Consider the following 224,941-nt stretch of genomic DNA (forward strand, 5'->3'; position numbering starts at 1 on the left):
TGACCGGCGTGGCGCGCAATCGCGGCGCGGCGGTCGACGCGGGCGAACTGAAGCGCGACCAGAACTGGATCGGCGGCGGCGGGCGGATCGACAGCGCGCGCTTCATCCCCGCGCCTCCGGCAGAGACGCCGGGCGCGATGGATACGCTGATGGGGTTCGTCAATCGCGAGGACCGGCCGGCGCCGCTGATCGATGCCGCGCTGGCGCATTACCAGTTCGAGGCGATCCATCCCTTTGCCGACGGCAATGGCCGCGTCGGGCGGATGCTGATCACGCTGATGCTGATCGACAACGGCACCCTGCCCCAGCCGCTGCTGTACATGAGTCCGTATCTGGAGCGGCACAAGGATCGCTATATCGACCTGATGTACGCCGTGTCGCGTGACGGCGCCTGGGAGGAATGGATCGCCTTCTTCCTCGAAGCGGTGGCGGAATCGGCGGCGGAGACGATTGCCGTGGTCGAACGGCTGCAGGATCTGCAGCGCGACTATCGCGAGCGATTCCAGACGGCGCGGCGATCTGCGCTGATGCTGCGGATCATCGACCTGGCATTCGAGCGGCCGGTGCGCTCGATCTCGGATTTCGCGGAGGCGCTGGGGGTGAGCTATCAGGGCGCGGCGAACAACCTCAACGAACTGATCGGGCACGGCGTGGCGGAAGAGGTAGGGGGAACCTATCCGAAGCTGATCCGGTTTCCGGGGTGCTGGAGGCGCTGCAGGTGAATTAGGTACGTGTCCCTGGAATTCTTGCACTTGCCACCGTAACCTCTGAGGGTGGGATTTAGTGTATTTAGTAAACTGGCACCGTAATCCCTCGTAATCCTGAACGTTACAATGCTATGCCAGTTTGCAACTCTACAAATTTATCAAAAGCACTGACAGCTTCGTCCAATTTACCCCGGCGCTCAAGAGAAACAAAATATGCGCATGATCTGGCCTGGCAATTTACGGACTTTTCGGGATTAAATTCGATATCCGTGAAACCGTCTACTTTACTTAGCCTTTTTAGCCAATTCCGTTCCGGGAATATTGAATTAACGTAGAGCCAATCATAAAATACGCTTTTAGGGAATAACGGAAATTTACGTCCTTCGAACTCAAAACCGATTAAATTTCCAGATTCTTTGAGGCGAAAATCGCGCTTTGCGTCACGTGGAGGAGCATCCAAGAGGTCCAGATAAGGACCACCGTGCTCGAAAACTTTGCTTCCTTGGAAGGCGCACTCAAGAGGGACAATCCGGCCATCTCCTAGCCGAACTTTCTGATGAAAGGCGCTCAACCTTCGGCCAATCTCTCGATCAGATTTGCTAGATATTTCAAGAAGATAGGCAATGCCCCGTTCATGTGCCGCCGCGTGCAGTGCGTGTACATTTTTTTGCTTTTGGCTTGGAGCCATGCCGGGATGCCATTTGAATGAAATCGGCACCTCCAACACAAGGCTTTTCCCAGCGAAATTGGGCACAAAGACTGGTCGCTCAGCCATTCGGCATATTCACAATCAATTTGGCCGAAACTTCGTCGGGAATCAGAATCTCGTACTTCTTTGCTATCTTTAGGCGCTCTTGCACAGCTGGGTCCTTCCAGTCGGTCCGCGTGTATATGACCTTCAGATCGAGGTTTGTAATCATCTCCTCGGCGGGACGGGGCTTCGCGTCGGCATGATTTGCTACCATATCAACGATCAAAGCGCCTGGGGTGCGCAATACCTCGGGGGATACCTTTAAGAACAGGCTATCCGCAATTCGCCCCTCTCGCTTGGCGATCCACTCCATGGGGTGGTCACTAAAGAAGCACAGATGGACATAGCCATCCATGCCGCTTCGCCTATCCGCGTCGAAGCTCCACTCGTTGCCGCCTGGCGCTACTGCGATGCGCTTTCGATCCCGCTGAAGGCGCATTGAAAGGAGCCCATCAGCCCTTATCGAGGGCAAATTGCGAGTATCCGTAAAGTGATAGAAGCTAGCGCGCGCCTTTGTGAGAATCTCAATTAGCTTTTCCACGTTGCTCAAGTTGCCCTCCTGCTCGCAGTCAACTTTAAGCTGAAGATATATATTTAGGAAGCGCGTTGCAAATGCTCCCAAGCGCCGATTTTATGGAAGTAGCGTCGGCTACGTACAGTGCGTGGTCAAAGGAGGACTTAAGCGTATCATGGCGGAGAAAGCGTCACTCAATCCCGCTCCCGTCCGCCAGCCCCCATATACAGCTCGCTCCCCGTTTCCTTGAACACCTTGCTCATCTCTTCCATGCCCTTGAGCGCCGCGGCCTTGCTGGCAGCGGCGGTTTCGGCGCCGGTGGGGCCGGTGGCGAGGAAGCCTTCGACGCCCTGGTTCGCCTTGTTGGCGAAGGCGCGGACTTCCTGGCTGATCTGCATCGAGCAGAATTTGGGGCCGCACATCGAGCAGAAATGCGCGGTCTTGGCGCCTTCGGCGGGGAGGGTCTGGTCGTGATATTCCTCGGCGGTGTCGGGATCGAGCGACAGGTTGAACTGGTCGCGCCAGCGGAACTCGAAGCGCGCCTTTGACAGGGCATTGTCGCGGACCTGCGCCGCCGGATGCCCTTGGCGAGATCGGCGGCATGGGCGGCGAGCTTGTAGGTGACGACGCCGACCTTGACGTCGTCGCGGTCGGGGAGCCCCAGATGCTCCTTGGGGGTGACGTAGCAGAGCATCGCCGTGCCGTACCAGCCGATCATCGCGGCGCCGATGCCGCTGGTGATATGGTCATAGCCCGGCGCGATGTCGGTGGTGAGCGGCCCGAGCGTGTAGAAGGGCGCCTCGCCGCAGACCTCGAGCTGCTTGTCCATATTCTCCTTGATCTTGTGCATCGGCACATGGCCGGGGCCCTCGATCATCACCTGGACGTCCTGCTTCCAGGCGCGGTGGGTGAGCTCGCCCAGCGTGTAGAGCTCGCTGAACTGGGCTTCGTCGTTCGCGTCGGCGATGCTGCCGGGGCGCAGGCCGTCGCCGAGCGAATAGGCGATGTCATAGGCCTTCATGATCTCGGTGATCTCGTCGAAGCGCTCGTAGAGGAAGCTCTCCTTGTGGTGCGCGAGGCACCATTTCGCCATGATCGAGCCGCCGCGCGAGACGATGCCGGTGACGCGCTTCGCCGCCATCGGGATATAGCCCAGGCGGACGCCGGCATGGATGGTGAAATAGTCGACGCCCTGCTCGGCCTGCTCGATCAACGTGTCGCGGAAGATCTCCCAAGTGAGGTCCTCGGCGACGCCGCCGACCTTCTCCAGCGCCTGGTAGATCGGGACGGTGCCGATCGGGACGGGGAGTTCCGTAGAATCCATTCGCGGGTGTCGTGGATGTTGCGCCCCGTCGAGAGGTCCATCACCGTGTCCGCGCCCCAGCGGATCGACCAGACCATCTTGTCGACTTCGGCGGCGACGTTCGAGGCGACGGCGCTGTTGCCGATGTTCGCGTTGATCTTGACCAGGAAGTTGCGGCCGATCGCCATCGGCTCGGATTCGGGGTGGTTGATGTTGTTGGGGATGATCGCGCGACCGCGGGCAACCTCATCGCGGACGAATTCCGGCGTGACGTAATCGGGGATCGACGCGCCGAAGCTCTCGCCGTCTCGCGCATATTCGGCGAGGCGTTCGCGGCCGAGATTCTCGCGGACCGCGACGTACTCCATCTCGGGGGTGATGATGCCGCGGCGGGCGTAGTACATCTGGCTGACATTGGCGCCGGGCTTGGCGCGCAAGGGGCGCTTGATCACGTTGGGGAAGGGCTCGACGCCGCCCGAGCGATCGGGGCCGAGCTGGCCGTTATCCTCGGGGCGGACTTGCCGGGCCTGAACCTGCTCGACATCGCCGCGGCCGAGGATCCAGTCGCGGCGAAGCGCGGGCAGGCCGGCCTTGATGTCGATGCGGGCGTCCGGGTCGGTATAGGGGCCCGAGGTGTCGTAGACGCGGACCGGGGGCTCGCCCGAGCTCGGGTCGAGATGGATCTCGCGCATCTTCACGCCGAGCGGCCCGACATGGATTTTGCGCGAGCCGCGAATCGGGCCGGTGGTGACGCCGATTTCGGTCTTGGCGGGGATGTCGGCCATTCGTCTTCTCCAATTGGGGAGAGGACGGTCCGGTGGCGGGGCCGCTCCCTCCCTACGCCGGTGTCAGCCGGATCAGGTTCAGCGGGTCGAGGGCTCCTGCCCTCCTCTCAAGCGCGGCGCGGCGCTCCCCGGGGATGAGGCGTGTCTTAGGCGCAGCGGCGGGGAAGGGGAAGAACGAAAAGAGCGCCCGGTCTTGCGACGGGCGCCCTCTGCCTTGCCGGCGGGATTGCCGCGGGTTCACGGCCCGCCGCTCGACGCGCGGGGCGAAACCGTGCGCGGTTCCGATGCAGGGCCGGGGACGGCCCCGCGACCTTACTTGATCTTGGCTTCCTTGAACTCGACATGCTTGCGCACGACGGGATCGTATTTGCGGAAGGAGAACTTCTCGGTCTGGGTGCGCGGATTCTTCTTCGTGACGTAGAAGAAACCCGTGTCCGCCGTGCTGACGAGCTTGATCTTGACAGTGGTCGGCTTGGCCATGACCCGAAACCCTTGAATCGTTCGAAAAGAAATAGCGGCGCGCGCAGGCGCACCGCTGTCAGGCCGCGGCGGATGCGCGAATCGTGTGGAAAAGTCAAGAAGGCGATGCGGCATCCACCGCACCGGCGCCTCTAATGCTGCTTCTTCGCCTCCGCTTCGAGCGTCTCGACCAGCTTCGCCATGCGCCCCTGCATGCCCGACATCGTCTGGGTCATCATCGCGCGCTGTGCGGCCATGACGTCCGGATCGGACATGATCGTCGGCGCGGTCTCGACATAGAGGCGGCCAGAGGGCGTCCGGAAGAAATTGCCGATGTCGCGCATCTGATCGAGCGTGAAGCGCCGCGCATAGGCCCGCGCCATCGCGTCGAACAACGCCGGCATCGCCGCCTTGGTCGTCGCGATCGAGCGCTCGAATTCCTCGTCCATGAAACCATTCATCGCCGTGGCCAGCTTCGGATTGTCGCGCGCCATGTCGGCGAACATCGGCGCATTCGCCATTGCCTCGCGGGCATTGGCGAGCATTGGCCGTACCATCTGCTCGATCATCGCCTCGCGCCGGTCTGCCGGCATGATCTGTTCGATCAGGGCCTGCGCCGCGGCGAGCCGCGCCGGCTCGGGAGCCGCAGCGACAGGCGCGGTCTGCGCGCCCGCCGGCGCCATGGGGGACAGGACAAGTACGAGTGCGCCTGCAAGCAACCGAAGCATATTCACTCCCATTCGCACCGTGCGACGGGCGAGGTTTACGCGCCTGCCGCCGCGCCCGCCAGCCGCGCCGGTACTTCGGCCGGCATTTCGATTGTCGAGGCCGGGGCGATGCGGCGATAAGGCACGGATGGAAGCGCTCGTTCCCGCCTTTGTGCTGGCACTGCTGGCACAGCCCGGCGACCGGCCGGCGTTGCTCACCGCGATCCTCGCCGACCGGTTTCGCCGACCGTTGCTGGTGGCGCTCGCCGCGGGGCTGGCGCACGGGATCGGTAGCGTGGTCGCCGCACTGGCGGGCGGGGCACTGGCGCCGGGGCTGACCCCCGAGGCGCGGTCGCTGCTGTTCGCGGTCGCTCTGGTGACGGGGGCGTGGCCGCGCTTTGGCGCACCGCGCTGCCCAGCCGGCTCGAGCGTTGGCATTTCGGACCGTTCCTCACCCCGCTGGCGGGCGTGTTCGTGCTCGCATTGGGCGAGCAGACGCAATTCTTCACCTTCGCGCTGGCCGCTTCCGGCATGCCGTGGTTCGCCGCCGCCGGGTCGACGCTGGGGGCATTGGTGGTGGCGGTGGCCGCGGCTTTGCTCGGCGAAGCGCGCTGGACCGCATTGCCGCTGCGCTGGCTCCGTCTTGGTGCGGCGGCGATCTTCCTCGTCGCGGGGGCGGTGATCGCCCTGGGGGCGCTGGACCTGCTCGACTGATCGGCGGCGGCGATCTTTCTCATCGAAAATAGCCGTGGCGGCGCGTGGAGCCGATCCTATATGCCTGTCGTTGGGCTCACGTATCGTTTTCGGAGGACATGATGGCAGATACAAAGGCGGCGCTTCGGACGCCCACGGACCTCAATCGCAACGACACGAAGAGCGTGGCGGACGCATTGAACAGCGCGCTGGCCGATTGCTTCGCGCTCTATTTCAAGACCAAGAATTTCCACTGGCACGTCTCGGGCCCGCATTTCCGCGACTATCACCTGCTGCTCGACGACCAGGCGGCGCAGGTTTACGGCGTGACCGACGCGATCGCCGAGCGCGTGCGCAAGACCGGCAACGTCACGCTCCGTTCGATCGGCGACATCGCGCGCCGCCAGACGATCAAGGACAATGACCAGGAGTTCGTGGCGCCCGGCGACATGCTCGCCGAGCTGCGCGACGACAATCTCAAGCTGGTCGAGAGCTTCCGTGCGGTGAAGCAGGCGGCCGAGGATGCCGGCGACAACGCCACTTCAGGCATCGTCGACGAATGGACCGATCAGGCCGAGGAACGCGCCTGGTTCCTGTTCGAGGCCAGCCGCAAGGGCTGAGCTTCGCGATCCGAGATAGCATAAGGGCCGAGGAGCGATCCCCGGCCCTTTTGTTTGTCACCGTTCGCCCTGAGCCTGTCGAAGGGCGCCGAGCCCACTGGCCGTCGCTTGCGGCGGTGCTTCGACAGGCTCAGCACGAACGAGGAGAGAGCCCCTCTCCGCCGCGTTACTTGATCGCGGCGAGGTCGGTCTCGACCTTCTTGAGCATTTCGTCGGTGAGCTTGCCGTCGGACATCGGCTGCACCGCGCGCAGGCTCATGCCCTTGAACATGTCGTAGGAGGGATGGGTGGTCACGCCGGGCAGATCGGCATCGAGCACTGCCTTGGCCTTGGCATCGGCGACCAGCGCTTCGATCGGCGTGTCGAGGCTGAACTTCGCCGCGGCGGCAGGGGCTGTGGCGGCAGGGGCCACGGCGGGCGCCGGCGCGGTCTGGGCGAAGGCGCCGGGCGCGAGGAATGCGAGCGCGGCGGCGGCCGGAACGATAAGCTTCATAGGTGCGGAACCCTCTTCCCAAGGCCGGGCAAATTGTCCGGCGGAGCGAGCTTAACCGCAACTTCGTGGCAGCGCCATTGCAGCGCCTGAGCGACTCGACATTGCCGCGGCCTGTGGCAGTTTGGCCCCTCGAAGAACCAGCGGAAGGACGTGCGTCATGTATGTCTGCGGCCTCGTCATCCCCGTGCCTGCGGAGCACCTGGAAGCCTATCGCCGATGGGCCGAGAACGGCGCCGCCTTTTTCAAGGAATATGGCTGTATCGAAATCGTCGAAAGCTGGGAGGATTTCGTGCCCGAGGGAAGCAGACCGACTTTCGCCGTGCCGTTGCGGCGCAAGCGGGCGAGAAGATCGTCTTCAGCTGGCAGATCTGGCCGGACAAGGCGTTCTTCGAAGCCGCCGAGGCCAGGATGCACGAAGATCCGCGGATGGACAGTGCCGGCGAGCCGCCCTTCGATGCCCGGCGGCTGATCCTCGGCTGCTTCGAGCCGATTGTCACGATGGGCAGGGGCTGACCGCCGCGCAGCGATCTGCGGCTACCGCCCGGGAGCAGGCCCGAGTGTCAGCAGCCAGAGGTCGGGCGGCGCGTTGAGGCGGAAAGGCCCGCCGCTGGTGCCGAGGCCTGCAGTGACCACGACGGTGCGGCCGCCTTCGCGCCGGATGCCGCAGCGATAGCGGGCGCCGTATCGCGACACCTCCGAGATCGGGCCGAGCAGCGGCAGCAAGACTTGCCCGCAATGCGTGTGGCCAGCGAGGAGCAGCGAGACTTCGGGCGGCATGTTCGGTGCGATATCCGGCGAATGCGTCAGGATCAGCCGCGCGCCGGTCAGGCGACGCATCGTCCGGACGGTCGCCGGGAGGTCTGCGCGGTCGGTGAAGTCGTCGCCGACCACGCCGATGACGAGCGGACCGCGGACGAGCGCGGCGTTGTCCGCAATCGCCACGTTCGCGCGGCGGAGCTGGTCACGCACCGAGGCGGCGCCGGTCCAGTGATCGTGGTTGCCGAGTGCGGCGACCACGCCGAGCCGCGCGCGCAGGCGAGACAGCGGCGCGACCATAGCCGGCCCCAGCTTCGCTGCGCCGTCCGGATCGTGGCCATAGATGAAGTCGCCGGCGATCAGCACGATGTCCGGACGCAGGGCGTTGATCTGATCGACGATTCGATCGAGCCGCTCGGGACCCATCGCTGCAGTGCCAATATGCAGGTCGCTGATGAGGACGGCGCGGATCGGACGCGCAGCCGCAGGCCAGTCGGGAAGCGCGATCGTGGCGGTGCGCACCAATGGATCGCGGCGTGCCTCGGCGAAGCTCCAGCCGATCAGCAGCAGCCCGGCGATGAAGGGCATGCCGAAAAGAAGCCAGCCGGTTCGCCGCCCGATCAACGTCATGCGGTACGACGTGCGCCTGCGACAAGGGATCGCAGCCGCTGGAGCCCCGCGCCTGCCACGATCGCGAGGCCGGCAAAGGCGAGGCTCAGCGTCGCCCCCTGCGTCCAGCCTTCGAACGAATAGACCGGCGTGGCGCTGAGCCACCCGCCAATCGCGCAGAAAGCCGCTATCCCGGAAAAGGCGATCAGCCACGATTTCGGCGCGAGGGCGCGCGTCAGGGCAGCGATCGGAAATCCGACCGCCAAGCCGAATATCGACAGGAACAGCAGGATGCCGATGGTCGCTCCGCCGCCGCCGTCGACATCCAGCGTGCCTTCCAGCCCGTATTGGAAGAACAACCAGATCAGGTTCATAGCAGCGATCGACAGCACCGCGGCTTCAATTCCAATCGCCAGAAAGACAAGCGACAGATTTGCCGGGCTCCGCATCGGGGCAGAAGAGCATTTCGCCGAGGCGCGCGCAATGTCGCGCCCGAATAGACAGGAGCCTGCACGCCGCATCGTGACGGGAGCGCATCGGCGGTTTTATGCGTTGCGCGACCATGCGCGCCTTCGCCGATCTGCTCGATGCCCTGATCTACACGCGCTCGCGCAATGCCAAATTGCGGCTGATCGGCGATTATCTGGCGCGCACGCCCGATCCCGACCGCGGCCGGGCGATGGCGGCGCTGACCGGGAGCCTCGATCTGCCGGCGGTCAAGCCGGCGCTGGTGCGGGCGCTGGTCGAGGAGCGAGTCGATCCGGTGCTGTTCGCGCTGAGCCGCGACTTCGTCGGCGATTCGGCCGAGACGATCGCCTTGCTCTGGCCCGAGCCGGAGGTGCCGCCCAAAGCCGGCGCGCCGCTGACGCTTTCCGAGGTCGTCCATGTGCTCGGCACGATCTCCAAGTCCGATGCGCCCGCGGCGCTGGCATCGATGCTCGACCGGCTCGACGCCGACGAGCGCTTCGCATTGCTCAAGCTCGCCATGGGCGCGCTGCGCGTCGGCGTCTCGGCGCGGCTGGCCAAGACCGCGCTGGCGCAGGCCTTCGGGCTCGATGTGGATGCCGTCGAGGAGGTCTGGCACGGGCTGGTGCCGCCTTACGCCGCATTGTTCGACTGGGCGGAGGGGCGCGGGACCCAGCCGACTCCGGACAATGTGCCGGTGTTCCGGCCGTTCATGCTCGCCCATCCGCTGGAGGAAATACGGGTCAGCCTCGACGAGTATGCCGCCGAGTGGAAATGGGACGGCATCCGCGTCCAGCTCGTCTGCGTCGCGGGCGAGACGCGGCTCTACAGCCGGGCGGGCGACGACATCACCCACAGCTTCCCCGAAGTGGCGCGAGGCTTCGCGACGCCGGGCGTGCTCGACGGCGAATTGCTGGTGAAGGGCAATGCGCAGGGGGCGCCATAGAGAATGGGGGCGGCGCGGGGAGCTTCAACGCGCTCCAGCAACGGCTGGGGCGGAAGGTCGTGCCGGCGAAGACGCTGGCCGAATATCCCGCTTTCGTGCGGCTCTACGACATCCTGTTCGACGGGCCCGAGGATTTGCGCGCTTTGCCCTGGATGGAGCGGCGGGTGCGGCTGGAGGCGTTCGCGGCGCGGCTCGATCCCGAGCGGTTCGACGTCTCGGCGGTGATCGAGGCGAAGGACTTCGCCGCGCTGGAGGAGATCCGCGCCGGCGCGCGCGACGCGGCGATCGAGGGCGTGATGCTCAAGCGGCGCACTTCGCCTTATGTCGGCGGGCGGCGCGCGGGGCTCTGGTACAAATGGAAGCGCGACCCGCTGATCGCCGATTGCGTGCTGATGTATGCGCAGCGCGGGAGCGGCAAGCGCAGCTCCTTTTATTCGGACTATACGTTCGGCGCATGGACGCAGGAGGGCGAGCTGCTCCCGGTCGGCAAGGCCTATTTCGGCTTCACCGACGAAGAGCTCAAATGGCTCGATCACCATGTGCGCAACCATACGGTCAATCGCTTCGGCCCGGTGCGCGAGACCGACAAGTCGCTGGTGCTCGAAGTGGCATTCGATTCGATCCACGAATCGAAGCGCCACAAATCGGGGCTGGCGATGCGCTTTCCGCGGATCAGCCGTATCCGCAACGACAAGCCGGCAAGCGAGGCGGATACGATCGAGGGGTTGCGGCGGCTGGCGACCTGACCGAGGGAAGGGCGATGGAGACCGCCCTGATCGCTCCCGCGATGATGATCGCCTCCGGATCGATCCACGCCGTGGTCAATGCGATCCTGAAGGGCGGCAAGGACAAGATGGCCGGCCGCGCGACGATCGACGGGTCGAGCGCCGTGCTGATGCTTCCCGCGACATTGCTGGTGCCGCTGCCCGACGGCGCATGGGGCTGGCTGTTCGCGACGGCGTTTCTGCACTGCGCCTATCTCTACGCGCTGGTCCGCGCGCTCGAGGCGAGCGACTTTTCCGCGGCCTATCCGATCCTGCGCGGCACCGCGCCGCTGGTGACCGCCGCCGTCGCGATCGGGCTGCTCGGCGAAGCGGCCGGCGCGCGCGAGATCGCGGGAATCGCGCTGATCGGCGCGGCGATGTTCGTGATGGTCAGCGGGCGCCATATCAGCCGACAGGGGCTGGGCTGGGCGCTGTTCACCGGGTTCACGATCGCCGGCTACACGGTGATCGACGCGCAGGGCGTGCGCGCGGCGCCGACTCCGGTGAGCTACATCGTGTGGATGTTCGTGCTGATGGGCACCCTGACCGTGACGATGTTCGCATTGCTGTCACGCGGGCGCATCTTCGCTTCGGCGCGGACGCAGTGGCGGGCGGGCGCCGCGGCGGGGCGCTTTCGATCCTGACCTATGGCCTCGCGCTCAGTGCCTTCGCGCTGGGGCCGACCGCACCGCTCGCGGCGCTGCGCGAGACGGGCATGGTGACCGCGCTGCTGATCGCGACGTTCGTGCTGAAGGAGCGCGTGACTGCGGGGCGGGCCGTGGGCGTGGCGGGGATCCTTGGCGGGGCGGTGCTGATCCTGACGCGGTGATGGCGACTCCATCAAGAGGCAATGAACTTCCAGCCCGCTCGCGTTGTTTTTGATCGATGGCACGGGAGGAAGACGCTTTCCCCGGATTTGAATCCATCTCGGTCGATTCCGGCCGAGGGTCGGTCTTCATTCGCCGGGGTGGTGCCGGACCGCCCGTGCTTCTGCTGCATGGCTTTCCCGAAACCGGTTTGATGTGGCACCGGGTCGCCTCGCTGCTCGCCGACGCGTTCACATTGGTCGTCGCCGACCTGCCGGGATACGGGCGCAGCAGCTGCCCCGGGACAGCGACCATCACGCTTCCATGTCGAAGCGCGAACTGGCTGCGACGCTGACAGATGCGATGCGGATCGCCGGGTACGAACGCTTCGCAGTCGTCGGGCATGACCGCGGTGGCCGCGTCGCGTATCGGGCGGCGCTCGATCACCCCGCACGCATATCGCATGTCGTGGTGCTCGACATGGTCCCGACCTACGACGTGTGGGACCGCGCCGATGCCCGGCTCGCCCTCGCTTTCTGGCCGTTTTCGCTGCTCGCACAGCCGGCGCCGCTTCCGGAGCGCCTCATAGCGGCAGCGCCCGATGCCGTTGTCGACAATGCGATCGCCGAATGGGGATCATCGCCGGACGCATTTCCCGCCTGGCTTCGCGCGGCATATGTCGATGCATTGCGCGATCCCGCCCGCGTCCACGCCATCTGTGAGGAATATCAGGCCGCCGCCGGCATAGACCGGGAAATCGATCGCGCCGATCTCGACGCGAATCGTCGCATCATCTGTCCGCTGCTGGCGCTCTGGAGCGATCGCGGAGGGCTCGCGCGCTGGTACGAAGATGCGGGTGGGCCCCTGGGCTTGTGGCGGCACTGGGCCGACGACGTGCAGGGTCAATCGGTATCGGGGGACACTTCTTCCCCGAAGAAGATCCGGCAACCACTGCCAGGCTCATCCGCGCCTTTCTGGAGAGCGAGAGCCACCGCCAAAGCGCACGGAACCGCGACCCGGTTGAGTTCCCAAAGCAAAAGGGCCGGAGGTTTCCCTCCGGCCCTTTCGTGTGTCTGTCAGCTAAGGCTCAGCTGCCCGGCGTCAGGTTCACTGCCGCGTACTTGCCGCGGCGATCGACTTCGAGCTCGAACTCGAGACGGTCGCCTTCGTTGAGCGTCGGCATGCCGGCGCGCTCGACGGCGCTGATGTGGACGAATGCGTCAGGCTGTCCGTCATCGCGCTGGATGAAGCCGAAGCCCTTCATCGCGTTGAAGAACTTGACCGTTCCGGTCGCCTTCTCGCCGGTCAGCTGGCGCTGCGGGCCACCGGCACCGCCGGCGCCGCCACGCGGCGCTTCGCGATCGCGCGGGGGACCCGAATCGGTCACCGGCATCGGCTCGCCGTCGATCTTGAGATCGGTCGCCGAGATGCGGCCGCCGCGATCGACGAGCGTGAAGCCCATCGGCTGGCCTTCCGCGAGACCGGTCAGGCCGGCCTGCTCGACTGCCGAAATGTGCACGAACACGTCCTCGCCGCCGTCATCGCGAACGACGAAGCCGAAGCCCTTTTGTGCGTTGAAGAATTTTACGACACCCGTCGCCTCGCCGACGACCTGGGGGGCATTCCGCCGCCACCGCCGCCGCCACCGCCGCGGAAACCACCGCCGCCGCCGCCGCTGAAGCCGCCGCCACCACCGCCGCGATAGCCACCGCCACCGCCACCGCCGCTGAAGCCGCCACCACCGCCGCCGAAGCCGCCGCGATCACCACCGAAGCTGCTACCGCCGCCGAAGCCGCCGCGGTCGCCGCCGAAGCTGCTACCGCCGCCGAAACCGCCGCCACCTTCGTCGCCAAAACCGTCGCGCTTGTCTCTGCCGCGCCCGCCGCGATCACCGCGGCGCCCTCGATCAAAACTCATGCCCTGTTCGTCTTCCCGGTTCGCCCTTACTCCAATCAAAACCCAAGCGTCGGACGAAAAACGCAGGTGTCCGGGCACAAAAAACAGCGCCACGGAATCGGCCATAGCCCAAAATCGGACAGAGCGCGAACGAAAATCGTCTTGATTAGGGCAGATTCATGGAGTCGGCGGCGCTTGCGCCACGCCTCGTCGCACGGCACAGCTTGCGGGATATGGAGAACATCCTCGAACTGCTCGCCAGCCCGGCCGCCTGGGCCGCGCTCGTCACGCTGATCGTGATGGAAGTGGTGCTCGGCATCGACAACCTCATCTTCATTTCGATCCTGTCGAACAAATTGCCCGAGGAGCAGCGTCGGAAAGCGCGGCGAATCGGCATCAGCCTGGCGCTGGTGATGCGGCTGGCGCTGCTGACGATGATCGCGTGGATCGTCGGGCTCACCGCGCCGGTGTTCGACCTGGGCATCGTCGGGCCGCTCTCGCACGGCGAACCCGCCTTCGAAACCCAATTCTCGTGGCGCGACCTGATCCTGCTGGCAGGCGGGCTGTTCCTGATGTGGAAGGCGACGACCGAGATCCATCATTCGGTCGATTCGGACGCGCACGATACCGGCGACCTGCTCGACAAGAAGAAGCTGGTGTCGATGACCTTCACGGCCGCGATCGTCCAGATCCTGCTGCTCGACATCGTCTTCTCGATCGATTCGATTCTCACCGCGGTCGGCATGACCGAGCATGTCGAGATCATGTACGTCGCCGTCGTCGTCGCCGTGACGGTGATGCTGTTCGCCGCCGATCCGCTCGCCAATTTCATCAACCGCAATCCGACGGTGGTGATGCTCGCTCTGGGCTTCCTGCTGATGATCGGCATGGTGCTGATCGCCGAGGCGTTCGGCGCGCATGTGCCCAAGGGCTATATCTACACCGCGATGGCCTTCTCGGCGGCGGTCGAAGGGCTCAACATCTGGTCGCGGCGCGCCAAGGACAGGAAGGCGGCGCGAGCCTCGGGGGAAGCGCCTTGATTCCTCTCCCCGTGGGAGAGGTAGCGAAGCTTGGCAGCTTGCTGCCTAGCGGAGCTAGGTGAGGGTGTCCTGCCATCGAGAGGGCGATCCCTCACCCAGCTCCGACTAAGGCTCGGCTACGCCGAACCCAAGTCTGCGCAACCCTCTCCCGACGGGAGAGGGAAGTGAAGGCATTGAGGCGCGCGGCGAACAAGTCTAGGCGGCTGCCATGACCGTGCATTTCCATGAAGAAGACCTGCCCGAAGGCGTGTTCGCCCCCGGCGCGTCGATCGCCGTCGATACCGAGACCATGGGGCTGATCACGCCGCGCGACCGGCTGTGCGTCATCCAGCTCTCCGACGGCAGCGGCGACGAGCATCTCGTCCGATTCGGGCCGCGCTCTTCCTATGAAGCGCCCAATTTGCGGGAACTGCTCGGCGATCCCGACCGATTGAAGCTCTATCATTTCGCGCGGTTCGACCTCGCGGCGATCCGCTTCTATCTCGGCGTCACCGCCGCGCCGGTCTATTGCACCAAGATCGCCTCGCGGCTGGTGCGCACCTATACCGACCGGCATGGCCTCAAGGATCTGGTCCGCGAGCTGCTGGGGCAGGAAATCTCGAAGCAGCAGCAGTCCTCCGACTGGGGCGGCCCCGAGCTTTCGGACGCCCAGAAGGAATATGCCGCGTCGGACGTGCGCTATCTGCATGCGATGAAATTGGAACTCGACAAGCGTCTCGAGCGTGAAGGCCGCATGCCGCTCGCCCAGGCCGCTTTCGACTTCCTCCCTGGCGGGCGGAGCTGGATCTCGCCGGCTGGCCCGAGGTGGACATCTTTGCGCATATTTGATTCCACGATGCCGCACCGGCCCGCTCCCCCACCCGGCCTCCCACAGGATGCTGGCGCTGGGAGGCCGGGTGGGGAGCGGGCTGGCACCGCCGGCCTCAAAGGCGCCTCCATGTCTGAAGTCGCGGCGCGCCTTCGTTCGCAGAAGCGCGGCTGGGCGCATCCCGGCAGCAGCCACGATCGCATCGTGCGGCTGGGGCTGATCATCTTGCCGGTGGGGATCGGCGTGCTCGGCGCGTTCCTCGTGGTCGCGCCCCTGCTGATGGGCGGCGATGTCAGCTTCGTGCTCGACAAGAACAAGGTCGACGTCTCGCCCGAACGGCTGCGCATCGACGCCGCCGAATATCGCGGTGCCGACGACAAGGGGCGCCCTTTTCATCTGCATGCGGGATCCGCGGTGCAGCGCAGCTCGCTGGAGCCGATCGTGCGGCTCAACGACCTTTCCGCCGAGATCCGCCTCGACACCGGTCTCGCCTCGCTGCGGGCCGAGCGCGGGCAATATGACATGACCAGCCAGAAGGTCGCAGTGAACGGCCCGCTCAAGTTCCAGACATCGGACGGCTATGTCCTCAACACGCACGACGCGACCGTCGATCTCAAGACGCGGCGGATGGAAAGCGGCGGCGCGGTGACCGGCAATACCCCCACCGGCGTGTTCAGCGCGAACAAGCTTACCGCCGACCTGGAGAGCCGCACCGTCTCGCTCGAAGGCAATGCGCGCTTGCGGATCGTCCCCAGCCGCGCAAATAGGCGATGATGATCCGTCGTATCGCCCCGCTTCCGATCGGAGTCGCGCTGGCGCTGGCCGCCGCGGCGCCCGCCTTCGCGCAAACGCGCCACAATTCGTCCGCGCCGATCGACTTCGCGTCGGACCGGATCGAGCTGCAGGACCGCGCCAACCGCGTGCTGCTGACCGGCAATGTGAAGATCACCCAGGCGGAGATGACGCTTACCGCGGCCCGCATGACGGTGACCTATACCGGGCAGATCACCAACGGATCGCCGCAGGTCTCGCGACTCGACGCGTCGGGCGGCGTCACGGTGTCGCGGCCCGACCAGACCGCGCGCTCGCAATTCGCAGTCTATGATCTCAACCGCCGGGTGATCACGATGATCGGCGGCGTGACGCTACGCCAGGGCGCGAACAACGTCTCGGGCGGGCGCCTGTCGATCGACCTCGACACCGGCCGCGCGACGATCGACGGTTCGGGCGTGCGCGGCGGCGCTACCCCGGCGAGCCCGGGGTGCAGAGCTCGGGCGGCCGCGTCACCGGGCGGTTCTCGGTGCCGAAGCGCGAAGGGCAATGATGCGCTGAGGCGCGTGCAGATGCGCTGAGGCGCGCGCGCCGGCCCGCTCCCCCACCCGGCCACCCATATGATACTGCCGTTGGGTGGCCGGGTGGGGAGCGGGCCGGCACCGCCCGACCCGAGCGCCGGTAACCCGCCTTTTTCAACGGACTGCCGCAGTTTCGCTTTTCATCCACGGCAATCTCATGCAGGAATCCTGCCAATCCGGGCCTATATGCCGCGGAGTGAAACGATCGTGCAGGAAGCCCAGATGAACGACGTCGCCATGCTCGAGCAGCCCGTGGCCGATCCGGCACCCTTGCCGGACAAGGGCCTCGCGGTCGTCTCGATCGCCAAGTCGTACGACAAGCGCGTGGTGCTCACCGACGTCTCGGTCTCGGTCGGGCGCGGCGAAGTGGTCGGGCTGCTCGGTCCCAACGGCGCGGGCAAGACGACCTGCTTCTATTCGGTGATGGGGCTGGTGAAGCCCGATTCGGGCCGGATCATGCTCGACGGCGAGGACATCACCAAGCTGCCCATGTACCGCCGCGCGATCCTGGGGCTCGGCTATCTGCCGCAGGAAACCTCGATCTTCCGCGGCATGACGGTCGAGAACAACATCCTCGCCGTGCTCGAGCTTTCCGAGCCCGACAAGGCGGCGCGCGAGCAGCGGCTCGACAAGCTGCTCGACGAGTTCGGCCTTACCCGGCTGCGCAGCGCGCCGGCGATGGCGCTTTCGGGCGGCGAGCGGCGCCGCGCCGAGATCGCCCGTGCGCTAGCTGCCGATCCGACGATCATCCTGCTCGACGAGCCCTTCGCGGGCATCGATCCGATCTCGATCTCGGACATTCGCGATCTCGTGATCCAGCTCAAGAATCGCGGGATCGGCGTGCTGATCACCGATCACAATGTCCGTGAGACGCTCGACATCGTCGATCGCGGCTACATCATCTATGACGGCCGCGTGCTCTTCGCCGGATCGCCCGAGGAACTCGTCCGCGACGAGAATGTCCGGCGGCTGTACCTCGGCGAGAGCTTCGAGCTGTAGGGCATGAGTCTGGCGCCTCGCCTCGACCTGCGGCAGTCGCAATCGCTGGTGATGACGCCGCAGCTCCAGCAGGCGATCAAGCTGCTGGCGCTGTCGAACCTCGAGATCGAGACCTTCATCGCCGAGGAGCTGGAGAAGAACCCGCTGCTCGACGCGCAGGCCGGCGGCGACGAAGCGCCCGATATCGCGCAGCCCGAGCCCGAGGGCGATTTCGAGACGGTGCGCGACGGCCCCGCCGATGCGAGCGAATTGCTGGCCGGCGGCGGGGAGGCGGCGGGCGAGGCGTCGCTCGACGTCGATTTCGCCGCGGAGACCTTCCATCACGACAGCGCGGCGGATTCGATCGGAGGACTCGACGGCAGTCTCGGGATGAGCGGCGCGGGCGGCGGCGGATCGGAGGACGGGCCGGATTTCGACAATTTCGGCGCGTCCGAGCTGAGCCTCGCCGATCACCTGATGCGGCAGGCCGGCGAGAGCGTCGACGGCGCCGACCTGTTCATCGCCGCGCATCTGATCGACCAGATCGACGAGGCGGGATATCTCACTGCCCCGCTGCTCGACGTGGCCGCCCGACTCGGCGTGCCGCTGGCCCGCGTCGAGAACGTGCTGGACGTGATCCAGACCTTCGATCCCACCGGCGTCGGTGCGCGCAACCTTGCCGAATGCCTCGCGCTGCAGGCGAAGGAAGTCGATCGCTACGATCCGTGCATGGCGCGGCTGATCGACAATCTGGAGCTCGTCGCGCGGGGTGACCTCCCTCGGCTCAAGCGCATCTGCAACGTCGACGACGAAGATCTGGCGGACATGATCCGCGAGCTCAGGAACTACGACCCCAAGCCCGGCTGCCGCTATGGCGGGGAGCCGACGCTGGCGGTGGTGCCCGACATCTTCGTCGCGCGGCGCGGCGCGGGCTGGGCCGTCGAGATCAACGCCGCGACCTTGCCGAGATTATTGGTCAACCGGGCTTATTATGCCGAGGTTTCGGCGGGCAAACAGGACAAGGCCGGCAAGGCGTGGATGTCCGACATGCTCGCCAGCGCCAATTGGCTGGTCAAGGCGCTCGACCAGCGCCAGCGCACGATCATCAAGGTCGCGACCGAGATCGTGAAGCAGCAGGAGGCGTTCTTCCTGAAGGGCGTCGCGCATCTCAGGCCGATGACCCTGCGCCAGGTCGCCGACGTGATCGAAATGCACGAATCGACGGTCAGCCGGGTGACCAGCAACAAATATCTGAGCTGCGCGCGCGGGCTTTTCGAGCTCAAGTATTTCTTCACCAGCGCGATCCAGTCGTCGGACGGCGGCGACGCAGTGTCGGCGGAAGCGGTCAAGAGCGCGATCCGGACATTGATCCAGGCCGAGGACCCCAAGGCGATCCTGTCCGATGATACCTTGGTCGACATGCTGCGCGAAAAGGGCTTCGACATCGCGCGGCGCACGGTGGCCAAATATCGCGAGGCGCTGGGGATCGGCAGCTCGGTCCAGCGGCGCCGGCAAAGGCGCTGGAGGGCGTAGGCTGAGCTAGACCGCGATTCCCTCGGCGCCGCCGGCTCCCGGTGGCGGCGGATCCTGATCCCTGGGCGGCTTGTAGCCCGTGTCATCATAGTCGACGTCGAGTTCGAAATCCTCTTCGTCGCCGTCGTCGACGTCGCTCCCGGCGTGCTTGTGCTCCTCCGCCTTGGCCTTCGCCTTTTCGGCCTTGATGGCGCCGGTCAGGCCAGTGATGGTCTTGCGAGTGCCGGCATTCATCTTCTGCGAACTGTCGGCGCTGAGATGCCCCGCGCGCATCTTGCTGACATTGCCGGCGGCGATCGCGGCGCGGATCTCCTTGCGGCTGTGCTTGGTAGTGTCATAGCCTTGCACACTATCGGCCAGCCGCTCGACCTTACGGTTCTTTGCGCGTGCCGTGGCCTTGGTGGCCGCTTTCTGCTTCTCCTGCTTCTTGTTGTTGACCTTCTTCTCCTTGGAAGGGTCTTTCTTCGGCGGCATCAGCTGGATCGGTGCCTGACCGGCATTGAGCGTTACGGCCTGCGCTGCGAGACGCTGTACGCGCGGGGCGGTGTTGAGCGCACCTCCTGCGGTCATGGGTGCATGCGCGATCGGAGGCGGCGCGGTGCGGCTGCGTTCGGCGAATTCTGCCATGGCCCATCCTTCTCCCCGTTCGTCCGATGGAGAATCGCCCGCGGCAGGGAATCGCGCAATCGAAGCTTGCGCGGTTTCGGATCAATCCCGGGCGTGGCGAAACATAAGACGACTCAGGATTTGGAAACCGGTTGTTCCTATAATGCAGATATGAGCGCGACTTTCAGCATCACTGTCGAGCCCGAGCGCGATCTCGTGCGGATCGCAATGGCGGGCCTGTTCACGCCCGAGGATATCCGGGATTTCTACGAGGCACGGCGGGCGGCGCATGCGAAACTGACCTGCGGCCGCAACGAGCATCTCACGATCAACGACCTGCGGAACATGAAAATCCAGCCCCAGGAAAGCGTCGCGGAATTCCAGCAGATGCTGGGTGCGCCCGACTATCGTTCGCGCCGGCTCGCCTTCGTGATCGGCCGCACGCTGGCGCGCAGCCAGCTCCAGCGCGCGCTGAGCGGGCGCGGTGCGGGCACGCGCTGCTTCGACACCGTCGCCGAGGCCGAGGCCTGGCTGTTCCACGGATCGATAGCGGGCGCCTTGCGCGCCGCGGGCTAATCGTCCTCGTCCTCGAAGCCGGCGAGGTCCAGTGCGCGTGCCTTGATCTGGTGGAGCCGGCACCAATGGACCAGGGCATCCTCCCGGCCATGCGTCACCCAGACCTCGCGCGGCGCGATCTCGCGGATCGTGGTGGTCAGCTCGTCCCAATCGGCGTGATCGGACAGGATCAGCGGCAGCTCGACGTTGCGCTGCCGCGCGCGCTGGCGGACGCGCATCCAGCCGGAGGCCATCGCCGTGATCGGATCGGGCAGGCGGCGCGACCAGCGATCGTTGAGCGCACCTGGCGGGCAGAGGACGATCCGCCCCTGCAACTCGGCCTTGGCCACGCCGGTGGCGGGACGCAGCTCGCCGAGATCGACGCCCTGCTCGACATAGAGATCGCATAGCCGCTGCAGCGCGCCGTGGATGTAGATCGGATCGTCGAACCCCATCACGCGCAATTCCTTGATCACCCGCTGCGCCTTGCCCAGGGCATAGGCGCCGACCAGCACGCAGCGCGCGGGATTGGCCCTCAGGGTGGTGAGCAATTTGTCGAGCTCGTCATGCGTCTCGGGATGGCGGAACACCGGCAGGCCGAACGTCGCCTCGGTGACGAAGATGTCGCAGGGGACCGGCTGGAAGGGGGCGCAGGTCGGGTCCTCGCGCCTTTTGTAGTCGCCCGAGACGACGACGCGCTCTCCGGCATGCTCGAGCACGATCTGCGCCGAGCCGAGGACATGCCCCGCGGGGACGAAGCTGATCTCGACACCGCCCATGCGCAGCGATTCGCCATAGCCGATCGGATGGCCGTTCTGTGGTCCGTAGCGGCATTCCATGATCGCCAGCGTCTCCGGCGTCGCCCATACCGCACCATGACCGCCGCGCGCATGATCGGCATGGCCGTGCGTGATCAGCGCGCGCGGCACCGGCTGCGAAGGATCGACCCAGGCGTCGGCGGCGGGAATGTAGATGCCCGTGGGCTCGGGGGTAATCCAGCTGCCGATGGCCATGGTGGCTATATGGTTGGCCGGGCGCGGGGTTCCCAGTCTTGTGGAGATGCTGGTACTGATTTCGCTGCGCGGGGCGGGGCGGCTGCAAAGCGGCGGCGGGCCTGATATCATGCCGGGATGATTGAAACGGTGACTCTCTGGCGGCCCGTCGGCCCCATCGAACTGGATCTGATCCGCAAGAGCGGCATGCATGCGTTTCCGCCGCGGCTTCCGGATCAACCGATCTTCTACCCGGTCACCACCGAAGACTATGCCGTGAAAATCGCACGCGACTGGAACGTGCGAGACAGCGGCTCCGGCTATGTCACGCGCTTTGCCGTGCGCCGTGACTATCTCGATCAATATGCGGTGCAGGATGCCGGCGGACGGGCGCATCGGGAATATTGGATTCCGGCCGAAGCGCTCGATGCATTCAACGCGGCCATCGTCGGCAAGATCGAAGTCGTACAAGAGTTTCGCTGAGCGCCGTTACCCCCGCCCGGGATCGAAACTGACCGCGGCTTCGTTGGTCTGGCGAAACTCGAAACGAGGTGTGTCATGGACGTATCGAGCCCCTGCAGAGCATCATGGTGATCGTCGGGCCGATCCTGCTCGCACTCGCAATCGCCTGGGCGATGCTCCGCAATCGCGCCACGCGCGGCGATGTGAAGCATACCGAGGAAGCCACGCGGAGGCGTTACGACCAGCAGGATAAAGAGGATAAAGCGCGCGAGAATGGCGGCGTCGCCTGAAGGGCTTGCGCTGAACCGTCAAGTCGCGCGAACGCTGGCGGGTGCCCGACACCGAACTGCCCCGAATATTGACCGACTGGTTTGCCGCGCGCGGCTGGCACCCGCGCCGGCACCAGCTCGACATGCTCGCGGCCGCGCGACGCGGCGAACATGCATTGCTGGTCGCGGCGACCGGGGCGGGCAAGACGCTCGCAGGCTTCCTGCCGACCCTGGCCGAACTGATCGAGCAGCCGGGCCAGGGGCTCCACACGCTCTATATATCGCCGTTGAAGGCGCTCGCGGTCGACGTACAGCGCAACCTGCTCACCCCGATCGAGGAGATGGGCCTTTCGATCCGCGTCGAGACCCGGACCGGCGACACGCCCCATGAGCGCAAGGTCCGCCAGCGCGCGCGGCCGCCCGAGATATTGCTGACCACGCCCGAATCGCTGAGCCTTTTGCTCTCCTACGAAGACAGCCTCACGATGTTCGCCGGGCTGAAGACCGTAGTGATCGACGAGGTCCACGCCTTCGCCACCGGCAAGCGCGGCGATCTGCTGGCGCTGGCGATGGCACGGCTGCAGCGACTCGCGCCCGGAATGCGCCGGGTGGCGCTGTCGGCGACGGTCGCCGATGCCGACGGCTATCGTGCCTGGCTCGCCCCGCATGGCGACATCGATGCCGTGACCTTGGTGCAGGGCGAGAAAGGCGCCGATCCCGACATCGCGATCCTGCTCCCCGAGGGGCGCGTGCCCTGGGCGGGGCATTCGGGCGTCTATGCGATGCCACAGGTGATGGCCGAGATCGAGACGCACCGCACCACGATCGTCTTCTGCAACACTCGCGGGCTCGCCGAACTCGTCTTCCAGCAGCTCTGGAAGGTCAACGAGATGAAGCTGCCGATCGGCGTGCATCACGGCAGCCTCAGCCTCGAGGCACGACGCCGCGCCGAACAGGCGATGGCCGACGGCAAATTGCGCGCTTTGGTGGCGACCGCGAGCCTCGATCTCGGAGTCGACTGGGGCGATGTGGATTGCGTGATCCAGATGGGCGCGCCCAAGGGTTCGTCGCGGCTGCTCCAGCGGATCGGGCGCGCCAACCACCGGCTCGACGAGGCATCGGAGGCGGTGCTGGTGCCCGGCAATCGCTTCGAATATCTCGAGGCGCGCGCGGCGCTCGACGCAGTCGAGCAAGGGAGCTGGATCCGGACATCTTCCGTCCCGGCGCGCTCGACGTGCTGGCGCAGCATGTCATGGCGTGCGCATGCGCGGCACCGTTCGATGCTGCGGAAATGCTGCACGAGGTTCGCGGCGCACTGCCGTATTCAGCGCTCGAACAGGAGGTTTTCGACAGTGTCCTCAATTTCATCGCCGATGGCGGCTACAGCTTGCGCGCCTATGACAAGTTCAAGCGGCTGACCCGCGGGCAGGACGGGCTGTGGCGCGTCACCAGACCCGCCTTCGTTGCGCAGCATCGGCTCAATGCCGGAATCATCGTCGAGGCGCCGATGCTCGACGTGCGCTTCAAGAACGGCCGCAAGCTGGGCAAGATCGAGGAAGGCTTCGGCTCGACGCTCTCGCCGGGCGATACCTTCTACTTCGCCGGGCTGAGCCTCGAAGTCGAACGCGTCGAACTCACCGACCTGATCGTGCGGGCGAGCGCAAAGCGGGCGCGCTACGTGTCCTATATGGGCGCGCGATTGGCGATCACTTCGACGCTCGCCAATCGCGTGCGCGAATATCTGCACGACCGCGATCAATGGCAGCGCTTTCCCGACGATGTCCGCGAGTGGCTCGAAGTGCAGGAGCGCCGCTCGGCGATCCCGGCGCCGGCGCAATTGCTCGTCGAGACCTTCCCGCACGAAGGCAAGCACCACATGGTCGCCTACAGCTTCGAGGGCTGGAACGCGCATCAGTCGCTCGGCATGCTGATCACGCGGCGAATGGAGGCGATGGGCCTCAAGCCGCTGGGCTTTGTCGCCAACGATTATGCGCTGGCGGTGTACGGGCTCGAGAAGATCGAGGATCCTGCCGCGCTGTTTTCGCCCGATATCCTGGAGCATGAATTCGTCGACTGGGTGCAGCAATCGGCGTTGCTCAAGCGAGCCTTCCGCGAAGTGGCGATCATCGGCGGGCTGGTCGAGCGCCAGCATCCGGGCAAGAAGAAGAGCGGGCGCCAGGTCACTTTCTCGACCGACCTGATTTATGACGTGCTCCGCAAATACGAGCCCGATCACCTGCTGCTCAGGGCCGCCTGGGCCGATGCGCGGGCGCGGATGACCGATGTCGGCCGGCTGGCGCGCCTGCTCGACACTGCCGCGGACACGATGCTGCACATCGACTTGCCGCGGGTGAGCCCGATGGCGGTGCCGGTGCTGATCATGATCGGGCGCGAACGCACCCCCAGGGCAGCGGCGAGGAGGCGCTGCTGATCGAAGCGGAAGGCATCGCGGCGGAGGCGATGCGGATCGATTGATTTCGATTGCTGCGCAACATGCGCAGGTATATTGCTATTACATGTCTGGAGTTCTTTATCCGCTCCTGCTCTTCACATTGCCGATCGAGGCACCCGTTGTTCCGCCTCCTGCGCCTCCGCAAGATCCCGAGCTGATCAGCCCTGAATCGGTGATGGAAGCCACCTTGCTGACGCTCGGCGAGGTCGACCAGCGATTGACGGTGCCGGTCGCGGTCAACACCAAGGGCCCCTATAATTTCATCATAGACACCGGCGCCGAACGCACCGTCGTCTCGCGCGAGCTCGCCAACACGCTGCGGCTGAGCGCTGGCCATCCGGTGACCTTGCTGTCGATGACCGGGCGCAGCCAAGTGGACACGGTGCTGGTGCCGGACCTGATGATCAAGTCGATCGGTATTCAGCACAGCGTCGTCGCGCCCAAGCTCGAGGCGCGCAATCTCGGCGCGATCGGGCTGCTGGGAATCGACACACTCCGCGACCATCAGGTCACGATCGATTTCGAGCGCGGCACGATGGAAGTGCGCAAGAGCGAGAAGCGCCCCAAATTCCGCCGCGCCGACAGTGACGAGATCGTCGTGACTGCCAAGAGCATGTTCGGTCAGCTCATCGTCACCGACGCTTATTACGGCAACACCCGCATCCAGGTGGTGCTCGATACCGGCAGCCAGGTGAGCATGGGCAACAGCGCGCTGCGCAAGCGCGTCACGCGACACCGCAAGACCCAGCCGATCGAGCTGACCGACGTCACCGGGGTCAAGACGTTCGCCGACTATACCACCGTGCCCAATATCAAGGTGGGCGACGTGATGTTCGGATCGATGCCGGTGGCATTCGCCGATGTCGCGCCGTTCGAGCGCTTCGGTCTCACCAAGCGCCCTGCCTTGCTGCTCGGCATGGACGCGCTGCGCAGCTTCCGCAGCGTCGATATCGATTTCCCCAACCGGCAGGTCCGCTTCCGGATGCCGAAGGAAGCCCAGAAATTCACCACGGGCTCGCGGATCCGCGGCGGGGGCGGGGCTTCGGCGGTCCAATCCTATTAGTCCGGATTGACTTCGGCGCGCCGGGACTGCTTTGGCCGGGCGCATGACTCGTCTGTCCCGCGCATCGCTCGCTACGCTTCCCGATACCGTCGCCCGCCCGGGCCATACGCCCGAAGCCATCCGCACCGGCATCGTCCATTTCGGGCCCGGTGCCTTTCACCGCGCGCATCAGGCCGCTTATGTCGATCGGTTGCTCGACGGGGATCCGCGCTGGGGGATCGCCGCGGTTTCGCTGCGCAGCGGGAGCACCACCGACGCGTTGAAGGCGCAGGACGGGCTCTACACGCTGGCGGTGATCGACCGGGAGCCCTCGACGCGGATCATCGCGGCGCATTCGGATGCGATCGGCCCGGGCGAAGGCGCGCGGCTGCGCAAGCTGCTCGCCTCTCCGGAAGTGCGGATCGCGACGAGCACCGTGACCGAGAAGGGCTATTGCCTTGCCGGCGACGGCAGTCTCGATTTCGCGCATCCCGACATCGTCCATGATCTCCAGCGGCCCGCCGAGCCGGCGAGCGTGATCGGCTGGATCGTCGCCGGGCTGGGGATCGCCGCACCGCCGGGCTGCCGCCCTTCGCGATGCTGTGCTGCGACAACATGACCGGCAACGGCGCCAAGCTTCGGGCTGCATGCGTGGCGCTGGCGCGGGAGCAGGATGTCGCGCTCGCCGACTGGATCGCGGACGAAGTCGCCTTCCCCGATTCGATGGTCGATTCGATCACTCCGGCGAGCGATGCGGCGTTTCTCGGCAAGGTCCGGGATGCACTGGGCGTCGAGGACCTGGCTGCGGTCCAGCGCGAGAGCTTCACCCAATGGGTGCTCCAGCGCTTCGACATGGCCGACGGGCCGGATCTCGCTTCGGCAGGCGCGACGCTCACCGACGACGTTCGCGGCTATGAGCAGGCCAAGCTCCGCATCCTCAACGGCGCGCATTCGACGCTGGCCTATGTCGGCCTCGCGCGCGGGCACGAGACGGTGTTCGAAGCGATGTCCGATGCCGCGCTCGAAGGTTTCGTCGCGCGGCTGGTCCATCAGGACATCGCCGCCTCGCTCGCGCCGGTCGAGGGGCTCGACAAGGCCGCTTATGCCGATGCCGTGCTGAACCGCTTCCGCAATCCCGAGATCCGCCATCTGCTCGCGCAGATCGCGTGGGATGGCTCGCAGAAGCTTCCTATCGCCTGCTCGATACCACGCGCGCAGCGCTCGATGCCGGGCGTAGCGTCGAACGGCTGGCGGTGCCGGTGGCGGCGTGGATCGCGTTCGTGCGCCGCAAGGCCGAGGCAGGCGAGGCGGTCACCGATCCGCTCGCCGACACACTCGCCGCCGCTGCGACCAGTGCCAATCCGGTGACGGCGATGCTCGGCGTCGAGCCGGTCTTCGGGGCTCGGCTCGCCGGCGACGAACGGTACCGCGCCGCGGTGCGCGAGGCGTTCCAGTATTTCGCGCAAGGCGAGATCGCGCCGCTGCTGGCGCGATAGCTATTTCGTGCTCCGGCGCAGGCCGGAGCGCCGGCGGCGAGCGATTCGCTTCGAAATCCAGGGCTCCGGCCTTCGCCGGAGCACCGGGGTCAGAGTGGCTTGGGTCCGTCCGCGCCCAGCACGTGCGTGCAGAGCTGCGCCTCGGGCGTATCGTCGGCCTCCAGCGCCGCAACGGTTACCCAGCCCTCGGCGCGCAGCTTCGCGCCGGCTTCCGGAGCGGTGCCGAACGGCAGGAACAGCCGGCGACGCTCGCCGGCGCTCAGCCCGGCATCGAGGATCGGATCGGCGAACAGCGAGAAGCCGACCGCGGGCTCCTCGCGGCCATTGCCGTGGAGGATCGTGTAGGTGCCGCCACGGCCGATCTCGCCGCGCACACCACGCGCGAAAATCGAGAAGCCGAGCCAGCTCTGATATTCGAAGCCGTGGCGCTCGGTCGGGTCGAGCGTCAGGGCGGCCTGCCCGTCGACGCTCGCGGCGATCCGGGCGAGTCCGTCGAGCCGGCTCGCCAGCGCATTGCCCGCATCGATCGCGCGCAGCCGTGCCATCGCAGCGTCGAACGGTCCCGCCGCCTCGATCAGCGGCAGCCAGCGCGCGTCGATCGCGGCGACGCCGCCCGCGTCCTTGGCGTCGAGCCGGTCGCGCAGCAGCGCCAGCGTGCCGGGATCGAGATCGGCGGCGAGCGTGTCGGCGAGATCGGGGAGCGTGAAGTCGATCGCGATTCCGGTGACGCCCGCGGCCTGCAGCGCTTCGATCGCGACACGGACCACTTCGATCGCCGCCGCGACGGTGTCGAGCCCGATCAGCTCGGCGCCGATCTGGCGCATCGCGCGCTGCGGGTTGAGTTCGGAGGCGCTGAGCTTGACCACCGCACCGGCATAGGAAAGCCGCACCGGACGCGGATGGTGCCCCATCCGGGTCGCGGCGATGCGGCCGACCTGGGCGGTCAGGTCCGGACGGATCGCGAGCGTGCGCTGCGAGACGGGATCGACGAAGCGCACTGCGTCGCGCACCCCGCCCGCCTTGAGCCGCGAGGCGAGCTCGTCGGCGAATTCGGCGAGTGGCGGGTCGACCTGCTCATAGCCATAGAGCCGCGCCACCCCGAGCACGCGCGCCTCCAGCCCCGCCGCGGCATCGGCGGCGGGGGAAGACGGTCGTGGAAACCCTCGGGAAGTAGGCCGGACATCTAAAGCCCTCTCCCCCTTGGGGAGAGGGTTGGGAGAGGGGCAGTCTCCCCGAGCGCCGCGCGGATGTTGTGGGCGACGCCTTCAAGGTTGCTGCCGACTTCGTGGTTCGTGAATCGGATCACGCGATACCCCTGCCTCTCGAGCCAAGCGGTCCGCCTGGCATCCTTTGCCTCGCACAAAGCGTGCGTGTCGCCGTCGATCTCGACGATCAGCTTGTGAGAGCGTGCGACAAAATCGGCGATATACGGATTGATGACGACCTGACGAGCAAATTTGACGCGTTCGAACTGCTTCGCCCGTAGGATACGCCACATCGCCGCCTCTGTGGAGGTTGGATTGGCGCGCATTTGCCTGGCGCGGGCCAGCAACCGTTCGTCGGTCTTGGGCACTGCCCCTCTCCCAACCCTCTCCCCGGAGGGGAGAGGGCTATAGGGTTCAGAACTTGAGCGCCATCGCCGTCTTCACGCCGGGCAGCGCGCGAACCGTGGCGACGAGCTCGGGAGTGACTTCGTTGTCGATCGACAGCAGCAGCACCGCTTCGCCGCCGGCATCGCGGCGGCCGAGGTGGAAGGTGCCGATATTGACGCCCGCCTCGCCCAACGTGGTGCCGAGCCGGCCGATGAAGCCCGGTGCGTCCTCGTTGACGACGTAGAGCATGTTGCCGATCAGATCGGCCTCGACCTTGATCCCGAACAGTTCGACGAGGCGCGGCTGGGCGTTCGAGAAGAGCGTGCCGGCGACCGAGCGCTCGCCGGCATCGGTCTTGACCGAGACGCGCAGCAGCGTGTGGTAGTCGCCTTCCTTCTCGTTGCGGACTTCGCGGACTTCCATGCCGCGTTCCTTGGCGAGATAGGGCGCGTTGACCATGTTCACCGTGTCCGAATGGACGCGGAGGAACCCGGCGAGCACGGCGCTGACGATCGGCTTCTGGTTCAATTCGGCCGCGGCGCCTTCGCTGTGGATCGAGACGCGGGCGATCTCGCCATGCGCGAGCTGGCCGATCAGGCTGCCGAGCTTCTCGGCAAGCGCCATGTACGGCTTGAGCCGCGGCGCTTCCTCGGCCGAGAGTGACGGCACGTTGAGCGCGTTGGTGACGCCGCCCGAGACGAGATAGTCGGCCATCTGCTCGGCGACCTGGATCGCGACATTGACCTGCGCTTCGTTGGTCGAGGCGCCGAGATGGGGGTCGAGATGAAGTTGGGGGTGCCGAACAGCGGCGATTCCTTCGCCGGCTCCTGCACGAACACGTCGAGCGCGGCGCCGCCGATATGGCCCGATTCGAGGCCTTCCTTGAGCGCCGCTTCGTCGATCAGCCCGCCGCGCGCGCAATTGATGATGCGGACGCCCTTCTTGGTCTTGGCGAGATTCTCGCGGCTGAGGATGTTGCGGGTCTGGTCGGTCAATGGCGTGTGCAGCGTGATGAAGTCGGCGCGCAGCAGCAGATCGTCGAGCGTCATCTTCTCGACGCCCATCTCCAGCGCGCGCTCGGGCGTGAGGAAGGGATCATAGGCGATCACCTTCATCTTGAGACCCAGCGCACGATCTGCGACGATCGAGCCGATATTGCCCGCGCCGATCAGGCCCAGCGTCTTGCCGGTGACTTCGACGCCCATGAAGCGGTTCTTCTCCCACTTGCCGGCCTGGGTCGACTTGTCGGCCTCGGGCAAGTCGCGGGCGAGCGCGAACATGAGGGCGATGGCATGCTCGGCGGTGGTGATCGAATTGCCGAACGGGGTGTTCATGACGACCACGCCCTTGGCCGAGGCCGAGGGGATGTCGACATTGTCGACGCCGATGCCGGCGCGCCCGACGACCTTGAGGTTGGTCGCGGCTTCGAGGATTTCCTTGGTCACCTTGGTCGAGCTGCGGATCGCGAGGCCGTCATACTGGCCGATGATCGCCTTGAGCTCCTCCGGGGTCTTGCCGGTGATCTCGTCGACCTCGACGCCGCGCTCGCGGAAGATCTGCGCGGCCTTGGGATCCATTTTGTCGCTGATGAGGACTTTGGGCATTTTATTTCTCCACCCCGTCACCCCGGCGAAGGCCGGGGCCCAGGGTTATAAAGGGTGTGGCTCGTGATTCTGGGCCCCGGCCTTCGCCGGGGTGACGATCAAGCTTGTTTCGCGGTCTCGTAGGCCCAGTCGAGCCACGGCCCGAGCGCCTCGATATCGGCGGTGTCGACGGTCGCGCCGCACCAGATGCGCAGTCCGGCGGGGGCGTCGCGATAGCCGGCGACGTCATAGGCGGCGCCTTCCTTGTCGAGCAGCGAGGCGAACGTCTTGATGAACGCCTCGTCGGCGCCCTCGACCGTCAGGCACACGCTGGTGGTCGAGCGGATCGACTCGTCTTCGGCGAGATTGCCGAGCCAGTCGCGTGTCGCGACGATCTTCTGGAGCGCGGCGGCATTGGCATCGCTCCGCGCGATCAAGCCCTTGGCGCCACCGACCGACTTGCCCCATTCGAGCGCGAAGATCGCGTCCTCGACCGCGAGCATCGATGGGGTGTTGATCGTCTCGCCCTTGAACACGCCCTCGGCGAGCTTGCCCTTGGCGACCAGGCGGAAGACCTTGGGCAGCGGCCAGGCCGGGTGTAATTCTCGAGCCGCTCGACCGCTCGCGGGCCGAGGATCAGCACGCCATGGCCGCCCTCGCCGCCCAGCACCTTCTGCCACGAGAAGGTCGCGACATCGATCTTGTCCCAGGGCAGGTCGTAGGCGAACACTGCGCTGGTCGCGTCGGCGAAGCTCAGGCCTTCGCGGTCGTCGGGGATCCAGTCGCCGTTCGGCACGCGGACGCCCGACGTGGTGCCGTTCCAGGTGAACAATACGTCGTTCGACCAGTCGACCTGGGTCAGATCGGGAAGCTGGCCGTAATCGGCGCGGAGCACCGTCGGATCTAGCTTGAGCTGCTTGACCGCATCGGTGACCCAACCTTCACCGAAGCTCTCCCAGGCGAGCGTGGTCACGCCACGTGCCCCGAGCATCGTCCACATCGCCATCTCGAAGGCGCCGGTGTCTGATCCGGGAACGATGCCGATGCGATGCGTGTCCGGGAGCTGCAGCAGCTCGCGCATCAGGTCGATCGCATATTGCAGGCGGGTCTTGCCGATCTTCGAGCGATGCGAGCGGCCGAGCGATTCGCTGGCGAGCTTCGACGCTTCCCAGCCCGGAGGCTTGGCGCAGGGACCGGAGGAGAAAAGGGGCGTGCCGGCCTGGTGGCGGGCTTGGCAGTGGACGCAGCTGTGGCGTCGGTAACGGCAGAATCACTCATGTCAGTCTCTCCTTGCAGAGAGCACGCGCGGCGTTGGGACCGCGTGGCCCGTCGACGGCCCTAGCGGCGGCTGACGCGATGTCAACTCGTTGATCATCTGCCGTCACCCCGGCGAAGGCCGGGGTCCAGAATTACAAAGCGCGTCGCATGAGGCTCTGGGCCCCGGCCTTCGCCGGGATGACGAATTAGGGTTTTGCCGGTTCCGGCGGCCATTTCGCCAGCAGCCCGCGATCGGTCATCCAGTCGGTGATCCGTGCCGGCCAATTGCGCAGGCTGACCATCGGAGTCGTCTCGCCCATGTTGAAGGCGTGCCCGCCTGCTGCATACATATGGAGCTCGGACGAGGCACCCGCGGCGCGATAGGCGCCCAGCAAATCGATGATCGGCTGCGAGCAGCATTGGTCGTCATTGGTCGCGGTCATCAGCAAGGGCGGCGAATCGCGCGTGATCTTCTCTTCGCCGTGAAGCGGACCCGGAAAGATCAGCACGCCGAAATCGGGACGTGCCGAGAGCCGGTCGATCGCGTCGCCCTTTCCCGGCGCGGGCACCGGCGGGCTGAGCAAGGTCACCCGCGCAAGCTCGCCCCCGGCGGAGAAGCCGACCACGCCGATCTTGTGGGGATCGAGCTTCCATTGGCCGGCGCGGCTGCGGATGGTCCGCATCGCGCGCTCGGCATCCTGCCGGGCATGCTCGAACTTGTAGGGTGAATCCTTGCCGCGGAAGAGCCGGTAGCGCAGCACGAATGCGGCGATGCCGCGCTCGTTGAACCAGCGCGCGGCATCATTGCCTTCGCTGGTGATGACGAGGAATTCGTGCGCACCGCCGGGCATGAGCAACACCGCCGCACCGGTCTCACGGCCAGGCCGGGCGGGGAAATAGGTGATGCTCGGATCGTTGACCGGCTTGAGCCAATAGGCCTCGGTCTGTTCGGGGATGTTCTTGCGGCTCTCGAATCCCGGCGCGCCATCGGCCCATAATGCGATCCGCTGCGGCGTGGCGGGCGGATCCTGCGCCCAGGCCGGCGATGCGAGCAAGGCGAGCGCCCAGGCGAAGGCGGCGAGCAGTCTGGTCATGAGCCTCTCCGGTCGGCGGCCGTCTCGGGCGGCGCCTGAGAAGTGATGGTAGCGCTACCAGAGCGAGAGTCAAAGACGAGAGTCAAACCGGTGCTCGCGTGCGACGGACAACAGCGAGATCTTCAGAATCGCCGTGCTATGCGTGCGGCATGCGCATCGGCGTCCTGTTCCTCGCCTTGGTCCTTACCAGCTGCATCGGCGGCGACAGCGACGACCGGCCGGCGCCGATTCGCGAACGCAGATCGGGGCCGATCACGCTCACCGGGCCGACACCGCGCGAGACGCAGCAATGCTTCGCCGACCTCTCGCGCGAACAGGTCCGCTATTCGCCGTTGCCCGATCGGGATTTCGGCAGCGGCTGCATCGTCACCGGCGCGGTACAATTGCTCGATATCGGCGTGCCGGTGACCAACCTCAAATCGATGCGCTGCCCGCTCGCGCGCAGCTTCACGGCGTGGGTGCGCTTCGCAGTGGCGCCCGCGGCGAAGCAGATTCTCGGCAGCGAGCTGGTCCGCGTCGAGAGCTTCGGCACCTATTCGTGCCGCGCGATCATCGGTGGTTCCTCAGGGCGGATGTCGGAACATGGTCTCGGCAACGCCGTCGATGTCGGCGGCTTCGTCCTCGCCGACGGACGCAGGATCCGTGTCGAGACCGGCTGGAAGTCCGACGACCCGGCGGTTCGCCAGTTCTTCGCGACGATCCACAATTCGGCGTGCAAGCGCTTCAGGACGGTGCTCGGCCCCGATTACAACGCCGCGCATTACAACCACCTGCATCTCGACATGGGCCGCGGACCGTTCTGCGCCTAGGCAAGTGCCCCTGATCGGCCTAAGCCGGACCAAATGAGCAACGACACACGCGTCCCGAGCCGCGTCTTCCGCCCCGCCCAGCAGGAAGTCGAGAACGCCAACACCAACAGCGGCACGCCCCAGACCGAGCATCCGGCCTATCGCCTCGCCTTTCAGGACATGGACTTCCTGTTGCGCGAGGATCTTCGGCCCGTCCGCTTCCAGCTCGAATTGCTCAAGCCGCAACTGATCCTCGACGAGGCCAATATCGCCTCGACCTTCGTCGTATACGGCTCGGCGCGCATCCCCGAGCCCGAAAAGGCGAAGGCATTGCTCGATCTCGCCGACACGCCCGAGCAGAAGAAGATCGCCGAGCGGCTGATCGAGAAGTCGCATTATTACGATGTCGCGCGCGAACTGGCGCAGATGGTGAGCAATTTCCCGCTCGACGAAGCGGGCAAGCGGCACTTCGTGGTGTGCTCGGGCGGCGGCCCTTCGATCATGGAAGCCGCCAATCGCGGCGCACGCGACGTCGGCGCGGACACCGTGGCGCTCAACATCGTGCTGCCGCACGAACAGGCGCCCAATCCCTATGTGACGCCGTCGCTGTCGATGCAGTTCCACTATTTCGCGCTTCGGAAAATGCACTTCCTGCTCCACGCGCGTGCCGTCGCGGTGTTCCCGGGCGGTTTCGGCACGTTCGACGAGAGCTTCGAGCTGCTGACCCTGATCCAGACCGGCAAGATCGACCCGATCCCCGTCCTCTTCTACGGCAAGGATTTCTGGCAGCGCGTCGTCAATTTCGAGGCGTTGTGCGAGGAAGGCGTGATCGGCCCGCGCGACCTGAGCCTGTTCCATTTCGTCGAGACGGCGGAAGAGGGCTGGCGGATCGTCCAGGATTTCTGGCGCGACAAGCAGGCCAAGGGCTGAGACACCCGTCCGCACGGTGACGGGGCAGCGGGAGCCTCCGGGCATCTCCCTTGTTGCCATGCAACATGCTTTCCCCATCACCGCGGCTTCGGAGGAAGCGCATTTGGCCAGCCGCGCCGCGACATCGTTGTTCGACGCCGCGACCATCGCCGATCGCTGGATCGCGGATTATTGCGCGCACGTCCCCGACAGCGACGTGCTCTGCGCGCGTGGCCGCGATTCGGCCTGGGCGGCATTGTTCGAGGAGCTGGCTGCCGTCTCGGGTGACGGCCTCGAGCCCGCCCGCGAGCGCGCCCAGCGCCATGCCGAGGATATCGGCACCGGCTTCCGCATCGTCGACGAGGGCGAGGAGCGCCCCTGGCCGCTCTCGCCCGTCCCGCTGCTGATCGAAAAGACCGAATGGGACGGCATCGCCGACGGCATCGCCCAGCGCGCCGAATTGCTCGAGACCATCCTGCAGGACCTGTATGGCGAGGCGAAGCTCGTCGCCGACGGCCATGTCCCCGCCGCTCTGGTCACCGGCAGCCCCTTCTTCCTGCGTCCGCTCGCGCGCTTCACGCCGCCCGGCGGCCATCACCTCCAGTTCGTCGCGGCCGATCTCTGCCGGGGACCGTCCGGCGAGTGGCGGGTGCTCGCCGATCATCTCCGCGCGCCCGCAGGAGCGGGCTATGCGCTGGAGAACCGGCTGGCGATCGCGCGGACATTGGGCGAGCTTCAGTCGCGCCTCAATATCGAGCGTCATGCCCCTTCTTCGCCGCGTTCCGCGAAGGCGTCGCGGCGGCGTGCCGGCGTGCCGAGCCGCGCATCGCCTTGCTCACCCCCGGCCGACTCAACCCGAGCTATGCCGAGCAGGCGCATCTCGCGCGCTATCTCGGCTTTCTGCTCGTCGAAGGCGCCGATCTCGCGGTGCTCGACGACAAGCTCTATGTGCGCACGATCGCGGGCATGAAGCGCGTCGACGCTTTGTGGCACCGGCTCGATCCGCGGCTGCTCGATCCGCTCGCGCTCGATTCGCATTCGACGATCGGCGTGCCCGGCGTGATCGACGCGATCGCCGCGGGCAATGTTGTCATCGCCAACGCGCCCGGCGCCGGGCTGCTCGAAGCGCCTGCCTTCGCCGCCTTCCTGCCGCAGCTGGCGAAGGTGTTGATTGGTGAGGCGCTCAAGCTGCCCAACATCGCGACCTGGTGGTGCGGGCAGGATGCCGAGCGCGACCATGTCGGCGCCAATCTGGAGTCGCTGCTGGTCGCCCCTGCGTTCGGAGTTGCTCCGCTCGGGCTTCCCGATGGCAAGGCGACGCTCGGCGCGGCGCTGAATCCCGACGAGCGCGCCGCCTTGCTCGACGACATGACGCGCCGCCCGCAGGATTATGTCGGGCAGGAGATCGTGCGCCTCTCGACCATGCCGGTGGTCGCCGAGGACGCGCTGACGCCGCGCCCGTTCACGCTGCGGGTCTTCGCCGCACGCGACGGCGAGGGGCGCTGGATCGTGCTTCCGGGCGGGTTTGCGCGCATCGGCGAGCATCCCGATCTGCGCGCCGCGGTGATGGGCGAGGGGATGTGGTCCGCCGATGTCTGCGTCCACGGGCCCGATCCGGTCGCGCCGGTCTCGCTGCTGCCTTCGGACGACACCACCCAGCTTCGCCGCAATCCGGGGACCCTGCCCAGCCGCGTCGCCGACAATCTGTTCTGGCTCGGCCGCTATCTCGAGCGCGGCGAGGCGCTGCTCGGGCTGCTCCGCGTGCTGCTGGGTCATTCGATCAGCGCCGATACGGGCGCGGCGCTCGCCGCCGATACCGTGGCGCGCCTCACCCGGATGATCGTCGCCTCGGGCGCGGCGCCCGAGCCCAAGGGTCTCAAGCGCGCCGATCTGACCCAGCTCGCCCGGACCGCGCTGGAGGACGAGGGCGAATGGTACAGCGTCCGCGCGATCAACCGGCAGGCGCGGCTGATCGGCGAAGTTTCGCGCGAGCGGCTCTCGGCCGACATGATCCGCCTGCTCGACGCGCCTTTCCCGCAGCGCGGGGTGCTGCTCGACAAGGCCGGGTCGCTCCAGCGTCGCTATTCGGCGCTCAACGGCCTTGCGAGCGAGCATATGACGCGCACCGACGCGTGGCGCTTCCACGATATCGGGCGGCGGATCGAGCGCGCGTTGAGCGCGATCCGGTTCATTCGTACGTTCGGCGGGCCCGACGCGACCGCCGACGATCTGTCCACCCTGCTCGATCTGATGGACAGTCAGATCAGCTATCGCCAGCGCTATCTGACCGGGATGGCGCGCGTGCCCGTGCTCGATCTGGTGACCCTCGATCCCAACAACCCCCGGGCGCTGGCCTTTCAGGTCGCGGCGATCTCGGCGCATCTCAACAGCCTGCCGGTGCTTTCCGACGACGGCCTCGCCGAAGCCCAGCAGGCGCAGGCGCGCGAGATCGCGGCGTTGCTCGTCACGGCGAACGCGACCCGGCTGAGCGATGCGATGCTGGGCGATCTGGAGTTCCGGCTGACGAATCTCTCCGGAGCAGTCGCAAGGCGTTACTTCCTCCACGGCGCCGAACCGCTGCGCGCCGCCGGCCTGGTTCTGGCCTAATCCACATGCTGTACCAAATCCGCCATGTGACGCGGTTCGATTATGCCCAGCCCGTCGCCTTCGCGCGCAACAACCTTCGCCTCAAGCCGATCCTGTGGTCGGGCCAGACGGTCGAGGATTATGCGCTGATCATCGAGCCGCAGGGCCGTGCCTTCCCCGCCCGCGCCGAGGCGGGGCTCGCCAATGTCGTCCGCCTCGTGGTCGAGCAGCCTTCCCGCACCCTCACCATCGAGAGCCGCGCCCGCGTGCATGTCGATCGCGCTATCCCGGTGCCCGCGCCTTCCGATCCCGCGCTCGCCCAAATCGCCGAATGGGCACGCGCCAGCCGCGATGCCTCCCCGGCGGGACCCGCGGCCTATCTTTTCCCTCGCCGCTGATCCCGCTCGACCGCGAGATCGCGGAATGGTGCGCGGCCGATCTCGATCCCGGGCGCGGCGTGCTCGACGCGGCAATCGCGCTGGCGCTGCGCATCCAGCGCGAGTTCGATTTCGATCCCACCGCCACGCTCGTCGATACCGTGCCGGGCGAGGCGTTCCGCAAGCGCGGCGGCGTCTGCCAGGATTTCGCGCAGATCATGATCTCGGGGCTGCGCGCCGCCGGGCTCCCCGCCGCTTATGCCTCGGGCTATATCCGCACCCTGCCGCCGCCGGGCCAGCCCCGGCTCGTCGGCGCCGATGCGACGCATGCCTGGGTGCTCGTCTGGGCGGGGCCGCAGCTCGGCTGGGTCGGCGTCGATCCCACCAACGGCATCTGGATGGCGGGCGATCATATCGTCGTCGCGATCGGCCGCGACTATTCCGATGTCGCGCCGATCGACGGGATCGTTCTCGGTTACGGCGCGCAGAAAATGCACGTCTCGGTCGATGTCGAGCCGCTGGAACCGATCCCTGCCTGAGTGCAGACCCTAAGCCGATCTTGCGCAAAGTGCATGTCGCGCCGATGTTCGCGGGCGAAATGCTCCTGTAAGGGGCGCTCGAATCTGGTGATTTTCGAACGGGGAAATGCGTGGCCGATCCTTATGCAACTCTGGGCGTAGCGCGGGGCGCGAGCGAGGCCGACATCAAAAAGGCCTATCGCAAGCTCGCCAAGGAGCTGCACCCCGACCGTAACAAGGACAATCCCAAGGCTGCCGAACGCTTCAGCCAGATCGCCTCGGCTTATGACCTGCTGAGCGACAAGGACAAGCGCGCGCGTTTCGACCGCGGCGAGATCGACGGCGACGGCAATCCCACCGCGCCGTTCGGCTTCGGCGGCGGCGCGGGCGGCCCGCAGGGCGGATTCCGCCCCGATTTCGGCGGCGAGGCCGGCGATATCGGCGACATTTTCGAGGGGCTGTTCGGCGGCGGCGCCGGGCGACGCGGAGGCGGCGGCTTCAGCGGCGGTTTCGGCGGCTTCGGGCGCAGGCCCGCGGCGAAGGGCGCGAACGTCGCCTACCGCCTCGCCGTGGCCTTCGAGGATGCGGCGAAGCTCGCGCCGCAGCGGATCATGCTGCGCGACGGCAAGACGATCGACCTCAAGCTGCCCGCGGGAGTCGAGACCGGGACCCAGATGCGGCTCGCCGGCAAGGGCGAGGAAGGCCCGGGTGGCTTCGGCGACGCGATCGTCACGATCGATGTCCAGCCGCACCGCTTCTACGAGCGATCCGGCGACGATATCCGGCTGGACCTGCCGGTCAGCCTGTCCGAAGCGGTGCTCGGTGCCGAAGTGCGTGTGCCCACCCCCGACGGCGCAGTGATGCTCAAGGTTCCCAAGGGCTCGACCTCGGGCAAAGTCCTGCGCCTGAAGGGGCGCGGCTTCCACAAGAAGGGCGGCGGGCGGGGCGACCTGCTGGTCACGCTGATGGTCGACTTGCCGGTCGACGACGACGCATTGGTCGAGTTCGTGCAGGGCTGGCAGGACAAGGGGAACCCGCGTGGCCGCATGGGCGTCTGAGCCCTTGTGAGAGAAGCGGAATCCGCCGCCGCCGCCGAGGCGAGGCCCGGGCTCGGTGCCCGTATTCGCGCGGCGATGGGCAGGGTCGGTTTCGGGCCCAGATTCTTCCACGTCATCGGGCGCGTGGCGACGGACACCTTCAACGAAGGGTTCACCTATGCCGGCAACTTCGCCTATCTTTCGCTCGTCACGCTGTTTCCGTTCCTGATCGTCGCTGCGGCGATCGCCCAGCTGGTCGGCCGCAGCGCCGAAGGCATCCGGACGCTCGAGGCATTCCTGCAGACCATGCCGCCCGACGTGGGCGAAGTGCTTCGCAAGCCGGCCGCCGACGTGCTCCAGGCGCGCACGGGAAATCTGCTGTGGTTCGGCGCGATCGTCGGGCTATGGACCACCGCCGGCTTCATCGAGACGCTGCGCGGGATCCTTCGCCAGTCTTATGGGGTAACGTCGAGCACGCCCTTCTGGCGCTACCGGCTGGGCGCGATCGGGATCAGCGTCGCTTCGGTGATCCTCGCGATGGCCGCGTTCAGCTTCCAGGTGCTTCTGACCGGCGTCGAGCAATTCATCTACCGGTTGCTGCCCTGGGCATCGCAGGCGCAGGCGATCGTCGCCGCCACCAAGGCGTTGCCGGCATTGGTGCTGTTCGGCGCCTTGTACATGCTGTTCTATTCGCTGACTCCGAGCCGCTATCGCTATTCGAACTGCCCGAAATGGCCGGGGCCGGCCTTCATCACCTTGTGGTGGCTGTTCGTCACGTCGATGCTGCCGCGCGTATTGTCCCTGCTCGGCAGCTATGACCTGACCTATGGCAGCCTGGCCGGCGTGATGATCGTGCTGATCTTCTTCTATCTGATCGGGCTCGGCATGGTCGCCGGCGCCGAACTCAACGCCGCCCTAGCCGAACCGGTGCCGGACAGAGTAGAGGGGCGCGCGATAAGGAGGACGGAGCGTAGTGACGGGATTGATGCAGGGTAAGCGCGGGCTGATCATGGGCCTGGCGAACGATCGTTCGCTGGCATGGGGATTGCCCGGAAGCTGCGCGAGCAGGGCGCGGAACTCGCGTTCAGCTATCAGGGCGAAGCGATCGAGAAGCGCGTGCGTCCGCTTGCCGAACAGCTCGGCCAAGACTTCCTGATCGAGTGCGACGTCTCCGACATGACCGAGCTCGACAAGACCTTCGCGACTTTGGCGGAGCGCTGGCCGACGATCGACTTCGTCGTTCATGCCATCGGCTTCTCGGACAAGAACGAGTTGCGCGGCGGCTATGTCGACACCAGCCTCGACAATTTCCTGATGACGATGAATATCAGCGTCTATTCGTTCGTCGCGGTGGCGCAGCGGGCATCGAAGATGATGCCGAACGGCGGCAGCCTGCTCACGCTCAGCTATTACGGCGCCGAGAAGGTGATCCCGCATTACAATGTGATGGGTGTCGCCAAGGCTGCGCTGGAGACCAGCGTCCAATATCTCGCAGTCGATCTCGGCCGCGACAATATCCGCGTCAATGCGATCTCGGCGGGGCCGATCAAGACGCTGGCCGCATCGGGCATCGGTGATTTCCGCCTGATCCTGAAGTGGAACGAGCTCAATTCGCCGCTCAAGCGCAACGTCACCATCGAGGATGTCGGCGGCGCCGGGCTGTATCTGCTCTCGGACCTTGCCTCGGGCGTGACCGGCGAGACGCATCATGTCGATGCCGGATACAACGTCATCGGCATGAAGGCCGAAGACGCACCTGACATCGCATTGGTGTGAGCATCGCGATCCGCCCCGCGACGGGCGGGGACGTGGCCGCGATCGACGCGTTGCTGCGGCGTGCCTTTCCCGCGCCCGACGAGGCCATGCTGGTCCAGCGGCTGTGCGTCGACGGCGACATGGTGCTGACGCTCGTCGCCGATGACGAGGAGAGCGGCGCGCTTGCCGGGGTCATCGTCTATAGCCGGATGACGGTGGAGATCGGTGGCAAGTCGATCGCGGCAGTGGCGCTCGCGCCGCTCGCGGTCGATGCCGGCCAGCGTGGTCAAGGCGTCGCCGAGGCCCTCGTCCGCGCCAGCCTTGCTCAACTCGCCGATGCCGGGGCGATGCTCGTCTTCGTGCTGGGCGATCCCGCTTATTACGGACGTTTCGGCTTTTCAGCCGATTGGGCGCGCGGATTTGCCTCGCGTTATGCGGGCGACTATCTGATGGCGCTGCCGCTCCAGGGTGGCGCCATGCCGTGCGGCGAGCGCGGAGCGGCGACGCACGCAAGGGCGTTCGCACAGCTGGGCGGGAACTCTTGAGCTTCAACACCTTCGGACGCGTCTTCCGCTTCACCACCTGGGGAGAGCCACGGGCCCGCGCTGGGCGCGGTGGTCGACGGCTGCCCGCCGGGGCTGGAGCTGTCCGAGGCCGATATCCAGCCCTTCCTCGACAAGCGCCGGCCGGGCCAGTCGCGCTTCACCACGCAGCGGCAGGAGCCGGATCAGGTCCGCATCCTCTCGGGCGTGTTCGAAGGGCGCACCACCGGCACGCCGATCAGCCTGCAGATCGAGAATGTCGACCAGCGCTCGAAGGACTATTCGGAGGTCGCGGTGGCCTATCGCCCCGGCCACGCCGATTACGCTTATGACCAGAAATACGGCTTCCGCGATTATCGCGGCGGCGGGCGTTCCTCGGCGCGCGAGACCGCGGCGCGAGTCGCTGCCGGCGCAGTGGCGCGGCTCGCCATTCCCGAAGTGAGGATCCGCGCCTGGGTCGAGGCGATCGGCGGCGATGCGATCGATCCCGCCAATTTCGACGCGGCCGAAATCGACAACAACCCGTTCTTCTGCCCCGATGCCGCCGCAGCGGTGCGCTGGGAGACGCTGGTCGACGATGCGCGCAAGGCGGGTTCGTCATTGGGCGCAGTGATCGCCTGCGAGGCGACCGGGGTGCCGCCCGGCTGGGGCGCACCGCTCTACGCCAAGCTCGACAGCGAGCTGGCGGCAGCGTGCATGTCGATCAACGCAGTCAAGGGTGTCGAGATCGGCGACGGTTTCGCCGCGGCGACGCTCACCGGCGAGCAGAATGCCGATGCGATGCGGCCTGGGAACCATGGCGTGCACTTCCTTGCCAACCATGCGGGAGGCATCGCCGGAGGAATCTCGACGGGGCAGCCGGTGCTGGTGCGGGTCGCGTTCAAGCCGACCAGCTCGATCCTGACGCCGGTCGAGACGATCAATCGCGAAGGCGAGGCTACCGAGATCCGGACCAAGGGGCGGCACGACCCCTGCGTCGGCATCCGCGGCGCGCCGGTAGTCGAGGCGATGGTTGCGCTGGTGCTCGCCGATCAGAAATTATTGCATCGGGCGCAGTGCGGCTGATCCCGCGATAGGGTCAGCTCGCGGTTAATCGGTTTTGTTACAGCGGCGAAGCGTCCTGCCTGCACGCAACCAGCGGCCGGCAGACCCGTTCAATTCCTGCAAGTTATCAACCTGCAGGAGTGTAAAACATGCGTAAGCTTTCGTTGTTCCTTGCCGGGGCCCTGATCTTCCCGGCTGTTGCAGTGGCTCAGGAAACACCCCAGTCGACGCCCAGCCAGGAGCCGTCGGCGACTTCGCCGGACAGCACGACCAGCCCGGACCACAAGAAGCACAAGAAAGACAAGAGCGATCCGAGCGCCGACACCAGCACCGCACCGGCGCCCGACAGCGGCACGAGCGGGAGCGGGACCACCGAGCCGACGCCCGATCCGAACGCCAGCACCACGCCGGCGCCCGAGCCGGCCACACCGACACCGCAGCGTTAAGCGGCGGGGCCCCGGCGGCAGTGTCGCCGGGGCCCAGCTTTTCGATTCAGTCCGCGAAGGGATCGCGGACCAGAATGGTGTCCTCGCGCTCGGGGCTCGTCGATACCAGAGCCACCGGACACTGGATCAGCTCTTCCACCCGACGGATATATTTGATCGCCGCAGCGGGCAGTTCGGCCCAGCTGCGCGCACCCGCGGTCGATTCGTGCCAGCCGGGCATGGTCTCGTAGACCGCCTCCACTCCCGCCTGATCCGCGGCGTTCGCCGGATAATAATCCAGCGCCTCGCCGCGCAGCGTATAGCCCGTGCACACGCGGATCTCGTCGAACCCGTCGAGCACGTCGAGTTTGGTGAGCGCGATGCCGGTGATGCCGGAGACCGCGACCGACTGGCGCAGCAGCACCGCATCGAGCCAGCCGCAGCGGCGCTTGCGCCCGGTGACGGTGCCGAACTCGCGGCCACGCGTGCCGAGCCGCTCGCCCACGTCATTATCCTGCTCGCTCGGGAAAGGCCCCGAGCCGACGCGCGTCGTATAGGCCTTGGCGATCCCCAGCACGAAGCCGACCGCGCTCGGCCCGAGCCCCGATCCGGCCGCTGCGGTGCCCGCGACGGTGTTGGACGAGGTCACGAAGGGATAGGTGCCGTGATCGATGTCGAGCAGCACGCCCTGCGCGCCTTCGAACAGGATGCGGCGCCCGCGTCCGCGCGCCTCATTCAGCATCCGCCACACCGGCTCGGCGAAGGGGAGGACGAAGCCGGCGATCTCGCGAAGATCCTTGACCAGCCGGTCGCGGTCGATCGGCGGCTCGCCGAAACCGGCGCGCAGCGCGTCGTGATGCGCGGCGAGGCGATCGAGCTGCGGCCCCAATTCGTCGAGATGGGCGAGATCGCACACCCGGATCGCGCGGCGGCCGACCTTGTCTTCATAAGCCGGGCCGATGCCGCGGCGGGTGGTGCCGATCTTGCCCGTGCCGCTGGCGTCTTCGCGCAGTGCGTCGAGATCGCGGTGGAAGGGCAGGATCAGCGGGCAGGTGTCGGCGATCTTGAGCGTGTCCGGCGTGACATGGATCCCCTGGCCGCGCAGTTTCTCGATCTCGTCGCGCAGCGCCCAGGGATCGAGCACCACGCCGTTGCCGATGACGCTGGGCGTGCCGCGGACGATGCCCGAGGGAGCAAGGAGAGCTTATAGACCTTCTCGCCGACGACGAGGGTGTGCCCGGCATTGTGGCCGCCCTGGAAGCGCACGACGACATCGGCGCGCTCGGCGAGCCAGTCGACGATCTTGCCCTTGCCCTCATCGCCCCATTGGGCGCCGATCACTGCGACATTTGCCATGAATACAATTCTCCGCCTGCCGGGGCGGACCCAAGGCCGCCCTTCGACAGGACTCGGCGACCGGGCGGTATCGGGGCCGGGGAAGTGCCCCGAAGCCGCGGGGCCAATGGCGTCCGGCGCGGGTCGCGTCAAGTGCTTATGGGCTCGGGCGCGCGACTCAACCGCTCGACTTGGGCGTCGGCGGCCCTATGCTGATCGAAACGGGAGAGAATGGATGAAACTGGCCAGCCTGAAGCACGGCCGCGACGGCAAGCTCGTCGTGGTGTCGGACGATCTGGCGCGGTGCGCCGATGCGACCACGATTGCGCCGACGCTGCAGGCGGCGCTCGACAATTGGGATCAGGTGGAGGGTGATCTTCGCAATCTCGCCACCGATCTCGGGCACGAAACGATCCCGATGCTGCGTTTCCACGAGCGGATGGCGGCATCGCCGCTGCCGCGGGCATATCAATGGGCGGACGGCTCGGCCTATGTGAACCATGTCGCATTGGTCCGGCAGGCACGCGGCGCCGAGATGCCCGAGAGCTTCTGGCAGGATCCGCTGATGTACCAGGGTGGCTCGGACAATTTCCTCGGCCCGCGCGATCCGATCCCGCTCGCCGACGAGGCCTGGGGCTGCGATCTCGAGGCGGAAGTGGTGGTGGTGACCGGCGACGTGCCGCTCGGCGCCTCGCGTGAAGAGGCACTGGCGGCGGTCCGGCTGGTCGGCCTCACCAACGATGTGAGCCTGCGCAACCTCATCCCGGGCGAGCTCGCCAAGGGCTTCGGCTTCTTCCAGTCCAAGCCGGCGAGCGCCTTCTCGCCGGTGTTCGTCACTCCCGACGCGCTCGGCGACTGGTGGCGGGACGGCAAGCTCCACCGCAAATTGATGGTCGACCTCAACGGCAAGCCCTTCGGCCGCGCCGAGGCGGGCGAGGACATGACCTTCGATTTCGGGACGCTGATCACGCACGCCGCGAAGACGCGCGCGCTGGGGGCGGGAACGATCATCGGATCGGGCACGGTCTCGAACCGCGATGCCGATGGCGGCGCGGGCAAGCCGGTGAGCGAAGGTGGCGTCGGCTATTCGTGTCTTGCCGAAGTGCGCACGATCGAGACGATCCGCGGCGGCAAGCCCGAAACACCCTTCCTCAAGGCCGGGGACACCGTGCGCATCTGGGCCGAGGACGACCGGCACCACGCGATCTTCGGCGTGATCGAGCAGATTGTCGGCGGCTAGGCCGTATCGAGGTTCTTCCCCTCCCTGCAAGGGAGGGGTTAGGGTGGGTAAGGAAAGTCGGGCTCGATGCCCGGTCTTTCCTTCTTTTCCCGAGCCATTCGATGGGCTCGCTGCGCTCGCACCCACCCCTGCCCCTCCCTTGCAGGGAGGGGAGTTTCGCGGTCGATACGCCCTAACGCTTCTTCAGCGCGTCGTTGACTTCGATCCAATAGCCGTCGGGATCCTGGATGAAGATCTGGCGGATGCCGTCGGTGCGCATGTTCTGGATCGCGCCGGGATTGCCGGCGATGTCGCTCCAGCTCTGCCCGCGCGCCTTGAGCTGCGCCAGGATCGGATCGAGGCTCGCAACTGCAATCGCCATGTGCACGCGGCGCGGCTGCGTCACCGGCGCGTCGCGGCCCGGCTGGATGTGCAGCTCGACGCCATTGGCCAGCTGCATCCAGCGCGGCCCGCCGGGTGGAAAGGGCGCCGGGATTTCTTTCAGGCCGAACATGTCGTGGTAGAAGTCCAGGCTCTTCTTCTGATCGGCAACCCAGATCCCGACATGGTCGAGCCGCGCGACAGGCGCCGGCTTGTCCTGTGCCGATGCCGGCGACGCGAGGGTCAGTAATAGAGCGGCAGATAGCGGAACGCGCAGCTTCATTCAAATTCTCCTCTGCGCCAAACCTAGCAGCAACATGCGGGGAGGAAGCGCCCTCAGGGTCGTATATATCAGAAGCCGAACGACCCCTGACGCCGGATCAGTTCGAAGCGCGCGAGCGTTTCGTGACGTCCTTCGCCATGGATGCTTTTGACGAGCTGCAGCTCGCGCACCTGCCAGCCGATCGGTGCGATCGGAATGGTTCGTTCGGGCGCCGCGCCGTAGGCGAGCGACATGTGCGGACGGAAAAGATAGCGCGGCAGGCACAAGCCCATCGCGGTCAGGCGCTTCACCAGCATGGCTTGCAGCGCGCGCAGGTCGCGGAGCGCGCTGCCGCCGCGCAACGCATTGCGATGAAGCCGGTCGAATAGGATTGTGCACGGCTCCGCGATCATCGAAGCAAAGGCTGCGTCCAATATGTCGACGAGCCCCGGCGGCGCTTCGCGCGCATCGCAAAGTGGCAGGATCGTCGTGTGGAATCGTTCGCGGCCATAGTTGCTCGCGAGACCGAGCTCCCGCTGCCGCAGCTCGGCCTCGAGCGCCGTTTCCTCCGGAGGCTTGGCAAAGATGTATAGAGGGCGGGGTGCATGCATGGCGTGGTCCTCAGTGAAAGTCGCGCGAGCGCACCGGGATCAGGTCCGGCGCCTTGAGGCTGCGGCGCGGCGGCCAGCTTTCGAGCGCGCGCTGGCGCGGCAGCTCGAGCCGGTCGCGCGGATCGATCGTCCCGCCATGTGTCGCGCCGTCGCCGGGCATGGTCATGTTCGGCAATTCGAGCTCGCCCACTTCGCGCAGCCACGGCGTGAGATCGGTGATCGTCTCGGCGACGAGGTGGATCACGATGCCTTCGCGCTGCACCTTGCCGCGGATCGCCAGCATCGTCGCGGACATCACCGTGCGCCGGTTCGCTTCGAACCGATCGGCCCACAGCACGGCATTGGCGATGCCGGTCTCGTCCTCGAGCGTCACGAACACCACGCCCTTGGCGCTGCCCGGCCGCTGGCGGACGAGGATGAGGCCCGCGACCTCGACGCGCGCGCCGTCCTTCAGGTTCATCAGATCCGCGCATTTCGCGATCCGCCGCGCAGCCAGCCGTTCGCGCAGGAAGGTCACCGGATGCGCGCGCAGGCTGAGCTGCGTCGCGCGGTAATCCTCGATCACTTCGCGGCCCTCGGTCAGCGGCACCAGCGCGACTTGCGGTTCCATGGCCTCGGGCACGGTCCGGCCCTCGCGCGCATCCGCGGCGCTGAACAGGTCGAGCGGTTTCTGGCCGAGCCCCTTGATCGCCCATAATGCCTGCCGCCGATTATGCCCCAGCGCCTGGAAAGCATCGGCGCGCGCCAGCCGTTCGAGCGCCGCCGGCTTGACGCCCGAGCGCCGCCAGACATCCTCGATCGAGACGAATTGCGCGCGCGCGCGGGCGTCGAGGATCGCCTGGGCGTCGTCCTTCGAAAGCCCCTGCACGATCCGCATGCCGAGCCGGACCGGTTGAAGGCTGGCCCAGTCCTGATCGGTCCCGCAGAACGCCGAATGCCGTGGCCGTACATTCACGCCCTCGGGCACCATCCGCGTGTCCCAGTCGCTGTCGTTGATGCACACCGGCCGGGCCTCGACGCCGTGCGCCCGCGCATCACGGATGATCTGTGCGGGGGCATAGAATCCCATCGGCTGGGCATTGAGCAACGCCGTGCAGAACACGTCCGGATGATGGCACTTCATCCAGCTCGACGCGTAGGCGATCTTGGCGAAGCTGGCGGCGTGGCTCTCGGGGAAGCCGTAGCTTCCGAACCCCTCGATCTGCTTGAAGGTCCGCTCGGCGAAATCGCGTTGATAGCCGTTGGCGACCATGCCCTCGACCATCTTGTCGCGGAAATGGGTGACGCCGCCGGTCGATTTGAACGTCGCCATCGAGCGTCGCAGCGCGTCCGCTTCCTCGGGCGTGAAGCCGGCGCCCTCGATCGCGACCTTCATCGCCTGTTCCTGGAACAGAGGCACGCCGAAGGTCTTCTCCAGCACCGCCTTGAGTTCGGGCTTGGGATATTCCGCTTTTTCCTTGCCTTCGCGGCGGCGGAGATAGGGATGGACCATGTCGCCCTGGATCGGCCCGGGCCGGACGATCGCGACCTGGATGACGAGGTCGTAGAATTCGCGGGGCTTGAGCCGCGGCAGCATCGACATCTGCGCGCGGCTCTCGATCTGGAACACGCCGAGCGTGTCGGCCTGCTGGATCATCGCGTAGGTCGGCGTGTCGTCATGCTGGAGTTCGTCCGACGCGAGCGTCAGGTGCACGTCCTTGTGCTCGGCGAGCAGATCGAAGGCACGTCGCATGCAGCCGAGCATGCCGAGCCCGAGGACGTCGACCTTCATCAGCCCGAGCGTTTCGAGATCGTCCTTCTCCCATTCGATCACGCGCCGATCGATCATCGCGGCAGGCTCGATCGGCACGATTTCGTCGACACGAGAGTGGGCGAGGACGAAGCCGCCGGGGTGTTGCGACAAATGCCGCGGCGTGCCGATCAGCTCGCGCGCCAGCTCGAGCGTCAGCGCAAGGCGCGGATCGCTGCGGTCGAGATTGAGCGCATCGGCATGTTCGTCATCGACATCGTTCGACCAACCCCAGACCTGGCTCGACAGCGCGCCGGTCAGGTCTTCGGGCAGGCCCAGCGCCTTGCCCACTTCGCGCAGCGCACCGCGCGAGCGGAAACGGCTCACTACGGCGGTCATCGCGGCGTGACGCTGGCCATAGGTCTCGTAGATCCACTGGATCACCTCCTCGCGCCGTTCATGCTCGAAATCGACGTCGATGTCGGGCGGCTCGCCGCGCGCGCCCGAGATGAAGCGCTCGAACAACAACTGGTGCACGATCGGATCGATCGAAGTGACGCCGAGCAGATAGCAGATCAGCGAATTGGCCGCGCTGCCGCGTCCTGGCAGAGGATCTTCTGCGCGCGCGCGAACTGGACGATCGAATTTACCGTCAGGAAATAGGGCGCGTAACCGAGCCTGCCGACCAGCAGCAGTTCCTTGTCGAGCAACTCGGCATAATCGGACGGCGCGCCGTCGGGGAATTTGACGGTGAGCGCATCCCGGGCGAGCTTCTCCAGCGCCGCCTGCGGCGTGCGTCCGGTCATCACGACTTCGTCGGGATAGCGATATAGCTGGCCCAGTTCGCGCAGGTCGAAAGTGCAGCGCTCGACGATCGCTTCGGCGGCGGCCAGTGCCTCGGGATAATAGCGGTAGCGCCGCGCCATCTCGTCCGGCGACTTGAGGTGCCGATCGGCGCTGCGCTCGCGGCGGAAGCCGAGCGCGTCGATCGTGCATTTCTCGCGGATCGCAGTGACCACGTCCTGCAGCATCCTTTTGTCGGGATGGTGGTAGAGCACGTCGCCGGTCGCGAGCGGGGCGAGGCCGAAGCGCTTCGCCGCTGCATCTAGCTGGTGGATACGCAGTGCGTCGCCCGGGCGGCGATGCCAGGTGAGGCAGACATGTCCGCGTGCTCGAAAATGTCCGCCATCCAGCGCAATGCCGGCGCGTCGCCGGGATCGGCGAGCCCGGGCACTAGCGCGCCGACCAGTCCCTGGGCATGATCGGCGACATCTTCCCAATGGAGGAAGCATCTGCCCTTCTCGCCGTGTTGCGCGTCGGCACGGCTCTTGCCGAGCGTGAGGAGGCGCGTGAGCCTGCTCCAGGCGAGTCGATCCTCGGGCCAGACGAGCAGCGAGGTACCGTCGACGAGATCGAGCCGGCAGCCGGGGATCATCCGGATGGCATGCCCTTGCGCACTGATCTGATCGGCGGCGACCAGCCCGCGGACCACCCCCGCGATCGAGTTGCGATCGGTGAGGCCGAGCGCGGGCATGCCCATCACTGCAGCCGTGGCGAACAGCTCCTCGCACGACGAAGCGCCGCGCAGGAACGAGAAATGGCTCGTCACCTGGAGTTCGGACCAGGTCATCCGAACACGCCGTGGAGATACCAGCTGAGATCGCCGGTCACGGCGCGTTCGCCGTCACCCGAGCGGAACAGCCAATAGCGGCGCCCGGCTTCGTCCTCGACGCGGAAATAATCGCGCACGCTCGCGCGCTCGGCGTCGCGCTTCCACCATTCGCCCTGGATGCGCTCGGGCCCGTCGGCGCGGATTACGCGATGCGATTGCCCGCGCCAGGTGAAGCGGCGCGGGGCATGGTCGGGGAGCTCGGCCATGACGTGATCGAGCCGCTCGGGCCGGGCGAGCAGCCGCGCCGGGCGCGGCCAGCCGGGGTGCCAGGGCGGCAGCGGCGGATTGCGGTCGAGCTGGCGAACATCGTCGCGCTTGCCGCGCAGGAGCGGGCGGGCGGGAGGATCGAGCACGACCATGCGCGTCACCGATCGTTCGGGAACATCGCTCTCGACGGGGCGGCTGCGCCACATCGCGCGCAACCCGATCCGCGTGGCGAGCGTGTCGACCAGAGGCGCGAGATCGGGCGCGGCTTCCTCGTCGAGCCGTTCGGTGAAAGGTTCGGCGCCCAGCGGCAGCGCGCGGCGGACATGGAGCGTGAGCGCGTCCACGCCGTAACCCGGCTCGACCTGTTCAATGCGGCGCACGAGCAGGCGGAGCAAATGCGCGCCGTCGCGGCTGGGGCGGGCGAGGCCGATGCGGATGCGCTGCGGCACGCCGTCGATCCGATCGGCGATCAGTTCAATCCGGGTCGCGCCGATGCCCTTTTCCGCCAAAGCGACAGTGAGCCGCGGGACGAGCGTGCCCAGCCAATGCTCGATCGCCTCGGCAGTCGCGATCGGCTCGGCGAAGCGCTGCGCGATAGCGATCGGCTCGGGCGGGACGACCGGGTGCAGCGGCTCGGACAATCGTCCCAGCGCGCGGTCGAGCTGGAGAGCGAGGCCCGTGCCGAAGCGCTTGACCAGGGGCGCGCGCGGCATCGCCGTGAGCTGGGCGATGCGCGTGACGCCGAGGCGGTGGAGCAATTCGACTGCGCTCGCGTCTATCCGAAGCGCCTCGATGGGAAGCGGAGCAAGCGCTTCAGCTTGCTGGCCCGGCGCACACCATCTTTCGTCATCCCGGCGAAGGCCGGGATCCAGAGCCAAGGGAGATGTCGCTTGTGACTCTGGGGCCCGGCCTTCGCCGGGGTGACGATGGAAATGCGCCAGCGCCCAGGCCGCCCCCGGCGTGTCGGCAATCGCGATCCTCGCGGTATAGCCCAGCCGGGCGAGCATGCGCCGCAGCCGGGCCGCCATTTGCGCTTCGCCGCCGTGGAGGTGCGCGACTCCGCTCAGATCGAGGAACAAGGTGTCGTCGCCTTCGATCGCCACCGTCGGTGTCCAGCGCCGCGCCAGTGCCACTGCGAGGCTGGCGAGATGCGCGCGATCGCCTTCCGGATCGGCGTTGCGGATATCGAGCCCGGCGACCTGCGCGCGCGCCTGAGCGAGCGCCATGCCGGGCGCGAGGCCGAGCGAGCGTGCTGCCATATCGGCGGCGGCGATGACGATGCGGTTGCCGTCGCGGATGCTGGTGACGAGGGGAGCCGATTCCTCCCCGGAGCGGCCGCCTTCGGGAGGTAGCGCGACATGGCCGAGCTGGTCCTCGCGCGCCCAGCGCGCGCCGGGGCGCCAGCCGCCGCCGCGCGGCACCGAACGGGGATGTTGCTGCCCGGCAGCCGCGGGTTCGCGCGGCTCAGGCGGCGCGGCGTGCCGCTCCGCCTGCCGCAGCCTTTCGATCGGCCACATTGGCAGGAAGAGCGCAGCGACCCGTTGCATCGCATGCCTCCACTTGCATCTCGAAGGGCTCGCCGCCCTTCTGGCGCATCAGCGCCAATTGCCAGCGCGCACGTCCCACGCCTTCCACCGGCAGCGGTGTCGACGGCGCGCAACCCACCCGCCAGCGCGTCACCGCCGCCGAGGTCGCGCCGAGCGGATCGCTGCCCTCACGCGCATGCCGCCGCATCAGCAATGCGATCGTCCGCCCTCCCTCGGCCGCCAGTTGCAGCCGGCGGCTCGCGGTCATGTCGGCGCGCTTCACTTCGCCGATCACTGCGCCCAGCCCACGATGGCGCAGGCCTTCCTCCATCACTGCGAGCAATTCGGCATCGTCACGCGCTTCGGCATAGATCAGCCGCTTATGATCGAGCCCCACCTGCGAGAGGCCGGGGGCGAACAGATCGCGCCGCCGCACCACCCAGAGCACCGGCCCCCATGCGCGCGCCGCGATCCCCGCCATGAACAGAGTCGCGGCGCAATCTTCGGCCATGTCGCTCGAAGCGGCGGCGATCTCGTGCAACGCATCGAGCCTGAGCCCGCCATTGGCCAGCCGCGAATCGAGCGCCTGCACCCCGAACGGCAGCACCGGCCGGCGACGGAAACCCTGGGTCTCCATCGCGCGCAATTGCTCGCGAAGCTGGGCAAGAACGGCGGGATCTGGCATCAGGCTGCAGCGGCTACTCACGACTCGGGAACGAGAATGTTCCTATTCTGTTCCAATGGAACAAAGAGTCAACCCGCCAGCGCTGTTGCCTTCACGCTTCCCTGCCCTCTAGTGTGCTGCCATCCTAAAGCACGCCTTTCCGGGGGACCGATTTTCATGATCCAAAAGCTGCGCCTCGCGTTGATCGCCACGACGGCGATCGTCGCCCTTCCCGCTTTCGGAGCCGCCATGCCGCAGATCCAGACCGCACCCGCCGCCGCAGCGATCGATCCCGCGCCTTTGCTCGAGCCGTGGACCGGGCCCTATGGCGGCGTGCCGCCCTGGCAATTGGTCAAGCCTGCGATGTTCCCGCCCGCGTTCGAGGCGGCGATGACGACGCTGCGCACCGAAATCCACGCGATCCGCGACGCGAAGAGCATGCCCAGCTTCGAGACCGTGATCGTGCCCCTGCAGCTCGCCGGCGACACGATGGATCGGGTTCAATCCGTGTGGGGCGTCTACACCAGCAACCTCGCGACCAAGGAAGTGCAGGCGATCGACAAGGAATGGAGCCCCAAGCTCACGGCATTCTACGACGAATTGTTCCTCGATCCCAAGCTCTTCGCCCGAGTGAAGGGAGCGTATGACAGCCGCGCCTCGCAGAAGCTCGACGCGCAGCAGCTGCGGCTGCTCGAACGCACCTATCGCAGCTTCGTGCGGCGCGGCGCGGCGCTGACCGACGCGCAGCGGGCCGAGGTCACCAGGCTCAACCAGGCGCTCGCCACTCAGTTCAGCGATTTCTCCCGTCGCGTGCTCGCCGACGAGGAGACCTGGATCGTGCTCGATTCGGAGGCGCAGCTCGCCGGGCTGCCCGACAGCTTCAAAGCGTCGCTCAAGGCTGCCGCCGAAGAGCGCAATCTGCCCGGCAAATGGGCGGTGGTGAACACACGCTCTTCAGTCGCGCCTTTCCTGACCAATTCGACCGACCGGGCCCTGCGCGAGAAGGTCTGGCGCGGGTTCATCGGCCGCGGCGACAATGGAGACGCCAACGATACCAAGACCGTGATCGCCGACATCCTCAAGCTGCGCCAGCAGCGCGCGGTGCTGCTCGGCTTCAAGAACCACGCTTTGTACCGGATGGACGATACCATGGCCGAGACCCCGGCCAATGCGATGAAGTTGATGATGTCGGTGTGGCCCGCGGCGCGCGCGCGTCACGCAAGAAGTCGCCGACATGCAGGCGCTGGCCGACAAGGAAGGCGCGAAGATCACGATCGAGCCGTGGGACTATCGCTTCTACGCCGAGAAGGTGCGCAAGGCGAAATACGATCTCGATGAGAATGAAGTGAAGCCGTATCTCGAGCTGAACAACATCCTGCAGGGCGCCTTCTACGCCGCGGGCCGGCTCTACGGGTTGGGCTTCAAGGAAGTGAAGGACGTGCCCGTCTTCGACTCTGCGGTGCGCACCTTCGAGGTGACCGACAGCGCGACCGGCCGGAATATCGGCGTCTTCTATTTCGACGGCTATGCGCGCTCCGGCAAGCGCTCCGGCGCCTGGGCGACGCGCTATCGCGGCCAGCAGGAGCTGGGCGGCCATCGCAACACATTGGCGTCGAACAACAATAATTTCGTGAAAGGCGGTGCGGGCGAGCCGACGCTGATCAGCCTCGACGACGCGACGACCTTGTTCCACGAATTCGGCCACGCGATCCACAGCCTGCTCCAGAACGTCAATTATCCGGGGCTGGCGGGAACGCCGCGCGACTTCGTGGAATATCCCAGCCAGGTCAACGAGAACTGGCTGCTCACCCGCGACGTGCTCGACAAATATGCCAAGCATTACAAGACCGGCGCGCCGATGCCGCAGGCTTTGGTCGACAAGATCGAGAAGTCGTCGACCTTCAACCAGGGCTTCGACACGGTCGAATATCTCGCCGATGCGATCGTCGACATGCAGCTCCATGACCGCGAAGTGCCGGTGACCGACGTGGCCGCGTTCGAGCGCGATGCGTTGAAGGCGCTCGGCATGCCGAAGGAGATCGCGCTGCGGCACCGGCTGCCGCAGTTCAATCACCTGTTCTCGAGCGATGCTTATTCAGCAGGTTACTACTCGTATCTCTGGTCCGAGACGATGGATGCCGACACCTGGGCGGCGTTCGAGGAGACGGGGAATGTCTGGGACAAGGCGACCGCCGATCGCTTCCGGACCACCCTGCTGTCGACCGGCAACGAGACCGACCGCAAGCTCGCTTATCGGGCGTTTCGCGGACGCGATCCGGACGTGAAGGCATTGTTCAGGCGGCGGGGATTTCCGGTGGAGTGAGGCCGGTTTTCGCCTCTTCCCTTTTCGCACCGTGGAGAGGGAAAACGGGGAACAAATGACTGCCGAAGTTTGCACGCTCCGAGTAAATCGATTCCCCTTTTCTCCCGTGAAAGCTGACCTAGAGCTTCTCGGCGGCCGGCAGCGTCGGTTCCGCGTCCGCGGGGGTCTTTCGGAACAAGGCGCGATCCTCGGGGCTGAAGCCGAACTTGATCATCACGAACAGGAAGGTGACGAGGATCGCCGGCATGCCGATGCTCAATTCGGCCCATTCGTAATGCCGCGGCAGCGACGTGAACGCCGCGCCGACCAATGCCGCCGTGCCGATCGCGACGAAGAAGCTGGGGCGGATGCTGACCACCGGCGCGCCGAGCAGGCGGCGGAGCATGACGGCCTTGGCCACCGAGCCGATTGTCAGCGACAGCGCGAGCGCCGCGGCGGGGCCGGCGGCCTGGACCGGTTCCGACCAGCCCTGCGCGCGCGCGACGAAGACGAAGGTGAAGCTGAGTGCGATCTGGAGCAGCAATACCGCCAGCGAGATCATCAGGTTGCGGTGGCGGGCGATGTAGATCAGCCCGGTCTCGCAGACCGCCCCGGTCGAGGCGAGCACTTCGGCGACGAGCAGGATGCACATCGCTCCCGCGCCGACGACGAATTCGGGGCCGATCAGCCCCATCACGCCCTCCGCCGGAATGCCGAACACGACGAGGCAGGCGGCCTGCGCGCTGACGATCCAGAAGCCGACCTGGCGGACCTGCTTGGCGACGGCCTTGCGGTCGTTGTCGGCAAGGCTGTTGGTGACGACGGGCGCGAGGATCGGATCGAAGCTCGACTTCAGCCGCTGCGGGATCGAGGCGACCTGCTGCGCCATGTAATAGATGCCGACCACGCCGGGCGCGAACAGCAGCGCCAGGATGAAGCGATCGACATTGCGCGTGCCCCATTCGATCGCATCGGCGCCGGCCAGGGGCGCGTTGCGGCGGGCGAGCGCGAGGATGTCGGGCAGCCGCGGATGCCATTCGCGCGGCATGCCGTATTCGCGCACGAACGGCACCACCGACGCGGCGAGCGCGGCGAGCATCGACAGGACATAGGCATACATCAGCCCGTCGCGCGACGAGACGTAGGAGAAGCCCCAGGCGGCGATGCTGATCGTCCACGGCTCGATGATCGCGCGCGCCGTCACCGAGGCGCGGATATTGTGGCGATAGGCCAGAGCCGCGAGCGTGACGTCCGACACCGCGACGGCGAACACCACCAGAGGCAGCAGCCGCTCGAGCCCCATCACCTGGCTGTTCGGGTACATCACCTGCGGGAAGGCGATCAGCACCGCGCTGGCGATCGCCGAGGCGCCGCACGCCACCAGCACGCCGTCCCACACGACATGCGCGTGCGGCCGATCGGTGGAGGAGAGCGCCTGGGCGAGCCCGCGCTTGAGCCCGAGCGTGGCGAGCAAGGCGGCGACTTCGATCACCAGCACCGCGATCGCATAGCGCCCGACAATGTCCGGGCCGTAGGCGCGGCCGGCGATGAACAGGAAGGGGAGGCGGGCGGCGAGCCGTAGGATGAAGCCGAGGATGTTGGTCCGTCCGCCCTTGGCGAGGGCGTTGATGTCGTCGGCCGCGGGTGGGGGTGCGGATTCAGCCATTACGCTCGCCCTGCGCCCGTCGAAGGGATCCCGTTCGTCCCCGGACTAGATCCGGGGTTGTCGAAGCACGGCCATCCGCAAATGCGCCGCTTATGGCGAGGCGCCCCTTCGACGCCGCCTGCGGCGTCGCTCAGGACAGGCTTCGACAAGCTCAGGGCGAACGGTAAGGAGGGTCAATGCGCCGCGCCCCAGCTCGGGCCTACTCCGATCTCGACGCCGAGCGGGACGGTGAGCTTGATCGCGGGTTCGGCGGCGGTGGCCATCACGCGTTCGATCACGGGCTTCGCGCGTTCCACATCGCCTTCGGGCAGCTCGAAGACGAGTTCGTCGTGCACCTGCATCAGCATTTTGACATTGGGCAGGCCGGCTTCGAGCAACGCCGGGCCCATCCGCGCCATCGCACGCTTGATGATGTCGGCACAGGTGCCCTGGATCGGCGCGTTGATCGCGGCGCGCTCGGAGCCCGCACGCTCATTGGGGTTGGCCGCCTTGAGCCGCGGGAAATGCGTCTTCCGGCCGAACAGGGTGGTCGTGTAGCCGCGCGCCTTGGCCTCGTTGAGCGTGTCGGCGATGTAGCGGTTGATGCCGGGGAAGCGCTCGAAATAGCGGTTGATCATCGCCTGCGCTTCGTCCGGTGTGACGTCAAGACGCCCCGCCAGGCCCCAGCGCGAGATGCCGTAGAGGATGGCGAAGTTGATCGTCTTGGCGCGCCCGCGCGTGTCGCGGTTTACTTCGCCGAACAGCTCCATCGCGGTCATGTTGTGGATGTCGTCGCCATTCTCGAACGCGGTGCGCAAGGCCGGCACGTCGGCGATGTGCGCGGCGAGGCGGAGCTCGATCTGCGAATAATCGGCGGCGAGGATCACATTGCCCGGTTCGGCGACGAACGCGTCGCGGATCTGGCGGCCCGTTTCGGTGCGGATCGGGATGTTCTGGAGATTGGGATCGGTCGAGGAGAGCCGCCCGGTCTGCGCGCCGGTGAGCGAGTAGCTGGTGTGGACCCGGCCGGTCTCGGGGTTGATCTGCGCCTGGAGCGCATCGGTATAGGTGGACTTCAACTTCGACAGCTGTCGCCAGTCGAGCACCTTGGCCACCATCTCACGGCCCGGTGAATCCTTGTCCGCCGCGATGCGTTCGAGCTCGTTGACGTCGGTCGAATAGACGCCCGACTTGCCCTTGCGGCCGCCCTTGATGCCCATCTTGTCGAACAGCACGTCGCCCAGTTGCTTGGGGCTGCCGATGGTGAACTTGAACCCGGCGATGCCGTGGATCTCTTCCTCGAGCGCCGCGATCTGCTTCGAGAATTCGTCCGAGAGCCGCGAAAGCACCCCGGCATCGACCTTGACGCCGGCGCGCTCCATGCCCGCGATCACCGATACCAGGGGCCGATCGACCATCTCGTAGACGCGCGTCGCGCTCTCATAAGCGAGGCGCGGCTTGAACCGCCGCCATAGCCTGAGCGTCACATCGGCGTCCTCGGCGGCGTAGCGTGTCGCCGCCTTGAGATCGACTTCGTGGAAGCCGAGCTGGTTCTTCCCCGTGCCGACCACGTCCTTATAGGCAATGCAGCTGTGCGACAGGTGCGTCGCGGCGAGTTCGTCCATGCCGTGTCCGTGCAGGCCGGCATCGAGATCGAAGCTCATCACGATCGAATCGTCATAGGGCGCGACGTCTATCCCGCCCAAATCCTTATAAGCTCTCCCCAGCACGATCATGTCGTATTTCAGATTGTGCCCGATCTTGAGCACCGCCGGGTCTTCGAACAGCGGCTTCAGCTTCGCGAGCACCGTCGCGCGATCGAGCTGCACCGGCTTCTCGGCGAACATGTCGCTGCCGCCATGCGCGATCGGAATGTAGCACGCCTTGTTGGGCACGAGCGCCATGCTCACGCCCACCAGCTCGGCGCGCGTGGCATCGACGCCGGTGGTCTCGGTATCGATCGCGACCCAGCCCTGATGCGTCGCCTCGGCGATCCAGCGGTCGAGCGCCTCTTCGGTGACCACGGTCTCATAGGCATCGTGATCGCAGGGTGGGTCTTCCTCCAGCCCGGGCACTTCGTGGTGCTCGACCGGGGCGTCCGCCACCGCCGAGAGCCGGTTGAGCAAGGTGCGGAAGCCGTGATGCTCGAGGAATGCGCGCAGCGGCGCGTCGGGGATGCCCTTGAGTTCGAGTTCGTCGAGCGGATCGGGCAAAGGCACGTCGCAGGCGAGCTCGACCAGTTTCCGGGAAAGCCGCGCCATCTCGGCATGCTCGATCAGATTGTCGCGCATCTTGCTGGGCTTCATGTCCGGCGCGGCAGCGAGCACGCCCTCGACGTCGCCGAATTCGAGGATCAGCTTCGCCGCGGTCTTGGGCCCGATTCCTTGACGCCCGGCACGTTGTCGACGCTGTCGCCCATCAATGCGAGGACTTCGCCGAGCTTCTCGGGGCCGACGCCGAATTTCTCCTCGGTATCCTTCGGACCCAGCCGGCGATTGTTCATCGTATCGAGCATGTCGACCGAAGGATCGGTCATCAGCTGCATCAGATCCTTGTCGGAGCTGACGATGGTGACCGACCAGCCCTGCGCCAGCGCCGCCTTGGTATAGCTCGCGATCAGATCGTCGGCCTCCCAGCCCAGTTCCTCGATGCAGGGGAGCGAGAAGGCGCGGGTGGCGTCGCGAATCATCGGGAATTGCGGGACCAGATCCTCCGGCGCGGGCGGGCGGTGCGCCTTGTACTGGTCGTACATCTCGTTGCGGAAAGTGTGCTCGCTCTTGTCGAGGATCACCGCCATGTGGGTCGGGCCGTCGGCCTTGTTGAGCTCGTCGACGAGCTTCCACAGCATGGTGGTATAGCCATAGACCGCGCCGACCGGCTCGCCATGCTTGTTGGTGAGCGGGGGCAGCCGGTGATAGGCGCGGAAGATATAGCCGGAGCCGTCGACGAGATAGAGATGGGGCATCGCCGCGGGGATAGCCGAGCGGACGGGCGGAACAAAGCCCCAAGCGGCGTTCCCGCCCGCCGCAGGTTCAGGCCATCATGATATTCTGCAGCGCGAAGGCGAAGGAGTCGCGTTGGGCCCCGCGCCGCCGCCGGTCATCACGATGTCGGCGCTGACGATGCCGAGCAGCGAGATCTCGGTGTTGATTTGCGAGATGATGGCCGAATTCATCACCTTGCCTTGCTCGACCTGCGATGCCACGCCGATCCAGATCGTCGGCTTGAACTGGAACACTGCCACCTGCTGGGGAACGATGCCGGTCCTGCTCGCGAACAATTTGCCGTCCTTGTAGATGTTCGCGTTCACTGCGCCCTTGGGCAGGGCGTTGAGCAGCTGGATCTCCTGCGGCGACGTCGCCGGACCCTGCGGGACCAGTTGGTCGCCGTCGGTAGTGAGCTTCACCGCGAACTGCTGGCCGAGCGGCGCGTTCAGCTGCGCCGTATAATTGCCCCAGCTGTCGCTCGCGCTGATCGTCTGGCCCATCGGATAGGTGAAGGGGTGATTGTCGCCCTGGCCGCAATATTTGATCACGGTCCAGGCGATCGAGAGCTCGTCGAAGTTCGTCGCCTCATTCTTCGCGAAGACGATGACCTCGCTATTGTTCACGTCGTTCGAATGATTGATGAAATTGAGCTCGATGGCGGGCAAGGCATTGCCGTCCAATGCGACGACTGGCGCGGCCTCGCTTTCGAAGATGACGACCTCGCTATTATTGGCGTCGTTGGAATTATTGATGAAATTCGGGGTATCGCCCATCGATCTTCTCCCTGTTCGAGGTGAAGCTCTATTCCTGCTATAATTGTGACGATAGCGATACAGGTGTTGGTTTACGTCGCGTCATGGAAGATGATCCCCAGCGTGTGGCGCTTCCCGATATGCACCGCGCTGACGCCGTGGCGCATCGTCACGCGATAATCGCCCTTGGCGCCGCGCACCGGGCGCTGGTTGACGGCGAATATCACGGCGTCGCCCTGCGCGAGCGGCACCACGGCGGCGCGCGACTGCATGCGCGGGCGCTGCTCGGTCAGGACGAACTCGCCGCCGGCGAAGTCGCGCCCGGGTGCGGAGAGCAGGACGGCCACCTGCAGCGGGAAGACATGGGCGCCGTACAGGTCCTGGTGCAGGCAATTATAGTCGCCGGGACCGTAGCGGAGCAGCAGCGGGGTGGGGCGGGCCTGCCCCGCGCTGTGGCATTCGGCGAGATACTCGGCATGCGCGGCGGGGAAGCGGCGTTCGAGTCCCATGCGGGCGTGCCAGCGATTGGCGATCCCGGCGAGCGGGGCATAGAGCCGCGTCCGGAGCGCCTGCACCGGATCGGGCAGCGGATAGGCGAAATAGCGATATTCGCCGCGGCCGAAGCCGTGCCGCGCCATGATCACCTGGCTGCGGAAATGTTCGGGGGCGTCGTAGAGGGTGGAGACGTGCTCGCAGGTGATGGGGTCGAGCAGGCCGGGCAATATTGCCCAGCCGTTGGTGTCGATCGCGTCGGCGGCGGCGGTCCAGTCGATGTCGTTGGTCATGGCGCGGGTTTAGGGCGCGGCGTTGCGCGGGGCGCCCCGCTGCTTGCGTTCGAAGTCGGCCGCGAGGTCGGTTTAGGAGTCGGGGCCGATCAGCGCGAGGGGCGGCCGCCGGCCATCATCGAGCCGGAGGGCTGGTGATGCGCGACGATCGCGCGGGCCACTGCCTGCATCAGCAGCTGCCGCTCGCGGATCGGGCGCGACGTGTCGCCGATCATCACGGCGACGGCGTAGGAGCGGCCGTCGGGAGCCGTCAGGATGCCGACATCGTTGAAGCCCGCGGTGCGGCCGCCTAGGTCCTGGCCGGTGCCGGTCTTGTGGCCGTAGAGCCAGCCCGGCGGGACCGCGCCGCGCACGCGCGCCTTGCCGGTCTTCGCGCCGTCCATCGTGGCGAGCAGCCACGCGGTGGAATTCGCCGAGAGCAATTCGCCGCGGTACAGCCGGGCCAGCGCACCGGCGATCGAGGCGGGCGCCGCGCCGTCGGGCGGATCCTTCACATAGGCTTCATAAGCGGCGAGCCGGACGGCGGGCGAAAGCCTCGAGCGGGCGACGGCGAAGGCGTTGCCGGTGGAATATTCGGGCTTCCATTCGAGCCCCGCAGTGCCGGCCTGGAGCAGTTTCTCGCCCGGGCCGAAGCGGATCGTGCCGAGCTGCTTGCGCGCGATGAAGTCGCGCACCGCCTGCGGGCCGCCGACGAGGTGGAGCAATTTGTCGTTGCAGGTATTGTCGCTCATCTGCATCGCGCGGCGCATGATCTCGCCGATGGTGCTGGTATAGCCGGCATCGCCCTTCACCAGCGCCGCGACGGGCTGGTGGAACAGAGTGAAATCGGCGCGGGTGATGGTCAGCGGATCGTCGAGCCGGAGGACGCCGCGATCGACGGCGTCGAGCACGGTCATCGTCACCCAGAGCTTGCTCACGCTCTGCTGCGGCAGCGGGCGCGATGCCGTGTGGTTGCCGGCGATCCAGCCGTCGTCCACGCTGGTCACCGCGACGCCGACCAGCCCGCTGAAATTGCGGGTGATCGCGTCGATGCTGGTCACCAGTTCGACCGGTGCGGCCACGCGCGGCCGGGACGGCGCGGCGGCTGCGGCGGGGAAGGGCATCAGCACGCTGTAGCTGGGCGCGGGCAGATAGGCGGCGAGCTGGATATCCTCGTGCACTGCGCAGCCGAGCAGCATCGCCGGGCCGAGCCCCGCGACGGTCAGCGCCCGCTCCAGTTTCGAGAAACCCTGAATTTTCTTCACAAATGCAGCCCCTTGCGCCTTTTCCATCATGCGGCGACCGCGACTCGCATCAAAGCCTGAGAGCGCCCGGATGCGACGAATCCGGTAACGATAGCGACGAAACGTGAATCTGCCGGAAACCAGCGCCACCGTTGGACTCTAAGATGGGGATCAGTCCCGCTTTTTACCACCGGGCAAACCCCTAGGGCACCAGCACCGTGTCGACCGCCACATCGAGCGTCTCGGGATAATCGAGCGTGTAATGCAGCCCGCGGCTCTCCTTGCGGTGGAGCGCGGAGCGGACGATCAGGTCGGCGCTCTCGAGCAGGTTGCGCAGCTCGATCAGGTCGGCGGTGACGCGGAAATGGCCGTAATAGTCGTTCACTTCGCCGCGCAGCATCTGGATGCGGTGCGCCGCGCGCTCGAGCCGCTTGGTCGAGCGGACGATGCCGACATAATTCCACATGAAGCGGCGGATCTCGGTCCAGTTCTGCTTGATCACCACTTCCTCGTCGGAATCGGTGACGCGGCTCTCGTCCCATGGCCGGATCGCGGGGGCGGGGCAAGGTCGTCCCAGTTCGCCGCGATGTGGCTCGCCACCGCTTCGCCGAACACGAAGCATTCGAGCAGCGAATTGGAGGCGAGGCGATTGGCGCCGTGCAGGCCCGACTGGGTGCATTCGCCGGCCGCATAGAGGCCGGGCAGGTCGGTCTTGCCGTGGCGGTCGATCACGATCCCGCCGCAGGTATAATGCTGCGCGGGCACTACGGGGATCGGCTGGGCGGTCATGTCGATGCCCAGCCCGAGCAGCTTCTCGTAGATATTGGGGAAATGCCCCTTCACGAATTCGGAGGGCATGTGGCTGATGTCGAGATGGACAAAATCCAAGCCATCGCGCTTGATCTCGGCGTCGTTCGCGCGCGCCACGACGTCGCGCGGCGCCAGCTCCATCCGCTCGGGATCGTAATCGGCCATGAAGCGCTTGCCGGTCTGCGGGTTGATCAATTGCCCGCCCTCGCCGCGCACCGCCTCGGTGATCAGGAAGTTCTTGACCTCGAGATTGTAGAGGCAGGTCGGGTGGAACTGCATGAACTCCATGTTGGAGATGCGGCACCCCGCGCGCCACGCCATCGCGATGCCGTCGCCGGTCGCGCCGCGCGGCGCGGTCGAGAAGAGATAGGTGCGGCCCGCGCCGCCGGTGGCGAGCACGGTGGCGCTGGCAGTGAACAGCTCCACCCGGTTGGTCGCGCGGTTGAAGGCATAGACGCCCCAGACATTGCCCGCGCCCGAATAACGTTCCTCGTGGCGGCTGGTGGCGAGATCGATCACCACCATGTCGGGGACGAGCGTGATGTTCGGATTGGCGCGCGCCGCCTTGAGCAAAGCCTCCTGCACTGCCCAGCCGGTGGCGTCGTCGACATGGACGATCCGGCGATGGCTGTGCCCGCCCTCGCGGGTGAGGTGCAGCGAATTGCCGTCGGTGTTGAACGGCACGCCGAGCCTGGCCAGCCGCTCGATCGCCGCGGGGGCGTTCTCGACCACCATCTCCACGGTCGCGCGGTCGTTCAAACCCGCGCCGGCGACGATCGTGTCCTCGATATGGTTCTCGAACGTGTCGCCGGGTTCGAGCACCGCCGCGATCCCGCCCTGCGCCCAGGCAGTCGAGCCTTCGTTGAGTCCGCCCTTGGCGAGCACCGTCACCTTGAAGCGTGCGGCAAGGTTGAGCGCCGCGGTCAGCCCGGCCGCGCCCGAGCCGATGACGAGGATGTCGGAGGTGTGAGGGTCGTTCGCCATCGTCTCTTCCGCTGGTTCGCCCTCAGCCATTCGCCCGGGTCAGGTTGAGGAACACGTCCTCCAGATCGGCTTCGCGGGTCGAGACGTCGACGATGCCGTAGCCCCCGCTCTGCACCGCGCCGAGCACTTCGCCGGCATTCGCCTGATCTTTCCGGTACGTGATCACCAAGGTGCGCCCGGCCTTCAATTCGATCTTCTGGAAGCAGGCATTTTCGGGGAGCACCGGCACGTCGCGGTCGACAGTGACTTCGACCACTTTCTCCTGCGCCATGCCCACCAGCTCGCGCGTCGGCTTGTTGGCGATCAACTTGCCGTGGTTGATGATCGCGATGCGGTCACAAAGCTGCTCGGCTTCCTCGAGATAATGGGTGGTCAGCACCACCGTCACGCCGCGGGCGTTCAATTCGCGGACATAGGCCCAGAGCTGCTGGCGAAGCTCGACATCGACGCCGGCGGTGGGCTCGTCGAGCACGAGCACCGGCGGCGAATGGACCATCGCCTTGGCTACCATCAGCCGGCGCTTCATGCCGCCGGAGAGCGTGCGCGAATAGGCCTCGGCCTTGTCCTCGAGATGCACGGCGCGCAGCAGCCCCATCGGATCGCGCTGCTTTTTGGGCACGCCGTAGAGACCGGCCTGGATCTCCAGCGTCTCGCGCGGGGTGAAGAAGGGATCGAAGGTGATCTCCTGGTTGACGATGCCGATGCTCGCTTTGGCGTTGCGCGGATGCGCGTCGACGTCGAAGCCCCAGATCGTCGCGCGGCCCTCGGTCTTGTTGACCAGCCCGGCGAGGATGTTGATCAGCGTCGACTTGCCGGCGCCGTTGGGGCCGAGCAATCCGAAGATCGTCCCTCGCGGTACATCGAAGCTCACCCCGTCGAGCGCGCGCTTGCCGCCGGCGTAGGTCTTGCAGAGATTGTCGATCTCGATCGCGGCTTGAGTCATGGTCGAGCCTGTAAGCGCGTGTGCGGCGCTCGCCAAGCGCGCAACGCCGAAGTGGCGCTTGTCCTCTCCCGTTCGCGCTGAGCCTGTCGAAGCGCTGCCCTGTTCTCGCGGACAGCTCGCAGGAGGAGAACTGCCCCTTCGACGCCGCCTGCGGCGGCGCTCAGGACAGGCTTCGACAAGCTCAGGGCGAACGGGAAAGTGGCAGGGGTGCCGGAAGCAATTGAAGCGCGGGCAACCCCTTGCTATCGGCATTCGCATGATTCCGCCGCCCGAGACGATCCGTACCAGCCATGCCCGCGTCGCCTGCGACGGCAGCGGGCCCGGCGTGCCCGCTGCACTTGGCCATCCGCGCGTGTTCCTGCAGATCGACGAGACCGGCACCGTCGATTGCGGCTATTGCGACCGCCGCTTCGTGCTGATCGGCGGGCCCGCCGACGGCGCCGACCAGAGCCAATTGCCCGATCACCCGGCTGGCGCCAGCGTCTGACGCGCCTATATCGGGCGGCATGTCGATTCCGTCCGATCCCCGCGCGTTCCTGTATCGCGCGCTTGACCCCGAAACCGCCACCCGCCTGACCGCCGACGCATTGGCGAACGCGGAGGACGGCGAACTCTATCTCCAATATCGCAAGTCGGAGGCGTTCGGCTTCGACGACGGCCGGCTGAAGACCGCCTCGTTCGACACGCAATCGGGCTTCGGGCTGCGCGCGGTCTCGGGCGAGACCACGGCCTTTGCGCATGCCAACGAGATCAGCCCCGCCGCGATCCGACGCGCGGCGGAAACCATGGCGCTGATCGAGCCGGGCAAGGCCGGCAAGGCGCCGCCGCCGCAAGGCAACAACCGCCATCTCTACACTGACCAAGACCCGCTCGATCTCGTCCCCTTCGCCGACAAGGTGAACCTGTGCCAGACGATCGACGCAGCGGCGCGGGCACGCGATCCGCGGGTCGTGCAGGTCTCGGTCGGGCTCACCGGATCCTGGGGCGTGGTCGAGATCGTCCGTCCCGACGGCTTCATCGCCACCGACGTGCGGCCGCTGGTCCGCCTCAACGTCTCGATCGTGGTCGAGGCGAACGGCCGCCGCGAGACCGGCAGCTTCGGCACCGGCGGGCGCACGCTTTACGACCGGCTGTTCGAGCCCGAAACGTGGAACCGCGCGATCGACGAGGCGCTGGCGCAGGCGCTCGTGAATCTCGATGCCGAGGATGCGCCGGCGGGCGACATGACCGTGTTGTGCGGCCCTGGCTGGCCCGGCGTGCTGCTCCACGAAGCGGTGGGCCATGGGCTCGAGGGCGATTTCAACCGCAAGGGCACCAGCGCCTTTTCGGGCCGGATCGGCGAGCGGGTCGCCGCGCCGGGCGTCACCGTGGTCGACGACGGCTCGATCCATGACCGCCGCGGCTCGCTGTCGATCGACGACGAAGGCACGCCGACGCGCGAAACCGTGCTGATCGAGGACGGTATCCTCAAGGGCTATATGCAGGACCGGTTGAACGCCCGGCTGATGGGCGTCGAGCCCACCGGCAACGGCCGCCGCGAATCGTTCCAGCACGCGCCGATGCCGCGGATGACCAACACCTTCATGAAGGGCGGCAAGGACGATCCCGCCGAACTGATGAGCCGGGTGAAGCGCGGCATCTACGCCAAGAGCTTCGGCGGCGGGCAGGTCGACATCGTCTCGGGCAAGTTCGTCTTCTCGTGCACCGAGGCCTACCGGATCGAGAACGGCAAAATCGGCCGCCCGATCAAGGGCGCGACGCTGATCGGCGACGGGCCGAGCGTGCTGACCCGAGTCACCGGCATCGGCAATGATTTCGCGCTCGACGAGGGTGTCGGCATGTGCGGCAAGGGTGGGCAGAGCGTTCCTGCGGGGGTTGGGCAGCCGAGCCTGCTGGTCGAGGGGCTGACGGTGGGCGGCACCGCGGCCTGAGCTGCAAGCCGGTCTGATCCTATCGAATCGAAACCGTGCTCCGGCGAAGGCCGGAGCCCTGGCCCCTGGCGGGTCGCTTGCCGCCAACGCTCCGGCCTTCGCCGGAGCACGGGGGACGTGTGCTGCAAGGGCGGCAGTCGGTGCCTGCCGGCGTGGGTCAGCCCAGTTTGCTGGTCCAGGGGCTGACCATGGGCGGTACGGCGGCGTGAGCTGCTGAGCGGATTTGATCTGATCGAATCACATCGTGCTCCGGCGAAGGCCGGAGCGTTGGCCACCAGCGGGTCGCTTGCCGCCAACGCTCCGGTCTTCGCCGGAGCACGGTTGGAGAACTCCGCCGGAGCACAGCACCAGAAATTGCACCCCGCTCCGAAACTGAGTCTTTCGTGCCACACCACCAGTGCTTGCGCCTGTGGATAACTTCTTGACTCAACATCTGCCCCGATGCCCGAATGTTCTGCGGCGTTAACGCTTTAGCAGCCATTTTCGTTAACCAATGTTTGCTTGACGACGGACTCCGCGTGCCCCGAATACGGGGGTTCGGGCAAGGGAGTGAGACGCAGATGGGGGTATTGGAAACGGTGAAAGTGCGGGACCGCACGGCGAGCGCGCCGGTGCCGGTATTGCCGCTCGACACCATCCTGCGCGGCGATTGCATCGCGGCGATGCGCGCGCTGCCGGCCAAGTCGATCGACCTGATCTTCGCCGATCCGCCCTACAATCTCCAGCTCGGCGGCGACCTCAATCGCCCCGACGGCAGCCATGTCGACGCGGTCACCGACGAATGGGACAAGTTCGACAGCCTCGCCGCTTATGACAAGTTCACCCGCGAATGGCTGGCCGAGGCGCGCCGCATCCTCAAGGACGACGGCTCGATCTGGGTGATCGGCAGCTATCACAACATCTTCAAGGTCGGCAGCGCGATCCAGGATCTCGGCTTCTGGATCCTCAACGACATCATCTGGCGCAAGGCGAACCCCATGCCCAATTTCAAGGGCACGCGCTTCACCAACGCGCACGAGACCCTGATCTGGGCGTCGAAGGGCGAGAAGGCGCGCTACACCTTCAATTATCGCAGCATGAAGACGCTCAACGACGAGCTGCAGATGCGCAGCGACTGGGAATTCCCGATCTGCGGCGGGCAGGAGCGGCTCAAGAAGGACGGGTACAAGGTCCATCCGACCCAGAAGCCCGAGGCCCTGCTCTACCGGATCCTGCTGGCGACGACGAAGAAGGGCGACGTGGTCCTCGATCCGTTCTTCGGCACCGGCACCACCGGCGCGGTGGCGAAGCGGCTCGGCCGGCGCTGGATCGGCATCGATCGCGAAGGCGTCTATGTCGAGGCGGCGCAGGCCCGCATCGACGCGGCGCTGCCGCTCGACGAATCGGCGCTGACCACGATGCAGGCGCCCAAGGCGGCGCCGCGGGTGGCGTTCGGGCAATTGGTCGAGAACGGCTATCTCGCCCCGGGTACGATATTGTTTGATTCGAAGCGGCGCCACCGCGCGGTGGTCGGCGCGGACGGGTCGCTCAAATGCGGCAATGCCGCCGGCTCGATCCACAAGCTCGGCGCGACGCTGCAGAACGCGCCTTCCTGCAATGGCTGGACGTGGTGGCATTATGAGGACGAAGGCGTGCTCAAGCCGATCGACGCGCTCAGGCAGACCTGGTTGCTGGCGACGCAGCCGTAATCCTTCTTCACCCCTCCCCTTCAGGGGAGGGGCAAGGAGTGGGGCCTTGCCGTCTCATCGAGACCTTTCGCCTGCGGCACTGCCCCACCCCAACCCCTCCCCTGAAGGGGAGGGGCTTGCTAGGGTCACGCGATGAACCTCCCCTCCGCCGCCCGGCTCTATCTTCGCCCCACCCAGTTCGTCGACACGCCGGTCGGGCGGGATGGCGCGGTGGCGCGGCTGGCGGGCGGACTGTGCTGGTTCGCGGCCTATGAGCTGATCGCAGTGCAGGGCGGCCGGCGCGTGCTCCAGCGCACCATTCCGGTTGCCGATCTCCCCGACGACGAACGCCTCCACGCGATCGCCGCACGCATCTCCGCCCCGCGCGCGCCGCTCAAGCTCGGTGAGCGCGTGGTGCGGCTCGATCAGCCGCAGGTGATGGGTATCCTCAACGTCACGCCCGACAGCTTCTCCGACGGCGGCCGCCACGTCGGCGATCCGGCCGCGGCGGCGCAGGTCGGCGTCGACATGACGGTTGCCGGGGCCGCGATCGTCGATGTCGGCGGCGAATCGACTCGGCCGGGCGCGGAGACGGTGTGGGAAGGCGACGAGATCGAGCGGACCGTGCCCGTCATCGAGCGGCTGGCGCGCAGCGGCGCCGCGGTGTCGATCGACACGCGCAAGGCGGCGGTGATGGAGGCGGCGCTCGGCGCGGGGGCGCAGCTGGTCAACGATGTCTCGGCCCTGCTTTACGACGATCGCGCGCTCGATGTGGCGGCGGCGGCAGGCTGCCCGGTGGTGCTGATGCACTCGCCCGATCCCGGCAGGACCGGCCATGATGGCGGCAATTACGGCGACGTGCTGCTCGAGGTTTATGACTGGCTCGATCGCCGCGTCGACGAAGTCGTGGCGAAGGGCATCGCGCGGGAACGTGTGCTGATCGACCCGGGCATAGGCTTCGGCAAGTCGCTCGCCGACAATCTCGCATTGCTCAATGGCCTTGCGCTGTTCCACGGGATCGGCTGCGGCGTGGTGCTCGGTGCCAGCCGCAAGCGGATGATCGGTGCGCTCTCGAACGAGGCACCCGCCGAGGCGCGGCTGGGCGGTTCGCTGGCGGTCGCGCTCAAGGGCGCGGAGCTCGGCGCCCAGCTGATCCGCGTCCATGACGTGTTCGAGACCGCGCAGGCGCTGCGCATATGGCGCGGGATGCGCGATGCGGCTTTGGTGGCGCGCCAGCCGGGCTAAAGCGTGTAGCCGCCGTCGCTGATCAGGGTCGCGCCGGTGACGAGCGCGCTCTGGTCGGAGAGCAGGAAGGCGATCTGCCGGGCGATCTCCTCGGGCTTGGCATAACGGCCGAGCGGCGTGGCCATCTTGGCCATCTCGGCGAAGGCGGCGTCGCGGCCGATTTGGGCGGCGCGCTCGGCGAACATCGGGATCGCGTCCCACACCGGCGTTTCGACGCCTGCGGGGGCGATGGCGTTGACCCGGATGCCGTGCGGCGCGCCTTCCTTCGCCGCGACCTTGGCGAGGTGGATCAGCGCCGCCTTGGACGCGCCATAAGCGGCGACGCCGGGCTCGGCCTTCACGCCGGCCGCGGAGGCAGTGAGGACGATCGATCCGCCGCGCCCGCGCATCGCGCGCAGTGCCGCACGCAGCGTCAGGAACGCACCGTCGAGATTGATCGAGAGGATGCGCCGCCACTCGTCGAGCGCGAGATCGGCTATCGCCCCCGCACCGGCGACGCCCGCATTGACCACCGCATGGTCGAGCCCGGCCAGGTCGAGCCGGTCCCAGAGCGCCTCGTCCCGCACGTCGCCGGTGACGGCCTCATGCGCGAAGTCCATGGGTATCGGCGACGTATCGACGAGGATCAGCCGCGCGGCGCCCTCGGTGGCGAAATGCCGCGCGAGCGCGAGACCGATGCCCGATGCGGCACCGGTGACGAGGACGGACTTTCCGGAAAAGACGGGCATGCCGCCCGTCTAGGCTCAGGCGGCGCTCTGGTCGATCCCGAGCTCGCCGAGCTTGCGGTACAGCGTCGAGCGGCCGATGCCGAGGCGGCGCGCGACTTCGGTCATGCGGCCGCGATAATGGCCGATGGCGAGGCGGATGACGTCGGCCTCGATCTCGTCGAGCGCGCGCAGATTGCCGTCGGGACGGAACAGGGTGACGCCGGCATTGCCCGAGCCCTGCTGCACCGGTCCGCTGCCGGCCGGGCGGCCCGCGGCGAGCTGAGCGATCTGCGGGAAGTCGGCGCGGGCGAGGCCGTCGCCGTCGCAGAGCACCGCGGCGCGGAACAGGGCGTTCTGGAGCTGGCGGACATTGCCCGGCCAGTCATAGCTGCCGAGCAGGGTCAGCGCGTCGTCGGTGATGCCCAAGGGCCGGAGCCCCGGCTGCTCGGCGATCCGCGCGAGCAGGTGGCGGGCGAGCGCGGGGATGTCGCCGGCGCGTTCGCGCAAGGGCGGGATCGTGACCTGGACGACGTTGAGGCGGTAATAGAGGTCTTCGCGGAAGCGGCCGGCCTCGACTTCGGCGAGCAGGCTCTTGTTGGTCGCGGCGATGACGCGGACATCGACTTCGCGGGGATGGCGCGCGCCCAGAGGCTGGATCTCGCCCGACTGGAGCACGCGCAGCAACTTGACCTGCGCGTCGAGCGGCATCTCGCCGACCTCGTCGAGGAACAATGTGCTGCCGTCGGCATCCTGGAAGCGGCCGATCTTGCGCTCGAACGCGCCGGTGAACGCACCCTTCTCGTGCCCGAACAGTTCCGATTCGACGAGATTGGCGGGAATCGCGCCGCAATTGACGGCGATCGCCGGCTTCTTGTTGCGCGGGGAAGCGGCGTGGATCGCCTCCGCGACCACTTCCTTGCCGACTCCGCTTTCGCCTTCGATCAGGACGGGCACGCGGGCGCGGGCCGCCTTGGCGGCGATCGCGAGCGCGGCGCGGAACTGCGGCGCGCTGCCGACGATCTCGTCGAAGGCGAGGCTGGCCGACAGCTTTTCGGTGAGCGGGCGGAGCTCGCCTGCGGTCAGGCCGCCGATCGCCGCTTCGAGGGCGGCGAGCAGCCGGTCCGAAGCGATCGGCTTGACGAGGAAATCGGTGGCGCCGGCGCGCATCGCGCTGACCGCGGCGGCGGCCGAGCTGTTGGCGGTGAGCACGAGGATCGGCAATTGCGGACGGCGCGCGCGCAGCTCGCCGATCAAGGCGGCGGCATCGGCATCGGACGAAGCGTGATCGAGGATGATCGCGTCGAGCGCCATGCCGTCGGGCGTGCCGAGCATCGCGATCGCCGTTTCGGATTCGCCCGCGAAGACGGTGCGCCAGGCGCGGCGCGCAGCGATCGCTGCGACGAGGCGGCGCTGCGCCGGTTCGTCGTCTATCAGCATCAGGAGGCGCTGTCCGTTGCGCGTCATCCGTCTGTCCCTAATGTCCCGTTTCAGGGCATTGCTTAGACTGCAACCGGTAAAGGCCCGCTTAAGCCTGCGCGCAACCGATGTTTGCGGCGGCGGGGTTGAGGGGATGCGGTGCCGCGGTTAAGGTTCGGCGAAATTTGCGCATAGGGGATGAGGACGCATGGCCGATACGGGCGACAACAGCACCGAAGTGCAGGTGCACGCCGAGACCTATAGCGGCTTCACCAAGCTCATGCTCTGGGGGACGATCGCGTCGGCCGCCGTCGGCGCCTTCGTCGTCTTCATGATCGCCAGCTGAGGTGAAGATCGCGGTGCTCAAGGAGACCGCCGCCGGCGAGCGGCGCGTCTCCGCGACTCCCGAGACCGTCAAGAAGTTCGTCGGTCTGGGCGCCACCGTCGCAGTCGAGGCGGGTGCGGGCGAGACCGCGTCGATCGCCGATCAGGGCTATGCCGATGCAGGCGCGACCATCGGAGGGCGCGGGGACGTGCTGGCCGACGCCGATATCGTGCTGGGTGTGCAGGGGCCGGATCCCGACCAGCTTCCCGGTTTGAAGCAGGGCGCATGGATCGTCGCGGGGTTGAACCCGTTCGGGGAGCGCGCGCGAGTCGATCGCTATGCCGCGCTCGGCGCCGAGGCGCTGGCGATGGAGTTCATGCCACGCATCACCCGTGCGCAGTCGATGGACATATTGTCTTCGCAGTCGAATTTGGCGGGCTACAAGGCGGTGCTCGACGCCGCGTCCGAATATGGCCGCGCCTTTCCGATGATGATGACCGCGGCGGGCACGGTGAGCGCCGCCAAGGTGTTCGTGATGGGCGTGGGCGTGGCGGGCCTGCAGGCGATCGCCACCGCGCGGCGGCTGGGCGCGCAAGTCTCGGCCACCGATGTGCGCGCCGCGACCAAGGAACAGATCCAGTCGCTCGGCGCCAAGCCGATCTTCGTCGAGAATGTGAAGGGCATCGAGGGCGAGGGCACCGGCGGCTATGCCACCGAGATGTCCGACGAATACAAGGCGGCGCAGGCCGAATTGGTCTCGAGCCACATCGCCAAGCAGGACATCGTCATCACCACTGCGCTGATCCCGGGGCGTCCGGCACCGCGGCTGATCAGCGACGCGCAGATCGCGAGCATGAAGCCGGGCAGCGTGATCGTCGATCTCGCGGTCGAGGCGGGCGGCAATGTCGAGGGCGCGGTGGCGGGCGAAGTGGTGACCGTCCACGGCGTGAAGATCGTCGGGCACCGCAACGTGCCCTCGCGTCTGGCGGCCGATACCTCGGCGCTGTTCGCGCGCAATTTGTTCAACTTCCTCTCGGCCTTCTGGGACAAGGAAGCGGGCAAGCCGGTGCTCGACGACGAGATCGGCAACGCGATCCGGCTGACGCAGGGCGGCAAGGTCATGAGCGAGAGGTTGTTGGGTTGAGCATCGCTCCCTCGATCCTCCCCGGAACGGGGAGGGGACCGCGCGAAGCGCGGTGGAGGGGCTCTCCGCGCATGCTTCGGCCCGAAACCGCTAGGGCGCGCAAGCAGCGCAGGGAAATGAGCTATCCCGAGGTGCTGCTTTGGCAGCGGTTGAGAAGCCGGTCGTCCGGCCTGCATTTTCGCAACCATCATGCCATCGGGTCTTACGTCGTTGATTTCTATTACGCGCCGAAGCGGCTCGTCATCGAGATCGATGGGCAGATCCATTCCACTCCGGCTGCAATCGAGCATGACCGAAAACGCGACAGCTTTGTCCGCGGTAACGGCTATCAACTCGTACGGATCAATGCTGCCGACGTGCTGAAAGACGCTGACGGCGTAGCCGCCTCGATTGTCGCGCTCGCGGCGCGCCCCTCCACCGTCCTTTGGACGGTCCCCTCCCCGTGCCGGGGAGGATCAGGAGTAATTATGGACTTCATCTCGATCCTGTCGATCTTCGTGCTGGCGTGCTTCGTCGGCTATTACGTCGTCTGGTCGGTCACCCCGGCGCTGCACACGCCGCTGATGGCGGTGACCAATGCGATCTCGTCGGTAATCATCGTCGGCGCGCTGATCGCGTCGGCGGCGGTCGGGCTGGGCAATGGCGGCGCGGTCTCCAAATGGCTGGGGCTGATCGCCGTGGTGTTCGCCAGCATCAACATCTTCGGCGGCTTCGCAGTGACCGCGCGGATGCTCGCAATGTACAAGAAGAAGGTGCGCTGAGATGGAACATGCCGTCGCAGTGAGCCCCTGGGTGTCGCTGGCCTATCTGGTCGCGGGCGTCTGTTTCATCCTCGCATTGCGCGGGCTTTCGAGCCCGGTCACCAGCCAGCGCGGCAATCGTCTCGGCATGATCGGCATGGCGATCGCGGTGGTGACGACGCTGGTTACGCATGTGCCGTTCAAAGACATGACTAATGTGCCCTTATCACAAGCGGCACTTTTCCAACCCGATTGGGTTACCGTCGCGGAGATTCTCGGCGCTATCGCCATCGGCGCCGTTATCGGCCTCGTCACTGCCCGGCGCATCGCCATGACCGCGATGCCGCAGCTGGTCGCCGCATTCCACTCGCTGGTCGGCATGGCGGCGGTGCTCGTCGCGGCGGCGGCGTTCCTCAATCCGCAGGCCTTCGGCATCGCCGACATCGTCATCCCGATGATCGGCGAGCCCTTCGCCAGCATCCGCCAGGTCAGCCGGATCGAGATGGCGCTCGGCGTCGCGATCGGCGCGATCACGTTCTCGGGGTCGGTGATCGCGTTCCTGAAGCTCAACGGCAATATGAGCGGCAAGCCGATCATGCTGCCCGGCCGCCACGTCATCAACCTCGGGCTGATCGCCGCGATCCTCGGCCTGATCGCCTATTTCGTGACCGATCAGAGCCCCTGGGTCTTCTGGACCGTCACGGCGCTGAGCTTCCTGATCGGCTTCCTGCTGATCATCCCGATCGGCGGCGCGGACATGCCGGTCGTGGTGTCGATGCTCAATTCCTATTCGGGCTGGGCGGCGGCGGCGATGGGGTTCACGCTCCACAACAGCGCGATGATCATCACCGGCGCGCTCGTCGGCAGCTCGGGCGCGATCCTCAGCTACATCATGTGCCGCGCGATGAACCGCAGCTTCATCAGCGTGATCGCGGGCGGCTTCGGCGGCGACAGCGGCGGCGGTGCGGCTGCGGCGGCGACCGACCGGCCGTGGAAGCGCGGCTCGGCCGAGGACGCCGCCTTCCTGATGCAGCAGGCCGAGCAGGTGATCATCGTCCCCGGCTACGGCATGGCGGTCGCGCAGGCGCAGCATGCGCTGCGCGAGATGGGCGACAAGCTCAAGGCGCATGGCGTCCGCGTGAAATACGCCATCCACCCGGTCGCGGGGCGCATGCCCGGGCACATGAACGTGCTGCTCGCCGAGGCGAACGTGCCCTATGACGAGGTGTTCGAGCTCGAGGACATCAACTCCGAATTCGCCCAGACCGACGTCGCCTTCGTGATCGGCGCCAACGACGTGACCAACCCCGCCGCCAAGACCGACAAGAGCTCGCCGATCTACGGCATGCCGGTGCTCGATGTCGAAAAGGCCAAGACGGTGCTGTTCATCAAGCGCTCGATGGGCGGCGTGGGCTATGCGGGCGTAGACAACGAGTTGTTTTACCGCGACAACACGATGATGCTTCTCGCCGATGCGAAGAAGATGGTGGAGGAAATCGTAAAGTCGCTCGACTGAGCGCGCGGCGCGGGGTGCTGCGAAAATGGGGGCAAGATGGCGAATATCGATACGATTCTGAGCGGCACGTTCGGTATCCTCGCCCGGCGGCCCGGTTCGGTCGCGATCTGGACGGCAACCTATTCCGTCGCCTCGCTGGCCCTGGGCTTTGCCATGGTGTTCGCAATGACCGGCACCGTCGGCCTGACGCCGGACCCGATGACCAATCCCGCTGCGTTCGGCGGCGGCGCGATACTCATCATGGTCGTGTCCTACATCGTCTTCCTGCTGCTCGGCATGGTCATCATGAATGCCGTGTTTCGCGCGGTCCTGATGCCCGACGAGCAGGGCTTTGCGTCGATGCGGCTGGGATGGGACGAGCTTCGCGCGCTCGGGCTGCTGTTTCTCTACCTGATCGGCTTCACGATACTCGTGTTCATCGGCGAGCTGGTGGTGCTCCTGCTGGTGGGGCTGGTGGGGTTCGCCGCCGGATCGCCGATGGCCGCCGGGCTGCTGGGCATATTGGGGTTCCTCGCGCTGATGGGTTTCCTGGTCTGGGTGCAGGTGCGCCTGTCGCCGCTGTTCCCGCTGAGCCTCTATCGCCAGCGGATCAGTATCGACGGTGCCTGGGCGTTGAGCCGCGGGCGGTTCTGGATATTGTTCGCGGCGTATCTGATCGTGCTGGTTCCGCTTCTCGTCGTCGGGATGGCGCTCGGCTGGTGGGTTATGGGCGGCTATTTCGCCGAGATCGCCGCCGCGCAGGGCGATCCCGCGCTGATCCAGGCTGCGGCGCAGAATTTCGCGGCGCAGCAGGCGGCGATGGGTGCGCCCCTGCGGATTTTCGTCACGCTTGTCATGGCGTTGTTCACGATGATCGGTGCCACCTTGTGGTTCGGCGTCGCGGCCAGCGCCACGCGCGCGCTTCTCGATGCGAGCAGCGAAGTGTCTGAAACAGAGGTTTATCGCTCCGCCGCGATCTTCGAATGATCCGGAACGGAGCGCCGAGTTGAACACCCCACGCGTCGCGCGGGTCGCCTTATAACCTCCGAAACGGAGGAAATCGGACTCACCCGTTTCGGAGCCATGCGGCATCTCCGGAACAGAAGATGAACCTGAGGCAGGCGATGGCGGAATTGACCATGCTCCACAAGGGACCGGCCGAGGGCTATGCCGGCAACGCGCCGGTTGCGCTGGTTGTCGCGGACGACGCGGAAGCGGCTGCCGATGCTGTCGCGGCGCTCGAACTGGCCGGGTGCGTGGCACGCAAGCCGGTGTCGTTCGCCGAGGCCTCGGCCGATCCCGGCAATTATGATGGGCTCGACCTGATCCTGATCGAGGCGGTGGCGGCGCCCGACGCGCTGCTGGACGTGGTGCTGGCGCGGGCGGATATGACGGCGCGTGAACGCTCGCTCGGTATCGTCGCGACGGTATCGCCCGAACAGATCGATGCCGCGGCGGCGCAATTGCTGGGGCCGCGTACCCAGATATTGTGCACGCCGAACCGGGCCGACCGGATCAGCGCGATCGCCACTGCGAAGTGGCGCGCGCGCGGGGTGATGGACGATGTCAACCGCGAGGCGGAATCGGCCAGGCTGCGACGGCTGAGCGAAGAAGTCGCCCGGATCGCGGAGACGCTCGCCCGGCTGACCCGGGGCGACGATGCCGAGCCGCGTGGCGGCGTGCGCGATCGCGGCGCCGGGTATCGCGGACCGGACACCGGGCCGCCGGTGGAGATCGCGCCGGCCGAGATCCGCGCAGTGATCCGGGCGCGCCGGATGCGCGCGCAATTCTTCGCCGACGAATTGTTCGCGGATCCGGCCTGGGACATGTTGCTCGACCTGTTCGCCGCCGGGCTGGAGCGGCGCCAGGTGTCGGTGTCGAGCCTGTGCATCGCCGCGGCGGTGCCGCCGACCACGGCGCTGCGCTGGATCGGGACGTTGCACGATGCCGGGCTGTTCGAGCGGCAGGCCGATCCGACCGACCGGCGGCGGGCCTATATCGGGCTCAGCAGCAAGGGGATCGAAGGCATGCGGAGCTATGCGAGCGCCGTGAAGCGCGCGGGGCTGCATCTGGTGTGAAAACCAGACCTTGCCCCGGCGCGCCGCTTTTGGCATCGGCGGAGAGCAAGGGCGCTTAGCTCAGTTGGTAGAGCATCTCGTTTACACCGAGAGGGTCGGCGGTTCGAGCCCGTCAGCGCCCACCATCATCGATTTGCGGCGACTCCGCGGCGCCGTCGGGCATGGATGGTCTAACGGGGGTCCGGCATTCAACAAACTGACTCCCTCCTTTCCAGGGAGGGGAAGAGTTGAATGTCGGTACGCCCTAGCCCGAGGCGCCGCAGAGCTGCTGCTCGGCCGGCTCTTGCGTGCGCCGGCTCGCCAGCAGGACCGCGACCAGTCCCGCCGCCGCGGTTGCCGCACCGGCCAGTGCGACTGCCGGATAGCCCAGGCCGGCGGCGATCACGCCGCCGCCCAGCGCCGCGCCGAACGCGTTGCCGAGATTGAAGGCGCCGATATTGACCGACGATGCCAGGTTCGGCGCATCGGCGGCGGCGGTCATCACCCGGACCTGCAGCGGCGGCACCAGCGCGAAGCTCGCCACGCCCCACAGGAAGATCAGCACCGCCGCGGGCGCGGCATGCGGCATGAGCATCGCGAAGGCGACCAGGATCGCGGAAAGCGAGGCCAATGTTATGATCAATGTGCGGTCGACCGAGCGATCGGCGAACTTGCCGCCGAGCCAGTTCCCGGCCGTCAGCCCGAGCCCATAGGTCACCAGCATCGCCGTGACGAAGCCCAGCGAGGCATGTGTCGCATCGCGCAGGATCGGGGCGATATAAGTGAAGACCGTGAACATCGCGCTCGATCCGATCACGGTCAGCGCGAGCGCGCCGAGCACCTTGCCGCGGGCGAGCACGCGCAGCTCGGCGAGTGCGTTTCCGCCGGTAAGGGCGGGCAGAGGCGGGAGCGTGAGACGCAATGCGGCCATCGTCGCGACGCCCAGCCCCGATATGCCCCAGAAGGAGGCGCGCCAGCCGAGATGCTCGCCCGCCCATGTCGCGAGCGGCACGCCGACGACCGTGGCGATCGTCAGTCCCATGAACATGGTGGCGACGGCGCTCGCCTGCCGCTGCGGCGGGACGAGGCTGGCCGCGACGATCGATCCGACGCCGAAAAAGGCGCCATGATTGAACGAGGTGAGGATGCGCGCCGCGAGCAGCATGCCGTAGCCGTCCGAAACCGCGGCGAGCAGATTGCCCGCCGTGAAGATGCCGGCGAGCCCGATCAGGAGCATCCGCCGCGGCACCCGGCCGGTGGTCAGCGTCATCAGCGGCGCGCCGATCATCACGCCCAGCGCATAGGCGCTGATCAGCAGCCCCGCGGCGGGGATCGAGACGCCGAGATCGCTCGCGATGACCGGCAACAGCCCCATCGGCGCGAACTCGGTCACGCCGATGCCGAACGCGCCGACCGAGAGGGCCAGCAGTCCCAGGTTGAGTTTCATTTGGTGCTCCTCAGACCAGCGCCGGGTTCAGGCGGGCGAAGCCCTCCTGCTGGCGATAGGGGTGTGCGGATACGGCGGCAGCACGTCGCTTGCCGCATCGAGCGCGGCGACCTGTTCCGGTGTCAGCGCCCAGCCCACGGCTCCCAGATTCTGCCGCAGCTGCTCTTCGTTGCGTGCGCCGATGATCACCGAAGCGACGGTGGGGCGCCGAAGCAGCCAGTTGATCGCGATCTGCGGCACGGTCTTGCCCGTCTCGGCCGCGATTTCATCGAGCGCATCGACGACGCGGTACAGGAGCTCGGTCTCAACCGGCGGCGCGAACTGCTCGGTCTCGTGCAGGCGGCTGCCTTCGGGAATCGGGCGGCCGCGGCCGATCCTGCCGGTCAGCCGGCCCCAGCCGAGCGGGCTCCACACCAGGGCGCCCACGCCCTGATCGGCGCCGAGCGGCATGAGGTCCGCCTCATAGGCCCGGCCGATCAGCGAATAATAGACCTGGTGCGCCACCAGCCGCGGCTTGCCCTGGCGATCGGCCACCGCCTGCGCCTTCATCAATTGCCAGCCCGGATAATTGGAGACGCCGGCATAGCGGACCTTGCCCGCCGCGATCAGCAGGTCGAGCGTGCCGATCAGCTCCTCCACCGGCGTGGAGGCATCGAACGCGTGCAGCTGGAGCAAGTCGATATAGTCGGTTCCGAGCCGCCGCAGCGAATCGTCGACCGCGCGCAGCAGCCGAGCGCGCGACGCGCCCCAATCCTGCGGCCCGTCTCCCATCGGGAGCCCGGTCTTGGTCGAGATCAGCACCGAGTCGCGGCGCCCGCGGATCGCATCGCCGAGGATCTCCTCCGAGGCGCCGCCCGAATAGACGTCGGCAGTGTCGAACAGCGTCACGCCCGCATCGAGGCAGATATCGACGAGGCGCCGTGCCTCCGCCGCGTCGCTCTGGCCCCAGGCGCTGAACAGCGGGCCCTGGCCGCCGAAGGTGCCGGTGCCGAAGCTCAGCGCCGGTACGCGCAGGCCCGAGGATCCGAGTTGCCGATATTCCATGACTCACCTTCGCCTCATTGTTCCCATGCATAGATGGACGGCGGGGTCCGGCTGGAGTAGCGGCGGGGCACGCTGAGGATTTGTGCAATGGACGCAAAGATGGCTGGCGGGACCGACCGGGCGCGCGCGCTCGAACTGTTTGCCGCAGTGGTCCAGCATGGCAGCTTTTCCGGGGCGGGGCGTGCGCTCGACATGAGCCCCTCCGCGGTGAGCCGCGCGGTCGACCGGATCGAGGCAAGGCTGGGCGTGCGGCTGTTGCTGCGATCGACCCGCGCGCTCTCGCTCACCGCCGAGGGGCAGGCCTATCTGCTGGCTGCCCGGCGGATCCTCGCCGATCTGGACGATGCCGAGCAGCAAATCGCCGACCAGGGCGCCCCGCGCGGACGGCTGCGGCTGAGCGCAGCGCTGTCGCACGGCCGATTGTGCGTGGTGCCGCTGCTCGGCGATTTCGCGGCTTTGTATCCGCACATCCTGATCGACATCGCGCTCACCGACATGCTGGTGGACGTGGCGGGCGGCGAGGCGGATGTGGCGATCCGCTTCGGCCCATTATCCGACAGCTCACTCACTGCGCGCAAGCTGGGCGAGACAGGCCGCGTGATCGTGGCGTCCCCCGATTTTCTCGCAAAGCATGGGACGCCGCAGGTGCCGGAGGACCTGCACCGCTTCAATTGCCTCAATTTCAACTTCCGCCGGGCGGAGCCGATCTGGCCGTTCCGCCGGGAAGGGCGCGATTTCGCGCTCTCGGTGAAAGGGAGCTTCGAGGCGAATAACGGCGAGACGCTGGGTCAGCTCGCAGCCGCGGGGTCGGCGTCGCGCGGGTCGGCAGCTTCAGCGTGGTGCCGGAGATCGCCGCCGGCCGGCTCGTCCCGATCCTCGAGGATTTCAATCCCGGAGACGTCGAGCAGATCCACGCAATCTTCGTCGGCGGCGCGAGCACACCGGCACGCGTCCGCGTCTTCGTCGACTTTCTCGCGGCGCGTTTGCGTTAGGGGGCGTATCGACGTTCAGGCGAGCGGGGTTTTCAATCCTCCCCGCCAGGGGGAGGTGGCACGCGCAGCGTGACGGAGGGGCGGAAGCACTGCGCTCAATGGGAGAGTGCGCTGCTTACCTCCCTCCGACGCCTTCGGCGCCACCTCCCCTGGCGGGGAGGATTTGATTACCGATACAACCCGAGCCACGTACGGCAGCGTGAGACGCAGCCATGCCGGCGGGAACCCTTTCTCGCAGCTCCGCGGCCTGGAACCGAAGGCTCAGCTCGCCTTGTAGGTCGGCGTGCCGTTGGCGTAGTTCACCGTGACATAGGCGTTGTCGCAGACATTGATGCCCGACCAGACTGCGCTGGTATCGTCGGCGAAGGTCGCCTTGATGTCGTATTTGCAGCCGGCGCCTTTGTCGAAATGCACGGTCATCCGCTTGCCCGGCGCGGTTACGCTTTCGCGCTTCATTTCGGGATCGACCTTGTTGGCGATCCAGGTGCCGGCGCCGCCGGGCGAGATCTCGACGGCCTTGATCGGCTTGCCGGTGTTGTTGACGAGAACGAAGTCCCAGTCCTCGGCCAGCGCCGGCGCGGCGAACATCATCGCGGCGGCGATCGTCATCGCTGTTCTGATCATCGCAGTCCCCTCCTGCATTTTGCCCTTTTCTGCGCCGCAGATTGCGCCTCTGCGGGGCGGTCGGCAAGGGGAAGCGGCTGGCCTAGAGTGCGCGGACCAGCCGGACCGCGCAGGCGATCCAGGGCGGATCGCTCACCACCTGCTGGCGCGCGCCGGCACCCAGCGGCAGCAAGTGGAGCTTGTCGCCTTCACGACCGATCAAGCGGCCGAACAGGAAGCGTCCGGCGGGACGGGGCACGAGCACGTCGCGATTGAGCGCGCGCGCATAAGCCTCGGGTGCCAGCCGATCGCACCAGATCTCGTCGCCCGCGCGGTAATCGCCGATGCCGCCGCCCACGGTGACCGCGACCATCCCCGCCGCCCCGCGCGGCGGCACCACCGATGCCGGGCGGCGCGGCGCCTGCACCCCGCTGCCGTCGAGCACCGCGGCGACGGCGATCTCGGGACGATCGGGCAGGCGGACCAGATCGGCCGAATCCACCCCGAGCGCATCGGCGATGCGATTGAGCCAGCCGACCGAGACGGTGCGCGTGCCGGTTTCGAGCCGGCCGATCGTCTGCGCCGTGGTGGGCGGCACGCAGCGCTGCGCGACTTCGTCGAGAGTAAGTCCCTTCGCACGCCGAACTTCGCGGATTGCCGTGATCATCTGCGCAGCTCCTAACCGATTTGGTTTTTCTCTTTCCTACAAACGGGACTCCGTGGCAAGAGAAACGAATCGGAACAAAGGAGATCAACATGCGTGAGCTGGCGGAGCGGGAGATCGATGGTCAGGGCGTCTCGGGCGGCGCGGCGCGGCGGACCGGCCGGCGGGTGACGGTCAATCTCGCCGAATCGCCGCTGACCTGGCTGCGATCGCGCGGCCGGATCGACGCGCGGCAGTTCGAGGCGGGCGAGCGGCTGCGCGTGGATTACGAGACCGCTGCGCTGGGGCCGCGCGTGACGATGCGCTGGGATCCGAGTCCGCGCGCGAGCGGGCGGCGCGGCCCGCCCAAGGCGCTCGATCCGACGCTCGCGCAGGTCGCCGCGAAACGACGTTTCACCGAGGCAGTGGCGGCGGCGGGCCCGGGGCTTTCGGACGTGCTGTGGCGCGTGGTCTGTGCAGGCGAAGGGCTGACCCATGCGGAGAAAGCGCTCGGCTGGCCGAGCCGGGCCGGCAAGCTGGTGCTGGGCTTCGCGCTCGATCGAGTCGCCGATCACTATCGGCTCCCGTGACGGCCGGGAAACATGCTGAACCGGGCGGCAACCATCTTTTTGCGGAACGGCCGGCGCGTGCATGCGATTCTGCCATCAGAGTGGGAGCATATGCTGACAAACGACAAGGACGGTGCGCGCCTGAGGGCGGCACCGCGCATCAAGATCTTTCAACCTGCCGAGATGTCCAGTGGCGTCGGCGAGCCGGTGCGCGTGCATCTGCTCAATCTCTCGACCGGCGGCGCGCTGGTCCATGCATCGACGGCTCCGGCCACGGGCCAGGAAGTGCGGCTGACCTGCGGCATTCCGCTGGGATCCGCGCGGGTTCAATGGACCGACGGCAATCGCTTCGGCGTCAGGTTCGCCGATCCGATCGGGCCGGAACAGGTGGACAGGATCGTGCGGCGCCGGACGCAGGATCGTGACGCTCCGGCATCGGCAGTCGCGGCGCCTCAGGCCTTGGCGAGCGCCTGAGGTTCCTCCGTGGGAGGCGCGGCGGGACGGGCGAGGAAGCGGCTATAGGCCCAGCTGATCCCGATCAGCGCGATGCCGAGCGCGAGGAAGGAGAGGATGCGCAGCAACCCGTCGAGCGCGGCGGCGTCGACGAGGAAGACCTTGAACGTCACCAAAGTCAGCAATGCGAGCCCCGCGATGCGGAGATCGTGGACAGCGGCGGTGATGCCGCGCCACAGCCAGAACAATGCGACGCCGAGCAGGACGGCCGAATAGCCGCCATTTTCGAGCGTGGTGACCGGGCCGGTGAGCAGGCTGCCATGCGTCGCCTGCCGGACCAAAGCGAGCGCGGCGGCGATGGTGAGCAAAGCGGCGCCCGCGCGCCAGGCCTGCTTCGCGGGCAAAGTCCATAGCCAGAAGGCGGCGAGCGCAGCGTGGAGCACCGCTGCGTTGAACAGCGGGATGCCGCCCACCGCCTGCGCCTCGATCGCGGGATTGAGGATCAGCAGGTCGAACCAGACCAGGCGCAGCAGACCGAGCCCGAGCAGGACCGTGGCGAGCGAGGGGAAGCGGCGGCTGCGGAGCAGATACCAGCCGGCGGCGAGGCATGCCTGAGTCAGCAGCGCACGCTCGACGAAGCCGATCGCGGCGAAGCGCTCCGGCGTGGCGATCGCCAGCGGTTGCTTGGCGAGTGCGTAGAGCAGCAGGATGCCGACGCCGATCGCCAGGCTGCCGACGAAGCGGCGCGCGCGGCCGAGCTGGCGCGGATCGAGCAGGAGGACGAGCAAGGCGATCGTCGGCAGCGCGAGCGTTCGGAACAGATTCGGCAGAGCGGGGATGCGCAGCCAGGGCAGGAGTCGCCGCCCAGGGATGTCGTAATGAGGTCCCCGAATTCCGCCAGCGGGACCGCGGCGGCGAGCAGAGCGGCGAGATAGGGCAGCGCCGAGAGCTCGAACAGCGAAGGTGCGCGGGCAATGCGCGCCCAGCCGGCGAGGCCGAGCAGCACGAGCGTGAGCGGAAACCCTAGCCAGGCGTGGGGCAAGAACTGGGCGAACCCAAGTGCCGCGAGCAGTCCGGCGAGGAGGCTGGCGGCGGTGAGCACTACATCGTCCGTCTCGCTCTTATGCCGCCACGCCATATGCGCGCAGGCAGCCGCGGCGAGCAGTTCGAGCGCGCCCCAGGCGATCGGTGCGAGCAGCGACGGCGCGCAGCCATGTGCGACGAGCAATGGCCCCGCAGTGCCGCCGAGCGCCAGCGCCGCCCAGCCGCGGCCCCGGCTCGCGAGCACATGGCCGGGCAGAGCGAACAGCAAGGTGGCGATTGCGGCGGCGAGCGGCGTCGCGGTTCGTTCGGGCTGGAGCAGCGCAAGGGCCTCGAGCACCAGCAGGAAGCCGAATGCCGCGAGCGCGGCGGGCAGATAGAGCGACTGGCGCCACGACAGGAACAGGGCGGCCGCGGCGAGGACGAGATAGAAGCTCCACGCGAGCGCGCCGAATTCGAGCGAAGGGGCCAGCGCGAGCAACTGGACGAAGCCGGCGACGAGCGGGGCGAGCCGCAGCCAGGGATTGCGCGTGCCGGTGGCGGGCAAGGCCGCGCTGGCGCAGGCGGCGAGCAGCATGGTGAAGGCGCCGACCGCGGACAGGTCCTGATCGCGCCCGTGCAATGCGGCGATCAGGAAGTTGATCCAGCCGAACCCGGCGATGCTCGCGGCGAGCACGAGCCAGCCCCAGCCGCGATGGATCGCCAGCCCGAACAAGGCGGCGATGAACAAAGCGAGATAGACGAGCAGCGGGCCGATGCCCGCGGCGTCGAACCCCGCCACCAGGGGTGCGATGAAGCCGCCGATCAGGGCCATCACTGCAGTGGGCGGCCCATGGCGCAGCGCCAGTCCCATCGCCGCGGCAGTGATGAAGAGGACGAGGACGAAGGCCGTGAGCGGCGTGATCAGATGGTAGAGCGCCGCCGCCATGTAGAGCGTGCCATAGAGGCTGGCGATGCCGGCGCCGGCGAGCACCTGGGCGACACGCGGATCCTCGGCGGTCGCGGAAAGCGCCGCGCGGCTTCGCTCGCGGCGATCAGCGCGCCGCCGAACAATGCGGCGAGCGCGGTGCGGACCGCGGGGCCCAGCAGCCCGCTCTCGATCGAATAGCGGACGAGGAAGAAGCCCGCGAGGACCAGGGCCGCGCCGCCGATCCAGATCGGCAGACGGCCTCCGATCAGCGACTCGAGGTTGAGCGGAGGCGGCGCGGGACGGGGTGGCGGCGCGACACGCGCTGCCGGTGCGGGTGAACGTTGCGCGGCTGCGGCGATCGGCGCGGGCGCGCGTGCGGCTTCGGCAGGTGCTTCCGCGACGGGCGGCGCGGGCGGTGCGGCGAAATGAGACGCGCGTTCCTCCAGCCGCACGACGAGTGACTCGACGCGGCGCAACTCCTGTTCCACTATCGTCAGGCGCCGCAGGACCACGAAGAAGGCCACGGCGACGCCAAGGACGAGCAGGAGCGTGAAGACGGTCAACAGCTTCTCCTTGGCACAGCGGATTCGCGCTGTCGTGGCGTATCAGGTGTTCCCCGGGTCCGGAGTGCCGGTTTCGCAGCATGATGGAGGGGAATGTCCGATGATTGTATTTGGTTCGACACTTTCGCCTTATGTACGCAAATGCATGGTATTCGGGGCGGAAAAAGGGCTGGAGCTCGAACTCCAGCCGGCCGGGCTGGGCCGCGGCGGCCCCGATTTTCAGGCCGCAAGCCCGTTCGGCAAGATACCCGCGTTCAAGGACGGCGACTTCCTGATCTCCGATTCGTCGGCGATCGTCGCCTATCTGGAATCCAAATATCCCGAGCCGAACCTGATCCCGCTCGAACCGCGCGCCCGGGCGCGGGCGATCTGGTATGACGAATTGGCCGACACGATGATCATGACGGCTGGTGGTGCGATCTTCGGCAACCGCTTCGTCCGGCCGCGCGTGCTCAAGCAGGAATGCGATCACGATGCCGCGGATTGCGCCGAGCGCGACTTGCTGCCCCCGCTGTTTGACTATCTGGAGAACGTGATTCCGGCGAGCGGCTTCCTCGTCGAGGATCGGATAACCTTGGCCGACATCGCCGTGGCGAGCCCGTTCGCGACTCTGGGGTGCATCGGCGTGAAGGTTGATCCGAAGCGGCATCCGCGTACCGCAGGCTATGTCGAGGCGATCCTCGCGCGGCCGAGCTTCGCGCAGACCGTCTGCAAGGACCAGGCGCTGGTGGCTGCGATGGGCGGACCGGTGGCGGCGCAGCAGGCCGCTTGAAGGAGTAGCCAGGCGTGGCGCCCGGCCCTAGAGGGGCGGCATGCGGGTAGCCTTCGTCAAATGCCACGGATCGGGGAACGACTTTCCCCTCATCGACGCGCGCGCGCTCGACCTGAGCGACGCGGAATGGGCGGGCGTCGCGCGTGCGCTCGCCGATCGCGACGGGCCGGTGGGCGGCGACGGGCTGTTGCTGCTTACGGCGGGCGACGACAGGCACGCTTTCGGGATGCGGATGTTCAATTCGGACGGGTCCGAGGCGGAAACCTGTCTCAACGGGCTGCGCTGCGTGGCGCGTGCGGGGTTCGAGGCGCTCGGGATCGATGTGGCGGAAGTGAAGCTCAAGACCAGCTCGGCGAGTGTCGCGCGCGAGGCGGAACTGGCCTCGGGCGTGGCGACGATTCGCACGTTGGTCGGCCCGGCGACGACGGCGCTTGCCGATGTCGGCATCCGCGGCGCGCTGGAGGAATTGCCGAGCGATCGCGTCTTCACTGCGGTCGCCATGCCCAATCCGCATCTGGTGACGTTCGTCGACGCGGTCGACGAGACCGAATTGGTGACACTGGGCCTGTGGTGCGAGAGCGGTCCGGCGCTGATCCCTGGCAGGGCGAACGTCTCGTTCGTCGAGCAGCGCGGGCCCGATTTGTTCGTGCGGACCTTCGAGCGCGGCGTGGGTCTCACCGACAGCTGCGGCAGCGCGATGGCGGCGTCGGTGCTCTCGGCGGCGCTGACCGGACGCGTGCCCTTCGATATGGACGTGCGGGTGTTCAACAAGGGCGGGCTCGTCCGCGGGCGCGCGGGCGCCGATCGCAGGGTGACGATCAGCGGCAACGCGACCTTCCTCTACGATGCGAGCATCGAAGTGGACCCGGCGGCAGCGACTGCCGAAGTGCCGGTGGTGCATCATCGGCGCGAGGACGAGGCGCATGCCTGGGACGCGGTTGTGCGGGCGCTGGGCTGAGCTTGTCACACGCTGGGCCTATGGCTAGCGTCGCCTGACCAGGAGGCCGGACATCGACCCGGCACCAAGGGGAGGAATGCGCATGTCACGGGTCCGTTTGCTTGCCGCTGCCGTGCTGCTGGCGCTTCCGCTGGGGCTGGCGGCGCAGGACGTGCCCCAGGCGCAACTGCCGAGGATCGACAAGCCGCTGCCGCCCGCGCCCGACCGGACGCCGCGCGCCACTGTGATGCTCGCCGATTATCGCTACGACGATCTGCTCTGGGAAAACGATCGCACCGCGCACCGCATCTACGGTCATGCGCTCGAGGCATATGAGCCGCCTTCGGGCTCGGGTGTGGACAGCTGGGGCAAGAACGTCGCCTGGCCGTTCATGGACCGCCAGCTGCGCAGCGGCGACCAGCACGGCTTCCACGGCGAGGGCATGGATTACTATAATGTCGGCACCTCGCGCGGCGCCGGGGGCTAGGCGTCTGGCTCGACAACAAATTGTGGACCTCACGCAATTTCAGGGCCTACCGCATCCTGAGGAACGGCCCGGACGCCGCCGATTTCGAAGTGGATTACGCCCCTGGCCGGTCGATGTGAACCGCAAGGTCTGGGAGACGCGGCGCTTCACCCTGCCGATGGGCACACACTTCACGCGGATGGTCTCGACGATCCGTTCGGACAAGCCGGGCCCGCTGGTGGTGGGTATCGGCATCGCCCGCAAACCGACCGGCGCCGAAGGCGAGCTGACCGTCGACAGGGCGCGCGGCGTGCTTTCCTGGTGGGGTCCCGAGGAGAAGGCGCATGGGCGGATGGCGATCGCACTGCGCTTCGATCCCGCGATGCTCGTCGATGTCGTCAAGGATGCGGACAACCATCTCGCGCTGCTGCGCGTCACGCCGGGCAAGCCGTTCGTCTATTATTCGGGCTCGGCATGGAGTCTCGGCAATGGCAGGTTCCGCACGCGCGCGGACTGGGACCGTTATGTCGCGGCGGAAAAGGTGGCGTTCGGCGCGCCGGCGAAGCGCTAGGTTGACCTGTTGATTAACTAACGGGCCTCCCGTCCCAAATAGGCCAGATCGCGGTCCAGCGCGGCGCCGTCGAAGGGGACGACGATGACCTTGCTGCCGTGCCCGTTATTGCCGGTCTGTTCCTCCTTGGCGATGTCGGTCACGGCAAAGGTCATCGCCGTCACATGGCCGTTCTCGATCAGCACGGCGGGGCGCTCGAGCTTGTTCCAGTGGTTGACCTGTCCATTGGCATGGCGAAGGAATTCCGCGCCGGGCTCGTATGCCAGCCCCTGGAATTTCCAGTTCGTGACGCCGTCGCGCGAGATCAGGTGATAGGCGCGCCGCTCGCGCCAGTGATTGACGATGACGTGATACCAGCCGCCGCTGAACCACATCACGGGGTCCTCGTAGGCGCGCATGTCGCGCTGCGGCACGCCGGCGAGGCCGCGATAGATGCTGTCTCCCATCACCTTGTAGGGCCCGAGGATTCCGGCGCTGCTGAGCAGGATCTGGCCCGATCGCTGGATGATCGCGAACTTGCCGTCGGGGCGGGCGATCAGGCTCACGTTCGAGGCCTGCCACGGCTTCCCTGCGCTGGCTTCCTGCAGATCGCCCGGCGTCTTCACCGATTTGAATGCGCTCTGGTCGACGCGGATGCTGCCGAGCTTGCGCCAGGGGCCGTCGATCCTGTTCGAGACGAATACGTCGCCGTTGCGCGTCTCGCTGACCACGACTGCATAGCGGCCGTCGGGCAATGGAAGCGCGATGACATTGTGCCCCTTGCCGCCTTCGTCGTTCGGCCAGATCAGCCCGCGATCGCGATAGGGGCCGAACACGGAGTCGCTGATCGCGACCACGGCTTGCGATTGGCCCCAGGCCTTGTGGCCCAGCGCCTGATCCCAGCGGCTGGCGAACATGCGGAACCTTCCATCCCGCCCCTTGAGGATCTGTCCGTCCCAATAATTCCACCGGGTCATGGTGACGTCTTCCAGCCCGTTTCGCGGGTCGCGCGGGCCGACGGTGGCGACGCCCCAGGCGCTGGTCGAAAGCGGATGCCTGGCCGGCATCGGCTTGAAATAGGCGATGAAGGGTTTGGGCCCGAGCACGGGCAGCGCATTGCTCTCGGCCGCCTCCTGCGCTTTCGACGGCGTTTCGACGAACATCGGCGCGGCGGCGATCAGTGCCGCCAGAACCAGTCCATGAAGCAGCCGCACCATCGGATTCCCCTCTTGTGTAGTTTCAGCCTAGCCCCGCAGCGGGTAGCGCTCCACTGCCTCGTAGATCGCGCCTTCGCGGCCGAGGGTGCTTTCGAACAGCAGGAAATGATCGAGGACGAAGGGCGCGCCGGCGAGGCCGGCATGGCTTTCGAGGAAGCGATCGGTGGGGCCGGCGCTCGCGTTCATCCGCGCCAGCGTGATGTGCGGGAGATAGGCGCGGCCCTCGGGCGCGAGGCCGCAGCGGACGAGCGCCTGATCGACCTTCTTGTGGAGCCCGGTGAGCGCATCGTGCGGGTGCACCCCGCCCAGAGCGCATTGGGGCGGCCGCGGCTGTCGAACTGGCCGACTCCGTCAAGCGCAACATGGATTGGCGGGAAATGGACGTTCGACAGTGCGATCGCGATATCCTCGGCGATCGGGCGCTCGACTTCGCCGACGAAGCGCAGGGTCAGATGGAGCTGCGCATCGTCCTGCCAGCGCGCGCCGGTGACGCCGCCCATCAGCGCGATAAGCTGCTCCCGGATCGCGCGGGGCGGGCGGAGGCCGACGAACAGGCGGTGCATGGAGCGGGGCCTTAACTCCGATTGCCGGCACGGCCCACCGGTTTCGCTTGAAAAGAACCCGCTCAGCGACGATATTCCGCGATAGCCGGCACAGCGCCGGAAGAAGGAGTTCATGATGGCCAATTGGTCGGATCCCCGGGCGACAGCAGCACCCTATTCGGACGTGCGCGCCGAGGCGTATGACGCCGGGCTGCGGGCCTATATGCTGTCGGTCTACAATTACATGCTCTCGGGCGTGCTGCTGACCGGCATCATCGCGATGGTCGTCGGCAATACCAGCCTGATCGAGATGATCGTGCAGCCCACCGCGCGCGGCTATTCGCCGACATTGCTCGGCTGGATCGTCACGCTGTCGCCGCTCGCGATCGTCTTCGCGATGAGCTTCGGCCAGGCGCGGATGTCGGAAGGCACGCTGAAGACGCTGTTCTTCGTCTATGCCGCGCTGATGGGCGCGTCGCTCTCGACGATCTTCATCGCCTATACGCAGAGCTCGATCGCCGGGGTGTTCTTCGCCACCGCCGCCGGCTTCGCCGGGCTGAGCCTCTATGGTTACACCACCAAGAAGGACCTGTCGGGCCTCGGCACCTTCCTGATCATGGGCCTGATCGGGCTGATCGTGGCGTCGATCGTCAACCTGTTCCTGCAATCGGGCACGATGAACCTGGTGATCAGCGTGATCGGCGTGCTGATCTTCGCCGGGCTCACCGCCTATGACACGCAGAAGATCAAGAGCATCTACGCCCATGTCGCCGGCACCGAGATGATGGGCAAGGTCGTGATCATGGGGGCGCTGAACCTCTATCTCGACTTCATCAACATGTTCCTGTTCCTGCTCCGCCTGTTCGGCAGCTCGCGCAACTAAAGCGACAGGATCGGCAAGACATGACGGCCCGGCGGCATCCGCCGGGCCGTTTTCTTTGCGCGCGGCACAGGGGCGGCGGGAACGCGAATCGGGCGGCGGTCGTTACATCGGGGCAACGCTCAGGAGAGTGAATCATGGACGCGAACCCGATCGACCCGGCGATGGACAAGATGTCGGTGGCACCGGGACCCGACAGCGAGGACGCCGCAGAGCGCCCGGCTCCCGTGAGATCGGCCGATGCCGGCACCGACGAAGCGATAACCCGCAGGCTGGAGCGCGATCCCGAAAGCAAGGAAGCGCGGCTCGATCGGGCGCTCGACGAATCGATGGATGCGTCGGATCCGCCCGCCTCGACCCAGCCGGTGCACAGCCATTCGCTGCCCGAAAGCTCGGGCTATGACGCGAAAGCCGAGGAGAAGCGCGCGGCGGGCCCGGCCGGGACCAGGGGCATCATCGGCAAGGTGATGCACAAGCTCGGCCTCGACTAGGTTGCGTGGTCAGTGGGTTTTTCTCCCGTCATCCCGGCGAAAGCCGGGATCCAGAGCCATCAAGGACATCATTTGTGATTCCGGGCTCGTGATTCTGGGCCCCGGCTTTCGCCGGGGTGACGAGGTTTTTAAGCATGGGCGCGTCCCCGGCGTCGGGCTGGCGCGCCAACATCGTCCTCTACGCCGCTCTGGCGGCCAATCTCGGGATCGCCGTCGCCAAGTTCGTGGCGGCGGCGATCACCGGTTCATCCTCGATGCTCACCGAGGGCGTTCACAGCATGGTCGACAGCGGCAATCAGGTGCTTTTGCTCTATGGCCAGCGCCGCGCGAAGCGGCCGCCCGATGCCGAGCACCCGTTCGGCTATGGCCGCGAGCTCTATTTCTGGGCGTTCGTCGTCGCGATCCTGATCTTCGGGCTCGGCGCCGGCGTCTCGGTCTACGAAGGCTGGAAGCACATCGCCGAGCCCGAGCCTCTGCACAATCCCCTGGTCAACTACATCGTGCTCGGCGTGGCGATGCTGCTCGAGGGCACGAGCTGGATCATCGCGCTCAGGGAATTCGCCGCGAGCAAAGGCGAGATGGGCTGGTGGCAGGCGGTGCGCGAGTCGAAGGATCCGGCGGCGTTCATCGTGCTGTTCGAGGATTCGGCGGCGCTCGCCGGGCTGATCGTCGCCGGGGTCGGCATCTGGGCGAGCCACGCGTGGAACGATCCGCGGATCGACGGCGCCGCTTCGATCGCGATCGGCTGCATCCTCGCGGCGGTAGCGATATTGCTCGCGCGCGAGATCCAAGGGGCTGCTGATCGGCGAGCGCGCCAATCCCGAAGTGATCGAATGCGTGCGCGCGATCCTGGGGCGGCAGCCTGGGATCGTCGGCATCAACCATGTCCGCACGATCCATACCGCGCCCGACCGCATCTTCGTCGCGATCAGCGCCGATTTCGAAGACCATATCACGATGGGCGCGGGCGAGACGATGATCGAGACGATCGAGCACGAGCTCAAGGCGGCGATGCCGATGCTATCGTCGATCTATATCCGGCCGGAGAAGAAGGAAGACGCGCCCGACGTGGCGGCGGTCGGGTGAACGATCAGCCCTGGCGCAGCGTGGGCCGGCAGGGCTGATCCTCGCGACCTGCGCGCAGCGCGGCGGCCGCGTCCGCTTCGTCGATCGCGCGCAGCAGATCTTCGAACTTGCTGTCATCCGAAACCGGGAAGCAACGCTTGAAGCCGCTTCCCAGTCGCTCCAGGTCGCGGCCCGTAAGCAACCCGACCGCGACGATATGCTCCTGCGCCAATACCCACACTCCGGCGAACTTGTGGGGCATTAACGAGGGTTAAGCCGGTTTGTGCCAACGGCCTGTCGAATTTTAACGCTTCAATATGTCGAGCGCGGCCGCGGTCATCGCTTCGGTGGCGGTGCCGATCACGGCTTCGGCTTCTGGCGCCCAGAACGGGCTGTGTAGCGAGGGAGGGGTTCCTTGCCCGCCTGCGCGGCATCCCATTTCGCCTTGGGCACGCCGCCGACCCAGAAGATCATGCTCTGGATCGACTTGTCGGCGAGGTAGAAGCGGCCGAAATCCTCGCCGCCCATCACTGCGGGGGTCTCGACGACGCGGTCCTTGCCGAAGCGGCCGGTCCACAGCGCCTGCAGGCGCCCGGTGAGCGGCTCGGTGTTGAAGGTGGACGGCGTGCCTTCGTTGCGGATCGTGACAACCGGCATGCGGTCTTCGGGAATGCCCGCGGCGATCGCTTCGCCCTTGGCGATGCGGGCGATGCCGTCGAGCAACTTCTTGCGGACCTCGGGCGTGTAGCTGCGCACGGTGAGCAGCATCGTCACTTCCTTGCCGATGATGTTGTGCGTCGAGCCGCCATGGATGCTGCCGACGGTGACCACCGCGGCATCCTGCGGATCGATCTCGCGGCTGACGAGCGTCTGGAGCGTCGTGACGATCCGTGCGGCGAGGACGATCGGATCGCGCGTGGTCTGGGGGTAGGCGCCGTGGCCGCCCACGCCCGAGACCTTGATGTCGACCGAATCGACATTGGCGAGCGCATAGCCCGAGCGCACGCCGATCGTGCCTGCCGGAAGCGCGGCCGCATCGTGGAAGGCGAGGGCGAATTGCGGCTTGGGAAAGCGGGTGAAGAGCCCGTCCTCGAGCATCATCCGCGCGCCCATGCCGCGCTCCTCGGCGGGCTGGGCGATCATCACGAGCGTGCCCTTCCACTGGCTCTTCATCGCCGCGAGATTGCGCAGCGTGCCGATCCACGAGGCCATGTGCGTATCGTGGCCGCAGGCGTGCATCACACCGGTCTCGATGCCCTCGTCATTGGTGGTGCGCACCTTCGAGGCGAAGGGCAGGCCGGTATCCTCGGTGACGGGCAGGCCGTCCATGTCGGCGCGGATCAGCAGGATCGGGCCGGCGCCGTTCTTGAGCACTGCGACGACGCCGGTGCCGCCGACCTTCTCGGTGACTTCATACCCGGCTTTCCGCGCCTCGGCGGCGAGCTTGGCGGCGGTCTGGACCTCGTGGAGGCTGAGTTCGGGATTGGCGTGGAAATCGCGGTAGAAGTCCATCAGCTGGGGAAGCGCGGCCTGTGTGGCCTGATGCACCGGATCTGCGGCATTGGCGGGCGTGGCGAGAGTCATGGCTAGGGCTGCTGTGAGGAGAGTGCGCATGGCGAGGAGGCTAGCAGGGGTGAGGGCGTTGTCGAGGGGTGCGCGTCTAGCCCGCCGGAACCAGTTCCATTACGTCGACGATCGATTCGAAGCGCGGGCGGGGAAGACGACGCGCCAGCGCTTCGCGCCGATGCGCTCGACATAGCCGATCATGTCGCGATTGGTGTCGAGGCCGTAGCGCAGCGGCGCGGTTTCGTCGCCGAGGACGAGCGTGCCGAGGAAGATCTGGCGGTTGGCATCGTGCGGGAAGATCAGACCGGTGGGGCGCTGCGAGCCGTCGAGCTTGTGCAGGCTGCGGACTTCGCCTTCGTCGGCGATGCGGCAGTCGAATGCGGGATAAGCAGTGAAGTCACGCACGGCGGTACCCACCGCGCCGAGCTTGAAGGTCCGGCAGCGATAGGCGCCCTGCGGGATCGCCGGATCGGGAAGCGCGCGATCGGGATCGAACAGCAGGGGATCGGCGGCGATGGCCTGGGGATCGACCTTGCGCGCGAGCGGCAGCGCCTCGTCCCAGGCCTTGCGCCAGTCGCGCATGCGATCGCGATCGCTGGCAGTGGCGACGCTCTGCCAGCGGACATTGGTGGCCAGCGACGAGGACGTCGCCTCGCGATAGACGCTGCAGCCCGCAAGGCCCGGCAACAGGGCAATCGCGACGGGCAGCTTCCACTTCATCCTACGTCCCCTTTGCGACTCTGCGACCGCTTACGCCGCGGTCCAGCCGCCATCCATCGAATAGTTGGCGCCGGTGATCTGCGCCGCTTCGTCCCGGCAGAGAAAGAGCGCGAGCGCGGCAACTTGTTCCGGCTGGACGAACTGCTTGGTCGGCTGGGCGTCGAGCAGGACGTCGTTGATCACCTGCTCGCGCGTGAGGTTCCGCGTCTTCATCGTGTCGGGGATCTGGTTCTCGACCAGCGGAGTCCAGACATAGCCGGGCGAGATGCAGTTGACGGTGATGCCGTGCGTGGCGACTTCGAGCGCGGCGGTCTTGGTGAGGCCGGCGATACCGTGCTTGGCAGTGACATAGGCCGATTTATTGGGGCTGGCGACGAGGCTGTGCGCCGAGGCGGTGGTGATGATCCGGCCCCATTTGCGCGCCTTCATGCCCGGAATCGCGGCGCGCATCAGGTGGAAGGTCGAGCTGAGATTGATTGCGATGATCGCATCCCATTTCTCGATCGGGAATTCGTCGATCGGCGCGACATGCTGGATGCCGGCATTGGAAATGACGATGTCGACGCTGCCGAGCTCCTTCTCCGTGCGGGCGACCATCGCGGCGATCTGGTCGGGCTTGGTCATGTCGGCGGGATCGTAGAGCGCCTTAGCGCCGGCGGTGGCTTCGAGCGCGGCGCGTTCGGTCTCGATCGCGGCAGCGTCGCCGAAGCCGTTGATCACCACCGACGCTCCCTCGGCGGCGAGCGCCTTGGCATAAGCGAGGCCGATCCCCGAAGTGGAGCCGGTGACGATCGCGGACTTGCCCTTGAGGAACATGGGATACTCCTGAACTAGCGGTGCGTGAGGTCGAAGGCGGCGGTCTTGCCGTCGAGGATGTTCTCGGCGACCAGCCGGGCGCTGGCCATCGTCTCGGCGACCGCGGCGCGGCCGGCCTGCCAATGCTCGTGCATCGAGCGGGCGGAGAATTCGAAATCGCGCGATCCGCCTTCCCAGGCATTGGCGCGATAGATGAGCTGGACGAGGCTCAGCGGCTTCTCGTCGGCGAGGAGGCGCAAAGCGGCGACGTCGGGATCGTCGGCGAGATCGGCGGGAAGCTTGGCGAGGACGCGGCGGATCGCCTCGCGGTCCTTGCGCAGGCGCAGGCGTTCGTCGGAGACTTGCCGGGTGCGGCTGGAGAAGCGGATCTCCTTTTCGCGGGCGAGCACGTCGGTGATCGTGCGCGGGAGATCGGCGGCTGCGGGGAAGAGATCGACCTGGAAGACGAGGGTGTCCTCGTTCTGGCGATCCAGGATGTGAGTGAGCGGGGTGTTCGAGACGAGCCCGCCGTCCCAAAACTGCCGCCCGTCGATCTCGATCGGGGGCAGGCCGGGCGGGAGCGCGCCCGACGCCATGATGTGGCGCGCATCGAGGCGCTCGTCGGCGGTGTCGAAATAGCGGAAATTGCCGCTGGCGATATCGACGGCGCCGACCGAGAGGCGGACGGGCCCCTTGTTGAGCAGGTCCCAGTCGATGTGCGCGTCCAGCGTCTCGCGCAACGGTGCGCTGTCGTAGAAGCTGAGCGCACCGGGCGTGCCGGGCGTGGCGAAAGCCGGCGGGATCAGGCGCGGCTGGAAGAAGCCGGGGACGCCGCCCATCAGCACCGTCGCCGCGGCCCATTCGTGGGAGAATTCGCGCGCGGTGTCGCTCAGCGGAATCGAGAAATCGGGGAGCGCGCCGGTGACGCCTTCCCAGAACGCCCGAATCGCGGGCAAACGCAGTTCGGGCGGGTTGCCGGCGAAGAGCGCGGCGTTGACCGCGCCGATCGAGATGCCCGCGACCCAATCGACTTCGATGCGCGCTTCGCCGAGCGCTTCGATCACGCCGGCCTGGAAGCTGCCGAGCGCGCCGCCGCCCTGAAGCACCAGCGCGACGCATTCCGGCAGCGGCAGTCCGGCGACGCGGCGGCGCGGGCGGGGTTCGGCATCGGCCATGTGGGGGCTTTGGCCCAACCGGGGGCGAGAGCAACATGATCCTCCCCGTGCCGGGGAGGATTTAGAGTGTGCAACGCTTGGCTTGCTGAGGCATTGTTGCGGAGAGCTAACGACGAAGGAATGGCCGATGCGGCTCGACGATCTCGATCCCACCGAAAATGCGCGCGATTTCGGGTCGGGCGGCGGCGGGGGTGGCGGCGGCTTCGGACTGCTGGGGCTGCTGCCCCTGCTGCTCGGGCGCGGCATGGGCTGCGGCGGAATCGCGCTGATCGGAATCGTCGCGTTGATCTTCTTCGGCATGGGCGGCGGCGGGCTGCTGAACGGTGGCGGTGGCGGCACCCAGACCCAGCAGGGCCAGACGCAGGGCGCACCCAAGGCATGCGACACGCAGGACGAACTTTTCGCCTGCCGGGTGATGACGAGCACCGAGCAGGTGTGGGGCCAAGTGTTCGCCGAGCATGGCCAGCGTTACCGGCCCGCGACGATCAACTTCTTCCAGAATTCCGTGCAATCGGCATGCGGACAGGCGTCCTCGGCGGTCGGGCCGTTTTATTGCCCGGGCGATCAGGGCGTGTTCCTCGACACCGGCTTCTTCGAAGAGCTCGACAAGCGTTTCGGCGCCAAGGGCGATTTCGCCCGCGCCTATGTCGTCGGGCACGAAGTGGGGCACCATATCCAGAATCTCGAAGGCACTTCGGCCAAGGTCAGCCAGGCGCAGGGCCGCGCCTCGCGGACCGAGGGCAACAAATTGTCGGTGCTGCTCGAGCTGCAGGCGGATTGCTATGCGGGCGTCTGGGCCAAGCGCAGCGGCCGGCTGGAGGCGGGCGACATCGAGGAAGGCATGGCGGCGGCGAGCGCGATCGGCGACGATACGTTGCAGCGCCAGGGGCAGGGCGAAGTCGTCCCCGACAGCTTCACCCACGGCACATCGGCGCAGCGGATGGAATGGCTGAAGCGAGGGCTGGAGAGCGGTGATCCCGCGAAGTGCGACACCTTCGCGGCGGCAGGGTGACGGCGGCCGACGGGGCCGCTAGGCCACGCTGATGACCGATGTTCCTGACGTTCCCGAACGCCCTAAACTCGCCTATCGCCACACTTTCGGGCGGGGGCCGACAGTGGTGTTCCTGTGTGGCTATGCCTCGGACATGAACGGCACCAAGGCGCTGGCGCTCGAGCAATGGGCGCAGCGAACGGGCCGGGCCTTTCTGCGCTTCGATTATGCCGGGTGCGGCGAGAGCGAAGGGGATTTCGAGGATCAGACGCTGACTTCGTGGCGTGATGATGCGCTGCGGGTGATCGACGCGGTGGTCGAGGGTCCGGTGGTGCTGGCCGGCTCGTCGATGGGCGGCTGGGTGATGCTGCTGATCGCCAAGGAACGGCCCGGGCTGGTCGCGGGCATGGTCGGGATCGCGGCGGCGCCCGACTTCACCGACTGGGGCTATTGCGACGCGGAAAAGGCCGCGATCCTGCGCGACGGACGGATCGAGCAGCCCAATGACTATGGCGACACGCTGACGGTTACGACGCGCGATTTCTGGGCTTCGGGCGAGGCCAACAAGGTGATGACCGGGCCGATCGCGTTCGACGGGCCGGTGCGGCTGCTGCAGGGGCAGCGCGACAGCGAAGTGCCGTGGGAGCGCGCGCTGACGCTCGCCGGGCTGTTCCGTTCAGACGCGGTGCAGACTGTGCTGGTCAAGGACGGCGACCACCGGCTCTCGCGCGACCATGACCTCGCGCTGATCCTCCGTTCTGTCGAGGACGTCTTATGTTCTTCTTCCTCCTGAGCCTTCAGGCCGCGACCGCCGTAGCGCCGCCTCCCGGGCAGGAGCCGCCGCGTTATGCCGAGTGCATGGATCTCGCGACCGGCGATCCCTCGCAGGGCGCGGCGGCGGCGGCGAAGTGGAACGTCGAGGGCGGCGGAATGCTCGCGCGCCAGTGCCTCGGCGTCGCTTATGCCAACCAGAAACGCTGGCCCTCGGCAGCGGCGGCGTTCGAGGAGGCCGCGCGGGCGGCGGAGAACGCGCACGACGTGCGATCGGCGAATTACTGGGCGCAGGCGGGCAATGCCTGGCTGGCGGCGGGCGAGCCGGTCAAGGCGCGCGCGGCGCTCGATGCGGCGCTGGCGAGCGGGAATTTGACCGGGCTGGCGCTGGGCGAGGCGCGGCTCGATCGGGCGCGGACCTTGGTTGCGGCGGGCGACATGGAAGGTGCGCGGGGCGATCTCGATCGCGCGCTGGCCGATGCCAAGGCGGATCCGCTGGCGTGGCTGCTCTCGGCGACCTTGGCGCGGCGGCAGGGCGATCTGGCACGCGCGAAGACCGACATCGCCGAGGCGCTGCGGCGTTCGGCGGACGATCCGCAGGTGCAGCTCGAATCGGGCAACATCGCCGCGGTGAGTGGCGACGAGGCCGGCGCGCGAACGGCGTGGAACCGGGTGGTCGAGCTGGCGCCGGGGAGCCCGACGGCGGAATCGGCGCGCAAGGCGCTGACGCAGTTCGGGACGGTGGAGAAGTAATCTCAAAATTCCTCCCTCGCGAAGCGGGGAGGAATTGGGTTGGCCTTCAGATCATGCGACCCTATCTCGCCGGAAACGCCAATCCGGAGCCCGCATGCACTATCTCCACACCATGATCCGCATCACCGATCCGGAGGCGACATTGCGGTTCTTCGAACTGCTGGGCCTGGAGGAAGTGCGGCGGATGGAGAGCGAGAAGGGGCGGTTCACCCTGATCTTCCTCGCCGCGCCCGAGGATTCGAACGGCCCGGGCAAGCGCGCCAAGGCCGAGGTCGAGCTGACCTATAACTGGCCCCCGAGGACGGCAGCGCGGCCGAGGCCTATACCAGCGGGCGCAATTTCGGGCACCTCGCCTACCGCGTCGACAATATCTACGAGACGTGCCAGCGGCTGATGGACGGCGGGGTGACGATCAATCGCCCGCCGCGCGACGGGCACATGGCGTTCGTGCGTACGCCCGACAATATCTCGATCGAACTGCTCCAGGCGGACGAGCCTCTCGCGCCGGCCGAGCCCTGGGCGTCGATGCCGAATATCGGCGCCTGGTGACTCCCGCCGCCGCCCGTTTCCTCGAACTGACCGGCGCCGCGGTCCCGATCGTACAGGCGCCGATGGCGGGCGCGGGCGGCGTTGCGCTGGCGGCGGCCGCGATCCGGGGCGGGGGCTCGGCTCGCTGCCTTGTGCGATGCTCTCGGACATTGAAGTACGCGCGCAAGTTGCCGGAGTGCGTGCGGCGGCGAAGGGGCCGCTCAACCTCAATTTCTTCTGTCACGAACTCGATGATACGCCCGACGACAGCGCCTGGCGGAGCGCACTCGGCCCGCTTTATGCGCGCGAAGGCGTAACGCCACCGGAGGGCGGCGGCGCGCTGCGGCGGCCGTTCGACGCGACGCTGTGCGAGGCGGTCGAGGCGGTGCGGCCCGAGATCGTCAGCTTCCATTTCGGGCTGCCGGCGCCGGCACTGCTCGCGCGGGTCAAGGCAGTGGCGAAGATATTCGGCAATGCGACCACAGTCGACGAAGCGCGCTTTCTCGAGCGGCAGGGCTGCGACGCAGTGATCGCGCAGGGAAGCGAGGCCGGCGGGCATGCCGGATGGTTCCTCGAAGGGCATCGGCCGATCGGCACGCTGGCGCTGGTGCGGCGGATCGTCCGTGCCGTCGACGTGCCGGTGATTGCCGCGGGCGGGATCGTCGACGGCGCCGGCATCGCCGCGGTGCTGGCGCTGGGCGCGAGCGGCGCGCAGCTGGGCACCGCCTATCTCGCCACGCCCGAGAGCCTCGTCTCGCCGATGCACCGGGCCTTGCTGGGCAGCGAGGCGGAGACGGTGTTCACCAATGTGTTCACTGGCCGCGAAGCGCGGGGTTTCCGCAATCGGCTCGTCGACGAACTCGGGCCGATCTCGCCGCTTGCGCCGGCCTTTCCCTACGCGGCGACCGCGCTCGCGCCGCTGCGCGCGGCGGCGGAAGCCGAGGGGCGGGCGGACTATTCGCCTTTATGGGCGGGGCAGAGCGCGGCGCTCGCCCGAGCCATGCCGGCGGAAGATCTGACTCGGCTGCTCGCCGAAGAGGTGCTTGCACTTCTCGATCACTAACCGAGGCTGGCGCGGGGACCTCCGTGCGCCTATTTGGACCGCATGCTCGACATCGTCCGGATTCCCGCGCTCAGCGACAATTACATCTGGCTCGTCCACGATCCCGCCAGCGGCGAGACGATGGTGGTCGATCCGGCCGAAGCAGCCGGTGTCGAGCGGGTGCTGGCCGAACGCGGCTGGCGGCTGACGGCAATCTGGAACACGCATTGGCATCCCGATCACACCGGCGGGAACGCCGATTTGAAGGCGGCGTGGAACGTGCCCGTCATCGCACCGGCGGCCGAGGCGGCGAAGATCCCGACTGCGGACCGGCTGGTCGGCGAGGGCGACGAAGTTCAGCTGGGCGATCATGTCGCGCAAGTGATGGAAGTGCCGGCGCATACTGCGGGGCACATCGCCTATCACTTCGCCGGGGATGAATTGGTGTTCGTCGGCGACACCTTGTTTGCGATGGGCTGCGGGCGGCTGTTCGAGGGGACGGCGGCGCAGATGTTCGCGAACATGCAGCGGCTGGGCGCCTTGCCGGGCGAGACCCGGATCTATTGCGCGCACGAATATACCCAGTCGAACGGCAGATATGCGCTCGTCGCCGAGCCGGACAATGCTGCGATCCGCGACCGGATGGACGCAGTCGATCGCGCCCGGGCGGCGGGGAGGCGACGGTGCCGACGACGATTGCGCTCGAACAGGCGACCAATCCGTTCCTGCGTGCCCAAAGCATTGAAATTCTGGCGGAGCGACGCGCGGCCAAGGATATTTTCCGCGGCTGAGATGGTATAGGATGGCGGGGCATTGAGGAGTGTTCGATGATCCGCGTCGCCATCCCCGTTCTCCTGCTTCTCGCTGGCTGCACCGCCACCGCGGGGACCGAACAGTCGGACGCGCGCGATCGGGCGCGGCTGGACAAGGCGCTGGCGGGACTGACTCCCGGCGAACCGGTGCGATGCCTGCGCCGCGACCAGTATAACGAGATCCGCACCTTCGACGGCACGATCCTCTATGTCGCCGGGCGCAAGCGCCTGTGGCGCAACGACGTGGTCGGCAGCTGCCCGGGCCTGCGCCGCGGCGACATCGTCGTATCGCGGAGCTTCGGCAGCCAGGCCTGCGACCGCGACATCATCCAGACGCGCGCGCCGACCGGCGGGTTCATGTCGGGGAGCTGTTCGCTGGGCAAGTTCACGCCCTATACGCGTTAGACGGGAGAGAAGAGATGCGGTTGGCAATCATGCTGGGAGCGCTGGCGCTGGCGGGATGCACCGCCAATGCCGAGATGCAGGCGTCGCGCCAGGCCGAGGCGCAACGCGACTTGGCCGACGCCCTGAAGGGGCGCGTGGCGGGCAAGCCGCAGGACTGCATCTCCTCGCCGCAACAGACCAATGGGCCGCAGATCATCGATTCGCACACGATCCTGTATCGCAGCGGCAGCCGCGTGTGGCGCAACGAACTGGCCGGGGACTGCCCGTCGCTCGACTCGGATTCGATCCTCGTGGTCGAGCTGCACGGTTCGCAGGTCTGCAGGAACGACCTGTTCCGGCCGGTGGATCGTGGAAGCCGGATCCCGGGGGCCTATTGCCGGTTCGGGCAGTTCACGCCGTATGTGAAGGAATAGGGCAAATCCTCCCTCGCGCAGCGGGGAGGTGGCGCCGAAGGCGACGGAGGGGCTTCGCCACAGGCGATTCGCTCGCGGAAGCGCCCCTCCGTCACGCTGCGCGTGCCACCTCCCCCGGTTTCCGGGGAGGATTTTTTAGAGCACGTACCGGCTCAGGTCCGTATTACGCGCCACCGCTGCGAGCTGCTTGTCGACATAGGCCGCGTCGATCGTGAGCGTGGTGCCGGCGCGGTCCTCGGCGTCGAAGCTGACTTCCTCGAGCAGTTTCTCCATCACCGTCTGGAGCCGGCGCGCGCCGATATTCTCGAGTTCGCTGTTAACCTCAGCGGCGATTTTCGCGACTGCACGAATACCGTCCTCGGTGAAATCGATCGTAACCCCCTCGGTGCCGAGCAACGCAGCATATTGCTGGACGAGGCTCGCCTTGGTGTCCGACAGGATCGCGACGAAGTCCTCCTCGGTCAGCGCCTTCAATTCGACGCGGATCGGCAGGCGGCCCTGGAGCTCGGGGAGCAGGTCGCTCGGCTTGGCGACGTGGAACGCACCCGAGGCGATGAACAGGATATGGTCGGTCTTCATCGGCCCGTATTTCGTCGCCACCGTGGTGCCTTCGATCAGCGGCAGCAGGTCGCGCTGAACGCCTTCGCGGCTCACCGAGCCACCGCGCACGTCCGAGACCGCGATCTTGTCGATCTCGTCGAGGAAGACGATGCCGTTGGCCTCGGCGTCGGCGAGTGCCTGGCGGCTGACTTCGTCCTGGTCGAGGCGCTTGTCGGCCTCTTCCTCGACGAGCTTGTCCCATGCCGCGCGTACGTTGAGCTTGCGGCGCTTGAGCGGCGTGCCGGCAAGGCCCTTCATCATCTCGCCGAGATTGATCATCTGGGCGCCGCCGCCCGGAATGTCGAACGGCATCTGTGGGGCCTGCTCGACTTCGATCTCGATTTCGGTCTGGTCGAGAATGCCGTCGTGGAAGCGCTGCTTGAACGCCTCGCGCGTGGCGGTCGACGAATCCTTGCCGGTGAGCGCGTCGAGCAGGCGGCCCATCGCCGCTTCCTCGGCCTTGTCCTTGACCGCGGCGCGGCGGCGCTCCTTCTCGAGCCGGATCGCTTCCTCGACGAGATCGCGGGCGATCTGCTCGACGTCGCGGCCGACATAGCCGACTTCGGTGAACTTGGTCGCTTCGACCTTCACGAAGGGCGCGTCGGCGAGCTTGGCGAGGCGGCGGCTGATCTCGGTCTTGCCGCAGCCGGTGGGCCCGATCATCAGGATGTTCTTGGGCGTCACCTCGTCGCGGAGATCGGCCGGCAGCTGCTGGCGGCGCCAGCGGTTGCGGAGTGCGACGGCGACGGCCTTCTTGGCATCGTGCTGGCCGATGATGTGCGCGTCGAGGGCGGCGACGATCGCCTTGGGCGTGAGAGCTTCGTTCATGTGGGGATTGGGTTCCGTGGTTCGTTACGCCCTAGATGTGGGGGCGGAGCCGCGGCTTCAAGCGGTGCAGCGGAACCCGGCGAAGAAGGCGGCGTGATTGGCGAGGATGCCGTCGATGTCGGCCTGCTGCGGTTCGGCGATCTCCACGCCGCGCTCGAACGTGCCGCCGCACAGGATGCCGTCGGGGCGGGGAAACATATAGCCCATGCGGCCGCTATAGGCGTAGCGGATCTCGGGCTGGGGGAGCAGGATCGCGAGCTGGCCGCGCGCCGGGATCAGGCCGGTATCGCCGAACAATGCGCGGGCGCCAAGGCCGGTGCAGTTGAAGACCAATGTCTCGGGCAGCGCTGCGATGTCGGCCGGGGTGGCGAAGTCGCGGACCAGGATGCGGCCGCCGGCGATCTGGATGTCCCTGGTGAGCTGGTTCAGCAGCCGGCCGACCTCGGCATACAGGGTGTCGAAGGCAATGATCTGGCTGTCGACGGGGAAGGGGTGCTCGCTTTTGGGCACGACACGCAGGTTGGGCATGTAGCGCATGACACGCGAGGGCCTGGACGGATCGCGTTCCGATTGCTGGAAGGTCGGCACCCAGCGGATGCCGTAATCCTCGCCGACCATGATCTGGAAGCGGCGCCAGCTATATTCGAGCGCACGGCTATATTGGGCCTGCCATTCCGGGGTGACCTGATCCTCCTCGTAATGGCTGAACGCCTCCCATTGACCGCCGGCGATGTTCGAAGTGGTGTGGGGCGGGAGCGCCTTGGCGTAGAGCGTGACGGGGAAGCCGGCTTCCTGGATCAGGCGCGCCGTGGTGAAGCCCATGATTCCGGCGCCGAGCACCGCGACCGGGCCGTTATGGCCGGGCAGGCCGAGATCGATCGCGAGCCGCGAAGTGCCCCAGCTGAGCGTGATACCGGCGCCGCCATGGCCGTAATTATGGACGAGGCGCTTGCTGCCGAGTTGTTCGGCGCGAACGACGAAGCCAGAAGCGCGATAGGGCCGCAGGCCGGCGACGGTGCGGATGACGCGGTTCGGGGCGACCTTGACCGGTGGGAGGCAGGCGGGGTTGCTCACCAAGGTGCGCGGGCGTGGCGGCTGGCAGGCGGGAAGCGCGAGCGCAGCCGAGGAGGCAATCAGCTGGCGGCGGGCGAGAAGCATGCGCGCAGGGTACGCGTGGCGCGAAGCCGCGCAACCCCGTTTGCTTTGGGTGAGGGATTAGTAAAGCTCATGGCTGTGGCGAATTTCCACTCGCCCCGACGTTCATATTCCTTGCGTGATCTAGGCGCCCTTTGCCACTGCCAGATCATAACCGGTGTTCCGGCCACCGGAGGTGCAGGCGGCAAGAACCGCCGGAGTGCTCCAGCCGTCAGCTGTTGAGGACATTGCAGTGTCCTCACCGCGCTTCATCAACGTGACGTGACCGCGATAGGGTTTCGCCGCCGCTCCGAAAGAGGAGAGCGGGACAAGGATGGACGCTGTCGCGCCGTCGTCCGAGATCGAACAAGTTGCGATGGGCGCGGGCGTGCGCATCGTCCCGGTCAATGTCAGGCGGGGCGAGGGCCGCGTGTCGCAACCCGGTGCAGCCGACGCATCGGAGGTTCGACCCGCCTGGTTGATAGCGCGCTCGGGCGTCGGGGGCTGGAGGGCTCGGCCATTGCTCGCGCCTGTGCCTTTGGTGTTGATCGCCATCGCCGTGACGGCCGGGTTGCCGCCGCCCGCGGACGGGACGATCGAAAATTCGACATCGGCCATCGTGCTGGCAGCGCGCATGCCACGCTCACGGCCCTTCTGGATCATGCCGCCCCTGATACCTTCGCGTTTGGGCGGGAGCGCGATCGTCGCGGCGAGCACGGGTTGATCCCCTCCAGCGTCATAGAGCAGGCGCTGACGGAAGCTTCATAATCAAAATCGGCCGCGACGATCGCGCCACCTTTACGCGCCGCCTGCGGCGATTCCGGGACGGTCTGGATCACCCAAAGCGCGCCCAAGGCTGTCAGCGCCGCGATTGTCTGGATGGTCATTGGCCGTCCCCCTCGACTCGCCGCGTGTTCGCGGCGTTGTTTCGAAGGCGCAACGTAACATGACTTCGCGGCCGTTAGAAGCTTCGGCAATGACGGCAACACTTCTCTTGCAAGAAGCGCTTTCGCCATCATGCAGGCATTGTGCAATGTGTCAGGTGATGCTGTCGAGTGTCTCCACCGTCAGCCGGTCATTAGTATAGACACAGAGCTCGCCGGCGATCTTCATCGCAGCCCGTGCGATCTTTTCGGGGTCGGTTTCGTAATCGACCAGCGCCCGTGCCGCTGCGAGGGCGAAATTGCCGCCCGATCCGATCGCGGCGACTCCGGCCTCGGGCTCGAGCACGTCGCCGTTCCCGGTAACCACCAAGGTGATATCCTTGTCGGCGACGATCAGCATCGCTTCCAGATTGCGGAGATATTTGTCCGTCCGCCAGTCCTTGGCGAGCTCGACCGCGGCGCGCAGCGGCTGGCCCTGGTGACGCTCGAGCTTGCTTTCCAGCCGCTCGAACAGAGTGAAGGCGTCGGCGGTGGCGCCGGCGAAGCCCGCGATGACCTTGCCGTCGCCCAAAGGCCGGACCTTCTTGGCATTCGGCTTCATCACGGTGTTGCCCGCCGAGACCTGCCCGTCGCCCGCGATGACCACCTTGCCCGATTTGCGCACGGAGAGGATCGTCGTGCCGTGCCACGCATTGCTGTTTTCGCTCATAGTCGGCGGATATGGGGAGGTCGCGTGCCGTCGCAAAGGGGCAACGCTCCCGAAACAAAGCTGTGGCCTATGCGGACGCAGTGAAATGGGAGTTCGGTATGCGGATTTTGTGGAGAGTGATGCTGGCGGTGCTGCTGGTCGCGGGCGGGCCGGCGATGGCGCAGGCGCCGCTCAAGGTGATGAGCTTCAACATCCGCTACGCCAACGAGAATGACGGCGCCAATGCGTGGAGCAAGCGCCGCGAAGTGACTGCGGCGATGCTGGAAAAGGCGGCACCCGATTTGTTCGGGACGCAGGAGCTGCTCAAGGTGCAGGGCGATTTCCTCGCCGCGCGGCTGAAGAACTATGCATGGTTCGGAGTCGGCCGCCGCGGCGGCGACGAAGACGAGCATATGGGGATCTTCTACCGGACCGATCGGCTCAGGCTGATCAAGTCGGGCGATTTCTGGCTGTCCGAGACCCCCGAGATGCCGGGCAGTTCGGCATGGGGCGCGGACCTGCCGCGGCTGGCGACCTGGGGGCTGTTCGAGACGATCGACGGAAAGCGCCGCTTCTATGCCTTCAACACGCATCTCCCGCATCGCGATCAGGACGAAGGCGCGCGCACCAACGGCGCGGCTCTGGTCCTCAAGCGCATCGAGGCGATGGCCGGCGATCTGCCGGTGGTGCTGACCGGCGACTTCAACACCACGCCGGGGAGCGCGGCGCACAAGCTGCTCGCCACGCGCCTGACCGATGCCCGCGACAGCGCGCCGCAGAAGCTGGGGCCGGACGAGACCTTCCACAATTTCACCGGAAAGGCCGACAAGCGGATCGACTGGATTTTCACGCGCGGGTTTACCGCCAGACGCGTGACGACGATCACCGATCATCAAGGCGCGGTGCAGACTTCGGATCACTTCCCGGTGATGGCCGAATTGGGGTGGAAGCACTGAATCGTCACCCCGGCGAAAGCCGGGGTCCAGAGTCATGAGCGGGACGGCCTGTGGCTCTGGGTCCCGGCTTTCGCCGGGATGACGGTTGGAGTAGGCGCCGGCCATGCACCACGACGACAATCTCACCGCCGACCGGCCGACCTTCGTCAGCCATCTCGAATGCTCGATGACCGGCGAGCATTATGCGGCGGACCAGCTGCACGGGCTTTCGCGAGTCGGGCGGCCGTTGCTGGTGCGCTACGATCTGGAGGGCGTGAAGAGTGCGCTGACCCCGGAGATCCTGGCCGGCCGGCCGGCGGACCTGTGGAAATATCGCGAGCTGCTGCCGGTGCGGCATAGGGCGAACATCGTCAGCCTCGGCGAGACCGCGACTCCGATCGTGCCGCTCCTCAGGGAACCGGGCAATGTCTGGGTCAAGGACGAGGGGCGACTGCCTACGGGATCGTTCAAGGCGCGCGGCCTCGTGATGGCGATCGCGATGGCGAAGGAGCTGGGCGTCGCCACGATCGCGATGCCGACCAACGGAAATGCCGGCGCGGCGGCGGCGGCGTACGCGGCGCGCGCCGGGATCGAGGCAGTGATTTTCTGCCCGGACGATACGCCCGAGATCAATGTCCGCGAGATCGCGGCGCAGGGTGCGCGGGTCTATCGGGTCAACGGACTGATCGACGATTGCGGCAAATTGGTCGGGGCGGGGAAGGAAGCGCGGGGCTGGTTCGACTTGTCGACGCTCAAGGAGCCGTATCGGATCGAGGGCAAGAAGACGATGGGGCTCGAACTCGCCGAGCAGTTCGGCTGGGAGCTTCCCGACGCGATCTTCTATCCCACCGGTGGCGGCACCGGGCTGATCGGGATGTGGAAGGCGTTCGACGAGATGGAGGCGCTGGGCTGGATCGGCAGCAAGCGCCCGCGGATGTACGCAGTGCAGGCCGAAGGCTGCGCGCCGATCGTCCGCGCGTTCGATGCGGGCGAACGGCATGCGGTGCGCTGGGAGGACGCCCATACGGTAGCGGCGGGGATCCGCGTGCCGCAGGCGGTCGGCGATTTCCTGATCCTCGACGCAGTGCGCGCGAGCGGCGGCAAGGCGCTGGCGGTGAGCGACGCGGCATTGATGCAGGCTGTCGAGGATGCGGGCAAGAAGAACGGGCTTTTGCTTTGCCCCGAGGGCGGGGCGACGCTGGCGGCGTATCGCGATGCGCTCGCGGCGGGGCTGGTGGATGCGGAGGAGAAGACAGTGCTGTTCAACTGCGCGACGGGGCTTAAATACCCGTTGGCGGACCAGTCGCGGTTTCTGGACCGGCACGCGCCGATGGATTGGGCGGCGCTCTAATAATTCCTCCTCCGCTTCGCGAGGAGGAATTTGGTTAGCCCAACACCCGTTGCACGAACTTCCCGCCAAGCGCGATTCCGTCCGGATCCACGCCGTGGCCGAGCCCGTGCGAGACATGGCTTTCGAGCGGGAAGCCCAACCGCTCCAGCTCGGCATGCGCATGGTGATAGGCGCTGAGCGGCACGATTCCATCCGCATCGCCGTGGATCAGCAACACCGGCGGCTTGCTGCGCACCTCCGCCGCGTCGAGCGACGGCCCCGCGATCATTCCCGAATAGCCGAGGATGCCGGCGAGCGCGCGTTCGCGGCGCGGGCCGATCTGCAGCGCCATCATCGTACCCTGGCTGAAGCCGGCCAGCACCATCTTGCTCTCATCCAGCCCGTGTTCGGCGAGCAGGCCATCTAGCCAGGCGTCGAGCACCGGCGCGGCATGGCGGGCACCGGCGGCCAGTGCGGCGCGGCCGAGGTCGTGCAGCGCCCACCATTGATAGCCGCCAGGCGCGCCGGGGCAGCGCTCGGGTGCGTTGGGGGCGACGAACAATGCGTCGGGCAGCAGCTGGCGCCACATCGGCGCGAGAGAGATCAAATCGGCGCCGTTCGAGCCGTAACCGTGGAGCAGCACGACGAGCTGTTTGGGCGCGCCGCCGGACAAAGGCGAAAGGCTGGGGCCGTCCAGTTGCTGCATGCGCGGTCCTTCAGCCGAGGGGTAGAGCGCGCCGGCGACCCAGCGCAGCTCGGCGCGGAGCACGCCCCAGGCGCGGGCGGCGGCGCGGCTGTCCATCGCTTCCACGCCGATGCCCCGCGCGCCGAGTGCCTTGACCAGCGCCGCGGGCGGACGAACGAGCGTATCGCCGGTGCCGAGCAGCAGGAATTCGGGTTGCGGATCGAGCGACAGCAAAGGCGCGAGATCGGCTTCGCTCAGCTCGGCGATCGGCGGGGGCGACCAGCCGTCGGCGCGCTGCGGCGTGATCAGCAGCCCTTCGTAAACGCCCTCGTCGACCTTGAAGCCGCGTCCCGAAAAGCCGGAGATCACCGGCCCCTCGGCGCTGCGGCGTTCCATCTTCATCGGGCCATCTTCTTACGGCCGGTCGCGGGGCACGACGCGCTCGCCGTCGGGGGCGCTGCTTTTACGGTCCTCGCGGAAGCCCGGCTTGAGGCCCAGCGTGATCAGCAGCGACGACGACACGTAGATCGACGAATAGGTGCCGACGACGATGCCGAGCATCATCGCCGCAGTGAAGCCGCGCAGCACCGGGCCACCGAAGATCAGCAACGCGGCGAGCGCGAGCATGATCGTGACCGAGGTCATCACGGTGCGCGGCAGCGTCTCGTTGACCGACAAATCGATCAGGTCACCCATCTCCATCTTGCGGAACTTGCGCATATTCTCGCGGATGCGGTCGTCGATCACCATCTTGTCGTTGATCGAATAGCCGATGATCGTCAGCACCGCGGCGACGATGTTGAGATCGAAGGTGAACAGCTCGCGGAACAGCGCGAAGAAGCCCAACGTCATCAGCACGTCGTGCATGATCGCGACTGCGGTCGACACGCCGAACTGCCATTCGTAGCGGAACCACGAGAAGATCGCGATGCCGATGACCGCGAGGAACACGGCGAGGATGCCGTTCCGGATCAGCTCGTCCGAGACCTTGCCCGAGACGGTCGAATAGTTGCTGAAGGTAGCGCCGGGGAATTTGGCCGCGAGTGCCGTCTTCACCTTCTCGACCATCTGGTCGGTCGCCGCCGGATCGGCCGATTCGGGCACCGGCAGACGGATGGTCACGGTGTTGGCGCCGCCCAATTGCTGGAGCGCCGCTTCGCCGAGACCGAGATGGTTGACCGTCGAGCGGACCTCGTCGAGCGGCGGGGCAGAGGTGAACTTCTCCTCGATCGACACGCCGCCGGCGAAGTCGACGCCCATGTTGAGGCCGCGCGTCGCGACCAAAGCGATCGCGGCGATGGTGAGCAATGCCGTGATCGCGAAGGCGATGTGGCGGATGCGGACGAACCCGATATTGGTGTTGTCCGGAACGATCTTGAGGAGCCGCATACCTATCTCACTTCGTCATCCCGGCGAAAGCCGGGATCCAGGAATCACAAGCGGGACGACAGAGAAACTCTGGGCCCCGGCCTTCGCCGGGGTGACGATCAAGAAGAACCGTGCGCATCAGATATGGATCTCCGTCGGCCGGTTACGGCGCAACCAGATCGTGACGAGCATGCGGGTGAACACCACTGCAGTGAACACCGACGTGGCGATACCGATCAGCAGCACCACCGCGAAGCCGCGCACCGGGCCCGAACCGAGGATCAGCATGATGAAGCCCGCGATCGCGTGCGTCACATTGGCCTCGAAGATCGTCCGGCTGGCTTCCTTGTAGCCGAGCTCGACCGACTGGACGATGCTGCGGCCGCGGCGATGCTCCTCGCGGATGCGTTCGTTGATCAGCACGTTGGCGTCGACCGCGGTGCCGATGGTGAGCACGAAGCCGGCGATGCCCGGCAGCGTCAGCGTGGCGTTGAGCATGCCCATCACCGCGAGGATGACCAGCACGTTGATGACCACCGCCATCGTCGCATAGATGCCGAAGCGCCCATAGGTCAGGATCATGAAGGCGATGACCGCGACCACGGCGATGACCGACGCAGTGATGCCCGCGCGAATCGAATCGGCGCCGAGCTCGGGGCTGACGGTCGATTCCTGGACGATAGTGAGCGGCACCTTGAGCTTGCCCGAACGCAATGCGATCGCGAGCTGGTTGGCGCTATCCACGGTGAAGCCGCCGTTGATCACTGCGCTGCCGCCGAGAATCGGTTCGTTGATGCGCGGCGCCGAGATCACCGTGCCGTCGACGATGATCGCGAAAGGCTTGCCCGAATTCTCCTGCGTCACCTTGGCGAAGCGCCGCGAGCCCGCGCCGTCGAGCTGGAGCGTCACGCCCGGCGCGCCGGTGGTCGGGTCATAGCTCTGCGACGCATTTACCAGCATGTCGCCGGTGATCATGATCTGGCGCTGGACCGCGATAGCGCCGCCGCCCTCGGCATAGGGCATCAGCACCGATCCCGCGGGCGCGATGCCCTTGGCGATGTCCGCCGGATTGGCAGTGGTGTCGACCAAGCGGAATTCGAGCTTGGCGGTCTTGCCGAGCAGGTTCTTGAGCGCGGTCGGATCGTTGAGGCCAGGGACCTGGACGACGATGCGGTTACTGCCCTCCCGGACCACCGTCGGCTCGACGGTGCCGAGCGCGTTGATGCGCCGCTCGACCACTTCGCGCGCGTCGTTCATCGCCTCTTCGGCGGCCTGGTTCAGCCCCGCATTGGTGGGCGTGAGTACGAACCGGCTCGAATCGACGACCGAAATATCCCATTCGCGCTGGCCGGTGGTGCCGACGCCGCTGCCGGTGATCGCCAGGAGGCGTTCGCGCGCCGCGTCGACCTTCGACGAATCGCGGACCATGAAGCTTAGTTTGCCGCCCTGGACCGAGATGTCGCCGATCTCGATGCGCGGATCGCGCCGCATCTCGCTGCGGACCTGCTCCTGCTTCTGCTCGAGCCGCGCCTGCGCGACGTCGTCGGTCTTGCCCTCGAGCAGCAGATAGGAACCGCCGGCGAGGTCGAGGCCGAGATTGATCGCGGGCTTCGGGACCCAGGAAGGCCAGGTCTCGCGCACGCTCTTGGGGATGAAGCTCGGGATCGAGATCGCCACCAGCAGCGCAAGGCCGAGGGTGATCGTCAGAACCTTCCAGCGGGGAAAGTCGAGCATCAGTCGTTCGCGGGCTTGCCGCCGCCGAGCGGGCGGATTTCGGCGAGAGTCGCCTTGATCGCGCGGACCTTGACGTTGGTGCCGAGCTCGAGCTCGACTTCGGTCTCGTCGACCTTGGTGACCTTGCCGATCAGGCCGCCGGCGGTGACGACGGTGTCGCCCTTCTTCACGCCGCCGACCGCGTCCTGCAGCGCCTTCATACGCTTTTGCTGGGGACGGATCATCAGGAAGTAGAAGACCACGAAGATGAGGACGAGCGGCAGCAGCGAAACGATCGCGCCTGCGGTGCTTCCGCCCTGTGCGGCGCCTGCGGCCTGTGCATATGCTGGGGTGGCGAACATGGGTTTCCGGTTGCCTGGATTTGCGGGGCGCGGAACGGCCCCGTTCAAGCGGCGCGCGCTATCATGCGTTACGGGGACGCGCAACTATTGTCGGTGTCGCTTGCATCCTGCGGCGGACCGGAATAGAGGGCGCACCCTTGGTCGGGGCGTAGCGCAGCCTGGTAGCGCATCACACTGGGGGTGTGGGGGTCGCAGGTTCGAATCCTGTCGCCCCGACCAGTCAAATCAGGAGCCAGGGGCCGCATTTTCGGTCGCCGCCCGCGAATCGCTCCTCGGTTTCGGCAATCATCCTCCCCGAATGACCTCGCCCACCCGGACGGCGTCGAGGCCCAGCCACGCCGCCATCCGGTCGAGCTCGACCGTGAGGCGCTCCAGGGTTTCGGCGGGTGCGCCGGGTTCGAGAGTGATGCGGTGCGCGAGGAGGATGCGCGCCTGGCGGTCTGCCTTGAGGTCGACGCGCGCGACCAGCGCCTCGTCCAACAGGAAGGGCAGCACATAATAGCCGTGGATCCGCTTGTCCTGCGGCACATAGATCTCGATGCGATAACGGAATCCGAACAGGCGTTCGGCGCGGCTGCGCTCCCAGACCAGAGGATCGAACGGGGCGAGCAGCGCCGCGCCGCGCACGCGGCGGGGCAAACGGGCGTCGCGGTGCACCCAGGCTTTCTGGCTCCAGCCTTCGACCCGGACGGGGACCAGAATGCCGGCCTCCGCCTCGACGGCGATCGCATGATCCGCCTCTTCGGGCTTCAACCGATAATAGTCACGAAGGTCCGCCGCGGTCGCAACGCCGAGTGCCCGCGCGCTTCGTTCGATCAGTGCGCGTTGCGCGCTTGCGGCATCGGGGGTGGGCAGGTCGAAGATGGCCTTTGGCAGCACCCGCTCGGGCAGGTCATAGACTCGGGCGAAGCTGCCGCGGCGGGTGGCGGTGGTGATCTTGCCCGACCAGAACAGCCATTCGAGCGCATGCTTGGTGTGGCTCCATTCCCACCAACCGCTCTTGCTCGATCCGTTCTCGAAATCGGCGGCTGTCAGCGGGCCTTCGGCGGCGATCCGCTCCAGTATCGCCGTTGCTTCGGGTCGGCGTTCCGCCGCGAAGCGCTTCAGGGCCTGATAGCCGATCTCGCCGCGCTCGGCACGGGCCATGCGCCAGCGCAGGAGCGGGTGGAGGTCGAGCGGCAGCAATGAGGCTTCGTGCGCCCAATATTCGAACAGGCGCCGCTGGCGCACCGGACCCCAGGCGTCCCGCTCGAGCAGCGTGCGGTCATAGCTGCCCAGCCGCGAGAAAGCGGGAAGATAGTGCGCCCGGGTCAATACGTTGACGCTGTCTATCTGGAAGAGCCCGAGGCGGTCGGCGGTCTTGCGCAGGGAACCAATGGTCGGGCGTTCGGGACGACGCATGCCGAAACCCTGCGCCGCGAGCGCGATTCGCCGCGCATCCTTCAGAGAGAGTGTGGTGGACACAGGCCGCTGCCTGGACGCCGGGAGCGGGGGTCGTCAACCGATCGCCGGTCGCGGGGCGGGCTGGTCGCGCTGGCCGACAGCCAGACAGAACCTAGTCGGCGGGATCGCCGCTCGGTTCGGCCTTGCCGGCATCTTCGGCGGGATCGAAGTTCTTCGCCCAGTGCGCCGCGTCATTCTCGCCGTCGAGCGTGTCCCTGGGGCGTTTGGCGTCGCCGGGCCTCTGGTGCTCGGTCGAGAGATTGTCGGGAGCGTCGGGCATTGGTTCGTCTCCTGCTGCGGGCAGGAAACGGCCGGAACGCCGTGCCGGTTTCAGGGATGCGGTTTCCGGCGTTGCAACAATAGGCGCCACAGCAGGATCGTCACGAGCGCCGGCTGGCCGAGCCAGGGCACGATCAGGCTGACGATAAGGCTGGTGACCGCGCCAAGCAGTGTCGAATAGCCGCGCTGGCGCAAGGCGAGGCATTGTTCGGGCGGTACATGCTCGCCGACCACGGGGGCGAAGTGATGATTCGCTGGAGCCGGATATTGGCGAGCGCGGCCAGCGCCATCCAGCCGCAATAGAATGCCACCGGCACTCGGTGTCCGTAATATTCGGACGACAGGGCAGTGAAGAAGGGCATCGCCGCGATCGTGCAGAGCAATACGAGATTGGGAAAGACGATCCGCGAATCCCAGTGGCGTGCGCAATCGAAGGCACGGTGATGCCCCGCCCAGAACGAGCCGATCACGAAGAACGAGATCAGAAAGCTGATGAAATGCGGGCTGAGCTGCGCCAGCGCGACGAGGAAGTCATGATCGCTGCGGGCCCCGTGCACTTCGGGCACACGGACCTCGATGATCAGCAGCGTGATCGCGATCGCGAACACCGCGTCGGAGAAGAAGATCAGCCGTTCGAGCGCATGGCCGGGGCCATGCAGCTCCGGCTCCTTACCGATCCTGCGCATGATTCCCCCTCAGCGCTTGTGCCCTTGTTGCCCGATCATTCGCCCTTTGGCGGCGTCGGTTTCCTCGGCGCGGCACGGCGCGCGGCGCGCGGCTTGGCGGTGCTGCTCTCGGCGGGCTTGCGGGTGCGGCGCGCGGGCGGCTTGGCCGCAGCTGCCGGAGCCGGGCTGGGCGAGGGCGCGGCGGCCTTGCGAGTGCGCGATGCCGGTGCTGGCGTGGCGCTCGCCGCGGCAGGCTTGCGCGTCCGGCGCGTGACTGGCTTCACCGCGGCTTCAGTCGCGGGCGGCTTGGCGGCCGGCGCCTTGCGGGCGCGCCTGGCAACGGGCTTTGCCACTGCGGTCGCGACATTGGCGGCAGCCTGTGCCACTTCGGCGGCCGCGTCGCCGGCAGTATCGGCAGCCTTGGCCGCGCCCTTCTGCACCGCAGGCTCGTTCTTGAGCTTGGCGGCGATCGCCACCAGCCCGGCGGCGAGGATGTCCGCGACGAGCGGATGCTTGGCGAGCTCGCTCAGCTTGCCGCGCACTCCCTTGGGAAGCTTCACGCCCGCGATGCTTTTGGGGAGGAACGAACCCTTGCCGGCCGTACCCTTGTCGTCCTTCTTCTTCTTTCCGGCCATCGCAATTCTCCGCATTTCGTGACGCCAGTGTCACGGATCATTGCCGGGTGAGTCAACGCAGGATCGCGATCCGGTGTCCGCGGCTGCATCAATGGGTGGTGGTTTCGGGTTCCTCACGTTCGAAAACGATGTCGAGGCCCTCGCATTCTTCGGCCGAGTCCGTTTTGTCGGCATCCTTGCCGGTCGTGCTCTGGCTGAGGTGATCGGCCACACGTTCGCCGCTGGGCGTGCCGTTTGTAGTATCGGCGTCCCGGCCGATGATCGAGCTTTCGGGATTGCGGTCGCGGTCTGCCATCTTGTCTCTCCAGCCCAGCCCGTTTCGGCTCAACGGTGCGGGCACCGAGTCGTTCCGCCTGCGCGACGGATCAGGCGACGGCAGTTCGGTGCTTCGCAACGATGCGCTGGAGGAAGGCGTGGAGCCGTGCGCTGTTGGCGGCCCAGGTGAAGGGCTCGACCGTTGCGCGAACTTCCGCCGGATCGGGCGGGTTGGCGATGAGCATGGCGAGCGCGGCGGCAAAGGCTTCGGGCGTGCGCGCGACGATCCGGCCCCCGTGTCGGTGCGCACGACCTGACGTGCGCCACCGACATCGGGAATCACTACCGGCGTGCCGCTCGCCAGTGCCTCGAGCCAGGCATTGGCGAGGCCCTCACGCTCGGAAGCGAGTGCCATCGCGTCGGCGGCGGTGAGGAAGGTCGGAAGCTCGGCATGCGGAATCGAACCGAGCAGGCGGATGCGATCGCCGAGGCCTAGGCGCGCAATCTGCGCGGCGAGTGACGCCTTGTGGGGACCTTCGCCCGCGATCCAGAGCTGAATGCCCGGCAGGGTCGCGACGGCGTCGATCAGGATCTGATGGCCCTTGAGCGGGATCAGTGCGCCGACCGAGAGAACCAGCGGGCCGGTGACGCCCAATGCGGCCTTGGCTTCGGACCGGCTGGCGAGCGCGAAGCGGCCGAAATCGACGCCGGTGACGATGCATTCGGTGCGATCGCCCGGGAGCCCGAGCGCGGTCATGTCGTCGCGCATCGCCTCCGAGACCGCGAGCAGACCGTCGGCGGCGTGCGCGGCGGCGCGGATCTGGGGGCCGATCACGGGATTGCGGCCCCAGCCATGGATATCCGAGCCGCGTGCCTTGATCGACACGGGCACGCCGAAGCGGCGGCCGAGTTCGACCGCGGCGACGCCGTCGGGGAAGAAGAATTCCGCGTCGATCACGTCGAAGGCGAAATCGTGGCGGATTTCGCCGAGCAAGGGCGTCACGGCATCGGCCAGCGCGCGGGCATGGAAGCGACCGCCGGTGCCGGGAAGGTTGCGGAAACGCGGGCGATGAACCGTGAGACCCTTCCAGTCCTCGCGCGCGGGAAGCGCAGCCAGCGGGCGATAGCGCGACAGCCGATCGAGCGGAAACGGAGGCAGGCCGAGCGGGGCGACGACGCGCAGTTCGACATCGGGATGCTCGGCCAGTGCGAGCGTCTGGCGCTCGACGAAGATGCCGAAATTGGGACGCGAGGCGTCGGGGAAGAGAGTGGAGAGGACGAGCACGCGGAGCATGTCAGCGCCTATACAGCGCCAGGGTTAATGCTCCGCGTGCGATCCTTCAGGGCTTAGCGGCAGCGACGATTGCTGCTGCTCCGCTCGATCTCGCGGCCGGCAAGCGCGCCGGCGGCGGCGCCGAGGATGGTGCCGGTGGAGCGATCACCGCGGCTATCGATCGAACGGCCGACCAGCGCACCGGCGACGCCGCCGACGACGAGACCGGTGGTGCCGTTGGGCTTGCGGCAATAGCGGCGGCCGTCGCGGCCACGCCATTCCCGATACTGATAGCGACGGCGCTGGGTATCGGCGCTGTAGCCGGCCTTATAGTCGTAAGCCTTGGCTTCGGCCCTGGGGGCCGGAAGGGCCACCGCGGTGGGGATCGCCACCGCAATCGCGCTGAGCGCGACAATGAATTTTCGCATGATTCACTCCCATATTATCGATTCTAGTTACAGAAACCGTTAGCGAAACGTCCCGCGGCGGTGCGCGGTTTCATGAACCTAAAACTACGTCCCGCTCATCTGACGTTGGGATTTTCAACATGAACGCGCCACGAACGATCATCAAGACACTTGGCCTCTCGCCGCATCCGGAGGGCGGCTGGTATCGCGAGACGTGGCGCGCAGAGGCGGGCGGGGACGGGCGATCGGCCGCGACGGCGATCCATTTCCTGCTCGAGCACGGCCAGCGATCGCATTGGCACCGCGTCGACGCCGCCGAGCTCTGGCTGTGGCATGCGGGATCGCCGCTGGAATTGCTGGTCGAACAGGAAGACGGCGCAGTCGCGACGATCCGGCTTGGCGGCGACGTGACGCAAGGCTATGCGCCCCAATGGCTGGTGCCGGCGAATCGCTGGCAATCGACCGAGGCACGTTCCGGCTGGGCGCTGGTGAGCTGCGTGGTCGTCCCCGGCTTCGATTTTGCCGGCTTCGAGCTTGCCGCACCCGGATGGACGCCGGGTGCGGATTGAGCCTTCTGTCCCCGTTATTCACGTTATCCACAGGCTCCGGGCATCATTTGGTGCTTTGAACGACTCGGGATCGATGACAGCATCAGTCTTGTAAGAAAGGCGGTTCGGCAGAGGGAAACCAAAGTAGAACCAACGACTTACACGGATCGGACGAGTGCAGGTGCCTTCGGGAAACCACCTCGAACGGGACGGGGAGACGAGAGCGACGGTGGTTGCGAGAACAAGGCGATGCGCAAGCGTCGCGGCGATTTCGAGAGACGCCGAAGCGGGCTGGACCGGATGCCGAAGCAAGCGCGCAAGCGCTGGCCGAAGCGAAGGATCAGCTGATGGACGAGACCGAAGCCGATAGGCCCGCGCAAGCGGCAGATCGACGGAGGGATCGGCCCGAAGAACGAAACCCAGGGCATTGGCCACCGCGCAAGCGAGAAGTCGAAGCCGATGGATTGTTCGGGAAATCGTATCCAGCAAGGCTTCATGGTTCCGCTTTCGGGCGAAGTCATGGAGCGGGCCACCGAAGGCCGGAAACGAAGCCTGCTTCTTCGGAAGCGTGGCGATCAGCCGGCCCCGGTGACCGACGCGAAGCTCGCATGCCCTTGCCGGCGCGAGTGGAGCATGCCGCCGAAACCAGGCCACGCGTCCTTCGGGATGAGAGGCTGAAGTCCGGTGACATGGGGACTGGCAGCAATGCCGGTCCCCTTTGCGTTTTCCGGCGCGATTCTTGGAGCGAGATTCGCTCAGCCTAAATCGTCGTCCCCGCTAAAGCGGGGATCCAGAGCCAAGCGTGGCTGGCCAGTGGAGTAACCCTGGATCCAAGCCTTCGTGGAGATGACGCTTGGGAAGTAAGTCGCTCGGCGCTCAAGCCCGCTTGGTGACCCGTCGTGCTTCTCCCGTTAGGATGAGTGAAAATCGGGAGGAGCCGGCATGAGTGGCGTTTTCGAGCGGTTCGCACAGGCAGTCGCGGGATGGGCGGGGCGGCCGAGCGCGTTCGCCTTTGCCTTCCTGATCGTCTTCGGCTGGGGGTTAAGCGGGCCGGTGTTCGCGTGGTCGGACACGTGGCAGCTGGTAATCAACACCGGAACGACGATCGTCACCTTCCTGATGGTGTTCCTGATCCAGAACGCACAGAATCGCGACGCCGCAGCGATCCAGGCCAAGCTCGACGAGCTGATCCGCGCGCTCGACACCGGTCGCAACGAGTTCATCGGGATCGAGCATCTCGGCGAAAAGGATCTGATTGCGATCCGCGACAAGCTCGAGCGCGAATGCGGGCGCGAAATGCCCGAACGGCACGAAGGCATGGGCCGTCTGCTCAGGCGGCGCTAAAAGCCGGCCATAGCCGCAGGGCATTGGCCACGGCGCGCACGCTCATTGTCGCCACACGGCTCCACAGGCGAGAATTGCGGGGTCCGGACGTGGAGGAAAATGTGGGTTTCGAACAGCCTGGGCTGCGGAGCGGCGCCGAGGGCGACGCGTATGTCGCCAAATTCCGGCGCGACGGCTACGCCGTGCTGCGCGGGTTCTTTAGTCCCCTCGAAGTCGCCGAAATCGGCACCGCGATCGATCAGATCCATGCCGAAGGCATGGCGCACGGGCGCAAGTTCCGCCACGGCAATTTGTTCTACAACGTCACGCCGGGCCCAAACGGCGCGCCGCTGGTGCGGATGGTGCAATGGCCGTCCTATCACCAGCCGGTGCTCGATCGCGTGCGCCGCGACCCGCGCTTCGCGGCGATGCTCGCCCCGCTGATCGGCGGCGACGTCAAGCAGATCATCAATCAGCTCCACTGGAAGGCGCCGGGCGGGATGGGCGATTTCGCCTGGCATCAGGATTCACGCTTCCGCAAGCCCGACGAATGCTATCGCAATCTCGGCACCTCCTATGTTCAGACGGGCCTCGCGATCGATCCGCACACACCCGAATCGGGTTGCATGCGCTTCCTGCCGCGTACGCATATGGCGGGTGATCTCGACCTCGATACTTCGACCGAGGTGCTCGGCAACGCGATGACGGACGATGTATTGGTCGCGGCCGGGCTCTCGCCCGACGATGCGATCGATTTGGTGCTCGCGCCGGGCGATCTCGCTTTGTGGAACCCCTATCTGGTGCACGGATCGGGAGCCAACCGCTCGGATCACCAGCGCCGGCTCTACATCAACGGCTATGTCCGCGCCGAGGATTGCGACCGAGGCGAATGGGCGTTCCGCGGGGAGAGCCGGTGCCGTTCGGCCCCGAGCCGGCGCTGGTTCATTACGAAGAACTGCGCGAGAAAGGCGAACCGCACTATCTGTAAGCACCGGCCTCAGAATCTGCCACAGGTTCAGCCGGTTGTCGGGGCGTTGATCGCCAGCTGCGCGGCAAAAGCGCGACGATAAGCCGGTCGGGCTTCGCCGCGAGCGACATAAGCGGCGAGGTTCGGATACTCGTCGAGGATGCCCGACATTCGCAATCGCAGCAGCACCGACACCATCAGCAGGTCGCCCGCGCTGAACGCGCCATCAAGCCAGTCGGCATCGCCCAGGCGCGTCGACAGTTGGTCCAGCCGGGCGCGGATACGGTCCATGACGAGCGGCAGCCGTTCCTGGCTCCACGGCTTGTCGCCCTCTGCGAATCTGGCCGTCTGGAGGTCGAGGATCGGCGGCTCCACCGTGTTGACGGCGGCAAACATCCACGCGACGGCGCGCGCCCGGGCATTGGCCTCTTCGGGCAGCAGGCCTCCGTGCCGTTCCGCGATGTGGAAGACGATGGCGCCTGTCTCGAACAGGGCGAGGTCGCCGTCTTCATAAGTGGGAATCTGGCCGAAGGGATGGAGAGCGAGATGCGCGGGCTCCTTCATCCCGGCGAACGAGACCAGGCGAACGTCGTAAGGCTGGCCGGCTTCCTCGAGCGCCCAGCGCACCCGCGTATCGCGCGCCAGTCCCTTGCCGCCATCGGGCGAGCGTTCGAAGGCGGTAATGGTGCTGGTCATGGCATCTGTCTCCCTTGCTTGATCCGTCGGCTTTGGTTCCACAGAGGACGACGAGCGGGATTAGCGGAATCGACACGCCCTTTGAAATATTTTTGCTGAAGCGCGGATCGGCTGCTGCAAGCCGCTCCTGGCATTGCCTGACACGATCGCTCAACCTTCGGTGGCGCGACGAGACGGGTGTGTCCGTCTCGCAGGTGCCGGCGGGCAGCTTTACCGCGCCGCGGTGGTCCGGCTGGCGAGGAAGTGGGCGGTTTCCAGCGGCGCGGCGAACGACGTGCCGGTGCCGGTGACCGGGCGGCCGTCGATGGCGGCGGTGGGAACCTTCACGCCGAGCTGCCACGCGTAATTATAGCCCTCGGGCGTCGCGTCGGGGCGGTTGGTGCCGCTCCACGGCTGGCCTTGCGCATCGATCGCGCCGACCAGCACTGCGTTGGGATAGGCCGCGCGCGCGGGTCCCAGATTGCCGGGATGGTCGTAGCCGTTGTTGCCGGCGGCGAGCACGACGCGGATGCCCTTGGCGGCGGCGTCGGCGATCGCTGCGGTGATCGACGGATCCTTGTCGAGCGCGAGCGAGATGTTGATCGCATCGACGCCGAGATCGGTGGCGCGGCGGATCGCCCGGGCGACCGGCGCGGCCGAGGGCTGGCACGGTGGATTGGCGCCCGCGGGGCAGCCGGCGGGATCGTCGATGCGCAGCGAGATGATGTCGACCTGGCCATGCGCGGCGCGCGCGAGGATCGTCGCGACCATGGTGCCGTGATCGTAGCGCGGCTGGAATTCAGGGCGGCCGGGGCTCGATGCCATGTCATATTCGGCGGAGACGAGCCCGGCGAGTTCGGTCGTTTTCGCGACGCCGCTGTCGATGATCGCCACGCGCGGGCGCGGGATCGTCACCGCGGCCGGCGGCGCAACGACCGGCGGTGGCACGACGACGGGTGCGACTGTTTCGAGCAGCGCGACGAACGACAGGAAAAGCGTGTTCACGTACCCCGACCCCCGGTCAAAGCGATTCACTTCGTTCTTGCTATCCTACCCAGCTTTGCGGCGGGATTGCGGTGATGTGCGGGGTGGACGGTTAATAATTTGTACACCGATCAGCGCGGCGGTGCGGCGAGCGCTTCCTCGACGGACGTGAAGGCTGAGTGCGTGCCGGGCGTGTCGGGCACGTCGGTGGCGAAAAAGGCGACGCCGGTGCCCGCGGCGCGGTCGATCCAGAGGCCCGAGCGGAGGCCGTAAGCCTCGCCGCCATGGCCGAGGCGCGGGCGAGTATCGCCGAACAGATTGTCGCTGCAGCCGGGCCGGTTGGTGGGGAGGAAGGTCACTGCGAGGCCGTAGCTGCAATAGAAGCCGTTGCTGGTGTCGCCGTTGCTGCCGTCGAAGGTCCATAAAGGGATTTCGAGCAGGGCGATCGATCTGGGCGTGAGCAGGCGGACGCCGTCGACTTTCCCGTTGCCGAGCAGCAAGCGACCGATCTTCGCCAGCCCGCGCGCGGAGATGCGCAGGCCGCCCTGGGGCGAGAAGATCGCGCCATTGGCACCCGCGCGCCATTTGCCGAGATCGCAGCTGCCGTCGGTCGCGGGCGTCACCGCGCAGGTGGGCGGAGCGCCCTTGTGATCGTCCTTGGTGGGTCGTCTCGACCGATAGATTACTACCGCGCGAGCCGCCGTCGCGGGCGAGCAGCTTGCCCAATTATAGCATGCGTCGAGCTTGAGTGGCGCGAGCACCAGCCGATCCATCAGCCGGTCGAAGCGCTCGCCGGTGGCGCGCTCCATCACCGCGGCGATTACCGGGAAATTGAAGTTGGTATAGTGGAAGAAGGTGCCGGGCGCATGCTCGCCATCCCACGCTTTCGGGTCGCCGAGCACGCCGGCCATGTCGGCGTCTAGCAGGAGGACATAGTCGACATTGTCCGTGAGGCTGGAACGGTGCGAGAGCAGCAGGCGGAGCGTTATCGGCGTATTGGGGAAAGCGGGATTGCGCAGCTTCCAGCCGAGGGTCTTCGAGACGTCGGCGTCGAGATCGAGTCTGCCCTGCTCGACCAGCCGCAGCACGCCGATCGCCACCACCAGCTTCGAGACCGAGGCGACGCGGACGGGATCGTCCGGAGTGACCGGCCGCTTCGCCGCGAGATCGGCATAGCCGCTGGCGCTCACCGCGGTCTCGTGCTTGCGTTCGAACGCGATCCGGACGGTAGCGACAGGTTCGGGAGCGGTCTGCGGGAGTGCCGCGAGGAGCAAGGCCGGGAGCAACATGACCGAACGATGACGGGCGCTTTCCTTTTCGCAAATCGCGATACTCTCCCCACCCATGAACTTGCGGCATATCGAGATCTTCCACGCCGTCTATGTGAACGGATCGGTCAGCGGCGCCGCGCGCGCGCTCAACGTGTCGCAGCCTTCGGTGTCGAAGATGCTGCGCCACGCGGAATCCCTACTCGGCTTCCAGCTCTTCCAGCGGACCAACGGCCGGCTGGTGCCGACCGAGGATGCGCATACCTTGTTCACCGAAGTCTCGGAGATCCAGGACCGGGTCTACGCCCTGCGCGAGGCAGGCAAGAATCTGCGCCGCGGCTCGGGCGGGATGCTGCGGGTCTCGGCGCTGCCGAGCCTGGCGCTGCAGGCGCTGCCCACGGCGGTGGCGCAGTTCCTGAAGACGCACGAGAACGTCAAGTTCGACCTCCAGACCGTGCACCACGACGATCTGCTGCGGAAATTGTTCGAACGCGAGACCGATATCGCGATCGCCTATGAAGTGCCGCCCGCGGCGCCGATCGACCACAAGCCGCTGGGCGAAGGCGAACTGGTGGTCTTCTATCGCGAGCAGGACATGCCCGATGCGCCGGCACGCTGCGACATGAACTGCCTGAAAGGGCATCGCTTCATCAGCCTCGCGACCAGCGGACCGATGGGGCAGCTCTTCACGCAGGAGGTCCAGCGCCAGGGCATCGTCCTCGACGACGTGATCCTCGCGCGGACCTTCTACATCGCCGCCGCCCTGGTGCAGCAGGGCGTGGGGATGACCGTGGTCGACAGCTTCACGGCGCAGGCCTCGCTCGCGCCGGGGCTGGCGATGCGGCCGCTGAAACCACCGATCACTTTCGGCGTTCATGCGATGTACCTGCACAATCGGCCGCTCACGGCGCTCGCGACCGATTTCCTCAAGACGCTGCGGAGCGTGATCGACGTCGCGTGAACCGGAGCCGGATGCGGGCCATAACAACGGGCTATGCCGCGCGCGCCAGACGTTATGCGCAGACTTTTGGGCACGCGCGATACGGAAGGGCCGTGATGATCCCTGCTCCCTATCTGCTCTATCTCGGCCACAGCACCGACGCCGTCGGCATCAAGACCTCGCGCGGGCTGGCCGCCTTCCGCCCCGACGATTGCGTCGGCGAATTCCGTTACGATGATTGCCCTTTGACTCTCCATATCCCTCGTATGACGATCGCCGAGGGTGCCGCGGCCGGCGCGAAGACCCTCGTGCTCGGCATCGCGAATTCGGGCGGGACGCTGGGTCGCGACCTGGTCGACGACGCCGCGGCGGCGCTCGAGGCGGGGATGAACGTCGCCTCGGGGCTCCACCAGCGGCTGCGCGACCAGCCGCGGCTGGCGGCGCTCGCGAAGGAGAAGGGCCTTCAGCTGTTCGACGTGCGCGATCCGCCCGCGAACCTGAAGGTCGGCAACGGATATAAAAGGGCCGGCCACCGGCTGCTGACCGTCGGCACCGATTGCTCGGTCGGCAAGATGTACACCACGCTGGCGCTGGCGCAGGGCATGCAGGCGCGCGGGATCAAGGCCGATTTCCGCGCCACCGGCCAGACCGGCATCCTGATCGCCGGCGGCGGCGTGCCGATCGACGCCGTGGTCGCCGACTTCATCTCGGGCGGGATCGAGCAACTCGCTCCGGCGCGCGACGATGACGGCTGGGACCTGATCGAGGGCCAGGGCTCGCTGTTCCACCCCAGCTTCGCCGGCGTTTCGACCGGGCTGCTCCACGGCGCCCAGGCGGAAGCACTGGTGATGTGCCACGATCCGAACCGGCTCCACATGCGCGGCATTCCCGGCCGCGCGCTGCCCGAACTGGGCGAATGCATCGAGATGAACCTGACGGTCGCGCGGCTGACCAGCCCGAACGTCCGCACGGTGGGCATCTGCCTCAACACCTCCGCGATGGACGCGGCCGAAGCCAAGGCGCTGTGCGCGCGGATCGAGGACCGGCACGGCCTGCCCTGCACCGATCCGATCGCCTTCGGCGTCGATGCCGTCCTCGACGAACTATTATGTCCCGCACCCTCCGCGCGCAGCACGATAGCTTCCCACTGAGCCAGCCCTTCCGGATCTCCCGCGGCGTCAAGACGCTGGCGGAGGTGGTCACGGTGGAGCTGGAGCAGGGAGGCGTGGTCGGCCGCGGCGAAGGCGTGCCTTATGCCCGGTACGGCGAGAGCATCGAGAGCGCGCTTGCCGCGATCGACGGCATCCGCGGCGCAATCGAAGGTGGCGCCGATCGCGCGCAATTGCTGGACCTGCTCGGCGCCGGCGCGGCGCGCAACGCAGTGGATTGCGCCTTGTGGGACCTCGAGGCACGGCTGGGCGGACGCAGCGTCGCCGCGAAGATCGGTGCGCCCGAGCCCGGACGGCTGGTCAGTGCACTGACGATCGGCATCGACACGCCGATGGCGATGGCCGTCGCGGCGAGCAGGATCGCCGATGCGCCGCTGATCAAGGTCAAGGTCGATGCGACGATCCCCGACGCGCAGATCCGCGCGGTGCGCAATGCCGCGCCGAACGCGAAGCTGATCGTCGATCCAAACGAGAGCTGGGACCAGCAACTGGTGCGCGCGATGCAAAGCGTGCTGGTGGTGCTGAGGGTCGATTTGCTCGAGCAGCCGGTGCCTGCGGAGGCCGACGAATGGCTCGAGAATTTCGCTCCCGATGTGCCGATCTGCGCGGATGAATCGGTGCATGTCGCCGCCGATCTCGACACGGTCGCGCGGCGCTATCAGGTGGTGAACGTGAAGCTCGACAAATCGGGCGGGCTGACCGAGGCGCTGGCGCTGGCCGAGGCGGCGCGGGCGCGCGGGCTGGGGCTGATGACCGGCTGCATGATCAGCTCGTCGCTGTCGATCGCACCGGCGCTGCACGTGGCGCGCATGTCCGATTTCGTCGACCTTGACGGTCCGATCTGGCTCATGGAGGATCGCCCCGGCGGCGTGCGCGACGAGGCCGGCTGGCTCTGGCCGCCGCAGCAGGGATTTTGGGGAACGAAATGAAGGTCGCGCTGCTGTCCGGAATCGCGGCCCTCACTTTGGGAGCGGCATCGCCCGCGCCGCAGAAAGTGGACCTGCTGATCCGCGGCGGCACGATCTATACCGGCTCGGCCGAACCATTTGTCGGCGATGTCGCGATCAGCGGCGACAGGATCGTCTCGGTCAGCCGCCACGCAGATGTGACCGCCGCGCGCGTGATCGACGCCAGGGGCATGATCGTCGCGCCCGGATTCATCGATCCGCATACCCATATGGGCGGCGACCTGACTTCCGACGACGCGGCGAAGCGGCTGGTGCCCGCTTTCCTGATGCAGGGCGTGACCACGGCGTTCATCGGCAATGACGGCGGCGGCAGCCCCGATGTCGCCAAGGTGCTGGGCAGCGCCGCGAGCAAGCCGGTGGGGATCAACTACGCCGCTTATGTCGGCTTCGGCGCAGTGCGCGAGAAGGTGGTCGGCGAAGCGGATCGCGTGCCGACCGCCGCCGAGCTCGACCAGATGAAGACGCTGGTGGCGAACGCGATGTGCCAGGGCGCATTGGGCCTCTCGACCGGATTGTTCTACGCGCCGCAGAGCTTCGCGAAGACCGACGAAGTGGTGGCGCTCGCGCGCGAGGCGGGGAAGCGCGGGGGCGTCTATGACAGCCATATCCGCGACGAATCCAGCTACACCGTCGGGCTCGCCGCGGCGATCGACGAGGCGATCGCGATCGGCAGGCAGGGCGGCCTGCCGTCGCATATCGCGCATATCAAGGCGCTCGGCGTCGACGTGCAGGGCCAGGCCCCGGCGATCATCGCCAAAATCGAGGCGGCGCGGCGCGCGGGGCAGAAGGTGACCGCGGACCAATATCCGTGGTCGGCGAGCGGCACGAGCCTGGTCGCATCGCTGATGCCGCTCTGGGCGCAGGATGGCGGGCGGCCGGCGCTGCTCAAGCGCTTCGACGATCCCGCGCTGGCGGAGAAACTGCGCAGCGGGATTACCGAGAATCTGCGGAAGCGTGGCGGCGCGGACAAATTGCTGATCGTCGAGGGGAAATACGCCGATCGCACGCTGGCCGATGTCGCGAAGGAGCTGGGGCAGGATCCGGTGAACGCGGCGATCACGGTGATCCGCATCGACGATCCGGGCGTGGTCTCGTTCAACCAGAGCGAGGCCGATATCACGCGCTTCATGCAGCAGCCCTGGGTGATGACGAGCTCGGACGCGTCGGGCGGCCACCCGCGCGTCTATGGCAGCTTCGCGCGGAAATATGCGAAGTACACGAAGGCGGAGCGCGCGATCACCCTGCGCCAGTTCGTCGAGCGGAGTTCGGCGCTGACCGCCGATACCTTCGAGCTGGCCGGGCGCGGGCATCTGGGCGTGGGGGCCTTCGCTGACGTGGTGGTGTTCGATCCAGAGACCTATGCGGCGCGGGCGACGTATGAGCAGCCCAAGCTGACGGCGCAGGGCGTGCGGACGGTGGTGGTCAACGGCGTGGTCGCAGTCGACAACGGCGCGCTGACCGGGCGGGCCAGCGGACGGGCACTGGCGCACCAGCCGACCGCCGGGACATGCCGTTGAAAGTGCCGCACAGCTGTGCTCCGGCGAAGGCCGGAGCGTTGGCAACATGGCGGTGGGATTGGCCTCCAACGCTCCGGCCTTCGCCGGAGCACAATGGGGCTCGGGGCTCCGTGCCATCTCCGTTCGTGTCGAGCGAAGTCGAGACACGGAGAGGGAGTGCCCGGCGTCGGTTTCTCGACTTCGCTCGAAACGAACGGATAGCGGATGTTGAGCGCCTGGTTCGCCATCGTTTTGTGGAAGCGCGTGCTCGGTGCGCTGGCGCACAAGCCGACTGGCGGGACGTGCTGGTGAAAGCGCGGCACAGCTGTGCTCCGGCGAAGGCCGGAGCGTTGGCAACATGGCGGTGGGATTGGCCTCCAGCGCTCCGGCCTTCGCCGGAGCACAATGGGGCTCGGGGCTCCGTGCCATCTCCGTTCGTGTCGAGCGAAGTCGAGACACGGAGAGGGAGTGCCCGGCGTCGGTTTCTCGACTTCGCTCGAAACGAACGGATAGCGGAATGCTGAGCCGCTGGTTCGCCGTTGCTTTGTGGAAGCGCGTGCTCGGCGCGCTGGCGCTGGGGCTCGTCTTCGCGTTCGTGTGGCCGCAGGGCACACCGTACGTGCAGTTCATGGGCGATCTGTTCGTCCGCGCGATCCGGATGCTCGTCGCGCCGATCGTGCTGGTGACGATCGCGGCGGGGATCACTTCGCTCGCCGATCCCAGGCGATTAAGCGGGCTGGGCGGACGGACGATCGGGCTGTTCGCACTGACCACGGCGATCGCGGTGTCGGTGGGGATGCTGGTCGCCACTTTGGTTCAGCCGGGGGTGGGTGCACCGCTCGGAACTGCGGCGCCGCACGCGCTGGGCGATCCGGTGACGCCGTACCAGCAGCTCATCGGGATCATCCCGCTCAATATCTTCGAAGCGCTCGCCAAGGGCGACATGCTGGCGCTGATCTTCGTCGCGATCCTGATCGGGGTCGGGACGGTGGTGGCGGGCGAGCCGGGCAAGCCCTTTGCGGCATTGCTGCAGGCGACGTCGGCGGTGCTGCTGAAAGTCGTCGGCATCGTGATGGAAGCGACGCCCTTCGGCGTGTTCGCGCTGATCGCCAACGCCGTGGCGGCGAACGGCGCGGCGGTGTTCGTCAATGTCGGCTGGCTGGCATTGGCGGTGGTGCTGGGCAGCCTGATCCAGATCGTGGTGGTGCACAGCCTGATCCTGAAGCTGTTCGCCAGGCTGCCGCTGCTGCCTTTCTTCCGCGGGATCGTCGATGCGCTGGTCGTCGCCTTCTCGACTGCCTCCAGCTCGGCGACCTTGCCGGTGGCGATGCGGGTGGCGGAGAAGAATCTCGGCGTCGGCCGGTCGGTCTTCTCGACGGTGCTGCCTTTGGGCGCCAGCATCGGCAAGGACGGCACCGCAATGTATGTCGGGCTGCTCAGCATGTTCGCGCTGCAGGCGTTCGGCACACCGCTCACCCCGCAAGTCTATGGCATGGTGCTGCTGACCGGGGCGATCGCCGCGTTCGGGACCGCGCCGGTGCCTTCGGCATCTTTGTTCATGCTCGCCACGGTGCTGTCCGCAGTTGGCGTGCCGCCCGAGCAGACGGCTCTGGTGGTCGGTTTCGTGCTGCCGTTCGATCGGCTGCTCGACATGACCCGAACCGTGCCGAGCGCGAGCGCTAACCTCGTGGTGGCGACGACGGTGGCGCGCTGGGAAAGCGAGCTCGACGAAGAAGTCTATCGGGCGAAGGATTACGCCTGAATTTCTCTCTCGCGAAGTGGGGGAGGGGAACGTGATGCCTCGCGGTTATGCCCTGTTTCACGTTGAACGGTTGCCCGCGCGCGGTTTCGCTTTAGGCTTTCGCACATGAAACGATCGCTGCTGCTCCCGCTCCTCCTCGTCGCCACGCCCGCGCTTGCGCAAGCGAGCCTGCAGCAGCGTGTCGAGGTGAAGCTCGGCGAAGCGGCGACGGGGACGCGCTTCGGGCTGGTGGTGAGCGACGCCGACGGCAACGAGATCGTCGCGGTCAATCCCGACGGGCGGTTCATGCCGGCGTCGAACACCAAGATGTTCACTACCGCCGCGGCCTATGCCTCGCTGACCGGGCTCGACCAGCCCGACGCGGCGGGTGGCGCGGCGGTACGCATCGAGGGACAGGACGTCATCCTCGAAGGGCATGGCGATGCGCGGCTGTCGAGCGCGGCGGATTGCACCGTGGATTGCCTCGCCACGCTGGCGGACGCGGTGGCGGCGAAGACCAGGCATGTGCGAGGCGTGATCGGTGACGACACGGTTTTCCCCGATCAGCGCTGGAGCCCGGGGATGAGCTGGAACAACATTCCGAGCCGTTATGGCACGGGGATTTCGGCACTGACGCTCGACGACAACGAGCTGGTGATCGAAGTGACGCCCGGCACCATCGGCGCGCGGCCCAAAGTGACGGTGCCGATCGACTATTATGCCATCGAGAACCGCGCAGTGACGGTAGCCGGGGCGGAAAACAATCTCGGCTACGACCGTGCGCCCAATGGCGTTCCGCTGCGGATCACCGGTACGATCGGCGTGGACGCCAAGCCCGAGACGCTGCGCGTCGGGATCGACGATCCGGCGCATTATGCCGCGTGGCGCTTCGAAATCCTGCTCGAGGCGCGCGGCGTCGAGGTGAGCGGCACCATCTCGGTGCGGCATCGTCCGCTGATGCCGAGCGAAGATCCGGCGGTGCGGCCGCCGATGCAGCCGGCGCTCGCCAGGCTGACGCCGCCGCCGCTCGCCGAGGACGTGGTCCGGATCAACAAGGAGAGCCAGAACCTCCACGCCGAATTGCTGTTGCGCCGGGTGGGCCTGAAGCGCGGCGGCGGATCGATCGCCGACGGGATGATCGAGGTCCGCGCGATGCTCGATACCGCGGGCGTGCCGCGCACGGCGTGGGACCTGTCCGACGGTTCGGGCATGTCGACGTACAACCGCGCCGCGCCGCGCGGGACGGTGCAGATGCTCCGCTGGATTTCAGCCCAGCCCTGGAGTGCGGCGTGGCGCGCGTCGCTGCCGATCGGCGGCGTCGACGGGACGTTGTCGCGACGGTTCAAGGGAACGGTGCTGGAGGGCAAGGTCTTCGCCAAGACGGGGACGATCAACGCGACCAACGCACTGTCGGGCTATCTGATCGCGAAGAGCGGCAAGACGCTGACCTTCTCGTCCTTCGCCAACGACGTTCCCGCCGATGCGAGCGCGACGAAGTTCATCGATGCCGCGCTGGTGCTGGTGGCGGAGGCGAATTAGAAGCGGCCGACGGCGCAGGAGCAAAGATGTTCGTTCCCATCCCCATCCTGATCGCGGCCGGCCTCGTGATCCTGGTGCTGATCGCGATGATCGCCCGCGCGGGGCGAAGGCGCGATCCGCTGATGGGCGGGGCGCCGCCGCGGGTGCCGGTGCCGGTCGCGACGCTGTCGCCTGAAGTCGAGCGGGAGGTTCGCGCACAGCTGGCCGCGGGCCGGAAGATCCAGGCGATCAAGATCGCGCGCGACGCGACGCATCTCGGGCTGAAGGAAACGAAGGACCTGGTCGAGGCGCTGGAGCGGCGGGGCCCTTAGGCTTCCCGATCCCATGCCGCGATGACGGCGTCGCCCGTCTCGGGACGTAATTGAAAGATTCCGCTCTCGCGATGCCGGGTGGGGTGGACGCGATTGGTGAGCAGGGTCCAGGCGAGGCCGCGGTCGAAATCGACCCACAGGCCGGTGCCGGTGAAGCCGGTATGGCCGATCGTCTCGTCCGAGCATGCCTGGCCGCCCGACCAGCCTTGGAATTTCCGCTCCCAGCCGCAGGTGCGGTGTTCATATTGGGGGTACGGATCGCCTCGAGCATCGCGGGGCTCGCGCCGCTGCCGTCCAGAAGCCCGCGGGCGAAATCGAGCACGCCGGCGACGGTGCCGAACAGTCCGGCATGGCCGGTCTGCCCCCCATCGCGAAGCAGTTCTCGTCATGCACTTCGCCCTTGAGCACGCGGCCGCGCCACATGCAGTGCTCGGTGGCGACGGCGGGGCCGGGGGCGGACCGAAGCTGAGGCCTTCGCCAAGCGGCCAAGCACCGAGCGGCTGGCCGGTGATCCGCTCGATCGCGATGCCGAGCAGGATGAAGTTGATGTCCGAATAGACCGGAGGGCCGTGTCGCCATTCGCGCTGGAGGACGAAGGCGCGGAGGCGGGCGGGGTCGTCGCCATAGGTGTAGATCGGCTCGACCGCGGGGAGGAAGCTGCGATGGGCTAGACAGTCGCGGAAAGTGAGCTGGCGTTCGGCTGCATTGACCACGTCATATTGGCGCAGATCGGGGATCGCCGTGGTGAGCGGGGCGTCGAGGTCCAGCTTCCCTTCGTCCGCCAGCCGCAGGATCATCGTGGTGGTGGCGATCACCTTCGAGACCGAGGCGAGGTCGAACCAGTGGTCTTCGGTCAGGTCCTCGGGCTCGGGGAGCAACGCCGCCTTGCCCGCGTGGCGGACCCAGCGGCGGCCGTCGGCGGCGACCATGCCGAGCGTCGCCCCGGGGATGCGGCCATCGGCGACCGCTGCGGCGGCGGGAGCGAAGGCTGCGTCGATCATGCGGCCTCCGGTGCGCGATCGTCAGGGCGGGGCTTCGCGTTCGCCAGCAGCGGCAGGAACAGCAGAGCGGCGAGGCTGATCACGCCCGAGGCGAGGAAGAACATGTCGAAGCCGTTATACCCGGCTTGGTCGAGCTTGGTGACGATCGACCCGCCCGCCCCGGCGAGCAGCCGTGCGAGCAGGAACGCGAAGCCCGACAGGAAGGCATATTGCGCGCCGGGGAAGCGCGGATTCACCAGCATCGAGAGATAGACCACGAACACCGCTCCGGCCATGCCGTTGCCAAACTGGTCGGCGGCGGTGGCGAAGTAGAGCGTGTTCTGATCGACCGGCATGTGCGCCAGCCAGACGAAGCCGAAATTGCCCAAAGCCGCGAAGAACGCGCCGATGCTCAGCGTTATCCCCCAGCGCCACTTGGTCACCATCCAGCCGCCGAGACCGACGCCGACGATGCTCGAGCCGAGTGCGACGGCGCCATCGGCCCAGCCGATCTGCGTCTTGGTGTAGCCCAGAGCGAGGATCATCGGCTTGGACAGGTTGAGCGCGAGCACGTCGCCCATGCGGTAGATCGAGACAAAGGCCATCACCGCGATTGCCATGAAATCATAGCGCCAGAAGAAATCGACATAGGGTCCGATCGCCGCGGATGTGCGGGCGGGCGCATCGGGCGGAAGGTTCCGGATCTTCGGGATGAAGAATGCCATGACGATGAAAGGCAGCATCGCGATGCCGAGCACCCAGGGGAGGACGTTGGTATCGGCGCTGATGCCGATGCCGGAAGCCGCGCCGAGGATCACCCAGCCCGCCGCCGCGACCGTCGCGGTCATTGCCAGCAATATCCCCGCGCTGGCGAGCAGCCCGGTGGCGAGCGATACCGCGCGACCCCCGCCGGCGCCCGGCGCGCGGGGCAGCAGCGCGAGGATCGGCAGCGGCACCGCCGCGCCCGCCGCGATCAGCAGGTACGAGGCGGTCCAGCCCGGCTCGATCCCGAAGCTGCGCAGCGAGGCCGAGATGCTGCCCGCGACATCGGCAAACAGCAGGGCGCCGCTTCCGGCCGCGACCATCGCAGTGCGATAGCCCCACAGGTTCGACGCGGCGACCGGGCCCTGCTCCTCGGGTGTGGGGGCGAGCTCGATGCGCCAGGCATCGGCGGCGACTTCGAGCGTGGTCGTCCAGAATGCGAGCAGCACCGCGAACAATGCCGTGAGCGGCAGGCTGGCATCGTCCGAGAACAACGCCATCGCGACCATCGAGGTGAAGACGCCGAGCTGCGACAGCATGATCCAGCCGCGCCTCTTGCCGAAGAAGCGCGCGAAGCCGGGGACGTCGTATTTGTCGAGCAGGGGCGCCCAGAGGAATTTGAAGGTCGGGAGCAATTGCACCCAGGCGAAGAAGCCGATGACCGCGAGCACCACGCCGTGATCGGCGAGCCGGACGCTGAGCACGGTCGAGAACATGTAGAATGGGAGCCCGGCCGAAAAGCCGAGCAGCACGTAGAGCGCCATGCGCGGGAAGCCGCGGGGAATGCCGTGCGTGTCGGCGGTGACCGCCTCAGCCAAAAGCGGCGGCCGATCGATATTGCGGCGGATGTTGCGTCATATTGCGTCCCCGGAACAGCCTGGGCGCACGCTCGCCCGGTGCTTTGCGGCAGTCAATGGCGATGGCGCTGCGTGCGTGCCGTTATCTCCGGGCGGCATGCCATAAGGCTATGATTGCCCGAACGAAAACTAACGGCGTATCGACATTAACCTAAAACTCCCTCTCCCCTTGATTGCTGTCTAGCGGAGCTGGGTGAGGGTGCGGCTGCTGCGCAGCCGCACCCTCACCCAGCTCCGACTAAGGCTTTGCTTCGCAAAACCTAAGTCTGCGCAACCAGTGTGAGGTCGATCATGCCCCGCATGATCGAGGATCGCGCGGGGCGCGATCCGACCTCACACCCCCTTGCAGGGGGCGAGGGAAGTAGAGGGTTGAATGTCGACACAGCCTAACGGCCTTCTCCCCATGACAGCTCGGCGGGAACCCGTGCCGTGACGACGGGTTGCTGATACGCTGCCTGTGGAGAGGGGAGCGCACGCTTCGTGAATCATACCATGGACGCGATCGTCGCTGCCGGCGCACTCGGCAGTCTGTGCGCCGGGATGGCGACCGGGCTGGGGGCGATTCCCGTGCTGTTCATGCGACGGCCGAGCGATCAGCAGCAGAATCTGCTGCTCGGCTTCGCGGCGGGAGTGATGCTGGCGGCGAGCTTCTTCTCGTTGATCCTTCCCGCGATCGAAGTGGCCCGGCAACAGGGCGCGAGCCAGGCGGGGGCTTCGATCACCGTCGTCGCCGCGGTGCTGCTCGGCGCGTTCGTCATCGCCAAATTGAACGACTGGGTGCCGCCGCTCGACAAGCTCGGGCTGGGGCCGCCGGGCATCGCCGCCAGCACCTCGGTGCGGCGGATCTGGCTGTTCGTCGCGGCAGTGACGCTGCACAATTTCCCCGAGGGCATGGCCGTGGGGGTGAGCTTCGGCGGCGGCGATTTCGATGCGGGCCGGGTGACCGCTTTGGGCATCGGACTGCAGAACATCCCGGAGGGGCTGGCGGTTGCGGTCGCGCTGACCTCTATCGGCTATGCGCGGATGCCGGCGGCGCTGATCGCGGCGGGGTCGGGACTGGTCGAGCCGGTGGCGGGACTGATCGGGGTGAGCATCGTCGCGGTCGCGCAAGCCTTCCTGCCCTGGGGGCTGGGGCTCGCGGCGGGGGCGATGATCTATGTCGTCGCATCCGACATCATCCCCGACGCGCATGCGCGGATCAACGGCGGCGGCAAGGTCAGCACCGGGCTGATGATCGGGCTGGCGGCGATGATGTTTCTCGATACGACGTTCGGCTAGGTGCGCGCGGTGGTTACTGGGCCGCTAGCTTCGATTGTTTTGAGACCATGAAGCCAAGTATTTGATTTCATTGGTACCGCGTCTTGAGTGGCTTTGGCCTGTACGTCGCCGCAAGTCGGTTCTGTCCTATCTTTGTGTGTTCCGCTGTGGGACATTCCTGCTCGACTCGCGGAATTGCCAGGGGCGGCAGCCGTGCGTTTTGGGGGACGTGCATGCGGCAAACCACCTTATCCGTGGCGCTCGAGGTAAAACCCGAGAGCTATGATCATTTGTCGTCGCTGCTCGACAAGCTGCGCGCGAAGCGCAGCACCAATCCGTCCGGGGGCGAAGGGCCGTTCGCCGATTTCCTGACGCGGGTGCCGGCGCTCCACTTCATGTCGCTGAGCGTGTTTCCCGGCTTCGATTACGATCCGCTGTTCGTGATCGAGGCCAATTTCGACGGGCCGGCCGGCCCGTTCTGGGCGCAGCTGGAATCGGCGATCGGGCCGGACCTGCGCGCGATGCTGCGCTGCTGCAAATGCCCGCTCGACAGTGACGGGCCGCTGTTCACGTCGATCACCGGCCCCGATGCCCGCGCGCCGATCGCCCCCTATCTCGAGCGCCGATCGCTGAAGCCGACGGTGTTCCATCACGGCAATCGCGGGATGACGCGCGACCGCATCCTCGCCGAGCATACATTGTTCGAGGCGACCCGAGTCGAGCTGCGCTCCGCCAATGCCGACGGGCCGAACCCCTATCGCGTGCTCAGCCCGGCGCAGATCCATGCGAAGCTGCGCGGCACGTTGCTCCCGGATTTCGCCTGGCTCGGCCAGCCCGCGCCGGCGCGCATCCCGCTCGCCGAGAATATCGGCGATTGGGTGCGGCTGATCGTCTTCATCGTCGCGGCGGTGTTCGTGCTGTCGGTGCCCGGGCTGTTCCTCAACCTCGCCATGCCGTGGGATCGCTATCTGATCCTGCTAGCGGTGGTGTTCGTCGGCATCGCGCTGATGCTCAAGCAGATCGGCGGCGCGCTGCCCGGAACCGAGGTCGCGAGCAGGTTCAGCTTCATCAAACTCTTCCTCGGCCAGCTGATCCCGCTCGTCTTGTTCGTACTCGGCTATCTGGTGGTCGCAGTGGCGATCGGAACGCCGCTGTCGATGCTGCTCACGGCGCGCAACTTCGATGCGGCATGGCACGGGATGATCAGCTGGCTGCTCTGGGGGCTGGCGAGCGCGCCGGTGACGGTGGCGATCATCGTGCTGTGGCTGCGGGTGCTCGAGCGGCGCGACGCTTCGCAGGACGCACCGCTCGTCGATCCCAAGATGCTGCGCGAAATGGCGCGGCGCGAGGACTGGATCCCGCAGAACCACATGGGATCTCTGGTGTCGATCAAGCCCGGCGCCCTGCGCATGATCCTGATCCGTGCGGGGCACCGCGGGCTTGGGCTGGTGCTGCGGATCCAGGCGCGGAGCGGCTATCTCGGCTCGATGCGCACGATCCATTTCGCGCATTGGGCGATGGTCAACAACAAGTCGCGCCTCATGTTCTTCTCGAACTTCGACCAGACCTGGGAGAGTTATCTCGACGATTTCATCGAGAAGGCACATGCCGGGCTGACCCTGGCGTGGTGCTGCGGCGTGGGCTTTCCGCCGACCCGGTTCCTCGTCAAGGACGGCGCGAGCCATGGCCGCCAGTTCAAGGAATGGGCGCGCCATTCGATGACGGTCAGCCGCTTCTGGTACTCGGCGTACAAGGACCTCACCGCCGAGCAGATCGAGCGGAATTTCCGCATCGCCATCGGGCTCCGTAAGCCAGCACTCTCGGACAAGGACGCCGCTTTGTGGATCAACGACCTGTGAGCGCCGTGCCGCAAAGGGCCCGCCGAGCTGGCGGCTCGCTCCCCCGCACGACAAGATGACCCAGGGCATGGCGGTGAGCGGGTTCGCGTCGCTGCCGACCGGCCGCGCATTGTTCCTGAAATTCGACTGGAAGGGCGTGACGAAGAAGAAGGGCGGCGCGTGGCTGCAGGCGCTGCACGAAGTGGCGCCGATCAGCGATGCCGACGGGCGCGAGGCGCGCTCGGCCGGGCTGGGCCTCACCTGGGAAGGAATGCGCAAGATGGGGCTGTCCCCCAATGCGCTCGCCTCGTTCGACCGGCCGTTCAAGGAAGGCATGTTCCAGGAGGACCGGCTGCGGCGGCTCGGCGACCGGCGCGAGGACAAATGGCTCGAGACGGTGATCCCCGGCGGGCCGAAATGGAGCGGCAACACCCCGCTCGACGATGCCGCGGTCGATGACGAGGCACGGGCGTTCGACGACGAGGAGAATGTGGCCGAGGCGCGCATCACCACGCCGATCACCGTGCATGCGCTGCTCCTCCTTTACGAGAAGGACGAGGAGACCGCCGAGGCCTGGTGCAAGACGGTGGGCGATGCGCTGGCGCCGTTCGACGTGAAGATCGTCCATGGCCTGCCGCTCGATCTGCGCCCCGACGAGCGCGGGATCGCGCGCGAGCATTTCGGCTTCGCCGACGGCATCTCGCAGCCCGCGCCGTTCGAGCCGGGCACGGTGATCGTGAAAAGCGGGGCGGACTATCCCCAGGACCCGTGGAACGGCGTGCCGCTCGGCGAAGTGCTGATGGGGCACGAGAACGGCCATCACGAGATCGCGCTCGGGCCGGTGGTGGTCGATTCGGAGGAGGGCCGCGCCGCCGGGCTGCCGGCGCATCCGCGCGGCGAGGGCTTTCTCGATCTCGGGCTCGACGGCAGCTATATGGTGGTGCGCGAACTCAAGCAGGACGTCACCCAATTCTGGGAGTCGATGCACGCGGGGGCCGAGCGGATCAACCAGCGCGATCCCCACCATAAAGGCCATATCGACGCCGAGTGGATCGCCAGCCGCGTGATCGGCCGTGACCTCAACGGCAATCTGCTGTGTCCGGTGAGCCCCACCGGCGTGCTCCCGGTCGACAAATACAATCAGCCGGACAACGACTTCCTGTTCTACGATCGCGATCGGCTCGGCCATGGTTGCCCGCTGGGGAGCCATGTCCGCCGCGGCAATCCGCGCGACGGGCTGGCGCCCAAGCCGAGCGACAAGCAGACCCTGCTCGACGCGTCGAACAACCATCGCATCCTGCGGCGCGGGCGCAAATACGGGCCGACGATCGCGGATCCGATGAAGGACGACGGCGCGGATCGGGGGCTGCTGTTCATCTGCCTCAACACCGACATCACCCGCCAGTTCGAGTTCGTCCAGCAGACCTGGATGCTCAACCAGAACTTCGCCTTCCTGTATGACGAGGCCGATCCGCTGCTCGGGCCCAAGGGGATGCTGACCATTCCCCAGGAGCCGCTGCGGCGGATCATCGAAGTCGACTCGTTCGTGAAGATGGCGGGCGGCGAATATTTCTTCCTGCCGAGCATGCCGGCGCTTCGCTATCTGGCTTCGCTATGAACGCGCTCACATCCCGCGACGTGCTCCGCCCGGGCCCCAAGGGGTTCAAGGCCTTCGCGCAGCGCATGGTGCTTGCGTTGATGCCGCACTTCTTCACCTTCCTGCGACGCTGGAAGCCGGTGATGAAGCTGGGCAACAACTATCTCACCTCGCGCTACGACGATGTCCGCGAGGTGTTCGCCACCGATCCGGCGTTCGGCGTGATCTACAAGCCGCATCTCGACGTGATCATGGGCGATCAGCCCTTCTTCCTCGGCATGGCCGATACCGACCAGTATCGCCACGACACCGATGCGATGCGCAAGGTGGTGCGGCCCGACGATCTGCCGAAGCTCGCGGCGCAGACCGAGGCGCAGGCCGCGCAGATCGTCGCGCAGGCCGGCGGCAAGATCGACGTGGTCGATACGCTGGTGCGGCGCGTGACCTTCACGATGCTGGGCGATTATCTGGGCGTACCCGATCCGCCCGGCGGCGACCTGCGCGTCTGGGGAACGCGGCTGTTCGAATTCCAGTTCGTCGATCAGGGCAACGATGTCGAGCTGCGCAAGGAGGTCGACCAGATCGCCCCGGCGCTGCGCCTCCACATCCAGAACGAAATCGCGCGCCGCCGAATCGATCCGGGCAAGGACGACGTGCTGTCGCGCTGCCTGGCGCTGCAGGCGAAGGGCGACGCAGCCTATTCCGATGATTTCATTCGCACCTCGCTGATGGGATTCATCGTCGGCGGGCCGCCGCAGCCGCCGATGGTGGTGCCGCAGGCGATGGAGCAATTGCTCCGCCGGCCCAAGGTGCTGGCCGAGGCGCAGGCCGCGGCGCGGGCCGACGATGACGATCGCTTGCGCCGGTATGTACTGGAAGCAATGCGCTTCGATCCGCTTGCGCCGGGCCTGCCGCGCGTGGCGCTGACCGACTGGACGCTCGGCAAGGGCACGTCGCACGCGGCGACGATCCCCGCCGGCGCGCAGGTGCTCGCCGCCTTCGCCTCGGCGATGATGGATCCGCGCCGCGTCGCCAACCCGAGGGTGTTCGACCCCAACCGGCCGACGAGCGATTACATGCATTTCGGCTTCGGGCTGCACGAATGCTTCGGACGGCACATCAATCAGGCGACACTGCACCTGATGCTCAAGCCGCTGCTCAAACAGCCCAATCTGCGGCGCGCGCCGGGGCGGGAGGGCAAATTGAGCAAGAACGGCCCGTTCGCCGAGCGGCTGGTGGTCACCTACGGCTAGCGCGAACGGGAAGCTCTCAGCCTGTATGCCCATTGGCCGCTCTCATGGGGCCGTGCTTTATCCCGGCTTTCCGCGCGAGGCCGGCTGCGCTAGCGGAGAATCATGGTTTCAACCGCATCGCTGATCGCCGGGATCGAACTCGGCGGCACCAAATGCATCGCATTGCTCGGCACCGGCCCGGGCGACGTGCGGGCGCAGCAAGTGATACCGACCATTGACCCGGCGGCGACGCTGGCGGCGATCGAAGCGGTGCTCGACGGCTGGACATTCAACGCGATCGGCGTGGCGAGCTTTGGTCCGCTCCAGCTTGACACCGGTGCACCGGACTATGGCGCGGTCACCGCGACGACCAAGCCGGGCTGGTCGGGCACCGATCTCGTGCGGCGTCTGGAACTCCGTTATGGCAAGCCGATCGGCTTCCAGACCGACGTCAACGGTGCTGCGCTGGCCGAAGGACGCTGGGGCGCAGCGCAGGGAATGGCGACGCATGCCTATCTCACCATCGGCACGGGCGTCGGCGTCGGCCTGGTAGCCGGCGGCCGGCCGGTGCAGGGCGTGGCGCATGGCGAGGCGGGCCATATGCGCGTGCCGCGCGCGCCGGGCGACACTTATGCCGGCTGGTGCCGCTTCCATGGCGATTGCGTCGAAGGGCTGATCTCGGGCCCCGCACTCGCCGAGCGCTTCGGCTGCCCGGGCAAGGAATTGCCGCATGACGGGCCCGAATGGGATTTGTTCGTCCATGACCTAAGCGGGCTGCTCCACAATCTCGTCACGGTCGCCGCGCCCGAGCGGATCGCGATTGGTGGCGGGGTGATCGCGGCGCGCGAGCATCTCTTCCCGCGGCTGCGCGTGCGGCTGGCGGAGAGTCTCGGCGGCTATGGCTCGCTTGTCGGCTATGCCGGGGAGCTGGACGAGAGGTTGGCCCGCCGGGGCTCGGGGCGATGGCGGGCCCGCTCGGCGCGCTGGCGGTTGGTTTGAATGCCGTCGGCGCCTGAGCCCGCCATCCGGGAGCGTTATTTCAGCGGCAGAAACAGCTCCACCGCGACTTCATGCGCCGGCATCCCCGGGATGAGCGAGAGCCGGCGCCGGCAATAGATCGGGAAATCGCGCGCTTCCTCGCCGCTGGCCGGAAGCCATTCGCGATAGAGGTAGAGCGCGGCGGGCTCGAGATTATGGGTATTGCCGGGATAGCGCAGCACCGCGCAGCGTCCGCCGGGGATCACGCCGGCTTTCATTTGCGCGTCGTCGTCCGCGACCGGCTGGTCGGTACCCACGCACAGGTCCATGCTGTAATCGGCCGGATTTGCGGGAGACCTCTCGGAACGGAAGATAGAGTAGGTCGCGCTCGTCTCCGGCGACAGGCCGGCAGCCTTGCGCCAGGCGATGAACCGCTGGATGGTGTCGTCGAGCGTCGCCCGGTCACCCCGGTGCTCCATGATCGCCACCGGCGTCGGGGGTACGTCGCGGATCTCCACGTCGTCGTCGGTAAAGATAATCTGCATGAGCTTGCTCCTCGCATTGTCGAGAGGCCCGAAGGCCGCAAGCCACGGCACCCAATCGGGTGATTTCCGGAAGGATGAAGGCGATTGCCCGAGCCGTTGCCGAAAGGCGCGGGCAAAGGCATCCGGTGCTTCGTAACCGGCGTCCATCGCTATGTCCGTGACGCTTTCGGCATCCATGTCCGCCAGCCGATGCGAAGCGCGCTTCATACGGGCAAGCTGGACATAGCGATGCACGGACAATTCGAAGGTAGCCCTGAACTGCCGGTGGAAATGGAACTTCGAGAAGGCGGCAATGCGGCTCACCGTCTCGAGGTCCAGATCCTCGTCGAGATGCTGGTCGATATAGTCCAGCACCCGCTGCATCCGTGCTTGATAGTTTTGAAGCGCCGCCTTCACCGTCTCTTCCTCCGTGGCGGCACCAGCTAGTCGCTCATCGCCATGACGCGCTCGACCGATCTTGCGGTTTGGGACGGGATCGGCGGAAACTTTCAATGACTGCCATCCGGCCGTTGTGCCTCAGATCACGTCCATGTCGGTCTTGTAATGATGCCAGGCGAAGATCGCCGCGGCGCCGCGGTGCGGGCTCCACGGGGCCGACCATTCGCGCAGCATCTTCTCCGACGGGCGCTCGGGATGGCCGAGGATGCGGCCGATCTCGATCTGCACCGCGAGATCGCCGGCCGGCCAGATGTCCGGCCGCCCCTCGGCGAACAGCAGGTAGATTTCGGCGGACCAGCGCCCGATGCCCTTGATCCGGGTGAGCGCGGCGATCGCTTCCTCGTCGTCCGCGGGCAGATCGGCGAAATCGAGCCGGCCGCTCGTCACTTCCTCGGCGAGGCTGCGGGCGTAGCTCACTTTCTGGCGCGAGAGGCCGGCGGCGCGCAACGTCTCGTCCGAGGCGCTCGCCACCGTGGCCGGATCGGTGAGATCGCCGAGCGCGGCCGCAAGCTTGTTCCAGATCGATTGCGCCGCGGCGACGCTGACCTGCTGGCCGATGATCGTGCGCAGCAGGGTCTCGTAACCGCGATCACGCAGCCGCGGGGCGGGATAGCCGGCACGCGCCAGCGCCGTGGCGAAAGCGGGCTCGACCTTGGCGAGCGCGTCGATCGAGCTTTTGATCTGGGTTTCGCTCAGGCCCATGGCCGGCATCCTTGAAACGAGGGGCTTCGGCGGCATGGACGGGACCGACCAAGGAGAATTGCATGCCCAAGCTTATCGTCGTCACCAGGGAAGGGAAGAACGCGAAGTCATGGGCGAAGCGGGCCTCAGCGTGATGGAAGTGATCCGCGACAACGGGTTCGACGAATTGCTCGCGATCTGCGGCGGCTGCTGCAGTTGCGCGACTTGCCATGTCCATGTCGACCCGGAATTTGCGGCCAAACTGCCGCCGATGAGCGAGGACGAGAACGATCTGCTCGACAGCTCGTCGGATCGCGACGAACGCTCGCGGCTGTCGTGCCAGCTCCAGTTCACGCCCGCGCTGGACGGCCTGCGAGTGACGATCGCCGCCGAAGACTGAGCCGCGGCGGCGATTCGGGGCGGAACTGGGCTGTATCGACATTCAACCCATACTTCCCTCGCCCCCTATCAAGGGGAGAGGAGTTTTAGGCCGCCCTAGAGTCCGGCCACCTTCAGCATCGCCATCGGTGCGTCGCTGCTGGTCGGCGTGACCTTCCACGTCACGGTCTTGCCCGCGCCGCCGGCTTTCGCGCCGTCCTCGTTGTTCTGGCTGACGATCTCGGCATCGGTGATCAAAGTGAAGGTGCCGTCGAGCCGGGCATTGCTGTCGGCATCCATCCCGCTCATGCCGCTCATTCCGCCGCCTTTATTCTCCTGCTTGGCGAACCCGGCCGCCTTGACGCGGACCATGTCCTTGCCGCGCAGCTCGATCGCGACGAACGGGAAGATCATCCCGGCATCCTGATTATAGGGGAAGACGAAGTTGTGCGTCAGCTTCCCCGTAATCTCGTAATCGACATAGAATATGCCGTCGCCGCGATATTCGACGCTGCGATACCCCGCCTCCTTGGCGACCTTCACGGCGATGTCGCGATATTCGGCTTCCTTCTTAGCCTTCTCGGCCGCTTTTTCGGCGGCCTTCTTGGCGGGTTCGGGCGCGGCTCCCGTGTCGGTGCCATTGTCGGCGAGGCCGGCAGTCACGTCGCTCATCGCGCCGGTGATATCGAGCGCGACGATTTCACCCTTATAGGCATACGTGAAACTGCGATCGGCGTGGATCGTCAGCGTCGACTCGAACTTGCCGGGCAGGAACAGGCATGCGGCGAGCGCGAGCGGCACGAGCAGTGCGGCGGTGATCGCCTTCCAATGCTTCATTCGAAATTCCCCGGATTCAGCCGCGCGCGGCGATGGCGTAGAGTGCGACAGCCGCGGCATTCGACACGTTCAGGCTTTCCACCTTAGGCGAGATCGGCAGCCGGGCAAGCTGATCGCAATGCGTCTCGGTATTCTGGCGCATGCCCTCACCCTCGGCGCCGAGCACCAATGCGATGCGCGCGTCGCCCATCACTTCGGCAAGCGTTCCCGTGGCGTGGCCGGTGAGCCCGATCCGCCAGAAGCCCGCCTCGGCGATCTCCTCGAGCGCGCGGGCGAGATTGACCACGCGCACCCACGGCACGGTCTCGAGCGTGCCCGAGGCCGAGCGCGCGAGCGATCCCGATTCGGGCGGCGCATGCCGGTCCTGCGTGACGATGCCGAGCGCATCGAACGCCGCCGCCGAGCGCAACACCGCGCCGACATTGTGCGGATCGGTGACCTGATCGAGCACCACCAGCGGGCGCTTATCGTCGGCGCCCTGCTGGAGCAGATCGCCGAGCCAGATCTCCTCAAGCGGATCGACTTCGGCGACGAGCCCCTGGTGCGGCGCGTCGCCCGGGACCAGCCGGGCGAGATCGGCGACATCGGCATAGGTGATCGGGATCACCGGCGGAATGTCGAGCGCCGCCAGCGCTTCGCGGGTGCCCCAGATCTTCCGGACGTTGCGCTCGGGATTGGCGAGCGCCGCCAGCACCGCATGCCGCCCATAGAAGCGGGGACGCGATGCCGGTGCCTGGCTCGGGCGATGACCTCTACGCGCCATCAGTCGAGGTCGTCGGGGTTGGGGTAAGCGAACGGATCGGTCACGCTCGGCTCGGTGGGGAAGGGCATGCGCGGCAATGGTTTGTCGGCATTGGCGGCGTTCAGCAGGAAGCTGGCGAGGATCACTGCGCCCTGGCGCATGTCGTCGGCCTTGATGTGATCGAAGGTGTCGATGCTGGTGTGGTGGAGACGGCTGCCATAATCGAGCGGGTCCTGGATGAACTGGAAGGCCGGGATGCCGACCGCCGAGAAGAAGACGTGATCGGTGCCCCTGTCTTGCGGATCGCGACGGTGTTGGCGCCCAGCGAATTGAACGGTGCGAACCAGTCGCGGAAGATCGGTACGACTGCGCCGTTGTTCTCGGTATAGATTCCGCGGACCTTGCCCGATCCGTTGTCGAGATTGAAATAAGCGGCGAGCTTGTCATAGCCCGGCTGGTGCGCGATCGGCCAGCGATTGGCCCAGCCATAGAAGCGCGCCAGGCCGGTGGTCGGCCCGCCCGGCTTGCGCTGGCGCGACGCGATATGCTGCTCGACATAGGCCATCGAGCCGAGCAGGCCCTGCTCCTCGCCGGCCCATAAAGCGAAGCGGATCGTCCGCTTCGGCTTCACGCCCATCGCCTGGAGGATGCGTGCGGCCTCCATCACCATCGCGACGCCCGCGCCGTTGTCGACGGCGCCATCGCCAGCGACCCAGCTGTCCATGTGCGCGCCGGCCATCACATAGGCACCCGAGGGATCGCTGCCGGGGATGTCGGCGATGATGTTGTACGCCTGGGTGTCGGTGTCGACGAAATGGACGACATTTTCCAGTTCGACCACCGGTGCCGCGCCCTGCTTGGCGAGGCGCGCGAGGCGGCGATAATCCTCCGCCGCGATCTCGACGCCGGGGACCTGCTGGGTCTCGCCCGCGCCGAACAGATAGCCGGTGCCGTGGACCAATTTGCCGTCGCGCGCCGACATGGTGGCGTAGGCGACTGCGCCCTCGGCCTTGAGGAAGGCGTCGAGCTTCGAGGCATATTCGAGCCGCTTGATCCGGCGGTCGCTCGCCTCGGGATCATATTTGGGCTGCTCATAGACGTCGAGCTTCGCCAGATCGTCGCCGGTCAGGCGCCTGAAAGCGGGATCGGTCGGCTCGGAGCCGTCATTGGGGAGCGTGACCATCACGATCTTGCCGGCCAGCTTGCCGCGATAGCGCTCGAAATGACGCTCCTCGCTCATCGGCGCGACCACGATCGGTGCGCTGATCTTGCCCGCGGTGGCGGGGGTCCATGCGATCGGGATTGCGGTCAGCATGATCGGACGCGGGCTGACCATGCGCGCGCTCGAGCGCTCGATCCACCAGCCGCGGCCGAAATCGAAGCCTTCCTTGTGCGCGTTCCTGAGGCCCCAGTCGCGGAACTTCGAGAGCGTCCAGTCCTCGGCGGCGCGCATCCCCGGCGAATTGGTGAGGCGCGGGCCGATATGATCGGTCAGATGCTGCACGGTGAGCATCACTTCGGAACGGTTGAAGCCTTCATCGAGGATGCGGCCGACCTCGGACCGGTCGACCGATTGCGCGGCGAGCGGGGAGGCGACGAGGGCGATGGCGGCGAGAGCGGCAGCTGTGCGCATGGGACTCCTGCGGGACTGGAGAGATGCGCGCGACGCTATGCGGCGGCGAGCTTGTGCGCAAGGCGTTGACAGGCCGGGGTCGCTTCGGCATTGGACCGCCCTCGCTTCGCTGGCGGCTCCATGGACAGGTGGCCGAGTGGTTAAAGGCAGCAGACTGTAAATCTGCCCGGGTTTCCCGTACGCTGGTTCGAATCCAGCCCTGTCCACCAGCCGCCGCGGGCGGCTCCTTGAAATCATGGAGCTGCGCTTCCGGGGCTTTCTTTGGGATTGCGGCTGCCGGTCTGTCCGCAGGACGCGGCGTATGCACGAACGAACCCGGCGGTCGAATCGCTGCGGCGCCGGATCGTTCCAGGTGCCTTCGTCGAGATTTAGTTCCCCGTAATCTTCGATGGGGCGAGAAAGTATCAAATCAGCCGAAACATCCCAGTTCGCAGGCGAGCTGCGCGTCATAGGCGCGTGCATCGCACGAGTTCTTAAAGTCGTAGTAAGAGCCCGGATCGCTGGGAGGGTTCCGCATGCATTCCCCAAAGGACTCATTATAGACACCTTGGCATGCCAGGTAACACGCGGCGACGCCGCCATCATCGTCCTGAAAGGCGCGCAAGTTCACGGCCTTCATCCCGCGGAGTCTCTGCACGTGATTATAGTCCTTCAGAAAGGACGCATAACTCACCTTCGCACTGACCGGTTCAGGGTTCGCCTGCAATTGAGTCGATCCCGTCCAAAGGAAAACGAAGGCGGAGAACACTTTGAGCTTACGCAGAATCATGATTCTTCTCCCTACGTGACTCATAAGACAGTCTAAACTAACTCGCCAATGCATCAAAGAGCCCTCCTCCTGCGTCGCCTCCCTGACGCTTCGCGACGCATCCGATCGAAATTTGGTCGGGCTATGCAAAAAATATCATCGGCTCCGATCGGCAAATCCCATAATGTGATCGTTAATTTCACATATAGTGAAAAGCATTTCCGATCGCCCGGCGTGCTGCTACTGTCGCGGAAACCGCCCGCTCAAGTCGATGGCGCACCCGTGTGACGCTCGGGAGGAGAGAGGGAATGCCCATGTCCGTCGCCGCGATCCCCGCCTCCGTTGGCGCTGCAGTTGCTGCGCGTGTCGTCGGCTTCGAGGCGAGCTTCTGATGAACAGACTGGCGCTTTCGCTCTTCGTCAGCGTCGGACTGTTGCTGGGTGGATGCGCCGCGAGACCTGCAGTGAAGTCGCAATGGAAAATCGAGACTGAACAAGCAGCATCCGTGACCTTCGGCAAGGTCATCGACATCGAGACCCCCGCCGGATTGTCGCTCTGGTACACCCGCGAGCTCGTCGGGCCGGTGGCGATAGAATTCGATGCGCTGGCAGTGTCCGAGGGTGGTGCCAATGATGCGGTCAGCGATCTCAACGCGTTCTGGATGGCGCGTGATCCCGCCGTGCGCGATGGCTCGGTGTTCGCCAGGGGCGGTCCGGCGCGTTCGCGGGTTATGACGACCTCGAGACTTATTATGTCGGGATCGGCGGCAACCGGAACACGACGACGCGCTTTCGCCGCTATGTCGGTCAGCCGGGCAATCGGCCGCTGCTTCCGGGGCACGATCTGAAGGGTGCGGAGAATCTCCTCGTTCCCAATCGCTGGACGCATGTGCGGCTGATCGCCGACGGCAGGGCGATCGCAGTCGAGCGCGACGGGCGGCGGATCTTCGAACTCGACGACGCCCAGCCCTATGCGCGCGGCTGGTTCGCGCTGCGCACCACCAAGAGCCATTTGCGGATCCGCAATCTGCGCATCGGAAAACCATAAGCGGGAGAGAGACATGCGCCTGACGCGACGGACGATGATGCAGGGCACGATATTGTCCGCGGCAGTCGCGGGCGCGGCTCCCGCGATGGCGCAGTCACGGCGGGAAAAGACCGTCGAGGCGCCAGTCCGCTGGATCGACGGCGCTGCGCCCGAACTGCATTATGGCCAGACCTTCGGCGTCGCATGGGCGCGGGGGACGCTCGCCAAGGGGCAGGCGCTGACGGTCCGCGGTTCGAATGGCGACGTGCCTTCGCAGAGCTGGCCGACCGCATATTGGCCCGACGGCTCGATCAAATGGACCGCGCATGCGGTGCCTGCAGGGGCGGGCGTCGACAAGCTCATCGTCGCCAGCGGCCGTCCGGCGTTGCCCGCTGCGCCGGTTTCGGTGCGCGAGACAGGCGATGCGATCTACCTCCGCTCGGGCGCGCTCGAATGGGAAGTCGCACGTAGCGGACCCGCGGCCATCCGCTCTGCGAAGAATGGCGAGCGCACCTTGCTCGCCAATGCGCGACTGCTCGGCGAGATCCGCGCCGGATCGCCCGAAGGCAAGCGCGTGGCGCTGACCGGCACGATCGAACGCGCGGTGGTCGAGCAGAAGGGGCCGGTGCGGGCGGTGGTGCGGCTCGAGGGGCATCATGTCGGCGGGGGCGATCCGTACTTCCGTTCACCGTGCGGCTCTATGCCTATGCCGGTTCGGACGCGCTGCGCGTGGTGCACAGCTTCGTGCTCGATATCGACGCGACCGACCACATCTCCGCGCTAGGCATCGCCACCGATGTGCCGATGCGCGGCGAGCTCCACGACCGCCATGTCCGCCTCGCCACCGCCGACGACGCGATGTTCGTCGAGGCGGTGCGTCCGCTCACCGGGCTGCGCCGCGATCCGGGCAAGTCGGTGCGCGACGCGCAGATCGCCGGCCGCGCGGTGCCGGTGGCGGAGATGCGCGATCCGGTGGGCAAATTGCTCGAGCGCATCCCGGCATGGAGCGATTTCAGCCTGTCGCAGCTCTCGGCCAATGGCTTCACGCTGACCAAGCGCACCGGCGAGGGGCATGGCTGGATCGACTCCGACGAGGGCCGCCGCGCGCCGGGCTTCGGCTATGTCGGCTCGCCGCAGGGTGGGGCGGGGATCGCCGCGCGCTATTTCTGGCAGCGCCATCCGACTCAGCTTGATATCCGGGGCGCCGCTTCGGACTCCGCGACCCTCACCGCGTGGCTCTGGTCGCCCGATGCGAAGCCGATGGACCTGCGCGCCTATCACGGCACGATGGGTATGGAAGGCTTCGATGCCCAGAATGAGGGCCTCGACATCACCTATGAGGATTACGAGCCGGGCTGGGACGACGCCAAGGGGATCGCGCGGACCAGCGAGCTGATGCTCTGGGCATTCGACGCGACCCCCGAGACGCCGCGCCTCCAGGCGCTCGCGCGCGCCGCCGCGACGCCGCCGCAGCTGATGGCCGATCCGGCGCATCTCCATGCCGCAGGCGTGTTCGGCGACTGGAACCTGCCCGATCGCTCGACGCCGCAGCGCACACTGATCGAAGACCAGCTCGCCAACCTCGTCGATTTCTATGCCGGCGAAGTCGATCGGCGCAGCTGGTACGGCTTCTGGGATCATGGCGACGTGATGCACAGCTACGACAGCGACCGGCATCAGTGGAAGTACGACATCGGCGGCTTCGCGTGGGACAATAGCGAACTCTCGACCGACCTGTGGCTCTGGTACGCGGCGCTCCGCTCGGGCGACGCCAAGACGTGGCGGCTGGCGGAGGCGATGACGCGGCATACCGGCGAAGTCGATGTCTATCACATGGGCCGCTTCGCCGGACTCGGCACCCGCCACGGTGTCCAGCACTGGAGCGACAGCTCGAAACAGCCGCGCGTCAGCAATGCCGCCTATCGCCGCATCTTCTATTATCTCACCGCCGACGAGCGTGTCGGCGACCTGATGCACGCATTGGCCGATTCGGAACAAACGCTCGCGCATGTCGAGATCGGGCGGAAGACGGGGGCGCCCAAGGAGGATCTGCCGGAGGGCGTGATCCAGATGTCGTTCGGCACCACCTGGGCGGTGTGCGCAGGGGCATGGCTCACCGAATGGGAGCGGACGGGGGACAAGAAGTGGCGCGACCGGATCGCTGCGGGGATGGACAGTATCGGCCGGATGCCGAACGGCTGGCTGACCGGCGGCGCACCCTATGACCTGAAGAGCGGGCGCTTCCTGAGCCGCGACACTATCGGCATCTCGCACCTCAATTCGGTATTCGGCGCGGTCGAGATCCAGGCCGAATTGATCCAGCTGATCGATGTGCCGCGCTTCCGCGATGCGTGGTTCGATTATTGCCGCTGGTACAATGCGCCGCGCGACGAGTGGGCGGCGAAGTTCAATCGGCCTTATGGTGGGCGCAACCTCAAACAGGGGCATTCGCGTCTTACTGCTTATGTGGCGAAGCAGACCGGCGACGCGGCGCTGGCGCGGCGCGCGGCGGCGGAATTCTATTCGGGTGAGGCGGGAATGCGCATCGTCAAGGGCGACCCGCGCGTGAAGCTGCCCGGCGGCGTGGTGGAATGGCCGGGCGTATCGACCAACGGATCGGCGCAATGGGGGCTTGCCGCGATCCAGACGCTGGCGCTGGTGCCGGAGGCGCTCGACACGGTGCCGATTCCGGCGCGGGCGCCACGGGCGGATCAGGCGAACCCGGAGCAGGGGCCGAGCTATCGGCCATAGCCTCGAAACCTTCTGTACTCCGGCGAAGGCCGGAGCGCTGGCCATAAGGCCCGTCGCTCGCGGCCAGGGCTCCGGCCTGCGCCGGAGCACGGGGTTTAGAAGACCGCGCTTACCAATTGCCGGAACGCGTCCGCACGGTGGCTCATCGCGTGCTTGGCCTCGGGGTCCATCTCGCCATAGGTGACGTCGTGGCCGTTGGGCACGAAGACCGGATCGTAGCCGAAGCCGTGATCGCCGCGCGGCGGCCAGACCAGCACGCCGTCGGCGCGGCCCTCGAACCATTCGACATGCCCGTCGGGCCAGGCCAATGCGAGCGCGCAGACGAAATGCGCGTCGCGGCCGGTCTCGGGGGCAGTGCGGCGAGCTTGTCCTCGACGCGCTGCATGGCGATTCCGAAGTCCTTCGTCTCGCCCGCCCAGCGCGCCGAGAAGATGCCCGGATCACCGTTCAGTGCCTCGACGCACAGGCCGCTGTCATCCGCCAGCGCGGGAAGCCCCGACAAATCAGCGGCCTGCAGCGCCTTCAGTTCGGCATTGGCGACGAAGGTCACGCCGGTTTCCTCGGGCTCGGGCAGGTCGAGCTCGGCCGCCGAGACCGGCTCGATGCCATAGGGGCCGAGCAGCGCCCGGATCTCGCGCACCTTGCCGGGATTGTGGCTGGCGATCACCAGCTTGCCGGGCTGAAGCTTGCGGATCATCTGGGGGTATCGCCCCCAATTCCTTCGTCCGGATCGCTCATGCTATGGCCTTCAACTGCGCAGCGAAGATCTGGTTGCAGCCGATCCGCGCGAGACGGAGCAGGCGGAGCAGCCCTTCCTCGTCGTAACACGCGCCCTCGGCGGTCGCCTGCGCCTCGGCGATCTTGCCGTCGGCAAGGAGGACGAAATTGGCGTCGGCATCGGCGGCGCTATCCTCGTCATAATCGAGATCGAGCACCGGATTGCCCTGATAGATGCCGGCGCTCACTGCCGCGACCTGCGTGATGATGGGGTCCTTCTCGAGCAGCCCGGCGGCGAGCAATTTGTTGGTGGCGATGCGCAGCGCGGCCCACGCGCCCGAGATCGCCGCGGTGCGGGTGCCGCCATCGGCCTGGATCACGTCGCAATCGAGCGTGATCTGGCGTTCGCCGAGCAGCTTGAGATCGGTGACCGCGCGCAGGCTGCGCCCGATCAGCCGCTGGATTTCCTGGGTGCGGCCCGATTGCTTGCCCTTGGCCGCCTCGCGCTGGCCGCGGGTGTGGGTCGCGCGGGGGAGCATGCCGTATTCGGCGGTGACCCAGCCCTCGCCCTTGCCGCGCAGCCAGGGCGGAATCCGCTCTTCGATGCTCGCGGTCACCAGCACGCGCGTGTCGCCGAAGCCGATCAGCACCGATCCTTCCGCGTGGCGCGTGAAATTGGGCTCGATGGTGATGCTGCGCATTTCGTCGGGGGCGCGGCCGGATGGGCGCATCGGTTCATTCTCCTGAAAAGTCGATCCGGGCACGTAGACGCTGGTGGGCGAACGCGCCAGTGTCGGCGCAGGGTCCGTTGGAGGCGCAAGATGAAGCAGGGGCTGGGTTTGGCTGTCGTGGCGCTGGCGCTGGCCGGGTGCATCCCGGCGGCTCGGGCACCGCAAGGGCCGATGCCGATCGAAGGCGATTCGATCACCTACGAGACGGGTCCGTGCTTCGGCCGCTGCCCGGTCTATGCGGTGACGGTGCGGCCCGACGGGACGGGCGTGTTCGAGGGCAAGCGCTTCACTGCGGTGACCGGCGAGCGGAGCTTCACGCTCAGCCGCGCGCAATATGACGCGTTCGCCGCGCGGCTCGCGCCGTACCGGCCGGCGAGCGGCGAGGTCCGCTATGCGCACGGCGAGCCCAATTGCCCGAGCGCGCCGACCGACATGCCGAGCATCGACGTCCGCTGGACCCGCGCCATCGGCGACAGCCAGAACCTCTATTTCTACCTCGGCTGCCGGCGCGGCAACGAAGCCGTGGCCGAGGCGCTGGGCGGCGCAGTCGAGCTGCTGCCGGTTCAGGCGCTGATCGGCGCGCGGCCCTGACCCGACAGCCCCTCCCCGACCCCTCCGCTTCGCGGAAGGGGAGCGATGAAATCCAGCGTGCGCCGTCGTCGCTCCCCTCCCGTTTACGGGAGGGGTCGGGGAGGAGTGTGCGCTAGCCGGTTGAGGCTGTGCAGTAGCACGCTACATAGGACATCATGACCACCCCACCGATCCACGAACTCACCGATCGCGCGCGCGACGTGTTCCGGATCGTCGTCGAATCCTATCTCGACAGCGGCGCGCCGGTGGGATCGCGGACGATCTCGAAGATCTCCGCGCTCAACCTCTCGCCCGCATCGATCCGCAACGTGATGCAGGATCTCGAGGAAGCCGGCCTGCTTGCCGCGCCGCATACCAGCGCCGGGCGGATGCCCACCCAATCGGGGCTCCGCCTGTTCGTCGACGGGATGATGCAGGCGAGTGCGCCTTCCGCCGAGGAGCGCGCCGCGATCGAATCGCGCGCGGGGCAGACCGGGCCGATCGAGGAAGCACTGGCGAGCACCACCGCCGCGCTTTCGGGACTGTCGGCTTGCGCGGGGCTGGTGCTGGTTCCCAAGCACGAGCCGGTGCTGCGCCAGTTCGGTTTCGTGCCTTTGAGCCACGATCGCGCCCTCGCCGTTCTGGTCGGCGAGGATGGATCGGTCGAGAATCGGGTGGTCGAGATCCCCGGCGGGATCGATCCCGGGTCGCTCCAGCAGGCGGCCAATTACATGAGCGCGATGCTGAGCGGGCTGACGCTCAGCGAGGCGCGCGCGCGGATTGAGCGCGACCTCGGCCAGCAACGCGCGGCGCTCGACAGCGCGGCCGCGGCCCTGGTCGAGCGCGGGCTCGCGGTGTGGAGCGAGGACGGCGATCGCCGGCCGGTGCTGATCGTGCGCGGCCAGGCGCGGCTGATCGACACCGCCGCCGCGGAAGATCTCGACCGTGTCCGCCAATTGCTCGACGAGCTCGAAGGCAAGGAGGAGATCGCCCGGCTGCTCGACAGCGCGCGCGAAGGCGAGGCGACACGCATTTTCATCGGATCGGAGAACAAGCTATTTGCGTTGTCCGGCTCGTCGGTGATCGCCAAACCGGTGCGTGCGCTCGACGGCCGCGTGGTCGGCGTGGTCGGTGTGATCGGCCCCACGCGGTTGAACTATGCGCGCGTCGTGCCCATGGTGGATTTCACGGCGGCCACATTGGCCCGGTTATTAGCCTGACGAACAGGGAATCATGTCGAACGAGAATGAGAAGATGGGCGCGGACGTGCAGGACGCGGAGACCAACCTGCGCGAGGAAACCGCCGAAGCGGCGCCCGAGGTGGCCGAGCACGACCGCGCGGCGGAGCTTGAGGCGCAACTCGCCGAGGCGCGCGCCGCAGTGCTCTATGCACAGGCTGAGACGCAGAATGTGCGGCGCCGCGCCGAGAAGGAGGCGCAGGACGCGCGCGCTTATGCCGCGACCGGCTTTGCGCGCGACATCCTTTCCGTCGCGGACAATCTCAGCCGCGCACTGGCGGCGATCCCGGCCGAGCTGCGCGACGACGAGAAGCTCAAGGGCCTCGTCACCGGGCTCGAGGCGACGGGCCGCGAGATCGAGTCGGTGTTCGCGCGCCACGGCATCTCGAAGATCGTCGCGGTCGGCGAGGCGCTCGACCCCAATCGCCACCAGGCGATGATGGAAGTGCCCTCGGCCGATGCCGAACCCGGCACGGTCGTGCAGGAAATCCAGACCGGCTACATGATCAAGGACCGGCTGTTGCGCCCGGCGCTGGTCGGCGTGGCGAAGAAGCCGGACTGAGCCGGCCTCCCCAAGCGGCTTTCATGACGCTTTTTCATTTGACCTTGCCGGGCGCGATTGCCACTTCGCGTCCGGGCTCGCAGCCGCGCGCCTTTTCCGCAACGGTCCTCGAGAAGGGTCATGTCCAGCAACGATCATAGTCGATCGACCGAGCCGCCTGAGGCCGTCGCGCTGAGCTGATCCAGTCACCTCGCGCCGGCCCCGGGCGGCCGGTCGGCAGTGAGGTGTATCATGAATGCAGCCATCCGTTTCCTCGCAGACCTGCGCCGTATCGGCGCGGGCGGAGATCCCCATGCCCTGTTCGACGAGCGGCTGACCTTCGGTCAGAAGCTGGCCGACCGTGTCGCCACCGTGGGCGGCTCGTGGGGCTTCATCATCGGCTTCGGCGTCTTTCTCGGCGTCTGGGCGATCCTCAACACGGTGATTCTGGCGGCGCACGCCTTCGATCCGTTCCCCTTCATCTTCCTCAATCTGATGCTGTCGATGCTGGCCGCGCTGCAGGCACCGGTGATCATGATGAGCCAGAACCGTCAGGCGGTGAAGGACCGGTTCGAGGCGCGGCTCGATTACGAGACGAACCAGCGTGCCGAGTCCCAGATCGAGGCGCTGCACGACAAGATCGATACGCTGCGCGAGGAACTCGCCCGGCTCGCGGCGCAGCCGATGGGGCGGGGTTAGCCCTCTCTTCGTCATCCCGGCTTTCGCCGGGATGACGGGTTGATGCCTGCCGATCATCCTTTATCCAAATCCGCTATTGCGGATCATTCGCATTAAACGCTAGAGGCTGGATCGGCTCGCTGTCGGGCCGGCCTCTGGTGGGGGTGACGTGTACCAGTATCTCGATCGGACAATGCCCGAACTGGCGAGCGGCGACGCCCTGCTCGTCTGGGCGATGCGGCGATGGGTGGATGCGATGCGCGGCGGGCGCTGCCCCTGCGCGGCGATCGGCCCCGTTTTCGCCGTGCGCAGGCTCGGCGCGATGCTGCCCGACTTCAACATCGCGATGATGCTGCTCGATCGCGAAGGCCATGCACAGCTCGAATTCGGCGCGATCGGCTGCGGCCGGGTGCGCGACGACGAGGCGCTGCTGCTGTCACTTCATGCTGCGGCTGGCAGGCATGAAGAAATCCTTGTCGGCAGGATCGCCGAAGCGCTGGTAAAGCCCGGCGCACAGCGCACCCTCCGATTCGCCGCCGCCCGCATCGCCCAGGCCATGGCGGCCTGAGCGCAACTTCAACGACTCCAGGATTGCCGTTTCACGATGAACATGCACGCCAGCCCGCCGCAATTGCTCCCCGAGCATGCCGCTTTCCAGACCTGCCAGGTGCGCTGGGTGCGGCATTGGAACGAGCATCTGTTCAGTTTCGCGATCGAGCGCCCGGCGAGCTTCCGCTTCCGCTCGGGCGAGTTCGTGATGCTCGGGCTCGAAGGCGAGGGCAAGCCGCTGATGCGCGCTTATTCGATCGCCAGCCCGACCTGGTCCGACGAGCTCGAATTCCTCTCGATCAAGGTGCCCGACGGCCCGCTGACCTCGCGACTCCAGACGATACGCGAGGGCGACCAGCTCTATCTCGGCAGGAAGCCCACCGGCACGCTCGTGTCCGATGCGCTGCTGCCCGGCCGCCGGCTGTTCATGCTCTCCACGGGCACGGGGCTTGCGCCGTTCCTCAGCATCGCACGCGATCCCGACATCTATGACGCGTTCGGCCAGATCGTGATCGTCCACTCGACGCGCCGGGTGAGCGATCTCGCTTATCATGACGAACTGACCGCGCAGCTGGCCGGCGATCCTTTGGTCGCGGACCAGGCGCTGCTCCAGTTCCATTATATCCCGACGGTCACGCGCGAACCGTTCCGCACCACGGGCCGGATCGGCCAGCTGATCGAGGAAGGCTGGCTGTTCCACCCCCGGTCGCCGGCGATCGCGCGCTCAATCCGGAGACCGATCGGGTGATGCTGTGCGGGAGCAGCGAGATGATCCGCGACTTCTCGGCGATGCTGGAGCGGCACGGCTTCGAGGAGGGTTCGAACGCCAAGCCGGGAACTTTCGTGGTCGAGCGCGCCTTTGTCGGCTGATCGCGCGCGCTAGCGGTGGCGCGCGGGGCGCGGCTGCCCTATCTCCGCCCCATGTCCTCGCGCTTTGATTCCGTCCCGCACCGCCGCGCTCTGATCGATCGGCGGGCCGTCGCCGAACGGCTTGCCGCGATCGAGACGTCGGACCCGACCGCGATGCGCCGCGCCGCGACCACCGAACTCAAGGCCGCGCTCGACGCCGGGCAGTCTGAGATTGCCCAGCGATTGCGGGAACACCCTTCGCGCGGGCACGAGATGGCGGCGGCGGGGGCGTTTTGATCGACCAGTTGCTCCGTCTGCTCTGGGATTTCACGATCGAGCGGCTGCACCCCAACCATAATCCCAGCGCCGGCGAGCGGCTGACGCTGATCGCGGTGGGCGGTTACGGCCGCGGCGAGATGGCGCCGCATTCGGACATCGACATCGGCTTCCTGACGCCGTGGAAGGTCACCGGCTGGTGCGAGCAGGTCATCGAATCCATGCTCTATTCGCTGTGGGACATGCAGCTGAAGGTCGGGCATTCGTCGCGCTCGCTCGACGACATGATCCGCCAGGCCAAGGCCGATGTGACGGTGCGCACCGCCTTGCTCGAGGCGCGCTATGTGTGGGGCGATACCGCGCTGTACGACGAGGCGGCGCAGCGCTTCAAGGTCGAGATCCAGGCCGATACCGCGCGCGATTTCATCGCCCAGAAGCTCGCCGAGCGCGATGCGCGGCACAAGCGCATGGGCGACAGCCGCTATGTCGTCGAGCCCAACGTCAAGGAAGGCAAAGGCGGCCTGCGCGATCTCCACGCGCTCTTCTGGATCGGCAAATACGCATACAATGTCCGCGAGCCTGCGGAGCTGGTCGAGGCGGGGCTGCTCACCGCGCACGAATATCGCCAGTTCCGCCGCGCCGAGAATTTCCTATGGGCGGTGCGCTGCCAGCTCCACACGCTCACCGGCCGCGCCGAGGATCGCCTCACTTTCGACGTGCAGCCCGAAATCGCCGAGCGGATGCGCTATGCCGACCGGCCGGGCAAATCCAAGGTCGAGCGCTTCATGCACTTCTACTTCCTTCAGGCGAAGGTGGTGGGCGACCTGACGGGCGTTTTCCTCGCGCATCTCGACGAGAAATTCGCGGCGCGCGGCTCGCGCTTCGGCTTTCCGCGGCTGTTCAAGAGTCCGCGGAAGCTCCACGGCTTCACGCTCGAGCGCAGCCGGCTGGCGATCCCGCGCGACAATTTCTTCCAGGAAGACCCCATCCGGCTGGTCGAGATCTTCCAGCTCGCCGACCTGCACGGCCTCGAAATCCACCCCACCGCGATGCGCGCCGCCGCCCGCGACGCGCGGCTGGTCGACGATGTGCGCAGCGATCCGCGCGCCAATGCATTGTTCCTCGATGTGCTGACGTCGCCGCGCACGCCCGAATTGGTGCTGCGCTGGATGAACGAAGCCGGGGTGTTCGGGCGGTTCGTGCCGGACTTTGGCCGCGTCGTCGCGCAGATGCAGTTCGACATGTACCATCATTATACGGTGGACGAGCATTCGATCCGCGCGATCGGGCTGCTCAACGCGATCGAGAAAGGCGAGCTCAAGGAAGATCACCCGCTCGCCACCGGCATCTTCGAGCAGATCGTGTCACGGCGCGCCTTGTTCGTCGCGGTTCTGCTCCACGATATCGCCAAGGGCCGGGGCGGCGACCATAGCGTGCTGGGTGCCGAAGTCGCCGAGCGGCTGTGCCCGCGCCTCGGCATGAGCCCTGCCGAGACCGAGACCGTCGCCTGGCTGGTGCGCTGGCACCTGCTGATGTCGGCGACTGCGTTCAAGCGCGACCTCAGCGACTTCAAGACGATCCTCGACTTTGCCGAGCATGTGCAGAGCCCCGAGCGGCTGCGCATGCTGCTGATCCTGACGATCGTCGACATCCGCGCGGTCGGCCCCGGCGTGTGGAACAGCTGGAAGCGCCAGTTGCTCACCAACCTGTTCGATTCGGCCGAAGAGGTCCTCCGCCTCGGCCATAAGCAGAAGGGCCGCAGCGAACGCGTCGCCGCCAAGCAGGAGGATCTCACGGCAATCCTCGGCTGGACCGACGCGCGCATGGCGGCGCTCAAGAAACGGCTGACCGAGCCTTATTGGATCGCCGAGCCGCTCGACGTGCTCGAGCGCAACGCCCGGCAGATCGACGCGGCGGGCGATCAGCAGCTCTCGATCGAGGCGCAGGTCTATCCCGAGCGCGGCGCGACCCTGGTGACGGTCTACGCCTCGGACCATCCCGGGCTGTTCTATCGCATTGCCGGGGCGATCCATGTCGCCGGCGGCAACATCATCGACGCGCGCATCCACACCACGCGCGACGGCATGGCGCTCGACAATTTTCTCGTCCAGGATCCGCTCGGCCGCCCGTTCGACGAGGAGGCGCGGCTCAACCGGATCAAGACGAGCATCACCGATTCGCTCGCCAACCGCTCCAGGCTGCAGGAGCGGCTCAAGACCCGGCCGCTGTCGCGCCCGCGCGCCGACGCGTTCGCGATCGAGCCCAATGTGCTGATCGACAACAAGGCGTCGAACCGCTTCACCGTGATCGAAGTCAACGCGCGCGATCGGCCGGCCCTGCTCTGCCATCTCGCCTTCGCCTTGTTCCAGTCGAAGGTGACGATCCATTCGGCGCACGTCGCGACCTATGGCGAGCGTGCGGTCGACACCTTCTACCTGACCGATCTGATCGGTGATAAGATCGAAGGCGCGGCACGATTGAAGACGATCGAGCGCCGCTTGCTCGAAGCGGCGGCGGGGCAGGACATCGCCCAGGCCGCCTGAAAAAGGGGACAAGCATGCCGGTGATCGGATTGGGCGGTTTCTTCTTCCGTGCGCAGGACCCCGAGGCGCTGACGACCTGGTATCGCGAGACGCTGGGCGTCGGCGGCGGCTGCGGCAAGGACGAGCAGGGCCAGTCGAGCGACTGGTTCTGGTATCCCGAGCCCGGCCCGGTGGTATTCGCGCCATTCAAGGCGACCACCGATTATTTCGCGCCGGACAAGAGCTGCATGCTCAACCTGCGCGTCCGCGATCTCGACGGACTGCTCGAGCAGCTCAACGCGCTGGGCATCGAGATCACCACCAAGGACGAATGGGATACGCCCGAGACCGGCCGCTTCGCGCGGATCCACGATCCGGAGGGCAATCCGATCGAGCTTTGGGAGCCGCCGGCGGCGTGAGGACGAATGGCACGCGGCGGGGGAGATTCCCTCGCGGTTGTCTCAGGCGAAGTTGATGAACTCTGTTGTTGGGTTGGCGAAACCCGGAGGTCCCGTGGCAAACGATTTCTCCCATGGCACTGTCCACCAGGCAGGGGACGACCTGCAGGCAGCAATTCGAGCGGATCCCAAGATCTTTGCTTTGTGGGAAGGCCTGACGCCGCTTGGCCGGAATGAATTCATCTGCTGGGTCGACGATGCGAAACAGCCGGCGACCCGCCAACGTCGCATCGAGCGAACCTGTGAGGAATTGGTGGAGGGAAGAAGCGGCCCTGTTGCTGGGTGGGTTGCATTCACCGCACCGACAAGGCGCCGAGCCGATGGCAACAGGCGGTCCTGATCGATCAGAAGGGACAGAATCGCCCCTAGGTTGGCCTGGCTTGGCATGTCATCATCGCACGCGCGGCGCGCCTTTGCTCGCTGCCTTCTCGTATCATCGGAGAGGCGAGGCCCGGCATGAACCTGCATTTCGCATCACTCCGCATCGGCCGGCATTCTTCGCACGCCGCGATGGCGGAGCACTGCCACGATGCCCCCAGCCTCTGCATCCTGGTTGCGGGATCGTATGAGGAAAGAATCCGCGGGCGCCGCGACGAACGCAGGCGGGGAAGCCTCTCCTTTTGCCCGGCCCATGAGCCCCATTCGCAACGCATGGGGCGATCCGGCGCCTCCAAGCTGGTGCTGACGCCGACGCGCACGGGGCTGGATTTCCTGTCGGCGCAGGTACGGCTCGACGAAGCGCCGGCGATTCATTCCGAAGCGGTCTCGGCGATCGGCCGACGGATGGTGGCCGAGCTGGCCGTCGCCGACGAATATTCGGCGATGGCCGTGGAGGGGCTCGGGCATGAGCTGCTGGCGATCTTCGGCCGATCGATCGCGCGGGACCGCGACGTCCCGGCGCACTGGCTGCGCGAAGCATGCGAGTATATGGCGGCACATGCCTGCGAGCCGCTCAGCCCGGGAGAGATCGCGGCCGCTATCGGCTGCGATCCAATACGCCTCTCCCGCGGATTCCGGCGATCATTCGGCCACACCATCGGGCACCATCAGCGCAAGCTCCGCATCGGCACGGCGTCCGATCTCCTGTCCCGAAGCCGAATGCCGATCGCCGAGATCGCGCAGGCCTGCGGCTTCCATGATCAGGCGCATCTGACGCGCACCTTCAAGGCGGAGACCGGCTGCACCCCCGCGGCCTTCAGGCGGCGTGCATAGCGTACAATCGTCCGCGGCATCCAAGACGCGCCGGTCCGGGTGACCTACACGTCGCCCATTCGACGAGGGATCGGGCATGGCGACATCCGGAACGGGCCGCGGACTGGCAGCGCTGGCGGCGGCGGCGGCTCTCTCGGGCTTGCTGCCCCAATCGGCGCCTGCCCAGGAAACGGCACCGGCTTTCCATCGCGCGGACTGGCAGGAGGATTTCGGCCAGTTGAAGGCGGCGCTCGAGCGCTCGTATGTCAATCTGGCCTGGATGGGGTCGCCGCAGAGCGGTGTCGATGTTCCGCGGCTGGAACGCCGGGCGCGTGACGCGCTGGCCGCTGCCATCACGGATGCCGAGGCCGAACATGCGCTGCTCGAGTTCGTCGCCGGCTTTCACGACGGTCATTTGTCGCCCTTGCCCCGGCTGGCCGCCAGCACCGTCCCCGCCGTTCCCGAGCCGGCCGATGCGCCGCTGGACCCGCAGAACCCGGACAGCGGCTGTGCCGCTCTCGGCTATGCCGCGAGCAGCCCCATCGCCTTCACGCTCCCCTTCGAAAGCCTGCCCGGCTTCGTGATGGCGGGTGACGGGCTGACCGAGCCGTTTCGCAGCGGGCTCGTCCCGGCGCCCGATGGCCGCAGGATCGGAATCGTCCGCATCCAGGAGTTCGAGCCGACCGCCTTCCCGGCCGTGTGCACCCGCGCATGGGCGGCACTGCGGGCGGCGAATAGCCCGCTCACTCCCGGCGCGATCGAGGATGCCGCGAGTGATGCCTGGTTCGCGGCGCTTGCGGAGACGCTGGCGCAACTGCGCAAGCAGGGCGCGGCAGCGGTGCTCGTCGATATCGGCCGCAACAGCGGCGGCGGGGACAGCGGCGACTGGATGCCGCGCATGTTCACCGATCGCGCCGTATCCTCCGCGCCGATGCTGATGGTCGACGCCCCGATATCGGCCCAATATTTCGACGAACAAATCCGCTCGATGGACAAGGGACTGGCGGCGCATCCCGCGGCCGACGGAGCGCAGGCGCTGGGGAGGCACGCCGGTTCTTCGAAGCCGGGAAGGCGAAGATCGGGAAGCAGCGTTGCAATCTCGGCTGGGTATGGACCGAGCAGCGCCCGTGGAACGTCGGAGCCTGCAACAACCTTCTCGCCGCGGGGTTTGCGGGCGGTGCCAGGAGCAGCCTGCCCAAAGGCGCTTATGGCAATCCGGAAGTTGCCCGCAGGCTATCCTGGGCCGCTGCGATCGAATCCCATTTCGGCGCCTGGAACGGGCCCGCTTATGTCCTGACCGACAACCGCACCTTCTCCGCGGCCGAAATGTTCGCGGCGACGATGAAGGACAATGGAATCGCCAGGACGCTGGGCGCTCGTACCGGCGGAGACGGATGCGGATTCATGGCGAAGGGCGATCCGCTGGTGCTGGCGCATTCGCAGCTGCGATTCCGAATCCCCAATTGCCTGCGGCTTCGTGCTGACGGGACCGACGAGGTCGCAGGTATCGCCGCGGACTTCCCGCTCGCGCCGATGAAAGGCGAGAGCAGCCGCGGGCGCGCCGCACGTGCGCTGGGAGTGATCGCCGGGGATATGCCGTCGGCGCGGTAGGCGTGAGGGTGACGCCGCTTATGCCGGCAGGCGGTAAGGTGCGCGGTAGCGGGGCGTGATCAGGGCGTTGGCTTCGGAATCGTCCTTGAAGCGGCCCGCCGGGGCGTCCCAATGGACCTTGCGGCCGGTACGCCAGGCGACATTGCCCATCTGGCAGACGGTGGCGGTGTTGGCTGCCGATTCGATGGGGCAAGCGGGGTGCGTGCGCGATCCTTCACACAGGCGATGAAGTCCGCCGTGTGCCGATCGAGCCCGTTGTCCGAGGCCTTGGTGATGGGGATTTCGCGGGTCAGGGCCTTGCCGTCGCTCACCTCCGGCGAGACCCACCATTTGCTGCGGTCCACCACCAGCGTGCCGGTCTCGCCCACAAAGGCCACGCCATGGTCGTGGCCGCCGAAGGGGCCGCGGCTGATGCCGACCGCATGTTCCCATTCCACCGAATAGTCGCCGAAGTCGAAGATGGCGGTCTGGGTGTCCGGAGTCTCCATGGCCGAGCCCGGATAACCATAGGCGCCGCCCAGCGCGCTGACAGAGTTCGGCGCCTGGGCCTTCATGCCCAGCAAGGCGATGTCCATCAGGTGGACGCCCCAGTCGGTCATCAGGCCGCCCGCATAGTCCCAATACCAGCGCCAGTTGAAGTGGAAGCGGTTGGGGTTGAAGGCACGTTGCCGCGCCGGGCCGAGCCAGCGGTCATAGTCGACGCCCGGAGGCGCCGCCTGGTCCGGCTGGGGCGCGATGTTCTTCATCCAGCCCATATAGGCCCAGGCCTTGACCTTCCGCACCCGGCCGATCCCGCCGGCATGGACGTGGGCGATGGCGTCGGCCCAATGCTGGTTGCTGCGCTGCCACTGGCCGACCTGGACGACGCGGTTGTGGCGCTGTTTGGCGGCGACCATCGCGCGGCATTCGGCGATGGAGTTGCCGAGCGGTTTTTCGCAATAAACGTCCTTGCCCGCCGACACGGCGTCGATCAGCTGGAGCGCGTGCCAATGGTCGGGCGTGGCGATGATCACTGCGTCCACCGACTTGTCGTCCAGCATGCGGCGATAGTCGTCGTAAAGCCGCGGCGCGCGGCCCGAGGCCTTTGTAGCTCGGTGCCGCGGTCGGCGAGGACCCTGGCATCCACGTCGCAGAGGGCGACCGGCGTGACGTCTGCCCCCTTGATCATCGCAGTGAGATCCGCCCAGCCCATGCCCTTGCAGCCGATCACGCCCACCTGGACCTTGTCGTTGGCGGATACGCGGCGGCGCTGGGCGAAAGCCTCGCTGAGGGGCGTCAGGGTAGCCGAGGCGGCGAGGCCGCCGACGAGGAGCGTGCGGCGATCGAAGCTGGCAGTCATCCTGGTCTCCCCTGATTATTATTCCGATAATGTTAGCGCTAAAATGACCCTTCGCAAGGGTACAAAGCGGGTGTTACCGGACAAATAGGATGATCGCTTGGCGGCCGCGCCCGCGGCGTGCCCCGGCGCTTGCCGACCCCCACTTCCCGCTGCCCGGCGCGCCTATCGCTTCTGCCAGACCCGCACGTAATCGACTTCCATCTTCGACGGGAAGGCCGCGTCGTCGATTCCTTCTGGCCGCCCCAGCCGCCGACGGCGACGTTGAGGATCAGATATTGCGGGCTGGCGAAGGGCCAGGTCGCGGGATCGCCCTTGTGGTCGTTGTCGAAGCGCATGTGGGCGTGTCCGTCCACGCCGATCAGGATGCGGTCCTCGTTCCAATCGAGCTGGTAATTGTGGAACGCGGTGCATGCGTCGGGCACCATCGCGTCAGCGCCTTTCTGGGTCTTGGCGACGTGGTTGTATGCCTTGGTGTGGATCGTGCCGTGGACGCGGCCGGGGTCCCAGCCGACATGCTCCATGATGTCGATCTCGCCCATCGTCGGCCAGCCGGCCTTGCCGTCCGACGCCAGCATCCAGATCGCCGGCCAGAGCCCGCGCCCGCAGGCGAGCTTCGCGCGGACTTCGATATAGCCGTATTTCCAGTCGCCCAGCCCTTTGGTGACGAGCTTGCCCGAGGCAAACTCCTGCCCGCCGAAATCGGCCTTGTCGGCGAGTCGCTCCTTACGAGCCTCGAGGATCAGATGCCCGTTCTCGACCCGGACATTTTCGGGACGGTCGGCGGCATAATATTGGCGCTCTTCGTTGTACCAGCCTTCCTTGTTGCGGCTGGTGTCGTACGCCCATTTCTTCGGATCAGGCGCGCCGGGAGCATCGAACTCGTCGGCCCAGACCTGGACATAGCCCGCCGGTACGCCGAGCGGCGCATCGGTCTTGGAAGTGGTGGAAGATGCCGCGCTCTGGGCCGCGGCGGGAAGGGGCAGCAGGGCGGCGAGGGCCGCGAACAGCCCCCGCCCGAACCTCATTTGGGCGAGATGACCATCAGCATCTGACGGCCCTCCATGCGCGGATAGCTCTCGATCTTGGCGATCTCCGCCGTATCGTCCTGCACGCGCTTGAGCAGGATCATGCCGAGCTGGCCGTGCGAAAGCTCGCGGCCCCGGAAGCGCAGGGTGACCTTCACCTTGTCGCCTTCGCCGATGAATTTGTGGATCGCCTTCATCTTCGTATCATAATCATGATCGTCGATGTTCGGACGCATCTTGATCTCCTTGATCTCCTGCGTCTTCTGGGTCTTCCGCGCCTGGTTGGCCTTTTTCTGGGCCTCGTACTTGAACTTGCCGACGTCGAGGAACTTGGCGACGGGCGGATCGGCGTTGGGCGACACTTCGACAAGGTCGAGCCCAAGCTCGCGCGCCTGATCCATCGCCTCGCGCGTGAACATCACGCCGAGATTTTCGCCCTCATGATCGATCACCCGCACCTTGGGTGACTGAATGAATTCATTGAAGCGCGGGCCGTTCATCGGCGGCGGTGCCAGAGGGCGCCGGGATTGGGGAGGACGGATAGGTATTTCTCCTGGGACTCGTGGGTTCAGCGTGGCGATATAGTCATTGACCCGAAGATTTGGAAGCCGCGCTGGCGCCACTGTGGCGCAAATGCACCAGTTGGTAGGCACGGCCCTGCGGATCGGTCTCCGTACGGCCCCTTGCTGCGACGCAGCAACACTTCCTTACACACGCGGCCGATTTCTTCCGATACCTCGTATGGCGCTGGATGCGGAGCCTGCCCGATGCGAGGCAAGCCCGATCCGGACCGCAGGGGACCACCACCTAAAGGGGAGTCCCAATGAAAAAATGTCTCGCGCTCGCCATCCTGCTCGGTTCGGCCACGCCCGCCTTCGCGCAGGAAGAGGAGCCGCCCAAGGCCGTCACTGTCTCGGGCAGCGTCGCGCTCGTTTCCGACTATCGTTTCCGCGGGGTCTCGCAGACCGACGAGGAGATGGCGATCCAGGGCGGCCTGACGGTCAGCCATGAGAGCGGCCTCTATGGCGGCGTCTGGGCATCGAACCTTTCCGGCTGGGGCACGTTCGGCGGCGCCAACATGGAGCTCGATCTCTATGCGGGATACAAGCTTCCGCTCGGCGACGGCGCCGCGCTCGATGTCGGCCTGACCTGGTACATGTATCCGGGCGGGTTCCAGAACACCGATTTCGCCGAGCCTTATGTCAAGCTCTCGGGCTCGCTCGGCCCGGTGACGGCGCTGGCCGGCGTGGCCTATGCGCCCAAGCAGGAAGCGCTCGGCAATTTCTCGGCGACGCCGCAGAGCAACGGCCAGTCCGAGGACAATCTCTATGTCTGGGGCGATCTCTCTGGGGGCGTGAAGGGAACGCCGCTGACGCTCAAGGGGCACATCGGCTATTCGAACGGCAACCCCGGGCTCGGGCCGAATGGCACCAGCCTCTCGCCCACCGGCGAATATCTCGACTGGATGCTCGGTGCGGATCTCGCGATCCCCGGCACGCCGCTGACGCTGGGCGTCGCTTATACCGACACCGACATCAGCGAGAGCGAGTCGGCCTATCTGCTGCCGAACTTCTCGTCGACCAAGGATGGGTCGAGCATCGCAGGGAGCCAGGTGGTGTTCTCGGTGAGCGCGGCCTTCTAGGCGCGAACGGAATGTGGGTCGGCTTCCCGGGCCGGCCCGCAACCGCTCAGAGCGGCCAGAGCCGGTCTATCGGCCGCTCGAGAACGCGCGCGGCGACTGCATGCAGATTGGTGGGCGAAAGCCGTCCGGTGCGGGTGGCTCGATCGAGCCACGCCTCGATCGAGCCGCCGGTATCGCTCCATTTGTCCTGCCGGAGCATGCCATAGAGCCCGGCGGCGAGGACATGGATGCCGTCGTCATTGTCGCGCCAGCGATCGGCCGGATTGCGCGCCACGCCCAGCCGCTCGCTGATCAGCTGATCGAGCGCCTGGACCATGTCCTCGTTCAGATAGCCGTCGAGGCTGGTATAGCCCCATTTGGGATCGTGCTCGCGGACGATGTGCGGGATCAGCGGGTCCCTGGCCAGCACCGCCAGCGCGGCCTTCGCCACCGGGCCGTCCATCGGGAACGGCGGATGGAGCATCTCGTGCGCGGCGTTGCGGACGGTGATCGCGAGGTTCCAGTCGGCGGCCTGGAGGAAGGTCTGGCCCTGCACCTTGATGCCGTGCGGCTTGCAGAAGCGGAGCAGCACCACTTCGATCTCGGGCGCGAAGCTGCGGCCGGTGAGCTTCTGCTGCAGGCGGATCACGTCGAAGGGCGCGAGATCGCGCTGGAGCTGGGGAATGCGCGAGGCGAGCTCCTCCGAGCGCGCATTGCGGAAGGCAGCGAAGCCGGCGGTGCGCATCGCCGTGAACACCGCGACGAGGCGGGGGCGGTGGCGGCGAGCCATTTCCATTCGGCTTCGTCCCAATAGGGGCTCTTCTGGAGGCTCGGGCGGATGCGGGCTTCGGGATCGGCGAGCGCAGTGATGACGGCGTCGAGCGTGGAGACGTCGGTGCCCGAGATCTTGCTCGACAGGACCGGGCCGAGCAGGCCGAAACCCGCGGTGCCGGCTTCCTTCCACAATGCCGCGATCTCGGCGCGGACCGGATCGGGGAGCGGGAACGCCTTCGCGTCCTCGGCATAATAATTCTGGTAGAGCGGCTCGCCCGACAGCGGCCCGAGAAACGCGATCGCGTCATGGCCTTCCGAGCTGGTGACTTTCCAGCGCGTGATGGATGCGGTCTGCGCGAGGGCGCCGGGTGCGGCGAGTGCGCCGAGCGTGGCGGCGAGGAAGAGGCGACGGTCCATGTGCCCGGTCTAGCGGGCGGAAGCTCCGGCGGATTGAACGGACTTTGCCTTGAGGCGTGCGGGCGGATGACCGGTCATCGCTAACACAGAGCGAGTGAAATGGGCCTGATCGGCGAAGCCGTGCTCCGCGGCGAAAACCGCGAGGCTGCCCTGCCAGCGATCGAGCGCGAGCAATGCGCGGCGGGTGCGCGCCTCGAGACGATAGCGCTTGGGGCTGACGCCATAAGCGCGCGCGAAGCCGCGGCTGACCGACGCGGGATCGAGGCCCATCCGATCCGCCCATGCAGCGATCGGAACGGCGGGATCGTCGCGCAGCGCAGTGGCGAGCAGATCGGGCCAGTCCATGGCGCATGCGGCATCGGGCCGGAAGCTCCCGCGAACCAGCTCGGCGGCCGCCAGTGGATCGCGCTCCGCCATGCGGGCGACGGCGTCGGGATCGGCGACGCTGCCCGCACCGGCGAGGCCGGGCAGAGCGGGCAGGTTGAGCACGCGTGCGCCGCCCGCGCCGAAATGGTCCTGATGCGCCGCCCAGCGATCGTGGATCACGACGGTGCCCGGCCGTGCGGCGAGACGGCCGCCGTCGCCGGCCTCTTCATATCCGCCGGCGAGCACCAATGCGACATAGCCATGGACATGGCGGTGCCGCGGCAGGCGATCGCCCGCCGCGTGCCGGCCGATGCCGCTATGGCTCACCGATCGCTCACTGCGCCCGCAGGTCGGGTGCGGAGGCCTCTTCGACCAGCTTGGCCACGACCTCGTCCAGCGTCAGCATCTGCTGGCCCTGGCTTCCCAGCACGCGCAGCGCGACGGTGCCTTCGTCGGCTTCGCGCTTGCCGACCACCAGCAGGTTCGGGACCTTGGCCACCGAATGCTCGCGGACCTTGTAGTTGATCTTCTCGTTGCGCAGATCGGTCTCGACGCGGATGCCCGCCGCGCGCAATTTGTCGGTCACCTGCAGCGCATATTCGTCGGCATCCGAGACGATCGTCGCGACTACGGCCTGGGTCGGCGCCAGCCAAACCGGCAGCTTGCCGGCGAAATGCTCGATCAGGATGCCGATGAAGCGTTCGTACGATCCGAAGATCGCGCGGTGGAGCATCACCGGGCGATGGCGCTCGCCATCCTCGCCGACATAGGACGCGTCGAGCCGTTCGGGCAGCACGCGGTCCGACTGAAGCGTGCCGACCTGCCAGGTCCGCCCGATCGCGTCGGTCAGATGCCACTCCAGCTTGGGCGCATAGAAGGCGCCTTCGCCGGGCAGTTCCTCCCAGCCATATTCCTCGGTAGCCAGCCCAGCGCGGACCACGGCGTCGCGCAGCTCGGTCTCGGCCTGGTCCCACATTGCGTCGGTGCCGAAGCGCTTGTCGGGGCGTAGCGCCAGCTTGATCGCATAGGTGAAGCCGAAATGACGATAGATGCGGTCGGCGAGCTCGCAGAATGCGCGGACCTCGTCGACGATCTGGTCCTCGCGGCAGAAGATGTGCGCATCGTCCTGGGTGAACTGGCGGACGCGCATCAGCCCGTGCAGCGCGCCGTGCGGCTCGTTGCGGTGGCAGCAGCCGTTTTCGTACAGCCTGAGCGGCAAGTCGCGATACGATTTGATGCCCTGCTTGAAGATCAGGATGTGCGCGGGGCAGTTCATCGGCTTGAGCGCCATCCACTGCGCGTCGTTCGAGACGATGGGCCCGTCGTCCTCGGTGTTGGGCACTTCGTCGGGGATGACGAACATGTTCTCGCGATATTTGCCCCAATGGCCGGACTGCTCCCATTGGCGCGCGTCCATCACTTGCGGGGTCTTCACTTCGCGATAGCCCGCGGCGTCGATCGCGCGGCGCATATAAGCCTCGAGCTCGCGCCAGATGGTGAAGCCGTGCGGGTGCCAGAATACCGATCCGTGGGCTTCGGCCTGGAGGTGGAACAGGTCCATCTCTGCCCCAAGCTTGCGGTGGTCGCGCTTGGCCGCCTCCTCGAGCCGCATCAGATGCTCGTCGAGCTGCTTCTTGTTGAGCCAGCCGGTGCCGTAGATGCGCGAAAGCATCGCGTTCTTCTGGTCGCCACGCCAATAGGCGCCCGAGACGCGCGTCAGCTTGAACGCATTGGGATCGACCTTGCCGGTGGAGGCGAGATGCGGGCCGCGGCACATGTCGAGCCACGAATCCGCACCCTTGCCGGCGCGGTACACCGTCAGTTCCTCGCCTTCGGGAAGCTCCTGCGCCCATTCGGCCTTGAAGGTCTCGCCTTGCTTCTGCCAGCGCGCGATCAGGTCGGCGCGCGACCAGACTTCGCGGATGAGCGGCGCGTCGGCCGCGATGATCTTGCGCATCTCGGCTTCGATCGCGGGCAGATCCTCCTCGGTGAAGGGGCGGTCCTTCGGCGCGAAATCGTAATAGAAGCCGTCATCGGTCGACGGGCCGAAAGTGATCTGGGTGCCGGGAAACAGCTTTTGCACCGCTTCGGCGAGGATGTGCGCATAATCGTGGCGCGCCAGTTCGAGCGCGTCCTTCTCGTCCCGCGCAGTGACGAGCGCGAGCTGCGCGTCGCCTTCGAACGCCCGCCCGATGTCGCGCAGTTCGCCGTCGACGCGCGCGGCGAGCGCGGCCTTGGCGAGCCCCGGACCGATCGCCGCGGCGATGTCCGCCGGGGTAGTCCCCGGGGCTACCTCACGGACGGAACCGTCGGGCAGCGTGATACGGAACATCTCGGACACGGGATTGGGACTTTCACTGGAGGACTTCGGGAGCGCGGCTTATGCCCGCGCAGGCGCGATATAGGCAAGGCGGACGGCAACCGCAAAAATCGGCAATAGTCTGATGATTGCCACTTGCGCTGCGCGTCCAATCGGTTTCAGATCATGCGATGCTGAACCGACATATGAACCGGCGGGACCTGATCGCGGGCGGCGCCGCGCTCTCGATCGCCGCCGCAACGCCCGGCATCGCGCACGCGAAGGGCGTGAAGGTCACCAACCCCTCGTGCTCCAGCGCGCCGATCCGCAGATATTGCGCCATGGCGGCTGGTTCTATTTCACCGGCTCGGTCCCCGAATATGACCGCATCGTGCTCCGCCGCGCGAGGACGGTCGCCGGCCTCAAGGACGCACCCGAGACCGTGATCTGGCGCCGTCCGGCGAGCGGCAGGATGGCCGGCTATATCTGGGCGCCCGAGGTCCATCATTTCGATGGTGCCTGGCATTTCTATTTCGCGGCCGGCAATAGCGACGACAAGTTCCGCATCCGCACCTATGTCTTGCAGGGGCGCGGCGAGAACCCGCTGACCGCCGACTGGTCGCTGCTCGGCCAGTTCGAGACGCCCTGGGACACGTTCACGCTCGACAGCACGACCTTCGAGCACAAGGGCACCCGCTATATCTGCTGGGCGCAGCGCGAACCCGGGATCGAGACCAACAGCAATCTCTATCTCGCCCCGCTCAAGACTCCCAATACGCTCGCGGCGGCGCCGGCGCGGCTGACGGTGCCGACGCTCGATTGGGAAGTGCGGGGCTTCAAGGTCGCCGAAGGGCCGGCATTGCTCGCGCGGGGCGGCAAGCTGTTCCTCACCTATTCGGCAAGCGCCACCGATGCGCGTTACTGCATGGGGATGCTCACTGCCGACGCCGACAGCGACATCATGGACCCGAAGTCGTGGAGCAAGTCGTCGGTGCCGGTGTTCGCGACGTCGGAGGCGAACAAGGTCTATGGCCCCGGCCATAACGGCTTCGTCGTCGACGAGACCGGCCGCGATCTATTGGTCTATCACGGCCGCGACTATCGCGAGATCAAGGGCGATCCTCTGTTCGATCCGAACCGCCATACGCGGGTGCAGCCGATCCATTATCGGGCGGACGGGACGCCCGATTTCGGCGTGCCGGTGGCGAACGGGGTGCTTCGCTAAAATCCTCCCCCGCGCAGCGGGGAGGGGACCACGAAGTGGTGGAGGGGCGTAGCCGCGGGCGATGTCGCTTGGGGAGAGGCCCCTCCGTCGCCTTCGGCGCCACCTCCCCGCTTCGCGAGGGAGGATTTAGAAGGTTAAGCCAGTCCGAACGGCACCACGCGGTTCAGCTCGACATGGCCGATTTCGGCGCGGCCGAGATAGGGGACCTTCATGTCGCGGCACCAGCGCGTGATGATCTGTTCGATCGTCTCGCCGAAGTCGTTGCCGTTGTCGACCACCGAGCTCACTGCGCCGAGCCGCACGCCGGCGATGCCCTTGAGCTGGGTGGCGTGCGCCATCTGGAACAGCATCCGGTCGATCCGGTAGAGCGGCTCGTCGACTTCCTCGATCATCAGCACATGATCGGTGAGATCGGGCAGCCATTTGGTGCCGATCATCGAAGCGAGGATGGCGAGGTTGAACGCCGCGGCCGGGCGTCCGTCGGCAAGGCTCGGCTCGAGCGCGCGGCGGTCCTTGTCGATCAGCCAGCCGAGCGCCCAGCCCGCCGCCTCGCCGGTATCGTTCTGGCCGATGCTGCTGGCCATCGAGGCGTGCACCGAACGTCCGATCCGTCGCGCATAGAGCGCGCCGAGCAGGAACCCCATGTCGGAGAAGCCCATATAGGTCTTGCGCCCCGCGGCGGCGCCCAGCTGGGGCATCACCATGTCGAGGATGCGATTCGAGCCATAGCCGCCGCGCGCGAACCAGATCGCGTCGAAGGCGGGATCGTTGGCAACTTCCAGGAACGCCGCGGCGCGCTGCTCGTCGGTGCCCGCGAAATGGCCGGCTTCGTAATAGCATTGCTCGTGAAACACGATGTCGTGGCCGGGATAAGTGAGCGCCATGAACGCCGCCATCCGCAGCGAGCTTTCGCGCGTGACGGGTCTTGCCGGTGCTACCACTCCGATGCGCATGCGCTTGCCAATTCCCGTTCGCCCTGAGCTTGTCGAAGGGCCGTCCTGCTTCTCGGCTCGCAGGTAGAAGACAAAACGGTGCTTCGACAAGCTCAGCACGAACGGAAGGAGATGTGCGGCCTTGCCCTCGCGTTGGGGATTGCCGATAGCGCGAGCCCATGCAGCACGGCAAATCTTACTTCTTCGTCGGCATCGGCGGCTCGGGAATGATGCCTCTCGCGATGATCCTGGCGGGGCAGGGCGCCAGTGTCGCCGGATCGGACCGCAGCCTCGACGCGGGGCGGCTGCCCGCCAAGTTCGACGACCTCGCGCGCCGCGGAGTCGCCCTGTTCCCGCAGGACGGCAGCGGGATCACGTCGCCCGACCAGATCGTCGTCGCCTCCGCGGCGATCGAGGCGAGCGTGCCCGACATGGTCCGTGCGGCCGAACTGGGCAACGCGCGGATGACGCGCGCCGAGCTGAACGCGCAGCTGTTCAACGCCGCGCCGCAATCGATCGGCGTGGCGGGGACCAGCGGCAAATCGACCGTCACCGGCATGATCGGCTGGATCCTGCGTGCCTGCGGTCGCGATCCGACGGTGATGAACGGCGCGGTGATGAAGAACTTCGTCTCTCCGCAAGCGCCGTTCGCGAGCGCGCTGGTGGGCGCGGGCGGGGCCTATGTCAGCGAAGTCGACGAGAGCGACGGCTCTATCGCGCTCTATCGGCCCGGGATCGCAGTGCTCAACAATGTCAGCCTCGATCACATGCCGATGGCGCAATTGATCGAATTGTTCGGCGCCTTCATCGCCAAGGCGGGCAAGGCGGTGGTCAACCTCGACAATGGCGAAGGCGCAGCGCTGGCGATGATGCAGCCTGCCGACCGGCTGATCAGCTTCGCGATCGAAAGCGAGGCCGATCTGGTCGCGCGCAACATCGAGCAGCAGCGTTTCAGCGCCGCATTCGATCTACACGCGCGCGGCGAGGCGCTGGTCCGCGTGACGCTGCAGGTGCCCGGCCGCCACAATGTCTCGAATGCTCTCGCCGCAATCGGCGCGGCGCGGGCGGCGGGCGTGCCGCTGGACGACGCGGTTCGCGCGATCGCCGGTTTCGCCGGGCTCAAGCGGCGCTTCGAGCTGGTCGGCGAGGCAAACGGCGTCGCAGTGATCGACGATTTCGGGCACAATCCGGACAAGATCGCCGCCACGCTCGACACGCTCCATGCCTTTCCCGGCCGCCTGCTGCTGCTGTTCCAGCCGCACGGTTATGGCCCGCTCAAGGTGATGCGCAGCGAGCTTGTGGCGATGTTCGCCGAAAAGCTGGCGGCGGACGACCTGCTGACCCTGCCCGATCCGGTCTATCAGGGCGGCACGGTGAAGCGCGAAGTGACCAGCGCGGACATCGTCACCGATGTCGCTGCGAGCGGCAGGCTGGCGCTTCACATCCCGGAACGCGAGGCGGCCGCGGCGCATCTAGCGGCGCAGGCGCGGCCGGGCGACCGGATCGTCGTGATGGGCGCGCGGGACGACACGCTCAGCCTGCTCGCGCAATCGATGCTGGATGCGCTCCACCGCGGCTAGTTCGCGGTTGACTGGGTATCCGGCTGTCGGGGATGCTCCAGCCGCGCACGCCTGATCCGCAATCCGATGAACAGCACGGTTGGCCAGAACACGGTGTTGAGCACGTCGCTCGTCGTATCGGGCATCCACTGGCCGTGGTTCACGCGGTCCATGATCTCGTTGGCAAACTCGGCGAGATAGACTGCGAGCAAGGGCCAGGGCGTCGCCAGCGAACGGCCGGACACCACGCGCACGAACAGCAGGACCGCCATTCCGGCGTGGATGTGGAGGACGGTATCGGGTGCGCCGGTGCCGTCGCCGACCCATTGGATCAGGCGGCGATATAATTCGAACGGGTTCATGCATGCGCCCTAGCGCGCATTCCCCCGCGCCGCCATTGCCGTACCGGATCGCTAGTCGGGGGAGTTATGCGCGCGGCGCTCGCGCTTCTTCTGGCGGGCATATTTTGCCGCATGGGTGTTGCGCCTGGCGAAGACGATCAGCCCAACTGCCGCCAGCGCCATCAGCGTGAGCAGGGCATAGGCCAGCAGGATGCGATCGGGGATGGGGAATACCTATGGGCGACGTTTCATGAAGATGGGGCGGCGGCCGCCGGAAACAACGCCTGGCGGATAAGCCGAGCCTGATTCTGTCGCTCGGGACGCCGTATCGTGATGCTTGATCAGCCTTTGACCTTGCCGCGACGTTGAACGCCTTCCTTGCAGCCGAGAAAAGGCCCCGGGGAGGCTGTCTCCCCGGGGGCCGGTTCCCTGTCGCTGGCAGTCCGGCTCAATAGGTGCCGGAGAAGCTGCGATTGAGGTTGTGCTCGGTGGACCAGTCATTGCGGTCATCGCGGTCGTCGCGGCCTTCGCCGAACAGCGCGCCCGATCGTTCCTCGTCGCGCCAATGCGCCTTCGCCTCGTCGGCGGTCTTGCGCAGCGTCACCTTGTCGTCGACCGACTGAATCCAGCGCGACGGGATCGAATGGTGGTGACCGCCGGCATCGCTGTCGCTCTTGGTGAGCAGGATGCGATCGCCGCGCACCTTGTCGACGGTGCCGACATGGCTGCCGTCGGATCCCAGCACTTCCATGTGCTCGGTCACGCGCCGCAGCGAATCGCGCTGGCCGGAGCGTTCGGTCCGCCAGCTGCCGAACTCATTTTCGAAGCGCTGCGAATTCTCGCGCTGATATTCGTCATAGTCGCGGTCGAGCTCGGCGATGCGCTGGCGGCGCCACGACTGGTAATGGCCGTCGCCGGTGCCGCCATAGACGCGTTCGCGGCGGCCAAGGCGCTCGTCGTAGCGCTGGTCCATCTCACGGCGGCGTTCGGCCTCCTCGTCGCCGAACCACGAGCGGACCTCGTCGCCCGCGCGTTCGAAGAAGCCGCGATCCTCGCCATAGCCGGCGCGGCCGCCGGAATAGCTGCGGCCCCGATCATAGTCGCGCGCGCCGCCAAAGCCTCGGCCAGCCGTGCCGCCGCGATAATAGTCAGAACGTTCGCGATCCCGATAGTCGCGGCCGCGATAGTCGCCGCCGCGATCGTTCCACTCGTAATCGTTGCGCCACGCGCGTCCGCGCGGGCGTCCGCCATAGCCAAGTTCGCCGGCAGCGGCATAATCGCGCGCGCTCGAATAGGTATAGTCGCGGCCGGAGCCGTAATCCTCGGTATAGTCCTGCGGGCTGCCGCGGCCATATGCATCGTGCGGGCCATAGCGGTTGTTGCGGTCGTCCATCTCGCCTCTCCAGATCGTTGGTCGAACCAGGGCGCGGTCGGCAGGCAATCGCCGTCGCGCCCGACGCCCGATTCAGCGTGCGAGAGGGGGCCAAGGTTCCGGCAATCCATCGAATTTCCGGCCGCTTCGGCGCGTGTGGAGAGCAACCCGCCGCCGGCGTTCGGCGCAGTTGCATAGCGGTTCGGGTGACGCTAATGGGGGCGCCTTCCGGGAGACCGGAAACAGGCGGCGGGGCTGTAGCTCAGATGGGAGAGCGCTGCAATCGCACTGCAGAGGTCAGGGGTTCGATTCCCCTCAGCTCCACCACGCCGTTCAAAAAAATAGCATGACATTCCGACCCTTCGGGGGCCATCGCGGCCTGGTCCCGCATTGCGATTGGAGCCCGAATGTCTTCTGCCGCGTCGCGAAGCCTGATCCTTTTCCTGGCGGGCATCCTGTCCTGTACGGATGCTTTGGCTAGTGCGCGGATGTCGGGTTCGAGCTTGGCGTCGGGGGAAGACGGAGACTCTTTTCACCAGGCGCAAGTCGAGGCGCGTATTATCTTCGCGCCACGCAGCGTTCGCGCCAGCGACGGCGGGTTCGATCTCGGCTATGAATTGCATATCGCCAGTTTTCAGTCCGGCGAGGCGATCAAGCTTGTCGGCCTGGCGGTCTTTCTCGATGACGCCTCGGTTCCCTTGATGAAAGTCGAAGGCTCCGCGATCAACTCGCTGGTCGCGCAGCCGGCCGGCGACGGCGATCCTCGGGACGGACTTTCGATCGCGTCGGGCCAGAGCAGGACGCTTTTCCTGTGGTTGAAATTGCCCGCCGGCGCGAAACCGCATTTCCTGCGGCACCAATTGATCTTCCGGACCAGCACGGGAGCGATTCAGCGCGCCGATGATATCCGCACCGAGATCGTCGAATCCGCGCCCATCAGGATTGCGGCACCGCTTCGAGGTGGAAGGTGGCTGGCGGCGGAAGGCCCGGGAATCACCGGTCGCACCATTGGGGCAGCATGGTGGCGATCGACGGCAAGCTGACCAATCCCCAGCGTTTCGCTGTCGACTGGTTCGCAATCGATGCTGAAGACCGCGCGTTCCGCGGAACCCACGCCTCACCCGCGTCGACCGTCGATGAAGACTGGTTCGGCTACGGGCAGGACGTGCTCGCCGTGGCGGCCGGTGTCGTCGTGGATGCCCGCGACGGAATAGCCAATGGCAGGCCGTTGGCCCCGCAGGAGAGTCCGGAGGATCTGACGAACCGGACGCTTTACGGAAACTTCGTGGTGCTGAAGATCGGGCCGGGTGTCTTCGCGCACTATGCCCATCTGAAGGCCGGCAGCCTGACGGTGAAAATCGGGCAGAAAGTTCGGCGCGGCACCGTTATCGGACAGCTCGGCCAGACCGGTGCGGCCGGCGCCCCCATCTGCACTTTCACATCAGCGACCGGCCCAGCTTCGAGCGATCGGAAGGGCTGCCCTTCGAGCTCAGTTCCTTCACGCTTCTCGATCGCAACAGGAAGATCGAGGAGATGCTCGGCGCAAGGCCGTCGGTCAACCGGCCGTCACCCCCGCGAACCGTACACCGTCTCGAGATGCCCCTCGATGGCGACGTGATCGCTTTTCCCTAGGAATTCTCAGCCCATCGGGCCCGAGCGATACCAGCGCCGGATCGCGGGCAGGCGACGCAGCTCGCATCCGCAATGACGGCAACGGCTATGCTGTATGCCGTCGGCATCCACCCAAAGCTTGTATTCGGGGACATGGTGACCCGAGAGGCAGGAAGGGCGCATCGATCGTCGGTTCGAAGAGTCGGAAGTGCGGGGCGGCATCATCGATGCTCCTCTGGTCCGGCGATCGTCGGGTCGGCGGCGCGAAAGGCATCGAACAGCGTCGCGACGACCAACTTGTCGTCGCCGTTCAGGAAATGCCCGCCGGGCAAGGCGATCACATGCGCGGCGGTTCCGACGAGCGCCGGGCAGAGGCTGTCGGTCTCGCGCACGCCGTAGATGCAGGTGACCGGTGCCCAGTCGAGCGCGCGCATGGCAGGGGCCGGCAGGGCGTCGGGCGTGCCGAGATAGGCCAACCCCGTCGGATCGGCGCGAAAATAGACTCGCTCCGCAGGCACGACGAGGCTCACGGCGGCGATTCGGCGGCGCAGTTCGGGGGCAGATCGGGCGCGGCAACGGCGATCATGTCGGAGCCGAAGGACTGGCCGATCAGCACCACGCGGCTCGCACGGGTTTTGGCGAGCGCGGTGCGGATCGCGTCGGCGAGGATGGCGTCCACTTCCGCGCGCGTGCGGCGAGTGGCGAAGTTTACCGACGAGCTGATCCCGATCACCGGGATGCCGCGTGCGGCGAGGGCCGGCGCCACCTTCGGGCCCATGCCGAAGCGCATGCCCATGTCGCCGGAAAAATAGACCGCGGCGACCGCCGGATGTTTCGCCTTGTCGGCGGCGAAGAACCGCACCGCCTGATTGTCGATGAGATGGAGCGACGGCACGGCAAGGGCCACCACGATTAGGGCCACGACGGCGAGGATGCCGGCGCCGAGCAGGCGCAAGAGCCGCGATCTGCGCAGCCACCTCAGCATGGCAGCGCCTCCTTCAGGCGAAGGTCGGGCGCGATTGCCGGCACGGGAGCGGAGGCCGGGACAGGAGCGGGGGCGTCGGCCCGGCGCCTTCGCGGCCGATCAGGCGAGAAGGTCGCGCAGCGCCTGTATCAGGCCGAGGCCGCGCGGCCCGGCCACGTAGCGCGGCTCCCAGACCGGCGCGAACTTCTCCTTGTATCCGTGCAGGCCGCGAAAGCCGTAAAAGCGTTCGCCGTGGCGGAATACGAGCGCGGCGACCTTTGCCCAGGCAGGCGCGAGCCGGTGGCCGTCGATCCCGGCGAGCGGCGCCATGCCCAGCGTGAAACGCCGGTATCCGCGCTCTCTTGCCCATTGGATCAGGTTCACGAACAGGAAGTCCATCGTTCCCGTCGGCGCATCGTCGCGGTGCCGCATCAGATCGACCGACGCTTCCTGCTTGCCTTCGGTCAGCCAGAGGTTGGCGAAGGCGACGATACGCCCCTCGATCGTGACGAGCCCGACATCGAAGTTGCATAGATAGTCGCGGTCGAACCGGCCGAGGCTGAAGCTCTTCTCGCGATGTCCCTTGCTGCGGATCCACTCGTCCGAGATCCTCTCGAGCTCATCGAGGACGACCGGCACGGCAGCGGCGGGAACGATGTGGAACCGCGCGCCCGCTTTGGCGGCGGCGCGCTCCGAACGACGGGCATTGCGCAGCCGCGGCGTATCCAGCGCGAAATCGGCGAGGTCGACGATCGCCTCCTCGCCATATTTGATGATCTGCAGGCCGAGACCGATCGCCAGATCGAGCGCCGCCGGCGACACTTCGTACAGCAGGATGCGTCCCTGCTGGCGATCGGCAAGGTCGCGCAGCGTCCAGAGCAATTCGGCCCATGCCTGGGGCGCTCCGATGGGATCGCCCATCACGATCCAGCTTCCGCCCTCGACCTGGTACATGAGAAACGCATCGCGTTCCCGGGAAATCAGGAAGCGCTTGTCCCCGGTGAGCGCGAGCATCGCCTCGGTGCGCGTAGTCGAGCGGAGAATGGCGCGGATAGCCGCTTTGTCTTCATCGGGTGATGCCCCGCCGGCGGGGCGGCTGCCGGCGACAGGAGCCGCCAGATCGCCGCACCTGCCAGCACCACGCCGCTCCCGACCGTCGCGCGCAGAAACCGCGGTGCATCTCCGTGGAGGGCGAAGTGCCACCAGAGCTGGTCGGCATAGGCAATGTTCCGATAGGCGAAGAGCCCGGCCCAGACCGCCAGTGCGACCACGACCGCCACCGAAGCCAGCCAGCCCGCGGTAAGGGGCTGCTGGGTCAGGGCCGTGCGCCGGTAGAACGCTCCGCGCGTCCATTGCAGCAAGCCGGCGAGGGCGAGGCAGATGACGGCCTCCTCATAATCGATCCCCTTGGCGAGCGAGAAGGCGGCACCCGCCAGCAGGAGCAGGCGCGTGGCGTGGAAGGCACCGTCGAGCCGCCGGTAAAGTCCGGGCGCAAGCAGCAGGAGGCCAGTGCCTACGAGGCTTGCGGCGACATGACTCGCTTCGATGAAGGGGAGAGGCAGGATGCCTGCCAGCATGCCCATCCGCGCGTGGATCGCCGGCAGCGAACCCGAGAGCAACAGCATCCCGCCGCCGAGGAAAGTCGCGGCGCTGAGCACCAGCGGCGATACGCCGTTGGCGAAGGATTGCGCGCTCGCGAGCAGCCGGCCCATATGGCGATGCCGAACCCCTCGTTCCAGGCGAGCAGCAGCACCGCTACGCCAAGGGGCAGCAGATAATAGATGAAGCGATAGGCGATCAGGGCGGCGAAGAGCGTCGCCCGATCCCCGGGCAACGCCGCCAGGACGATCGCCTCGAACACGCCGATACCGCCGGGCACGTGCGTGAGCACCGACGCGACGACGGCGAGCGACCAGGCGAGGATGAAGGCCGGAAGCATCGCCGGACCGGCACCGGGGATCAGCACCAGCAGCGCCGCGCTCGCGCATGCGATGTCGACCAGCGCGATGCCGATCTGGGCCGCCAGCTGGGACGGACGCGGCGCCGGCAGGACGAAGCCGAAAATCGACAAGGGGCGGAGGAGGCCCGCGGTCGTCACCAGCGCCGCCATCACGATGAGGAGGACGGCGCCGGCCAGATGCGTCTGCGCGGAGTCGAGCGTCAGGGAGGCGATCGTCACCGGCCCCGCATGGCTGAGCAAAGCTACGCCGGCGACTACGGTGACGCCTGTCCAGAAAGTGGCGCCCGCGATCGCGACTACCCGCGCGACATCCATCCCGTCCAGCCCCGCGGCCGCATAGACGCGGTACCGCGCCGACCCGCCGGTCAGCAGCGAAAGCCCGAGATTGTGACTGAGCGTATAGCTGGTGAAAGAGGCCAGCGCCGCGGTCCGCCATGGGAGCGGCCTGTCGATCACCCTGAGGGCCAGTACGTCGTAGAAGGTGAGCGCCAGATAGCTGCCGGCGGTCAGCGCGAGTGCGAGTGCGATCTGGCCCGTCGTGAGTGCGTGCGCGGCCGCGCGAACATCGGCGAAGTGGATTTCGCTGGTCAGCGTTTCGAGCGCGACGAAGCCGAGCGCGATCAGGACGAGCACCAATGCGATGGTGACCTGCCGGCGATATCGCCCGAACAGGAGGCGCAGGCGGTTCATTGCGGCAGTCGATCGATGTGGCTCCAGATCTGCGACTTGCAGATGAGTCCGCCGAGGATGCACCCCTTGATCTTCAGCCGATCGCCCGGGAGTGCATTGATCTCGGAGGAGAAGTGCCGTCCCATGTCGGGCACGAAGACGGTGCCGGACCAGCTCGATGCGCCGTCAGCCTGATAATTTTCGAGGAGCTCGGTGCCGATCAGCCGATCGACGCCGCTCTCCTTCGCGTCCTTTGCGCATCGGCGCGCGCCCAGACGATCCATCCGCACAATTTGTCGCCGCACGGGCCGGTGCGTACCGCCACCGATCCGTGCGGATTGAGCCACAGGCCCTGCGGCGAACCCGCGGGCCGGGTGGCCGCCAGTGCGGGTGCCGTGACTAAACTTGCCAGCGCTATCAACGCAGTCGTGAACCTTGCCTTGTGCATGCGCTCTGCTCCAATCGGGAGCCGAGCAATATCCGCGTGCGGATTGCCGCGAGTTCAGCGTTCCCTGAAGAATCGGTAATGTTGCGCCGATCGGCGCGCCGGCCGCTTCGAGCCTAGCGGCTGAGGGCATAAGTGATCACGAAGCAGGCGAGGGTGAGGAGCAGCATCGCCGCGATGAATGTCCGGTCGGCGATGCGCTCGAGCCAGTGGAGGCGCTTGCGCGACTGGACGCGCAGCGCGAAATAGGATGCGAGCGTCGCCGAGAGGAACAGAAGAGCGTCCAGCGAAAGCAGATCGTCGGCGATCGTGCCCTGCCTGCGCATTGCCGTCGCGACGCGCAAAAGGCTGATGCCGGTGAGGCAAACCCCCACCATCGCCGCCGCGATCGGACAGATCAGCTGGCAGGTCCGTTCGTCGAGCGCGCGGGGGCTGGGTCTCCGGGCCGGAGGATCGTTCATCGCGGACGCGCTCCTTCTGGTTTGGCTTCCGCTAGCCCAGCGCGCCGAACCGCGTGCTGAAGGGAAGATGAGCAAAAATTCATCCGTTCCCAACCCGGACGACAGGCGCCCCGGGCTAGTTTCTCCACGCACAAGGAGACGCGCATCATGGCCAGCAACCATTTCCTCGCGCTCGCGGACCGCTTGATCGGCAAGGATCCCGCGGCGCTCGGCCCCGAGGAACGACGCGTGCTCGCAAAGATGCACGAGCGCCGCCCCGGCGCGCGCGACGCGGCCGACGCTGCGGATCAGATCGCGACCTTCGGCGATCGGCTGGCGGACCGGGTCGCCTCGGTAGGCGGCTCCTGGGGCTTCATCATCGCCTTTGCGGTCGTGCTGTTCGGCTGGATGCTGCTCAACTCGGATGTGCTGCAGCATTGGGGACTCGCCTTCGATCCCTATCCCTTCATCTTCCTCAATCTGATGCTTTCCACGCTGGCTGCCGTCCAGGCACCCGTGATCATGATGAGCCAGAACCGCCAGGCAGCGAAGGACCGGGTCGCCGCCAGCCTCGATTATGAAGTCAATCTGCGCTGCGAGCTCGAGATGTTGCGGCTGCACGAGAAGATCGATCTTGTCGTGGCCCAGCGGCTCGATGAGATTCTGGAAGAGATGCGGCGGCGGCTTCCACCGGAATCCGGGCGATGAGGGGCATGCGACGCCTGCGGTCGCTTGCACTCGGCATCGTCATCCTGGCCGGGCTCGCCGCGATATGGATGTCGCGGGATATCGCCAGGCACCACTATGTCGGTGGGGAAGATCCGTTCGGAGCCACGATGGCGCCGATGTCCGCCGGCGGGCCGCTTCTCGTCGACAGCCTGCGCTCGGGCGGAGAGGCCGAGCAAGCGGGCCTGCGGGTCGGCGACCGGATAGATGTTGTCGACAGCCGGCGCCCCCGCTCGACGCGCGATGTCGAAAAGGCATTCGCGGCGCATCACCGGGTAAGCTTGCAAGTACGCCGCGGCGGCCGCACGGTCGCGCTGACCGTCACGTCGCATCGGAGCTGAGCAGGTGGGGCACAAGATCCTGGTCGTCGAGGACGATGAAGCGACCGCGCAATACATCGCCAAGGGCCTGGCGGAGGAAGGCTTCGTGGTCGATCGCGCCGACAATGGTCGCGACGGACTCTTTCACGCGACGGACGGCACCTATGCCTGCATCGTGCTCGACAGGATGCTGCCCGGACTGGACGGAATGGCAGTGCTCGCGGCGCTGCGCAGCGCGGGCGTGGAGACGCCTGTCATCGTGCTGTCAGCGCTGGGCTCCGCCGAGGACCGGGTCAAGGGCCTGACCAGCGGATCGGACGACTATCTCGGCAAGCCGTTCGCCTTCGCCGAGCTCCTGGCGCGCATTCGCCTGCTGATCCGGCGCGGTGCGGCAGCCGCTGCGCCGGAGACGGTGCTGCGCTGCGACGATCTCGAAATGGACCTCCTCGCGCGGCGGGTGCGCCGCGGCGGGCGGACCATCGAGCTTCAGCCACGCGAATTCAGGCTGCTCGAATTCCTGCTGCGCCATGTCGATCAGGTGGTGACGCGTACCATGCTTCTCGAAGGCGTGTGGGACTATCACTTCGATCCGGGCACCAATGTGGTGGATGTCCATCTCAGCCGGTTGCGCAAGAAGGTCGATGAAGGCGCCGTCCGGCCATTGCTGCACACCGTGAGAGGGGCGGGATACCGGCTCGGCGCAGTGCCGTGACCTGGCGTTCGACGACCTTTCGGTTCGCGGCGCTCGTCTTCCTCGGCCAGGTCATCGCAGCGGCGATCCTGCTTGCTGCAGTGGGCGCCGTGTTGCGCGCACGCAGCGACTCCGATGCGGCAGCGACAGCGGAAACCATTCGCGGGGAGATGCTCGCAACCTATACCCGCGGCGGAACCCCGGCGCTCGCGCGCCAGATCGAATTGCGCAAGACCGAGGCGATCACTCGCAACGGCGTGACGCTCCTCATCGACCGCGCGGGACGCAGGTTGGCCGGCAATCTCGGCGACTGGCCCCCAGCGTGCCCGCGGCGAACGATTATGCCGAGATTCAGCTCTACCGCGTGGGGCATGTCGCGCCCGAGACGATGCTGGTGCGAGTTACCCGCTTACCCGGCGGGGAGCGGCTCCTCACCGGTATCGGGGTGGAAAGCGAGCGTCAGCTTCTAGATCTTCTGGGGAAACCAGCGCATTGGCGCTCGCGCTCGCACTGATGATGGCCGCGCTGGCGGCCTGGTTGGCGGCGCGCCTGATCACGGCCCGCTTGGAGGGCACGATCACGACTCTTCAGGGACTACGTGACGGCGATCTGGGCCGGAGAGTGCCGGAGGATCGGTCCGGCGATGCGTTCAGTGTCCTGGGAGAAGAGGTCAATCACTCGCTCGATCGCGTCACGTCGCTGATCTCGGAACTCAAGATCGCCACCGACGGGCTGGCGCACGACCTGAAGTCACCGCTGACCCGGCTCCGCGTCGCTCTGGAGCATGTGGCGAGCGAAGCAAGCGAACCGGCCACCCGGGAAGCGGCGGACCGAGCAATGGCCGAAGGCGATCGCCTGCTCGCGCTGGTGGAAACCGCGCTCAGCATCAGCCGCGCCGAGGGTGGCATCGGCCGCGAGAGTTTCGCCGAAGTCGACCTTGCCGCGCTGCTGGCGACGATGGCGGAGATCTATGCGCCGCTCGTCGAGGATCATGGCCGGGCGATCCTGGTCGATGCGCCGGCGGTTGCCCGTTGGCGCGTGCATCGCGAGCTGCTTGCCCAGGCCATGGGCAACCTCGTCGACAATGCGATCAAATATGGGGACGGCGCGATCACGCTGAAGCTCGCCGTCGAAGGCGATCACGTCCTCATTACCGTGTCCGATCAGGGAACGGGCATACCGCCCGCGCTGTACGGCGAAGCGCTTCGTCGTTTCGGGAGACTCGATGCGGCGCGTGGCGGATCGGGGGCCGGCCTTGGCCTGTCGCTGGTTCAGGCGGTGGCACATCTGCACGGTGGTAGCGTCGAGCTGGGCAACAGCGGACCCGGCCTTGCCGTCACGGTCGAGCTTCGGGCGCTTCCCGAGTCTCCGGGGAGCGGGCGCTCGAACGGGCGATGACCGAACCGGGGCGTGACGGGACAGCGGCGGTGTCGACGAGCAACGACCACGGCGCCGGCAGATAGTCGAGCGACATGTAGAAATAGAAGGCGCAGGAACCGTCACGGCGATAGCTCGCGCCTTTGACAATCCCGAAGGCAGTGGTTCCGCTGAACACAGGCCCGCCGCTGTCTCCGCCCTTGCAGCCGGGACCCGCGACGGTGACCCATGTCGGCAGGCAGGCGCCGCCGCACAGGTCACCGGCGGGCGCGAAGTCGAGAAGCTCCACTTCGGCGCAGCTGTAGCCGCTGCTCTCGCCGCGATGGCAGACGAAGTCGCCTGCGCGGGTGCTGGGCTTGCTGCGCTGCATTTCGACCGGCCGTTCAATCGTGCGTGCCGTGTCCGAATAGATCAGCGGCCGCTCGGGCGCGGCACCGGCGTGGATCTGCACGTCATGATAGCCCCAGCCCCATTGGCCGACGAAGCTGAGCGGCGTCGGCCGTCGCTGCGGATCGTAATAGGTCATGTCGTCAAGGCAATGGGCGGCCGTGGTGATGCCGCTGCGCACGCCGTCCGTCACCGCGAAGCCGGTCGTGCATCGATAGTGCTTGCCGTCGGCCGGGCTGATCCCGTCGAGGCGCCCGCCACCATGGAGATCGAGATTCCGGTCGGTGCGCTCGAGAATTCGGACCTGGACGGGCACGCCGGTCAGCTTTTCGAGCCTGGCGTCGATCGCCGCGGCGCCGCCGTCCGCCGCGGCGACCGCGTTGCCGAGGATGACGACCAGCTCGCCGGACCGCGGATCGAGGCCCATGGCCGGCGGGCTCGACAGCGCGGCGCGGATCGCGGCCTGATGATAAGTGATCGCCCAGATCACACGGTCGCGGCTGGCCTTGGCGCCCGTCCGGAAGACGATCGGCACAGTCGTGCCGCCGGTGCGGAAGTGCATCTCCGCCACCGGCTCATCCCCCGTCAGATAGACCACGTATCGGTAATCGGGGCGATGCTGGACCGAAATGCCGGCGAGCCGGTCCCGATAGCGGCGGGCGATCGCGTCCGTCGTGGCGACGCTGTCCTGCTGCGCGCGAAGGCGGCGAAGCGCCTCCTGCTGCGGCACGCCATAGAGGCGGGCATATTCGCCCGCGTCCTGCACCAGCGCCGCCTCGCGCGTTTGCACCAACTGCGCCGCCGCGGGCTGGGTGATCACCGCCGCGAGCAATATCAGCTGCGAACGCAGGATCCCGGCGAGATTCATAGGCGCGGCTATAGGGCGGCGGTGATCGGCCGCAAAGCCATAGAGGATGGCATCGCGCTCCCGTATTCGATCAGCCGAGGATGCCGGGCAAATCGAGCCCTTGCTCGCGCGCGCAATCGACTGCGATTTCGTAGCCCGCATCGGCGTGGCGCATGACGCCGGTGGCGGGATCGTTCCACAGCACGCGTTCGATCCGGCGGGCAGCGTCGGGTGTGCCGTCGCAGACGATCACCATTCCCGAATGCTGGGAAAAGCCCATGCCGACGCCGCCGCCGTGATGGAGCGACACCCAGGTCGCGCCGCTGGCGGTGTTGAGCAGGGCGTTGAGCAGCGGCCAGTCCGAGACCGCATCGGAGCCGTCCTGCATCTTCTCGGTCTCGCGGTTGGGCGAGGCGACCGAGCCGCTGTCGAGATGATCGCGGCCGATCACGATCGGCGCCTTGAGCTCACCCGAGGCGACCATTTCGTTGAAGGCGAGACCGAGGCGGTGGCGATCGCCCAGGCCGACCCAGCAGATCCGTGCGGGGAGGCCCTGGAAATGGATCCGTTCGCGCGCCATGTCGAGCCAGTTGTGGAGATGCGCATTGTCGGGAAGCAGCTCCTTCACCTTGGCGTCGGTCTTCCAGATGTCCTCGGGATCGCCCGACAGCGCGACCCAGCGGAACGGGCCCACGCCGCGGCAGAAGAGCGGGCGGATGTACGCCGGCACGAAGCCGGGGAAGTCGAACGCGTCGGTGACGCCTTCCTCGAACGCCATCTGGCGGATGTTGTTGCCGTAATCGACCGTGGGGATGCCCATTGCGTGGAAATCGAGCATCGCGCGGACATGGATCGCCATCGAGGCGCGGGCGGCCTTGTCGAGCATCTCGGGATCGTCGCTGCGGGCGCTCTCCCATTGGTCGAGCGACCAGCCGAGCGGCAGATAGCCGTTGCGCGGATCGTGTGCCGAGGTCTGATCGGTCACCGCGTCGGGGCGGATGCCGCGGCGGACCATCTCGGGATACACTTCCGCGGCGTTGCCGAGCAGCCCGACCGAGACGGCATTGCCGGCTTTGTGCGCTTCCGCGACGATCGCCAGCGCCTCTTCGATGCTGTTCGCCTGCGCATCGAGATAGCCGGTCTTGAGCCGCATCTCGATCCGCGACGGCTGGCATTCGACGGCGATGCACGAGGCCCCGGCCATCGTCGCGGCAAGCGGCTGCGCGCCGCCCATCCCGCCAAGGCCCGCGGTGAGGATCCAGCGGCCTTTCAGGCTGCCGCCGAAATGCTGGCGGCCCATCTCGGCGAAGGTCTCGTAGGTGCCCTGAACGATCCCCTGGCTGCCGATATAGATCCAGCTGCCCGCGGTCATCTGGCCGTACATCATCAGGCCCTTGCGATCGAGCTCGTTGAAATGCTGCCAGTTCGCCCAGTGCGGCACGAGGTTGGAGTTGGCGAGCAGCACGCGCGGCGCGTCGGCATGGGTGCGGAAGATGCCGACCGGCTTGCCCGACTGGATGAGCAGGGTCTGGTCGTCCTCCAGCCGGCGCAGGCTCGCGACGATCGCGTCATAGCTCTCCCAGTCGCGCGCGGCACGGCCGATGCCGCCATAGACGATCAGCTCCTCCGGCTTCTCGGCGACGTCCGGGTCGAGATTGTTCATCAGCATGCGGAGCGGCGCTTCGGTGAGCCAGCTCCTGGCGGTCAGCTCGGTGCCGTGCGGCGCGCGGATGCTGCGGCTGTTGTCGCGGCGCGTGGTCATGCGGTGGCCTTCCAATCGAGACAGGCAGTGAGGATGGCGTGGAGATCAGCCACGAGCGGTGCGGCGCGGGCCGGGTCGAAGGGCGTCGGCCAGTTGGTCTCGTCAGGAAGATCGGGCTCGTCGAGATAGCCGCGGCAGGCGAGTTCCATCTGGATCGCGTGCACGCCGGTTTCCGGACGGCCGTGATGGCGTGTGGTGTAGCCGCCGCGGAACCTGCCGTTGACCACCAGCGAGCGGGCGGTGGCGGCGCAGGCGCGCTCGACCGCTGCTTCGAGTGCGGGATCGCAGGTCACGCCATTGTTGGTGCCGATGTTGAACTGGGGCAGCTCGCCGTCGAACAGGCGTGGGACATGGCTGCGGATCGAATGGCAGTCGTAGAGGACGACGCGGCCGTGCCGTTCGCGCAGCAGGGCGAGTTCGGCGGTGAGCGCGGCGTGATACGGCAGCAGCCAGCGGTCGCGGCGCCGGGCGATCTCGGCTTCATCGGGCTCGTGGCCGGGCAAATAGAGCGGTTCGCCGTCGAAGGTGGTGGTGGGGCACAACTCGGTGGTCGTCTGGCCCGGATAGAGCGAGGCGCCGGAGGGATCGCGGTTCACGTCGATGACGCTGCGCGAGACCGCGGTCCGGACGATCGTCGCGTCGAGATCGGCGGCGAAGGCGTAGAGCCGGTCGATCCACCAGTCGGCGTCTTTCCGGGCGCGCCATGGCGAGACGAAGCGGGGAGCAGGTCGTCGGGAATGTGCGTGCCGGTGTGCGGCATGCCGAGCACCAAAGGCGCATTGCCGCGGCGGATGGTCAGCCAGTCGGGATCAGCCATTCGTCACCGACGGCACGGGGATGGCGTGGCTTTCGGCGATCTCGCGCAAGATGCCCGCGCGGACGATCTGCGCGGCGGCGGCGATGTCGGGGTGAAAATAGCGATCTTCATCCAGATGCGGCACGGTGGCACGCACTGTCCGGTGGACCGCCGCGATCGCTTCGCTGCTGCGGACGGGCGCGTGGAAGTCATAGCCCTGCGCGGCGGCGAGCAGCTCGATTGCGATGACGTTACCCGTATTGTCGGCCATCGCTGTCAACCGTCGGGCGCCGTGCGCTGCCATCGAGACATGATCCTCCTGATTGGCCGAGGTCGGGATCGAATCGACGCTGGCAGGGAAGGCGCGCTGCTTGTTTTCGGAGACCAGAGCGGCCGCGGTGACTTGGGGAATCATGAAGCCCGAATTGAGCCCCGGGCGCGGAGTGAGGAAGGCGGGGAGGCCCGACAACGCCGGATCGACCAGCATCGCCAGCCGGCGTTCGGAGAGCGAGCCGATCTCGCACAGGGCCATAGCGATCATGTCGGCGGCGAAGGCGACCGGCTCGGCGTGGAAATTGCCGCCCGAAAGGACTTCGTCGGTATCGGTGAAGACCAGCGGATTGTCCGAGACGCTGTTGGCCTCGGTGCCCAGCGTCGTCGCGGCCTGGCGGAGCAGATCCAGCGCGGCGCCCATCACCTGCGGCTGGCAGCGCAGGCAATAGGGGTCCTGCACGCGCTTGTCGTCTTCGCGGTGCGAAGCGCGGAGCGGCGATCCGTGCATCATCGCGCGGAGCATCGCCGCGACTTCCTTCTGGCCGCGATGGCCGCGCAGATCGTGGATGCGCGGGTCGAAGGGCGTGTCGGAGCCCTTGGCGGCTTCGGTGGAGAGCGCCCCCGAGACCAATGCGGCGGCAAACAATGCCTCGGCCTCGAACAGTCCGGCGAGCGCATAGGCAGTCGAGAATTGCGTGCCGTTGAGCAGCGCAAGGCCTTCCTTGGGACCGAGGGTGAGCGGGACCAGGCCAGCGTCGCGCAACGCCTGTTCGGCGGGAAGACGGCCGGTGGGCGTGTCGATCTCGCCGGTGCCGATCATCGCCGCGGTCATGTGCGCGAGCGGGGCGAGGTCGCCCGATGCGCCGACCGAGCCTTGTGCCGGGACCACCGGCAGCAGATCGCGCGCCAGCATCGCCTCGAGCAGGTCGAGCGTGTCGAGCCGCACGCCCGATGCACCGCGGGCGAGGCTCGCGAGCTTGAGCGCCATCATCAGCCGCAGCACGGGGCGGGGCATCGGATCGCCGACGCCCGCGGCATGCGAGAGAACGAGGTTGCGCTGGAGCGCGTCGAGATCGGCGGGTTCGATGCGGATGCTGGCGAGCAGGCCGAAGCCGGTGTTGACGCCGTACACTGCATGATCGCCTGCAGCGATCCGGGCGATGGTGTCGGCGGCGCGCTGGACGCCCTCGCGGCAGGCGGAGTCGAGCCGCGCCTCGCCGCCGCGATAGATGGCGCGCCATTGCTCGAGCGGCACCGCGCCGGGTTCGAGCGTGATCATACCTGTCCTCCAAAGATGCGGGCATGGAGCGGGTTGAACCCCATGCGGTAGACGAGCTCGGCCGGCTCCTCGATGTCCCAGATGGCGAGATCGCAGCTTTTGCCGGGCTCGAGCGTGCCGACCCTGTCCAGCCGGCCCAGCGCGCGTGCTGCCTCGCGGGTCATGCCGGCGATGCATTCGTCGACGGTCAGGCGGAACAGGGTCGCAGCCATGTTCATCGCCAGCAGCGGCGAAGTGAGCGGCGAAGTGCCGGGATTGCAGTCGGTGGCAATGGCGATCGGCACGCCGGCACGACGGAGCGCCTCGACCGGGGGAAGGCGGGTCTCGCGGGTGAAGAAAAAGGCGCCGGGCAGCAGCACCGCGACGGTGCCGGCGCGCGCCATCGCCGCGACGCCGGCTTCGTCGAGATGCTCGAGATGATCGGCGGAGAGCGCGCCGAACTCGGCCGCGAGCGCCGCGCCGTGAAGGTTGGAGAGCTGCTCGGCATGGAGCTTCACCGGCAGGCCGTTGGCGCGGGCGGCCCCGAACACGCGGCGGACCTGATCGGGGCTGAAGCCGATTCCTTCGCAGAACGCATCGACTGCGTCCGCGAGGCCAGCGGCGGCGACCGCGGGGATCATCGCTTCGCAGACCCGCTCGATATAGCCGTCGGCATCGCCCTTGAACTCGCCCGGTACGGCGTGCGCGCCAAGGAACGTGGTGGTGACGTTCACTGCGCGCCGTTCGCCCAGCGCGCGGGCGGCGCGCAGTATCTTGCATTCGTCGGCTTCGGACAGGCCGTAGCCCGATTTGATCTCGATCGTGGTCACGCCCTCGGCCAGCATCGCATCGAGCCGGGGCAATGCGGCGGAGACCAGTTCCTCCTCGCTGGCGGCACGCGTGGCGGCCATGGTCGAGACGATGCCGCCGCCCGCGCGGGCGATCTCCTCGTAGCTCGCCCCCGCCAGCCGCAGCTCGAACTCGCGCGCACGATTGCCGGCAAAAACGAGGTGCGTGTGGCAATCGATCAGTCCGGGCGTGATCCAGCGGCCTTCGCAATCATGGATGGTTTCGGCATCGAGCATCGGGGCGTCGCCGCGGGGGCCGGCATAGACGATATGGCCGTCGGTCGCGGCGATCAGGCCGTCCTCCACTACGCCGAGGCCCTCTCCGCGCAGCGTGGCCAGTCTGGCGTTGCTCCACAGCTGCTCGACGCGCACGCAATGACCTCCTCGAAGCGACTGCGATCGATCCTCTAGGATGTTGCCGGAAATGTCTATACATTTGTCCATGACACGATGTGGAAGGGCGGCGATGCAAGGCTGGTGGTTCGAGACTGCGTTGCTGCCGGACGGATGGGCCGAGCGCGTACGGATGACGGCCGAGAATGGGAGCATCCTCGCGCTGACGCCCGGGGTCGCACCCGAGCCGGGAGATGAGCGGCACGGCGTAGCGCTGCCGGGCATCGCCAATCTCCACAGCCATGCCTTCCAGCGCGGCATGGCGGGCATGGCCGAACGGCGGGGGCCGGCTGCGGACAGCTTCTGGACGTGGCGCGATGTAATGTACCGCTTCGCCAATGCGATCGGCCCCGACGAGCTCGAGGCGATCGCCGCGCTCGCTTTCGTCGAGATGCTCGAGGCAGGCTTCGTCCGGGTCGGCGAGTTCCACTATATCCATCACGACATCCACGGTGCCCCCTTTGCCGATCCGGCGGAGATGGGCGCGCGGCTGGCGGCGGCGGCGTTGGAGACGGGCATCGGGCTCACCTTGTTGCCGGTGCTCTACATGGCGTCGGGCTTCGGTGGCGCGGCGCCCCGGCCCGAGCAGCGGCGCTTCGTCCATGATGTCCGTGGCTATGCCCGGCTGGTCGAGGCATCGCGGCGTGCGGTGGCGGGCCTTCCGGACGCGCGGGTCGGCGTCGCGCCGCACAGCCTGCGCGCAGTGACGCCCGAGGGGCTTGCGGCCGCAGTCGAGATCGGTGGCGACGGCCCGGTGCATATCCACATCGCCGAGCAGACCGGCGAGGTCGAGGATTGCCTGTGCCACCATGGCCGGCGCCCGGTCGAATGGCTGCTCGAATATGCGCCGGTGGATCCGCGCTGGTGCCTCGTCCACGCGACGCACGTCACCATGGCGGAGCTCGAGGGGATCGCGCGGAGCAGCGCCGTGGCGGGGCTTTGCCCGGTCACCGAGGCCAATCTGGGCGACGGCATCTTCCCCGCCACGGATTTCGTCGCGGCGGGCGGGCGCTTCGGAGTGGGTTCCGATTCGAATGTGCTGATCGACATGGCACAGGAACTGCGCAGCCTCGAATATTCGCAGCGGCTGGCGCGGCGGGAGCGCAATCTGCTGTCGAGTCCGGCCCGCCCATCGACCGGACGGACGTTGTTCGACGCGGTGGGCAAGGCTGGGGCACAGGCGCTGGGGATGGATAGCCACGACCTCGCGCCCGGCGCGCGCGCGGACTTCGTTACGCTCGATCGCGGACATCCGACGCTGGCGGGCCGCGCCGGCGATGCGCTGCTCGACGCGTTCGTCTTCGCCGACAGCCGGGGAATGATCGACGGCGTGTGGCGCGGCGGGCGGCAATGGGTGAAGGGCGGACGGCATGTCGCGCGCGACATAGTAGTGGCGCGCTACGTACGGGCGCTCGCGGGGCTGGGGATCGCCGGACGATGACCGTCCAGACCCGCCCGCTCTACCAGACCATCCACAACGCGATCGAAAGCCGGATCATGTCAGGCGCGCTGCGGCCCGGTGATCGCATTCCGTTCGAGCACGAGCTGATGGCGGAATATGGCTGCTCGCGCATGACGGTGAACAAGGCACTGTCGGCGCTGGCCGGCGCGGGGCTGATCTCGCGCCAGCGCCGGCGCGGGTCGTTCGTCACCCGGCCGCGGATCCATATGGCGGCGCTGCAGATTCCCGATATTCGCGAGGAGATCGAGCAGCGCGGCCACGCTTATGCGCTGCGGCTGGTTGGTCAAGCCGATCTGGATGCAGACGGCGCGAGCGGCGCGTTGCTGCGCCTGCCGCCGCACGGCAAGTTGCTGTCGCTCCAGTGCGTGCATCTCGCCGACGGTCGGCCGTATGCAGTCGAGGCGCGGCTGATCAACCTCGCCGCCGTGCCCGCGGCGCGCGAGGCCGATTTCTCCACGATCCCGCCGGGAAGCTGGCTGCTGGCGCATGTTCCCTGGACCGAAGCGGAACACCGCATCACCGCCGCGCCGGCAGGCGACGATGCGGCCTTACTCGAAGTACCTGCGGGCAAGCCCTGCCTAGTGCTCGAGCGCTGGACCTGGCGCGAGAAGGAATCGATCACCTATGTGCGCACGGTCTTCCACGGCGACAATTTCGACCTGACCGCCCGTTTCGCGTCGCAGGCGGCGAGGGGTCCGCTCGGCGATTGATCGCCGTCCCGAGAGGTTGTCCGGCGCCGTCTCGCAGCGGGACAGACGCCCCATTTCCCTCTGTGGGCTCGCTTTTATCCGATTGGTCTGACGATTGGCTTGCGTCGGAGGAAAAAATGGTAATTCTAAAAGCTGAAGTCACGTTCCATATTGTGGGAGAACAGGAGGGGCAGCCTCCGGAACCCCACAAAATGCGTCCGGTCGCGGGGACAACAACAAACTGAGACTCGCTCCGGACGGCGGCGTGAACAACGGTGGGAGAGGGGAAAATCATGTCGAATCGATCGAATCTGCGCGTCCGCATCGGCGCGACCGCGTCCTGGACGGTGCTGGGACTGGCGCTGATCTGTGGCGGGCAGGCAATGGCGCAGACCGCGCCCCTGGCAGGCGGACAGGTGGCGCCTTCACCCGAAGACATCGTCCCCCCGAGAGCGAAGAGACGATCATCGTCGTCGGCTCGCGCGCCAGCCAGCAATCGGCCAACAATCGCAAGAAGAACGCCAGGACGGCGACCGACTCGATCGTTGCCGATGACGTCGGCTCCTTCCCCGACCGCAACGTCAACGAAGCGATCTCGCGCATTCCGGGCGTCGCGCTCGGCCGCAACGAGTTCGGCGAAGGCGACAGCGTCACCGTGCGCGGCAATGGCCCCGATCTCACGCGGGTCGAGCTCGACGGAATCGGCGTGCAGAGCACCACGGCGCTCGCGCTCGGGGCGAGCCGCAGCGCGGATCTGCGGGAGCTTCCAGCCGAATTGATCAAGAGCGTCGACGTGGTCAAGGGTTCGACCGCCGACATGACCGAGGGCTCGCTGGGCGGAACCGTTCAGATCAAGACCCGCACCGGCCTTGATTTCAAAAAGCCTTATTTCTCGCTCCGCGCCGGCGCCGGACAGAATTCGCTCGGCAGGGACTGGACCCCCGACTTCAACGCCGTCGCCGCGCACAAGTTCTTGAACGATCGGCTCGGCGTGATCGTCAGCGGCACCTATTCCAAGATCCAGAACGACGGCCATGGCTATGAGCAGACGACTTCCAACAACCGTGGTTTTGCGCGCCTCTTCGACTTCGACAATTCAGCCGAAAAGACGTTCAGTTTCAATCCGGCGACGGTCGGGACCGACGCTGCGGACGTTGCTTTCGCCAACAGCACCGCGCCTGACGGCACCACGCTCACCCCGCGCGAATTGGTGACGCTCGCCGCCGGCGCGACCAGCAAGGCTCAGTGCCTCTCGATCTTTCCGTATCTCCCTCTGCAAACGGCGGGCAACGCCACGACCGCGGCACGAGTCCAGCAGCGGACGGTGGAGCAGCAAACCTGTCTAAACCAGTGGAACGACGCGACTCCGTCGCTGGTCCGCAACTTCATGAACACGCAGACCGACGAGCGCTACTCGATCGATGCGCGGCTCGATTTCCGCGTGAACGACCAGTTGACCGTTTACGCCAAGGCAACGCGCGCCGACCGCCAGGTCCATGACCAGAACCGCAGCCGCAACCCGGTAAGCCTGTTCAACCAGAATATTGCCGGTACCTTCAGCGATACGACCACGGGCAATCCGCGCACGCGTACCGTCAACGCCAACGCGCCTGCCGGATATAATGTGTTCGACCCTGTCTACGGCCTCAATGTCGTCAGTACCGGCAGCGGCAACTCCCTGATCAGCGTCCCCGTGGCGGGGCAGGTCTTGAACGTCGTTCCCGGCAGCGTGGTGGTGGATGCCAATCACAACGTCACCCAGATGACGTTGACCAACAATTCGGTGAGCATCGACCAGATCGAGAACCACATCGACACCAAGACGATGTATTATCAGGGCGGTGCCGAATATCGCGGCGAGCGACTCGAGATCGATGCGATGGCAGGCATGACCAAGGCGACATCGGGGCGCGGCGACATGCGCACTTCGCGCTCCTACGCTTATGGCGATGCGACGCTGACGCTGCAGCCCAACGGCCTCTACGACGTCGCTCTGCCAGCCAGTTACGACGACACCAATCCTGTGAACTTCGTGCAATTGCGTCCGCCCGCGTGCATCGGCGCTGGGACGGCGCCGACCTGCGTCGGCCAGAGCGCCGTCACGGCCGGCCCCAACGCGCCGGCAAGCCCCGCTTACACCGTCGGGCAGTTGCCCCTGACCACGCCGAGCTTCGAGTCTCCTATTCGCCGACGCTCGGCGAATCGTCGGAGCGGATCGCCAAGCTCGACCTGCGCTACGACACGCGCGATTGGCTGCCGTTCATCACCAAATTCTCGGTCGGCGGCATGTATCGCAAGAATAAGTCCGAGCGCTGGGGCGGCGGCGGATACGCAGTATCCTCGGCCGTGGGCACCTTCGGGACTCCCGGCTATGTCCCCGCGATTATCGTGCCGACGGCCAATGTGCGCGGCACGCTGCGCGCCTGCCAGCCCACCGCGACATCGACGGTATCGTGCAATTACGGCTTCGTGCCTTCCACCAACCCTTCCAATATTCGATCGGGCGTGGACACGCTGACGCCGGCCGACCTCATCGCGCTGTTCACCAAGACGCTCGAGCCCAGCGGTTCGCAATATTTCGGCGATCTGCCCAATCGCGGCACGCTGCCGGACGCGTGGCAGGGCATCCGTACCGACGAACTGTTCGACGCGCTCGGCGCGAAGGACTTCATGAATTACGATTGCCTCAAGACCTGCATGGGCAGCGACGGCCAGATGTACGACCAGCCGGCGACGCGGGTGCAGGAGACGATCAAGAACGTCTATGCGATGTTCGACTTCGAGCAGAAGCTGCCCCTGGGGCTGGTTTTCAACGGCAATGTCGGCGTGCGCGGCGTGTTTGCCAATGTGACCGGCACGTCGCTGCTCACGCTGAACAGCATCCGCAAGGGCCCCGCCTTCAATCCTCTCGATCCCAATAATGCCGGCGGTATCATCACCCAGACATTCATCGCCAACACTTCGGTCAATGCCAGCACCCGGGATTGGCTGCCCAGCGTCAATCTCAACCTCTGGGGCTTCAACGAGTCGGTCGTGTTGCGCCTATATGGCGGCAAGACCGTCGCTCGGCCGTCAATGGGCAATCTCATCGCGGGCGGCACGTGCACGATCGACCAGCGCGCGATCGATGCCGACGGCGACGATATCTTCGGCTGCACCGGGCGTATCGGCAATCCGGGCCTGAAGCCATTTACTGCCTGGAGTTACAACGCCAGCCTCGAATGGTATCCCAACGCGGATACGATGTTCTCGGCGACTTATGGCAAGCTCGACGTCAAGATCGGCAATCCGCTTCAGGTGACCAAGACCGCGCGGCCTTTCGCGGGGAGCGAAGGAACCGATCCCGGCACGGGCGAAGCGCTCTCCGATATCGAGTTCGCCTATCCCACTTACGAAAACGGACCGGGCTACAAGCGTTCGATCTGGGAGTTCTCCGCCAAAACCGCGTTCACCTTCCTGCCCTGGTTCCTGAAGTACACCGGCGCCGACGCCAACTTCTCGGTCCTGTCATCGGCAGTGACGTCCGGGCAGCAGGATCCGCTGACCGGCGATGTCATGCTCCCGCCTGACGAGTCGAAATATTATACCAACGCTTCGCTGTGGTATGATGATGGCAAGCTCAACATCCGGGTCGCCTATCAAAAACGTAGCGCGCGGTTTAACTGCATCACGCCGTGCGGCGGCAATAATATCGACATCAATTATCCGGGTGAGCAATGGACCAACGTACGCCTCGTTGGTCCGGGCTGGAATCCGGGCGTTCCGCGCTTCACGGACGGCAGCACCTTCATCGACGCCAAGATCTCGTACAACGTCACGCGCAACTTCCAGGTCTATGCCGAAGGCCGCAACATGCGGCGTGAGGCGCAGACGATCTCGACCGGCAGCTACGTGCCCTTCGAAGACGGTGCCCCCAAGATCATGCGCCTGTCTTATGGTGGCCGGCGGATCATGACCGGCGTTCGCCTCCAGTTCGGCAACTGATGCCCGACGGCCGCTCCTTCGGGGGCGGCCGCTTGATCTGGCCGGGGCCTTGGCCGACAACGTTGCGATGAGCGGACTTCCCGGCAGCGCATTGGCCGACGGCGCCGAGCTGTTGCTCCGTCGCCTCGATCAGTCGCCGCTCGGTGCGATCGAGCTCGACCGTCCGGCGCTCGATGATCTACCCTTTCGCGATCTGGTGCGGGCATTGCTCCGCGCACCCGGATTCAAGCTCGACTTCAATCGGCTCGAGCCCGACGCGGCACTCGAGCTGGTGTCGGGCCAGCTATTCGGACCCCGCGCGTTCGGGCGCGAGAACAAACTGCTCGCCCGCGAGATCGCCGCGCTGGCCGACCTTGTCGGCGGACTGGTCGATGCCCGGCCGGCGATCGCGATCCGCACCTATTTCGCGCCGGGTGACCTCGTCTGGCATGTCGATCGCGTCAACGAGCGGCGGGCGTTCCGGCTGGTCTGGCCGCTCGGCCGTCCCGCCGGCATGCGGCTCACCTCTGCCGACAACATCCGTGCCGATATCTATCGCGCCTATATGCGCCGTGAATTCTCCCTGTTGGGCCAGATGGACACGCGCGTGTTGCGTACCGGCGTTCCGGTCGAGACATTATGGGCGCATCGCCCGATGCAGCTCGCGGCGATGGTCTCGGGCCGGTTTCCGTTCCTGCGCGATCCGGACAGGGAATATGAAGTCACACCCGGCGCCGCGAGCGTGCACCGCGTCCAGACCCCGGCGCAGTCCGGCGCGTGGCACCGTTCGTCCTGGGCGAACCGCGATGCGCCGGGGCTGCAGATCGTGATCACGGCGGCGGCGGACTGACGATGCGGTTTCGCCGCCTCGGCCGGACCGGGCTCGACATATCCGAGCTGACCCTCGGGACTTCGGCGCTGACGGCCGCGGCGCGGAGCGACGTCGCCGAGGCGGGGGCGCTGGTCGCGCTGGCGCTCGATCGCGGAGTCAATGCCATCGAACTCGATGCCGGAGACAGCGCGGCGGCGACGCTGCTCGGCGAAATACTCAGGCGCGAGAATGCCCGCGACCGCGTTCATGTCCTCGTGCGCGCAACGTCGCTGGTCGCCTTCGATCTGCCCTCGCCGCATGTTCCCGTGCAGGATGCCTATCCCGGGCGGCACCTGCGGGCGGAGACCGAGGCGTTGCTCGTGACATTAGGCGTCGAGCGGCTGGCGCTCCAGCAGCTCCACGCCTGGTGTCCCGAATGGCAGCACGAAGGCGATTGGCTGGAGACGCTCGAACGGCTTCGCGCGGAGGGCAAGATCGCCGGCTTCGGCGTGTCGCTGTTCGATCACGACGTGGCGGCCGGGTTCGAGATCGTCGCCAGCGGGCGGATCGCTTCGGTGCAGGCGATGTACAATGTCTTCGATCCCGGCGCGGCCCGGGCGCTCCTGCCGCTTTGCCGGAAGCACGATGTGGGCGTCATCGCCCGCGCGCCGCTTTACTACGGCGCGCTGGGGGGCAGGCTGGAATTTCCGCGCGACGATTGGCGGCACGACTATTTCTTCGATGAGCACCGGCGCGAGACCGGCGAACGCGTGGAACATCTGCGGGCCGTGACTCCGCCGGACCAATCGCTTGCCGACATGGCGCTGCGCTTCTGCCTGTCGCATCCTGCGGTCTCGACCGTGGCGGTGGGGATGCGCAACCGCGCGCAGCTCGAGGCGAACCTGCAGGCGGTGCTGGCCGGGCCACTCGACCCCGACATCGGTACCGCGCTCGCGAAGCATGCGTGGCTATGCTGAGCGGATTGCGCTTCTGGTGCGTTGGCGCACCGTAATGACTTTCTTCGAGAGCCTCGTCGCCTTGTTGCTGCTTGCAGTGGTGCTGCTGCAAGTCGCGCGGCGAACATGGATTCCCTATCCGACGATGCTGGCCACCGCGGGCGTGATCGTCGCTTTGGTGCCGGGAACCCCCGCGATCGGGCTCGAGGGGCATACCGCGCTGGCATTGTTCATCGCCCCGGTGCTGCTCGACGCGGCGTTCGATTTCCCGCTCGCGGCGATCCGCAAGCTGTGGCGCCCGCTGGTGGCGCTTGCCGTCGTCGCGGTGCTGCTGACCACCGCGGTCGTGGCGTGGATCGGCTGGGCATTCGCGGGACTGCCGCTCGCCGCGGCGATCACGCTCGGGGCGATCGTCGCGCCGCCGGACGCCGCCGCGGCGACGACGGTCCTGCGATCGGCCGCGCTGCCGCGCAAGACGGTGCAGGTGCTCACCGGCGAGAGCCTGCTCAACGATGCCACGGCTTTGTTGTTGTTCAGCGCCGCGCTCGCGGTCCAGAGCAATGGCGGGATCGACGGCAGCGTCGCGCTGCAGCTCGGGCTCGCCGCGCCCGGCGGGATTGCGCTGGGGCTGGCGATGGCGTGGCTGTTTCGCTTCATCATCCCGTATACGCGCGGCTCGTTCGGCGGGAATTTGCTCGAATTCGTCAATACCTTCGTCGCGTGGCTGCTCGCCGAGCGGCTGGGGCTGTCGGCGGTGCTCTGCGTGGTGACGATGGCGATGTTCATCGCCAACAGCCCGCGCATGAAGATCGACGCGCGCAATCGTGTCCAATCCTTCGCGGTGTGGGGCGTCGCGGTGTTCGTGCTCAACGTCGTCGCCTTCCTGGTGATGGGAATGCAGGCGCGCGCGATCATCGGCGGGATGGATCCGGCCCGGCTGCGCGAGGCCGCCGGCGTCGCGGCGATGGTCGTCGCTGGCGTGGTGGTGACGCGGCTCGCCTGGGTGCTCGTCTATAACCGGCTCGCGGCGCGCTTTGCCTTGCTGCGCGGCGATGCCGAGCCGGCGAGCCTCGCCCAGGGCGTGGTGGTCGGCTGGTGCGGGATGCGCGGGCTGGTCACGCTGGCGACCGCCTTTGCGCTGCCATCGGACTTCCCGCAGCGCGACCTCATCACATTGTCGGCGTTCGCCGTGGTACTGGCGACCCTGGTGGTGCAGGGGCTCACGCTCACGCCGCTGATCCGGCTGCTGGGCCTGGACAGCGGCGACGATTCACAGGAGCATCAGGCGGCCGAGCGCGCTTTGACCGGGGCGGCGCTGGCCGCGGTTGCGGGGGCGAAAGGGCGCGTTGCCGACGAGGTCCGGCGCCAGTTTGAGATCGATCGCGCAGCGCTCGACGGCGGCGAGGCTTGCGGCGATTTCAACGAGCGCCGACGGCTCAAGCTCGAGGCGATATCCGCACAGCGCGAGCGGCTGCGCCAATTGCGCGACGACGACGCGATCGGCGAGGAAGCGTTCGAGCGGCTGCAGGAGGAACTCGACTGGCGCGAGCTGGCGATCGGCCCCGCCGGACAGCGCGCGATCGAGGAAGGTTAGGGCGTATCGACTTCAATCGCGCAACTCCCTCCCCACAGGGAGGGGAAGCCGAATGTCGATATGCTTACAGCACCCGCGACATGAAGCGGCTGAACGGGTCTTCCTGATAATTGCCGAACGGTCCGGTCTCGGTGAAGCCGAACTGGCGGTAGAGCGCGTGGGCGGCTTCGAAGGCGGGCCCCGAGCCGGTCTCCAGGCTCAGCCGCTTATAGCCCCGCGCGCGGGCGACGCCGAGGATGTGCGAGACCAGAGCGGCGCCGGTGCCGCGCCGCAGATGCTGCTCGGACGTGCGCATCGACTTGATCTCGCCGTGCCCGTCGTCGAGCTGCTTGAGCGCGCCACAGCCGAGCAGGTCCGCGCCGTCCCACGCCGACCAGAAGGTCACGCCGGGCGCGCGCAATCCCGACAGATCGAGGAAATGACAGCTGCCCTTCGGCGAATTCGCGAGCATCCCCGCGAAATGCACGTTGAGCAAGGCGACGACCTGCGGATCGTCCAGTCCCCCTCGCGGATCTCCATCAGATTTCGTCGATCATGCCGGCGAGCGTATCGATACAGGCATGCGCGAGGACCTTGCAGCGCGCGGGCGACCAGCCGAACTCGGCATCGGCATTGGCGTCATGGTCCTTGAACGGCATCTCCAGAGTCATCGAAACGGCACCGAACCGCTCGGCCACCTGGTTCGTCGACATCGAGAGATTGGCCTTGCCCGGTGCGGCCTTCTCATAGCCGAGGTCGAGCTGGAATTCGGGCGTGGCATCGGCCAGGCGGCGCGCGAAATCGTAGAATTTCTCGCCCAATGCGTCGGTCCAGCTCGGGATGCCTTCGAAACCCGCGATGAAATTGGCGGGGATCGCCTCGTCGCCATGGACGTCCATCGCGAAATCGACGCCGGTCTCGTCCATGCGATTGCGCACGACGAGGACTTCGGGGCTCCTCTCGGGCGTGGGCGAGTGCCATTCGCGGTTGAGGTTGATCCCCGCGGCATTGGTGCGCAGATGCCCGCGGCGCGACCCGTCGGGGTTCATGTTCGGAACGATGTGGAACGTCGCCTTGCTCCGCAGCGCGTGCGTGGTCCGATCGTCCAGATCGATCAGCTTCTCGAGCGCGCCTTCCATCCACCATTCGGCCATGGTCTCGCCGGGATGCTGGCGGGCATAGAGCCAGACCTGCTTGGGGCCTTCGCCGAGCGTCAGGCAGTCGATCGGCTGGCCGTCGAGCGTGACGCCCAATTCGCGGTGGGAGACGCCCGGCTGGGCGGCGATGCGCGTCACCAGATCATGGTGCCGCTCCATCGAATAGGGCGCGAAATAGGCGAACCAGACGATATCGGTGTCGATCGCGCGCGTGAAGCTCAGCACGCCGTCGGCATAATCGGTGGCGGTGGTCCGCCAATGCGCGCGGTCGGTGCTCCAACGCGCCTGATAGCCCGGCCAGCCGAACGGATAGGCCGCGCCGCCCGCATTGAGGATGCGGAAGGTCAGCGTGCGCCCCTTCGCCCCTGCCAGCCGGAAATGGAACCACTGGTAGAAATCGGACAGATGATCGGTGACGATCTCGAGGTCGACCCGGTCGCCCTCCACTGCCACCACGCGGATATTGCCGCCGTCGAATGCGGCGTTGATCTGGATGCTCATTTGACCGTGGTAGTGATGCCTGACTCGCCTGGGAAGTCCCTGAACAACGCGTTCGCCAGCCTGGCGGCCTGATCGCGCGGATCGCTGCCGGGCTTGCCGCTCACCGATTCGGTGACTGCGCGACCTTCCCACACGGTGCTATTGTCGCTGCGGCGACGGAGCTGGACCGCAAGCTCGGAGCCATAGACTTCGCGGGTCTTGCCGCCGATCCCGAACGACACGCCGCCGCCCAGCCCGACTCCGCCGCCGCGTCGACCCCCGCTGATGCCGCCGCCGCCGAGACCGATCGAGACGGGGGCTGCTCGCGATACGCACCGCGCGAGACGCGCGTGAACGAGACCGCGGCGATATAGCCCGACGCCATCTCGCTGCGCGACTGGACGAAGCCGAGCCGCTCGAGCTCGGTCCCGACCGCGTCGGCATACATCTGGAACTCGGGGCTGATCTGCGCCGCGCCGGTCATCGGCTCGATCGCTACCGTGGTGCGTTCGGACAGCGTGCCGATATGATAGCGCGTGACCTCCACCGGCGCGTTGCGGCTGGTGGTGGTGCATCCGCCCGCGAGCAGGGCCGCGCCCGCGGCTGCGATGCTGAGAAGCTTGTTCACGGGCATTGGCCTCCTGTCTCGCGGGGAGAACGCCCCGCCGCACCTCAACCCTGCCCCCGGGCAGTCGGTTCCGCAAGGCCGTCAGCACCTTGACTTGACGACGCTCCCCTCTAGGCGGGCGCCTCTTTTCCAGCACCATATTCAGTCGAGAAGCGAATCGGTCATGAAGATCGTGAATTCATTGAAGTCGCTCAAGGGGCGGCACCGCGACAACCGCGTGATCCGTCGCCGCGGCCGGACCTATGTGATCAACAAGACGAATCGCCGGTTCAAGGCCCGCCAGGGCTAATTCCGGACGTGGGGACCCCGCGCGCCGTCATCTTCGATGTCGGCAAGGTCCTCTTCGAATGGGATCCGCGTTACCTCTACGAGCGCTTGATCGAGGACGATCAGGCGCTCGAAGCGTTTCTGGCGAACGTCGTCACCAGGGAATGGCATTTCCAGCACGATGCCGGGCGCCCGTTCGCGGAGACCTCGGCGGAGCTGAGTGCTGAGTATCCTGAGCATGCCGAGCTGATCGCCGCGTGGGGGCCGCGCTTCAACGACACGGTGCCGCACGCGATTCCGGGGATGCTGGAGATCGTCCGCGAGCTCGATGCCGCGGGCGTGCCACTGTTCGCGATCACCAATTTCTCGGGCGAGTTCTGGCGCGAATGGGTGCCGCAGCATGCCGAATTGTTCGATCGCTTCCGTGATGTCGTCGTGTCGGGCGACGAGAAGCTGGTGAAGCCCGATCCCGCGATCTATGCGCTGGCGCTGAAGCGCTTCGGGCTGGAAGGGCCGGAGGCCGTGTTTGTCGACGACAGCGCCGCCAATGTTGCCGGCGCGAGGAATGCGGGCATCCACGCCGTGCTGTTCACTACGGCCGAGGATTTCCGCGCCGAATTGGTGCGGTTGGGATTGCTTCCAAATTAGAACGTCACCCCGGCCTTGTGCCGGGGTCCACTGCGCCTCATGCGCTGTCCTTACCTGTCTGAGTCATCGCTCGCCTCCCGGTGGACCCCGGCACAAGGCCGGGGTGACGGAGAGGCGGTGCCCAGGTTCAGCCCCTTCGGGCCCCTGATAATTCTTGAGCTCGTCGCCAAGGATGGTGACGACGTGGAGCACGTTGGTCGAGCCCGGCGTCCCGAACGGTACGCCGGCGCAGACGATGATGCGGTCGCCGGCGGCAGCCAGTTCCTGGCGCATCGCCATGCGCTTGGCCTTGGCGACCATCTCCTCGAACGATTCGACGTCGCGGGTATGGACCGCGTGGCTGCCCCAGAGCAGCCCGCTGCGGCGCGCGGTCTCGATCTTCGGCGTCAGCACCATGATCGGCACGGTCGGGCGCTCGCGCGCGATCCGCCGTGCCGTCGAGCCCGAGCTGGTGAAGCAGACGATCGCCACTGCCGATACGGTGCGGGCGATGTTCTTCGCCGCCTCGGCGAGTGCGTCGGCGGTGGTCGGATCGGGGCGCGTGACCGTGAAATGGACCCGGTCGCCATGCGCGGGATCGCGTTCCACTGCGTCGGCGATCGAGTTCATCATCGCGACCGATTCGACCGGCCATTTGCCCGCCGCGCTCTCGGCCGAGAGCATGATCGCGTCGGCGCCGTCATAGACCGCGGTCGCGACGTCGGAGACTTCGGCGCGGGTCGGCGAGGGCGAATCGATCATCGATTCGAGCATCTGCGTCGCGACGATCACCGGACGGCCCATCCGCCGCGCGGTCTCGACGATGCGCTTCTGCAGCGGCGGCACGCTCTGCGGCGGCAATTCGACGCCGAGATCACCGCGGGCGACCATCACGCCGTCGCATTGCTCGACGATCTCCTCGAGCCGGGTGATCGCGCTCGGCTTCTCGATCTTGGCGAGCAGGGCCGCCTTGCCGCCGATCAGCCGGCGCGCCTCCATCAGATCCTCGGGGCGCTGGACGAAAGACAAAGCGATCCAGTCGACGCGCTGCTCGACCGCGAATGCCAGGTCGCTGCGGTCCTTTTCGGTGAGCGCCGCGAGCGGCAGCACCATGTCGGGGACGTTGAGGCCCTTGGAATTGGAGAGCGTGCCGCCGACCTCCACGCGCGTGACGAGCTTGTCGGGGCTCGCGGACGTTACGCGCAGCACCATCTTGCCGTCGTCGAGCAGCAGCCGGGCATCCTCGTGCGCGGCTTCGAAGATCTCGCGGTGCGGCAGCTCGACGCGAGTCGCGTCGCCCGGGGTCGGATCGCGGTCGAGCGTGAATTGCTGGCCGGTTTCGAGCACCACCTTGCCCTCGGCGAACTTGCCGACGCGCAGCTTGGGGCCCTGAAGGTCGGCGAGGATCGTCGTCGGCCGGCCATATCTTTTCTCGAGGCTGCGGATCGCCGCGATCACCGGCACCTTCGATGCCTGATCGCCATGGCTCATGTTGACGCGGAAGGCATCGGCACCCGCCTCGAACAACTGCTCGATCATCTCGACGGTGTTGCTCGCAGGGCCCAGCGTCGCGAGGATGCGGACTTTCCGGGAACGAGGTCTTATGGCCTTTGTCATCGCTGTCATCCTTGTGCGCGCCTGCCTCTAGCCTTTAATCTGCGCCGATCAACCACGGAGGTTCACAGTGCCGACACTCGATACCCTGGACGACGCCGTGGCGGCCAAGGCGTTCCGGCGGCTCGTCCGGCATTTGCGGCATCGCAGCGACGCGCAGAATGTCGATTTGATGGGGCTGGCGGGCTTCTGCCGCAACTGCCTGGGCGATTGGGTCGCCGAAGCCGGCGGGCTGAGCAAGGAGGAAGGGCGCGAGATCGTCTATGGCATGCCCTATGCCGAGTGGAAGGCGCGCCATCAGATCGAGGCGACCCCGGATCAGCTCGAACGAATGGAAGAAAGCATGAAGCGCAATCATGTCGAGGCGCTGCTCGACGACGCGCTCGACGACAGCTTTCCGGCGAGCGATCCGCCGTCGATGACCGATCCGGGGCGCTAATCGGGACGGAGGGCTTGAGCGGCGGGCCGGGCTTCTCTAAGCGGCGCGCTCCAGTTTCATCGCAAGCCGTGCGCGACTCCGGCCTCCGCCGGGGTGACGGCCAACCAGCGTCAGGAGATACCCCTTGTCCGATTCGATTTCCGCCGAACAGCTGCGCCTCTTCATCGAGCGGATCGAGCGCCTCGAAGAAGAGAAGAAGGGCATCGCCGACGACATCAAGGATGTCTATGCCGAGTCCAAGTCGACCGGCTTCGACACCAAGACGATGCGTCACATCGTCCGCCTGCGGAAGATGGAGAAGCATCACCGCGACGAGGCCGATGCACTGCTCGAGACCTATCGCAACGCGCTCGGCCTGCACTGATCCCGAGAAGAGCCCCGTTCGCCCTGAGCTTGTCGAAGGGCCGCACTTTCTTCTAACCGCTGGCTGAGCAAGAAGAACGGGGCTTCGACAAGCTCAGCCCGAACGGTAGATTGGATTCATGGCAGGCCATTCCAAATTCAAGAACATCATGCACCGCAAGGGCGCGCAGGATAAGAAGCGCTCGGGCATGTTCTCCAAGCTCAGCCGCGAAATCACCGTCGCGGCCAAGATGGGCTTGCCCGATCCCGACATGAACCCGCGGCTGCGCGCGGCGGTCAACGCCGCCAAGGCGCAGTCCATGCCCAAGGACAATATCCAGCGCTCGATCGACAAGGCTAGCAAGGGCGACGCCGAGAATTACGAAGAGATCCGCTACGAGGCGTTCGGCCCCGGCGGCGTGAGCCTGATCGTCGAGACGCTGACCGACAACCGCAACCGCACCGTCACCAACGTGCGTACCGCGATCAGCAAGAATGGCGGCAATCTCGGCGCGCCGGGTTCGGTCAGCCACGCCTTCGATCGCATGGGGCTCATCAACTACCCCGCGAGTGCCGGCGACGCCGACAAGGTATTCGAAGCCGCGCTCGAAGCCGGCGCCGAGGACGTGACGTCGAGCGAAGACGGCCACGAGATCTGGACCGCGCAGGGCGACCTCCACGAAGTCGCCAATGCGCTGACCCCGGTGCTCGGCGAGCCGGAGGGAGCCAAGCTAGCCTGGCGTCCGCAGACCATGGTCGAGGTGGCCGAGGGCGACGCGGCGACTTTGTTCAAGCTGATCGACGCGCTCGACGACGACGACGACGTCCAGACCGTCTGGGGCAATTATGAGGTCTCGGACGAGGTGATGGAGAAGCTCGGATAATGTTCGCATTGATCGCCAAGGCGTTGCTCTCGGGTGCGCTGATCGTGGCGATCGCGGAGATCGGCAAGCGCCAGCCGGCGCTTGCCGCGCTTGTCGCCTCGCTGCCTTTGGTATCGATTCTCGGCATGATCCTGTTGTGGAACGGCCGCCCGGATGCCGAGAACATGGCGCATCATGCGGAAGCGACTTTCTGGTATGTGCTGCCCTCGCTGCCGATGTTCCTGCTGATCCCGGCGCTGTTGCGCAGCGGTGTCAATTTCTGGCTGTCGTTGCTCGCCGGCTGTGTGCTCACCTTCATACTCTATATCGGTATGACGACGATCGGGCCGCGCTTCGGCCTGCGGCTCTGAACATATGATCATCCTCGGCCTCGATCCCGGGCTCGGCACCACTGGGTGGGGGCTGATCCACGCCGAGGGCAATCGGCTGAGCCATGTCGCCAACGGCAAGCTCAAGACCGACCCGCAGGCGCCGTTGCCGCGCCGGCTGGCGCACCTCGATGCGATGCTCGCGGCTTTGATCGTCGATCATGCGCCCGGCGCCGCGGCGTGCGAGGAAGTGTTCGTCAATTCGAACGCGCAATCGACGCTCAAGCTCGGCCAGGCGCGCGGTGTGGTACTCTGCGCGGCGGCGCGTGCGGGGCTCGATGTCGGCGAATATACCCCCAGCATCGTCAAGAAGGCAGTGGTCGGTACCGGCAATGCCGAGAAGGCGCAGGTCCATGCAATGGTCGCGCGGCTGCTGCCGGGCGTGAAAATCGACGGACCCGATGCCGGCGACGCGCTTGCTGTGGCGATCTGCCACGCGCACCATTTAGGAAGCGCGCGTATGCGTCTCCGCTGACGCGATTCAGGCGGCCAGCGCGGCGACCACCCCGTCCTCGTCGTCATTGGCACTGCGCCTGACCGGTCGCGTCCGCCGCGCGCGTCTGGCCCGCGCCCGGCGTATCGGCAGCCGGCGCATCACCCATGCCTTCACTGCGCCGATCCGCACCGTCGAGGCCGCAAGCACCGCCATCGCAATCGCATCGACCAGCGATCCGATCTCGAATGCCGTCACCCAGCCGGCCAGCTCGGGCAGCGCCATTGCGAACATCCGCAGGCCCTCTTCCTCGAGTATCCAGAAGCAGGCTGTGCCGATCGCGATCAGCACCAGCCAGACCAGCACCGCGCCGCGCTGGATCCGCGAGAGCCGCGCGGCAGGCCATTCGACCAGCCAGTGCCGCATGCCGCGGCCGACCGGTGTATTTCCGGCGACGAGCAAAGCGAGCCAGAGCCACAAGCAGATGCCGAGCATATTCCCCCGCGGAAGATTTCGGAAATGAAATGGGAAGACCCCACGCCCGGCGCCAGAGGCGTGGGCGATTTCGCTTTCCTACATGGTGATGTTCTGCTTACGTACCGGGGATGATGCTCCCGGCTTTCCGCTCTGTGGTCGCGGCCCCGATCGCGCGGGAAGCGGCGCGGCACGTGTCAACCGACCCCGCAAAATCGCGTTTCGTGTCAAGCGTGTCAACCAGCCATCTGGTTGACAATCGGCGCTGCGCCGCATGATCGCGCATCTCAAGGGCACGCTGGCGGCGACCGGCGCCGACTATGCAGTGATCGACGTGAACGGCGTCGGCTATCTCGTCGGCGCCTCGGCCAAGACGCTCGAGAAACTCGGGATCGTCGGCGATCCGGTGACGATCCACACCGAGATGCTCGTCGCCGAGGATTTCATCCGGCTGATGGGCTTCGCCACCGCGGATGAGCGCGACTGGTTCAAGCTGCTCACCCATGTCCAGGGCGTCGGCTCCAAGGTCGCTCTGGCGATCCTCTCGATCCTCGCGCCGGACGAACTGCGCACCGCAGTCGCCCGCGCCGATTCGGCGATGATCGCACGCGCCAACGGCGTGGGCCCCAAGCTCGCCCAACGCATCGTCAACGAGCTCAAGGACAAGGCCGGCGGCATCGCGCTCGGCGGCGTCTCGGTTGCCGCTCCGGCGGGCGGCGCGGCGGCGGACGCGGTTTCGGCGCTGCTCAACCTCGGCTTCAAGCCGGCCGAGGCGTCGACTGCGGTGAGCGCCGCGAACGACGAACTCGGCGCGGGCGCGACGCTCGACGCGCTGGTCCGGCTAGCGCTCAGAAAGGCGGCGAAATAGCTGAACTTGTTGCGACTTGCCAATGATCGGCTGGAAGCATAGCCTTCGCCGACCAAGTCAGGAGGGCGCATGAAACGGCTACTTCTCGTGACGACCAGCGCGCTGCTGGTGCTTCCCGATATCGCGATGGCGCAGGCAACGACCAGGCCCGTCCCCGGCCAGGAACGGCCGGTCGGCCGGCCGCAGGTCCAGCCGCCGAAGCCCAATCCCGGCCAAAACGTACGGCCGCCGCGGCCTAATCCTGGCCAAGGGTGCGGCCGCCGCGGCCCAATCCCGGTGGCCCTTCGATCCAGCCGCCACGGCCCAACCCGGGCGGGCCTTCGATCCAGCCGCCGCGGCCGGGTCCGGGCCAGGGCGTTCGTCCGCCAAGGCCGCGGCCGCCGCATCGTCCCGGCTATCGTCCGCCGCACTTCCGGCCGATCCATGGCCCGGTGTTCCATTATCCGCGCGGCTGGCGCTACCGGCGCTGGTCGATCGGCCTGCTGCTGCCGAGCCTGTTCCTCTCCTCGACCTATTACTACGACAATTATTATAATTTCGGCTTCGGTCCGCCCCCGCACGGCTATCGCTGGGTGCGTTATGGCCCGGACCTGCTGCTGGTGAATATCCGCACGCGGCGCATCGCCGACGTGATCTACGGCGCGTTCCGATGAAGTGAATGTCGGCGTCGGCCAGGTTCGCACCCGCCCTCGACAGGCATGGGTGCGAACGGGTAGAGAACATACCATGACCGACGCCGACCGCATCCTCACCGTCTCCTGCAGCGCCGAGGCTCGACCGCGGTGAGTGCCGCCAATGACGAGCCGGGCACGGGTGCGACGCTCGACGCGCTGGTGCTGCGAAAGGCGGCGAAATGACCACGCGCGTAGCGACCTGCCGGTGTGGGCAGCTTAAGGCCGAGTGCCATGGCGAACCGGTGCGCATTTCGGTGTGCCATTGCCTTAACTGCCAGCAGCGCAGTGGCTCCGCCTTCGCCGCGCAGGCGCGCTGGCCCGCCGAGCAGGTGCGCATCAGCGGCGATTCGACCGAGTGGGTACATGTCGGCGACAATGGCGGCGTCACGGACTTTCACTTTTGCCCCCTTTGCGGCTCGACGGTCTGGTACCAGGGCGGCGGGATGCCCGAACTGATCGCGGTCGCGATCGGCGCCTTCGCCGACCCCGATTTCCCGGCGCCGTATTTCTCGGTGTGGGAGCAGCGCAAGCACGCCTGGGTCACGATCACCGGCGACGGAGTTGAGCACTTTGACTGACGCCGATCGCATCCTCGCGCCGGTCCGGAAACCCGAGGACATCGATGCCGCGCTGCGTCCGAAGTCGCTCGACGAGTTCGTCGGGCAGAAGGGCGCGCGGGAGAATCTGCGCATCTTCATCCAGGCCGCCAGGCAGCGCGGCGAGGCGCTGGATCACGTGTTGTTCTTCGGCCCGCCCGGGCTCGGCAAGACCACGCTCGCGCAGATCATCGCGCGCGAAATGGGGGTGGGGTTCCGCTCGACCTCCGGGCCGGTGATCGCCAAGTCGGGCGATCTCGCCGCGTTGCTCACCAATCTCGAGGACGGCGACGTGCTGTTCATCGACGAGATCCACCGCCTCAATCCCGCGGTCGAGGAAGTCCTCTATCCGGCGATGGAGGATCGCGCGCTGGATCTCATGATCGGCGAGGGTCCTTCGGCGCGTTCGGTGCGGATCGATTTGCCGCGCTTCACCCTGGTAGGCGCGACCACCCGGCAGGGGCTGCTCACCACGCCTTTGCGCGATCGCTTCGGCATTCCGGTGCGGCTGCAATTCTACACGGTCGACGAACTCGAGCGCGTGGTCTCTCGTGCCGCGACCCTGCTCGATCTGCATGTCGCACCCGACGGCGCGCACGAGATTGCCAGGCGCGCGCGGGGCACGCCGCGCATCGCCGGGCGGCTGCTGCGCCGGGTGCGCGACTTCGCCAATGTCGCGGGCGAGGAGACCGTCCACGCCAGGGTGGCGGATGCCGCGCTGACACGGCTCGAGGTTGACGGGCTGGGGCTCGACAGCATGGACCGGCGCTATCTGATGATGATCGCCGACATCTACAAAGGCGGCCCGGTGGGCGTGGAAACGCTCGCGGCGGGGCTCAGCGAGCCGCGGGACACGATCGAGGAAGTGATCGAACCCTATCTGATCCAGATCGGCATGATCGCCCGAACGGCGCGCGGGCGTTGCCTGAATGCCGCCGGCTGGAAGCATCTCGGGCTCAATCCACCGCCCACCGCGCAGGAAGGGCTGTTCGACTGAGGGAGGGGTTCCCCCGCCGGAATCCCTTGGTTAAGGCCCAACTCATGCATGCGCTCTCCGCCATCGGCCGCTTCCATGGCCTTGAGCATCACTTCGGGCTGCGCGTCTATTTCGAGGACACCGACCTCACCGGCGTGGTCTATCATGCCAATTATCTGCGCTACATGGAGCGCGCCCGCTCGGACATGCTGCTCGCCGCGGGTGTCGACCAGCGCACCACTTTCGAAAGCGGCGAGGGCGCCTACGCGCTGCGCAGCATCCATCTCGACTATCGCGCGCCGGCGCGGCTGGGCGAGGAACTGATCGTGGTCAGCCGGCTTATGGCGATGCGCGCCGCTGCCGTCGTCATTCAGCAACGAGTCATGCGGGACGAAACAATCGTGGCCCAAGGAGAAGTCGAGGCGGCGTTCGTCTCCCCGACCGGTCGGCCGCGGCGTCAGCCGGCAGCGTGGATTGCCGCGTTCGAACCGTTGTTGTGGAAGGGAAACTAAGCTCGACATGTTGTTCCTGAATACCGCCGCCGCGACCATGTCGCCCGTCGCCCTGTTCCTCCAGGCGGACTGGGTGGTTCGCGGCGTGATGATCGGCCTGCTGCTCGCGAGCCTGTGGACCTGGGCGATCATCCTCAGTTTCGGCTTCCGCATCGGTTCGGTGAAGAAAGGCATCGCCAGCTTCGAGACCGAATATCGCGAGGCCGACGATATCGACGAATTCCATCGCCGCGTGGCGAGCCGCGATCAGCCGATCGGCCGGGTCTTCTCGGCGGGCGTCACCGAATGGCGCCGCTCGACCACGGGCAAGTCGATCGACCGCGAAGGTACGCGCGAGCGCCTTGCCACCGCGATGGGCGCGACCGTAGCGCAGGAGATCGATCGCCTCGCCGACCGGCTGAACTTCCTCGCTACCGTCGGCGCGGTCGCCCCGTTCGTCGGGCTTTTCGGCACGGTCTGGGGCATCATGCGCAGCTTCACCAGCATCGCCGCCGAGCAGAATTCATCGCTCGCCGTGGTGGCGCCGGGCATCGCCGAGGCGTTGTTCGCCACGGCGATCGGCCTGTTCGCCGCAATCCCCGCGGTGATCGCCTATAATCGCTACAGCCACGGCATCAATCGCGTCGAGCAGCGGCTCAACCGCTTCGCCGACGGCTTCCACGCGACGCTCAGCCGTCGCCTGGAGATGGAGGCCTAAGTGGCGATGCATCTCCTCCAATCGGGGCCGCGGGCGCCGGGCGCCGATGGCCGATATCAACGTGACGCCTTTGGTCGACGTGATGCTGGTGCTGCTGATCATCTTCATGGTCACTGCGCCCTTGCTGACCGCAGGCGTGCCGGTGAACCTGCCCGAGAGCCGCGCCAAGGCGCTCGACCAGGAGCAGAAGCCGGTCCAGATCGCGATCGACGACAAGGGCCAGGTGTTCGTCGACAACGAGCCGGTGAACGACGCGGCGCTGGCGGGGATGCTGGAGCAGGTCGCGTCGCGCAAAGGCGCCGACGGCAAGCCGCCGCAGATCTTTCTGCGCGCCGACCAGGGGCTCGGTTACGGCAAGGTCATGCGCGTGATGGGTGAGTTCAATCGCGCCGGGCTCAACCGGGTCTCGCTGCTGACCAACGCCGCGAGCAAGTGACGCGATGGCGCTGACTCGTTCCGAAATAGGAGGACTCGCGGTCGCCGCCGCCGGCCATGCGGCACTGTTCGTGTTGCTCGCGGGCTATTTCCTCCCCGCGCCGAACCCGGACAAGCTGGTCAGCACGCCGATGGAGGTGTCGATCACCGACGAGTCCGCGCCGGAGAGCCAGGCGCCGGTGGTGAGCCATGAGGAAGTCGCCGCCAAGCTCTCGCCGGTCGAGGCACCGCCGGAACCCGAAGCAGCACCGCCCGAACCCCAGCCCGATCCGCAGCCGATCGCCAAGCCGCAACCGACCCCGCCCAAGCCGGCGCCCGATGCGCGGCCTGCGCCGAAGCAGCCGCCGGCCAAGCCTGCGCCCGCCGCTGCGCCTGCGAAGCAGCCGGCCAGGCGCGACGTACGGGCGAGCGGGGCGCTGGACGGCATCGTCGCGGGCCTCACCTCGCAGCCGACCAAGGGCAAGGCGACGACCCCGCCTGCCGCGACCGCGGGGCCTGCGGTGCGTTCGGCGCTCCAAGCCGAGATCATCCGCCAGATCAAGCCGCATTGGACTCCGCCGAGCGGCGCCGACACCGATCAGTTGCGTACCAAGGTAACCGTCCAGCTCAACCAGGACGGCTCGCTCGCCAGTGAGCTGCGCGTAACCCAGACCGGCATTACCGACAGCAATCGCACGCAGGCGGCATTGGCGCGCGAGCGCGCGGTGCGCGCTGTCCGGCTCGCGGCACCGTTCAAGCTGCCACCGCAATATTATGATGCGTGGAAGACCATCGCACCCGTTCTGTACGAGGATCTCTGATCATGAAGGCCAGCCATTTCGCATTGGGGTTCGTTCTCGCGCTGGGATCGGGAGGCATCGTGCACGCGCAAGAAGTCGCGCCTCCCCGTGCAGCTGGATACGCAGGACACGCCGCTGAGCGTCGACGTGACCAACGCCGCCGCCAAGGACATGGTGCTGATGATTCCGGCGATGCCGACCTCGGCGGTGACATCCACCGCGGCGGGATCGACCGACGAGCTCGGCCGCAAACTTGCGCAGATCATCGACGACGATCTGCGCAACACGGGTCTGTTCAAGACGCAGGGCCCAGGCCAGGCGGGGACGATCGCCTACAACGAAGTCACCACGCCCAATTACGGCTTGTGGGCCGGACGTTCGGCGCAGGCGCTGGTGCAAGGCTATGTCCGCGCCAACGGCAATGGCCAACTCACTGTCGGCTGCTATCTCTACGACGTCGCGCTGCAGACCGAGCTGGTGCGCAAGGGCTTCGTGGTCTCGCCGGGCGACTGGCGCCGCGCCGCGCATAAATGCGCCGACGCGATCTACACGCGGCTCACCGGCGAAGGCCCGTATTTCGACAGCCAGATCGTCTATGTCGCCGAACAGGGCCCCAAGGGTAAGCGCCGCAAGCAGATCGCGATCATGGATCAGGACGGCGCCAACCATCGCTTCCTGACCAACGGCCAGAACATCGTGCTCACGCCGCGCATGTCGCCGAAGCAGAACGCGATCGTGTACATGAGCTATGAGGGCCGCCGCCCGTCGATCTGGATCTACGACATGGCGGCGCGCTCGAACCGGCGGCTGGTCGACAATGTCAGCCAGAATTTCGCGCCGCATTTCTCGCCGGACGGGCGCTGGGTGCTGTTCTCGATGTCGGTGGCGGGCAATACCGACATTTATCGGATCGCCGCGAGCGGCGGCCAGCCGCAGCGGCTCACCAACGCGCCCGGCATCGATACCGGCGGCAGCTATTCGCCCGACGGCGGACGAATCGTCTTCGAGAGCGATCGCGGCGGCACTCAGCAGCTTTATGTGATGAGCGCCGACGGGTCGAACCAGAAAAGAATCAGCTTCGGCGGGGCCGTTATGCCACGCCGGTCTGGAGTCCGCGTGGCGACCTGATCGCCTTCACCCGCACCGGCGGCGGCGCGTTCCGCATCGGCGTGATGAATTCGAGCGGGGGCGGCGAGAAACTGCTGACCAATGCTTGGGGCGACGAGGGGCCCACCTGGTCGCCCAACGGCCGCGTGTTGATGTTCTTCCGCGCGACGCAGGGCTCGGGACGGCCGGACCTGTGGTCGGTCGACCTGACCGGGGTGAACGCCCGCAAGATTCCCACACCGCTGGACGGCTCGGATCCGAGCTGGGGACCCATTCGCCCCTGAAACGTTACGCTCGCGTAGTGTGCGTATCGGGTTGCAATCAGAATCATGAGTAGAGGAGGAATTAGATGGCCAAGATGACGACCAGCCTGGTCCTGGGCCTGGCGCTTGTCGCCACCGCGGGTTGCGCCAAGAAGCGCCCGCCCGAACTGCCGCCGGCCCCGACCGAGACTCCGGTGGCCGCCGATGGCGGCGAGAGCAGCGATACGCTGGCGGGCCGGCTGAACGAGCAGTTCAAGCGTGAAGTCACCAGCGACACCGTGCATTTCGCGCTCGACCAGTACGACATCGATCCGGAAGCGCGTGCGATCCTCGACAGCCAGTCGCAATGGCTGGTCGCGCACCCCGAGGCGCGGATCACGATCGAGGGGCATTGCGACGAGCGCGGCACGCGCGAATATAATCTCGGCCTCGGCGATCGCCGCGCCAATGCCGCGAAGAACTATCTCGCGGCGCGTGGCGTCTCGGCCACGCGGATCACGACGATCAGCTACGGCAAGGAGCGGCCGTTGGCGCTGGGCTCGGACGAAGCCAGCTGGGCGCAGAACCGTCGTGCGGTGACCATCGTCATCAACTGACGCGGCTCTTCACGGGCTTTTCGGGCGCCGTCGGTCCCTGCGGATCGGCGGCGTTCGCATGTCTGTCGATTGCGCTTGCGACTCTCCACGTTTCGATATAAATACGATATCATAATTAACGGAGGGAATAATGACGGACATCAGGGGCGCGACATCTGCATTGCGGCAGAGCAGCGAGCGCGCGGCACACACCATGAGCGGCTATGGCATGCTGCTCGTGCTGCTGCTGGCGATCGCCGGAGTCGCCGTGACGATCAGTCAGATCGATCGCGTGGCGGATTGGATCATCGTTTCCGGGTTGTTCGCGTCGTGCGTGCTGTTCCTGTTCGTGGTGAGCGGTTTTTATCTGCTCCAGCCCAATCAGGCGACGGTGATCACCTTGTTCGGCGATTATCGCGGCACCGATCGCACCACCGGGCTGCGCTGGACCTGGCCCTGGATGATCAAGAAGCGGGTGTCGGTGCGCGCCAACAACATCATCTCGGATCGGATCAAGGTGAACGATCTGCGCGGCAATCCGATCGAGATGGCGGCGCAGGTGGTGTGGCGCGTGACCGATACCGCGCAGGCTTTGTTCGACGTCGACGATTACAAGGCGTTCGTGATGGTCCAGATCGAGGCGGCCGTGCGCACGATCGGCTCGCGCTATCCCTATGACGATTTCGAGCATCAGGAAGTCACGCTGCGCGGCAATCACGATCAGGTCGGCGCCGAGTTGCGCACCGAGTTGATCGCGCGGCTCACCGTTGCCGGCATCACCGTCGACGAATGCGGCTTCACCCATCTCGCTTATGCGCAGGAGATCGCCGGAGCGATGCTGCGGCGTCAGCAGGCCCAGGCGGTGGTCGCAGCACGCACCACTTTGGTCGAGGGCGCGGTCGGCATGGTCGAAATGGCGCTTGCGCTGCTTTCGGAGAAGAACGTCGTCGAGCTCGATGACGAGCGGCGCGCCGCGATGGTCTCGAACCTGATGGTGGTGTTGTGCGGCGAGCGCGACACGCAGCCGGTCGTCAACGCGGGTTCGCTCTACCAGTAGGAAATAGCGTGTCGGCACCTCCCAAAAGGCGTTCCCGTTGCGTCTCGATCCCGCGCTCTACGCGGCGATCGAGCGCAGCGCGGCGAGCGATCTCAGGAGCGTCAACGCGCAGGTCGAATGCCTGCTGCGCGAGGCGCTGGGGCGGCGCGGAGTCAAATTGGCGGAGCCGGTGCGCGCCAAGCGAGGCCGGCCGCCTAGGGACAAAGGAGACGAAGCATGATGTTTCTGATCGGACGCAAGCGCCGCTGCACCGGGCGCCGCAACCCGCTGCTCGCCGCGGTTCTGGGGGCGGGCTCGGCGCTGATGTTCGGTGCCGCTACGCTTATCGAACGGCATGACGGCCAGCGTTGGCCGATCGCGGTTGCCGCAGTGATCTGCGTCGCGCCGATCGGGCTTGCGGTGCTCCGGCTCGTGGCACTCACGCGCGACGGGGGCGGGAAATGATGAGCCGCCTTCGCGATCTGTACCGCGTCCGCCCCGGCTATTGGTTCGCGCAGAAGCGCTATGGCTGGGGCGTGGTCCCCGCGACGTGGCAGGGCTGGCTGCTGACGATCGGCATGCTCCTGGTGGCGAGCGGCATCGCCCGGCTCGCCCATCAGCGCAGCGCACTCTACCAGCTGCTCTTCCTGCCCCTGTTCGTCGGCTTCGTCTGGTTGAGCTGGCTCAAGACCGACGGCGGCTGGCGCTGGCGCTGGGGCGACCGGGATTAGCCAAGCGCCTCATCGAGCAGCCGCGCGAGCCGGAGGCCGCCCTTGACCAATTGCTGGCGCGCCGGCTCGATCAATTTTTCGATCGTGGCTTCGTCGAGCTTCGCGCGTTCGGGAACCGGTCCGCACGGATCGCCATACGCGCTGGCATAAGCGACGTCGCGGGCGACCTGCCAGCTGTCGCGGCTCCAGTCCTCGACGCTGCCGCCGTTCACCGCCGTGCGCTCATCGGCCGAATAGACTCGCACCAGCGAGGGCGGCGTCGAGATCGCGCGCTCGGCGAGCAGGCCGTCCCAGATGCTGTGCAGGTTGAGCCGGTCGGTCGAATAGATGCCGTAAGTCGATTTCGCGCGATTGCCGCCGAGGTCGCCGCGATCGCCGGCGTGGAGCGGCTGGTGCAGGTCGCCGACGAAATGGACGAGGAACGCCAGCGCCATCACGCGCTCGCGCACCGGCACCTTGCGGTCCTTGAGTAGTTTCACGGCGCGCTCGATTTGCGCGGAGACGCAATTGCCGTCGGGACAATTGCCCTTGAGCGTGAAGTCCTTGCAGATGTTCACGTTCTGATAGTGCCAGTTATACGCATAGCTGAAGCGCGGCCCGAGATCCTTGATGCAATCGGCCCAGATGCTCGCCTGCTCGATCGTCCGTGCCGGGCAGGTCGGCGTCTCAAGCAGCGCCTGGTGCCTGAGCAATGCGCGGATCTCGGCACGCACCGCCGGGGTCACGTTGCGATAGGCGATCGCGGCGACGGTTTCGTGGCCGTACTCCCAATAAGCGGCGGCGGGCGTGGCGACGGCGCCGAATCCGAGGATCGCGGCGAGCAGGATCAGGAGCCGCTTCACTTGTCGTCACCATAGAATGCGACCAGCCGATCGCCGCTGGAAGAGGCCTTGCCGCGGTACATGCCGGGGGTGTTGAAGGTCCACGCCATCTCGCCGTTGGGGCCGGTGAGGATCACGCCGCCGGTGCCGCCCAATGCCTTGACCTCGGCCATCACCGTCTCGGCCGCCTGCTGCAGGCTCTCGCCCTTGAAGCGGACGCGGGCGCAGATTTCGTGCGTGACGCCTTCGCGGATGAAGAACTCGCCCGCGCCGGTCGCCGAGACGGCGCAGGCGCGGTCGTCGGCATAGGTTCCGGCGCCGATGATCGGAGCGTCGCCGATGCGTCCCCAGCGCTTGCCGGTGAGCCCGCCAGTTGAGGTAGCCGCGGCGACATGGCCTTCGCCGTCCATCGCTACCGCACCGACGGTGCCGTATTTCAGATCGACGTCGAACCAGCCGAGCTTGTCGTTCGCCTTCATCTTGTCGAGTTGCTTGCGCCGTTCGGGCGTCGCGAACCAGCTGTTCTCGACCTGCTCGAGTCCTTGTTCGCGCGCGAACTGATCGGCGCCCGCGCCCGACAGCATGACGTGCGGGCTCTTCTCCATCACCGCGCGCGCCGCGGCGACGGGGTGGCGCGTGGTGGTGACGCCAGCGACCGAGCCCGCGGAGCGGTTGCGCCCGTCCATGATCGCGGCGTCGAGTTCGTTGCGTCCGTCCCAGGTGAACACCGCCCCGCGGCCGGCGTTGAAGTGCGGATCGTCTTCGAGCACCTGTACCGCTGCCTGCACCGCGTCGAGCGAGTTACCTCCGCCCGCGAGCACCTTCGATCCCGCATCGAGCGCGGCATTGAGGCCGGCGGCGATGCCCGCCTCCTGCTCGGGGGTAACCCGACCCTTCTCGATGATCCCGGCACCGCCGTGGATCACCAATGTCCATTTGGGCTTTTGCGCCGATTGATTTTGGGCTTGGGCAGCCAGCGGCATGAGAAGGGCTCCGAGCAAGAGAGGCAAGAGGCGCATCACGGCACTCCGGGGATCGATGCCGCCTCCGTAGCAGATCGCGGACGCTGCGCCAGCGGGCGCAACCCGATCAGCGGGCGCAGCCAGCCGATCTCGCGTCCGCCGAAATAGAACAGCCAGCACCCCGCCACGGTTGCCGCGAGCAACGCGACGAACTCGGTCGCCGGCGGCAATGCGAAGCGCAGCAGATACCAGCCGGTGACCACGATGATCGTCTGGTGGATGATATAGAAGGGGAACACCGCCTCGGTGAGCGTGCGCCGCCAAGGGTGGTCGCGGTTCCAGAAGCGGTCGGCGAGTCCGATCAATGCGACGATCGCGCACCAACCCATCGTCAGCCGCCCCGCCGCGAAAGGCAGGCCGAGCTCGGTATCGGGCACCACCCCTCCCATCCAAAGCAGCAGGATGCCCGCGACGACGGCATAGCCCAGGATGGCGAGCACGCCCGCGACTTTCCACCAGCGCCGGACCGCCGCCCAGGTCCGCGGGGCGTCGGCGAGGAAGAAACCGAAGGCGAAGGCGGGGAAGTACATGCGGTGCGCGGTCCAGTCGCCGACCAATGCATGGGTCGGCTCTGCGCGAGGGCCACTGATTGCCATGTGCACCGCCAGCCAGGCGAGGGGGATGAGCAGCAATCCGGGGCCGCTCAGCAGATCGTCGGCGAAGCGGGCGAAGCTCGCCCGCGCGGCGCCGGGTGTCAGCGCGAGGATCGCGACGAGCGCGAGTGTATAGACCCACAGATAGACGACGAACCACAGATGCTGCCATGTCGGCAGCACGATCCCGTCGAGCGTTCCGAAGCGGAAATAATCCCCTGCCCAGAAGTGCCAGAAGCTGCCGGCATAGCCATGCTGCGTGACCAGCTCGATCCAGGGCTGTGGCGGGATGATCAGCACCGCCGCGAACAGCGTCGGGACGATCAGCCGCGCGGTGCGGTCGCGCAGGAAGCTTCCCATGCCCATGGATTTGCCGAGCACCGCGGCAGTCGCGAATCCCGATACGGTGAACAGCAACGGCAGTCGCCACGCATTGGTCGCCAGCATCGGCAGCTGTACCCAATGGAGTGGTGCCGCGGTCTTCACATGCCAGCCCCATGGCACGAAGAACATGCCGATATGATAGAGGATCAGCAGCGCGAACGCCCCGATCCGCAACCAGTCCATTCCGTAATGCCGTTCCATTCCAATGCCTCCCGATAGTCGATGCGCAATCGGCTAGCGGGGCGCGGCACTGCCCGGTATCGAGATGGGAGGAGTCGCGGAAAGGCTGGGATGGGCGAAATCGGGGCAGGGACGAACGGCGGCGAAGTCGTGACGAGCGGCGAAACGCTTCGCCGGCGCAGGCTGTTGTGGCTCGCTCTGGGGCTGGCCGGGTTCCTCACGGTCCAGTCGATCGCCAATGTCGAATCGACGCTCGAGGACATGGCCAAGCTCGGCGTGATCGAGAGCCGCGCGCATGTCTGGACATGGCAGCTGACCAGCCTGGTGGTCTGGCTGGCGCTGATGCCGGTGCTCGGCTGGCTGGTGGCGCGACTGCGTCCGCCGCGCTTCTCCTTGCCGGTGGCGGTGCTGCTGCATGCGCTCGCAACGGTTCCCGTGTCGCTCGTGCATGTCCTTGCGATGGTCGTCCTGCGCATGGTCGTCTATGCCGCGGGCGGCGAGCGCTACGACCTGGGATCGTGGCCGATGACGTTGCTCTACGAATATCGCAAGGATGCCGCGACCTATCTGCTGGCGGCCCTGTTCCTCGCTTATGCACAGTGGCTGCTCGCACGGCCGACCCCGACGGCCTCGGCGGAGAGCGATGTGCTGCTCGTCGCCGACGGCAGCGTCACCCACCGCGTTCCTGTCGCCGCGATCGAATCGGCTTCGGCGGCGGGCAATTATGTCGAGATCGTCTGGAGCGGGCGGACATTGCTCCACCGTTCGACGCTGGCGGCGCTGGCCGAGCGGCTAGGCCCGGGCTTCGTGCGCATTCATCGCGGGCGGATCGTCCGTCGCGCCGCGGTGCGCAGCGTCGAGACCGACAAGAGCGGCGATTTCACCGTCACGCTCGAAAGCGGCGCCACGCTGCGCGGCAGCCGGCGCTATCGCGGGCTTTGAGGCGAGGCCGATGAGCGGACGTAGCCAGCCGATCCGGCGGCCGATCCTATAGACGATGCAACAGATCGCTGCCGTGCCGGCGAGCAACAGCGCGAATTCGGCAAAGGGGTTCAGGTCCAGCGGCAGGCTGTACCAGGCGAGCACCACGATCGCCGGATGATGGACGATGTAGAAGGGGAAGACCGCCTCGGCGAGCGGCTTGCGCCACGCATGGTCGCGGTTCCACCAGCGCTCCGCGACATGGAACAAGGCGATGACCATGCTCCACGCCATCGCCACACGCGCGGCGCGATCGAGGGCCATCCATCCGTGCGGCGGGATCGCGGTCCCCGGCCAGGCGAGCTCGATCGCCACGATCGCCGCGCCGGCGACCGCCGCGATCATAATCGCGACTTTCCACAGCCGGGCGATCGCCAGCCAGACCTGCGGGGCTCCCGCTAGTGCGAAGCCGAACAGGAACATCGGCACATATTGACTGTGGCCGCTCCAGTCGCTGACCAGCCCCTGGCGCTCCGACACCACGAACAGCAGCCCTAGCCGCACCGTCACCAGCGCCGCGAGCGGCACCCAGAGCAGCCGCGACCCTTGCGCGAGCCAATCGGCGGCGCGCGTCAGCCAGGCAGTCACCGCGTCGCCGCGCCAGCCGATCAGGCCCGCCAGCAGCAGCGAATAGGTGGCGAGATAGGCGACGAACCACAGATGCTCCCAGCTCGGGAACTCGCGCCCGTAGAAATCGCCCGCGCGCCAATAATCCACGGCCCAGAAACGCAGATAGCCATAGGGGTAGCCGGTCTCCATCACGCGCACCCACATCTCGACGGGTACGATCGCGACCATGCCGAAAGCGAGCGGCACGAGCAGTCGCAGGGCGCGCGAACGGGCGAAGGGCAGGGCGCCGCCCGAACGATCGAACAGCTTGCGCGAGGCGTAACCCGATACCGCGAACAGCAAGGGCAATCGCCACGGCGTCAGCAGCGCCATCGGCGCGATCAGCGCGGGATAGGAATGACTCGTCTTGATCACCCACGCCCAGGGCGCGAACACCATTGCGACGTGATAGACGATCAGCAGCGCGAACGCGGCGATACGCAGCCAGTCCATGCCATAATGGCGCTGGCTCGTTGAAATGCCGATAGTTGCGCGCGGCGCCGTCAAAGCCTTGTCCTTCGCCACTCGCGCCTTTCGCGGCGGGGCGCTGAGGTCTATATGCGGCGCGAGTAAGCAAAGCGTTAGCAAGGAAGTCCATGTCCCTCCGCCCGTGGCGCGATATCGTGCGTCGACAAAGCCGCCAGATCATGGTGGGCAACGTCCCCGTGGGCGGCGACGCGCCGGTGACGGTGCAGACGATGACCAACACCGCGACGAGCGATCCCAAGGCGACGATCGACCAGATCCGCCGCTGCGAGGATGCGGGCGTCGACATCATTCGCGTCTCGTGCCCCGATGTGGAGAGCACTGCGGCACTCAAGCAGATCGTCCGCGCCGCGCGCGTGCCGATCGTCGCCGACATCCATTTCCACTATAAGCGTGCGCTCGAAGCCGCCGATGCGGGCGCGGCGTGCCTGCGGATCAACCCGGGCAATATCGGCAGCGCTGAACGCGTCAACGAAGTGGTCAATGCCGCCAAGGCGAACGGCTGTGCGATCCGGATCGGCGTCAATGGGGGCAGCCTGGAGAAGGACCTGCTCGAAAAATATGGCGAGCCGTGCCCCGAGGCTTTGGTCGAGAGCGCGCTCGATCACATCAAGCTGTTGCAGGACCGCGACTTCCACGAATTCAAGGTCGCGGTGAAGGCGAGCGACCTGTTCCTCGCGGTCGCCGCCTATCAGCAGCTCGCCGACCAGGTCGATTGCCCGCTCCATCTCGGCATCACCGAGGCGGGCGGGTTCGTCGGCGGCACGGTCAAGTCCTCGATCGGAATCGGCAGCCTGCTCTGGTATGGGATCGGCGATACGATCCGCGTCTCCTTGTCGGCCGAGCCGGAGGAAGAGGTCCGTGTCGGTTTCGAAATCCTCAAAGCCCTCGGCATCCGCAACCGCGGCGTGCGCGTCGTGAGCTGCCCAAGCTGCGCGCGGCAGGGCTTCGACGTGATCCGCACCGTCCAGGCATTAGAGGAACGGCTCCAGCACATCCGTACACCGATGTCGCTCTCGGTGCTCGGCTGCGTCGTCAACGGCCCCGGCGAGGCGCGCGAGACCGATATCGGCATCACCGGCGGCGGCAACGGCAAGCACATGGTCTATCTGTCGGGCGTGACCGACCACCATGTCCAGGACGCCGACATGATTTCGCACATCGTCCAGCTCGTCGAGGCCAAGGCGGCCGAGATCGAGGCGGCGGAGAGCGCCGCCTCGCAGGCCGCGGAATAGACGTTAGGCGCTCGGTAAGACGCGCAGGCTAGTCTGCGCCGGACATGCGCTGGGGATTCCTCTCGGTAATAGCGATCGGTATCGTCATCGGCGTGATGGCGCCGGTGAAGCGTGCGCCGGCTCCGGTGGCTGCCGCGGCGGCTGCGTCGGAGCCCGCCGACGTGCCGGTGGAGACTGTGATCCGGCCGGACAATCGGGGGCATTTCTTCGCCTTTGCCGAGGTCGACGGCGAGATGACCAAGTTCCTCGTCGACACTGGCGCCGACA

Annotated in this window: 201 protein-coding genes, 4 tRNA genes and 44 pseudogenes (2 of these 249 only partly in view); 142 read left to right on the plus strand and 107 right to left on the minus strand. The window is 66.8% G+C overall.

All coding sequences use genetic code 11. The annotated features are described in order from the left end of the window. Window positions 1-722 carry the 3' portion of a Fic family protein gene (locus tag PIB19_RS17550; protein WP_271238368.1) on the plus strand. The gene continues 424 nt to the left of window position 1, outside the view, so only the last 722 of its 1,146 coding nucleotides appear in the window; the start codon falls outside the window, past its left edge; it ends in the stop codon at window positions 720-722. Between the two features lie 106 nt (window positions 723-828). On the opposite strand, the gene PIB19_RS17555 is transcribed toward PIB19_RS17550, so the two are convergent. The 5 genes and pseudogenes from PIB19_RS17555 to PIB19_RS17575 form a co-directional block, all read right to left on the minus strand. Continuing rightward, the gene (locus PIB19_RS17555; RefSeq protein WP_271238369.1) at window positions 829-1,482 is read right to left on the minus strand and encodes a DarT1-associated NADAR antitoxin family protein; all 654 of its coding nucleotides are present in this window, start codon (window positions 1,480-1,482) and stop codon (window positions 829-831) included. Next, complete coding sequence (locus tag PIB19_RS17560; protein ID WP_271241026.1) at window positions 1,475-1,999, minus strand: DarT ssDNA thymidine ADP-ribosyltransferase family protein; 525 nt, start codon at window positions 1,997-1,999, stop codon at window positions 1,475-1,477. The genes PIB19_RS17555 and PIB19_RS17560 overlap by 8 nt, the downstream gene beginning before the upstream one ends. A gap of 167 nt (window positions 2,000-2,166) precedes the next feature. Then, a pseudogene (thiC, locus tag PIB19_RS17565) lies at window positions 2,167-4,060 on the minus strand (phosphomethylpyrimidine synthase ThiC). 312 nt (window positions 4,061-4,372) lie between these two features. Next, complete coding sequence (rpmG, locus tag PIB19_RS17570) at window positions 4,373-4,540, minus strand: 50S ribosomal protein L33 (RefSeq protein WP_025560997.1); 168 nt, start codon at window positions 4,538-4,540, stop codon at window positions 4,373-4,375. A 131-nt stretch (window positions 4,541-4,671) separates the two neighbouring features. Next, on the minus strand, window positions 4,672-5,247 hold the full coding sequence (locus PIB19_RS17575) for a DUF2059 domain-containing protein (protein WP_271238370.1): 576 nt from the start codon (window positions 5,245-5,247) through the stop codon (window positions 4,672-4,674). 127 nt (window positions 5,248-5,374) lie between these two features. On the opposite strand from PIB19_RS17575, the pseudogene PIB19_RS17580 reads away from it, so the two are divergent. The 3 genes and pseudogenes from PIB19_RS17580 to PIB19_RS17590 form a co-directional block, all read left to right on the plus strand. Next, a pseudogene (locus tag PIB19_RS17580) lies at window positions 5,375-5,539 on the plus strand (TMEM165/GDT1 family protein); the annotation flags it as partial. A 74-nt stretch (window positions 5,540-5,613) separates the two neighbouring features. Beyond that, window positions 5,614-5,940, plus strand: a complete 327-nt coding sequence (locus PIB19_RS17585; RefSeq protein ID WP_271238371.1) for a TMEM165/GDT1 family protein — start codon at window positions 5,614-5,616, stop codon at window positions 5,938-5,940. 101 nt (window positions 5,941-6,041) lie between these two features. Continuing rightward, window positions 6,042-6,539 carry a Dps family protein gene (locus tag PIB19_RS17590; RefSeq protein ID WP_271238372.1) on the plus strand — a complete coding sequence of 166 codons (498 nt, stop codon included), beginning with the start codon at window positions 6,042-6,044 and terminating at the stop codon, window positions 6,537-6,539. A 166-nt stretch (window positions 6,540-6,705) separates the two neighbouring features. Here the strand turns inward: PIB19_RS17590 and PIB19_RS17595 are convergent, their stop codons facing one another. Then, window positions 6,706-7,032 (minus strand): hypothetical protein, encoded by a 327-nt coding sequence (locus PIB19_RS17595; protein ID WP_271238373.1) that lies wholly within the window; start codon window positions 7,030-7,032, stop codon window positions 6,706-6,708. Window positions 7,033-7,189: 157 nt separating this feature from the next. On the opposite strand from PIB19_RS17595, the pseudogene PIB19_RS17600 reads away from it, so the two are divergent. Then, window positions 7,190-7,428, plus strand: a pseudogene (locus PIB19_RS17600) (DUF1428 domain-containing protein); the annotation flags it as partial. 138 nt (window positions 7,429-7,566) lie between these two features. Here PIB19_RS17600 and PIB19_RS17605 read toward each other — a convergent pair. Both PIB19_RS17605 and PIB19_RS17610 read right to left on the minus strand, forming a co-directional pair. Next, a complete protein-coding gene (locus PIB19_RS17605; protein ID WP_271238374.1) occupies window positions 7,567-8,418 on the minus strand; it encodes a metallophosphoesterase in 852 nt (283 codons plus the stop codon). Further along, the gene (locus PIB19_RS17610) at window positions 8,415-8,771 is read right to left on the minus strand and encodes a hypothetical protein (RefSeq protein WP_271238375.1); all 357 of its coding nucleotides are present in this window, start codon (window positions 8,769-8,771) and stop codon (window positions 8,415-8,417) included. The genes PIB19_RS17605 and PIB19_RS17610 overlap by 4 nt, the downstream gene beginning before the upstream one ends. Before the next feature lie 188 nt (window positions 8,772-8,959). Here PIB19_RS17610 and PIB19_RS17615 point away from each other — a divergent pair. The 5 genes and pseudogenes from PIB19_RS17615 to PIB19_RS23740 form a co-directional block, all read left to right on the plus strand. Then, window positions 8,960-10,554, plus strand: a pseudogene (locus PIB19_RS17615) (cisplatin damage response ATP-dependent DNA ligase). 14 nt (window positions 10,555-10,568) lie between these two features. After that, the gene (locus PIB19_RS17620; RefSeq protein WP_271238376.1) at window positions 10,569-11,216 is read left to right on the plus strand and encodes a hypothetical protein; all 648 of its coding nucleotides are present in this window, start codon (window positions 10,569-10,571) and stop codon (window positions 11,214-11,216) included. After that, window positions 11,177-11,401: a hypothetical protein gene (locus PIB19_RS17625; protein ID WP_271238377.1), complete on the plus strand. Its 225-nt coding sequence runs from the start codon at window positions 11,177-11,179 to the stop codon at window positions 11,399-11,401. Before PIB19_RS17620 ends, PIB19_RS17625 begins: the two co-directional genes overlap by 40 nt. Before the next feature lie 155 nt (window positions 11,402-11,556). Further along, a complete protein-coding gene (locus PIB19_RS17630) occupies window positions 11,557-11,733 on the plus strand; it encodes an alpha/beta fold hydrolase (protein ID WP_271238378.1) in 177 nt (58 codons plus the stop codon). A gap of 8 nt (window positions 11,734-11,741) precedes the next feature. Beyond that, window positions 11,742-11,828 (plus strand): annotated as a pseudogene (locus PIB19_RS23740) (hypothetical protein); the annotation flags it as partial. 186 nt (window positions 11,829-12,014) lie between these two features. Here PIB19_RS23740 and PIB19_RS17635 read toward each other — a convergent pair. Both PIB19_RS17635 and PIB19_RS17640 read right to left on the minus strand, forming a co-directional pair. After that, a complete protein-coding gene (locus tag PIB19_RS17635; RefSeq protein WP_271238379.1) occupies window positions 12,015-12,284 on the minus strand; it encodes a hypothetical protein in 270 nt (89 codons plus the stop codon). Between the two features lie 181 nt (window positions 12,285-12,465). Further along, window positions 12,466-13,295: pseudogene (locus tag PIB19_RS17640) on the minus strand (cold-shock protein). Between the two features lie 212 nt (window positions 13,296-13,507). Here PIB19_RS17640 and PIB19_RS17645 point away from each other — a divergent pair. From PIB19_RS17645 to rpoN, 6 genes and pseudogenes are all read left to right on the plus strand, one after another. Further along, window positions 13,508-14,314 (plus strand): TerC family protein, encoded by an 807-nt coding sequence (locus tag PIB19_RS17645; protein WP_271238380.1) that lies wholly within the window; start codon window positions 13,508-13,510, stop codon window positions 14,312-14,314. 208 nt (window positions 14,315-14,522) lie between these two features. Then, a pseudogene (locus tag PIB19_RS17650) lies at window positions 14,523-15,142 on the plus strand (ribonuclease D). Window positions 15,143-15,401: 259 nt separating this feature from the next. Then, on the plus strand, window positions 15,402-15,896 hold the full coding sequence (lptC, locus tag PIB19_RS23745) for an LPS export ABC transporter periplasmic protein LptC (protein WP_443018750.1): 495 nt from the start codon (window positions 15,402-15,404) through the stop codon (window positions 15,894-15,896). Beyond that, window positions 15,896-16,446: pseudogene (locus tag PIB19_RS17660) on the plus strand (LptA/OstA family protein). The gene lptC and the pseudogene PIB19_RS17660 overlap by 1 nt, the downstream one beginning before the upstream one ends. A gap of 250 nt (window positions 16,447-16,696) precedes the next feature. Continuing rightward, the gene (gene lptB / locus PIB19_RS17665; protein ID WP_271238382.1) at window positions 16,697-17,473 is read left to right on the plus strand and encodes an LPS export ABC transporter ATP-binding protein; all 777 of its coding nucleotides are present in this window, start codon (window positions 16,697-16,699) and stop codon (window positions 17,471-17,473) included. Window positions 17,474-17,476: 3 nt separating this feature from the next. Further along, on the plus strand, window positions 17,477-18,985 hold the full coding sequence (gene rpoN / locus PIB19_RS17670) for an RNA polymerase factor sigma-54 (protein WP_271238383.1): 1,509 nt from the start codon (window positions 17,477-17,479) through the stop codon (window positions 18,983-18,985). Between the two features lie 6 nt (window positions 18,986-18,991). Here the strand turns inward: rpoN and PIB19_RS17675 are convergent, their stop codons facing one another. Continuing rightward, the gene (locus tag PIB19_RS17675) at window positions 18,992-19,612 is read right to left on the minus strand and encodes a hypothetical protein (RefSeq protein WP_271238384.1); all 621 of its coding nucleotides are present in this window, start codon (window positions 19,610-19,612) and stop codon (window positions 18,992-18,994) included. A gap of 150 nt (window positions 19,613-19,762) precedes the next feature. On the opposite strand from PIB19_RS17675, the gene PIB19_RS17680 reads away from it, so the two are divergent. Then, window positions 19,763-20,167, plus strand: coding sequence for a hypothetical protein (locus PIB19_RS17680; RefSeq protein WP_271238385.1), 405 nt, complete (start codon window positions 19,763-19,765; stop codon window positions 20,165-20,167). Here PIB19_RS17680 and PIB19_RS17685 read toward each other — a convergent pair. Continuing rightward, on the minus strand, window positions 20,164-21,159 hold the full coding sequence (locus PIB19_RS17685) for a ligase-associated DNA damage response exonuclease (protein WP_271238386.1): 996 nt from the start codon (window positions 21,157-21,159) through the stop codon (window positions 20,164-20,166). The genes PIB19_RS17680 and PIB19_RS17685 overlap by 4 nt on opposite strands. A 117-nt stretch (window positions 21,160-21,276) precedes the next feature. On the opposite strand from PIB19_RS17685, the gene PIB19_RS17690 reads away from it, so the two are divergent. The 7 genes and pseudogenes from PIB19_RS17690 to PIB19_RS17720 all read left to right on the plus strand — a co-directional run bounded on the left by PIB19_RS17690 (window position 21,277) and on the right by PIB19_RS17720 (window position 26,859). Beyond that, the gene (locus tag PIB19_RS17690; protein WP_271238387.1) at window positions 21,277-21,621 is read left to right on the plus strand and encodes a hypothetical protein; all 345 of its coding nucleotides are present in this window, start codon (window positions 21,277-21,279) and stop codon (window positions 21,619-21,621) included. A gap of 104 nt (window positions 21,622-21,725) precedes the next feature. Beyond that, complete coding sequence (locus tag PIB19_RS17695) at window positions 21,726-21,890, plus strand: hypothetical protein (RefSeq protein ID WP_271238388.1); 165 nt, start codon at window positions 21,726-21,728, stop codon at window positions 21,888-21,890. Window positions 21,891-22,012: 122 nt separating this feature from the next. Continuing rightward, window positions 22,013-24,344: pseudogene (locus PIB19_RS17700) on the plus strand (ligase-associated DNA damage response DEXH box helicase). A gap of 41 nt (window positions 24,345-24,385) precedes the next feature. Continuing rightward, on the plus strand, window positions 24,386-25,384 hold the full coding sequence (locus PIB19_RS17705) for an aspartyl protease family protein (RefSeq protein WP_271238389.1): 999 nt from the start codon (window positions 24,386-24,388) through the stop codon (window positions 25,382-25,384). 43 nt (window positions 25,385-25,427) lie between these two features. Next, a complete protein-coding gene (locus tag PIB19_RS17710) occupies window positions 25,428-25,982 on the plus strand; it encodes a hypothetical protein (protein ID WP_271238390.1) in 555 nt (184 codons plus the stop codon). Then, window positions 25,961-26,731, plus strand: coding sequence for a mannitol dehydrogenase family protein (locus PIB19_RS17715; RefSeq protein ID WP_271238391.1), 771 nt, complete (start codon window positions 25,961-25,963; stop codon window positions 26,729-26,731). Before PIB19_RS17710 ends, PIB19_RS17715 begins: the two co-directional genes overlap by 22 nt. Before the next feature lie 5 nt (window positions 26,732-26,736). Further along, entirely contained in the window at window positions 26,737-26,859 is a 123-nt protein-coding gene (locus PIB19_RS17720; RefSeq protein ID WP_271238392.1) for a hypothetical protein, read from the plus strand. Window positions 26,860-26,948: 89 nt separating this feature from the next. On the opposite strand, the pseudogene PIB19_RS17725 reads toward PIB19_RS17720, so the two are convergent. From PIB19_RS17725 to PIB19_RS17745, 5 genes and pseudogenes are all read right to left on the minus strand, one after another. Beyond that, window positions 26,949-28,042 (minus strand): annotated as a pseudogene (locus tag PIB19_RS17725) (ATP phosphoribosyltransferase regulatory subunit). Then, window positions 28,043-28,432, minus strand: coding sequence for an endonuclease domain-containing protein (locus PIB19_RS17730; protein WP_271238393.1), 390 nt, complete (start codon window positions 28,430-28,432; stop codon window positions 28,043-28,045). It abuts the pseudogene before it with no gap. A 46-nt stretch (window positions 28,433-28,478) separates the two neighbouring features. After that, a pseudogene (gene serA / locus PIB19_RS17735) lies at window positions 28,479-30,055 on the minus strand (phosphoglycerate dehydrogenase). 98 nt (window positions 30,056-30,153) lie between these two features. Continuing rightward, window positions 30,154-31,312 (minus strand): annotated as a pseudogene (locus PIB19_RS17740) (phosphoserine transaminase). Window positions 31,313-31,497: 185 nt separating this feature from the next. After that, the gene (locus PIB19_RS17745; protein WP_271238394.1) at window positions 31,498-32,385 is read right to left on the minus strand and encodes an alpha/beta hydrolase; all 888 of its coding nucleotides are present in this window, start codon (window positions 32,383-32,385) and stop codon (window positions 31,498-31,500) included. A 149-nt stretch (window positions 32,386-32,534) separates the two neighbouring features. On the opposite strand from PIB19_RS17745, the gene PIB19_RS17750 reads away from it, so the two are divergent. From PIB19_RS17750 to PIB19_RS17795, 10 genes and pseudogenes are all read left to right on the plus strand, one after another. Next, window positions 32,535-33,194 (plus strand): extensin family protein, encoded by a 660-nt coding sequence (locus PIB19_RS17750; protein ID WP_271238395.1) that lies wholly within the window; start codon window positions 32,535-32,537, stop codon window positions 33,192-33,194. 33 nt (window positions 33,195-33,227) lie between these two features. Next, entirely contained in the window at window positions 33,228-34,103 is an 876-nt protein-coding gene (locus PIB19_RS17755; RefSeq protein ID WP_271238396.1) for an LOG family protein, read from the plus strand. A gap of 103 nt (window positions 34,104-34,206) precedes the next feature. Continuing rightward, window positions 34,207-36,689: pseudogene (locus PIB19_RS17760) on the plus strand (circularly permuted type 2 ATP-grasp protein). A 5-nt stretch (window positions 36,690-36,694) separates the two neighbouring features. After that, window positions 36,695-37,584: pseudogene (locus PIB19_RS17765) on the plus strand (transglutaminase family protein). 110 nt (window positions 37,585-37,694) lie between these two features. Beyond that, window positions 37,695-38,621 carry a J domain-containing protein gene (locus PIB19_RS17770; protein WP_271238397.1) on the plus strand — a complete coding sequence of 309 codons (927 nt, stop codon included), beginning with the start codon at window positions 37,695-37,697 and terminating at the stop codon, window positions 38,619-38,621. 6 nt (window positions 38,622-38,627) lie between these two features. Beyond that, window positions 38,628-39,596 (plus strand): YihY/virulence factor BrkB family protein, encoded by a 969-nt coding sequence (locus tag PIB19_RS17775; protein WP_271238398.1) that lies wholly within the window; start codon window positions 38,628-38,630, stop codon window positions 39,594-39,596. Further along, window positions 39,574-40,376: pseudogene (gene fabI / locus PIB19_RS17780) on the plus strand (enoyl-ACP reductase FabI). Before PIB19_RS17775 ends, fabI begins: the two are co-directional and overlap by 23 nt. After that, complete coding sequence (locus tag PIB19_RS17785; RefSeq protein WP_271238399.1) at window positions 40,373-40,900, plus strand: GNAT family N-acetyltransferase; 528 nt, start codon at window positions 40,373-40,375, stop codon at window positions 40,898-40,900. The pseudogene fabI and the gene PIB19_RS17785 overlap by 4 nt, the downstream one beginning before the upstream one ends. Next, a pseudogene (aroC, locus tag PIB19_RS17790) lies at window positions 40,897-41,962 on the plus strand (chorismate synthase). Before PIB19_RS17785 ends, aroC begins: the two are co-directional and overlap by 4 nt. A 128-nt stretch (window positions 41,963-42,090) precedes the next feature. Next, complete coding sequence (locus PIB19_RS17795) at window positions 42,091-42,387, plus strand: hypothetical protein (protein WP_271238400.1); 297 nt, start codon at window positions 42,091-42,093, stop codon at window positions 42,385-42,387. Between the two features lie 46 nt (window positions 42,388-42,433). On the opposite strand, the pseudogene PIB19_RS17800 reads toward PIB19_RS17795, so the two are convergent. Next, window positions 42,434-43,722 (minus strand): annotated as a pseudogene (locus PIB19_RS17800) (adenylosuccinate synthase). A gap of 214 nt (window positions 43,723-43,936) precedes the next feature. Here PIB19_RS17800 and PIB19_RS17805 point away from each other — a divergent pair. After that, window positions 43,937-44,941 (plus strand): fumarylacetoacetate hydrolase family protein, encoded by a 1,005-nt coding sequence (locus PIB19_RS17805; RefSeq protein ID WP_271238401.1) that lies wholly within the window; start codon window positions 43,937-43,939, stop codon window positions 44,939-44,941. Window positions 44,942-45,113: 172 nt separating this feature from the next. On the opposite strand, the gene PIB19_RS17810 is transcribed toward PIB19_RS17805, so the two are convergent. The 5 genes and pseudogenes from PIB19_RS17810 to PIB19_RS17830 form a co-directional block, all read right to left on the minus strand. After that, window positions 45,114-45,584, minus strand: coding sequence for a VOC family protein (locus PIB19_RS17810; RefSeq protein WP_271238402.1), 471 nt, complete (start codon window positions 45,582-45,584; stop codon window positions 45,114-45,116). Between the two features lie 68 nt (window positions 45,585-45,652). Continuing rightward, window positions 45,653-45,976 carry a 2'-5' RNA ligase family protein gene (locus PIB19_RS17815; protein ID WP_271238403.1) on the minus strand — a complete coding sequence of 108 codons (324 nt, stop codon included), beginning with the start codon at window positions 45,974-45,976 and terminating at the stop codon, window positions 45,653-45,655. A gap of 208 nt (window positions 45,977-46,184) precedes the next feature. Next, window positions 46,185-49,533, minus strand: a pseudogene (locus PIB19_RS17820) (error-prone DNA polymerase). After that, on the minus strand, window positions 49,530-51,299 hold the full coding sequence (locus tag PIB19_RS17825; RefSeq protein WP_271238404.1) for a DUF6504 family protein: 1,770 nt from the start codon (window positions 51,297-51,299) through the stop codon (window positions 49,530-49,532). The pseudogene PIB19_RS17820 and the gene PIB19_RS17825 overlap by 4 nt, the downstream one beginning before the upstream one ends. After that, the gene (locus PIB19_RS17830; protein ID WP_271238405.1) at window positions 51,247-51,993 is read right to left on the minus strand and encodes an ImuA family protein; all 747 of its coding nucleotides are present in this window, start codon (window positions 51,991-51,993) and stop codon (window positions 51,247-51,249) included. The genes PIB19_RS17825 and PIB19_RS17830 overlap by 53 nt, the downstream gene beginning before the upstream one ends. A gap of 468 nt (window positions 51,994-52,461) precedes the next feature. Here PIB19_RS17830 and PIB19_RS17835 point away from each other — a divergent pair. Beyond that, window positions 52,462-54,295 (plus strand): annotated as a pseudogene (locus tag PIB19_RS17835) (M3 family metallopeptidase). A gap of 118 nt (window positions 54,296-54,413) precedes the next feature. On the opposite strand, the gene PIB19_RS17840 reads toward PIB19_RS17835, so the two are convergent. From PIB19_RS17840 to PIB19_RS17870, 8 genes and pseudogenes are all read right to left on the minus strand, one after another. Next, window positions 54,414-55,940 (minus strand): lipopolysaccharide biosynthesis protein, encoded by a 1,527-nt coding sequence (locus PIB19_RS17840; RefSeq protein WP_271238406.1) that lies wholly within the window; start codon window positions 55,938-55,940, stop codon window positions 54,414-54,416. A 173-nt stretch (window positions 55,941-56,113) separates the two neighbouring features. Then, window positions 56,114-58,381, minus strand: coding sequence for a DNA polymerase I (gene polA / locus PIB19_RS17845; RefSeq protein ID WP_443018751.1), 2,268 nt, complete (start codon window positions 58,379-58,381; stop codon window positions 56,114-56,116). Beyond that, complete coding sequence (locus PIB19_RS23750; protein WP_443018639.1) at window positions 58,273-58,884, minus strand: 5'-3' exonuclease; 612 nt, start codon at window positions 58,882-58,884, stop codon at window positions 58,273-58,275. The genes polA and PIB19_RS23750 overlap by 109 nt, the downstream gene beginning before the upstream one ends. A gap of 75 nt (window positions 58,885-58,959) precedes the next feature. Further along, complete coding sequence (locus tag PIB19_RS17850; protein WP_271238407.1) at window positions 58,960-59,679, minus strand: hypothetical protein; 720 nt, start codon at window positions 59,677-59,679, stop codon at window positions 58,960-58,962. A gap of 71 nt (window positions 59,680-59,750) precedes the next feature. Beyond that, window positions 59,751-60,443: a 2OG-Fe(II) oxygenase gene (locus tag PIB19_RS17855; protein ID WP_271238408.1), complete on the minus strand. Its 693-nt coding sequence runs from the start codon at window positions 60,441-60,443 to the stop codon at window positions 59,751-59,753. Window positions 60,444-60,532: 89 nt separating this feature from the next. Continuing rightward, the gene (locus PIB19_RS17860; RefSeq protein ID WP_271238409.1) at window positions 60,533-61,687 is read right to left on the minus strand and encodes a serine hydrolase; all 1,155 of its coding nucleotides are present in this window, start codon (window positions 61,685-61,687) and stop codon (window positions 60,533-60,535) included. Between the two features lie 181 nt (window positions 61,688-61,868). Then, window positions 61,869-63,460, minus strand: a pseudogene (gene nadB, locus PIB19_RS17865) (L-aspartate oxidase). 22 nt (window positions 63,461-63,482) lie between these two features. Further along, complete coding sequence (locus PIB19_RS17870; protein WP_271238410.1) at window positions 63,483-64,403, minus strand: ABC transporter ATP-binding protein; 921 nt, start codon at window positions 64,401-64,403, stop codon at window positions 63,483-63,485. Between the two features lie 256 nt (window positions 64,404-64,659). On the opposite strand from PIB19_RS17870, the gene PIB19_RS17875 reads away from it, so the two are divergent. The 4 genes from PIB19_RS17875 to folP all read left to right on the plus strand — a co-directional run bounded on the left by PIB19_RS17875 (window position 64,660) and on the right by folP (window position 69,246). Then, on the plus strand, window positions 64,660-64,890 hold the full coding sequence (locus PIB19_RS17875; RefSeq protein WP_271238411.1) for a zinc-finger domain-containing protein: 231 nt from the start codon (window positions 64,660-64,662) through the stop codon (window positions 64,888-64,890). A gap of 19 nt (window positions 64,891-64,909) precedes the next feature. Next, window positions 64,910-66,334: a metalloprotease TldD gene (gene tldD, locus PIB19_RS17880; protein WP_271238412.1), complete on the plus strand. Its 1,425-nt coding sequence runs from the start codon at window positions 64,910-64,912 to the stop codon at window positions 66,332-66,334. 560 nt (window positions 66,335-66,894) lie between these two features. Continuing rightward, entirely contained in the window at window positions 66,895-68,022 is a 1,128-nt protein-coding gene (locus PIB19_RS17885) for a site-specific DNA-methyltransferase (RefSeq protein WP_271238413.1), read from the plus strand. A gap of 132 nt (window positions 68,023-68,154) precedes the next feature. Next, window positions 68,155-69,246 (plus strand): dihydropteroate synthase, encoded by a 1,092-nt coding sequence (gene folP, locus PIB19_RS17890; protein WP_271238414.1) that lies wholly within the window; start codon window positions 68,155-68,157, stop codon window positions 69,244-69,246. Here the strand turns inward: folP and PIB19_RS17895 are convergent. Further along, window positions 69,243-69,974, minus strand: coding sequence for an SDR family NAD(P)-dependent oxidoreductase (locus PIB19_RS17895; protein ID WP_271238415.1), 732 nt, complete (start codon window positions 69,972-69,974; stop codon window positions 69,243-69,245). The two genes, folP and PIB19_RS17895, sit on opposite strands and share 4 nt — an antisense overlap. A gap of 15 nt (window positions 69,975-69,989) precedes the next feature. After that, window positions 69,990-71,417, minus strand: a complete 1,428-nt coding sequence (locus PIB19_RS17900; RefSeq protein WP_271238416.1) for a sigma-54-dependent transcriptional regulator — start codon at window positions 71,415-71,417, stop codon at window positions 69,990-69,992. A gap of 160 nt (window positions 71,418-71,577) precedes the next feature. Here PIB19_RS17900 and PIB19_RS17905 point away from each other — a divergent pair, with 160 nt between their 5' ends. The 8 genes and pseudogenes from PIB19_RS17905 (at window position 71,578) to PIB19_RS17940 (ending at window position 77,276) form a co-directional block, all read left to right on the plus strand. Then, complete coding sequence (locus PIB19_RS17905) at window positions 71,578-71,715, plus strand: aa3-type cytochrome c oxidase subunit IV (RefSeq protein WP_082596755.1); 138 nt, start codon at window positions 71,578-71,580, stop codon at window positions 71,713-71,715. A 1-nt stretch (window position 71,716) separates the two neighbouring features. Beyond that, window positions 71,717-72,838 (plus strand): Re/Si-specific NAD(P)(+) transhydrogenase subunit alpha, encoded by a 1,122-nt coding sequence (locus PIB19_RS17910; RefSeq protein WP_271238417.1) that lies wholly within the window; start codon window positions 71,717-71,719, stop codon window positions 72,836-72,838. 116 nt (window positions 72,839-72,954) lie between these two features. Further along, window positions 72,955-73,176, plus strand: a pseudogene (locus PIB19_RS17915) (endonuclease domain-containing protein); the annotation flags it as partial. Between the two features lie 129 nt (window positions 73,177-73,305). Next, window positions 73,306-73,599: a proton-translocating transhydrogenase family protein gene (locus PIB19_RS17920; protein WP_271241027.1), complete on the plus strand. Its 294-nt coding sequence runs from the start codon at window positions 73,306-73,308 to the stop codon at window positions 73,597-73,599. 1 nt (window position 73,600) lies between these two features. Continuing rightward, complete coding sequence (locus tag PIB19_RS17925) at window positions 73,601-75,094, plus strand: NAD(P)(+) transhydrogenase (Re/Si-specific) subunit beta (RefSeq protein WP_271238418.1); 1,494 nt, start codon at window positions 73,601-73,603, stop codon at window positions 75,092-75,094. A gap of 36 nt (window positions 75,095-75,130) precedes the next feature. Next, on the plus strand, window positions 75,131-76,060 hold the full coding sequence (locus PIB19_RS17930; protein WP_271238419.1) for a hypothetical protein: 930 nt from the start codon (window positions 75,131-75,133) through the stop codon (window positions 76,058-76,060). A gap of 119 nt (window positions 76,061-76,179) precedes the next feature. Beyond that, window positions 76,180-77,151, plus strand: a complete 972-nt coding sequence (locus PIB19_RS17935) for a hypothetical protein (RefSeq protein WP_271238420.1) — start codon at window positions 76,180-76,182, stop codon at window positions 77,149-77,151. 49 nt (window positions 77,152-77,200) lie between these two features. Beyond that, window positions 77,201-77,276 (plus strand) — tRNA-Val (locus tag PIB19_RS17940). A gap of 119 nt (window positions 77,277-77,395) precedes the next feature. Here PIB19_RS17940 and PIB19_RS17945 read toward each other — a convergent pair. Both PIB19_RS17945 and PIB19_RS17950 read right to left on the minus strand, forming a co-directional pair. Continuing rightward, entirely contained in the window at window positions 77,396-78,577 is a 1,182-nt protein-coding gene (locus tag PIB19_RS17945) for an MFS transporter (protein ID WP_271238421.1), read from the minus strand. Window positions 78,578-78,587: 10 nt separating this feature from the next. Beyond that, window positions 78,588-79,621: pseudogene (locus PIB19_RS17950) on the minus strand (aldo/keto reductase). A gap of 87 nt (window positions 79,622-79,708) precedes the next feature. Between PIB19_RS17950 and PIB19_RS17955 the strand changes: the two are divergent. Then, window positions 79,709-80,613: pseudogene (locus PIB19_RS17955) on the plus strand (LysR family transcriptional regulator). 261 nt (window positions 80,614-80,874) lie between these two features. Here PIB19_RS17955 and PIB19_RS17960 read toward each other — a convergent pair. Both PIB19_RS17960 and PIB19_RS17965 read right to left on the minus strand, forming a co-directional pair. Next, entirely contained in the window at window positions 80,875-81,237 is a 363-nt protein-coding gene (locus PIB19_RS17960; RefSeq protein WP_271238423.1) for a hypothetical protein, read from the minus strand. 82 nt (window positions 81,238-81,319) lie between these two features. Next, a complete protein-coding gene (locus PIB19_RS17965) occupies window positions 81,320-81,883 on the minus strand; it encodes a helix-turn-helix domain-containing protein (protein ID WP_271238424.1) in 564 nt (187 codons plus the stop codon). An 89-nt stretch (window positions 81,884-81,972) separates the two neighbouring features. On the opposite strand from PIB19_RS17965, the gene PIB19_RS17970 reads away from it, so the two are divergent. Continuing rightward, complete coding sequence (locus PIB19_RS17970) at window positions 81,973-82,449, plus strand: DUF6456 domain-containing protein (protein ID WP_271238425.1); 477 nt, start codon at window positions 81,973-81,975, stop codon at window positions 82,447-82,449. A gap of 12 nt (window positions 82,450-82,461) precedes the next feature. Further along, window positions 82,462-82,902, plus strand: a complete 441-nt coding sequence (locus tag PIB19_RS17975) for a PilZ domain-containing protein (RefSeq protein ID WP_271238426.1) — start codon at window positions 82,462-82,464, stop codon at window positions 82,900-82,902. On the opposite strand, the gene PIB19_RS17980 is transcribed toward PIB19_RS17975, so the two are convergent. Both PIB19_RS17980 and PIB19_RS17985 read right to left on the minus strand, forming a co-directional pair. Continuing rightward, window positions 82,881-83,669: a DUF2339 domain-containing protein gene (locus PIB19_RS17980; protein WP_271238427.1), complete on the minus strand. Its 789-nt coding sequence runs from the start codon at window positions 83,667-83,669 to the stop codon at window positions 82,881-82,883. The two genes, PIB19_RS17975 and PIB19_RS17980, sit on opposite strands and share 22 nt — an antisense overlap. A gap of 200 nt (window positions 83,670-83,869) precedes the next feature. Next, window positions 83,870-85,356 (minus strand): annotated as a pseudogene (locus PIB19_RS17985) (DUF2339 domain-containing protein); the annotation flags it as partial. A 184-nt stretch (window positions 85,357-85,540) separates the two neighbouring features. On the opposite strand from PIB19_RS17985, the gene PIB19_RS17995 reads away from it, so the two are divergent. The 4 genes from PIB19_RS17995 to PIB19_RS18010 all read left to right on the plus strand — a co-directional run bounded on the left by PIB19_RS17995 (window position 85,541) and on the right by PIB19_RS18010 (window position 88,141). Then, the gene (locus PIB19_RS17995; RefSeq protein ID WP_271238429.1) at window positions 85,541-86,167 is read left to right on the plus strand and encodes a glutathione S-transferase family protein; all 627 of its coding nucleotides are present in this window, start codon (window positions 85,541-85,543) and stop codon (window positions 86,165-86,167) included. Window positions 86,168-86,207: 40 nt separating this feature from the next. Then, a complete protein-coding gene (dapF, locus tag PIB19_RS18000; protein WP_271238430.1) occupies window positions 86,208-87,125 on the plus strand; it encodes a diaminopimelate epimerase in 918 nt (305 codons plus the stop codon). Between the two features lie 82 nt (window positions 87,126-87,207). Next, a complete protein-coding gene (locus PIB19_RS18005) occupies window positions 87,208-87,591 on the plus strand; it encodes a DUF4861 family protein (RefSeq protein WP_271238431.1) in 384 nt (127 codons plus the stop codon). 115 nt (window positions 87,592-87,706) lie between these two features. Continuing rightward, window positions 87,707-88,141 carry a DUF4861 family protein gene (locus PIB19_RS18010; RefSeq protein WP_271238432.1) on the plus strand — a complete coding sequence of 145 codons (435 nt, stop codon included), beginning with the start codon at window positions 87,707-87,709 and terminating at the stop codon, window positions 88,139-88,141. A 17-nt stretch (window positions 88,142-88,158) separates the two neighbouring features. On the opposite strand, the gene PIB19_RS18015 is transcribed toward PIB19_RS18010, so the two are convergent. Both PIB19_RS18015 and thpR read right to left on the minus strand, forming a co-directional pair. Beyond that, a complete protein-coding gene (locus PIB19_RS18015; RefSeq protein ID WP_271238433.1) occupies window positions 88,159-89,337 on the minus strand; it encodes a glycoside hydrolase family protein in 1,179 nt (392 codons plus the stop codon). Window positions 89,338-89,364: 27 nt separating this feature from the next. Continuing rightward, window positions 89,365-89,900: pseudogene (gene thpR, locus PIB19_RS18020) on the minus strand (RNA 2',3'-cyclic phosphodiesterase). A gap of 115 nt (window positions 89,901-90,015) precedes the next feature. On the opposite strand from thpR, the gene PIB19_RS18025 reads away from it, so the two are divergent. The 3 genes and pseudogenes from PIB19_RS18025 to PIB19_RS18035 all read left to right on the plus strand — a co-directional run bounded on the left by PIB19_RS18025 (window position 90,016) and on the right by PIB19_RS18035 (window position 92,336). Continuing rightward, window positions 90,016-90,762, plus strand: a complete 747-nt coding sequence (locus PIB19_RS18025) for a Bax inhibitor-1/YccA family protein (protein WP_271238434.1) — start codon at window positions 90,016-90,018, stop codon at window positions 90,760-90,762. 134 nt (window positions 90,763-90,896) lie between these two features. Continuing rightward, entirely contained in the window at window positions 90,897-91,250 is a 354-nt protein-coding gene (locus PIB19_RS18030; RefSeq protein ID WP_271238435.1) for a hypothetical protein, read from the plus strand. A 134-nt stretch (window positions 91,251-91,384) separates the two neighbouring features. Further along, window positions 91,385-92,336 (plus strand): annotated as a pseudogene (locus PIB19_RS18035) (cation diffusion facilitator family transporter). A 4-nt stretch (window positions 92,337-92,340) separates the two neighbouring features. On the opposite strand, the gene PIB19_RS18040 reads toward PIB19_RS18035, so the two are convergent. The 5 genes and pseudogenes from PIB19_RS18040 to PIB19_RS18060 form a co-directional block, all read right to left on the minus strand. Further along, window positions 92,341-92,547 (minus strand): hypothetical protein, encoded by a 207-nt coding sequence (locus PIB19_RS18040; RefSeq protein ID WP_271238436.1) that lies wholly within the window; start codon window positions 92,545-92,547, stop codon window positions 92,341-92,343. 72 nt (window positions 92,548-92,619) lie between these two features. After that, window positions 92,620-93,929, minus strand: a pseudogene (locus tag PIB19_RS18045) (amidohydrolase). 69 nt (window positions 93,930-93,998) lie between these two features. Next, a complete protein-coding gene (locus tag PIB19_RS18050; protein ID WP_271238437.1) occupies window positions 93,999-94,601 on the minus strand; it encodes a DUF4893 domain-containing protein in 603 nt (200 codons plus the stop codon). 30 nt (window positions 94,602-94,631) lie between these two features. Further along, on the minus strand, window positions 94,632-95,417 hold the full coding sequence (locus tag PIB19_RS18055) for a 3-hydroxybutyrate dehydrogenase (RefSeq protein ID WP_271238438.1): 786 nt from the start codon (window positions 95,415-95,417) through the stop codon (window positions 94,632-94,634). A 14-nt stretch (window positions 95,418-95,431) separates the two neighbouring features. After that, a complete protein-coding gene (locus tag PIB19_RS18060) occupies window positions 95,432-96,571 on the minus strand; it encodes a patatin-like phospholipase family protein (protein ID WP_271238439.1) in 1,140 nt (379 codons plus the stop codon). Window positions 96,572-96,698: 127 nt separating this feature from the next. On the opposite strand from PIB19_RS18060, the gene ypfJ reads away from it, so the two are divergent. The 8 genes and pseudogenes from ypfJ to PIB19_RS18100 all read left to right on the plus strand — a co-directional run bounded on the left by ypfJ (window position 96,699) and on the right by PIB19_RS18100 (window position 102,286). Then, window positions 96,699-97,583, plus strand: coding sequence for a KPN_02809 family neutral zinc metallopeptidase (ypfJ, locus tag PIB19_RS18065; RefSeq protein WP_271238440.1), 885 nt, complete (start codon window positions 96,699-96,701; stop codon window positions 97,581-97,583). A 31-nt stretch (window positions 97,584-97,614) separates the two neighbouring features. Further along, complete coding sequence (locus PIB19_RS18070; protein WP_271238441.1) at window positions 97,615-98,355, plus strand: alpha/beta hydrolase; 741 nt, start codon at window positions 97,615-97,617, stop codon at window positions 98,353-98,355. Continuing rightward, window positions 98,337-99,086 (plus strand): tetratricopeptide repeat protein, encoded by a 750-nt coding sequence (locus PIB19_RS18075; protein WP_271238442.1) that lies wholly within the window; start codon window positions 98,337-98,339, stop codon window positions 99,084-99,086. The genes PIB19_RS18070 and PIB19_RS18075 overlap by 19 nt, the downstream gene beginning before the upstream one ends. Before the next feature lie 94 nt (window positions 99,087-99,180). Further along, window positions 99,181-99,635, plus strand: a pseudogene (locus tag PIB19_RS18080) (VOC family protein). Window positions 99,636-99,771: 136 nt separating this feature from the next. Further along, on the plus strand, window positions 99,772-100,677 hold the full coding sequence (locus PIB19_RS18085) for an NAD(P)H-dependent flavin oxidoreductase (RefSeq protein ID WP_271238443.1): 906 nt from the start codon (window positions 99,772-99,774) through the stop codon (window positions 100,675-100,677). A 42-nt stretch (window positions 100,678-100,719) separates the two neighbouring features. Next, window positions 100,720-101,447 (plus strand): annotated as a pseudogene (gloB, locus tag PIB19_RS18090) (hydroxyacylglutathione hydrolase). 36 nt (window positions 101,448-101,483) lie between these two features. Beyond that, entirely contained in the window at window positions 101,484-101,873 is a 390-nt protein-coding gene (locus PIB19_RS18095; protein WP_271238444.1) for a hypothetical protein, read from the plus strand. A 14-nt stretch (window positions 101,874-101,887) separates the two neighbouring features. Further along, a complete protein-coding gene (locus PIB19_RS18100; protein WP_271238445.1) occupies window positions 101,888-102,286 on the plus strand; it encodes a DUF6491 family protein in 399 nt (132 codons plus the stop codon). A 135-nt stretch (window positions 102,287-102,421) separates the two neighbouring features. On the opposite strand, the gene hslU is transcribed toward PIB19_RS18100, so the two are convergent. The 5 genes from hslU to hslV all read right to left on the minus strand — a co-directional run bounded on the left by hslU (window position 102,422) and on the right by hslV (window position 106,441). Then, window positions 102,422-103,714 carry an ATP-dependent protease ATPase subunit HslU gene (gene hslU / locus PIB19_RS18105; RefSeq protein WP_271238446.1) on the minus strand — a complete coding sequence of 431 codons (1,293 nt, stop codon included), beginning with the start codon at window positions 103,712-103,714 and terminating at the stop codon, window positions 102,422-102,424. 57 nt (window positions 103,715-103,771) lie between these two features. Continuing rightward, complete coding sequence (locus PIB19_RS18110; protein ID WP_271238447.1) at window positions 103,772-104,872, minus strand: FAD-dependent oxidoreductase; 1,101 nt, start codon at window positions 104,870-104,872, stop codon at window positions 103,772-103,774. Window positions 104,873-104,992: 120 nt separating this feature from the next. Continuing rightward, the gene (locus PIB19_RS18115; RefSeq protein ID WP_271238448.1) at window positions 104,993-105,511 is read right to left on the minus strand and encodes a hypothetical protein; all 519 of its coding nucleotides are present in this window, start codon (window positions 105,509-105,511) and stop codon (window positions 104,993-104,995) included. Continuing rightward, a complete protein-coding gene (locus PIB19_RS18120) occupies window positions 105,508-105,735 on the minus strand; it encodes a hypothetical protein (protein ID WP_271238449.1) in 228 nt (75 codons plus the stop codon). The genes PIB19_RS18115 and PIB19_RS18120 overlap by 4 nt, the downstream gene beginning before the upstream one ends. A 151-nt stretch (window positions 105,736-105,886) precedes the next feature. Next, window positions 105,887-106,441 carry an ATP-dependent protease subunit HslV gene (gene hslV, locus PIB19_RS18125; RefSeq protein WP_271238450.1) on the minus strand — a complete coding sequence of 185 codons (555 nt, stop codon included), beginning with the start codon at window positions 106,439-106,441 and terminating at the stop codon, window positions 105,887-105,889. A gap of 119 nt (window positions 106,442-106,560) precedes the next feature. On the opposite strand from hslV, the gene PIB19_RS18130 reads away from it, so the two are divergent. Both PIB19_RS18130 and PIB19_RS18135 read left to right on the plus strand, forming a co-directional pair. Beyond that, a complete protein-coding gene (locus PIB19_RS18130) occupies window positions 106,561-107,376 on the plus strand; it encodes an endonuclease/exonuclease/phosphatase family protein (protein ID WP_271238451.1) in 816 nt (271 codons plus the stop codon). 103 nt (window positions 107,377-107,479) lie between these two features. Next, window positions 107,480-108,706 (plus strand): threonine synthase, encoded by a 1,227-nt coding sequence (locus PIB19_RS18135; RefSeq protein ID WP_271238452.1) that lies wholly within the window; start codon window positions 107,480-107,482, stop codon window positions 108,704-108,706. A gap of 34 nt (window positions 108,707-108,740) precedes the next feature. Here the strand turns inward: PIB19_RS18135 and PIB19_RS18140 are convergent, their stop codons facing one another. The 5 genes and pseudogenes from PIB19_RS18140 to yajC form a co-directional block, all read right to left on the minus strand. Continuing rightward, on the minus strand, window positions 108,741-109,391 hold the full coding sequence (locus PIB19_RS18140; RefSeq protein WP_271241028.1) for an alpha/beta hydrolase: 651 nt from the start codon (window positions 109,389-109,391) through the stop codon (window positions 108,741-108,743). An 18-nt stretch (window positions 109,392-109,409) separates the two neighbouring features. After that, window positions 109,410-109,772 (minus strand): annotated as a pseudogene (locus PIB19_RS18145) (Mth938-like domain-containing protein); the annotation flags it as partial. A gap of 12 nt (window positions 109,773-109,784) precedes the next feature. Beyond that, on the minus strand, window positions 109,785-110,759 hold the full coding sequence (secF, locus tag PIB19_RS18150) for a protein translocase subunit SecF (protein WP_271238453.1): 975 nt from the start codon (window positions 110,757-110,759) through the stop codon (window positions 109,785-109,787). Between the two features lie 117 nt (window positions 110,760-110,876). After that, window positions 110,877-112,472 (minus strand): protein translocase subunit SecD, encoded by a 1,596-nt coding sequence (secD, locus tag PIB19_RS18155; protein ID WP_271238454.1) that lies wholly within the window; start codon window positions 112,470-112,472, stop codon window positions 110,877-110,879. Beyond that, entirely contained in the window at window positions 112,472-112,813 is a 342-nt protein-coding gene (gene yajC, locus PIB19_RS18160) for a preprotein translocase subunit YajC (RefSeq protein ID WP_271238455.1), read from the minus strand. The genes secD and yajC overlap by 1 nt, the downstream gene beginning before the upstream one ends. Before the next feature lie 142 nt (window positions 112,814-112,955). Between yajC and PIB19_RS18165 the strand changes: the two genes are divergently transcribed. Then, window positions 112,956-113,032 (plus strand) — tRNA-Pro (locus PIB19_RS18165). Window positions 113,033-113,098: 66 nt separating this feature from the next. Here PIB19_RS18165 and PIB19_RS18170 read toward each other — a convergent pair. From PIB19_RS18170 to PIB19_RS18200, 7 genes and pseudogenes are all read right to left on the minus strand, one after another. Next, a complete protein-coding gene (locus PIB19_RS18170) occupies window positions 113,099-114,277 on the minus strand; it encodes a winged helix-turn-helix domain-containing protein (RefSeq protein ID WP_271238456.1) in 1,179 nt (392 codons plus the stop codon). A 91-nt stretch (window positions 114,278-114,368) separates the two neighbouring features. Further along, window positions 114,369-114,536, minus strand: a complete 168-nt coding sequence (locus PIB19_RS18175) for a hypothetical protein (protein WP_271238457.1) — start codon at window positions 114,534-114,536, stop codon at window positions 114,369-114,371. A 133-nt stretch (window positions 114,537-114,669) separates the two neighbouring features. Next, window positions 114,670-115,221, minus strand: coding sequence for a TMEM175 family protein (locus PIB19_RS18180; protein ID WP_271238458.1), 552 nt, complete (start codon window positions 115,219-115,221; stop codon window positions 114,670-114,672). Window positions 115,222-115,256: 35 nt separating this feature from the next. After that, the gene (locus PIB19_RS18185) at window positions 115,257-115,835 is read right to left on the minus strand and encodes a hypothetical protein (RefSeq protein WP_271238459.1); all 579 of its coding nucleotides are present in this window, start codon (window positions 115,833-115,835) and stop codon (window positions 115,257-115,259) included. Window positions 115,836-115,923: 88 nt separating this feature from the next. Further along, window positions 115,924-116,130: a hypothetical protein gene (locus PIB19_RS18190; protein WP_271238460.1), complete on the minus strand. Its 207-nt coding sequence runs from the start codon at window positions 116,128-116,130 to the stop codon at window positions 115,924-115,926. 70 nt (window positions 116,131-116,200) lie between these two features. Beyond that, window positions 116,201-117,384, minus strand: a pseudogene (locus PIB19_RS18195) (glycosyltransferase). A 53-nt stretch (window positions 117,385-117,437) separates the two neighbouring features. Next, entirely contained in the window at window positions 117,438-117,791 is a 354-nt protein-coding gene (locus tag PIB19_RS18200; protein WP_271238461.1) for a glycine zipper 2TM domain-containing protein, read from the minus strand. A 119-nt stretch (window positions 117,792-117,910) separates the two neighbouring features. Between PIB19_RS18200 and PIB19_RS18205 the strand changes: the two genes are divergently transcribed. The 3 genes from PIB19_RS18205 (at window position 117,911) to PIB19_RS18215 (ending at window position 120,711) form a co-directional block, all read left to right on the plus strand. Next, on the plus strand, window positions 117,911-118,339 hold the full coding sequence (locus PIB19_RS18205; protein ID WP_271238462.1) for a cupin domain-containing protein: 429 nt from the start codon (window positions 117,911-117,913) through the stop codon (window positions 118,337-118,339). A 921-nt stretch (window positions 118,340-119,260) separates the two neighbouring features. Next, window positions 119,261-119,662, plus strand: coding sequence for a low affinity iron permease family protein (locus PIB19_RS18210; protein WP_271238463.1), 402 nt, complete (start codon window positions 119,261-119,263; stop codon window positions 119,660-119,662). A gap of 101 nt (window positions 119,663-119,763) precedes the next feature. Further along, the gene (locus tag PIB19_RS18215; protein WP_271238464.1) at window positions 119,764-120,711 is read left to right on the plus strand and encodes a phytanoyl-CoA dioxygenase family protein; all 948 of its coding nucleotides are present in this window, start codon (window positions 119,764-119,766) and stop codon (window positions 120,709-120,711) included. On the opposite strand, the gene PIB19_RS18220 is transcribed toward PIB19_RS18215, so the two are convergent. The 3 genes from PIB19_RS18220 to PIB19_RS18230 form a co-directional block, all read right to left on the minus strand. Beyond that, complete coding sequence (locus tag PIB19_RS18220; protein WP_271238465.1) at window positions 120,657-121,304, minus strand: glutathione S-transferase family protein; 648 nt, start codon at window positions 121,302-121,304, stop codon at window positions 120,657-120,659. The two genes, PIB19_RS18215 and PIB19_RS18220, sit on opposite strands and share 55 nt — an antisense overlap. A 210-nt stretch (window positions 121,305-121,514) precedes the next feature. Beyond that, window positions 121,515-122,288 (minus strand): S8 family peptidase, encoded by a 774-nt coding sequence (locus tag PIB19_RS18225; protein WP_271238466.1) that lies wholly within the window; start codon window positions 122,286-122,288, stop codon window positions 121,515-121,517. 110 nt (window positions 122,289-122,398) lie between these two features. Then, on the minus strand, window positions 122,399-123,556 hold the full coding sequence (locus PIB19_RS18230; RefSeq protein WP_271238467.1) for a serine hydrolase domain-containing protein: 1,158 nt from the start codon (window positions 123,554-123,556) through the stop codon (window positions 122,399-122,401). Between the two features lie 55 nt (window positions 123,557-123,611). Here PIB19_RS18230 and PIB19_RS18235 point away from each other — a divergent pair, with 55 nt between their 5' ends. From PIB19_RS18235 to PIB19_RS18265, 7 genes are all read left to right on the plus strand, one after another. Next, window positions 123,612-124,496 (plus strand): LysR family transcriptional regulator, encoded by an 885-nt coding sequence (locus PIB19_RS18235; protein ID WP_271238468.1) that lies wholly within the window; start codon window positions 123,612-123,614, stop codon window positions 124,494-124,496. A gap of 95 nt (window positions 124,497-124,591) precedes the next feature. Next, window positions 124,592-125,626 carry an N-acetyltransferase DgcN gene (gene dgcN / locus PIB19_RS18240; protein ID WP_271238469.1) on the plus strand — a complete coding sequence of 345 codons (1,035 nt, stop codon included), beginning with the start codon at window positions 124,592-124,594 and terminating at the stop codon, window positions 125,624-125,626. Then, window positions 125,584-126,573 carry an N-acetyl-D-Glu racemase DgcA gene (gene dgcA, locus PIB19_RS18245; RefSeq protein WP_271238470.1) on the plus strand — a complete coding sequence of 330 codons (990 nt, stop codon included), beginning with the start codon at window positions 125,584-125,586 and terminating at the stop codon, window positions 126,571-126,573. Before dgcN ends, dgcA begins: the two co-directional genes overlap by 43 nt. Beyond that, window positions 126,570-128,129, plus strand: a complete 1,560-nt coding sequence (locus PIB19_RS18250) for an N-acyl-D-amino-acid deacylase family protein (protein ID WP_271238471.1) — start codon at window positions 126,570-126,572, stop codon at window positions 128,127-128,129. The genes dgcA and PIB19_RS18250 overlap by 4 nt, the downstream gene beginning before the upstream one ends. 496 nt (window positions 128,130-128,625) lie before the next feature. After that, a complete protein-coding gene (locus tag PIB19_RS18255) occupies window positions 128,626-129,870 on the plus strand; it encodes a dicarboxylate/amino acid:cation symporter (RefSeq protein ID WP_271238472.1) in 1,245 nt (414 codons plus the stop codon). Between the two features lie 105 nt (window positions 129,871-129,975). Then, the gene (gene dacB, locus PIB19_RS18260; RefSeq protein ID WP_271238473.1) at window positions 129,976-131,388 is read left to right on the plus strand and encodes a D-alanyl-D-alanine carboxypeptidase/D-alanyl-D-alanine endopeptidase; all 1,413 of its coding nucleotides are present in this window, start codon (window positions 129,976-129,978) and stop codon (window positions 131,386-131,388) included. Between the two features lie 26 nt (window positions 131,389-131,414). After that, the gene (locus tag PIB19_RS18265) at window positions 131,415-131,699 is read left to right on the plus strand and encodes a ribosomal protein L7/L12 (RefSeq protein ID WP_271238474.1); all 285 of its coding nucleotides are present in this window, start codon (window positions 131,415-131,417) and stop codon (window positions 131,697-131,699) included. On the opposite strand, the gene PIB19_RS18270 is transcribed toward PIB19_RS18265, so the two are convergent. Together PIB19_RS18270 and PIB19_RS18275 are read right to left on the minus strand one after the other, a co-directional pair. Next, on the minus strand, window positions 131,696-132,700 hold the full coding sequence (locus PIB19_RS18270) for a serine hydrolase domain-containing protein (RefSeq protein WP_271238475.1): 1,005 nt from the start codon (window positions 132,698-132,700) through the stop codon (window positions 131,696-131,698). The genes PIB19_RS18265 and PIB19_RS18270 overlap by 4 nt on opposite strands. Next, window positions 132,697-134,259 carry a permease gene (locus tag PIB19_RS18275; protein ID WP_271238476.1) on the minus strand — a complete coding sequence of 521 codons (1,563 nt, stop codon included), beginning with the start codon at window positions 134,257-134,259 and terminating at the stop codon, window positions 132,697-132,699. The genes PIB19_RS18270 and PIB19_RS18275 overlap by 4 nt, the downstream gene beginning before the upstream one ends. Window positions 134,260-134,778: 519 nt before the next feature. Between PIB19_RS18275 and PIB19_RS18280 the strand changes: the two genes are divergently transcribed. The 5 genes from PIB19_RS18280 (at window position 134,779) to PIB19_RS18300 (ending at window position 141,221) form a co-directional block, all read left to right on the plus strand. Beyond that, window positions 134,779-135,576: a ZIP family metal transporter gene (locus tag PIB19_RS18280; RefSeq protein WP_271238477.1), complete on the plus strand. Its 798-nt coding sequence runs from the start codon at window positions 134,779-134,781 to the stop codon at window positions 135,574-135,576. Window positions 135,577-135,788: 212 nt separating this feature from the next. Beyond that, window positions 135,789-137,414, plus strand: a complete 1,626-nt coding sequence (locus PIB19_RS18285) for a hypothetical protein (RefSeq protein WP_271238478.1) — start codon at window positions 135,789-135,791, stop codon at window positions 137,412-137,414. 55 nt (window positions 137,415-137,469) lie between these two features. After that, complete coding sequence (locus PIB19_RS18290) at window positions 137,470-139,011, plus strand: Dyp-type peroxidase (RefSeq protein ID WP_271238479.1); 1,542 nt, start codon at window positions 137,470-137,472, stop codon at window positions 139,009-139,011. Further along, window positions 139,008-140,243, plus strand: a complete 1,236-nt coding sequence (locus PIB19_RS18295) for a cytochrome P450 (protein ID WP_271238480.1) — start codon at window positions 139,008-139,010, stop codon at window positions 140,241-140,243. The genes PIB19_RS18290 and PIB19_RS18295 overlap by 4 nt, the downstream gene beginning before the upstream one ends. A 102-nt stretch (window positions 140,244-140,345) precedes the next feature. Then, entirely contained in the window at window positions 140,346-141,221 is an 876-nt protein-coding gene (locus PIB19_RS18300) for an ROK family protein (RefSeq protein WP_336297178.1), read from the plus strand. 35 nt (window positions 141,222-141,256) lie between these two features. Here PIB19_RS18300 and PIB19_RS18305 read toward each other — a convergent pair whose 3' ends face one another. Further along, window positions 141,257-142,141: an AraC family transcriptional regulator gene (locus tag PIB19_RS18305; protein WP_271238481.1), complete on the minus strand. Its 885-nt coding sequence runs from the start codon at window positions 142,139-142,141 to the stop codon at window positions 141,257-141,259. Between the two features lie 120 nt (window positions 142,142-142,261). Beyond that, complete coding sequence (locus PIB19_RS18310) at window positions 142,262-142,885, minus strand: DNA-3-methyladenine glycosylase family protein (protein WP_271238482.1); 624 nt, start codon at window positions 142,883-142,885, stop codon at window positions 142,262-142,264. A gap of 62 nt (window positions 142,886-142,947) precedes the next feature. Between PIB19_RS18310 and PIB19_RS18315 the strand changes: the two are divergent. Then, window positions 142,948-143,264, plus strand: a pseudogene (locus PIB19_RS18315) (2Fe-2S iron-sulfur cluster-binding protein). Between the two features lie 95 nt (window positions 143,265-143,359). On the opposite strand, the gene PIB19_RS18320 reads toward PIB19_RS18315, so the two are convergent. The 3 genes and pseudogenes from PIB19_RS18320 to PIB19_RS18330 all read right to left on the minus strand — a co-directional run bounded on the left by PIB19_RS18320 (window position 143,360) and on the right by PIB19_RS18330 (window position 146,454). Continuing rightward, window positions 143,360-144,079 (minus strand): hypothetical protein, encoded by a 720-nt coding sequence (locus tag PIB19_RS18320; protein WP_271238483.1) that lies wholly within the window; start codon window positions 144,077-144,079, stop codon window positions 143,360-143,362. A gap of 16 nt (window positions 144,080-144,095) precedes the next feature. After that, complete coding sequence (gene rlmB, locus PIB19_RS18325) at window positions 144,096-144,842, minus strand: 23S rRNA (guanosine(2251)-2'-O)-methyltransferase RlmB (protein WP_271238484.1); 747 nt, start codon at window positions 144,840-144,842, stop codon at window positions 144,096-144,098. Then, a pseudogene (locus PIB19_RS18330) lies at window positions 144,842-146,454 on the minus strand (M20/M25/M40 family metallo-hydrolase). The gene rlmB and the pseudogene PIB19_RS18330 overlap by 1 nt, the downstream one beginning before the upstream one ends. Before the next feature lie 122 nt (window positions 146,455-146,576). Here PIB19_RS18330 and PIB19_RS18335 point away from each other — a divergent pair. After that, window positions 146,577-146,663: transfer RNA gene (locus PIB19_RS18335), tRNA-Tyr, on the plus strand. 200 nt (window positions 146,664-146,863) lie between these two features. On the opposite strand, the gene PIB19_RS18340 is transcribed toward PIB19_RS18335, so the two are convergent. Next, window positions 146,864-147,223, minus strand: coding sequence for a hypothetical protein (locus PIB19_RS18340; RefSeq protein ID WP_271238485.1), 360 nt, complete (start codon window positions 147,221-147,223; stop codon window positions 146,864-146,866). A 370-nt stretch (window positions 147,224-147,593) separates the two neighbouring features. Here PIB19_RS18340 and PIB19_RS18345 point away from each other — a divergent pair. Together PIB19_RS18345 and PIB19_RS23755 are read left to right on the plus strand one after the other, a co-directional pair. Next, window positions 147,594-148,249, plus strand: a pseudogene (locus PIB19_RS18345) (DUF6250 domain-containing protein). A 129-nt stretch (window positions 148,250-148,378) separates the two neighbouring features. Next, window positions 148,379-150,979 (plus strand): annotated as a pseudogene (locus PIB19_RS23755) (exo-rhamnogalacturonan lyase family protein); the annotation flags it as partial. A gap of 95 nt (window positions 150,980-151,074) precedes the next feature. Here the strand turns inward: PIB19_RS23755 and rdgB are convergent. Both rdgB and rph read right to left on the minus strand, forming a co-directional pair. Continuing rightward, window positions 151,075-151,676 (minus strand): annotated as a pseudogene (gene rdgB / locus PIB19_RS18355) (RdgB/HAM1 family non-canonical purine NTP pyrophosphatase). Between the two features lie 37 nt (window positions 151,677-151,713). After that, complete coding sequence (rph, locus tag PIB19_RS18360) at window positions 151,714-152,427, minus strand: ribonuclease PH (RefSeq protein WP_271238486.1); 714 nt, start codon at window positions 152,425-152,427, stop codon at window positions 151,714-151,716. A 90-nt stretch (window positions 152,428-152,517) separates the two neighbouring features. Between rph and PIB19_RS18365 the strand changes: the two genes are divergently transcribed. From PIB19_RS18365 to PIB19_RS18420, 12 genes and pseudogenes are all read left to right on the plus strand, one after another. After that, a complete protein-coding gene (locus tag PIB19_RS18365; RefSeq protein ID WP_271238487.1) occupies window positions 152,518-153,018 on the plus strand; it encodes a DUF6438 domain-containing protein in 501 nt (166 codons plus the stop codon). Between the two features lie 155 nt (window positions 153,019-153,173). Beyond that, window positions 153,174-154,217 carry a heat-inducible transcriptional repressor HrcA gene (gene hrcA, locus PIB19_RS18370; protein WP_271238488.1) on the plus strand — a complete coding sequence of 348 codons (1,044 nt, stop codon included), beginning with the start codon at window positions 153,174-153,176 and terminating at the stop codon, window positions 154,215-154,217. A gap of 34 nt (window positions 154,218-154,251) precedes the next feature. After that, window positions 154,252-154,797, plus strand: coding sequence for a nucleotide exchange factor GrpE (gene grpE, locus PIB19_RS18375; protein ID WP_443018752.1), 546 nt, complete (start codon window positions 154,252-154,254; stop codon window positions 154,795-154,797). A 231-nt stretch (window positions 154,798-155,028) separates the two neighbouring features. Beyond that, window positions 155,029-155,475, plus strand: coding sequence for a DUF1003 domain-containing protein (locus PIB19_RS18380; protein ID WP_271238490.1), 447 nt, complete (start codon window positions 155,029-155,031; stop codon window positions 155,473-155,475). Between the two features lie 172 nt (window positions 155,476-155,647). Further along, the gene (locus PIB19_RS18385; RefSeq protein WP_271238491.1) at window positions 155,648-156,022 is read left to right on the plus strand and encodes a hypothetical protein; all 375 of its coding nucleotides are present in this window, start codon (window positions 155,648-155,650) and stop codon (window positions 156,020-156,022) included. A gap of 42 nt (window positions 156,023-156,064) precedes the next feature. Beyond that, window positions 156,065-156,873: pseudogene (locus PIB19_RS18390) on the plus strand (ferredoxin--NADP reductase). A 51-nt stretch (window positions 156,874-156,924) separates the two neighbouring features. After that, window positions 156,925-159,671, plus strand: a pseudogene (locus PIB19_RS18395) ([protein-PII] uridylyltransferase). Window positions 159,672-159,685: 14 nt separating this feature from the next. Further along, entirely contained in the window at window positions 159,686-160,069 is a 384-nt protein-coding gene (locus PIB19_RS18400; RefSeq protein WP_271238492.1) for a VOC family protein, read from the plus strand. 55 nt (window positions 160,070-160,124) lie between these two features. Beyond that, window positions 160,125-160,448, plus strand: coding sequence for a YdeI/OmpD-associated family protein (locus tag PIB19_RS18405; RefSeq protein ID WP_271238493.1), 324 nt, complete (start codon window positions 160,125-160,127; stop codon window positions 160,446-160,448). Between the two features lie 311 nt (window positions 160,449-160,759). Next, window positions 160,760-161,320 carry a helix-turn-helix domain-containing protein gene (locus tag PIB19_RS18410; protein WP_271238494.1) on the plus strand — a complete coding sequence of 187 codons (561 nt, stop codon included), beginning with the start codon at window positions 160,760-160,762 and terminating at the stop codon, window positions 161,318-161,320. A 76-nt stretch (window positions 161,321-161,396) separates the two neighbouring features. Continuing rightward, a complete protein-coding gene (locus tag PIB19_RS18415) occupies window positions 161,397-162,596 on the plus strand; it encodes a hypothetical protein (RefSeq protein ID WP_271238495.1) in 1,200 nt (399 codons plus the stop codon). Continuing rightward, entirely contained in the window at window positions 162,593-162,910 is a 318-nt protein-coding gene (locus PIB19_RS18420; protein ID WP_336297341.1) for a S41 family peptidase, read from the plus strand. The genes PIB19_RS18415 and PIB19_RS18420 overlap by 4 nt, the downstream gene beginning before the upstream one ends. A gap of 18 nt (window positions 162,911-162,928) precedes the next feature. On the opposite strand, the gene PIB19_RS23760 is transcribed toward PIB19_RS18420, so the two are convergent. The 4 genes and pseudogenes from PIB19_RS23760 to infC all read right to left on the minus strand — a co-directional run bounded on the left by PIB19_RS23760 (window position 162,929) and on the right by infC (window position 165,774). After that, window positions 162,929-163,342 (minus strand): hypothetical protein, encoded by a 414-nt coding sequence (locus tag PIB19_RS23760; RefSeq protein ID WP_443018753.1) that lies wholly within the window; start codon window positions 163,340-163,342, stop codon window positions 162,929-162,931. Beyond that, window positions 163,318-164,280 (minus strand): annotated as a pseudogene (locus PIB19_RS18425) (Gfo/Idh/MocA family protein); the annotation flags it as partial. The gene PIB19_RS23760 and the pseudogene PIB19_RS18425, both read right to left, overlap by 25 nt. A 7-nt stretch (window positions 164,281-164,287) precedes the next feature. Then, on the minus strand, window positions 164,288-165,274 hold the full coding sequence (locus PIB19_RS18430) for a glycoside hydrolase family 16 protein (RefSeq protein WP_271238497.1): 987 nt from the start codon (window positions 165,272-165,274) through the stop codon (window positions 164,288-164,290). Further along, the gene (gene infC / locus PIB19_RS18435) at window positions 165,271-165,774 is read right to left on the minus strand and encodes a translation initiation factor IF-3 (protein ID WP_271238498.1); all 504 of its coding nucleotides are present in this window, start codon (window positions 165,772-165,774) and stop codon (window positions 165,271-165,273) included. The genes PIB19_RS18430 and infC overlap by 4 nt, the downstream gene beginning before the upstream one ends. Before the next feature lie 323 nt (window positions 165,775-166,097). On the opposite strand from infC, the gene PIB19_RS18440 reads away from it, so the two are divergent. Continuing rightward, a complete protein-coding gene (locus PIB19_RS18440) occupies window positions 166,098-166,916 on the plus strand; it encodes a TorF family putative porin (protein ID WP_271238499.1) in 819 nt (272 codons plus the stop codon). 46 nt (window positions 166,917-166,962) lie between these two features. Here the strand turns inward: PIB19_RS18440 and PIB19_RS18445 are convergent, their stop codons facing one another. Genes PIB19_RS18445 through thrS form a run of 4 tightly spaced genes read right to left on the minus strand, consistent with a single transcriptional unit; the run spans window position 166,963 to window position 170,784 of the window. Continuing rightward, window positions 166,963-167,640 (minus strand): hypothetical protein, encoded by a 678-nt coding sequence (locus tag PIB19_RS18445; RefSeq protein ID WP_271238500.1) that lies wholly within the window; start codon window positions 167,638-167,640, stop codon window positions 166,963-166,965. Next, window positions 167,541-168,086 carry a hypothetical protein gene (locus PIB19_RS18450; protein WP_271238501.1) on the minus strand — a complete coding sequence of 182 codons (546 nt, stop codon included), beginning with the start codon at window positions 168,084-168,086 and terminating at the stop codon, window positions 167,541-167,543. The genes PIB19_RS18445 and PIB19_RS18450 overlap by 100 nt, the downstream gene beginning before the upstream one ends. A 9-nt stretch (window positions 168,087-168,095) precedes the next feature. Then, entirely contained in the window at window positions 168,096-168,779 is a 684-nt protein-coding gene (locus PIB19_RS18455; RefSeq protein WP_271238502.1) for a helix-turn-helix domain-containing protein, read from the minus strand. A gap of 7 nt (window positions 168,780-168,786) precedes the next feature. Beyond that, the gene (gene thrS, locus PIB19_RS18460; RefSeq protein ID WP_271241030.1) at window positions 168,787-170,784 is read right to left on the minus strand and encodes a threonine--tRNA ligase; all 1,998 of its coding nucleotides are present in this window, start codon (window positions 170,782-170,784) and stop codon (window positions 168,787-168,789) included. A gap of 274 nt (window positions 170,785-171,058) precedes the next feature. Here thrS and PIB19_RS18465 point away from each other — a divergent pair, with 274 nt between their 5' ends. Continuing rightward, complete coding sequence (locus PIB19_RS18465) at window positions 171,059-171,976, plus strand: glycoside hydrolase family 43 protein (protein ID WP_336297180.1); 918 nt, start codon at window positions 171,059-171,061, stop codon at window positions 171,974-171,976. A gap of 134 nt (window positions 171,977-172,110) precedes the next feature. On the opposite strand, the gene PIB19_RS18470 is transcribed toward PIB19_RS18465, so the two are convergent. Next, window positions 172,111-172,929 carry an LD-carboxypeptidase gene (locus PIB19_RS18470; RefSeq protein ID WP_271238503.1) on the minus strand — a complete coding sequence of 273 codons (819 nt, stop codon included), beginning with the start codon at window positions 172,927-172,929 and terminating at the stop codon, window positions 172,111-172,113. Between the two features lie 158 nt (window positions 172,930-173,087). Between PIB19_RS18470 and PIB19_RS18475 the strand changes: the two genes are divergently transcribed. Next, entirely contained in the window at window positions 173,088-174,488 is a 1,401-nt protein-coding gene (locus PIB19_RS18475; RefSeq protein WP_271238504.1) for a glutamate ligase domain-containing protein, read from the plus strand. Here the strand turns inward: PIB19_RS18475 and PIB19_RS18480 are convergent. Together PIB19_RS18480 and PIB19_RS18485 are read right to left on the minus strand one after the other, a co-directional pair. After that, on the minus strand, window positions 174,485-174,829 hold the full coding sequence (locus PIB19_RS18480; RefSeq protein WP_271238505.1) for a hypothetical protein: 345 nt from the start codon (window positions 174,827-174,829) through the stop codon (window positions 174,485-174,487). The two genes, PIB19_RS18475 and PIB19_RS18480, sit on opposite strands and share 4 nt — an antisense overlap. 427 nt (window positions 174,830-175,256) lie before the next feature. Next, on the minus strand, window positions 175,257-176,201 hold the full coding sequence (locus PIB19_RS18485; RefSeq protein ID WP_271238506.1) for a DUF2171 domain-containing protein: 945 nt from the start codon (window positions 176,199-176,201) through the stop codon (window positions 175,257-175,259). A gap of 230 nt (window positions 176,202-176,431) precedes the next feature. Between PIB19_RS18485 and PIB19_RS18490 the strand changes: the two genes are divergently transcribed. The 3 genes from PIB19_RS18490 (at window position 176,432) to PIB19_RS18500 (ending at window position 177,798) form a co-directional block, all read left to right on the plus strand. Then, window positions 176,432-176,507: transfer RNA gene (locus PIB19_RS18490), tRNA-Ala, on the plus strand. Between the two features lie 80 nt (window positions 176,508-176,587). Next, entirely contained in the window at window positions 176,588-177,223 is a 636-nt protein-coding gene (locus PIB19_RS18495) for a hypothetical protein (RefSeq protein ID WP_271238507.1), read from the plus strand. Further along, the gene (locus PIB19_RS18500; RefSeq protein WP_271238508.1) at window positions 177,202-177,798 is read left to right on the plus strand and encodes a M23 family metallopeptidase; all 597 of its coding nucleotides are present in this window, start codon (window positions 177,202-177,204) and stop codon (window positions 177,796-177,798) included. The genes PIB19_RS18495 and PIB19_RS18500 overlap by 22 nt, the downstream gene beginning before the upstream one ends. A 214-nt stretch (window positions 177,799-178,012) precedes the next feature. Here PIB19_RS18500 and PIB19_RS23765 read toward each other — a convergent pair. The 6 genes and pseudogenes from PIB19_RS23765 to PIB19_RS18525 form a co-directional block, all read right to left on the minus strand. Further along, window positions 178,013-178,776 (minus strand): annotated as a pseudogene (locus tag PIB19_RS23765) (AcvB/VirJ family lysyl-phosphatidylglycerol hydrolase). A 99-nt stretch (window positions 178,777-178,875) separates the two neighbouring features. Continuing rightward, on the minus strand, window positions 178,876-179,769 hold the full coding sequence (locus PIB19_RS23185) for a phosphatidylglycerol lysyltransferase domain-containing protein (protein WP_336297181.1): 894 nt from the start codon (window positions 179,767-179,769) through the stop codon (window positions 178,876-178,878). Continuing rightward, the gene (locus PIB19_RS23190; protein ID WP_336297182.1) at window positions 179,736-180,332 is read right to left on the minus strand and encodes a hypothetical protein; all 597 of its coding nucleotides are present in this window, start codon (window positions 180,330-180,332) and stop codon (window positions 179,736-179,738) included. The genes PIB19_RS23185 and PIB19_RS23190 overlap by 34 nt, the downstream gene beginning before the upstream one ends. Then, on the minus strand, window positions 180,269-181,405 hold the full coding sequence (locus tag PIB19_RS23195; RefSeq protein ID WP_336297183.1) for a hypothetical protein: 1,137 nt from the start codon (window positions 181,403-181,405) through the stop codon (window positions 180,269-180,271). Before PIB19_RS23195 ends, PIB19_RS23190 begins: the two co-directional genes overlap by 64 nt. Further along, on the minus strand, window positions 181,402-181,668 hold the full coding sequence (locus PIB19_RS23200; RefSeq protein ID WP_336297184.1) for a DUF2147 domain-containing protein: 267 nt from the start codon (window positions 181,666-181,668) through the stop codon (window positions 181,402-181,404). The genes PIB19_RS23195 and PIB19_RS23200 overlap by 4 nt, the downstream gene beginning before the upstream one ends. Window positions 181,669-181,945: 277 nt before the next feature. Then, window positions 181,946-182,290 (minus strand): hypothetical protein, encoded by a 345-nt coding sequence (locus PIB19_RS18525; protein WP_271238511.1) that lies wholly within the window; start codon window positions 182,288-182,290, stop codon window positions 181,946-181,948. 147 nt (window positions 182,291-182,437) lie between these two features. Between PIB19_RS18525 and PIB19_RS18530 the strand changes: the two genes are divergently transcribed. The 5 genes from PIB19_RS18530 to PIB19_RS18550 are packed head-to-tail and all read left to right on the plus strand — an operon-like array spanning window position 182,438 to window position 185,404. Next, window positions 182,438-182,977 carry a DUF1003 domain-containing protein gene (locus PIB19_RS18530; RefSeq protein WP_271238512.1) on the plus strand — a complete coding sequence of 180 codons (540 nt, stop codon included), beginning with the start codon at window positions 182,438-182,440 and terminating at the stop codon, window positions 182,975-182,977. A gap of 5 nt (window positions 182,978-182,982) precedes the next feature. Continuing rightward, the gene (locus PIB19_RS18535; protein ID WP_271238513.1) at window positions 182,983-183,336 is read left to right on the plus strand and encodes a PDZ domain-containing protein; all 354 of its coding nucleotides are present in this window, start codon (window positions 182,983-182,985) and stop codon (window positions 183,334-183,336) included. A gap of 4 nt (window positions 183,337-183,340) precedes the next feature. After that, window positions 183,341-184,027: a winged helix-turn-helix domain-containing protein gene (locus PIB19_RS18540; protein WP_271238514.1), complete on the plus strand. Its 687-nt coding sequence runs from the start codon at window positions 183,341-183,343 to the stop codon at window positions 184,025-184,027. Then, on the plus strand, window positions 184,024-184,476 hold the full coding sequence (locus PIB19_RS18545) for a hypothetical protein (protein ID WP_271238515.1): 453 nt from the start codon (window positions 184,024-184,026) through the stop codon (window positions 184,474-184,476). The genes PIB19_RS18540 and PIB19_RS18545 overlap by 4 nt, the downstream gene beginning before the upstream one ends. A gap of 22 nt (window positions 184,477-184,498) precedes the next feature. Beyond that, window positions 184,499-185,404, plus strand: a complete 906-nt coding sequence (locus PIB19_RS18550; RefSeq protein WP_271238516.1) for a sensor histidine kinase — start codon at window positions 184,499-184,501, stop codon at window positions 185,402-185,404. Here PIB19_RS18550 and PIB19_RS18555 read toward each other — a convergent pair. The 5 genes and pseudogenes from PIB19_RS18555 to hutI form a co-directional block, all read right to left on the minus strand. Beyond that, window positions 185,343-186,638 carry a hypothetical protein gene (locus PIB19_RS18555; RefSeq protein WP_271238517.1) on the minus strand — a complete coding sequence of 432 codons (1,296 nt, stop codon included), beginning with the start codon at window positions 186,636-186,638 and terminating at the stop codon, window positions 185,343-185,345. The genes PIB19_RS18550 and PIB19_RS18555 overlap by 62 nt on opposite strands. 70 nt (window positions 186,639-186,708) lie before the next feature. After that, on the minus strand, window positions 186,709-188,379 hold the full coding sequence (hutU, locus tag PIB19_RS18560) for a urocanate hydratase (protein WP_271238518.1): 1,671 nt from the start codon (window positions 188,377-188,379) through the stop codon (window positions 186,709-186,711). After that, window positions 188,376-189,196: pseudogene (gene hutG, locus PIB19_RS18565) on the minus strand (N-formylglutamate deformylase). Before hutG ends, hutU begins: the two are co-directional and overlap by 4 nt. Continuing rightward, window positions 189,189-190,727 carry a histidine ammonia-lyase gene (gene hutH / locus PIB19_RS18570; protein WP_271238519.1) on the minus strand — a complete coding sequence of 513 codons (1,539 nt, stop codon included), beginning with the start codon at window positions 190,725-190,727 and terminating at the stop codon, window positions 189,189-189,191. Before hutH ends, hutG begins: the two are co-directional and overlap by 8 nt. Beyond that, the gene (hutI, locus tag PIB19_RS18575) at window positions 190,724-191,926 is read right to left on the minus strand and encodes an imidazolonepropionase (RefSeq protein WP_271238520.1); all 1,203 of its coding nucleotides are present in this window, start codon (window positions 191,924-191,926) and stop codon (window positions 190,724-190,726) included. Before hutI ends, hutH begins: the two co-directional genes overlap by 4 nt. A gap of 94 nt (window positions 191,927-192,020) precedes the next feature. Here hutI and PIB19_RS18580 point away from each other — a divergent pair, with 94 nt between their 5' ends. The 7 genes and pseudogenes from PIB19_RS18580 to PIB19_RS18610 all read left to right on the plus strand — a co-directional run bounded on the left by PIB19_RS18580 (window position 192,021) and on the right by PIB19_RS18610 (window position 201,422). Further along, window positions 192,021-193,388, plus strand: coding sequence for a formimidoylglutamate deiminase (locus PIB19_RS18580; protein WP_271238521.1), 1,368 nt, complete (start codon window positions 192,021-192,023; stop codon window positions 193,386-193,388). Then, window positions 193,385-194,119, plus strand: coding sequence for a histidine utilization repressor (hutC, locus tag PIB19_RS18585; protein WP_271238522.1), 735 nt, complete (start codon window positions 193,385-193,387; stop codon window positions 194,117-194,119). Before PIB19_RS18580 ends, hutC begins: the two co-directional genes overlap by 4 nt. 244 nt (window positions 194,120-194,363) lie before the next feature. Beyond that, window positions 194,364-194,882: pseudogene (locus PIB19_RS18590) on the plus strand (TonB-dependent receptor plug domain-containing protein); the annotation flags it as partial. A gap of 1,268 nt (window positions 194,883-196,150) precedes the next feature. Then, a complete protein-coding gene (locus tag PIB19_RS18595; protein ID WP_271238523.1) occupies window positions 196,151-198,082 on the plus strand; it encodes a TonB-dependent receptor domain-containing protein in 1,932 nt (643 codons plus the stop codon). A gap of 49 nt (window positions 198,083-198,131) precedes the next feature. After that, a complete protein-coding gene (locus PIB19_RS18600) occupies window positions 198,132-198,911 on the plus strand; it encodes a hypothetical protein (protein ID WP_271238524.1) in 780 nt (259 codons plus the stop codon). Window positions 198,912-198,913: 2 nt separating this feature from the next. Further along, window positions 198,914-199,849, plus strand: coding sequence for an aldo/keto reductase (locus PIB19_RS18605; RefSeq protein ID WP_271238525.1), 936 nt, complete (start codon window positions 198,914-198,916; stop codon window positions 199,847-199,849). Window positions 199,850-199,865: 16 nt separating this feature from the next. Then, a complete protein-coding gene (locus tag PIB19_RS18610) occupies window positions 199,866-201,422 on the plus strand; it encodes a cation:proton antiporter (RefSeq protein WP_271238526.1) in 1,557 nt (518 codons plus the stop codon). A gap of 64 nt (window positions 201,423-201,486) precedes the next feature. Here the strand turns inward: PIB19_RS18610 and PIB19_RS18615 are convergent, their stop codons facing one another. The 3 genes from PIB19_RS18615 to PIB19_RS18625 all read right to left on the minus strand — a co-directional run bounded on the left by PIB19_RS18615 (window position 201,487) and on the right by PIB19_RS18625 (window position 203,666). Further along, the gene (locus tag PIB19_RS18615) at window positions 201,487-201,888 is read right to left on the minus strand and encodes a GNAT family N-acetyltransferase (protein ID WP_336297343.1); all 402 of its coding nucleotides are present in this window, start codon (window positions 201,886-201,888) and stop codon (window positions 201,487-201,489) included. Window positions 201,889-201,940: 52 nt separating this feature from the next. Next, window positions 201,941-203,059: a M14 family metallopeptidase gene (locus tag PIB19_RS18620; protein ID WP_271238528.1), complete on the minus strand. Its 1,119-nt coding sequence runs from the start codon at window positions 203,057-203,059 to the stop codon at window positions 201,941-201,943. 100 nt (window positions 203,060-203,159) lie between these two features. After that, window positions 203,160-203,666, minus strand: coding sequence for a hypothetical protein (locus PIB19_RS18625; RefSeq protein WP_271238529.1), 507 nt, complete (start codon window positions 203,664-203,666; stop codon window positions 203,160-203,162). A gap of 163 nt (window positions 203,667-203,829) precedes the next feature. Here PIB19_RS18625 and ykgO point away from each other — a divergent pair, with 163 nt between their 5' ends. Next, on the plus strand, window positions 203,830-203,955 hold the full coding sequence (gene ykgO, locus PIB19_RS18630; RefSeq protein ID WP_029724010.1) for a type B 50S ribosomal protein L36: 126 nt from the start codon (window positions 203,830-203,832) through the stop codon (window positions 203,953-203,955). Between the two features lie 8 nt (window positions 203,956-203,963). Then, window positions 203,964-204,581 (plus strand): HAD family hydrolase, encoded by a 618-nt coding sequence (locus PIB19_RS18635; RefSeq protein WP_271238530.1) that lies wholly within the window; start codon window positions 203,964-203,966, stop codon window positions 204,579-204,581. Window positions 204,582-204,644: 63 nt separating this feature from the next. Here the strand turns inward: PIB19_RS18635 and pyk are convergent, their stop codons facing one another. After that, on the minus strand, window positions 204,645-206,177 hold the full coding sequence (gene pyk / locus PIB19_RS18640) for a pyruvate kinase (protein ID WP_271238531.1): 1,533 nt from the start codon (window positions 206,175-206,177) through the stop codon (window positions 204,645-204,647). Window positions 206,178-206,244: 67 nt separating this feature from the next. Here pyk and PIB19_RS18645 point away from each other — a divergent pair, with 67 nt between their 5' ends. The 5 genes from PIB19_RS18645 (at window position 206,245) to ruvC (ending at window position 208,682) form a co-directional block, all read left to right on the plus strand. After that, window positions 206,245-206,613: a DUF1244 domain-containing protein gene (locus PIB19_RS18645; RefSeq protein WP_271238532.1), complete on the plus strand. Its 369-nt coding sequence runs from the start codon at window positions 206,245-206,247 to the stop codon at window positions 206,611-206,613. A gap of 124 nt (window positions 206,614-206,737) precedes the next feature. Next, window positions 206,738-206,977 (plus strand): DUF2312 domain-containing protein, encoded by a 240-nt coding sequence (locus PIB19_RS18650; RefSeq protein WP_056617902.1) that lies wholly within the window; start codon window positions 206,738-206,740, stop codon window positions 206,975-206,977. A gap of 118 nt (window positions 206,978-207,095) precedes the next feature. Then, on the plus strand, window positions 207,096-207,839 hold the full coding sequence (locus PIB19_RS18655; RefSeq protein WP_271238533.1) for a YebC/PmpR family DNA-binding transcriptional regulator: 744 nt from the start codon (window positions 207,096-207,098) through the stop codon (window positions 207,837-207,839). Continuing rightward, on the plus strand, window positions 207,839-208,189 hold the full coding sequence (locus PIB19_RS18660; RefSeq protein ID WP_271238534.1) for a DUF3147 family protein: 351 nt from the start codon (window positions 207,839-207,841) through the stop codon (window positions 208,187-208,189). Before PIB19_RS18655 ends, PIB19_RS18660 begins: the two co-directional genes overlap by 1 nt. Before the next feature lie 4 nt (window positions 208,190-208,193). Beyond that, window positions 208,194-208,682, plus strand: a complete 489-nt coding sequence (gene ruvC / locus PIB19_RS18665; RefSeq protein WP_271238535.1) for a crossover junction endodeoxyribonuclease RuvC — start codon at window positions 208,194-208,196, stop codon at window positions 208,680-208,682. Window positions 208,683-208,688: 6 nt separating this feature from the next. Here the strand turns inward: ruvC and PIB19_RS18670 are convergent, their stop codons facing one another. Next, window positions 208,689-209,135, minus strand: coding sequence for a hypothetical protein (locus tag PIB19_RS18670; protein WP_271238536.1), 447 nt, complete (start codon window positions 209,133-209,135; stop codon window positions 208,689-208,691). A gap of 253 nt (window positions 209,136-209,388) precedes the next feature. On the opposite strand from PIB19_RS18670, the gene ruvA reads away from it, so the two are divergent. The 14 genes and pseudogenes from ruvA to PIB19_RS18740 all read left to right on the plus strand — a co-directional run bounded on the left by ruvA (window position 209,389) and on the right by PIB19_RS18740 (window position 218,363). Next, entirely contained in the window at window positions 209,389-209,982 is a 594-nt protein-coding gene (gene ruvA, locus PIB19_RS18675) for a Holliday junction branch migration protein RuvA (RefSeq protein ID WP_271238537.1), read from the plus strand. A 251-nt stretch (window positions 209,983-210,233) separates the two neighbouring features. Then, complete coding sequence (locus tag PIB19_RS18680; RefSeq protein ID WP_271238538.1) at window positions 210,234-210,635, plus strand: RcnB family protein; 402 nt, start codon at window positions 210,234-210,236, stop codon at window positions 210,633-210,635. Window positions 210,636-210,835: 200 nt separating this feature from the next. Further along, window positions 210,836-211,234, plus strand: a complete 399-nt coding sequence (locus PIB19_RS18685; protein WP_271238539.1) for a GFA family protein — start codon at window positions 210,836-210,838, stop codon at window positions 211,232-211,234. Further along, window positions 211,227-212,249: a Holliday junction branch migration DNA helicase RuvB gene (ruvB, locus tag PIB19_RS18690; protein WP_271241031.1), complete on the plus strand. Its 1,023-nt coding sequence runs from the start codon at window positions 211,227-211,229 to the stop codon at window positions 212,247-212,249. The genes PIB19_RS18685 and ruvB overlap by 8 nt, the downstream gene beginning before the upstream one ends. A 44-nt stretch (window positions 212,250-212,293) precedes the next feature. Beyond that, complete coding sequence (locus tag PIB19_RS18695; RefSeq protein ID WP_271238540.1) at window positions 212,294-212,740, plus strand: YbgC/FadM family acyl-CoA thioesterase; 447 nt, start codon at window positions 212,294-212,296, stop codon at window positions 212,738-212,740. Between the two features lie 7 nt (window positions 212,741-212,747). Continuing rightward, window positions 212,748-213,437: a protein TolQ gene (gene tolQ / locus PIB19_RS18700; protein WP_271238541.1), complete on the plus strand. Its 690-nt coding sequence runs from the start codon at window positions 212,748-212,750 to the stop codon at window positions 213,435-213,437. A gap of 46 nt (window positions 213,438-213,483) precedes the next feature. Beyond that, on the plus strand, window positions 213,484-213,873 hold the full coding sequence (gene tolR / locus PIB19_RS18705) for a protein TolR (RefSeq protein ID WP_271238542.1): 390 nt from the start codon (window positions 213,484-213,486) through the stop codon (window positions 213,871-213,873). Window positions 213,874-213,877: 4 nt separating this feature from the next. After that, window positions 213,878-214,672 carry a TonB C-terminal domain-containing protein gene (locus PIB19_RS18710; protein WP_336297186.1) on the plus strand — a complete coding sequence of 265 codons (795 nt, stop codon included), beginning with the start codon at window positions 213,878-213,880 and terminating at the stop codon, window positions 214,670-214,672. A 93-nt stretch (window positions 214,673-214,765) separates the two neighbouring features. Then, window positions 214,766-216,042 (plus strand): annotated as a pseudogene (gene tolB / locus PIB19_RS18715) (Tol-Pal system beta propeller repeat protein TolB). Window positions 216,043-216,107: 65 nt separating this feature from the next. Beyond that, on the plus strand, window positions 216,108-216,617 hold the full coding sequence (gene pal / locus PIB19_RS18720; protein WP_271238543.1) for a peptidoglycan-associated lipoprotein Pal: 510 nt from the start codon (window positions 216,108-216,110) through the stop codon (window positions 216,615-216,617). A 130-nt stretch (window positions 216,618-216,747) separates the two neighbouring features. Next, on the plus strand, window positions 216,748-217,653 hold the full coding sequence (locus tag PIB19_RS18725; RefSeq protein ID WP_056617144.1) for an SPFH domain-containing protein: 906 nt from the start codon (window positions 216,748-216,750) through the stop codon (window positions 217,651-217,653). 37 nt (window positions 217,654-217,690) lie between these two features. Beyond that, entirely contained in the window at window positions 217,691-217,873 is a 183-nt protein-coding gene (locus PIB19_RS18730; protein WP_271238544.1) for a toxin-antitoxin system HicB family antitoxin, read from the plus strand. Further along, the gene (locus PIB19_RS18735; protein WP_271238545.1) at window positions 217,870-218,097 is read left to right on the plus strand and encodes a hypothetical protein; all 228 of its coding nucleotides are present in this window, start codon (window positions 217,870-217,872) and stop codon (window positions 218,095-218,097) included. Before PIB19_RS18730 ends, PIB19_RS18735 begins: the two co-directional genes overlap by 4 nt. After that, window positions 218,097-218,363 carry a hypothetical protein gene (locus PIB19_RS18740; protein ID WP_271238546.1) on the plus strand — a complete coding sequence of 89 codons (267 nt, stop codon included), beginning with the start codon at window positions 218,097-218,099 and terminating at the stop codon, window positions 218,361-218,363. The genes PIB19_RS18735 and PIB19_RS18740 overlap by 1 nt, the downstream gene beginning before the upstream one ends. Here the strand turns inward: PIB19_RS18740 and PIB19_RS18745 are convergent. From PIB19_RS18745 to PIB19_RS18755, 3 genes are read right to left on the minus strand one after another with little or no spacing between them, the layout of a single operon-like run. Then, window positions 218,360-219,205 (minus strand): S1/P1 nuclease, encoded by an 846-nt coding sequence (locus PIB19_RS18745; protein WP_271238547.1) that lies wholly within the window; start codon window positions 219,203-219,205, stop codon window positions 218,360-218,362. The two genes, PIB19_RS18740 and PIB19_RS18745, sit on opposite strands and share 4 nt — an antisense overlap. Continuing rightward, window positions 219,202-220,167: an isoaspartyl peptidase/L-asparaginase family protein gene (locus PIB19_RS18750; RefSeq protein WP_271238548.1), complete on the minus strand. Its 966-nt coding sequence runs from the start codon at window positions 220,165-220,167 to the stop codon at window positions 219,202-219,204. Before PIB19_RS18750 ends, PIB19_RS18745 begins: the two co-directional genes overlap by 4 nt. A 35-nt stretch (window positions 220,168-220,202) precedes the next feature. Then, complete coding sequence (locus PIB19_RS18755; RefSeq protein WP_271238549.1) at window positions 220,203-221,384, minus strand: acyltransferase family protein; 1,182 nt, start codon at window positions 221,382-221,384, stop codon at window positions 220,203-220,205. 90 nt (window positions 221,385-221,474) lie between these two features. On the opposite strand from PIB19_RS18755, the gene PIB19_RS18760 reads away from it, so the two are divergent. Continuing rightward, window positions 221,475-222,305: a LytTR family DNA-binding domain-containing protein gene (locus PIB19_RS18760; RefSeq protein ID WP_271238550.1), complete on the plus strand. Its 831-nt coding sequence runs from the start codon at window positions 221,475-221,477 to the stop codon at window positions 222,303-222,305. 105 nt (window positions 222,306-222,410) lie between these two features. On the opposite strand, the pseudogene PIB19_RS18765 reads toward PIB19_RS18760, so the two are convergent. Then, a pseudogene (locus PIB19_RS18765) lies at window positions 222,411-223,406 on the minus strand (acyltransferase family protein); the annotation flags it as partial. Between the two features lie 143 nt (window positions 223,407-223,549). On the opposite strand from PIB19_RS18765, the gene ispG reads away from it, so the two are divergent. Next, the gene (gene ispG / locus PIB19_RS18770; RefSeq protein WP_271238551.1) at window positions 223,550-224,674 is read left to right on the plus strand and encodes a flavodoxin-dependent (E)-4-hydroxy-3-methylbut-2-enyl-diphosphate synthase; all 1,125 of its coding nucleotides are present in this window, start codon (window positions 223,550-223,552) and stop codon (window positions 224,672-224,674) included. 44 nt (window positions 224,675-224,718) lie between these two features. Continuing rightward, window positions 224,719-224,941: the 5' end (the start) of a retropepsin-like aspartic protease family protein gene (locus PIB19_RS18775; RefSeq protein ID WP_271238552.1), read on the plus strand. 260 nt of this gene lie beyond the right edge of the window; only the first 223 of its 483 coding nucleotides appear in the window; it begins with the start codon at window positions 224,719-224,721; the stop codon falls past the right edge of the window.

Source organism: Sphingomonas sp. 7/4-4 (assembly GCF_027941955.1).
Lineage (GTDB): Bacteria > Pseudomonadota > Alphaproteobacteria > Sphingomonadales > Sphingomonadaceae > Sphingomonas.

Coding starts and splice junctions, on each gene's coding strand:
- PIB19_RS17555 (WP_271238369.1), bottom strand. CDS start 1,482: ATGGCTGAGCGACCAGTCTTTGTGCCCAATTTCGCTGGGAAAAGCCTT.
- rpmG (WP_025560997.1), bottom strand. CDS start 4,540: ATGGCCAAGCCGACCACTGTCAAGATCAAGCTCGTCAGCACGGCGGAC.
- PIB19_RS17575 (WP_271238370.1), bottom strand. CDS start 5,247: ATGCTTCGGTTGCTTGCAGGCGCACTCGTACTTGTCCTGTCCCCCATG.
- PIB19_RS17590 (WP_271238372.1), top strand. CDS start 6,042: ATGGCAGATACAAAGGCGGCGCTTCGGACGCCCACGGACCTCAATCGC.
- PIB19_RS17595 (WP_271238373.1), bottom strand. CDS start 7,032: ATGAAGCTTATCGTTCCGGCCGCCGCCGCGCTCGCATTCCTCGCGCCC.
- PIB19_RS17605 (WP_271238374.1), bottom strand. CDS start 8,418: ATGACGTTGATCGGGCGGCGAACCGGCTGGCTTCTTTTCGGCATGCCC.
- PIB19_RS17610 (WP_271238375.1), bottom strand. CDS start 8,771: ATGAACCTGATCTGGTTGTTCTTCCAATACGGGCTGGAAGGCACGCTG.
- PIB19_RS17620 (WP_271238376.1), top strand. CDS start 10,569: ATGGAGACCGCCCTGATCGCTCCCGCGATGATGATCGCCTCCGGATCG.
- PIB19_RS17645 (WP_271238380.1), top strand. CDS start 13,508: ATGGAGAACATCCTCGAACTGCTCGCCAGCCCGGCCGCCTGGGCCGCG.
- lptC (WP_443018750.1), top strand. CDS start 15,402: ATGGGCGGCGATGTCAGCTTCGTGCTCGACAAGAACAAGGTCGACGTC.
- lptB (WP_271238382.1), top strand. CDS start 16,697: ATGAACGACGTCGCCATGCTCGAGCAGCCCGTGGCCGATCCGGCACCC.
- rpoN (WP_271238383.1), top strand. CDS start 17,477: ATGAGTCTGGCGCCTCGCCTCGACCTGCGGCAGTCGCAATCGCTGGTG.
- PIB19_RS17675 (WP_271238384.1), bottom strand. CDS start 19,612: ATGGCAGAATTCGCCGAACGCAGCCGCACCGCGCCGCCTCCGATCGCG.
- PIB19_RS17680 (WP_271238385.1), top strand. CDS start 19,763: ATGAGCGCGACTTTCAGCATCACTGTCGAGCCCGAGCGCGATCTCGTG.
- PIB19_RS17685 (WP_271238386.1), bottom strand. CDS start 21,159: ATGGCCATCGGCAGCTGGATTACCCCCGAGCCCACGGGCATCTACATT.
- PIB19_RS17690 (WP_271238387.1), top strand. CDS start 21,277: ATGATTGAAACGGTGACTCTCTGGCGGCCCGTCGGCCCCATCGAACTG.
- PIB19_RS17695 (WP_271238388.1), top strand. CDS start 21,726: ATGGTGATCGTCGGGCCGATCCTGCTCGCACTCGCAATCGCCTGGGCG.
- PIB19_RS17705 (WP_271238389.1), top strand. CDS start 24,386: ATGTCTGGAGTTCTTTATCCGCTCCTGCTCTTCACATTGCCGATCGAG.
- PIB19_RS17710 (WP_271238390.1), top strand. CDS start 25,428: ATGACTCGTCTGTCCCGCGCATCGCTCGCTACGCTTCCCGATACCGTC.
- PIB19_RS17715 (WP_271238391.1), top strand. CDS start 25,961: ATGCTGTGCTGCGACAACATGACCGGCAACGGCGCCAAGCTTCGGGCT.
- PIB19_RS17720 (WP_271238392.1), top strand. CDS start 26,737: ATGCTCGGCGTCGAGCCGGTCTTCGGGGCTCGGCTCGCCGGCGACGAA.
- PIB19_RS17745 (WP_271238394.1), bottom strand. CDS start 32,385: ATGACCAGACTGCTCGCCGCCTTCGCCTGGGCGCTCGCCTTGCTCGCA.
- PIB19_RS17750 (WP_271238395.1), top strand. CDS start 32,535: ATGCGCATCGGCGTCCTGTTCCTCGCCTTGGTCCTTACCAGCTGCATC.
- PIB19_RS17755 (WP_271238396.1), top strand. CDS start 33,228: ATGAGCAACGACACACGCGTCCCGAGCCGCGTCTTCCGCCCCGCCCAG.
- PIB19_RS17795 (WP_271238400.1), top strand. CDS start 42,091: ATGCGTAAGCTTTCGTTGTTCCTTGCCGGGGCCCTGATCTTCCCGGCT.
- PIB19_RS17805 (WP_271238401.1), top strand. CDS start 43,937: ATGAAACTGGCCAGCCTGAAGCACGGCCGCGACGGCAAGCTCGTCGTG.
- PIB19_RS17810 (WP_271238402.1), bottom strand. CDS start 45,584: ATGAAGCTGCGCGTTCCGCTATCTGCCGCTCTATTACTGACCCTCGCG.
- PIB19_RS17815 (WP_271238403.1), bottom strand. CDS start 45,976: ATGATCGCGGAGCCGTGCACAATCCTATTCGACCGGCTTCATCGCAAT.
- PIB19_RS17825 (WP_271238404.1), bottom strand. CDS start 51,299: ATGTGGCCGATCGAAAGGCTGCGGCAGGCGGAGCGGCACGCCGCGCCG.
- PIB19_RS17830 (WP_271238405.1), bottom strand. CDS start 51,993: ATGCCAGATCCCGCCGTTCTTGCCCAGCTTCGCGAGCAATTGCGCGCG.
- PIB19_RS17840 (WP_271238406.1), bottom strand. CDS start 55,940: ATGGCTGAATCCGCACCCCCACCCGCGGCCGACGACATCAACGCCCTC.
- PIB19_RS23750 (WP_443018639.1), bottom strand. CDS start 58,884: ATGCCCCATCTCTATCTCGTCGACGGCTCCGGCTATATCTTCCGCGCC.
- PIB19_RS17850 (WP_271238407.1), bottom strand. CDS start 59,679: ATGGGCGATACCCCGAATTTCATCAATAATTCCAACGACGCCAATAAT.
- PIB19_RS17855 (WP_271238408.1), bottom strand. CDS start 60,443: ATGACCAACGACATCGACTGGACCGCCGCCGCCGACGCGATCGACACC.
- PIB19_RS17870 (WP_271238410.1), bottom strand. CDS start 64,403: ATGACTCAAGCCGCGATCGAGATCGACAATCTCTGCAAGACCTACGCC.
- PIB19_RS17875 (WP_271238411.1), top strand. CDS start 64,660: ATGATTCCGCCGCCCGAGACGATCCGTACCAGCCATGCCCGCGTCGCC.
- tldD (WP_271238412.1), top strand. CDS start 64,910: ATGTCGATTCCGTCCGATCCCCGCGCGTTCCTGTATCGCGCGCTTGAC.
- PIB19_RS17885 (WP_271238413.1), top strand. CDS start 66,895: ATGGGGGTATTGGAAACGGTGAAAGTGCGGGACCGCACGGCGAGCGCG.
- folP (WP_271238414.1), top strand. CDS start 68,155: ATGAACCTCCCCTCCGCCGCCCGGCTCTATCTTCGCCCCACCCAGTTC.
- PIB19_RS17895 (WP_271238415.1), bottom strand. CDS start 69,974: ATGCCCGTCTTTTCCGGAAAGTCCGTCCTCGTCACCGGTGCCGCATCG.
- PIB19_RS17900 (WP_271238416.1), bottom strand. CDS start 71,417: ATGACGCGCAACGGACAGCGCCTCCTGATGCTGATAGACGACGAACCG.
- PIB19_RS17905 (WP_082596755.1), top strand. CDS start 71,578: ATGGCCGATACGGGCGACAACAGCACCGAAGTGCAGGTGCACGCCGAG.
- PIB19_RS17920 (WP_271241027.1), top strand. CDS start 73,306: ATGGACTTCATCTCGATCCTGTCGATCTTCGTGCTGGCGTGCTTCGTC.
- PIB19_RS17925 (WP_271238418.1), top strand. CDS start 73,601: ATGGAACATGCCGTCGCAGTGAGCCCCTGGGTGTCGCTGGCCTATCTG.
- PIB19_RS17930 (WP_271238419.1), top strand. CDS start 75,131: ATGGCGAATATCGATACGATTCTGAGCGGCACGTTCGGTATCCTCGCC.
- PIB19_RS17935 (WP_271238420.1), top strand. CDS start 76,180: ATGAACCTGAGGCAGGCGATGGCGGAATTGACCATGCTCCACAAGGGA.
- PIB19_RS17945 (WP_271238421.1), bottom strand. CDS start 78,577: ATGAAACTCAACCTGGGACTGCTGGCCCTCTCGGTCGGCGCGTTCGGC.
- PIB19_RS17960 (WP_271238423.1), bottom strand. CDS start 81,237: ATGATCAGAACAGCGATGACGATCGCCGCCGCGATGATGTTCGCCGCG.
- PIB19_RS17965 (WP_271238424.1), bottom strand. CDS start 81,883: ATGATCACGGCAATCCGCGAAGTTCGGCGTGCGAAGGGACTTACTCTC.
- PIB19_RS17970 (WP_271238425.1), top strand. CDS start 81,973: ATGCGTGAGCTGGCGGAGCGGGAGATCGATGGTCAGGGCGTCTCGGGC.
- PIB19_RS17975 (WP_271238426.1), top strand. CDS start 82,462: ATGCTGAACCGGGCGGCAACCATCTTTTTGCGGAACGGCCGGCGCGTG.
- PIB19_RS17995 (WP_271238429.1), top strand. CDS start 85,541: ATGGTATTCGGGGCGGAAAAAGGGCTGGAGCTCGAACTCCAGCCGGCC.
- dapF (WP_271238430.1), top strand. CDS start 86,208: ATGCGGGTAGCCTTCGTCAAATGCCACGGATCGGGGAACGACTTTCCC.
- PIB19_RS18005 (WP_271238431.1), top strand. CDS start 87,208: ATGTCACGGGTCCGTTTGCTTGCCGCTGCCGTGCTGCTGGCGCTTCCG.
- PIB19_RS18015 (WP_271238433.1), bottom strand. CDS start 89,337: ATGGTGCGGCTGCTTCATGGACTGGTTCTGGCGGCACTGATCGCCGCC.
- PIB19_RS18025 (WP_271238434.1), top strand. CDS start 90,016: ATGGCCAATTGGTCGGATCCCCGGGCGACAGCAGCACCCTATTCGGAC.
- PIB19_RS18030 (WP_271238435.1), top strand. CDS start 90,897: ATGGACGCGAACCCGATCGACCCGGCGATGGACAAGATGTCGGTGGCA.
- PIB19_RS18050 (WP_271238437.1), bottom strand. CDS start 94,601: ATGAAGTGGAAGCTGCCCGTCGCGATTGCCCTGTTGCCGGGCCTTGCG.
- PIB19_RS18055 (WP_271238438.1), bottom strand. CDS start 95,417: ATGTTCCTCAAGGGCAAGTCCGCGATCGTCACCGGCTCCACTTCGGGG.
- PIB19_RS18060 (WP_271238439.1), bottom strand. CDS start 96,571: ATGGCCGATGCCGAACCCCGCCCGCGCCGCCGCGTCGCCGGACTGCCG.
- ypfJ (WP_271238440.1), top strand. CDS start 96,699: ATGCGGCTCGACGATCTCGATCCCACCGAAAATGCGCGCGATTTCGGG.
- PIB19_RS18070 (WP_271238441.1), top strand. CDS start 97,615: ATGACCGATGTTCCTGACGTTCCCGAACGCCCTAAACTCGCCTATCGC.
- PIB19_RS18075 (WP_271238442.1), top strand. CDS start 98,337: ATGTTCTTCTTCCTCCTGAGCCTTCAGGCCGCGACCGCCGTAGCGCCG.
- PIB19_RS18085 (WP_271238443.1), top strand. CDS start 99,772: ATGCTCTCGGACATTGAAGTACGCGCGCAAGTTGCCGGAGTGCGTGCG.
- PIB19_RS18095 (WP_271238444.1), top strand. CDS start 101,484: ATGATCCGCGTCGCCATCCCCGTTCTCCTGCTTCTCGCTGGCTGCACC.
- PIB19_RS18100 (WP_271238445.1), top strand. CDS start 101,888: ATGCGGTTGGCAATCATGCTGGGAGCGCTGGCGCTGGCGGGATGCACC.
- hslU (WP_271238446.1), bottom strand. CDS start 103,714: ATGAACGAAGCTCTCACGCCCAAGGCGATCGTCGCCGCCCTCGACGCG.
- PIB19_RS18110 (WP_271238447.1), bottom strand. CDS start 104,872: ATGCTTCTCGCCCGCCGCCAGCTGATTGCCTCCTCGGCTGCGCTCGCG.
- PIB19_RS18115 (WP_271238448.1), bottom strand. CDS start 105,511: ATGATCCAGAAGGGCCGTGAGCGTGGCATGCGCGCTGCCAGCACGATG.
- PIB19_RS18120 (WP_271238449.1), bottom strand. CDS start 105,735: ATGACCATCCAGACAATCGCGGCGCTGACAGCCTTGGGCGCGCTTTGG.
- hslV (WP_271238450.1), bottom strand. CDS start 106,441: ATGAGCGAAAACAGCAATGCGTGGCACGGCACGACGATCCTCTCCGTG.
- PIB19_RS18130 (WP_271238451.1), top strand. CDS start 106,561: ATGCTGGCGGTGCTGCTGGTCGCGGGCGGGCCGGCGATGGCGCAGGCG.
- PIB19_RS18135 (WP_271238452.1), top strand. CDS start 107,480: ATGCACCACGACGACAATCTCACCGCCGACCGGCCGACCTTCGTCAGC.
- PIB19_RS18140 (WP_271241028.1), bottom strand. CDS start 109,391: ATGCAGCAACTGGACGGCCCCAGCCTTTCGCCTTTGTCCGGCGGCGCG.
- secF (WP_271238453.1), bottom strand. CDS start 110,759: ATGCGGCTCCTCAAGATCGTTCCGGACAACACCAATATCGGGTTCGTC.
- secD (WP_271238454.1), bottom strand. CDS start 112,472: ATGCTCGACTTTCCCCGCTGGAAGGTTCTGACGATCACCCTCGGCCTT.
- yajC (WP_271238455.1), bottom strand. CDS start 112,813: ATGTTCGCCACCCCAGCATATGCACAGGCCGCAGGCGCCGCACAGGGC.
- PIB19_RS18175 (WP_271238457.1), bottom strand. CDS start 114,536: ATGCCCGACGCTCCCGACAATCTCTCGACCGAGCACCAGAGGCCCGGC.
- PIB19_RS18180 (WP_271238458.1), bottom strand. CDS start 115,221: ATGCGCAGGATCGGTAAGGAGCCGGAGCTGCATGGCCCCGGCCATGCG.
- PIB19_RS18185 (WP_271238459.1), bottom strand. CDS start 115,835: ATGGCCGGAAAGAAGAAGAAGGACGACAAGGGTACGGCCGGCAAGGGT.
- PIB19_RS18190 (WP_271238460.1), bottom strand. CDS start 116,130: ATGGCAGACCGCGACCGCAATCCCGAAAGCTCGATCATCGGCCGGGAC.
- PIB19_RS18200 (WP_271238461.1), bottom strand. CDS start 117,791: ATGCGAAAATTCATTGTCGCGCTCAGCGCGATTGCGGTGGCGATCCCC.
- PIB19_RS18205 (WP_271238462.1), top strand. CDS start 117,911: ATGAACGCGCCACGAACGATCATCAAGACACTTGGCCTCTCGCCGCAT.
- PIB19_RS18210 (WP_271238463.1), top strand. CDS start 119,261: ATGAGTGGCGTTTTCGAGCGGTTCGCACAGGCAGTCGCGGGATGGGCG.
- PIB19_RS18220 (WP_271238465.1), bottom strand. CDS start 121,304: ATGACCAGCACCATTACCGCCTTCGAACGCTCGCCCGATGGCGGCAAG.
- PIB19_RS18230 (WP_271238467.1), bottom strand. CDS start 123,556: ATGTTGCTCCCGGCCTTGCTCCTCGCGGCACTCCCGCAGACCGCTCCC.
- PIB19_RS18235 (WP_271238468.1), top strand. CDS start 123,612: ATGAACTTGCGGCATATCGAGATCTTCCACGCCGTCTATGTGAACGGA.
- dgcN (WP_271238469.1), top strand. CDS start 124,592: ATGATCCCTGCTCCCTATCTGCTCTATCTCGGCCACAGCACCGACGCC.
- dgcA (WP_271238470.1), top strand. CDS start 125,584: ATGTCCCGCACCCTCCGCGCGCAGCACGATAGCTTCCCACTGAGCCAG.
- PIB19_RS18250 (WP_271238471.1), top strand. CDS start 126,570: ATGAAGGTCGCGCTGCTGTCCGGAATCGCGGCCCTCACTTTGGGAGCG.
- PIB19_RS18255 (WP_271238472.1), top strand. CDS start 128,626: ATGCTGAGCCGCTGGTTCGCCGTTGCTTTGTGGAAGCGCGTGCTCGGC.
- dacB (WP_271238473.1), top strand. CDS start 129,976: ATGAAACGATCGCTGCTGCTCCCGCTCCTCCTCGTCGCCACGCCCGCG.
- PIB19_RS18265 (WP_271238474.1), top strand. CDS start 131,415: ATGTTCGTTCCCATCCCCATCCTGATCGCGGCCGGCCTCGTGATCCTG.
- PIB19_RS18270 (WP_271238475.1), bottom strand. CDS start 132,700: ATGATCGACGCAGCCTTCGCTCCCGCCGCCGCAGCGGTCGCCGATGGC.
- PIB19_RS18285 (WP_271238478.1), top strand. CDS start 135,789: ATGCGGCAAACCACCTTATCCGTGGCGCTCGAGGTAAAACCCGAGAGC.
- PIB19_RS18290 (WP_271238479.1), top strand. CDS start 137,470: ATGACCCAGGGCATGGCGGTGAGCGGGTTCGCGTCGCTGCCGACCGGC.
- PIB19_RS18295 (WP_271238480.1), top strand. CDS start 139,008: ATGAACGCGCTCACATCCCGCGACGTGCTCCGCCCGGGCCCCAAGGGG.
- PIB19_RS18300 (WP_336297178.1), top strand. CDS start 140,346: ATGGTTTCAACCGCATCGCTGATCGCCGGGATCGAACTCGGCGGCACC.
- PIB19_RS18310 (WP_271238482.1), bottom strand. CDS start 142,885: ATGGGCCTGAGCGAAACCCAGATCAAAAGCTCGATCGACGCGCTCGCC.
- PIB19_RS18320 (WP_271238483.1), bottom strand. CDS start 144,079: ATGAAGCATTGGAAGGCGATCACCGCCGCACTGCTCGTGCCGCTCGCG.
- rlmB (WP_271238484.1), bottom strand. CDS start 144,842: ATGGCGCGTAGAGGTCATCGCCCGAGCCAGGCACCGGCATCGCGTCCC.
- PIB19_RS18340 (WP_271238485.1), bottom strand. CDS start 147,223: ATGATTCTGCGTAAGCTCAAAGTGTTCTCCGCCTTCGTTTTCCTTTGG.
- rph (WP_271238486.1), bottom strand. CDS start 152,427: ATGCGCCCATCCGGCCGCGCCCCCGACGAAATGCGCAGCATCACCATC.
- PIB19_RS18365 (WP_271238487.1), top strand. CDS start 152,518: ATGAAGCAGGGGCTGGGTTTGGCTGTCGTGGCGCTGGCGCTGGCCGGG.
- hrcA (WP_271238488.1), top strand. CDS start 153,174: ATGACCACCCCACCGATCCACGAACTCACCGATCGCGCGCGCGACGTG.
- grpE (WP_443018752.1), top strand. CDS start 154,252: ATGGGCGCGGACGTGCAGGACGCGGAGACCAACCTGCGCGAGGAAACC.
- PIB19_RS18380 (WP_271238490.1), top strand. CDS start 155,029: ATGAATGCAGCCATCCGTTTCCTCGCAGACCTGCGCCGTATCGGCGCG.
- PIB19_RS18385 (WP_271238491.1), top strand. CDS start 155,648: ATGCCCGAACTGGCGAGCGGCGACGCCCTGCTCGTCTGGGCGATGCGG.
- PIB19_RS18400 (WP_271238492.1), top strand. CDS start 159,686: ATGCCGGTGATCGGATTGGGCGGTTTCTTCTTCCGTGCGCAGGACCCC.
- PIB19_RS18405 (WP_271238493.1), top strand. CDS start 160,125: ATGAACTCTGTTGTTGGGTTGGCGAAACCCGGAGGTCCCGTGGCAAAC.
- PIB19_RS18410 (WP_271238494.1), top strand. CDS start 160,760: ATGGGGCGATCCGGCGCCTCCAAGCTGGTGCTGACGCCGACGCGCACG.
- PIB19_RS18415 (WP_271238495.1), top strand. CDS start 161,397: ATGGCGACATCCGGAACGGGCCGCGGACTGGCAGCGCTGGCGGCGGCG.
- PIB19_RS23760 (WP_443018753.1), bottom strand. CDS start 163,342: ATGGGAACATGCGGTCGGCATCAGCCGCGGCCCCTTCGGCGGCCACGA.
- PIB19_RS18430 (WP_271238497.1), bottom strand. CDS start 165,274: ATGAGGTTCGGGCGGGGGCTGTTCGCGGCCCTCGCCGCCCTGCTGCCC.
- infC (WP_271238498.1), bottom strand. CDS start 165,774: ATGAACGGCCCGCGCTTCAATGAATTCATTCAGTCACCCAAGGTGCGG.
- PIB19_RS18440 (WP_271238499.1), top strand. CDS start 166,098: ATGAAAAAATGTCTCGCGCTCGCCATCCTGCTCGGTTCGGCCACGCCC.
- PIB19_RS18445 (WP_271238500.1), bottom strand. CDS start 167,640: ATGCGCACCGCCGGCTTCGCTGCCTTCCGCAATGCGCGCTCGGAGGAG.
- PIB19_RS18450 (WP_271238501.1), bottom strand. CDS start 168,086: ATGGACCGTCGCCTCTTCCTCGCCGCCACGCTCGGCGCACTCGCCGCA.
- thrS (WP_271241030.1), bottom strand. CDS start 170,784: ATGTTCCGTATCACGCTGCCCGACGGTTCCGTCCGTGAGGTAGCCCCG.
- PIB19_RS18470 (WP_271238503.1), bottom strand. CDS start 172,929: ATGCGCATCGGAGTGGTAGCACCGGCAAGACCCGTCACGCGCGAAAGC.
- PIB19_RS18475 (WP_271238504.1), top strand. CDS start 173,088: ATGCAGCACGGCAAATCTTACTTCTTCGTCGGCATCGGCGGCTCGGGA.
- PIB19_RS18480 (WP_271238505.1), bottom strand. CDS start 174,829: ATGAACCCGTTCGAATTATATCGCCGCCTGATCCAATGGGTCGGCGAC.
- PIB19_RS18485 (WP_271238506.1), bottom strand. CDS start 176,201: ATGGACGACCGCAACAACCGCTATGGCCCGCACGATGCATATGGCCGC.
- PIB19_RS18495 (WP_271238507.1), top strand. CDS start 176,588: ATGTCTTCTGCCGCGTCGCGAAGCCTGATCCTTTTCCTGGCGGGCATC.
- PIB19_RS23185 (WP_336297181.1), bottom strand. CDS start 179,769: ATGCTCGCGCTCACCGGGGACAAGCGCTTCCTGATTTCCCGGGAACGC.
- PIB19_RS23190 (WP_336297182.1), bottom strand. CDS start 180,332: ATGCTGGCAGGCATCCTGCCTCTCCCCTTCATCGAAGCGAGTCATGTC.
- PIB19_RS23195 (WP_336297183.1), bottom strand. CDS start 181,405: ATGAACCGCCTGCGCCTCCTGTTCGGGCGATATCGCCGGCAGGTCACC.
- PIB19_RS23200 (WP_336297184.1), bottom strand. CDS start 181,668: ATGGATCGTCTGGGCGCGCGCCGATGCGCAAAGGACGCGAAGGAGAGC.
- PIB19_RS18525 (WP_271238511.1), bottom strand. CDS start 182,290: ATGAACGATCCTCCGGCCCGGAGACCCAGCCCCCGCGCGCTCGACGAA.
- PIB19_RS18530 (WP_271238512.1), top strand. CDS start 182,438: ATGGCCAGCAACCATTTCCTCGCGCTCGCGGACCGCTTGATCGGCAAG.
- PIB19_RS18535 (WP_271238513.1), top strand. CDS start 182,983: ATGCGACGCCTGCGGTCGCTTGCACTCGGCATCGTCATCCTGGCCGGG.
- PIB19_RS18555 (WP_271238517.1), bottom strand. CDS start 186,638: ATGAATCTCGCCGGGATCCTGCGTTCGCAGCTGATATTGCTCGCGGCG.
- hutU (WP_271238518.1), bottom strand. CDS start 188,379: ATGACCACGCGCCGCGACAACAGCCGCAGCATCCGCGCGCCGCACGGC.
- hutH (WP_271238519.1), bottom strand. CDS start 190,727: ATGATCACGCTCGAACCCGGCGCGGTGCCGCTCGAGCAATGGCGCGCC.
- PIB19_RS18580 (WP_271238521.1), top strand. CDS start 192,021: ATGCAAGGCTGGTGGTTCGAGACTGCGTTGCTGCCGGACGGATGGGCC.
- hutC (WP_271238522.1), top strand. CDS start 193,385: ATGACCGTCCAGACCCGCCCGCTCTACCAGACCATCCACAACGCGATC.
- PIB19_RS18605 (WP_271238525.1), top strand. CDS start 198,914: ATGCGGTTTCGCCGCCTCGGCCGGACCGGGCTCGACATATCCGAGCTG.
- PIB19_RS18620 (WP_271238528.1), bottom strand. CDS start 203,059: ATGAGCATCCAGATCAACGCCGCATTCGACGGCGGCAATATCCGCGTG.
- ykgO (WP_029724010.1), top strand. CDS start 203,830: ATGAAGATCGTGAATTCATTGAAGTCGCTCAAGGGGCGGCACCGCGAC.
- pyk (WP_271238531.1), bottom strand. CDS start 206,177: ATGACAAAGGCCATAAGACCTCGTTCCCGGAAAGTCCGCATCCTCGCG.
- PIB19_RS18655 (WP_271238533.1), top strand. CDS start 207,096: ATGGCAGGCCATTCCAAATTCAAGAACATCATGCACCGCAAGGGCGCG.
- PIB19_RS18660 (WP_271238534.1), top strand. CDS start 207,839: ATGTTCGCATTGATCGCCAAGGCGTTGCTCTCGGGTGCGCTGATCGTG.
- ruvC (WP_271238535.1), top strand. CDS start 208,194: ATGATCATCCTCGGCCTCGATCCCGGGCTCGGCACCACTGGGTGGGGG.
- PIB19_RS18670 (WP_271238536.1), bottom strand. CDS start 209,135: ATGCTCGGCATCTGCTTGTGGCTCTGGCTCGCTTTGCTCGTCGCCGGA.
- ruvA (WP_271238537.1), top strand. CDS start 209,389: ATGATCGCGCATCTCAAGGGCACGCTGGCGGCGACCGGCGCCGACTAT.
- PIB19_RS18685 (WP_271238539.1), top strand. CDS start 210,836: ATGACCACGCGCGTAGCGACCTGCCGGTGTGGGCAGCTTAAGGCCGAG.
- PIB19_RS18695 (WP_271238540.1), top strand. CDS start 212,294: ATGCATGCGCTCTCCGCCATCGGCCGCTTCCATGGCCTTGAGCATCAC.
- tolQ (WP_271238541.1), top strand. CDS start 212,748: ATGTTGTTCCTGAATACCGCCGCCGCGACCATGTCGCCCGTCGCCCTG.
- tolR (WP_271238542.1), top strand. CDS start 213,484: ATGGCCGATATCAACGTGACGCCTTTGGTCGACGTGATGCTGGTGCTG.
- PIB19_RS18710 (WP_336297186.1), top strand. CDS start 213,878: ATGGCGCTGACTCGTTCCGAAATAGGAGGACTCGCGGTCGCCGCCGCC.
- pal (WP_271238543.1), top strand. CDS start 216,108: ATGGCCAAGATGACGACCAGCCTGGTCCTGGGCCTGGCGCTTGTCGCC.
- PIB19_RS18725 (WP_056617144.1), top strand. CDS start 216,748: ATGACGGACATCAGGGGCGCGACATCTGCATTGCGGCAGAGCAGCGAG.
- PIB19_RS18735 (WP_271238545.1), top strand. CDS start 217,870: ATGATGTTTCTGATCGGACGCAAGCGCCGCTGCACCGGGCGCCGCAAC.
- PIB19_RS18740 (WP_271238546.1), top strand. CDS start 218,097: ATGAGCCGCCTTCGCGATCTGTACCGCGTCCGCCCCGGCTATTGGTTC.
- PIB19_RS18750 (WP_271238548.1), bottom strand. CDS start 220,167: ATGCCGCTGGCTGCCCAAGCCCAAAATCAATCGGCGCAAAAGCCCAAA.
- PIB19_RS18755 (WP_271238549.1), bottom strand. CDS start 221,384: ATGGAACGGCATTACGGAATGGACTGGTTGCGGATCGGGGCGTTCGCG.
- PIB19_RS18760 (WP_271238550.1), top strand. CDS start 221,475: ATGGGCGAAATCGGGGCAGGGACGAACGGCGGCGAAGTCGTGACGAGC.
- ispG (WP_271238551.1), top strand. CDS start 223,550: ATGTCCCTCCGCCCGTGGCGCGATATCGTGCGTCGACAAAGCCGCCAG.